Source organism: Streptomyces sp. CA-251387 (genome assembly GCF_050936625.1).
Taxonomy (GTDB): Bacteria; Actinomycetota; Actinomycetes; order Streptomycetales; family Streptomycetaceae; genus Streptomyces.
In genome coordinates this window covers 4,660,203-4,888,889 of the sequence record NZ_JBNJMJ010000001.1, presented here as the reverse complement: position 1 = coordinate 4,888,889, position 228,687 = coordinate 4,660,203, and the positions used below count along the sequence as shown (strand labels likewise).

Below are 228,687 nucleotides of genomic sequence, written 5' to 3'. Positions count from 1 at the left end.
TGCTGACGGCCGTCGGCGGTGGCACCCAGGCGTACGACGACGCCCGCCACGCCGTCACCCAGTCCCTGAACCAGTCGTACGACACCGTCCTCGCCCACCGCGCCCGCCACCACGGCCGCAGCCCCGAACTCACCCGGCTGCTCGCCCAGTTGAACGCCATCACCGCGGTCGTGGAGGCCGCTCCCGCCGCCCACCTCAGCGGCACCCCCCTCCCACCCGAGGTCCCGGAAGCCGTACGGCACCTCGCCTCCGCCGTCGAGACCGGCTCCCCGGGCCCGACAGGGCTCCAGCTGCCCGACCCCACCACCGAGACGACCCGCGCCGTCGACCACGCCCTGCGCCACGCCGCCGAGGTCGTCGCCGCCCCGGACGTCGACCCCCGCGGCATCGACGACCGCCTCGGCCGCCCGGCCGCGCTCGGCATCCGCACCGCCCGCGCCGCCCGGAACGTCGCCCTCTCCGCCGCCTCCTGGCGCTACGGCCTGCGCCTGGCCCTGTGCATCGGACTGGCGCAGGCGCTGGTCTCCCTCATCCCGGTCCCGCGCTCGTACTGGGTCGCCCTCACCATCACCTTCGTCCTCAAGCCCGACTTCGGCTCGGTCTTCTCCCGCGCCCTGCTGCGCGCCCTCGGCACGGTCGCCGGCCTGGTGATCGCGGCGGCCGTGCTCTCCCAGGTGCCGCGCGGCTGGGCGGACGTACCCGCGTTGCTCCTGCTCGCACCGCTGATCCCCGCGCTCACGCCACGCGGCTACGGCTACCAGACGGCCGCCATCACCCCGGTGATCCTGCTCCTGTCCGACGTCCTGAACCGCGAGGGCACCGCGCTCCTGCTGCCCCGCCTCGTCGACTCCCTCCTGGGCTGCGCGATCGCCCTCGTCGCCGGGTACCTGCTGTGGCCGGAGAGCTGGCACACCCGGGTCGGCGACCGGCTCGCCGACGCCGTCGAGGAAACGGCACGCTATGTGGAGGCCGCCTTCGGCCCGAACCCCGTCGACCCCCCGGCCCGCGCCCGCATGCGCCGCCGCCTCTACCGCGACCTCTCCACCATCCGCACGGAATTCCAACGCGCCCTGACCGAACCCCCACCCACCGGCCGCCGCGCGGCGGCATGGTGGCCCCTGGTCGTCGCCGTGGAACGCATCGTGGACGCGACGACAGCGGCGCGGGTGCAGGTGCGGTACGGGGCGGCACGGCCCTCCGAGGCCGAGGTGACCCAAGTGTCCCGTCAGCTGAGGGAGTTGGCGGCAGGCGTACGCGAGGCCGAGACCCTGTACGCGGTCCGCACGGACCTCACCGGCCCGGCGGACAGCGTCCTGGAGCCCCTACGGCAAGAGGTGGCAGCGGCAAGGGCAATCGCATCGCCTCATTGACGGAGCTGAGCGGCAACGGGCCTGAGGGGCGCGGGGAACTGCGCGACAAGCCACGATGGACCCGCAGCCGCCCAACAGGACAGACCACCCGAGCTCTTGGGCGAACTCTGCCCACAAAAGGGTGCGACCGCCCTGTGCAGGAGGGCGGCCGCACCGGGTGGGGGGTGGCGCTAGCGGTTGACCTTGTGCAGAGCCTTGTCCATCGCGGCAGCGAACCCGTTGGCCCACAGCTGCTCGACCTTGGCCCGCTCATTCGCGTCCGGGATCGAGTTCGTGCAGGACGGGCCCGGCCCGCCGCCCGACATCAGCTCACTGCACGGCCCCTCGTAGTGGTCCGGCAGCCCCAGCACATGCCCCGTCTCGTGCGCGGTGACGCGAGTCGAGTCGTACTCCTGGTTCTGCTGGTAGTCGAGGAAGATGTACCCCTTGCCGTGCCCGTCGGTGGACGCGTACGACCCGCGCGGATCGTTGCCCTCGCGGTAGGTGAAGTCGGCGTTGGAGCCCTCCTGGAGCTTCACGTTGGACACCGAGCTGTTCCATATCTCGGTGCTGCGGGCTATCTGCGCGCTGAACGTGGGCGCGGCGGACGCGTCGTAGGTGACGGTGACGGCCGCGGCCTTCGGGTTCGCGGCACGCTTTTCGGCGACCGACTTCAGGACGGCCTGGAAGAAGGCCCGGCCGGCGTCGGATTCGGCCGACTTGGCGACGTAGCCGGCCTGCGCAGAGGCCGGGGCCGCCGTCGCCGGGGCGACCGTGCCGAAGCCGAGGGCGGCGACACCGACCCCGACTGCCACCGCCGAACGGGCGGACAGGGAAAAGGACATACGCATTGATGACTCCTAGGTGGGGGGTGAGTCGTCAAGGCGAGTGTCGGCGCCTGTGGCTCGGCTGTGATGATGGCAACCGGTGATAGCCCGGCCCTATCAGGGACCCAATTGGCAGGCATCCGCGGTGATTTGTGCGGCTGGTGAAACCTGTGCTTCCGCTTTAGTCTCCGAGGGCATGGACCTCGAGGTGAGACACCTCCGCGCACTGTGCGCCATAGCCGACACCGGCAGTCTGCACCGAGCCGCCCGCCAACTGGGCGTCGCCCAGCCGTCGCTCAGCACCCAGCTGCGCAGAATCGAGCAGGAGCTGGGCGGCGCGCTGTTCCTGCGCGCGCGATCCGGCTGCCGTCCCACCCCGCTCGGCCGTCTGGTCCTCAGCCGGGCCCGCCCGCTGGTGGCCGACATGCGCGCCCTGGTCACCGAGGCGAGGGCGGCCGCGGTGGGCGGCCCTCAGCTGCGCGTCGGCTCGACGGCCAGCAAGGCCCTCGCGGGCTGGCTGCGCCGGCTGCGCGGCCACGGCCAGGACCCGACCCTGCACATGAACGTCTCCCCGAACGCCCTGCTGCGCATGGTCGCCGACGGCCAGCTGGACGTGGCCTTCGTGCACGAGGTGGAGGGCTGCCCCCTGCGCATCCCGCCGGAACTCCGCCTCCGCGTGCTGATGGAACGCGAACCGCAGTTCGTGTCCCTGCCCGCCGACCACCCGGCCGCGGCGAAATCCGAGGTCCACCTGCGTGATCTGGCCGACGACCGCTGGATGATCGACCCCACGGTCGACGGCGAGTGGGACGCCGTGCAGCGGATGTTCCGCGCGGCCGGCGTCAACCCGCACGTCCTGCACGGCGACTACTACACGGCCGACGCGCTGGTCGCCACCGGCGAGGTGGTCACCGTCTGCCAGCCGACCCACGCCGACACCCCCACCATGGCGGTACGCCGCCTGCACGGCGACCCGCTCGGCGTACGCCTGCTCCTCGCGGCCCGCACGGAGACGGAGCTGGACGGCGTCTACCCCGCGCTGGAGGAGGCGTACTGGGAGGCCGCCCGGCACGCCCCGGCGTACCGGGAGTGGCTGGAACACGACGGCGAGCGGCAGCCGCCGGTCCCAGCACTCCCGTAGAACGCACTACCGGTTCTCTCCGGCTCAGACGCCGATGTCGCACCCGTCCTTGCGCCAGACCGCCACGACCGCCGGCCGGTTGATCTTGCCGGCGCCCTCGGGCCAGGCGCTCAGCGGGTTCTCCGCGGTCGCGCCGTCGATCTCGCCCGGGTGCTGCACGGCGACGAGCACACGGCGGTCCTGGATGACCGGGCCGCAGGTCTCCGCGCCCTTCGGCATCGTCAGGAACTGCTTGAGCTCACCGCGCCGTTCACCGCGCGTAGCGACGCCGAAGAGGCCGTCGTGGGAGCCGAGCTGGTTGCCGTCGGTGGAGATCCACAGGTTGCCGTACGAGTCGAAGGCGACGTTGTCCGGGCAGGAGATCGGGGAGACGTCCTCCTTCGGGAACCCGGCGAAGTAGGTGGCCGGGTCGTTCGGGTCACCGGCCACCAGGAACAGCGTCCAGGCGAACTTCTTGCTGTCGGCCCGGTTCCAGCGCTCGGTCAGCTCCAGGACCTGGCCGTGCTTGTTGCTGTTGCGCGGGTTGGCCTCGTCGGCGGGGGCGAAGCCGGTCTTGCCACGGTTGGAGTTGTTGGTGAGGGCGACGTACACCTTGCCGGTGTGCGGGTTCGGCTCGATGTCCTCGGGCCGGTCCATCTTGGTGGCGCCGACCTTGTCGCCGGCGAGACGAGTGAAGACGAAGACCTCCTCGGCGGTCATCCCCTCGACGTGCGAGACGGCGCCGTCGGCGGTGGCGGTGGCCAGCGGGATCCACTCACCACTGCCGTCGAACTCACCGTCGGCGGGCAGCTTCCCGCTCCCGTCGATCTCGATGGCGGGGGAGTCACCGGTGAGCTTGGCGACGTACAGCGTCCCCTCGTCGAGCAGCGAGAGATTGTGCTCCCGCACAGCCCGGCTGGTCCCCTTCTTCATCCGCTTGCTGCTGACGAACTTGTAGAAGTAGTCGAAGCGCTCGTCGTCACCCGAGTAGACGACGGGCCGCCCGTCGTCGGTCAGCCGCACGGTCGCGCCCTCGTGCTTGAAGCGGCCGATCGCGGTGTGCTTGCGCGGCGTGGAGGTGGGGTCGTACGGGTCGAGCTCGACGACGTACCCGAAGCGGTGCGGCTCGTTCGGCTCCTGCGCCACATCGAACCGCTTGTCGAACCGCTCCCACTTGCGCTCGCTCGCCCCCGTCCCCAGCCCGTACCGCTTGTCGGTCGCACGGGTGGCGTTGGCGAAGTACTGGTTGAAGTTCTCCTCGCCGTGGAGGGTGGTGCCCCACGGGGTGACGCCACCGGAGCAGTTGTTCAGCGTCCCCAGGACCTTGGTGCCGGTCGGGTCGGCGGAGGTCTTCAGCAGGTCGGAGCCGGCGGCGGGCCCGGTGAGCCTGAACTCGGTGGTGGCGGTGACCCGCCGGTTGAGCGGATGCCGGGGCACGGCGGTGAGCTTCCCGCTCCTCCGGTCCCCCTCCACGACGACGGCGGACAGCCCATGGGCGGCCCAGGCGACCTCGACCTGCTGCTTGGTCGGGTTGGCGGCGTCGTACCCACGGAACATGAGCACCTCGTCGGTGTACTCATGGTTGGCGACGAGGATCTGCCGGCCCCGCTCGCCCGGCAGTGGGAGCAGGGCGAGGAAGTCGTTGTTGTACCCGAACTGCTGGGACTGCGACTCGCCGGTCTGGTTGTCCGGGTCGAAGGCGGGGGCGCCGCGCAGGATGGGCTCGCCCCAGCGGATGACGATGTTCTGCGCGTATCCGTCCGGGATGGTCACGGTATCGGCCGTGTTGGGCGCGACGGGCGTGAACCGCAGACCACGGGCACCCCGGGAGAAGGTGCCACCGGTCCGCTCGGCCGCGGCGGCGGTCTCGGCGGCCTCGGAGGCGTTGGCCTTCGGCGCGGCGACGGTGGCGGTGGCGCCCACGGCGGCGGCCGCGCTGACGACCGCGGCGGCGCGCAGCGTCGTACGGCGGCTGAGGGCGTCGGTGATGACGTCACCGACGTACGGGTTCGTGGAGGTGTTGGGCACCTCGTGGAAACAGGCGTCACCACACCGGAACCGGCAGGTCAGGGCAGAACGCCCACCGGGGTGCGAGTCACTGTTGGTTCTGATGATCGGCAGCGGTATGCGCATGGTGTCTTTGTTCTCCCCTTGCTTCCCCTTGAGTGCAGCGTGGGGGACGGTAGGGGCACGTCTGTGCGGGAGCGGGGCGATCGCATGAACGGCAGGTGAACCAGAGGTAGATGTACGGGAGTTGATACGGGGATCGAGGCAGGCGGCCGGACTCGGCGCGATGCGCCCTTGACGTACCGGGGCCCTTGTGCCCGCCCCTCCCCAAGATCGCCATCTCGGGCCGCTAACCTTACGTGTCCGTCCTGGCCAGGGATCGACGGGCATCAACTCACGCGAAGGGTTGCGCACATGGGCATTCTCACTCTCCTGCGGAACGCGTTCGGCCGGTCACGCAAGGGGCGTACCGCCGAGGCAGAGGGTGCGACTCCTTCGCCGGAACCGCAGCAGACCCCTCAGCCGACGGTCCCTTCCCCGTCCCCGGAACCCCAGCCGGCACCCACCGCCCAGGTCCCGGAACCACGCGTCTCGGAACCGAGCGCACCGGAGCCCTCGGACGACGATGAGCACGAGCTGGTCTCGGCCGCCTTCAACAACGTCACGGTCCCGAAGCCGGCGGAGCCGGTGGAGACGGGGGCGGGGACGCCGGTGGTCGAGGAGGGCGCGGCTGAGACGCCGGTGGCCGGGGAGGGGGCTGCGGAGACGTCGGTGGCCGGGGAGCCGGTGACTGAGGAGCCGGTCGCGGCAGAGCCCGTCGCGGAGACGCCGGCCATCGAGGAGCCCGTCGCTCAGGAGCCGGTGGCTGCTGAGGAGCCGGTGACTGAGGAGCCCGTCGCGGAGACGGCGGCCGTCGCGGAGACGGCGGCCGTCGAGGAGCCCGTCGCGGCAGAGTCCGTCGCGGAGACGCCGGCGGTGGAAGAGCCGGTCGTCGAGGAATCGGTCACGCAGACCCCGGTGGCCGATGAAGCCGTCGCGGAGGAGCCCGGCGCGGAAACGCCGGTCGTCGAAGAGCCCGCCGCCGAGGAGCCCGCCCCCGAGCCGGTCACCGAGGTCGCTCCGGAACCGGCCTCCGAGCCCCAGGACGCACCCGCGGCCGCCGACGGGGAGGAGCCCTCACAGGGGCCACTCGCAGCCGACGACGAAACCCGCACGGGTGGTGCGGGTGGGAACCCGGAGGCCGAAGGCCAAGCCGAGGCCACCGAAACGGCCCCCAAAATCCCCCGCACCCTGCGCACAGCCCACCGCGCCGCCGCCACGACCCTCAAGAAGCACGACCTCACCGGCACCCGAGCCAAGGTCTACCTCGTCCTCGACCGCTCCGCCTCCATGCGCCCGTTCTACAAGGACGGCTCCGCCCAGGCCCTCGGCGACCAGACCCTCGCCCTCGCCGCCCACCTCGACCCCGAGACCGCCGACCCCACGGTCCACGTCGTCTTCTTCTCCACCGAACTCGACGGCACCGGCGAGCTCACCCTCACCGACCACGAGACCAAGATCGACGAGCTGCACGCGAGCCTCGGCCGCATGGGCCGTACCAGCTACCACGTGGCCGTAGAAGAAGTCGTCACCCACCACCAGAAGACGGCCCCCGACACCCCGGCCCTGGTGATCTTCCAGACCGACGGCGCCCCGGATGCCAAGACCCCCGCCACCCAGTCCCTCACGGACGCGGCGAAGAACCACCCCTCCGTCTTCTTCTCCTTCGTCGCCTTCGGAGACCCCGAGCAGAAGGCCTTCGACTACCTCCGCAAGCTCAAGACGGACAACACCGCCCTCTTCCTGGCCGGCGAGACCCCGCTGGAGCTGACCGACCAGCAGGTCTACGAGGGCATCCTGGCGAACTGGCGCCCGTAACGCCCCCGCCCCCTCCGCCCCCCGCCCCTCGTCCCCCGGCCGCCCGCTTCTCACCCCGCAAAACGGGAAGCGGGCGGCCCACCCATGTCGGCTACCATTTCGAGGTTCGTAAAACAACCCCGACCTGGGAGCAGCCCGCGATGGCTCGACACCTCATCACCAGCGCCCTTCCGTACATCAACGGAATCAAGCACCTGGGCAACATGGTGGGGTCCATGCTCCCGGCGGACGTGTACTCCCGGTACCTCCGCCAGCGCGGCCACGACGTCCTCTACATCTGCGCGACGGACGAGCACGGCACCCCGGCCGAACTGGCGGCGAAGGAGCAGGGCCTCCCGGTCGACGAGTTCTGCGCCCAGGCACACGACGCCCAGAAGGCGGTCTACGACGGCTTCGCGCTGGCCTTCGACTACTTCGGCCGCAGCTCCAGCTCCCAGAACGTCGAGATCACCCAGCACTTCGCCCGCAAGCTGCACGAGAACGGCTTCATCGAAGAGCGCGCCATCCGCCAGGTGTACTCGCCCGCCGACGGCCGCTTCCTCCCGGACCGCTACGTCGAGGGCACCTGCCCCCACTGCGGCTACGACAAGGCCCGCGGCGACCAGTGCGAGAACTGCACCCGCGTCCTGGACCCGACGGACCTGATCAACCCGCGCAGCGCGATCTCCGGCTCGACGGATCTCGAAGTGAGGGAGACCAAGCACCTCTTCCTCCTCCAGTCCAAGCTGCAGCGCGAGGTCATGGAGTGGGTCGCCCGCCACGACGGCGTGTGGCCGCACCTGGCGTCCTCCATCGCCCACAAGTGGCTGACCGAGGGCCTGCACGACCGCGCGATCACCCGTGACCTGGACTGGGGCGTCCCCGTCCCGGGGGACACGTGGCCGGAGCTGGCGGCCGAGGGCAAGGTCTTCTACGTCTGGTTCGACGCGCCGATCGAGTACCTCGGCTCCACCAAGGAGTGGTCGGACCAGGACCCGGAGAACCGCGACTGGAAGTCGTGGTGGTACGACGTCGACGACGAGGTCCGCTACACGCAGTTCATGGCGAAGGACAACGTCCCCTTCCACACCGTGATGTTCCCGGCCACCGAGCTCGGCATCCGCGAGCCGTGGAAGAAGGTCGACTTCGTCAAGGCCTTCAACTGGCTGACGTACTACGGCGGAAAGTTCTCCACGTCCCAGAAGCGCGGCGTCTTCACCGACCAGGCCCTGGAGATCCTCCCGGCGGACTACTGGCGCTACTTCCTGATCGCCAACGCCCCCGAGTCGGACGACTCGTCCTTCACCTGGGAGCACTTCACCGCCACGGTCAACAAGGACCTCGCCGACACCCTCGGCAACTTCGTCAACCGCGTCCTGTCCTTCTCGAAGAAGCGCTTCGGCGAGGAGGTCCCCGCGGGCGGCGAGCCCGGCGAGGCGGAGGCGAAGCTGGGCGAGGAGATCGCCCGCCTCCTCGCCGAGTACGAGTCCCAGATGGAGTCCCTCCAGTTCCGCAAGGCGGCGGCAGCCCTGCGCGCCCTGTGGTCGGCCGGCAACTCCTACCTGGAGGAGAAGGCCCCCTGGCTGGAGATCAAGACGAACAAGGACGGCGCGGCGCTGACCCTCCGCACCGCGATGAACCTGATCCACCTGTACGCGGTGGTCTCGGAGCCGTTCATCCCGACGACGTCGGCCGCCATGCGCCAGGCGTTCTCCCTCAAGGACGACACCGCGACCTGGGTGAGCGCGGACGAGGCCAGGTCCCTCACCGCCGTCCCGGCCGGCACGCCCTTCACCGTTCCGCCGGTCCTCTTCGCCAAGCTCACGGACGAGGACCTGGAGGCGTACAAGGAGCGCTTCGGTGGCGAAGCGGCGTAACCGAGAACGGCAGAACCGAGAAGCGGCGTGAACGAGAAGCGCTGTGAACGACGTGAAGGCTCTGGTGCGGGTGTGATGGAGTGAGGTCATGACGTACTACGTCACGACCCCCATCTACTACGTCAACGACGCCCCGCACCTCGGCCACGCCTACACCACCCTCGCGGCCGACGTCCTCGCCCGCTGGCACCGCCGGCGCGGCGAGGACGTCTGGTTTCTCACGGGCACGGACGAGCACGGCCAGAAGATCCTGCGCACCGCGCAGGCGAACGGCGTCGGCCCGCAGGAGTGGGCCGACCGGCTCGTCCGCGAGTCCTGGCAGCCCCTGTGGGAGCACCTGGAGATCGCGCACGACGACTTCATCCGCACCACGCAGCGGCGGCACACGGACCGCGTCCAGGAGTTCGTGCAGGACCTGTACGACAGGGGCGAGATCTACAAGGGCGGCTACGAGGGGCCGTACTGCGTCGGCTGCGAGGAGTACAAGCTCCCCGGCGAGCTGATCGACGGCGAGGGCGAGTACGCGGGCCAGAAGCTCTGCCCCATCCACCGCAAGCCGGTCGAGCTCCTCCAGGAGGAGAACTACTTCTTCAAGCTGAGCGAGTACACCGACCGCCTGCTGGCCCACTACGAGGCCAACCCGGACTTCATCCAGCCCGAGTCCGCGCGCAATGAGGTCGTGAACTTCGTACGGCAAGGCCTGCAGGACCTCTCCATCTCCCGGTCGACGTTCGACTGGGGCGTCCCGGTCCCGTGGGACGACACGCATGTCATCTACGTGTGGGTCGACGCGCTCCTGAACTACGCCACCGCGGTCGGCTACAACGAGAACCCGGGCAAGTTCGAGGCGACCTTCCCGGCCGACGTCCATCTCGTCGGCAAGGACATCCTCCGCTTCCACGCGGTCATCTGGCCGGCCATGCTGATGGCGAACGGCCTGCCGCTGCCCGGCCGGATCGCGGCCAACGGCTGGCTGATGGTCGGCGGCGAGAAGATGAGCAAGTCCAACCTGACCGGCATCAAGCCACAGGACCTGACCTCGCACTTCGGCGTGGACGCGTACCGCTGGTACTTCCTGCGCGCGATCGCCTTCGGCCAGGACGGCTCGTTCTCCTGGGAGGACTTCTCCGCCCGCTACACCAGCGAGCTCGCCAACGACTACGGCAACCTCGCCTCCCGCGTCGCCGCGATGGTCGGCAAGTACTTCGGCGGCGAGCTCCCGGCGTCCACGGCCGACGGCGCGGCCGAGCAGGCGATCCACGACGGCCTGACGAAGGCGGTCGCGGAGGCGGACCGGCGGATCGGCGACGAGCTGGACTTCCAGGGCGGCATCCTGGCCGTCTTCGACTTCGTCAAGCAGGTCAACGGCTACCTCACGGAGCAGGAGCCGTGGAAGGTCGCCAAGGACGATTCGGCGGAGGGGCGCGCCCGCCTGGCGACCATCCTCTACACCGCCGCGGAGTCCCTCCGTGCCGTGGCGGTCCTCCTGAGCCCGGTCATGCCGGAGACCTCCCGGAAGCTCTGGGACTCCCTGGGCGCGGAGGCCTCCCTCGGCGCCCTCGCGGACCAGAGAGTCCAGGAGGCCGGCGAGTGGGGCACCCTCCCGGCCGGTACGACGGTCACGAAGGGCGCCGCCCTGTTCCCGCGCCTGGAGGAGAAGCCGACGGCGTAGCACGCGTCTGCCGGTCAGCTCGCGTACGCGAGGGCCAGGGCAGCGACGACCGGTGCCGCGTAGACGAGCGGGAACGGAACGTGCGAGTACCACCGGGCCCTGGCGACGGTCACGGCCGCCCCGAGGAAGTAGACCACCAGCCCCGCCCCGGCCAGCACCCCGATCACCGGCACGAACAGCCCGGCCACCAGCCCCACGGCCCCGGCGGCCTTCGCCAGCCCCAGCCAGGTCCACCACGACCGGGGCACTCCGTAGTCCTGGAGCGCCCGCACGATCCACTCGGCGCGCAGGAGCAGCACGGTCCCGGAGAAACCGGCCATCAGGGCGGCGAGGAGGGTGACGACGACGTATGCGATCCGCATGAGAACTCCTGGTCAGGCGCAGTCGGTACCGCATGGCCGGTGCCGTGCGGCGGGTCCACTGCCTCCCTGACGCCGAGCGCCACGGATGTGTGACGGAGACCGTGAACAGCACGGAGCGCCCGGGCCCCATCGTCCCGGGTGCTCCGCTCACCTACCGCCGTACGCCCAGCGTCAGGACAGCACCCCGGCGCCGGTCGTGGTCGCCAACTCGGTCACCAGGTTCTTCGCCGACGTCTGAAGACCCGCCGTCAGCGTCGGCTTCCAGTTCACGGTCGGCTTGATCTTCTTCGAGCTCGCGGCGTTGTACGCGGCCACGATGTCGGTGGCCGTGCCGTTGACGAGGTTGCCGCTGCCCGCGATCGAGCCGGTGCCGTCGCCGCTGAGCAGCTTGGCGACCTTGGCGCCGGACGGGAGCTTCCAGGCGTTGTGCTCGGCGACGACCTGGGCCTTGGCGCGGGAGTCGATGCTGTACTTCGGGGGGTAGCCGTTGAGCGTGGTCGTGTCGTAGACGTTGTTGTAGAGGTGGATCTGGCCGATGCGGGCCAGCGGGGCGCGCTGGACGATGCCCTTCCAGACGTTGTGGTGGATGGTGACCCGAAGCTTGCCGGTGCTGTCGCTGTCGCTGCTGCCGATCAGCATCGTCTTGTCGTGGCAGTCGAAGACGTTCCGCTCGACCGTCACCAGGTCGGAGCCGTTGGTGATGTCGAGGGCGCCGTCGTGGATCTGGTACTTGCGCCCGAAGTACGTCTTCAGCGACGTGTCGAAGGTCGGGGCGTCGGTGAACGTGTTGTGGTCGGCCCAGACGTTCGTCGCGCCGCGCAGGGTGACGGCGTCGTAGTTGGAGTTCCACTCGCCGGACGAGCCGTCCGTCGGGTCCCACTGCGGGAAGCAGTCCTCCGTCGCGGAGAACGTCAGGTTGCGGACGATGACGTTCTTGACGTTCTGCACCTGAAGGCTGCCGCCCTTGATGCCGACGTTCGTGCCCGGGACGCCCACGATGGTGGTGTTGGAGGGGACCCGGAAGACGATGTTCTTCTTCTGCTTGTCCGCTGCGGCCTTGCGGGCGTTCTCCTGGGTACCGGAAGGCGCCTTCTTGCCGTAGGTCGCCGGGTCGTACGCCTTGAGGTAGGCGGAGAGCGAGTAGCCGGTGCCGGAGGCGTAGTCGGCGCAGGTCAGCTTCTTGCCGGTGTCGCTGATGTTGGCGTCGATAGTGCCTTTGATCTTGACGATGCGGGGAGCGGTGTCGGAGACGGACCCCAGCGCCTTCACCAGCTGGGCGCGGGTGCTGACGGTGAAGGTGTGCGCGGAGTCGGCCTTCGCGCCGCCCGTCGTACCGGATCCGGCGGCCGCCCAGCCGTCCTTCGCGGGCAGCGACTGGTGGTACAGGTCGACCGCGCCGGCGTTCGCGTTCATCACGAGGACACCGGCACCGAGGCCGGCGGCCGCCACGGCGGCGGTGACGACGACGGTGCGGCGCCTGCGGAGGGAACGGCGGTGGGAAGGGGATGCCACGAATGAGTCCTTATGTGCTTCGGATCGGGTCCGCGTGAACGGGGCTGGCGACTCATCTGTGGTTACGGAGATCGGAAAGGTTGCCGTGGAGTTTCGACGGATCGGTGATCAAGTCGTGGGAGTGCGGCGGAAATTGGCCCGCCGGCTGGTTTTAGGGGCGCCCCGGCGCCACCATGCCCCCGCCACCTCCGTATGGTTCCGCCATGGCAGTCCCTGAGGTCATCCCGATCGCCTACGAGCCGCGCGGCCGTACCGAGGCGATCGGTCTGTATGCGGACGGGCAGTTCATGGGGTCGGTCACCTATGGCTTCCCCAAGGGCTTCCGCCTCGACCACGGCTGGGAAGAGCACAAACGCCTGTACTCGGTCCTGCACACCTTCGACGCCGAGGGCCGCTACCGCGACTCGGAGATCTGGTGCGCGGGCACCTGGGCCGAGCAGCAACGCGCCCCGCACGGCCCCGACTCGGTCCTGGCCCGAGCCCGCGCCCACCTCGCGACCCGGCTGCGCAGCCTGCCCCGGCGCACGTACACGGACATCGCGATCCGCCCCTTCCAGCTCACCGTCGACGGCGTGCTGTTCGGCCTCGTCACAGGAGAGGACGAGGGCGAGCCCTGGGCCGAGCTCTACCCGGACCATCTGGGCTTCGGGGCGCCCTGGGACGGTTCGTACGACACCTGATCGTTTACGCCTCTATGCGTGGACGCCCCCGAGCCGCTATACATTGCGAAGATCACGTGAAGCCATCAAGTGGGGGGATCCATCCATGGCACTGTTCGGGAACGCGCACACCATCGACCAGGGACAGGCGCAGCAGGACTACGCGCGTCTGCTGGGCCACGGTGAGCAGGTGCACGCCGCTTACCTGCTGATACGCGACACCATCCTGTTCACCGACCGCCGTCTGATCCTGGTCGACAAGCAGGGCATCACCGGCAAGAAAGTGGAGTACCACTCCATCCCCTACCGCAGCATCACGCACTTCGCGGTGGAGACGGCCGGCACCTTCGACCTGGACGCCGAGCTGAAGATCTGGCTCTCGGGGTCGGCGACGCCGATCGAGAAGACGTTCACCAAGGGCGTGGACATCTACGAGGTGCAGGCGATCCTCACGCAGTTCGTGGCGAAGTAGCGGCCCGCCGACTACACCTGTACGGCGGCGGTCGGTGGCACCCGGGTGCGGGGGCGAACGTGATAATCAGGGCACCATGCCCCCGCACCGCGACCTGCTGACCGACGTGCTCTCCGCCGGCGCCCGCTATCCGCTGGTCCTGGCCGGCGACTGCGCGGTCCGCGCGCACGGCCTGACGCCGGAGGCATCCCGGGAGGCATCTCGCGAGGCGCCGGCGGAGCCGCCACTGGAACTGGCGCTGGGACTGGCGCTGGAACTGGCGACCGAGAACCCCGAACCCATGGAGCAGATCGCGGCCATGGTCCGCCACGGTCTGACGGAACGCGGCTGGCTCGTACGGCCCCTGGAGACGGACCCGCTCTCCACCCGCCTGCTCGTCACGGACCCCGACACGGGCGAGGAACGCACGGTCGACCTCGTGAAGGAAACCTTCTGGCGCCCGCCGGTGACGACCGCCCTGGGCCCGACGCTCTCCCTCGAGGACCTCATCGGCACGAAGGTCCGTGCCCTGACCGACCGCGGCACCGCCCGCGACCTGATCGACGTCCACACCGCCGCGTCCCACTGGAGCTTCCCCGACCTGGAGGAACTGGGCCGCCGCCACGCCTGGGACGAGCTGGACCTCGCCGACCTCCAGTCCCGCCTGGAGGCGACGGAACTCCTGGACGACCGGGAGTTCACCGCCCGGGGCCTCGCCGACGAGTCGGTACCGGTGCTCCGCCGGTGGGCCCGGTCGTGGGCGGACGACATCGCGGAGCGGCTGCTGGAGGAGGAGGCGCTCAGGCCGCCGGCGGACGCGGACGAGTAACGAGTGACGAGTGGTGAGTGACGAGTGGTGAGTGACGACGCGATGGATCCGGTCACCGGGCATTCCCACACACAACCGTCGCCGTCCTGACCATGCCCCTCACCTGCGCAGACACCTTCTCTCACCTCCCCGGTCCCCTGATAAGATCCGGCCACTTGTGCGAGGGCACGGGCCCTCGTAGGGGAGGGAACCTCACGTGGGCAGACACGCCCTGAGACGGGGCGGGTTCGCCGCCGCCGTCTCCTCGCTCGCGCTCGCCGTCGTGGCCGCGTCCGTCGTCGTCCTGTCGGAGAACGGCGGCTCCGCGGAAGCGGCCGAGGCCGGGACCACCACGGTCACGCTGATCGACCCCAGCTCCACGACACCACGCACCGACCGTCCGTACGTCGACGGCGACAGCGGCTTCCTGCACTGGCAGACCGGCCGCACCGGGCTGCTGTGGACCGACCACGCCACCGGCAAGACGGTGACGGTCGAGAACGCCGACGGTGTCTACACCCCGGTCGCGAACTGCAAGTACATGGGCTGGGACTGCTACACCGCCTGGTACGGCACGGACAGCGACCTGGTCGCTCTGCCGACCTCCACGTCCGACGAGTTCGCCACCCTGTGGGACCCGGCGACGGCCACCTCCAGGAAGGTGAGCTGGAGCACCACCCACGGCGACTATGTGGCACTGGCCGGGAACACGATCGTCACCAGGCTCTCCCTGATCGACAAGGTCGACGGCGCGTGGCGCGTCCGCAGGGTGACCGGGGACACGGCGAACGCGCAGGCCGGCAATGTCCTCGCGGCGGACTCCTCCGGTGTGTTCGTGAAGAACAGCACCTTCGGCTCGCTCCACTACATCGACATCGAGTCGGCCGTGAGCACCAAGGTCTTCACGGGCGCCGGCAACAGCCCGCGGTACGTGATGAGCGCGGACCGCCTCGGCTGGTACGACGACGGACTCGCCGAGCTGCACCTGAAGTCCCGCACCGACCTCACCGCCGCCGAGCAGGTCGTCGCCCTGCCCTCGCACCCGGGCGCGCTCGACGGCCCCCCGGTCCTGATCGGCGACTGGCTGCTGCTGCCGCTGTCCTCCAGCTCGCTGGGCTCGAAGCTGCTCGCGGTCGACGTCGACGACCCGTCCGTGCAGCAGACCCTGCTGACGAGTGCCGGAGAGTACACCCTGGCGGCCGGTGACGGCACCGCGCTGGTCACCGGCGGCACCGGCGCCACCGACTGGTGGGTGCAGCGGGTGAGCCAGGCCGAGGACGGCTCGCTGAGGCTGGAGAAGGTGCACCAGTCCCCGGCGGTGGAGAACGCCAAGACGGGCATCGTCCTCAACCGCGGCAGCCTCCGCGTCGCCGAGGACGACCCCGACACCACCGCGCACCTCACGTCCGTACGCACCCTCACCACCAACGGCTCCACCGAGCTGACGGCGGCGGAGCCCACGGAAAGCGGCAAGGTCTACAGCCCTGTCTGCCCGTACGCCGGCACCACCTGCTCGGCGCTGTGGCCGAACCTCGACGGGCGCGACGTCTACCTCGGCAACTACTACTACGACGCGGAGCTGAAGCAGGACCGGCTGGTCGCCATCGGCGGCCATGAGCTGGAGTTCGGCACCACGGGCGGCTCGATCGTCGACGCCGCCGACGACTACGCCGTCTACAACTCCGGCGGCACCACCCCGGCGCAGTACGTCGGCGAGTTCGGCCAGGGCCAGAAGCTGAAGCGGTCCGTGCGCGCAGCCGCCCTGAACGGCTCCACCCTCTGGAGCGCCACCACCACCGCCGGCACGCTCACCTCGTACAGCATCCCGCTGGGGAAGACGCTCGCCACGGTGACCGTCCCGGCCCTGGCCTGCGTGCCCAGCGAACTCCAGGCGGCGGGCCGCTGGGTGTACTGGGCCTGCGGGGCGGACTCGGCGGGCGTGTACGACACCAAGGCCGGTACGTCGACGGCGGTCACCCCGGGTGATGTCCTCCTCGGCGACGGCTTCACCGTCCGCCACGACCACGCCACCGGCACCCTGGTCCTCACCGAGGCGGCCACCGGCACTACCCGTACGATCGCCTCCGGCCTGGCCGACAAGGGCCTGACCGTGGACCGCCGTTACCGCTGGACGGTCGACGAGTACACCGGCCTGGTCGCCTGGTTCGACGACTACGAGCGCACCCACGTCACCACCACCGGCATCACGCCGTCCGCGGTGACGGCCTTCAAGTCGTCGGCCACGAGCTATGTGGACCCGGCGACCCCCTTCGAGGGCAGCTGGGTGCTGTCCCGCCCGGTCACCTCCTGGTCGCTCACCTTCACTTCCGTCCAGAGCGGCGCGACCGGCAAGGCCAGCCGCACCTTCACCGGCGGAGCCACCCCGGAACGGGTGGGCGTGAGCTGGAACGGCAAGACGGCGAGCGGGGCCTACTTCCCCAACGGCGCGTTCAAGTGGACCCTCAAGGCCACCGGCCTGGGCACCACCACCCCGGTCACGGTGACGTCCGGCGACGGCTTCCTGACCCGTGGCTCCGCGGTCCGCCACGACCACGTCAGCCCCGACGGCGTCGACGGCCGCGGCGATCTGCTCACCCTCAACTCGTCGGGCGGGCTGACCTTCCACAGCGGCACGGGGACGGGCAAGTTCAGCGACAAGAACACCGGCACCGGCTGGCCCACCACCGTCACGGCCGTCCCCTTCGGCGACCTGAGCGGCGACCGCTGCAACGACGTCCTGGTGCGCTACAGCAGCGGCGCCCTGCGGCTGTACAAGCCGGGCTGCGGGGCGGCGGTCAAGCCGTCGACGTCGTACACGACCCTCGCGACCAGTGGCTGGACGCAGTACAACGTCCTCACCTCGCCCGGCGATGTGAGCGGCGACGGCCGGCCGGACCTGATCGCGAGGAACTCGTCCACCGGGACGGTCTACCTCTACAAGGGCACCAGCGACGGCAAGCTGTCCTCCCGCGTGAAGCTCTACGACAACTGGAAGGGCTACAAGAAGATCGTCGGCGTCGGCGACATCACCGGCGACGGCAGGCCCGACCTCCTCGCCCAGGACACGGCGAACACCCTCTGGCGCTACGACGGCAAGGGCGACGGCACCTTCACCGCCCGCGTGAAGCTCTTCACCAACTGGGGCGGCAGCTACAACGCCGTCGTCGGCGTCGGCGACATCACCGACGACGGCCGACCGGACCTCGTCTCCCGCGACACCAGCGGCAACCTGTGGCGCAACAGCGGGGACGGGAAGGGCTCGTTCGGCTCGCGGGCGCAGATCGCGAGCGGGTGGAGCGGGTACAAGTCCCTGTCCTAGACAGGTGGTTGAACACGGGGCGGATGTGTCCGCACACATCCGCCCCGCACGCTCAGTACGTCCGTCAGCTGCCGGTGTTCGTCGCCTCGGGATCGGCTCCCATCGTGATCGTGGCGACGACGCCCTTGGCGATGTCGTTCTTCTTGTACTTGAGCTTCAGCAGGCCACCCTCGGTCCCGTTGCCCGGGTAGATGGTGTCGTCGTCGAGCGTGGTGCGCGTGGTGGTGTTGGTGGAGTACGGCTCGACCTCGGCGGAGGCCAGCACGCTCTCCTCGTCGAAGAAGAGCTGACCGGTGTGGCAGGTGTTGCCGCCCTCGTAACCGGCGTCTGTCCATGCGCCGTTCACATGCACCTTGGTGTGGATGTGAACGCAGCGTCCCTGGTACCAGCCCGGGAAGACGGTCTTGAAGACCACCTGGCCGTTCCTGTCCGTCTTCCACGTGCCGCGCAGATACCGCTCGTCGTCCGTCGGCTCCTGGTGAACGCCGCCTCCGCCGCCCGGCCCACCCGACGGCTCGCCGGACGGGGGCTCGCCCGTCGGCTCACCGGACGGCGGGGTGCCGCCCCCGCCACCGCCGCCGCTGCCCATGTCCTCATAGCCCGAGTACACGCCCAGCGCGTTGCAGTGCCAGATGTCGACCGCGGCGTTCTTGATGGGCTTGCAGGTCTCGGAGTCGATCACCTTGAGGCGGAGGGTGAGCGGGATGCCCTCCTGGTCCTCGGTCACGTCCTGGCGGAGCTTGTCCGCGTCGATGTAGTAGGGGCCCTCGGTCGTCTCGGAGGTCAGCCTGTAGCAGGCCTCGGCGCTCGACGAGCTGCTCGACGCCGTGGCGCCCGCCGACGCGGACCCGCTCGTCTCACCCGCGAACGCACCCGCCGCGAGCGTGCCGCCCACGCCGACCGCCGCCGCGGCTCCCGCACCGGCGACGACGACCTTGCGACGCGTGAGGTCCCGCTTGTGTTTCGGCCCTTGGGCCGTCTGGTTTCCCGTCATGGGCAGGGAAGTTAGGGACCGCGCCTGTCAGAAGCATGGGTAAGAGCTGGGCAAGAGCCTTGCATGAGCGCCGTGAACGAAAGTGGCTCGGAACCGACGCCGGTTCCGAGCCACTTCCAGGCACTCAAGGGACTTCAGGTGCCGCTTGCTTCAGGTGCCGCCTACTTCGGCTGCGGCTTGCGCACCGACAGGTGCAGCTCCTTCAGCCGCGCCTCCTCCAGCTCCGTCGGCGCGCCCATCATCAGGTCCTGGGCGTTGCCGTTGAGCGGGAAGGCGATGGTCTCGCGGATGTTCGGCTCGTCGGCGAGCAGCATGACGATGCGGTCGACGCCCGGGGCGATACCGCCGTGCGGCGGGGCGCCGAAGCGGAAGGCGCGCAGCATGCCCGCGAACTTCTCCTCGACGATCTCGCGGTCGTAGCCCGCGATCTCGAAGGCCTTGAGCATGATCTCCGGCTCGTGGTTCCGGATCGCGCCGGAGGACAGCTCGACGCCGTTGCAGACGATGTCGTACTGCCAGCCCAGGATGTCCAGCGGGTCCTGGGTCTCCAGGGCCTCCAGGCCGCCCTGCGGCATGGAGAACGGGTTGTGCGAGAAGTCGATCGCGCCGGTCTCCTCGTCCTTCTCGTACATCGGGAAGTCGACGATCCAGCAGAACCGGAAGACGCCCTCCTCGAAGTGGCCGGCCCGCTTGGCGGCCTCCACGCGGACCGCGCCCATGATCTTCGAGACCTCGTCGAACTCGCCCGCGCCGAAGAACACGGCGTGACCGGCCTCCAGGCCGAGGCGCTCGGTGAGGACCTTGATGTTCTCCTCGGTGAGGAACTTGGCGATCGGGCCGGTCAGCGAGCCGTCCTCGGCGACACGGACCCAGGCCAGGCCCTTGGCGCCCTGCGAGACCGCGAAGTCACCGAGCTGGTCGAAGAACTTGCGGGGCTGGTCCTGGACGGCCGGCACGGGCAGCGCGCGCACGTGCTTGCCGGCGAACGCCTTGAACTCGGAGCCCTCGAAGACGTCGGTGATGTCGACGAGCTCCAGCTGGGCGCGCAGGTCCGGCTTGTCGGAGCCGTACTTCAGCATCGCCTCGCGGAACGGGATCCGCGGGAAGGGGGAGGTGACGTGGCGGCCGTTGCCGAACTCCTCGAAGAGCTCGGTCATCAGCTTCTCGACGGGCTGGAAGACGTCCTCCTGCTCGACGAAGCTCATCTCGATGTCGAGCTGGTAGAACTCGCCCGGCGAGCGGTCCGCACGCGCGTCCTCGTCACGGAAGCAGGGCGCGATCTGGAAGTAGCGGTCGAAGCCCGAGATCATCAGCAGCTGCTTGAACTGCTGCGGGGCCTGCGGCAGGGCGTAGAACTTGCCCGGGTGCAGACGGGACGGGACGACGAAGTCGCGGGCGCCCTCGGGGGAGGTCGCGGACAGGATCGGCGTCGCCATCTCGTTGAAGCCCAGCGCCGTCATCTTGTGGCGGATCGCCGAGATGACCGCCGTACGCAGCAGGATGTTGCGGTGCATGCGCTCGCGGCGCAGGTCCAGGAAGCGGTACTCCAGGCGCCGCTCCTCGTTGACCCCGTCCTCGGTGTTGATCGTGAACGGCAGCGGGGCGGCCGCGCCGAGCAGCTCGACCTCGCCGACCTCGACCTCGATCTCGCCGGTGGGCAGGTCGGGGTTGATGTTCTCGGCGCCGCGGGAGACGACCTTGCCGTCGACGCGGAGGGTCGACTCCTTGGAGAGCTTGTCGAGAGCCTCGTACGCGGGCGTGCCGGGACGGGCGACGAGCTGCGTGATGCCGTAGTGGTCGCGCAGATCGATGAAGAGGATGCCGCCCAGGTCGCGCCGATTGTGCAGCCAGCCACTCAGCCGGACGTCGGTGCCGACGTCAGAGGAGCGGAGCTCGCCGCAGGTGTGGGACCTGTACCGATGCATCGTCGTTCATCCAGTCTTCGCGGATCGGGGGGCGTGTTTCACGTGAAACTTCCCCCAAGCCTACCGGGGACCCCAAGATCGGCTCCCCACCATTTGGCCGCGCCCCTGGGATCCCTCTTCATCGCACCCATGGGCCCCTCCCGACCAGATGCCCCATACAGCTTCGGTGGCAGTGTGCGATCACCTGTTCTTAAAGTAGGGCAATGCGCACTGGTGAGCCCCTGCCCGCCGTGGGGGAGGTTCTCGCCGCCCTCGCGACCGGACTGTGGCACTGGAACACCGCCACGGGACTGGTCACGGTCGACGCGGAGGCGGCACGGCTGCTGGGACTGCCCGCCGAGCGGGCCACCCTCAGTCAGGCCCAGGTGCGCGCCCGTCTTCATCCGGTCGACTGGAACGAGATCACCGGAGTGATCCAGCTCGCCGTCGCCGAGGGCAGCCTCGGCGAGGTGCGGGTGCGGATCATGGACGAGCGGGGCCGGGTCGTCCGGGTGGGCCGCAGCCGCTTCCATGCCTCCTTCGATCGCGAGAAGCGGTCGTACGAGGTGACCGGCTCGCTCCAGGAGGTCACCGAACCGGCGCCGGGCACCCCGGCGGGGCGTACGGCGGTGACCGGCGACTGGCGGCGCTCCCGGGAGGCGTTCCTGCTGGACGCGGGCCGGGCGCTGGCCGAGGCCCGCTCGACGGCGGAAGTGCTGCGGGTCGCGGCCGGTCTGTCGATGCCGGGATTCTCCCCGGACGGGCTCGCGGTGTTCGGGGTCAACGGCGACCGTCTGACCATCATCGGCCACCACGGTCACCAGCCCGGCGACGAGAACCCCTTCTCGCACATGTCCCTGGACACGGACTACCCGGCGGCCGAGGTGGTCCGCACCGGCCGTGCCGTCTACCTCTCCTCACCCGAGAAGTACAAGGAGCGCTACCCGCTCACCTGGCCGCTCGCCGCGCACTTCAACCGCCGGTCCTGGGCGTTCCTGCCGCTGACCGTGGCCGGCCGCACGATGGGCGCCTGGATGGCGGCGTTCACCTATCCGGTCGCGTTCACGCCCGACGAGCGGTCCGTGCTGACGACGGTGGCCCGCATGCTCGCCCAGGCCCTCTCCCGCGCCGAGGCCACCGAGTCCGCGCGGGAGCTGACGGACGGCCTCCAGCGCTCGATGCTGCCCAAGCTGGGCCCCGAGATACCCGGCATGAGCGTCGCGGCCCGCTACGTCCCGACCGGCGGCGGGCTCCAGGTCGGCGGCGACTGGTACGACATGATCCCGCTGCCGAACGGCCGCTTCGCCCTCGTCATCGGCGACGTCCAGGGCCATGACGTCCGCGCGGCGGGCCTGATGGGCCAGCTCCGCATCGCCCTGCGCGCCTACGCCTCCGAGGGCCACCGCCCCGACGCCGTCCTCTCCCGCGCCTCCCGCTTTCTGCACGGCATGACGTTCGGCGCCCTCGACGAGGACCCGTCCGACCTGCGCTTCGCGACCTGCCTGTATGTCGAGGTCGACCCCACGACCGGCCTGCTGGACATCGCCCGCGCCGGTCACCCGGACCCGGCGATCCGCATGTCCGACGGCACGGTGCTGGCCCGCCCGACGGCCGGCGGTCTCCCCCTGGGCATCGACCCGGACGCCGACTACCCGACGACCCGGATCACCCTGGAACCCGGCGAGACGATGCTGATCTGCACGGACGGCCTGATCGAGACCGGCGGGCACGATCTGGAGACCGGCTGGAAGCGCATCCGCGCGATCCTCGAGGAGCACGACGGCGACCTGGAGACCCTCGCCGACGCCCTCGTCCAGGCCGTCCACGGCCCGTCCTCCCACCACACCACGGGGCCGCTCGCCGACCGGCGTGAGGACGACATAGCGGTGCTGCTGCTGTGCCGGGAGGGGGAGGGCTGCGGCTGCGGCGACACGATCGCCGTCCGGCCGACGGTCCGGCGCACCATGCTCACCGTCGCGCAGGCCGAGCCGGAGCGGGTCGCGGTGGCCCGCCAGCAGCTGCGGGAGCTGCTGCACGACTGGGGCTCCGAGGACCAAGTGGACTCGGCGGTCCTGCTGCTGTCCGAGACGCTGACGAACGTCCTCGTCCACACCGACGCCGACGCCCTGCTCCTCGCCGAGGTGCGGGGCGAGCCGGGGGACCGCCGGCTGCGCGTGGAGGTGACGGACACCAGCGACGACCTGCCGCACAAGCGCCGGCCCGGGGAACTGGCGTCCTCCGGGCGGGGCTTGCTGCTGATCGAGCTGCTGGCCGAGGCGTGGGGTGTGGATCCGCGGGGCGAGGGCAAGAGCACGTGGTTCGAGCTCTACGAGTCCAAGGGCGCGGACGGTTCCGGGGGCGGGGACGGCTCGGGGGGCTCCGGGCTCGCGTAGCGTTCCCTCAGTTCGTGCAGGACACCGGTGACGGCGGCCGTGAGCGGTACGGCGAGCAGCATCCCGAGGATTCCGGCCACCGAGGCCCCAGCAGTGATCGCCACCATGACCAGGGCCGGGTGCATCTGCACCGTCCGGCTCTGGATCATCGGCGTCAGCACATGCCCCTCCAGCAGTTGTACGGCGACCACGATCGCCAGCACCCACAGCGCGATCACGAACCCCCGGTCGGCGAGCGCGACCAGCACGGCGACGGCCCCCGAGATGAAGGCGCCGAGATAGGGGATGTAGGCGCCGACGAAGACGAGCGCCCCGAGCCCGACCGCACCCGGAACGTCGAGGACGAGCAGCCCGACGGTGATGCAGAGGGCATCGATGAGGGCGATGAAGGTGGTCCCCCGCATGAACCCCTCCACGGCCTGGAACGCCCGCCGTGCCATGGCCTCCACGGTGTCTCCGCTCTGACCGGGAACGACGGACCGCAGAGTAGCGGCGGCCCGATGGGAGTCCCGCAGAAAGAAGAAGACCAGGAGCAGGGCGAGCACCGCCATGGCGATGATCTCGCCGACGACGCTGACGCCACTGATGACCCCGGAGGCGGCCGTCCCGCCGAAGTTGGTGAGCAGCTCCTTGGAGTTGGAGGCGAGGTCGTCCAGCGAAGTCCCGGCCGCCCCGAAGTGGTCGGCGAGATCCTGGGCCGCCTGCTTGAGCGCGGCGACGATCTCGTCACCGGTCTCGACGATCGCGGCGACGACGATGTACACGGCCCCACCGACGACGGCCACGACGGCCACGCACGTCAGCCCGGCGGCAACGGACCGATTCACCTTGGCCTTCACCAGCCGCCGGTGCAACGGCCCGAGCAACGCCGTCCCGAGCAACGCGAGCAGCACCGGTACGACAGCCGTACGGAACTCGTCGGCCAGCCGGATCCCGACGTAGACGACCCCGGCCACGAGCAGCACCACGGCACACCAGGCGGCGAGCCGACGCACGGGCTCGGGCAGCAACGGCTTGGAGTCCTGCACGCTCCCAGGCGATCACGGGCAGAGCGGGCTGTCGTGCGCGGGCGGCCGGGCGGGTGACGTCGCCTCTGGGCAGGATCGACGGCTACACCTCCACCGGCGGCCGCATCACCAGCACGACCCCCGCGAGCACCGTCCACACCCCCATGAGCAGAACCGTCAGCCATGCGCTGAAGGGGCCCGCCAGGCACAGCACCGCTATGACGAAGCCGAACCAGCCCAGCCACTGTGGCAGGGCCCGGGTGGTGCGGGCCGTGCGCCACACGGCGAACAGGAGCACCGCCGCACCGACCATGCCGGCGATGAATCCGCCGTAGGCAACGTCCTGCAGCAGCAGGGCGACCATCCCGGTCTGCGGGGTCACCAGGAAATCGTCGGTGTGGCTGGCGGAGACGGCGTAGATGGCACCGGCGATCGTCCCGACCATCACCAGGGTGGTGAACACGATCCCGCCCACCAGCACCTGGGCCGACCGGCTCGCGGCGACGCGGGCCAGGGCGGCCAGGAAGAACAGGAAGAGCAGGGCCGCGGCCAGCATCACCAGGGTCATGGCCTCGGTCAGGTCGCGGTTGCCGCTGTCGCGGTAGAACTCGACCGTCTTGCGCAGACCGTTGCTGCCCGCGTAGTCCGGGCTGTTGCTGTACATCACCAGCAGGGAGACGAGCATCAGCGCACCGGAGGCGATGCCGGCGATACCCGGCCAGAAGATTCCTCGCGGTTTCGCCCCCTGGGTAGGTGCCCTCGGCGGTGCCGGTCTCGTCGGAGTCGTGGTCATGTCGGCCTCCCACGCGATGGGTCACGCGAGGGTCCCGAAAGCAGGACTCTTCACCCATTCTGCCCCTCCCGTACCGCAAGGGACAGAAGGGGCAGAACATGCGATCAGTGGCCGGCCTACGGCTGCTCGGGGCCGCTCGCGCTCATCCCGTGCACCGCCGGGACCGTCCCCAGCCGGCCCTTCTGGAAGTCCTCGAAGGCCTGCATGAGTTCGTCCTTGGTGTTCATGACGAACGGGCCGTAGTGGGCCATCGGCTCACGGATCGGCTGCCCGCCCAGCAGCACGACCTCCAGGTCCGGCGTGTGGGAGTCCTGCTTGTCGTCCGCGCGGACCGTCAGCGAGCCGCCGTCTCCGAAGACCGCGGTCTGGCCGAGGTGGATCGGACGGCGCTCCGCACCCACCGCACCCCGCCCGGCGAGGACGTACGCGAGGCCGTTGAAGTCCTCGCGCCACGGCAGGGTGATCTCCGCGCCCGGGGCGAGGGTCGCGTGGATCATCGTGATCGGCGTGTGGGTGATACCGGGGCCCTGGTGGCCGTCCAGTTCACCCGCGATGACGCGCAGCAGCGCGCCGCCGTCGGGGGTGGTGAGCAGCTGGACGTTGCCGCCTCGGATGTCCTGGTAGCGCGGCGCCATCATCTTGTCCCTGGCCGGGAGGTTCACCCACAGCTGCAGACCGTGGAAGAGACCGCCGGACATGACCAGCGACTCCGGCGGGGCCTCGATGTGGAGGAGACCCGAGCCCGCGGTCATCCACTGGGTGTCTCCGTTGGTGATGGTGCCGCCACCGCCGTTGGAGTCCTGGTGGTCGAAGATCCCGTCGATGATGTACGTGACGGTCTCGAAGCCGCGGTGCGGGTGCCAGGGGGTGCCCTTGGGCTCGCCCGGCGCGTAGTCCACCTCGCCCATCTGGTCCATCATGATGAACGGGTCCAGGTGGCGGTAGTTGATCCCGGCGAACGCCCGGCGCACCGGGAAGCCCTCGCCCTCGAAACCGCTCGGCGCGGTCGTGACGGCGAGCACGGGACGGGCCACGGCACCAGCGGGTGCGGCGACGCGCGGCAGCGTCAGCGGGTTCTCGACGGTCACTGCAGGCATGTCGGTACCTCCTTGTGCGACCAGTTTAGTTGAGCATTGAACTTCCTGCCACCCTGAACAGGAAAAGCCCGGAGGACATTCCCTCCGGGCTTCCCATCCCGTCCGAACGGACCGGTGTCAGTTGCTGAAGTACAGGTACTTCCAGGACCCGTACGTCGTCGAGTTCACGTTGTCGCCGGACGAGCCGTTGACGTACACCGACCGCATCCGCGCCCGGACGCCCGACTCACCGGGCGCCTCCAGGGTCACGGCCGACTTCCCGTTCGTACCGACCGGGAAGTACTGCGAGTCCAGCGCGTACCACGAGCCCTGGTAGTAGACCTGCAGGTCGAAGCGCTGCTGACGACCCGGGTAGTAGGTCATCGTCGTGGTGAGCAGCGGGTCGGTGCTCTTGTGGAACCAGTAGTACGTCGTCGAGCCGATCTTCGCCGTCTTGTAGTGCTTGGAGACGGCGGTGGAGACCTTGACCCGGGCGTAGGCCGTGGCCTTCACCGTCCTCGGCTTGTAGCGGGCGTCGCCCTTGAACACCGCGGTGACGGTGGTGTCCCGCGTCATGTCCACCCAGGCGGAGATGTTGCCGTCGGAGTTGACCGTCCCGCTCTTGATCAGCTTGTTCGGCTTGTCGCCGCCGAAGGGGTTGGCCCAGATCTCGACCGAGCGGTTCTTGTACGTCGTACCGAGGTGCGCGGTGAACTTGACGTCGGTGCCGTAGTTGTACAGCTTGCCGTTGTTGTTCAGGCTGAGCGAGGTCGAGTTGCGGGAGACCTCGACGGTGTCGGAGGCGGTGGCCGAGGTGTGCGCCGCGTCGCCCGCGTACTTCACCGTGTACTTCACCTTGCCGCCGGCCGGCGGGGTGTCGGTGAAGGAGTAGGTGCCGTCCGCCTTGACGGTGACCGCGGGCAGGGCCTTGCCGCTGGGGCTCTCCAGGTCGGTGCGGGTGACGGACAGCTTGACGCCCGCGGGCAGCGCCACCGTCGCCGAGATCTTGCCGGTGACGGTGAGCTGCTTGGCGCGGGTGGCGGTCGACGGGGCGCTGACCGTGAGGGTGGGGACGTTCTTCGTCGGGTCGGTGAGGGCCTTGAGGGTGTAGCGGCCGCCCGAGGTGCCGACCAGCGCGAAGATACGGGAGGAGTCCGGTGCCCACGTCAGGTCGGGGGTGCCGTACGTGCCCACGTCGTAGGTGCGCAGCGGCTTCGTCGCGTCGGGCCGGAACACGGCCAGCTTCGTGCCGTTGAACTGAGCGACCAGCCCGTCGGGGGCGATGTCGGCGTGGTGGCCGGTCGGGTAGGCGCCGACCTGCTTGAAGCCGCCGTTCTCGTAGGCGTCCCGCAGATGGCCGTTGACTAGCACCTGCGGGGCACCCGGGACCATGTCGATGTCGCCGATGCCCTGGTTCAGGGTGTAGTCGCCGTTATGGAAGGCGACCGTCTTCAGGGTGCCGTCCGTGACGTCGAACACGGCCATCGAGTCGGAGGACAGACCGGTCTCGCCCACGGCCAGCAGACCCGGGGTGTTCGGATCGGTGTCGAGCAGGCCCGGGTCGTGGATCCAGGTGCCCGACGGCAGCCCGTGCAGTGTCACCGGGTCGGTGCCGCTCGCCGGGTCCACCGCCGGATCGACCGAGCCGATGCCGCTGCTCCACTGGTCGCCGTAGCTGAACCACAGCCTGCCCGCGGTGAAGGCGACGTAGCGCGGTCCCTTGTCGGTGACGACGGCGTACCGCGCCTTGACGTCGAGGGTGGCCGGGTCCAGCGCCACGATCTCGTGCAGCGCCGACGAGGCCGCGTACAGCGTGGCACCGTCGGCCGACAGTGCCAGGTCGGTGACGCCGGGGACGCCGCTCACGGATTCCAGCACGGCGCCCGAGTAGTCGGCGGCCACGATGGTGCCGGCGGTGTTGTCGCCGACGAAGACCCGCTGGTGGACGCCGTCCGCGACGATGCCGCCGGGCGCGCCGACCACAGCGGAGGCCGCCGACGCCGGCCCCGCGGCCACGACGCTCAGTGCGACCGAACTGAAGAGGACCGCGAGCGCCGTCGCGGCCGAGGTGCTGCGCATGCGCACAGTGATGAACCCCCACAAGGAATCCCGGTGTCGCCGGGAGATGAGAGCGCCGCGCGGCACCCGGACGCGGACCGCGGGAAGGCGGTGGCGTGCGGGGCGCGGCTGCCAGGGGGCCACTCTATGGCATGGCTGTGACAACCGGGGAGGGGTATTCCCCCGCCGGATATTCCCCGGACCTGGGGTCCGACTAGCCGTACATCCGCCGCATCGCGAACTCGACCATCTGCTCCACGGCCTTCGCGTCGAAGACCATGCGGTGCTCGCCCTCCATGTCGAGGACGAAGCCGTAGCCGGTCGGGAGCAGGTCGATCACCTCGGCGCCGGTGATGACGAAGTACTTGGACTCCTTGCCCGCGTACCGGCGCAGCTCCTTCAGCGAGGTGAACATCGGGATCACCGGCTGCTGGGTGTTGTGCAGGGCGAGGAAGCCGGGGTTGTCGCCGCGCGGACAGTAGACCTTCGACGTGGCGAAGACCTGCTGGAAGTCCTCGGCGGACATCTGCCCGGTGGTGAAGGCCCGCACCGCGTCCGCGAGCGAGGGCGGGGACGGCTCGGGGTAGAGCGGCGGCTGCTGGCCGTACCCACCGACGCCGCCCGGCTGCTGCGGCGGGGCGTACTGCTGCTGTGCACCGACGTTCTGGTCGTAGCCGTACATGGGCGCAAGCGTACCGAGAGCGGCCGCGGCGACGGGCCGGTACGGGGGTCCTGGCAAACCGACAGCGACTCGACAGCGACTTGACAGCCGCCACGCTGGTTTCCCACAGCTGCCGCTCATAGCGTCGGTCGTGCCCACGGGAGCGCCCGAAACGGCCCACACCAGCAAGGGGACAGCCATGCACCGACACCACGACGACGAGGTCCACGAACACGACCGAGGGCTCTCCCACGACCTTCCCGTCCTCGCCCGTCGCCGCATGATCCGGCTGATGGCGGGCGCGAGCCTGGTCCCGCTGGTGGCCTGCACGTCGGAGAACGACACGTCGGCGGCCTCGTCCTCCTCGTCCTCCCCCGCCGCCGCCTCCGGCGGCTCCTCCTCGTCCGCCGAGTGCGCGACCATCCCGGACGAGACCGCCGGCCCCTATCCCGGCGACGGCTCGAACGGCGTGAACGTCCTGAAGAAGAGCGGCGTCGTCCGCAGCGACATCACCAAGAGCTTCGGCGACTCCGCGGGCGGCACCGCCGAGGGCGTGCCCCTGACCGTCACCCTCACCGTCGTGGACGCCGCCTCCGGCTGCGGTACGCCGAAGAAGGGCGCCGCCGTCTACCTCTGGCACTGCGACCGGGAGGGCAGGTACTCCCTCTACTCCGAGGGCGTCACCGACGAGAACTACCTGCGCGGCGTCCAGGAGACCGACGACAAGGGCCAGGTCACCTTCACCAGCATCTTCCCCGGCTGCTACGCGGGCCGCTGGCCGCACATCCACTTCGAGGTCTACGGCAGCCTGGCCGACGCCACGGCCGCCACCTCCATCACCAACACCTCGCAGCTCGCGTTCCCGAAGGACGCCTGCGACACGGTGTACGCCACGGACGGATACGACCAGAGCGTGACGAATCTCGCAGAGCTGTCCCTGGAGACGGACGGCATCTTCAGCGACGGTTACGACCAGCAGCTGGCGACGATGAAGGGCAGCGCGGCCGACGGCTTCACCGCGACGCTGACCGTTCCGGTCTGATCCGGTGTGATCCGGTGGGACCTGTCACAGATGACGGATCGGGGTTGCGTCTTATTACTGGCGGGTAGCATCATCGTAGCTACTTGTTGGTACGTGAACTAGCGCGAGGAACCAAGTGCCTCGCCGATCCCTCTCTACGGAGCCGTGACCATGGGGCACTACAAGTCGAATCTCCGCGACATCGAGTTCAACCTCTTCGAAGTACTCGGACGCGACAAGCTGTACGGCACCGGTCCGTTCGAGGAGATGGACGTCGACACCGCGAAAAGCATCCTCGAGGAGCTGACGCGGCTCGCGGAGAACGAGCTGGCCGAGTCCTTCGCGGACGCCGACCGCAACCCGCCGGTCTTCGACCCGGAGACCAACACCGCGCCGGTCCCGGCCTCCTTCAAGAAGAGCTACAAGGCCTTCATGGACTCCGAGTACTGGCGTCTGGGGCTGCCCGAGCCGATCGGCGGCACGACGGCCCCGCCGTCCCTGATCTGGTCGTACGCGGAGCTGATCCTCGGCTCGAACCCGGCCGTGTGGATGTACTCCTCCGGCCCGGCGTTCGCCGGGATCCTCTACGACGAGGGCAACGAGGTCCAGAAGAAGATCGCCCAGATCGCGGTCGAGCGGACCTGGGGCTCCACCATGGTGCTGACCGAGCCGGACGCCGGCTCGGACGTGGGCGCGGGCCGGACCAAGGCGATCCAGCAGGAGGACGGCTCCTGGCACATCGAGGGCGTGAAGCGCTTCATCACGTCCGGTGAGCACGACATGGAGGAGAACATCCTCCACTATGTCCTCGCCCGCCCCGAAGGCCACGGCCCCGGCACCAAGGGCCTGTCCCTCTTCCTCGTCCCGAAGTACCTCTTCGACTTCGAGACCGGCGAGCTGGGCGAGCGCAACGGCGTCTACGCCACGAACGTCGAGCACAAGATGGGCCTGAAGGCCTCCAACACCTGCGAGATGACGTTCGGCGACAAGCACCCCGCCAAGGGCTGGCTGATCGGCGACAAGCACGACGGCATCCGCCAGATGTTCCGCATCATCGAGTTCGCCCGCATGATGGTCGGCACGAAGGCGATCTCCACCCTCTCGACGGGCTACCTCAACGCCCTCGAGTACGCCAAGGAGCGCGTCCAGGGCCCCGACCTGGCGAACTTCATGGACAAGACCGCGCCCAAGGTCACCATCACGCACCACCCCGACGTGCGCCGCTCGCTGATGACGCAGAAGGCGTACGCGGAGGGCATGCGCGCCCTCGTCCTCTACACCGCCTCGATCCAGGACGCGATCGCGGTGAAGGAGGCGGCGGGCGAGGACGCGAAGGCGGAGCACGCGCTCAACGACCTTCTCCTCCCCATCGTCAAGGGCTACGGCTCCGAGAAGGGCTACGAGCAGCTCGCCCAGTCGCTGCAGACCTTCGGTGGCTCCGGCTTCCTGCAGGAGTACCCGATCGAGCAGTACATCCGCGACTCCAAGATCGACACCCTGTACGAGGGCACCACGGCGATCCAGGGCCAGGACTTCTTCTTCCGGAAGATCGTCCGCAACCAGGGCGCCGCGCTGAACTCGCTCGCCGAGGACATCAAGAAGTTCCTCGCGGTCGGTGAGGGCGGCGAGGAGCTGGCGGGCGCACGCGAGCACCTGGCCAAGGCGGCCGTCGAGCTGGAGGCCATCGTCGGCCTGATGCTGACCGACCTCGCGGCCACCGAGCAGGACGTCAAGAACATCTACAAGGTGGGTCTGAACACCACCCGCCTGCTGATGGCCTCCGGTGACGTCGTCGTCGGCTACCTGCTGCTCAAGGGTGCCGCGGTCGCCGCCGAGAAGCTGCCGAACGCCTCCGCCAAGGACAAGGCGTTCTACCAGGGCAAGATCGCGGCGGCGAAGTTCTTCGCGGCCAACGTCCTGCCGGGCGTCACCGGCGCGCGCAAGCTCGCCGAGAACGTCGAGCTGGACCTGATGGAGCTGGACGAGGCCGCGTTCTAGGCACTGGGTTCCGGCCAGGCGTTCCCGTCACTCACGGACAATCCGCATCGCCCTCACGAGGGCCCGCTCCCCTTCACCGGGAGCGGGCCCTCGTACGTCGTTAAGGTGAACACCATGAGCGAACCCCCCCGCTTCGACCGCGGCCACACCGACGACCTCATGTCCTTCCTGGCGGCGAGCCCCTCGCCGTACCACGCCGTGGCGAACACCGCCGAGCGGCTGGAAAAGGCCGGCTTCAGGCAGGTCGCGGAGACGGACGCCTGGGACGGGTCGAGCGGCGGCAAGTACGTGCTGCGCGGTGGCGCGATCGTGGCCTGGTACGTCCCCGAGGGCGCGGCGCCCCACACGCCGTTCCGCATCGTCGGCGCGCACACCGACTCCCCCAACCTGCGCGTCAAGCCGCTGCCCGACAGCGGGGCGCACGGCTGGCGGCAGGTGGCCGTGGAGATCTACGGGGGACCGCTGCTCAACTCCTGGCTCGACCGTGACCTGGGGCTGGCGGGCCGGCTGTCGCTGCGGGACGGCACGACGCGGCTGGTGAACGTGGACCGCCCGCTGCTGCGCGTCCCCCAGCTCGCGATCCACCTCGACCGGTCCGTGTCGGCGGAGGGGCTCAAGCTCGACAAGCAGCGGCATCTGCAGCCGATCTGGGGCCTCGGCGACGACGTGCGCGACGGCGACCTGATCGCCTTCCTGGAGGAGACGGCGGGTCTCGCGGCCGGCGAGGTCACGGGCTGGGACCTGATGACGCACTCCGTGGAGCCGCCGGCGTACCTGGGCCGGGACAAGGAGCTGGTCGCGGGCCCGCGCATGGACAACCTGCTCTCGGTGCACGCGGCCGCGGCGGCGCTGGCCGCGGCGGCGGCCTCGGGTGCGGCCCTGCCCTCCATCCCGGTGCTGGCCGCCTTCGACCACGAGGAGAACGGCTCGCAGAGCGACACGGGAGCCGACGGGCCGCTGCTGGGCGGCGTCCTGGAGCGTTCGGTGTTCGCGCGCGGGGGGTCGTACGAGGACAAGGCCCGTGCCTTCGCTGCAACGGTCTGTCTCTCCTCCGACACGGGCCACGCGGTCCACCCCAACTACGCGGAGCGCCACGACCCGACGCACCACCCGCGCGTCAACGGCGGGCCGATCCTGAAGGTCAACGTCAACAACCGCTACGCGACCGACGGTTCGGGCCGGGCGGTGTGGGCGGCGGCCTGCGAGAAGGCCGCGGTGCCCTTCCAGTCCTTCGTCTCCAACAACTCGATGCCCTGCGGCACGACCATCGGCCCGATCACCGCGGCCCGGCACGGCATCAAGACCGTCGACATCGGCGTGGCGATCCTGTCGATGCACAGCGCGCGGGAGTTGTGCGGCGCGGACGACCCGTGGCTGCTCGCGAACTCGTTGGTCGCGTTCCTGGAGGGGTAGTTCCTGGAGAGGGAGTTCCTGGAGGGGTAGTTCCCGCAGGGTGGGGTACCCGCCTCCGACCGGAACCACCGGACAGGGAGGCGACAACTCATGGGCCTCGGCGGGTGCATCATCCTCATCGCCGTGGGAGCCATCCTCGCGTTCGCGACCGACTGGGAGATGGAAGGCGTCAATCTCGACCTGGTCGGGATCATCCTGATGATCGTGGGGCTGATCGGCGTCACGACCTTCAGCAGCATCGCCCGGCGCAGGCGCGTGGTCGTGCCGCCTTCGACGCCGGTCGTCGGCGAAGAGGGGCACCACCATCGGCATCGGGACGGCTACAGCGACGGTTACGGGGTCTGAGCCCCGGCCGTGTCCATTCCCGCGAGCACCAGGGGGAGGCGATCGGCGCCGCCCTCGGTGAGCCGGACCGGCACGCCCCAGTCCTGCTGATGGACGTGACAGGCCGGGTACTCGTGGCTCGGGTCGTCGTCGCAGGACGCGGCCATCGCGGAGACATGCAGGACGCCCTCCGGCACGGAGGAGTCCAGTTCGAGGGTGCGGGAGAGATCGGTCCCCGCACCCTCGCCCGTGCGCAGCAACTCGGGCGGGGTCGCGGAGACCAGCAGGCGCGTCGAGGGGCCGTACCGGGTGTCCAGCTTCTGGCCCGCCGGTGCCTGGAAGATCACGTCCAACCGGAGCTTGCCCGGGGCGACTTCGGTGGCGGCACGCTGCGTGCGGTGGGCGACGGCTTCGACGCGTACGGCCTCCTCCGGCAGCCGCAGCCGGGTCAGCCGGTGCCGGGCCGACTCCACGACCACGATGTCGTCCCCGACGAGCACCGCGTCCGACGGCTCCCGCAGGTCCATGGCCAGGGTGGTGACTTCGCCGGTCGCGGGATCGTAGCGGCGCAGGGCGTGGTTGTAGGTGTCGCTGACGGCGACCGAGCCGTCGGGGAGGGCAGTGACGCCCAACGGATGCTGAAGCAGGGCCTGTTCGGCGGCGCCGTCACGGTGCCCGAAGTCGAAGAGGCCGGTGCCGACGGCGGTGTGGACGGTGCCGTCGATGCCTACCCAGCGCAACGCCGAGGTCTCCGAGTCGGCCAGCCACAGCCGCTCGGGCGTCGCCGCGAGGCCGGACGGCTGGGCGAACCAGGCCTCGGGGGCCGGGCCGTCGACGAGGCCCTCGTTGGTGGTGCCGGCGGTGACGGCCACCGTGCCGTCGGCCGGGTCGTACGCCCACAGTTGGTGGACGCCGGCCATGGCGATCCATACCCGGCCGCCGAAGAGGGCTACGTCCCAGGGTGAGGACAGGTCGATCTCCCGGGCCGGTCCCGAGGTCGGGGATCCCTGCCACCACTGCTTCCCGGTGCCCGCCAGGGTCGTCACCTCGCCGGTCGCGAGGTCGAGGCGGCGCAGGGCGTGGTTGACGGTGTCGGCGACGACGACCGAGGTGGCGTCGAGGAGAGCGAGGCCCTGCGGCTCGTTGAAGGCGGCGGTCTGTGCGAGGCCGTCCACAAAGCCGCGCGTGCCGGAACCGATACGGCGTACGACGGTCTCGGCGTCCTCGGCCAGCTCCACCAGCTGATGCCGGGTCGTGTCGCTGACCAGGAAGTTCCCGGAGGGAAGCAGCAGCGCCTTGCCCGGGAAGCGCAGCACCGTCGGCTCCGGCTCCGGCGCCACGTAAGGCCCGTCGCCGCGGCGCAGCGTCCCCTTGGCCTCGTGCTCGGCCTCCAGCTCGCCGACGAGGCGCTCGATGGCGTGCACATGCCCCTCACCGGCGTGCTGCGCGACGACGTACCCCTCGGGGTCGATCACGACGAGCGTCGGCCAGGCCCGCACCGCGTACTGCTTCCAGGTGGCGAGCTCGGGGTCGTCCAGGACGGGATGCTCGACGCCGTACCGCTCCACGGCGTCGACGACGGCCTGGTGCTCGGCCTCGTGCACGAACTTGGGCGAGTGCACGCCGATGACGACCACCGTGTCCCGGTGCTTCTCCTCCAGCTCCCTGAGCTCGTCCAGGACATGCAGGCAGTTGATGCAGCAGAACGTCCAGAAGTCCAGGATCACGATGCGTCCCCGCAGGTCGGCGAGGGAGTACGGGCGGCCGCCCGTGTTCAGCCAGCCGCCCTTGCCGATCAGCTCGGGGGCGCGCACGCGGACGCGGCGGGGGGCCGGGGCCGGGGAGGAGTCGGTCATGGCTCAAGCGTGCCACCCGGCACTGACAGTCACGTCAGGGCGTGCCCCGTGGTGGCGTCCACGTGGTCCGGCACGTCGTCGTGGCGGTCGCCGACGGTGAGGGTGCCGGTGGGTTCCAGGACCAGGATCGCGGAGGGCGTCGGGGCGTACGGCTTGTGCTCGGTGCCGCGCGGGACGGTGAAGACGCTGCCCTTCGGGAGGACCACCGTGCGTTCCCCGGCAGCCTCCCGCAGGGAGATGTGCAGCTCTCCCTCCAGGACCAGGAAGAACTCGTCGGTGTGGTCGTGCACGTGCCAGACGTGCTCGCCCTCGACCTTCGCGACGCGTACGTCGTAGTCGTTGACGGTGGTGACGATGCGGGGGCTCCACCGGTCGGTGAAGGAGGCGAGAGCCTGGGCGAGGGAGATGGGTTCGCTGGTCATGTACGTCATGCTCGGCGATGGCCCGGCACGGGCACGAGTGCTAGAAATCGCAGATGCCGCAAGGATCCTCTCAACCGCATCGCCTGGTTCTCGTGGTCGACGAGAACTCGAATCCGTTCGAGATGAGCTGCGCGATCGAGGTCTTCGGACTGCGCAGGCCGGAACTGGGCCGGGAGCTGTACGACTTCGGGCTGTGCGCCGCCCGGCCCCTGACCCGTATGCGGGACGGCTTCTTCACGCTCACCGGTGTCGCGGGGCTGGAGGCCGCCGAGGAGGCGGACACGCTGATCGTCCCCAACCGCCCGGACACCGGCACGCCCCGCTCACCGGAGGTGCTGGAGGTCGTGCGCCGGGCACACGCGCGTGGCGCCCGGTTGCTCGGCTTCTGCTCCGGGGCGTTCACGATCGCGGAGGCCGGGCTCCTGGACGGGCGGCGCGCGGCATGCCACTGGATGTGGGCGGAGTCGTTCCGGGTGCGGTTCCCGAAGGTCCGGCTGGAGCCGGACGTGCTGTTCGTCGACGACGGGGACATCCTCACCGCCTCCGGCAGCGCGTCGGCGCTCGACCTGGGCCTGCATGTCGTACGGCGTGATCACGGCGCCGAGGTCGCCAACCACGTCTCCCGGAGGCTGGTGTTCGCCGCGCACCGCGACGGCGGGCAGAAGCAGTTCGTGGAGCGGCCGGTGCCGGACGTGCCGGACGAGTCGCTGGGACCGCTGCTGGCGTGGGCACAGGAACGGCTGGGGGAGCCGCTGACAGTGGCGGACCTGGCACAGCGGGCGGCGGTGTCGCCGGCCACCCTGCACCGCCGCTTCCGGGCACAGCTCGGGACGACGCCGCTGGCCTGGCTGACGGGGGAGCGGGTGGCACTCGCGTGCCGGCTGATCGAGCGCGGGGAGGAGCGGCTGGACGTGGTGGCGGCGAGGAGCGGACTGGGCACCGCGGCGAACCTCCGCGCGCGCGTACGGCGCGAGACGGGGCTCAGCCCGTCGGCCTACAGACGGCGTTTCGGACCGGGCGGCGGGGAACCCCTCGTCTCATGAGATTCCTCGTACGCGACCGGCTCCTCGGCATCGGCGACGACTACTGGATCGAGGACGACCGGGGCAACAAGGTGTTCCTCGTCGACGGCAAGGCGATGCGGCTGCGGGACACCTTCGAGCTGAAGGACACACAGGGGCGCGTCCTCATCGACATCCACCAGAAGATGCTGTCCCTGCGCGACACGATGGTGATCGAGCGGGACGGCGCGCCGCTCGCGAAGATCCGCCGCAAGCGGTTGTCCCTGCTGCGCAACCACTACCGGGTGTCCCTCGCGGACGGCAGCACGGAACTCGACGTCAGCGGCAAGATCCTCGACCGAGAGTTCGCGATCGAGTACGACGGCGAGCTGCTGGCCGTCGTCTCCCGGCGCTGGCTGCACGTCCGGGAGACGTACGGCGTGGACGTCGTACGGGACGACGCGGATCCGGCGCTGCTGATCGCGGTGGCGGTGTGCGTGATCCACCTGGCCGAGAAGGAGCACGAACGGGAGGACTGAAAGGCGGCAGGGGCGCGCGAAGGGGAGTGCTACCGCCGCGGCGGCGTCAGCCCCAGCATCCTGTCCTTCAGTGCCGGGAACTGCTCCCGGGTCGCCGCCACCTTCGCCGGGTCGAACTCCACCGTGAGGACCTGCTCCCCCGCACCGGCCTCCGCCAGCACCTCGCCCCACGGATCGACCACGATCGAGTGACCGGCCTGAGGAACTCCCGCGTGCGTCCCGGCCGTTCCACAGGCGAGCACGAACGCCTGGTTCTCCACCGCCCGCGCCTGAGCCAGCAGCGTCCAGTGCGCCCGGCGGCGCTCCGGCCAGCCCGCCGGGACGACCAGGGTCTCGGCGCCGGCGTCGACGAGGCCACGGAAGAGTTCAGGGAAACGGAGGTCGTAACAGGTGGCGACGCCAAGGGTGGTCTCGGGCAGACGGACCGTCACCAGCTCCTCGCCCGCGCCCATCAGCACCGCCTCGCCCTTGTCGAAGCCGAACCGATGGATCTTTCGATACGCGGCGACCAGATCACCGGAGGGGGAGAAGACGAGAGAGGTGTTGAAGAGCGGCCCGTCAGGGTCCCGCTCGGGGATCGAGCCCGCGTGCAGCCATACGCCCGCGTCGCTCGCGGCCTTCGCCATCGCCTCGTAGGTCGGCCCTTCGAGCGGCTCGGCCTCACTGGCGAACTCCTCGTAGGCGAACGCCCCGGTGGTCCACAGCTCGGGCAGAACGACGAGGTCGGCCACTTCGGCCTGTTCCCGCACGAGCGAGGCCGCCCTCACCCGACGCGAGGCGACCGATTCGTCCCCGTTGACGTCGATCTGGAGCAAAGAGGCGCGCACACTACCACCGTCCTGGCATTCGAGCGGTCCACACGGGCTTACACACGGGCCTACGATCGTCACACGAAAGCACTGCCGGGGTGCCTCACAGCAGCGTAACTTAGCGTTCCAAGACACCCGCCGACAGCAGCCGCCGCCCACTGGCAACGACGCCACAACCTGCCCGCGTACCGACGTACCAACCGCCGAGGGGTCCCGTTCCGTGAGTCTGCATCCCACCCTCCAGCCCTACGCCGACGCCTGGACCCACTCCATCGAAGCGATATCCGAGCTGGTGACGCCGCTGGTGGAGGGTGAGTGGAACCGGCGCACCCCGTGCCCGGGCTGGTCGGTCCGCGACATCGTGTCGCACGTCATCGGCCTGGACTGCGAGATGCTCGGCGACCCGCGCCCCATCCACACCCTCCCGCGCGACCTCTTCCACGTCACCAACGACCACCAGCGCTACATGGAGATGCAGGTCGACGTCCGACGCCACCACACGGCGCCGGAGATGACGTCCGAGCTGGAGTACACGATCATCCGCCGCAACCGCCAGCTGCGGAACGAGTCCCGTGACCCCGGCACGAAGGTACGCGGCCCGCTCGGCGCCGAGCTCACCCTCGAAGAGGCCATGCGGACCCACGCGTTCGACGTCTGGGTCCACGAACAGGACCTGCGCACCGCCCTCGGCCGCCCCGGCAACCTCGACTCCCCCGGCGCCCACGTGGCCCGCGACGTCCTGCTGTCCAAGCTCCCCGACATCGTCGCCACCAAGGCCGACGCCCCCCGCAGCTCGGCGATCGTCCTCGACGTCCACGGCCCGATCGAGTTCCTCCGCACGATCCGCATCGACATCCAGGGCCGCGGCACCCTCGAAACGGCCCCCGCCCTCGGCCCCGCCGCCACCCTCACCCTCGACTGGGAAACCTACGTCCGCCTGGCCTGCGGCCGCGTCACACCGGAGGCAGCCGCGGACCGCGTCAAGGCAGAGGGCGACCCGGGCCTGACCACAGCAATCCTGCGAAACTTCACGGTGACGCCGTAACGACGGCCACGTGCAATTCAGCCCGTCCGGCGTTTGAGGACGAGGCCCTTTCGGGCCGACGGGGGTCCAGGGGGCGGAGCCCCCTGGCGGGGTGGAAGGGGCGGAGCCCCTTCAAGGATGGGACGGGTAGGAGGCGGCGGGGGCGAGAAAACCCGCTGCCCCCGACGCACCGGCTCACACCGGAACGTGCACGGTCTCGACCCTGCTCGCAACCAACCGCTCCCGCTCCCGCCGAGCCGCCCGCTTCCGCAACCGCAGAATCTGACTGACCCCCAACGCCTGCAGCACGAACACCGCCGAGAAGGCAACGCCGTAGTCACCCCCCGTCGCATCCAGCAGCACCCCCACCGCGAACAACGTCGTCATCGAGGCGACGAACCCACCCATGTTGGTGATCCCGGACGCCGTCCCCTGCCGCTCCGGCGGATTCGCCGGCCGCGCGAAGTCGAACCCGATCATCGACGCCGGCCCACACGCCCCGAGCACCGCGCACAGCACGACCAGCAGCCCCATCGGCGCCGTCTCCCCGGGCCAGGCCAACGTCGCCGCCCACAGCACCGCCGTCGCCCCCACCGTGCCCAGCGCCAACGGCAGCCGCGCCTCGTGATGCCGCGCGACGATCTGGCCGTAGACCAGCCCCACGACCATGTTCGACAGCACGACAAGGGTGAGCAGTTCACCGGCCGTCGCCCGGGACAGCCCCTGCGCCTCCACCAGGAACGGCAGCCCCCACAGCAGCAGGAACACCATCGCCGGGAACTGCGTCGTGAAGTGCACCCACAACCCCAGCCGTGTGCCCGGCTCCCCCCAGGACGCGGCGATCTGACGCCGTACGTACGCCGCGCCCCGATGCGCAACCGGCTCCGGCTCGTGCCCCTCGGGGTGGTCCTTCAGGAACAGCAGCAACAGCACCAGCACGACGACACCCGCCGCCGCGCTGCCCGCGAACGCCGCCGTCCAGCCCACCCCGTGCAGCAGCCGCGCCAGCACCAGCGTGGAGACGAGGTTGCCCGCCATGCCCGCCAGCCCCGCGAACTGCGCGATCAGCGGACCGCGCCGGGCCGGGAACCACCGGGTGCCGAGCCGCAGCACACTGATGAACGTCATCGCGTCACCGCACCCCAGCAGCGCGCGCGAGGCGAGGGCCATGCCGTACGACGGTGAGAAGGCGAAGCCCAGTTGGCCCGCCGTGAACAGCACCACGCCCAGGGTCAGCACCTTCTTGGTGCCGAGCCGGTCGACCAGCAGGCCGACGGGTATCTGCATGCCCGCGTACACGAGCAGCTGGAGGATCGAGAACGTCGACAGGGCCGAGGCGTTCACGTGGAAGCGGTCCGCGGCGTCGAGACCGGCGACCCCCAGCGACGTACGGAAGATCACGGCGACGAAGTAGACCGAGACGCCTATGCCCCAGACGGCGAAGGAACGGCGGCCGCCTGGGGGTGCCCCCTTTGGGGGAGGGTCGCCCGGCAACGCGGCGGCCTTCATCGCTCCTCACCTCGCGCGAGATGCGAGAACCAGCCGATGTGCCGGTGGACCGTCCCGACCGCCGCATCGGCGTCCCCGGAGCGCAGGGCGTCGAGGATCTCCTGGTGTTCGACGAGGGTCTTGGCGATCCGGTCGGGGTGGGAGTGCAGGACGGCGACACCCATGCGCAGTTGCCGGTCGCGCAGTTGGTCGTAGAGCCGCGACAGGATCTCGTTGCCGCCGCTGCGGACGATCTCGGCGTGGAAGCACCGGTCGGTGACGGCGGCCGCGGCGAGGTCACCGGCGGCGGCCTGGGCCTTCTGCTGGGCGAGCAGTTCCTCCAGGCGCTCGATGAGCCCGGGGGGCGCGGGGACGGCCTTGCGCGCCGCGTGCTCCTCGACGAGCATCCGCGTCTCCACGACGTCCTTGATCTCCTGCGCGGAGACCGGCAGGACCAGCGCGCCCTTCTTCGGATAGAGCTTGATCAGCCCCTCGACCTCCAGCCGCAGCAGCGCCTCCCGCACCGGTGTGCGCGAGACCCCGACGGCCTCGGCGAGCTCGCCCTCGGTGAGCAGCGTCCCGCCCTCGTAGAGGCGTTCCAGGACGCCCTGCTTGACGTGGGTGTAGACGCGGTCGGCAGCGGGCGGCTGCTTCAGGGAGGCGGGCGGGGAGGAAGACATGCCCACAGCATAGATACAACACGTACACATCGAGGGGTCCGTCCAGTATGCGGAACGAAAAGCTGCCGGGAAGCGGGCGGGAAACCGGGCCGCGCATGGGATGAGGAACCCCGCCCCATCTGCCACACAACCTTCTGTGCTACTTACGTGTCACACACGTGCGGCCTGACCGCCTTCCCCTCCAACTCGGCCGCACACAGGGGCATTCGACGTAATCGGGGTATTTCAGTTGACAACCGCCACCCAGGGCTCCCGTATCCGCAGAGCCGCAGCCGTCGCCGTGACCACCGGCGCGCTGCTCGTCACCGGAGCTCTCACCGCGGCACCCGCACAGGCCGTGACGACGCCCAGCATCAGCGCCAAGGGCGGCTACCTGATGAACAGCGCGACCGGCAAGACCCTCTTCACCAAGGCTGCCGACACGAAGAGGCTCACCGCCTCCACCACGAAGATCATGACCGCCAAGGTGGTGCTCTCGCAGTCGAACCTGAACCTGGACACCAAGGTCACGATCAAGAAGGAGGTCAGCGACTACATGGTCGCCAAGGGGTATCCCTCGACGGCCAACCTGATCGTCGGCGACAAGGTCACCGTCCGCCAGCTGCTGTACGGGATGCTGCTCAAGTCGGGCTGTGACGCCGCGATGGCCCTCGCCGACAAGTTCGGTTCCGGCTCGACCGTGAACGCGCGCGTGAAGTCGTTCATCGGCAAGATGAACACCATGGCCAGGACCCTGGGCATGACCAACACGCACTTCGATTCGTTCGACGGCATAAGCAACGGCGCCAACTACTCGACGCCGCGCGACCTGACGAAGGCCGCCCGGAGCGCGATGAAGAGCTCCACGTTCAAGACGGTCGTCAAGACCAAGTCGTACACGGCGAAGACCATCACCAAGACCGGCTCCGTCCGCACGATGGCGGCGTGGAAGAACACCAACCTCCTGCTCGGCTGGAACGGCACGCTCGGCGTGAAGACCGGCTCCGGCACCGAGGCCAAGTACTGCCTCGTCTTCGCCGCCACCAAGAACGGCGAGTCGGTGATCGGCGCCGTCCTCACCGCACCCTCCGAGGCCAAGCGCACGGAGGACGTGAAGAAGCTCATCAACTACGGCTACGCGAAGATCAGCTGACGTCCGCGTTCACCTGACAGAGGGCGGCCACTCAACAGTGGTCGCCCTCGTCACATCACTTACTTCCGCCCGCCGTACAACCCTTGACGCTCCTGGTGAGTCTCCTGAGCGCCTCCCCCCTCCACATCGCAAATGTCTACGGGCATTTCGCATATCCGGAGCGTTCATAGTGATAACCGGCATCAAGGGCGTACGTATCCGCAGAGCCGCAGCCGTCGTCGCCACCACCGGCGCGCTGGTCGCGGGCGGTGCCCTGTCCGCGCCCGCGCAGGCCGCGACCGCCCCCACGGTCAGCGCCAAGGGCGCGTTCATGCTCAACAGTGCGACGGGCTCCACGCTCTACAGCAAGTACGCCGACACCAAGCGGCCGATGGCGAGCACCACCAAGATCATGACGGCGCGTGTCGTGCTGAGCACGCCCAACCTGAACCTCGACCGCAAGATCACCGTCAAGCAGGCCTACCGCGACTACGTCGCCGCCAAGGGCGCGAGCACCGCGGACCTGAAGACGGGCGACAAGGTCACCGTCCGCCAGCTGCTGCACGCGCTGATGCTGCCGTCCGGCTGCGACGCCGCGATGGCCCTCGCGGACACCTTCGGTACCGGTACGACCGTCTCGGCGCGCACCAAGTCCTTCATCAGCAAGATGAACACCAAGGCCGGAGACCTCGGCCTGACGAACACGCACTTCGACTCGTTCGACGGCAACTCGACGCAGAACACGAACTACACGACCCCGCGCGACCTCGCCAAGCTCACGCGCAGCGCGATGAAGTACACGACGTTCGCGGGCATCGTGAAGAAGCAGAAGACGGTGCAGTACGCGACGACGAGCACCGGCGGCACCCGCACCTACACCTGGTACAACACCAACAAGCTGCTGGGCTCCTACAGCGGCGCGATCGGCGTGAAGACCGGCACCAACACCCCGGCCGGGCCCTGCCTCGTCTTCGCCGGCACCCGTGACGGCAAGACGGTCGTCGGCGTCCTCCTCAACGACCAGTACCGCTTCACGGACGCCGCGAAGCTGATGGACTACGCCTTCGGCTCCAGCTCGGCGAGCACGATGCAGCTGCGCACCCTGCCGCAGGGCGCACAGCGCGACTGACCCGATCCGGCATCACGTCCGGCCCGAAATGACGACGGCCCCCGCTCGATGCGGGGGCCGTCCTCGGTTCACGCCCAGGTGATCAGCCGTTTCGGCTGCTCCAGGATCGCCGCCACGTCCGCGAGGACCTTGGAGCCCAGCTCCCCGTCCACCAGACGGTGGTCGAAGCTCAGGGCCAGAGTCGTCACCTGACGCGGCTTCACCTTGCCCTTGTGCACCCACGGCTGGAGCTTGATCGCGCCGACCGCGAGGATCGCGGACTCGCCGGGGTTGAGGATCGGGGTGCCGGTGTCGACGCCGAAGACGCCGACATTGGTGATCGTGACCGTGCCGCCCTGCATGGCGGCGGGGCTGGTCTTGCCCTCCCGCGCCGTCGACACCAACTCGCCGAGCGCCTCCGCCAGTTGCGGGAGCGTCTTGGTGTGGGCGTCCTTGATGTTCGGGACGATGAGGCCGCGCGGGGTCGCCGCCGCGATGCCCAGGTTGACGTAGTGCTTCCGCACGATCTCCTGGTTCGCCTCGTCCCAGGACGCGTTGATGTCCGGGTTGCGCTTGATCGCGACCAGCAGGGCCTTGGAGATCAGCAGCAAGGGGTTCACCCGCAGACCGGCGAACTCCTTGTCCTCCTTGAGCTCCTCGACCAGCTTCATCGTGCGCGTCACGTCCACCGTCACGAACTCCGTGACATGCGGGGCGGTGAACGCCGAGCCGACCATCGCGGCCGCCGTCGCCTTGCGGACGCCCTTCACCGGGACACGGGTCTCACGGGCCGTGTCGTACGTCGCCACCGGCGCCGGAGCGGCGGCAGGAGCGGCGGCCGGGACGACCTGCGGCTCCGGCTCGGCGGCCGGGGCCGGCGGGGCCGCCGCCGCGTGGACGTCCTCGCGCGTGATGATGCCGTCGGGGCCGGTCGGCGTCACCGTGGCCAGGTCGACGCCCAGGTCCTTCGCCAGCTTGCGCACCGGCGGCTTCGCCAGCGGGCGGGGCGTTTCCACGGCCGGGTCCACGACCGCGGGGCCATGCCCGTTCAGCTCGGACTGCAGTGCCTGCGCCGCCGCCGGGGCCTCCTGGGGCGGGGCCCCCTTGCGCGGGCGGCGCTTCGTCGAGGACGCGGCCACGCCGTAGCCGACCAGCACCGGCTGACGGCCCGAGCCCTCGGCCTTGGGCTCCTCCTTCGGGGCCTGAGGCTCCGCGACCGGCGCCGGAGCGGCGGCCGCCGTTCCGCCCGCCACGTCCACCGCGATGATCGCCGTACCGACGTCCACCGTCGTGCCCTCGGGGAAGTGCAGCTCCCGGACCACCCCGTCGTACGGGATGGGCAGCTCGACGGCCGCCTTGGCCGTCTCGACCTCGCACACCACCTGCCCGTCGGTGACCGTGTCGCCCGGCTGGACGTACCACTTGAGGATCTCGGCCTCGGTGAGTCCCTCGCCCACGTCGGGCATCTTGAACTCGCGCACGGACGCTTCAGTCATCGTCGTCATGCCCCTCTCCTCAGTACGCCAGGGCACGGTCGACGGCGTCGAGCACCCGGTCCAGGCCCGGCAGGTACTCCTCCTCCAGGCGCGCCGGCGGGTACGGGGCGTGATATCCGCCCACGCGCAGCACCGGGGCCTCCAGGTGGTAGAAGCAGCGCTCCGTGATCCGGGCGGCGATCTCCGCGCCCGAGCCGAAGAACACCGGGGCCTCGTGGACCACGACCAGGCGGCGGGTCTTCTCGACGGAAGCCTGGATGGAGTCGAAGTCGAGCGGGGAGACCGAGCGCAGGTCCAGGACCTCCAGGTTCCTGCCCTCCTCGGCCGCCGCGTCGGCGACCTCCTGGCACAGCTTCACCATCGGGCCGTACGCGGCCAGGGTAAGGTCCGTGCCCTCGCGGACGACCTTCGCCTTGTGCAGCGGGCCCGGGATCGCCTCGGTGTTGACCTCGCCCTTGTCCCAGTAGCGGCGCTTCGGCTCGAAGAAGATCACCGGGTCGTCGCTCTGGATGGCCTGCTGCATCATCCAGTACGCGTCCGACGCGTTGGAGGGGCTGACGATCTTCAGACCGGCCACGTGCGCGAAGAGCGCCTCGGGGGACTCCGAGTGGTGCTCGACCGCGCCGATGCCGCCGCCGTAGGGGATACGGACGACGACCGGGAGCTTGACCTTGCCCAGCGAGCGCGCGTGCATCTTCGCGAGCTGCGTGACGATCTGGTCGTACGCCGGGAAGACGAAGCCGTCGAACTGGATCTCCACGACCGGGCGGTAACCGCGCAGGGCCAGGCCGATCGCGGTGCCGACGATGCCCGACTCCGCGAGCGGGGTGTCGATGACGCGGCTCTCGCCGAAGTCCTTCTGCAGGCCGTCCGTGACCCGGAAGACGCCGCCGAGCTTGCCGACGTCCTCGCCCATGATCAGGACCTTGGGGTCGGAGTCCAGGGCGCGGCGCAGCGACTCGTTGATCGCCTTGGCCAGAGCCATCTTTTCCGCTGCCATGTCAGGCCCCCTCTACGTCCGCGAACGACGCCTGGTAGGCGGCGAACTGGGCGCGCTCCTCGTCGACGAGCGCATGCCCGTCCGCGTACACGTTCTCGAAGATCGCGAAGTGGTCCGGGTCCGGCATGGCGCGGACCGCCTCGCGCACTCGTTTGCCCAACGCCTCGCTCTCGGTCTCCAGTTCCGCGAAGAATCCGTCGTCCGTGTGGTTTGACGCCTCGAGGTAGCGGCGAAGGCGCAGGATCGGGTCCTTCGCCTCCCAGGCCAGGCGCTCCTCGTCACCGCGGTACCGGGTGGGGTCGTCGGAGGTGGTGTGGGCGCCCATCCGGTACGTGTACGCCTCGACCAGCGTCGGTCCCTCGCCACTGCGGGCACGCTCCAGCGCCCACTTCGTCACGGCCAGGCACGCCAGGACGTCGTTGCCGTCGACGCGGACGCCGGGGAAGCCGAAGCCCTGGGCGCGCTGGTAGAGCGGCACACGGGTCTGCTTCTCGGTCGGCTCGGAGATCGCCCACTGGTTGTTCTGGCAGAAGAACACCACGGGGGCGTTGTAGACCGCGGAGAAGGTGAACGATTCCGCGACATCGCCCTGGCTGGAGGCGCCGTCGCCGAAGTAGGCGATCACCGCGCTGTCGGCGCCGTCCTTGGCGATGCCCATCGCGTAACCCGTGGCGTGCAGCGTCTGGGAGCCGATGACGATCGTGTAGAGCTGGAAGTTGTTGCTGTTCGGGTCCCAGCCGCCGTTGTTCACGCCGCGGAACATGCCGAGCAGGTTCGTCGGGTCGACCCCACGGCACCAGGCGACGCCGTGCTCGCGGTACGTCGGGAAGACGTAGTCGTCCTCACGGGTGGCCCGGCCGGAGCCGATCTGGGCGGCCTCCTGGCCGAGCAGCGACGCCCACAGGCCCAGCTCGCCCTGGCGCTGCAGGGAGGTGGCCTCGGCGTCGAAGCGGCGGGTGAGCACCATGTCGCGGTAGAGGCCGCGGAGCTCTTCGGGGGTGATGCCGGCGACGTACTTGTCGTACTCGGCGTTCTTGACGCGCTTGCCCTCGGGCGTCAGCAGCTGGACGAGCTCGGGGTCCTTGCTCGTCGTTGTCCTTGCGGTTGTCTTGCCGGCCGTGCTCTTGGTACCGGCGCTGCGTCGCGGTTTCCGCGCGGCAGTGCTCTCCACGGTCACGTGTGCTCCTCCGTCGGTCCGGCTACCCGGGTTCGCCGGGTGCCAGTGCGGCTCACCTGAAGCCCTACGGACGCACAGGGTGGGTGCGGCTCGTGGGGGGACAGGCGTGACAGGTGCCCCGGCGAGCGCCCTGCAAAAGGCACGTTACCCAGTGCTCCACATTTCTGTGAAACCCCTCCTGACCTGCGATTTTGCTTGGATATCCAAGTAAATCGCGAAAGCCGGGAACAAGTCCTGGTCACAGCCTTGCAGGGGGCCGGAACAACGGCACGTTATATCGGTGACCCAGGTCACGGGAAGAGTCGTCAAGGGTGAGTTCACCGGTCCCGCCCCAAACGGCACGCGCGCGTGGAGCCCGTTTCCGGGCCCGCACGCGCGCGTGGAGGTCGCTGAATCCCATGGGGCGGTGTCGACGGGTCGGTGTCGACGGGTCGGTCAGCCTGCGGTGCCGCCCGTCGGCGTCGGCAGCGTCGGCTCCTCCGTGGGCTCCTCGGTCGGCTCCTCCGTGGGCTCCTCGGTGGGCTCCTCGGTCGGCTCGGCCGTGGTCGGCTCCTCCGTCGGCTCGGTCGTCGGCTCCTCGGTCGGCTCCTCCGTCGGCTCGTACGACTGCGTGTAGTCCGGGTCGGTGCCGGTGCCGGTGCCGTCGTCCGTGTAGTCGTCGGTCGGCTCCTCGGTCGGCTCGTCGCTCGGCGTCTCGCTGGTCTTGTCCTCGGTGGTCTGCGAGGTGGTCGGCGTCGGCGTGGTGCCGCTGCCCCCGCCGCCACCGCCGCCGTTCTTCAGCGCCAGCGCGACGCCCGCCACGATCGCGATCACCGCGAGGACGGCGAGGATCCACAGCTTGCCGCGGCCGCTGCCCCGGTTGCCGTGCCCCTCGAAGCCGCCGTCGTCCCCGCCGCCGTAGCCGGAGGGCAGGATGGGCTGCGGGATTTGCGTCGTGCCGGAGGCCGGGGTGCCCGGATGCCCCATGACGGTCGTGTTCGCGAAGCCCGCGGCCGGGGTGTGCCGGCCCTCGTGCATCGTCACCGGGCCGGTGTTCCAGGTGCCGGTGTGGCCGCCCTGGTCGTACAGCATCTGCAGGCCGTACTGGACTAGGCCGCGCATCTCCTCGGCCGTCTGGAACCGGTCGTCCGGCTCCTTGGCGAGCGAGCGCATGACCAGGCCGTCGAGCTCCGGCGGGGAGGCGTCGGAGACCTCGGACGGCGGGGTCGGGATGTCCTGGACGTGCTGGTAGACCACCGACAGCGGGGTCTCGCCGGTGAACGGCGGGCGCAGCGCGAGGAGTTCGTAGAGCAGGCAGCCCGTCGCGTACAGGTCGGAGCGGTGGTCGACCGCCTTGCCGAGCGCCTGCTCGGGCGACAGGTACTGCGGGGTGCCCATGACCATGCCGGTCTGCGTCATCGTGGACTGCGCGCCGTGCAGGGCGCGGGCGATGCCGAAGTCCATCACCTTCACGGCGCCGTTGTTGGTGATGATGACGTTGGCCGGCTTGATGTCGCGGTGCACGATGCCGTGCTGGTGCGAGTAGGCGAGCGCCTCCAGGACGCCGGAGACGATGATCAGGGCCTGCTCGGGGCCGGGCGCCTCGGCGTTGATGAGGAGGTCGCGGATGGTCCGCCCCTCGACGATCTCCATGACGATGTACGGCACGCTCTGGCCGTTCACGAAATCCTCGCCGGAGTCGTACACGGCGACGATCGCATGGTGGTTGAGGCCGGCCACGGACTGGGCCTCGCGCGTGAAGCGGGCCTTGGAGACCGGGTCCTCGGCGAGATCGGAGCGGAGCAGCTTGACCGCCACGGTGCGTCCGAGGCGCACGTCCTCGGCCGCGAACACCTCGGCCATACCGCCCCGGCCGAGTCTGCGGGTCAGCCGATAACGGCCGTCCCCGACAAGTCCGCCATTACCCCACATCTCCGGCGCGTCTGACATACCGCCGCCAGCCGCCTCGGGGTCGGACGGGCCCTGAGCGCGCTGCTGCTGTGCCATCAGTCCTCGCCGTCGTTTCTGCCCGCGGTGCGCGCGGTGTTGTTACGGTCTCCGTCGGCCACGCTACAGCCTCCGCGCATGCCGTCGGTCCGAGACGGTCGCCCCAAACCGGAAGGAGACGGACCGGCCATCAAACCGGTACCCCGTCCCCTCGTGCAAATTCTGTGTACCGGCCGTACGGCCCCTGTAACGCTTCCGCGGCGCTTCCTTCGCGTACGGTCACGGAACGGGCACCGTGCTTGACCTGTCAGTGCCGTGGGGCAGACTTGGCCGGGAATAGCACATTGGATCACCTGGATCACCCGATCCACGGCGACCGCAGGCGCCCAAGAGGCTACGGGGGACGCAGAACATGAGCCAGGACGGCGCGCAGGGCCGGTACGCGGGTCGGTCACTCGCCGGCGACCGCTATCAGCTGCGCGACTTGCTCGGCGAGGGCGGCATGGCCTCGGTGCACCTCGCGTACGACTCCGTGCTCGACCGGCAGGTCGCGATCAAGACGCTGCACACCGAGCTCGGCCGCGAGCAGGCGTTCCGCGAGCGCTTCCGCCGCGAGGCCCAGGCCGTGGCGAAGCTCACGCACACCAACATCGTCTCCGTCTTCGACACCGGCGAGGACACCGTCGACGGCATGACGACTCCGTACATCGTCATGGAGTACATCGAGGGCCGGCCGCTCAGCTCGGTCTTCGACGAGGACGTACGGCAGTTCGGCGCGGTGCCCGCCGACAAGGCGCTGAAGATCACCGCGGATGTGCTCGCGGCGCTGGAGATCAGCCATGAAATGGGGCTGGTCCACCGGGACATCAAGCCGGGCAACGTGATGCTGACCAAGCGCGGCGTCGTCAAGGTGATGGACTTCGGCATCGCGCGCGCCATGCAGTCCGGTGTGACGTCGATGACGCAGACCGGCATGGTCGTCGGCACCCCGCAGTACCTGTCGCCGGAGCAGGCGCTGGGCCGGGCCGTGGACGCCCGCTCCGACCTGTACTCGGTCGGCATCATGCTGTTCCAACTGGTCACCGGACGGCTGCCGTTCGAGGCGGACTCGCCGCTGGCGATCGCGTACGCGCATGTGCAGGAGGAGCCGGTGGCTCCCTCGTCCATCAACCGGGCCTTGCCGCCGGCCGTGGACGCGCTGGTCGCCCGCGCGCTGAAGAAGAATCCGAACGAACGCTTCCCGAGCGCCGAGTCCATGCGGGACGAGTGCCTGCGCGTGGCCGCGTCCTTCCAGCCGGCCCCGCCGAGCATCGTGCCGGGCGCGCAGACGCAGAGCGGCCAGGGCGTGGGCGCCGCGGTGTTCCCGCCGGTCGGCCAGACGCCGCCGCCGTCGGGCCCCGTCCAGACGCCGTACCAGCCGGCACCGGCCCCGACCCCGAATCCGTACGGCACTCCGCCGCCGTCGATGCCTTCCCCGGCGTACGGCTACCCGCAGCAGCCCGGCTACCAGACGCCGCCGCCCGCCGGGTTCTCCCCGCAGCAGGGCCACCCGACCCCGCCGCCGTACACCATGTCGCCCCAGCCAAGGACCACTTCAGGCGGCGGTAAGAACAACCGGCCGGTGATCGTCGGCTCGATCGTCGTGTCCATCGTCGCGGTGGTCGGGCTGATCGCGGCGCTGGCGCTGAACGGCGGCGGCGAGGAGGAGGGCGGGGGCGGGGACAGCGGCGGCCCGACCGCGACGGCCTCGGTGACGAAGGCGGCGGGATACCGGGAAGGGGACAGCTCGAAGACGATCGAGACCTCCGAGTGCACCGAGCCGCAGGAGTCGTATCTCGACCCCGACAAGGTGACGATGCCGGACTTCACGTTCAAGTACTGGCCGTCGGTCCTGGAGTGCCTCGACGCCGCGGGGTGGGAGTACGAGAAGAAGGACGTGAACGAGAACACGTTCGGCCAGGGCACCGTCATGCGGCAGACGCCCAAGGCGCGGGAGGACTTCGACCCGGACGACCCGCCGACGATCACGTTCGAGGTCTCGACGGGCAACCCTGAGTGACGCGGTTCGCGGTGACGTCCGCGATCTGGCGCCTGCGCCGTGCCGCACACGAGATGTGACCCACGCGCGGTCTGACGCTCGCGATGTGACGCACACGAGATGTGAGCACGCGCGATCTGACGCTCGCGATGTGAAAGGGCCCGGCAGCGTCGGCTGCCGGGCCCTGCGCTGATCGGGGCCGGTGGTTACAGGTACGGTCCGCCCGAGCGGCCGCCCTGGCGGTGTTCGCCGTCCTCGTGGCCGCCGACGCCCGGCGGGAGGGCGCGGCGCATCTGCTCCAGCTGGGCGCGGGCCGCCATCTGTTGGGCGAAGAGCGTGGTCTGGATGCCGTGGAAGAGGCCCTCCAGCCAGCCGACCAACTGGGCCTGCGCGATGCGCAGTTCCGCGTCGCTCGGGGTCGCCTCGTCCGTGAACGGCAGGGAGAGCCGCTCCAGCTCCTCGACGAGCTCCGGGGCCAGGCCGTCCTCCAGCTCCTTCACGGAGCTGGCGTGGATCTCCTTCAGCCGGACCCGGCTCGCCTCGTCCAGGGGAGCCGCGCGCACTTCCTCGAGCAGCTGCTTGATCATGCTGCCGATGCGCATGACCTTCGCCGGCTGCTCGACCATCTCCGTCACCGGAACCTCGCGGGAGTCCTCGTCTCCGTTGCCGCCGGTGAGCGCCATCCCGTCCTGGCCCACGACCAGGATCTGGGGGTTCTCGGACGGCCTTTCGTTCCTCGGCATCTCCATGCCGCCATTCTCTCGCACCCGTACAGCTCATCATCGTGGTGCCCCCGGTGGGGAGAGATCCACCGTTTACGTTGTGGGACTTTCCGTCATCCGGCCTGCCTGATCCACCCGGCCTGTCTGATCTGTTCGGCCCATCCGGTCCATCCGGTCTATTTGCCGGGCGGCCGAGGCGGTCGGGTCTATTCGGTCTGTCCGGCCCGGGTGAGCCGCAGCAGACGGGCCTCGCAGATGTCGAGCCAGCGGCTCTCCGCCTCGGCGTGGAAGACGAGCTGCTCCAGGACTAGCAGACGGGCCGTCGCCTCGGGGTGCTCGTGCGCCCGCGCCAGCGCCTCGGCCCGCTGCCGTACGTAGTCGTGCAGGGCCTCGGCCACATGTCTGCGCTGCGCCCCCACGACCTCCCGTACGTCCACGCCGGGCGCCCCGACCGCCATCGCCAGCTTGATCGCCAGCTCGTCGCGGGGCGGGCTCGCCCGCTCCACGGGCCGTGTGAACCAGGCCCGCAGCTCGGCGCGGCCCGCGTCCGTCAGCGCGTACAGCACCCGGCCCGCCTCGTCCACGCCGTCCTGGACGACCAGGCCGTCCCGCTCCAGCCGGCCGAGGGTCGTATAGACCTGGCCGACGTTCAGCGGCCAGGTCCCGCCCGTGCGCTCCTCGAACTCGGTTCGCAGCCGTGAGCCGTAGCGGGCGCCGGGTTCCAGGAGCGCGAGCAGCCCGTGTCGTATCGACATAACCGGATTGTGCGCGGATTCGGTCGGGTGGCGCAGTCCGGAATGCCGGGTGTGCGGGGTGCTGTGAGGCTTGTTCGCATGACTCCATGGCCGACCGTGGTGCGGAAGCGACGGGTGCGGCCGCGAGCTGCCTCCGGTGGTTTGCGGGCGCAGGGCTCATCGCCGTGTGCGGGCGTGGGAGTGGGGGCGGTGCGTGGGGCGCTGGGGGCTCTGCGGGTGGGGTCGGCTCGGCAGGCGGGGCTGGCCCGGCAGGCGGGGCGGGGTCGGCCCGCGGTGCGGGAGCTATCGGCTCTGCGGGCGGCGAGAGTGCTGGTCGTGGTGGTGATGGGGCTGACCGTGGGGCTGTGGGGCGCTGGGGTGTCGTACGGCCTTGAGGGGCCGCGTGGTGCGGCTGCGCTCACGGCTTCCTCCGGCTCCACGCCCGAGCCTCGGGCTCCCTCCGCGCCTACGCGGTCACCGACAGGTGCCTCGGACGACGCTGGGGGTGCCTCAGAAGGCTCCTCCGCCGAACCGTCCGGCTCCTCAGCCGAATCCCGGCCTTCCTCCGCCTCAGGGGCAGTGGAGGCGTCCGGGAGCTCCTCCGTCCCCTCCGCCGCGCCTGGCGAGTCCGGGGAGCCCGAGAAGTCCGGAGAGTCGAGGGAACCCGGAGGGCCAACGGAATCCGCTGCGCCCAGGAAATCCGGTGAGCCCAGGAAATCCGGAAAACCGCGGGCGTCTTCCGCCGCTCCCGCTCCCGCTCACGGTCCCGTCACCTCCCCTCCCGCACCCTCCGACAGCCCGTCGAGGGCCGGGAGCCGCGCGGGTGAGGGGCGCGAACGGCCGGGGCGGAAGAAGGGACCGCTGGAGGACGAGGAGGCGACGAGCGAGCAGGACCGCGGCGAGGGCGAGGACAGGGACGAGGAGGGGGACGGCTCGACGTTGCCGGAGGCGGAGGGTGAGGACGACGGCGGGAGTGCGCACGAGAGCGCGGGTGCCACCGATCGCCCCGCCGGGGACACCGCCACCGCACCCTCCGCCCCGCCGACCCGGCCCATACGGCAGCCAGTGGCGCATGCCGAGCCCGTACTGGAGATCCTGCCCCTCGGCACCGGGCTGGTGCTGATCGGACTCGGCCTGGGCCTCGCCTTCGTCGGTCTACGGCTGCGGCGCGGCTAGCCAGGCGGGCGGTCGACGGGCGGCTCGGCACGGCCGGCGGGTGCCTCCGAGCGGCCAACAGGCGGCTCCGAACGGCCGACGGACGCATCCGATGTCACCTCCGTGCGGCTCCCCGAGAGCGGCGAGCCCGTCGACCACGCCGAAGTCGCGGTCCGCGGCACGGGCCCGCGCGGCGCCACACGCGTGGAGCGGCCGAGGAGTGGCTCCGAACGGCCGACTGGTCGGTCCGAACGGCCCACAGGCGCACAAGGGGCCGATACAGGCGGCTGCGAGCGACCGGCGGATGCCTCACGGCGGCCGACGCATGGCGCGGCACTCGGCGCAGGCCTGCCGCCGGGGGACGTATCCCAGTGGCCGAGCGGGGCGGGGCGGCCCTTCGCCTCCGCCCTTCGGCGTCATCGACCGCCCGCTCGACCGCCCGCCGCTTTCACCGCCACCACGGGGAGCCGCCTTACCGCCCTCACCTCCCTGGACCGGCCCGATCAGCCGGTCGGACCGCACGACGGGTGCGACGGCGGACGGCTCTACGGCGCCACGAGCAGCACCTTCCCGACGTGCCCGCTCTCCTCCACCACCCGGTGTGCCTCGGCCGCTTCCTTCATCGGAAGCTCGCGGTCGACGACCGGGCGTACGTGGCCGGCGTCCACCAGCGGCCACACGTGTTCACGTACGGCCGCCACGATCGCCGCCTTCTCGGCGAGCGGACGGATCCGCAGCGAGGTCGCGCTGATCGCGCCGCGCTTGGACAGGAGCGCGCCGATGTTCAGCTCGCCCTTGACGCCGCCCTGCATGCCGATGATCGCGAGGCGGCCGTTGACGGCGAGGGCCTGGACGTTGCGGTCGAGGTACTTGGCGCCCATGTTGTCGAGGATGACGTCGGCACCGATCCCGTCGGTGGCCTTCTTCACCTCGGCGACGAAGTCCTGCTCCCGATAGTTGATCAGGACGTCGGCGCCCAGCTCGGCACACCGGTCCAGCTTCTCCTTGCTGCCCGCGGTGACGGCGACCTTGGCGCCGACGGCCTTGGCGAGCTGGATGGCCATGGTGCCGATGCCGCTGGAGCCGCCGTGCACGAGCAGGGTCTCGCCGGGGCGGAGGTGGGAGACCATGAACACGTTCGACCAGACCGTGCAGACCACCTCGGGCAGCGCGGCGGCCTGCGTGAGGCTCACCCCCTTGGGCACGGGCAGCAGCTGGCCGGCCGGTACGGCGACCTTCTCGGCGTAGCCGCCGCCGGCGAGCAGCGCGCACACCTCGTCGCCGACGGCCCAGCCGGATACACCGGGACCGAGCTCGGCGATCCTGCCGGAGCACTCCAGGCCGGGGTAGGGGGAGGCGCCGGGGGGCGGGTTGTAGAAGCCCTGCCGCTGCACGATGTCGGCGCGGTTGACGGCCCCGGCCACCACCTCGACCAGCACTTCGCCCTCACCGGGCACGGGATCGGGGACCTCGTCCCACACCAGCACCTCGGGGCCACCGAATTCGGGAATCGTGATCGCATGCATGGGCAGGACGCTACTCCTCGGTCTCCCGCTCCATGTCCCGCCGTTCTTGAGCGGGTCCAACCCGAAATCTCTGTGGCGACCGATGAGTTTGCGCGGCGGTAAAGGTCTCCCCATGCGTAGCCCAAGCACGCGGAAGGACACCCCACCATGAGGCAGCACTCCTCAGGCCTGGCCATCGAGACCGCAGGGCTGGTGAAGACGTTCGGCGAGACACGGGCCGTCGACGGCGTGGACCTCGCGGTCCCGGCCGGCGCGGTCTACGGCGTCCTCGGTCCGAACGGCGCCGGCAAGACCACCACGGTGAAGATGCTCGCCACCCTCCTGCGACCCGACGGCGGCGAGGCCCACGTCTTCGGTCACGACGTCGTGCGTGAGGCCGACGAGGTGCGCGGCCGGGTGAGCCTCACCGGCCAGTACGCCTCCGTGGACGAGGACCTCACCGGCACCGAGAACCTGGTCCTGCTGGGCCGGCTCCTCGGGCACGGCAAGAAGGCCGCACGGGAGCGTTCGGCGCAGCTCCTGGAAGCCTTCGGGCTGACGGAGGCGGCCGGGAAGCAGGTCAAGAACTACTCCGGCGGCATGCGGCGCCGTATCGACATCGCCGCGTCCATCCTCAACACCCCCGACCTGCTCTTCCTCGACGAGCCGACGACCGGTCTCGACCCGCGCAGCCGCAACCAGGTGTGGGACATCGTGCGCGCGGTCGTCGCCCAGGGCACCACCGTGCTGCTGACCACGCAGTATCTGGACGAGGCCGACCAGCTGGCGTCCCGTATCGCCGTCATCGACCACGGCAAGGTCATCGCCGAGGGGACCAAGGGCGAGCTGAAGGCGTCCGTCGGCGCCGGTTCCGTACATCTGCGGCTGGCTGATCCTGCCCAGCGGCACCTGGCGGCGGAGCTGCTGGTCCGCGCCCTCGACGCGCAGGTGCAGCCGGAACCCGACCCGGTGGCCCTGACCGCACGCCTGAGTGGGGCAGCGAAGGACGACACGGCGGCCGAGCAGGCCGCCCGCGCGCTGAACGAACTCGCCCGCGCCGGCATCACCGTCGACAACTTCTCGCTGGGCCAGCCCAGCCTGGACGAGGTGTTCCTCGCCCTCACCGGACACGACACCCGCACATCCCGCGACGGCCACGGATCCGCCGACGCAGACGACAAGAAGGACGAGGTGGCGGCATGAGCACCGCGACGACCACGGAGAGCAAGGACCTCGCACCGGTCAGCACCGAGTCGCTCGCGGCTCTGCTCGTTGCCGCGGAGCGGCCGCCGCGGCCCAGCGCCTGGTCGGCCTCCATGACCTTCGGCTGGCGTGCGGTCCTGAAGATCAAGCATGTCCCGGAGCAGCTCTTCGACGTGACCGCGTTCCCGATCATGATGGTGCTGATGTACACGTACCTGTTCGGGGGCGCCCTGGCCGGGTCGCCGAAGGAGTACATCCAGTTCCTGCTGCCGGGCATTCTCGTGATGTCGGTCGTGATGATCACGATGTACACCGGTGTCTCGGTGAACACCGACATCGAGAAGGGCGTCTTCGACCGCTTCCGCTCACTGCCCATCTGGCGGCCGTCGACCATGGTCGGCTATCTGCTGGGTGACGCTCTGCGCTACACGATCGCGTCCGTCGTGATGCTCACCGTCGGCATCGTCCTGGGCTACCGCCCGGACGGCGGGGTCGGCGGCGTGCTCGCCGGGATCGCGCTGCTCATTGTGTTCTCGTTCGCGTTCTCGTGGATCTGGACGATGTTCGGGCTGATGCTGCGCAGCGAGAAGTCGGTGATGGGCGTCAGCATGATGGTGATCTTCCCGCTCACCTTCCTGTCCAACGTCTTCGTCGACCCGAAGACCATGCCGGGCTGGCTGCAGGCCTTCGTCAACAACAGCCCGATCACCCATCTGTCCTCGGCCGTCCGCGCGTTGATGGCGGGTGACTGGCCGGCCGACGAGATCGCCTGGTCGCTGGGCTGGGCGGGCCTGTTCGTGCTGGTCTTCGGGCCGATCACGATGCGGCTGTACAACCGCAAGTAGCCGGACCAGATGTCAGAAGGCCTTCATCCCCGGGGGCAGGCGCCGGTCATCGGGTGCGACCTGACTGCCCGGCGTCGCCCGCACGATGGTGATCAGCCGGTCCGTCAACTGCAGTGTCCCGACGTCCGGATCGTCGTATCCGAGCACCCGGTGCCCCCGTACGACGCTGACCACCAGATCCTCCGTCTGCCGCGGGCTCTTGCCCACCTCGGCCTTTATGACCGGCCGTTCGATGATGTCGAGCCCGCTGCCCTGCTGGATCAGGTCCTCCAGGACCATGCCGGCGGCGGGGCTGAGCACCGACAGGCCGAGCAGCCGGCCGGCCGCGCTGGCGCTGGTGATGACCGCGTCGGCGCCGGACTGTTTCAGCAGCGGTGCGTTCTCCTCCTCGCGCACCGCGGCCACGATCTTCGCGCCGCGGTTGAGCTGCCGGGCCGTCAGCGTCACCAAGACGGCCGTGTCGTCGCGCTGGGTCGCGATGATGATCTTCCGCGCCTTGTGCACCTCGGCCCGCTTCAGTACCTCGCTGCGGGTCGCGTCGCCCACGACACCGGCGTACCCGTCGGCGACCGCCGCGTCGATCACCTTGGAACTCGGGTCCACCACGACGACGTGTTCCTTGTTCAGGCCCGACGCGATGACGGTCTGGATCGCCGAACGTCCCTTCGTTCCGAAGCCGACGACAACGGTGTGGTCGCGCAAGGAAGACCTCCAGCGGGTCAGACGCCATTCCTCCCGGGTCCGTTCGGTGAGGACCTCGAGCGTGGTGCCGACCAGGATGATCAGGAACAGCACACGCAGGGGCGTGATGACGAAGATGTTGGTGATCCGGGCGGCGTCACTGACCGGGGTGATGTCGCCGTATCCGGTGGTGGAGAGGCTGACAGTCGCGTAGTAGAAGGCGTCGAGAAGGTCGACGGAGCCGTCGGAGTTGTCGTTGTAGCCCTCGTGGTCGGCGTAGACGATCAAGGCGGTCGCGACGAGCAGCGCCAAGGCCAGCACGACCCGCTTGGCGACCTGGCGGAACGGATGCTCCACGATCTTCTTCGGGAGCTTGACCCGATAGGTCGCGACCCGCTCGTCCTCCCGGCGCGCTATCGCATCCTGGCCCGGAAGTTTCACGTGAAACACACCTCGATGCCGGCGGTCGCCCACGGCAGATCGAGCAGCTCGGTCTCCTGACCCGCACGCGCGCCGCCCGGCGGTACGACGGCAACGGCGTCGGCCGCCGCCATGCCCCGGAGCATGGCCGGGCCGTGGTAGTGCAACGGCACGGCATGGTCGCCCCGCAGCACGACCGGGATGAGCCGGGTGTCGTACGGATGCCCGTGCGCCGTTTCCTTCAGGGGCAGCGTGTAGGACTCGGGCGCCGGGCGGGCGGCGAGCGTGCGCAGCAGGGGTTCGGCGAGGGTGAGCAGGCCGGAGACGGCGGCGAGAGGGTTGCCGGGCAGGCCGACGAGGTGTTGGTTCTCCTTGGTGCGGGCCAGCAGCATGGGGTGGCCGGGCCGCACCTTGACGCCGTCCACCAGGAGTTCGGCCCCGATGCGCTTCAGCGTGGGGTGGACGTGGTCGACGGGGCCGGCCGCGGTGCCGCCGGTGGTGACGATGAGGTCGGCGTCGGAGGTGGTGAGCGCCTTGTGCAGAGCCTTGGCGTCGTCACCGAGCCTGCGTACGGCGGTGACCTCGGCACCGAGGGAGCGCAGCCAGGGCGGCAGCATCGGGCCGAGGGCGTCCCGGATCAGACCCTCGCGCGGGAGCCCCTCGGTCAGCAACTCGTCGCCGAGGACGAGGACTTCGACGCGGGGGCGGGGTACGGCGGTGACGGTGTCGTATCCGGCGGCCGCGGCCAGGCCGAGCACGGCCGGGGTCACGAGGGTGCCGACGGCGAGCAGTTGGTCACCGCTACGGCACTCCTGGCCGCGGGGGCGGATGTCCTGGCCGGGCTCGATCTCCCGTGTTCCGTGCAGGCGGTCCTTGCTGTCCATGCGGCCGTGCTCGCTGCGCAGGACGGCGGTGGTGTCCGGGGGGATACGGGCGCCGGTCGCGATACGGACGGCCTCGCCGTCGGTGAGCGGCTCGGGCTCACCATGCCCGGCCAGGATGCCCTCGTCCCGTACGTCCCAGGGGCCGGGGCCCGCGACCGCCCAGCCGTCCATCGCCGAGGTGTCGAAGGAGGGCAGATCGGTGAGGGCGGTGAGGGGGGCGGCCAGGGTGAGACCGAGCGCGGCGTCGAGGGGGACGGAGACCGGGGCGCGGTGGGCGGCCCGGGCGGCGGTACGGGCGGCGCGGGCGGCGATCTCGCGGGCTTCGGGCCAGGGGGTGGCCTTGTGGTGGCGGTCCTGGTTGTGGGGGCCCGGCGCGTGCGGGGCGGGGGTGGGCACGTGGCCGGCGGGGGTGTGGTGGCCGTTGTGTTCGTTCACGAGGGCGAGCACCTCCTCGACGTCGAGGTCCTCGGCGTCCTCGTCCGCCTGGATGCCGCGGGCGGTCATCCGGCGTCCGGGCGGCTGGTGTCGGGCGTGGCGTCGGGGGCCGCGTCGGGCTTGGTCGCGGCCGCCTCGTCCGCCCAGCGGACGGCGAGGGCGGCGGCCTTGCGGGAGGCCTCGGCGACGGCTTCGGGGCCGCCTTCGCCGCCCTTGGCCTGTGCCGCCGCGTACCCGACGAGGAAGGTGGTCAGCGGCGCCGCGGGCCGTGCCACGCCGTGGGCGGCGTCGCGGGCCAGGTCCAGCAGCACCTTGGTGTCGACGTCGAGGTCGATGCCCAGTTCGTCCTTGACTGCGGAAATCCATTCATCCAACACGTGCCCATGCTCCCTGATGCGTGCCCTGGCGGTGGCGATGTCGTCCCAGGTGTCGCAGTCGAAGGACGCGACGGGGTCGGGGACGCGGGTGAGATCGAGGGCACCGGTCAGCCGACGCAGGGGGAGGCCGGTGAGACCACCGCCCTCGGGACCAGTACGGCGACCGCCCTCGGATCGGGTGCGGCCACCGCCCTCGGGACCAGTGCGGCCGTCGTGCCCTTGGGTGAGCGCGGCCAGTTCTCGGCGCAGCGCGGACGCGCGGTACGCGGCGACGAGCGGCTGGTCGCGGCCGCCCGCGTCGGTGAGCAGCGCGCCGTCGGCGCCGCTGGTGCGCAGGGCGGCCAGCAGCCGCCGGACCGTGCCCTCGTCGAGGAACGGCAGGTCGGCCGAGAGGACGACGACCCGCTCCGCCGTGGTGTGCCGCAGCCCGGCGTCGAGTGCGGCGAGCGGGCCGCCGCCGGGCGGGTCCTCGCGCGCCCAGGTCACGGGTCGTGCGGTGGGCCGGGGGTCGGCGACGACGACAGTCGTGCGCGCGTCGGCGCAGGCGGCGAGCACCCGGTCGAGCAGGGCCCGCCCGCCGACGCGCACCGCGGGTTTGTCCGCGCCGCCGAGCCGCCGGGCAGCACCGCCGGCGAGCACGACGGCGTCGTACGCGGTGTCGTCCCCGGTATCGGCGGCGCCCTGCGCGCCCGTCGAGTCGTACGCGGTCACCCCCCGAGTATGCGTGCCCGCGCGATCACAGGGAACGGAGGGGAAGCAGCCGACCCTGGGGGCGGCGTGGATCGGTCGGCCGCCATGCCTCCGTCACAGGGTGCGCAGCAGCACCGCCGGGTGTTCCACGCAGTCCGCCACGTACCGCAGGAAGCCTCCTGCGGTGCCGCCGTCGCAGACCCGGTGGTCGAAGGTGAGCGAGAGCTCGACGACCTGCCGCACCGCCAGCTCGCCCTCGTGGACCCAGGGCTTGGGGATGATGCGGCCGACGCCGAGCATGGCGGCCTCGGGGTGGTTGATGATCGGCGTGGAGCCGTCGACGCCGAACACGCCGTAGTTGTTCAACGTGAAGGTGCCGCCGGTGAGTTCCGCGGGCGTGAGGGTGCCCGCACGGGCCGCCTCGGTCAGCCGGGCGAACTCCGCGGTCAGCGACTCCGCGTCGCGCGCGTGCGCGTCCCGCACGACCGGGACGACGAGCCCTCGTTCGGTCTGCGCGGCGAACCCGAGGTGCACGTGCTCGAGCTGGACTATCTCCCGGGCCGCCATGTCCACCGTGGAGTTGAGCTCGGGGAACCGGGCCAGGGCGGCGGTGCAGATACGGGCCAGCAGGGCGAGGAGGGAGATCTTCGGCCCACCGGCGGCGTTCATCGCGGCGCGTGCCCGCATGAGCTCGGTCGCGTCGGCATCCACCCAGCACGTCGCGTCCGGTATCTCCCGCCGGCTGCGCGAGAGCTTGTCGGCGACGGCACCGCGGACACCCTTGAGGGGGACGCGGATGCCGGCGGGGGGCGCGGAGGAGCGAACAGGGGCCTGCGTGGCCGGCACGGACGCGGCGGGGGCCGTCGGCGTCACGTGCGTGTGCGGCTCGGCCGACGGCTGGACCGTCCGGCCGTGCGCCTCGGCTGCCCGCAGCGCGTACTCGACGTCGGCCCGCAGAATCAGCCCGTCCGGTCCGGAGCCGTGCAGTTCCCTCAGGTCCAGCCCGTGCTCGCGGGCGAGGCGGCGGACGAGCGGGGAGATCACGGGGACGGGGCCTTCGTTGCGAGCGTCCTCGGCCTGCGCCGTCCCAGGACCGGCACCGGCGGGGCCGTGTCCCGCCGCTGTTCCGACGGGCCGCGCCACGGTGGGGGCAGTGGCGCGCTCGGCGGTGGGCATGCCCTCGCGCGCCGCGGCACCGTTGGCCGCACCACCCGCGGTCTGTCCCGCCGATGCCGCCGGAGTGGCCGGCCGTACTCGCCTGCGCCGCGCCGGCGGCGCACCGGTGCCGTAGCCCACGAGGACATTGCCCGAGCCTTCGTCGGTGCCCTCCCCCGGCCCCTCGGCCATACCGCCGGAGGCAGGCGCTCCCACCGCCACCGTCAGCAGCGGCGCCCCGACGGGCAGCTCCGTCCCCTCCTCGCCGAAGCGGGCCGTGACCACGCCGGCGTAGGGGCAGGGGATGTCGACCATCGCCTTGGCCGTCTCGACCTCGACGACCGGCTGGTCGACGGTGACGACGTCCCCGACCTCCACCAGCCAGCGCACGATCTCCGCCTCGGTGAGCCCCTCCCCGAGGTCGGGGAGCTTGAACTCCAGCACCTGTGCCATCAGCTCTCGGCCTCCCACTGCAGACGCCCCACGGCGTCCAGGATCCGGTCCACGCCGGGCAGGTGGTGACGCTCCAGCATCGGCGGCGGGTAGGGGATGTCGAACCCGGCCACGCGCAGCACCGGCGCCTCCAGGTGGTGGAAGCAGCGCTCCGTGACGCGGGCCGCGATCTCCCCTCCCGGGCCGCCGAACCCGCCCGACTCGTGCACGACGACCGCCCGTCCGGTCCGCCGTACCGAAGCGCTGACCGTCTCGTCGTCGAACGGCACCAGCGAGCGCAGGTCGACGACTTCCAGGTCCCAGCCCTCCTCCCGAGCCGCCTCGGCGGCTTCGAGGCAGACGGGCACGGACGGTCCGTACGTGATGAGCGTGGCGCTCCGGCCCGAGCGCCGCACCACCGCGCGGCCAATCGGTTCAACGTCCGTCGGATGCTCCGGGTTCCAGGAGTCCTTCGACCAGTACAGGCGCTTGGGCTCCAGGAAGACGACCGGGTCGTCGGAGGCGATGGCGGCGCGCAGCAGCCCGTAGGCGTCGGCGACGGTCGCGGGCGTGACGACATGGAGCCCCGGAGTCGCCATGTAGTACGCCTCGGAGGAGTCGCTGTGGTGCTCGACGCCGCCGATGCCGCCGCCGTAGGGGACGCGGACGGTGATCGGCAGCGGCATCTTGCCGCGGGTGCGGTTGCGCATGCGCGCGACGTGCGAGATGAGCTGCTCGAACGCCGGGTAGGCGAACGCGTCGAACTGCATCTCCACGACGGGGCGCAGACCGTACATGGCCATGCCCACCGCGGTGCCCAGAATCCCCGCCTCGGCCAGCGGCGTGTCCGTGCAGCGGTCCTCGCCGAACTCCTTGGCGAGACCGTCGGTGACGCGGAAGACGCCGCCGAGGGTGCCGACGTCCTCGCCCATGACGTGCACGGTGGGGTCTTCCGCCATGGCGTCGCGCATCGCGCGCGTGAGGGCCTGCGCCATGGTGGCCGGCTTGACGGCGACGGTGGTCATCGGTGCGACCCTTCCGACTCGGCTGCGAGCTCGGCCCGCAGCTGGGCCTGCTGTTCGCGCAGCTGGGGGGTGGGCTCGGCGTACACGTGGGCGAACAGGTCCCCTGGGTCGAGCGCCGGGTCCTGGTTCATGCGTTCGCGCAGGTCGGCCGCCATGGCCTCGGCGGTGTCCCGGGCGGCCTGCTTGCCGTCCCCGTCGAGCAGGCCGCGCTCGGTCAGCTCGTGCTCCAGGAGCGCGATCGGGTCGTGTCCGCGCCAGGTCTCCACCTCGGAGTCGCCGCGGTAGCGGGTCGCGTCGTCGGCGTTGGTGTGGGCTTCGATGCGGTAGGTGATCGCCTCGATCAGCGTCGGCCCGCCGCCCGCGCGTGCGTGCCGGATGGCGTCGCTGAGGACCTCGTGCACGGCGGCCGCGTCGTTGCCGTCGACCAGGCGGCCGGGCATGCCGTAGCCGACGGCCTTGTGGGCCAGCGAGGGGGCGGCGGTCTGCTTGGCGAGCGGGACGGAGATCGCGAAGCCGTTGTTCTGGACCAGGAAGACGACCGGCGCCTGCCATACGGCGGCGAAGTTCAGCGCCTCGTGGAAGTCGCCCTCGCTGGTGCCGCCGTCGCCGACCATGGCGAGCGCGACCACGTCGTCGCCCTTGAGGCGGGCGGCGTGCGCGAGGCCGACGGCGTGCGGGAGCTGGGTGGCGAGCGGCGTGCACAGGGGGGCGACGCGGTGCTCGTAGGGGTCGTAGCCGGTGTGCCAGTCGCCGCGCAGCAGGGTCAGCGCCTCGACGGGATCCACGCCCCGGGCGACGGCGGCGAGGGTGTCGCGGTAGCTGGGGAACAGCCAGTCGCGGTCCTCCAGCGCGAGCGCGGCGGCGACCTCACAGGCCTCCTGGCCGGTGCTGGACGGGTACACGGCGAGGCGGCCCTGCTTCGTGAGCGCGGTCGCCTGCGCGTTGTACCTGCGGCCGCGCACCAGCTCGGCGTAGAGCCGGCGCAGCAGGTCCGGGTCGGCCTTCGCGGCCGTCTCCGTGCCGAGCACGCGATACGGCTCCGCGTCGGGCAACAGCGGCGCGGGGTCCATGCGGGGCTGCCAGGCGGGCGGCGGCGACGGCCGATACGCGCCTCGCTGCTCCATGACCGTCATGACGGCACCTCCTCGTGGGAGCGGCTACGGAAGGCGCAGCTGCAGTGATGCGCCTCACCTACCGATTGTTCGGTCGTCGGCACATTTTGGCTACAGGCCCCCTCAGGCTGTGGACAAACGGTTCTCCACAGCCTCCAATGAACGCAGTACGTCCACGGCGGGAAGGTGGGGGGACATGACGCCTGAACAAATGGCCGAGAGCCCGGACGGGAGCGGCCCCCTGTCGCCGCCGCGTCCGCTCGACGCCATTGATCAGGACATCCTGCAGATGCTCCAGGCGGACGGCCGCGCGTCGATACGGTCGGTCGCCGAGCGGGTCCATGTCTCGCGCGCCAACGCCTACGCCCGCATCAACCGCCTCATTGAGGACGGCGTCATCCGCGGCTTCGGCGCCCGCGTCAACCATGAGCGCGCGGGTCACGGCACCTCGGCGTACATCACCCTGAAGATCGTCCAGAACTCCTGGCGGACGGTGCGCGAGCAGCTGCGGCAGCTGCCCGGTGCCTCCCACATCGCCCTGGTGGGCGGTGACTTCGACGTCCTGCTCCTGGTGCACACGCCCGACAACCGGGCGCTGCGCGAGCTGGTCCTCACCCGGCTGCAGGCGATCCCGGAGGTGCTCAGCACGCGCACGCTGCTGGTGTTCGAGGAGGAGGACCTGGAGCCGCAGGGGTGAGCGTCCGGCCCGCCGTCAGGCCGAGCCCCACAGCATGACCATCCACACCAGGAACAGCAGCGGAAGAAGCGCGCAGAGGAGGCCGGCGACGGCAGCCGTCACGCGCAGCATCCGAGCGGACCGGCGGTGCGGCAGCGCCCAGGCGAGCGCGAGCAGTCCCACCGCCCAGTAGACCGCGGCCCCGAGGGTCGTGCCGAGAGCGTCCTCGGCGCCCAGCAGGGCGAGCTCCCATACGAGGAGCGGCAGCCCGGGCACCGTGACGATGAGCGGCGCCTTCCACCACGTCGGGTCGGTGTCGGAGGGCCGTATGTCGTTCTGGGTCATGCGGCACAGCTCACCGGACGGGACCGCCCGGGGGACATCCGGCGGCGTACTCACCCGTCCACGCGCGCGTACTCAGACGGCCGTCGCAGGAGGCGCCGGTCAGCCCGCCTGGCGCAAGCCTCCGAAGACCAGCCGCACGACCGTGTCGGCGACCTCGCGCTCGTTCATGCCGCGGCCGTCCGGGCGGTACCACTCCACGATCGAGTTGATCATTCCGAAGACGAGCCGGGTCGCCAGCCGCACCTCCACGTCGGCGCGCACCTCCCCGTCGGCCGCGGCCGCCTTCAGGAGGTCGGCGACCCGGTGGTCGAAGTCACGGCGCCGCTCCAGGGCCCAGCGCTCGGTCTCGGTGTTGCCGCGCACCCGCAGCAGCAGCGTCACATAGGGCAGCTCGGCTATGAGCACCTCGACCATGCGCCGTACGACGTACTCCAGCCGGTCGGCGGCGTGCCCCACGCGCGCGTGCTCCTCGCCGAGGATCCCGAAGAGCCCGTCGAGCGCCCGACTGACGGCGCGGCGCAGCAGCTCCTCCTTGCCCGTGACGTGGTGGTAGATCGACGACTTGGAGATGCCGGCCGCCTTGGAGAGGTGCTCCATGGAGGTGCCGTCGTAGCCACGCTCGTTGAAGACCTGCACGGCGACGGTGAGCAGCGTCTCGGGCGTGTACGTGTCGCGCTTGGCAGTGGTCATTCGGTGCTGCCCTCCCGGGTCATGAGGTACTGCCCTCGCGCTTGTCGGAGGCGTAGGCGTGGCGGTACAGCGCGAGGGACGGCGCGTACCGCCCGGAGGGGTCGCGCAGATGCAGGTCGTCCAGGAGGGCGTACGCCCAGTTGCGGCCGAGCCTACGGCTCCATTCGAAGGGGCCGAGCGGGTAGTTGACGCCGAGGCGCATCGCGGTGTCGATGTCCTCCTCGGTGGCCACGCCCTTGGCGACGGCGTCGTGCGCCAGGTCCACGATCCGGGCGACCGTGCGCGCGACGATCATGCCGGGGACGTCGCCGATGACGCTGACGTCCTTGCCGAGCGCCTGGAAGAGACCGGTGGCCTCGGCGAGCGTCTGCGGCGAGGTGTCCTGGGAGGCGGACAGGGCGATACGGGTGGCCCGGCGGTAGTCGAGGGCGAGGTCGAAGTAGACGACGTCCCGGAACTCCACCGAGGTCTGGCCGTCGGCGAGCGCGAGCTGGCCGCCGCTGGGCAGCACCAGGCGGGTGCCGTGGTCCTCGTCCTCCTCACGCACGGCGATGCCCGCCTCGCGGATCAGCGCAAGCAGCTCGGAGGCGGGGCCCAGATCGCCCTCCGCGACGACGTAGGCGGGCGGGCGGCCCTTCTCCGCCGTGTGCGGCTCGGCACGCTCGGCGGCCCCGTTCTCGTCGGAATAGTCGTACCAGCCGTGCCCGCTCTTGCGGCCGAGCCGGCCCGACTCGACCAGGCGCCGCTGGGCGAGCGAGGGCGCGAACCGCACGTCCTGGAAGAAGGACTGCCACACGGAGTGCGTCACGGACTCGTTGACGTCCTGCCCGATGAGGTCGGTGAGCTCGAAGGCGCCCATCCTGAAGCCGCCGCACTCGCGCAGGACGGCGTCGATGGTGGCCGGGTCGGCTCCTTGCGCCTCGTAGACCGCGAAGGCCTCGGCGTAGAAGGGCCGGGCGATGCGGTTGACGATGAAACCGGGGGTGTCGGCGCAGGCGACCGGCGTCTTGCCCCAGGCGCGTGCCGTCTCGTACCCGCGCGTGGCCGAGGTGACGTCGGTGGCGAACCCGGAGACGACCTCGACGAGCGGCAGCAGCGGCGCCGGGTTGAAGAAGTGCAGGCCGACGAAGCGGCCGGGGTTGCGCAGGGCGCCGCCGATGGCCGTGACGGACAGGGACGAGGTGTTGGTGGCGAGCAGGCAGTCCTCGCCGACGATGCCCTCCAGCTCGCGGAAGAGCTCCTGCTTGACGTCGAGGCGCTCCAGGACGGCCTCGACGACGAGCGCGCAGTCCGCGAGGTCGGTGAGGTTCTCGGCGGCCTGCAGCCGCGCGCGGGCCGCGTCCCGGTCGGCGCCGGTGAGGCGGTCCTTCTCGACGAGCCGGTCGAGGCGCGCGCCGATCGCGTCGGCCGCGTCCTGGGCACGCCCGGGAACGGCGTCGTACAGCCGTACGGGATGGCCCGCGACCAACGCGACCTGGGCGATGCCCTGGCCCATGGTGCCGGTGCCGACGACGGCCACGGGGCTGCTGAGGTCGAGTGCTGTCATGTGCGCGATCCTCCCGCACGGGGTTTTCCACAGATGCGGCGGACCCCCTTGAACCGACCGATCGTTCGGTTACTCTAACTCTGACTGCCTGTTCCTGCCCATGTTTCTGCCCAGGTCATGAGCTCAACGGAGAGCTCAGGAAACGAGGAGTTGGTCCCGCATGGCCACCGCCGAACTGACCACCCACGAGCTCATCGCCAAGCACAGGCCCACTCTCGACCAGGCGCTGGAAGCGATCCGCACGCGCGCGTACTGGTCCCCGCACCCCGAGCACCCCAAGGCCTACGGCGAGCACGGCAGCCTGGACGCGGCGGCGGGCAAGGCCGCCTTCGACGCCCTCCTCGGCGGCCGCCTCGACCTCGGCCAGCCCGGCACGGACGACTGGGTGGGCGGCGAGACCTCCCCGTACGGCATCGAGCTGGGCGTCGAGTACCCGCACGCGGACATCGACGTCCTGCTGCCGGCCATGCGCTCCGGCATGCGTCAGTGGCGGGACGCGGGCGCGGAGATGCGCGCGGTGGTGTGCCTGGAGATCCTCAAGCGGATCAGCGACCGGACACACGAGTTCGCGCACGCGGTCATGCACACCTCCGGCCAGGCCTTCATGATGGCGTTCCAGGCGGGCGGCCCGCATGCGCAGGACCGCGGTCTGGAGGCGGTGGCGTACGCGTACGTGGAGCAGGTCCGCACGCCCGACACGGCGGAGTGGACCAAGCCGCAGGGCAAGCGCGACCCGCTCGCCCTCAACAAGCAGTTCACGCCGGTGCCGCGCGGGATCGCGATGGTCATCGGCTGCAACACCTTCCCGACCTGGAACGGCTACCCGGGCCTGTTCGCCTCCCTCGCCACCGGCAACGCGGTCCTGGTCAAGCCGCACCCGCGCGCGGTGCTGCCGCTCGCGCTCACCGTGCAGGTCGCGCGCCAGGTGCTCGCCGAAGCGGGCTTCGACCCCAACCTGGTCGCGCTGGCCGCCGAGCGGCCCGGCGAGGGCATCGCCAAGACGCTGGCCACCCGCCCGGAGATCCGGATCATCGACTACACCGGCTCGACGGTGTTCGGCGACTGGCTGGAGGCCAACGCCCGGCAGGCGCAGGTCTACACGGAGAAGGCCGGCGTCAACACGGTGATCGTCCACTCCACGGACAACTACAAGGGGATGCTGTCCAACCTGGCCTTCTCGCTGTCCCTGTACAGCGGCCAGATGTGCACCACCCCGCAGAACCTGCTCATCCCTCGCGACGGCATCCGCACCGACGAGGGGCCGAGGACCTTCGACGAGGTCGTCGCCGACCTCGCCCGCTCGGTCGACGGCCTCCTCGGCGACGACGCCCGCGCGAACGCGCTGCTCGGCGCGATCGTGAACCCCGACGTCAAGGCCCGTCTGGACGCGGCCGCCGGCCTCGGCGAGGTCGCTCTCGCCTCCCGCGAGGTCGCCAACCCGGAGTTCCCGGACGCGGTGGTGCGGACGCCGGTGATCGTGAAGCTGGACGGGGCCAAGCCGGATGACGAGGCCGCGTACATGAGCGAGTGCTTCGGGCCGGTGTCGTTCGCCGTGGCGGTCGACTCGGCCGCGGACGCCGTGGAGTTGCTGCGGCGGACGGTCCGCGAGAAGGGCGCGATGACGGTCGGTGCGTACACGACCGACGACGAGGTCGAGCAGGCGATCCAGGAGGTGTGCCTGGAGGAGTCGGCCCAGCTGTCCTTCAACCTGACCGGTGGGGTGTACGTCAACCAGACGGCCGCGTTTTCCGACTTCCATGGGTCGGGAGGTAACCCTGCGGCGAACTCCGCGCTGTGTGACGGGGCGTTCGTGGCGAACCGGTTCCGGGTCATCGAGGTGCGTCGGGAGGCCTAAACGCCGCTGAGGCTCCAGTGGTACAGCGTCATCGCCACGCTTGTCGCGAGGTTGTAGCTGGAGACCTGGGGCCGCATCGGCAGGGACACCAAATGATTGGCACGCGCGCGTAGTTCGGCCGACAGGCCGCTGCGCTCCGAACCGAACGCGAGGACGGCGTCGTCCGGGAGCTTGATGCCCCGGATGTCGTCGCCCTCCGGGTCCAGCGCGAAGACCGGCCCCGGTGGCAGCTCGTCCACGCCCAGCCGCTCCACCGCCGTCGCGAAGTGCAGGCCCGCCCCGCCGCGTACGACCGTGGGGTGCCAGGGGTCGAGCGTGCCGGTGGTGACCACGCCCGTCGCGCCGAAGCCGGCGGCCAGGCGGATCACGGCCCCGGCATTGCCCAGGTTGCGCGGGTTGTCGAGGACCACGACCGGGGCGGTGCGCGGGGTGTGCGCCAGCTTCTCGAGGTTGGCCGCGCGGGACGGACGTACCGCCAAGGCGGCCACCGCGGTGGGGTGCGGGCGCGGAACGAGCGAGGTGTACGTCGACTCCGGGACCTGTGTCAGGAGCGCGTCCAGGGCGTCCCGTACGTCCGGGGCCAGCTCGTCGGCGAGAGCGAGCGTGCCCTCCCGGTCGACGGCGACCGCCACCGGGACCTCGGCGCCGAAGCGCACGGCGTGCTTGAGGGCGTGGAAGCCGTCGAGCAGCACGGCGGTCTCGGCGAGCCGGTTCCAGGAGGTCACGGTCATGCCGTGAAGCCTACGTGCGCGGGCTCGGGGCCCTCCGGGGTTCGCGGCTCGGGCGGGGTCGTACGGTCGTCGCCGCGCCGAAGCAGACGCGAGAGCCGTCCACGCGCGCGTGCCGCCCAGCCGCCCAGGCGGCGCAGGAACGGCGTGGGCAGGAAGACCGCGTCCGCCGCGATCATCGCCAGCGAGAAGAACGGCAGGCCGAGGACGACCGCGATCACGGCGTGCTCGGTCATCATGGCGGCGAGGAGGACGTTCTTGACCCGCCGGTTGAACAGCGTGAACGGGAAGGCGACCTGCACGACGACCGTGCCGTAGGTGATGAGCATCACCATCGTGCCGCTGGAGGACAGCAGGTCCGCGAGGGCGGGCCAGGGCGAGAAGTAGTCGAGGTGCAGCGGGTAGTAGACGGCGGTGCCGTCCTGCCAGCGGGAGCCCTGGATCTTGTACCAGCCGGCGGTCGCATAGATCAGGCAGGCCTCGGCCATGATCACCAGCAGGGCGCCGTTGTGCACGATGTTGCCGATGACGTCGAGCAGGATGCGGGGCTGGGCGGTCCGCGCACGTCGGCCCACGACCCACCACAGGCCCGTGCCCAGCCAGACGACCCACAGGATCACCGGCACGGTCAGGTCGCCGTCGAGACGGCCCGCCGCGGTCACCGCGACCAGCGCGAACCCGAGCACGCTCCACAGGGCCGGGCCGGCCCGGTCCGGCCCGACCCGCTCGCCACGCGCGCGTGTCTCGCGCTCGAGCCGCGCCCGGCGCTCGTCCAGCGACCAGACCTGGCCGCAGCGCGTGAAGACGAGATAGACGCACATCAGGTGCAGGACGTTGTCGCCGCCGTCGCCCATGAAGATGGAGCGGTTCTGCAGCGAGAGCACGCCGATCATGAACAGCACGGACATCGTGCGGGTGCGCCAGCCGAGCAGCAGCAGGACGCTGGTCAGGACGGCGAGGGCGTAGACGGTCTCGAACCAGAAGTGGCTGCTCGACCAGATCAGAGCGGTGAAGGAGCCGTTCGTCCCGATCAGCTGCTGGGCCAGGCCGAAGTCCCAGGGGCCGTCGGGGCCGTACATCTCCTGGCGGTGAGGGAACTCGCGCAGCAGGAACAGCAGCCAGGTCGCGGTGAAGCCGATGCGGATCACGGCCGTCTGGTACGGGCCGAGGGCTGACTCGGTGACGCGGGCGATGCCGGAGGAGATCGCGAGGGAGAAGCGGTTCACCGGGCGTTCCCCTCGGTTTCCTCGGCCGGGACCCACCACCACGGCAGCACACGATACGTCGGCCGGTCCGAGACCTGCTCGTCGCTCCACTGCGGCGGGCGGACATTGGTGGTGCGGGAGCGGACCTGGACGCGTTCGACGACGCCGCCCTCACCGGCCGCGCCGGCGCGGTCGAGGCGCAGCTCCACTATGTGCCGCAGATACGTCTCGGACAGGGCCCCGCGCAGGCCCATGGGGCGGTTCTGGGCGTCGTGCGTGGCGACGAAGAAGTCCCAGGCCCTGCGCAGCTCGTTCTGCTGGGTGTGACTGGGGAGCAGATTGCCGTCGATGGCCCGGCCGTCCTGGGCGGACAGGTCGTACCAGCGGGTGGTGCGGGTGTCGCCGTCGCCGGTGCTGATCTCGGCGCGGACCTGCACCGCGATGTTCTGCTGCAGCGGGTTGGGGGCGAACAGCTTCCAGTTCTGTTCGAACTCCGGGTATATCCAGTCGTCGATCGCCCTGCCGTGCTGCTTGGTGACCGTGTTCGGCGGGGCGACATGCAGGAAGACCAGGCCCATGTGGACACAGACGGCGATCGCCACGACCGCGAGGGCGAGGGCGGCGCCGATCTGGTACCGCAGGGAGAGGGCGGCCACACCGGTGCGGGGTTCTGGGGACGGCGGTATGGGAGACGCGGGCGGAGGCACGACGGGGGGCAGTGCGGGCGAGGGCGCGACGGCGCGCGGCGCGTCCTGCGGCTCCCGCTCCTGCCCCTGGGGGGCGGCCGAGCCTGCGTCGTACGCGTCTGCCATGCCGTTCGTTCCCCGATTCCGGTCCGTTCCGTCCTGCCTCAGCGCTCGCACGGGAACGGTACTGGGGCCCACCCGCCGGGCACAGCCCCTGACGGGCCGCGGTCGTCGACACCATACGGGGGTCCCACAAGCCCGTACGGGCGTCATACGGGACCCTACGCGGGTCCTCCACACGGGTCATCGACACGGCTCCTCCACGCGGCATTCCCTTCTTCTAGAACCTGTTCTATCTTGACGCACCGTCAGATCGCCGTGCGTGTGGAAGGGCAGGGACCCGTGGACTTCACCTTCACCGAGGAGCAGCAGGCGGCGGCCGAGGCGGCGCGCGGGGTGTTCGCCGGGGTCGCGCCGGACGCCGTGCCCTCTCCCGCGCTGACGCCGGGTGCCGTCGCCGACGACTTCGACCGCCCGCTGTGGGGCCGCCTCGCGGACGCGGACCTGCTGAGCCTGCTGCTCGCGGAGGAGAACGGCGGGGCGGGCCTGGACGCCATCGCGCTGTGCCTGGTGCTGCGCGAGTCGGCGAAGGTGCTGGCACGGGTGCCGCTGCTGGAGAACAGCGCCGCGACGGCGGCCGTCCAGACGTACGGCGGCCCCGAGCTGAAGGCCGAGGTGCTCGCGCGGGCGGGGCGCGGTGAGGTCGTGCTGACGGTCGCCGCGCACGGCCGCACCGGCCACGACCCGGCGGAGCTCGCGGTGACCGCACGTGAGGACGGGTCGGGGTGGGTGCTGGACGGGGTGCAGACCGCGGTGCCTTGGGCGTACGACGCCGATCTCGTCGTCGTGCCGGCCCGTACGGCCGCCGACCGGACCGTCCTCGCGGTGGTACCGAGGGGTGCGGAGGGGGTCTCGCTCGCCGAGCAGTTCTCGACCAGTGGGGAGCGGCTGGGGGAGCTGCGGCTGGAGTCGGTGCGGCTCGCGGCGCGGGACGTCATCGACGCCGAGGGGGCGTGGGAGTGGCTGCGCGAGCTGCTCGCCACCGGGACGTGTGCGCTGGCGCTCGGGCTGGGCGAGCGGGTGCTGGGGATGACGTCGGAGTACGCGAGCAAGCGGGAGCAGTTCGGGCATCCGATCGCCACGTTCCAGGCGGTCGCCGTGCAGTCCGCCGACCGCTACATCGACCTGCGCGCGATGGAGGCCGCGCTGTGGCAGGCCGCCTGGCGGATCGCATCAGGGGCGCCGGGTGCGCTGCCCGCCTCGGGAGACGTGGCGGTGGCCAAGATCTGGGCCTCGGAGGGCGTACGGCGGATCGTGCAGACGGCCCAGCATCTGCACGGCGGCTTCGGTGCCGACGTCGACTATCCGCTGCACCGGTACCACGCCTGGGCCAAGCACCTGGAGCTGGCGCTCGGCCCGGCGGCGGCGCACGAGGAGGCGCTGGGGGAGCTGCTGGCGGCGCATCCGCTGGGCTGACCGGCGGATCCCGTTGCCCTACAGGACGTAGCCGGGCCGGCCCTCGTCGTTCACCACGGGGCGCCCGGCTGCCGCCCACACCTGCATGCCGCCGTCGACGTTCACCGCGTCGATGCCCTGCTGGACGAGGTACATCGCGACCTGCGCCGAGCGGCCGCCGGAGCGGCAGATCACATGGACGCGGGCGTCCTGCGGGGCGGCCTCGGTCAGCTCGCCGTAGCGGGCGACGAACTCGCTGATCGGGATGTGCAGGGCGCCTTCGGCGTGCCCCGCCTGCCACTCGTCGTCCTCGCGGACATCCAGGAGGAAGTCGTCGTCCTTGAGGTCGGTGACCTCGACCGTGGGTACGGCAGATCCGAAGTTCATGACTGCGACGCTACCCGACGAGTGCGGGTGCCTTCCGGGGCTCCTGAGGGGGAGCGGCGAACGGCCGTCTGGAGAGTGCGGGTTTCGTCGTGGTTGTTCGCGCCCCTTGGGCCCGTACCCGCACCGCCTAGCCGAGCAGTGCCGCCAGTTCTGCCTCACGCTCCGCCACCTGGGCCAGGAGCTGCTCGGCGATCTCGTCCAGGAGGCGATCCGGGTCGTCCGGGGCCATGCGGAGCATCGCGCCGATCGCGCTTTCCTCCAGGTCCTTGGCGACCAAGGTGAGCATCTCCTTGCGCTGGGCGAGCCATTCGAGGCGGGCGTAGAGCTCCTCGGCAGGGGTGGGCCCCTGCTCCTTGGGCACGGGTCCGGCGGCCCACTCCTCGGCCAGCTCCCGCAGCAGCGCCTCGTCGCCGCGGGCATAGGCCGCGTTGACGCGGGTGATGAACTCCTCACGCCGCCGCCGCTCGGCGTCCTCCTGGGCGAGGTCGGGGTGGGCCTTGCGGGCCAGCTCGCGGTAGAGCTTCCGGGCCTCGTCGCTGGGGCGCACGCGCTGGGGCGGCCGTACCGACTGGTCCGTGAGCATCGCCGCGGCCTCCGGGGACAGCCCGTCGCCGTCCATCCAGCCGTGGAACAGCTCCTCGACGCCGGGCATCGGCAGCACCCGGGCGCGTGCCTCGTCGGCCTTGCGGATGTCCTCGGGGTCGCCGGTGCGAGCGGCCGTCGCCTCGGCGATGCAGGCGTCCAGCTCGTCGAGGCGGGCGTACATCGGGCCGAGCTTCTGGTGGTGCAGCCGGGAGAAGTTCTCCACCTCGACGCGGAAGGTCTCCACCGCGATCTCGTACTCGATCAACGCCTGCTCGGCAGCCCGCACGGCCCGCTCAAGCCGCTCCTCGGGCCGCGCCGTACCGTCCTCGGCCGTCATCTGCGCCTCACCACCCTGCTCGGCTCCACCGGCGGGCACCTCGGCACCGCCCCGCGTCCCCGCACCAGCGGGCTCGGCCTGGGACTGCTCAGCTTCGGGCGTCGTCACCCGACCAGCGTAGGCCACGCCCTGGCCGGCCCTACGTGCACCGGCGCCCCTGCGGGCCGGGCGCCGACGACACTGGCCGGCTCACGAACCCCGCCCCTCGGGGACGCCGTACTTCACCGCAACCAGCGCGAGCGAACCCGCGCGAGCCACGCCCCCCTTCAGACCCCCGCCTCTGCGCACACCGCCCTCACACCCCGTCTCCGCGCGAACCGCCCCTCACACCCCCAGCTCCGCCGAGACCCGCCCCGCCCGCACGGCCGCCACCAGTGCCGCATGGTCCGCCTCGGTGCGGTCGGCATAGGTGACGGCAAATGTGGCGATCGCCTCGTCCAGTTCCTCGTTCTTGCCGCAGTAGCCGGAGATCAAGCGGGGGTCGGCGCTGTGGGAGTGGGCGCGGGCCAGGAGGGCGCCGGTCATGCGGGCGTAGTCGTCTATCTGGTCGGCGGCCAGCGCGGCCGGGTCGACGCTGCCCTTGCGGTTGCGGAACTGGCGTACCTGGAAGGGGAGTCCGTCGACCGTCGTCCAGCCCAGCAGGATGTCGCTGACCACCTGCATCCGCTTCTGGCCGAGGACCACGCGCCGCCCCTCGTGCGCCACCTCCGGCACCTCGAAGCCGGCCGTCACCAGGTGCGGGACGAGGGCCGAGGGGCGGGCCTCCTTCACCTGGAGGACCAGCGACTCGCCCCGGTGGTCCAGGAGCAGCACGACGTACGAGCGGGTGCCCACGCTGCCCGTGCCCACCACGCGGAACGCCACGTCGTGCACCGCGTGGCGGGAGAGGAGCGGATGGCGGTCCTCGGAGAGCGTGGTGACGTAGCTCTCCAGCGACGACGCGACCGCCGCCGCCTCCGCGTCCGGAACGCGGCGCAGTACCGGCGGTGCGTCGACGAAGCGGCGGCCGCCGTCCTCGGTCGGCTCGGTCGACTTCGCCGCGAAACGCCCGCTGGTGTTGGCCCGCGCCTTCTCCGCGACCCGCTCCAGCGTGCCGAGCAGGTCATGGGCGTCGGTGTGGGAGACCAGCTCCTCGTCAGCGATCGCGTTCCACGCGTCCAGCACCGGGAGCTTGGCCAGCAGCCGCATGGTGCGCCGGTAGGCGCCGGCCGTGTCGTGCGCCGCCTTGCGGCAGGCGTCCTCGTCGGCGCCCGCCTCCCGGCCCGCGAGCACCAGCGAGGCGGCGAGCCGCTTGAGGTCCCACTCCCAGGGGCCGTACAGCGTCTCGTCGAAGTCGTTCAGATCGATGACCAGCCCACCGCGCGCGTCGCCGTACAGACCGAAGTTCGCCGCGTGCGCGTCACCGCAGATCTGGGCGCGGATCCGGGTCATGGGGGTGCGGGCGAGGTCGTACGCCATGAGCCCCGCCGAGCCGCGCAGGAACGCGAAGGGCGTCGCCGCCATCCGGCCGACCCTGATCGGCGTGAGCTCGGGGAGCCGGCCCCGGTTGGACTCCTCGACGGCGGCCACGGCGTCGGGCCGGGCGGTGTCGAGATCGAGGACCGCGTGCTCTGCGCGCGGGACCCGCCTGCGCAGCGCCTTGCCCTCCTCCTTGGGCGACCCGCCCCCGGGCCACTCGGCGAAGCCGCCCACCCGGGGCAGCCGACGCGCCACGGGCCGCGACGCCGACTCGGACGCCGACTGCGAATCCGACGCCACCGCAGCCGCCTCCGCCGCAGTCTCCGCACCGACCGCAGTCTCCGCACCGACCTCGGTCATGGCGACCGCCTCCCCCGCTCACGCACGAACATCAACTCGTGCCGACGTTACAGCCGGTGGCCGAAACACGTCAGGCCCTGTGGACAACTCCGCGGTTGTGGAAAACACGGTTGTGGAAAACCGGCACGAAGCCACGCCCCCCTGCACCGACCCCCGCACGGAGCCCGGCCTCAGCAGCCCTCCGGCCGCTCCCCCTCGGGCAGATGCTTCTTCGCCCACCCGCCCAGCTCGGTCAGTGCGGGCTCCAGTGCGGCACCCGCCTCCGTCAGCCGGTACACGACCCGCAGCGGCGGCCCCTCGTACACCTCGCGCACGACGAGTCCCGCGGCGGTCAGTTCGGTGAGCCGGTCGGACAGCATCCGCTCGCTGATGCCGGGAATCGCCCGGCGCAGGGCGACGAAGTACGCGGGCCCCGCGGTCAGGACGGACACGATCGGGCCGGTCCAGCGCTTTCCGAGCAGCTGGAAGACGCGGGAGATGCCCTCGTCCACCCGCTTGCAGTCCGCTACTTCGTGACTCCGCTCACCCGCCGCCATGCCTCCAGGGTACTGGCCTCCCGTACCGGGATGAAAAAAAGTAAGTGACTGTGTTATCCATAGTCGAGTACGAAGTTTCAGTACGGCATTCAGCCCCGTCTCTGGAGATCTCCATGGCAACGCTCCTGCACATCGACTCCTCGGTCTTCCCCACCGACGCATCCGCCTCCCGCGCGGTCACCGACGCCTTCCGCCGCACGTGGGAGGAACAGCACCCCGAGGGCACGGTGATCCACCGCGACCTCGCCACGAACCCCGTGCCGCACATCACCGCCCACGCTCACACCGCCGGCTTCTCCGATCCCGCCACGCACAGCCCCGAGCAGGCCGCCGCCTTCGCGGAGCGGGTGAAGCTGATCGAGGAACTGGAGAGCGCGGACGCCGTGCTGATCGGCGCCCCGATGTACAACCTGACGATCCCGTCGACACTGAAGGCCTGGCTGGACAACGTGGTCCTGATGGGCCGCACGGCGGGCGAGACCCAGTCGGTCAAGGGCACCCCGATCACCGTCGTCGCCAGCCGCGGCGGCTCCTACGCGCCGGGCACTCCGCGCGAGGGCTACGAGTACGTGCAGAACTACCTGTCGGCGATCCTGACCGACTTCCTCGGCGCCGACGTCGAGTTCATCGTCCCGGAGCTCACGATGGCCCCGGTCAACCCCGAGATGGCCCAGCTGGTCCCCCTCTTCGAGGCCTCCCGGGAGCGCGCACTCGACAAGGCCGCCACGAAGGCGAAGCAGCTGGCACAGCGGCTCGCGGCCTAGCAGTCGCGCAGGTCGATGGCGGCACGCGCGCGTAGGGTCCCGTCCCAGCGGTACGGGCTGTACGCGCGCGTGCGCCCGAGCCGGCTACGACCGCGCGGGGCGGCTACCCCGCCTCACGGGGAGTCGTCGACTCCCCGGACGCCCCTGCCGATCCCCGCACCGGCATCCCTGTCGAGGACGGCAGACACAGCGCCACGACCAGCCCGATCACCGCCAACACCGCAACCCGCGCCGGAGACGCGCCCCCGGCACGCATGCCCGTCCCCCACGAACCGCTCGCCCCGCGCCCACTGCCCCACCCGCCGAGCAGCCGTCACCAGCTCCGCACGCCGGAACCACGCGGCCAGGACCAGCGGATAGACCAGGTACCCGAACCGGGTCGCCAGGATCAGGCACATCGCCAGCCCCAGCCCGATCGCCAGCCGGTCCGCGGCCGCGACGACGGTCCGGGGCGGGCGTACCGCCAACGACACCGCGACGCCGACCGCGGCGGCCGCGGCGGCCGCGAGGGCGGCCATGGCGAGGACAGAGCCGCCGGGGACGTACGTGGCCAGAAGGTGTCCGGGCAGCGGGCTGGCCGCCGGAGAGCGCACCCCGCCCTCACCGAACGGGAAGAGCACCACGTGCTCGACGAATGCGTGCGGATCGGCCCAGGCCACCGGCACCACGGCCAGCACGGCCACAAGTACGGCGACGACCCCGGCCCGTACGGCCGCACGCCGCCCCGCCGTCACCGCGAGCAGCACCAGCCCCACCGGCAGCAGCGGCCAGGCGGTCCACTTCAGCGCGGCCGCGGCCCCCATCGCCAGCCCGGCCGCCGTACCAGACCCGCCCCGGCCGGCCAGCGCCAGCCCCAGGCACATCATTCCGGTCACCGGCAGATCGACCCCGCCGACGGCCAGCGGCAGCGCGACGGCCGGGAAGGCCGCGAGGAGCAGTACGGCGTTCGAGGTCGACGCCTCGTGTGCCGCGCCGACCTGTCGGAAGGCGGACTCCGGCGAAGGGAGTTACGGCCCGGAAGGGAGTTACCGCCCGGAGGGGAGTTGTGGCCCGCTCCCCGAGCGGCGACCAGCATGCACGCCAGGAACGCCGCACAGAACCACACCCGGGCATCCGCGAGCGGCATACCACCGAACAGCGCGTGGGGTATCCCGAAGAGCGCCATGCCGGGCAGGTACGGGTTGTAGTCGTCGACGCTCGCCGGGTGCGGCACGTACGGGCTGCCCGAGTCCAGCAGCAGGACGCCCGAGTGCTCGACGACATGCACCTCCGACTGCGCGGCACCGACGGCGACCATCAGCGTCAGCGGGACCACGACGGAACCGATCAGTGCGGCTACGGCACTGCGCCTGCCCCACGGGCTCGGTGACCGACGGGCGAGCTCCGCCGCGACGGCGTACCCGACGGCCGCGCAGGCGCCCCAGATGCGGTGCGGGATGAGCGCCGTGACCAGGGCCAGAGCGAGGGCGAAGCCCGCGCACCCGAGCCAGAACAGCACGCCCGGCGCACACGGGCACACGCGCGTGGAGCCCTTCCGGACGACTCACGGCCGCCCTGGAGGGGCTTGTGCCGTGCGGGAGGAGCGAGAACAGAACCGCCGGGCCGGACTGGGGCTCCGGCTCCGGCGACGAAGGAGAGTGACTCGGGTGGCATCGGTGGGCTCCTGGGGAAGGGGAGCTCCAATCTCGCGCCGGGGCGGAATCGGCCACCTCGGCCGAACGGCCACCGTTCACAGCCTTGCGACGGGCGGCTCAGCCGAAAGACCGACGACCGAAGGACCGACCACCGAAAGACCGACCAGTCGAACGCGAGCTCGACACCGGCACAATCACCCCATGCATCTGATCTCCGTCGTCCTCGTCGCCCTCATGGCGCTGCTGCACGCCTACATCCTGGTCTTGGAGATGTTCCTGTGGCAGCGCGGCCCGGGCCGCCGCTTCTCCGGGTTCGACGCCGAGCTGGCCCGCTCCACCGCGAAGCTGGCCGCCAACCAGGGTCTCTACAACGGCTTCCTGGCCGCGGGCCTGGTCTGGGGCCTGATCGCCGACGACCCGACCGGTTACCACGCCCAGATCTTCTTCCTGTCCTGCATCGTCGTCGCGGGCGTCTACGGCGCGGCCACCGCCAACCGCCGCATCCTCTTCGCCCAGGCACTGCCGGCCGCCGTGACCCTCGCCACGGTCATCGCGGCGGGCTGACCAGGGCCGTGACCTGAGAGCTTCATCACAGGTCACGGCCGACGCGGGCACCTACCGAAGGGCAACGTGTCGAACGCAACAGAACACACCGCAGAACACCGCAGGAACACAACAGAAGAGGCGGCATCGTGACTACGATGCCGCCTCTTCGAGGGTGCGCGAGGGGGAGTTGAACCCCCACGCCCTTGCGGGCACTGGAACCTGAATCCAGCGCGTCTGCCTATTCCGCCACCCGCGCATTGGGTGTGTCTTCCGGCTTCTGCCCCTTGGGGCCTGGCGCCTTCCGACACCCAGAACATTAGCACGCCGTCCAGGGTGGGTTCACATCCCTTATCCCCAGGCAGCCGCCGTGCAGCCGCCATGCGCCCGCCCACCAGCACAGTCGGCACCCGCCCCGGAACACTGCCCAACCGGCGGCGCCGCCCGCTCCGTATCAACGAGTACCTGTTCACGTATCAACCTCGTACCGGTACCGCCCATCTCCCCAGGAGCCGGTCCAGGTCCACAGTCAGGTGCGGGACACTGGTCTGCGGCCCCCTCTACGATCCATGGCAAGACTGTGTCCCTGAGGAGTTCGAACGGGAGCTCCACAGGGAACTTCGAGGGCGTCGACACCCGTCGACCGGGCCGACAGGGGGAACCAGCCGATTGACCGGCGCGTGGATACGATCAGTAAGCAGTACCAGGTAAGGCAGTACCCGCCCGGCGGGATGCAGGACGAAGCAGGCTACGGAGGAGGTGCCCCATGGGAGTCCTGAAGAAGTTCGAGCAGCGTCTCGAAGGTCTGGTCAACGGCACCTTCGCCAAGGTGTTCAAGTCCGAGGTCCAGCCCGTGGAGATCGCGGGAGCGCTGCAGCGCGAGTGCGACAACAACGCGACCATCTGGAACCGCGACCGCACGGTCGTCCCCAATGACTTCATCGTGGAGCTCAGCGCGCCGGACCACGAGCGCCTGAGCCCCTACTCCGGCCAGCTCGGCGACGAGCTCGCCGGCATGGTCCGCGACTACGCCAAGCAGCAGCGCTACACCTTCATGGGCCCGATCAAGGTCAACCTGGAGAAGGCCGACGACCTCGACACCGGCCTGTACCGCGTGCGCAGCCGTACGCTCGCCGGCTCCACCGACCAGCAGGCCCAGGGCCGGCAGGCTCCCGCGCCCGCCGCCCCGGCCGGACGGCCCGGCGGTGCCCCGGGCGGCTACGGCTACCCGCCGGCCGCCGCGCCCGCCGGAGCCCCGCCCATGCCGGCCGCGCCGCCCCCCGGCGGCCGCCCCGGTGGTTACGGCTACCCGCAGCCCGCGGGCGGCCAGCGCCCCACGGCCCCCGCGGCCGGCGGACGCACCCGCTACTGGATCGAGATCAACGGCACCCGCCATCAGATCTCCCGCGCGACGCTCGTGCTGGGCCGCAGCACCGAGGCCGACGTGCGGATCGACGACCCCGGCGTCTCCCGCCGGCACTGCGAGATCCGGACCGGAACGCCCTCGACGATCCAGGATCTCGGCTCCACCAACGGCATCGTGGTGGACGGGCAGCACACCACCCGCGCTACGCTCCGCGACGGCTCGCGGATCGTCGTGGGCAGCACCACCGTTATCTATAGGCAAGCCGAAGGGTGAAGCGGGGGCAATGTCAGAGCTGACCCTCACGGTCATGCGGCTGGGTTTCCTGGCCGTCCTGTGGCTGTTCGTGATCGTGGCCGTGCAGGTCATCCGCAGCGACCTGTTCGGTACGCGCGTCACCCAGCGCGGGTCGCGTCGCGAGGCCGGCCGGCCCCAGCAGGCCGCCCGGCAGGCGGCGCCTCCCCAGCAGCGCGGCCAGCAGGGCGGTGGCCGGCAGCGCCGTAACGCACCCTCCAAGCTGGTTGTGACCGAAGGCACCCTCACCGGCACCACCGTCGCGCTCCAGGCCCAGACCATCACCCTGGGCCGGGCGCACGACAGCACGATCGTGCTGGACGACGACTACGCCTCCAGCCGGCATGCCAGGATCTACCCGGACCGCGACGGCCAGTGGATCGTCGAGGACCTGGGCTCCACCAACGGCACGTACCTCGACCGAACGCGGCTGACGACCCCCACACCGATTCCGCTGGGCGCGCCGATCCGCATCGGCAAGACCGTCATCGAGCTGCGGAAGTAGTACGACAATGAGCGAGCGGAGCGAGCACGCAGCGGCGGCCCACGCGACGGGCCCCGGCGCGCTCCCGACCGGAGGGTGGGCACCGTGCGGATGTACCCGGAGCCGACAGGCGAGGTGCGCATGAGTCTGTCACTGCGCTTCGCCGCCGGATCGCACAAAGGCATGATCCGGGAGGGCAACGAGGACTCCGGATACGCCGGACCCCGCCTGCTCGCCATCGCCGACGGCATGGGCGGCGCGGCGGCGGGCGAGGTCGCCTCCTCCGAGGCGATCTCCACCATCGTCGCCCTCGACGACGACATCCCCGGCTCCGACGTCCTCACCTCCCTCGGCACGGCCGTCCAGCGCGCCAACGACCAGCTGCGCGCCATGGTCGAGGAGGACCCGCAGCTCGAAGGCATGGGCACCACGCTCACCGCCCTGCTGTGGACCGGGCAGCGCCTCGGCCTCGTCCACGTCGGCGACTCACGCGCCTACCTGCTCCGCGACGGCGTCCTCACGCAGATCACCCAGGACCACACCTGGGTGCAGCGCCTCGTCGACGAGGGCCGTATCACCGAAGAGGAAGCCACCACCCACCCGCAGCGCTCCCTGCTGATGCGCGCACTGGGCAGCGGCGACCACGTCGACCCCGACCTGTCCATCCGCGAGGTCCGTGCCGGCGACCGGTACCTGATCTGCTCCGACGGACTGTCCGGGGTGGTGTCCCACCAGACCCTGGAGGACACCCTCGCCAGCTACCAGGGCCCCCAGGAGACCGTCCAGCAGCTGATCGAGCTGGCACTGCGCGGCGGCGGCCCGGACAACATCACCGTCATCGTCGCCGACGTCCTCGACCTCGACACCGGCGACACCCTCGCCGGGCAGCTGCACGACACCCCGGTCGTGGTCGGTGCCGTCGCCGAGAACCAGAACCACCTGCACGACAACGGCATCATGCAGACCCCGGCCGGACGCGCCTCCGGCCTCGGCCGCCAGGTCCCCGGACAGGGCGGCGGGGGCGGCGAGTTCGGCCCGCCCGGCTCCGGCGACGTCACAGGGTTCATCCCGACCGACGGCTTCGGCTACACCGACGACGACTTCGTCAAGCCCCGCAAGGGCCGCAAGTGGCTGAAGAGATCCTTCTACATCGCGCTCGCGCTCGGTGTGATCGGCGGCGGCCTGTACGGCGGCTGGCGCTGGACGCAGACCCAGTACTACGTCGGCGCCAACGACGAGCACGTCGCCCTGTACCGCGGGATCAGCCAGGACCTGGCCTGGGTCTCGCTCTCGAAGGTGGAGAAGGACCACCCCGAGATCGAACTCAAGTACCTGCCGCCGTACCAGCAGAAGGGCGTCGAGGAGACCATCGCCGAAGGCAGCCTGAAGGATGCCCAGGCGAAGATCGACGAGCTCGCCGTGCAGGCCTCCGCATGCAAGAAGCGGTCCGAGCAGCAGGCCGCCGAGAGCGAGCAGAACTCCAAGACGGGCGAGGGCGAGGCCGGAGGCACCACGGGAACCACCCGTACCTCCCTTACGTCCAAGGCGACACCGACGCCGAACCCGTCGGCGTCCAAGTCCCCGAATCCGAACCCGTCCACCTCCACCTCCCCGACACCAACTGCGACGCCGAACCCCGGCCCCACACTCTCGGAGGAAGAGCAGAAGGTCGTCACGAACTGCGGCACGCAGTAGGCAAGCCGTGAGAGGCCCCGTCACACGATGAGCAGTACTACGAACTCGCCGACGCACCACACATCCACGATCGGCGCGATCGGCGCACCGAGCCGGCGCAACACCGAACTCGCACTGCTGGTGTTCGCGGTTGTCATTCCGGTGTTCGCCTACGCCAACGTGGGGTTGGCGATCAACGACCAGGTACCGGCCGGCCTCCTGAGCTACGGCGTCGGACTCGGTCTGCTGGCCGGCATCGGCCATCTCGTCGTACGCAAGTTCGCGCCGTACGCGGACCCGCTGCTCCTGCCGCTCGCAACGCTGTTGAACGGCCTCGGACTCGTCGCCATCTGGCGGCTCGACCAGTCCAAGCTGCTCCAGCAGATCGGGCAGGCCGGCAGCGCCGCGCCCCGCCAGCTGATGTACACGGCGTTGGGCATCGCACTGTTCGTAGCGGTGCTGATCTTCCTCAAGGACCACCGCGTCCTGCAGCGCTACACCTACATCTCCATGGTCGGCGCGCTGTTCCTGCTGCTGCTGCCGCTGGTGCCGGGCCTCGGCAAGGACCTCTACGGCGCCAAGATCTGGATCTCGGTCGCCGGATTCTCCATCCAGCCCGGCGAGTTCGCGAAGATCGTTCTCGCGGTCTTCTTCGCCGGCTACCTGATGGTCAAGCGCGACGCCCTCGCCCTCGCCAGCCGCCGCTTCATGGGCCTGTACCTGCCGCGCGGCCGCGACCTCGGGCCGATCCTCGTCGTCTGGGCGATCTCGATCCTCATCCTGGTCTTCGAGACCGACCTCGGTACGTCGCTGCTGTTCTTCGGAATGTTCGTCATCATGCTGTACGTCGCCACCGAGCGGACCAGCTGGATCGTCTTCGGTCTGCTGATGTCCGCGGTCGGCGCCGTCGGCGTGGCCTCCTTCGAACCGCACATCCAGCAGCGCGTCGACGCCTGGCTCGACCCGATGCGCGAGTACACCCTCAGCCGACAGGGCGTCGACGGCCACTCCGAGCAGGCCATGCAGGCCCTGTGGGCATTCGGCTCCGGCGGCACCCTCGGCACGGGCTGGGGTCAGGGTCACTCCGAGCTCATCCGGTTCGCCGCCAACTCCGACTTCATCCTCGCCACCTTCGGCGAGGAACTGGGCCTGGCCGGCGTCATGGCGATCCTGCTGATCTACGCCCTCATCGTGGAGCGCGGCGTGCGCACCGCCCTCGCCGCCCGCGACCCGTTCGGCAAGCTGCTGGCCGTCGGCCTCTCCGGCGCCTTCGCGCTCCAGGTCTTCGTCGTCGCCGGCGGCGTCATGGGCCTGATCCCGCTGACCGGTATGACGATGCCGTTCCTGGCGTCCGGAGGTTCCTCCGTCATCGCCAACTGGGTGCTGATCGGCATCCTGATCCGCATCAGCGACACCGCACGCCGCCCGGCGCCCGCCCCCGCCCCCAGCCCCGACGCCGAAATGACCCAGGTGGTCCGCCCGTCATGAACAAGCCCCTGCGCCGGATCGCCATCTTCTGCGGCCTGCTGATCCTCACCCTGCTCATCCGCGACAACTGGCTGCAGTACGTCAAGGCCGACACCCTGAAGGAAGACCCCGACAACCGCCGCGTCCTCATCGCCCGCTACGCCACACCCCGCGGCGACATCATCGTCGGCGGCGACCCGATCACCGGGCACAAGGAAACGACGACGGGCGACTTCAAGTTCAAGCGCACGTACAAGAACGGCGCGATGTGGGCGCCCGTCACCGGCTTCGTCTCGCAGGCCTACGGCGCCAACCAGCTGGAGTCCATCGAGGACGGCATCCTCAGCGGCACCGACGACCGGCTCTTCTTCCGCAACACCCTCGACATGATCACCGGCAAGGACAAGGAGGGTGGCAACGTCGTCACCACCCTCAACGCCGCCGCGCAGAAGGCCGCCTACGACGGCCTGAAGAAGCAGGGCGGCAAGGGTGCCGTCGCCGCCATCGAGCCGTCCACCGGCAAGATCCTCGCGCTCGCGTCCTTCCCGTCGTACGACCCCTCCACGATCGCCGGCGGCAGCAAGTCCGACGAAGAGGCCTGGGCGAAGCTCCAGAAGAAGAACAACCCCGACGACCCGATGCTCAACCGGGCCCTGCGCGAGGTCTACCCGCCGGGCTCCACCTTCAAGGTCGTCACCGCGGCCGCGGCGCTGGAGAACGGCCTGTACACGGACGCGGACCAGAACACCAAGACGCCGCTGCCGTGGACCATGCCGGGCACCACGACCCCGCTGAAGAACGAGGGCAACATCCCCTGCAAGAACGCGACGCTGCGAGTCGCCCTGCAGTACTCCTGCAACACCGTCTTCGGCAAGATCGGCTCCGACCTCGGCAACGACAAGATGCTTGAGGCGGCCAAGAAGTTCGGCTTCACCGAGGAGCAGTTCACCCCGGTCCGCACCAGCGCGTCGGTCTTCTCCGACGACATGAACCCCTCGCAGACCGCGCTGTCCTCCATCGGCCAGTTCAACACCGCCGCCACCCCGCTCCAGATGGCCATGGTCGCCTCGGCCGTCGCCAACGACGGCACGCTGATGAAGCCGTACATGGTCGACGAGATCCAGACGAACAACCTCGATCCCCTCGAGAAGACCACCCCCGAGGAGATGAGCAAGCCGCTGTCGGCGGAGAATGCGCAGATCCTGCAGTCGATGATGGAGACGGTCGTCCAGGACGGCACCGGCAAGAACGCCCAGATCGACGGCATCAAGGTGGGCGGCAAGACCGGTACGGCCCAGCACGGTGTCGACAACAGCGAGAACCCCTACGCGTGGTTCATCTCCTACGCCAAGCTCGCCGACGGCAGCTCGCCCGTCGCCGTGGCCGTGGTGATCGAGGACGAGAAGGCGGTCCGCGACGACATCTCCGGTGGCGGTCTCGCGGCCCCCATCGCCAAGAGCGTCATGGAGGCGGTCATCGGCAACAAGAAGTGACCCCGCTCACGTCCCCTTCACATCGGTGCACGTTGCGATACCGGTCCTGTATCGGGTTACGGGCTTGGCCAGGTCACACAAGATGAGCCGGGTACGGTATGCCCGGACGGCACACCGACGCACCCACAAGGGTGACGGCGGGACCGACGGAGAGGGCTGGTAGGTAGCTTATGGAAGAGCCGCGTCGCCTCGGCGGCCGGTACGAACTGGGCCAGGTGCTCGGTCGTGGTGGCATGGCGGAGGTCTACCTCGCGCATGACACCCGCCTCGGCCGCACCGTGGCAGTGAAGACGCTGCGCGCGGACCTCGCGCGCGACCCGTCCTTCCAGGCCCGGTTCCGCCGGGAGGCCCAGTCGGCCGCCTCGCTCAACCATCCCGCGATCGTCGCGGTCTACGACACGGGCGAGGACTACATCGACAATGTGTCGATCCCGTACATCGTCATGGAGTACGTAGACGGCTCGACGCTTCGCGAGCTGCTCCACTCCGGCCGCAAGCTGCTGCCGGAGCGCGCCATGGAGATGACCATCGGCATCCTCCAGGGCCTGGAGTACGCCCACCGCAACGGCATCGTCCACCGCGACATCAAGCCCGCGAACGTCATGCTGACGCGCAACGGCCAGGTCAAGGTGATGGACTTCGGCATCGCCCGCGCCATGGGCGACTCCGGCATGACCATGACGCAGACGGCCGCGGTCATCGGCACCGCGCAGTACCTGTCGCCGGAGCAGGCGAAGGGTGAGCAGGTCGACGCGCGGTCGGACCTGTACTCCACCGGCTGCCTGCTGTACGAGCTCCTGACGGTCCGCCCCCCGTTCGTCGGCGACTCCCCGGTCGCGGTCGCGTACCAGCACGTACGGGAGGAAGCACAGCCCCCGTCGGTCTTCGACCCCGAGATCACGCCCGAGATGGACGCCATCGTCCTGAAGGCCCTGGTCAAGGACCCGAACTACCGCTACCAGTCGGCCGACGAAATGCGCGCCGACATCGAGGCCTGCCTCGACGGCCAGCCGGTCGCAGCGACGGCAGCCATGGGCTCCGTCGGCTACGGCGGCTACCCGGACGACCAGCCGACCACGGCCCTGCGCCAGGCGGACGCCGGCGCCACGTCGATGCTGCCGCCGATGAACCCCGACGACGGCGGCTTCGGCTACGACGACCGGGTGGACCGGCGGCGCCAGAAGAAGTCCAACACGTCGACGATCCTGCTGGTTGTCGCGGCTGTGCTGGTGCTTGTGGGTGCGGTGCTGATCGGTAAGTGGGTGTTCAGCAACAGCGGCGGCGCTGACAAGCCCTTCAAGGCCCCGAACTTTGTGAGCAAGACGCTGAGCGACGCCCAGCAGGAAGCGCAGAACGTCGACCTGACGCTCAACCCCACGAACAAGCCCTGTGAAGACAAGCCGAAGGGCACGATCTGCGAGCAGAACCCGGCCGCAGGCGCGGACGTCAACAAGGGCGACACCATCGACGTGGTGGTGTCGACCGGTGCTCCGAAGGTCAGCGTGCCGGACGTGGAGGGTCTGCAGTACAAGGAGGCCAAGTCCGATCTCGAGGACAAGGGCTTCGAGGTCGAGCAGAAGACCGAGGAGTCCGACCGCACGCCGGGCGTCGTCATCAGCCAGGACCCCGAGGGAGGCACGGAACAGGAGAAGGGCACGACGATCACCCTCACCGTGGCCAAGGAGAAGGAGCAGTCCACGGTTCCGGACGTCGCTCTCAAGTCCTGTGACGAGGCGAAGGCCCAGATGTCGGCCAACGAGCTGGTCGGCAATTGCGTCGAGGTGGAGACCCAGGACCCCAACCAGGTCGGCAAGGTCATCGACACCAACCCGGCGATCGGTACCCAGATCCCCAAGAACTCGCAGGTGGAGATCCGGATCGGCAAGGCCGCCGAGCAGGAGCAGGTACCGGTGCCGACCGTGACCCAGCTGACGGTCAAGGACGCCAAGAAGGCCCTTCAGGACGTCGGCCTGACAGTGGGCAACATCACCGGCTCCCAGAACGACCAGGCCATCGTCTTCCAGCAGGACCCGCAGCCGAACACCCAGGTCGCCAAGGGCACTGCGGTCAACCTGGTCGCCTTCGACCAGGGCGGCAACAACAACGGCGGCGGCGACAACGGCGGGCAGATCTTCGGCGGCGTCACAGGAACATCGGCCCGCACGGAGGACTGACCCCGACCCACGTGAGTGAGCCCCGGTGCCCTGAGCAGGGCGCCGGGGCTCGGTTATGTCCGCTGCCGTGACCAGAAGGTGACCGGAAGCACGTTCCATGGTCGATCGTGTCTTCATATTTCGCGACTCGTTGATCTGGTGGGGTGGAGAGTCAGACCTCTGCCCCGGCCATATGGCCACGCCACTCACGGAAGGGCAGAACGTGATCAACGAATCGGCACTGCTGGAGTCGAAGAGCCTGCGCGACAGCGTGCTGGAACGAACCGACGTGCTCGACAGAGTCAAGGCGCTGTCGCTGCTGCCGGACGGGATGCATGTGACGACTGCGATGGTGGCGGCGTACTTCGAGGTAGGCCTCACTGCCATCACCTCGCTCGTACATGATCACCGGGAAGAGTTGGAGTCCAGTGGCTACCGCGTCTTGGCAGGCGAAGAACTGACTTCCTTCAAGGAAGTCAGTGGAATCCAGTCACGCTCCAAGGCGCTCGCCCTCTTCTCCCGCCGAGCCGTCCTCAACGTCGCCATGCTCCTCCGCGACAGCGAAGTCGCACGTCAGGTGCGTGTGTACCTCCTCGACATGGAGTATCTGGCCCGCACACAGCCTGTGGAAAACCCACGCCCCACTGATGCCATCTCCCTCGAAGACGACATCGACCAGCGCATCACCCACATCCTCGGCAAGACCGTCGTCCCCATGTTCAACGCTCTGATCGCCACCGCCGGCGAACACCGTCGCGAACTGATCGAGCTCCGTGACGACATCCAGAGTGTCGAGCGCAAACTGTGCTGGCACCACCGGCGGATCAGCACCTTGGAAGGAGACACCCCGAGGGACCCGGTCAGGACGTCCATCGCGTCCATGACCTGGCAGGCGTTCGAGCGCCACGTCGCCGACCTGCTGCGCCGCGACGGCTGTACGCACGTCGTCGTACGACAGGCCCGCACCGACCGCGGCATCGACATCACCGGACGCACGGCCGACGGACACAGCGTGGCCGTCCAGTGCAAGAACCGGGCCGGTGCCGGTCGCTCATCCATCCCCAGCGCCGACATGCAGAAGTTCGCCGGTGCCTCGCGAGCCCTCGGGCAGGTGGATGTCGCGCTCTTCGTCGCCACCTGCAACTTCAGCCACGAAGCTCAGGTGATCGCGGATCTGAGCGGGGTCATCACCGTGAACCGCGACGAACTGGAGGCATGGAGCGCGGGAGTGCGTCTCAAAGCGCTGCGATAGGCACCACACCCAAAGGCCCGAAGCCGCAAAGGCAAGTTGCGGCTTCGGGCCTCCTCCATGCTAGGGGACTGAGCTCCTCGAAGGAGCTCAGTCAGCCGCGCAGCTCCTCCGGCGGCGTCCGCTCCCCATCCACCTTCTCCACCCGCTCCAACTCGCCCCACACCACGTACCGATACCGGCTCGTATACACCGGCGTACACGTCGTCAACGTGATGTAGTGGCCCGCCTTCGTCTTCCCCGACTCCTTCGGGACCGCGGAGAGAACCTTGACGTTGTACTTCGAGGTCTCGGGCAGGACGGCGTAGACCTTGTAGACGTACCACTTGTCCTTCGTCTCGAAGACGATCGGGTCGCCCTTCTTGATCTTGTGGATGTTGTGGAACTCGGCGCCGTGGCCGTCACGGTGGGCGGCAAGGGAGAAGTTGCCCTTCTTGCCGGACGTGGGCAGCGTGGCCTTGACCGGGTCGGTGTAGTAGCCGGCGACGCCGTCGTTGAGGATCTTCGACGTCGTGCCCTTCTCGACCAGGATGTCGTCGCCGCTCATGGCGGGCACATGGAGGAAGCCGATGCCGTTCTTGGAGTCGAACTCGGCGGGACGGTCGGAGCCCTCCTGGTGGGCCCAGATGTCACGGACCTTGTCGGCCTGTTTGTCCGCCGCCCGGTCGGCGAGGACGTTCGTCCACCACAGGGAGTAGACGACAAACAGGCCGAGCACCAGGCCCGCCGTGATGAGGAGTTCACCGAAAACGCTGACCGCCATCGCGATCCGGCCCATACGGCGACGTGCCGGAGGGCGCCGTGACGCAGGAGGGGCCGTGTGTTCTTCCGTGCCCTCGGTGGTCGCTGCCACTTTTCATCTGCCCTTAACTGACGAGCGCATCCGGCTTGCCCTTGCTGCGCGGCCGTTCCTCGACCATCTTGCCCCAGACGATCAACCGGTACTTGCTGGTGAACTCCGGCGTGCATGTGGTGAGCGTGATGTAGCGGCCCGGCTTGGTGAAACCCGAGTCCCGCGGAATCGGGTCCAGCACGCTCACATTGCTCGGCGACGTCACCGGCAGGACCGACGCCATCTTGTACACGAAGTACTTGTCCTGCGTCTCCACGACGATCGCGTCGCCCTGAGCGAGCCGGTTGATGTACCGGAAGGGTTCGCCATGCGTGTTGCGATGCCCCGCCAGCCCGAAGTTGCCGGTCTTGGCATCCGGCATCGCCGTCTTCAGCTTGCCCTCGCCGTAGTGACCGACCATGCCCCGGTCGAGCACCTTCTTGTTGCTGACGCCCTCCGCGATCGGCACCACGACATCCAGCTTCGGGATGTGGAGAATTGCGAAGCCCTGACCCGGTTCGAAGGTCCCCGGATTCCGCTTGCCGCTCGCCCAGTCGTCCTGGAGGCTGCTCGCCTCCTTGTCCGCCTGCGCATGCGCCCGGACGTTCGTCCACCACAGCTGGTAGCTGACGAACAGCAGCATCAGCACGCCGGTGGTGATGAACACCTCACCGATCGCCCGGCTGGCCAGCACACCAGGGCTGGGCTTGCGCGCCCTTGCCTGCCGACGGGCCTCCACGCGCGACAGGGGCGCCTGCGAACCCTCCGAGCCACTCTCGGCACCCTCGGTGCCCTCCGACGCCTGCCGGGAGCCCCCATGGCGCCCGTGACGCCGCTTGGCGGCCTTTCTGCGGGCCGCACGGCCGCCCGTGGGGGTTCCGGTGGCCGACCTGGCCGAGGAGGCGGTAGAAGCCGATATGGCCTCGCCTGCGGGCGGATCCGGTATCCGCAGGGCTACGGTCTCATCGTCCGGAGGGGGTATGTACGGCTCCGCGTACGGCTCTTGGGCCACGGCAGCGCTCTCGGAACCGTGGCCGTCAGCCTCGTAGCCCCCGGCGGCCTGGCCGTCGGTCCCGTAGCCCTCGACACCGCGGCCGCCAGTCCCGTAGCCCTCACTGCCGTAGCCGTCAGCGGCATACCCCTCGGCGCCGTATCCCTCCGCGCCGTACGCCTCAGCACCCTGCCCCTGAGCGACGTAGCCCTCCCCGCCGTACCACTCCCCAAGCGCACCGGACGCCCCGTACGGCTGCTGCCCGTACGAGGTGCCCTGGTCGCCGGCGTCGCTGTAGGAATCCGTGAAGGACTCCCCGTACGCGGCGCCGGACTCGCGCTCGGGGCGCAGCGCCGTCACGCCGTGGCCCTGCCCACCACCGGGGCGAGCCCCGCCGACCTCGCCACCGCACCCTGGTCGCCGCACTCCACCAGCCAGTTGGCCAGCATCAGATGACCGTGCTCGGTCAGCACCGACTCGGGGTGGAACTGCACACCCTCGACCGGAAGTTCACGGTGCCGCAGGCCCATGATGATCCCGTCGTGCGTACGAGCCGTGACCTCCAGCTCGGCCGGCACCGTCTCCGGCTCGGCGGCGAGGGAGTGGTAGCGCGTCGCGGTGAAGGGCGTCGGCAGGCCCGCGAAGACGCCCTTGCCCTCGTGCTCGACCAGCGACGTCTTGCCGTGCAGCAGCTCCGGCGCACGGTCCACCACACCGCCGTACGCCACCTGCATCGACTGCATGCCGAGACAAACGCCGAAGACAGGCACCCCGGTCGAGGCGCAGTGCCGCACCATCTCGATGCACACCCCCGCCTCCTCCGGCGTACCCGGTCCCGGCGACAGCAGCACGCCGTCGAAGCCGTCCTGGGCGTGCGCCGTCGACACCTCGTCGTTGCGCAGCACCTCGCACTCGGCGCCCAGCTGGTACAGGTACTGGACCAGGTTGAAGACAAAGCTGTCGTAGTTGTCCACGACCAGAATGCGCGCGCTCACTCGCCCTCCACCGTCACATCGCCGAAGGGAAGCAGCGGCTCGGCCCACGGGAACACGTACTGGAAAAGGACGTAGACCACTGCCACGACCAGCACGAGTGAGATCAACGCCTTCACCCACGCATTCCCCGGCAGATGCCGCCAGATCCAGCCGTACATGCCGTCCCTTCCGTCGCACCACGGCACCAGACTCACGCCGTACAGCCAACAGACTAACGGCGCAACGCCTCCGGTTTCCCGGCCTCCACAGGCTGTGTGGAGTCCAGGTGGGCCCACACGATCAGCCGGTGACTGTGACCCCACTCCGGATCACACGTGGTCAGGGTCAGATAGCGGCCCTCACGCGTGTACCCCGAGTTACGGGGCACAGGGTCGATCACCTCAATGTCAGCGGGCAGCGTTTTGTAAGGGCCTTTGTCGATCCGATACGTGAACCAGGTCGTCCCATCCGTCAGCACCACCGCGTCACCGGGGCGCAGCCTGGGGAAATCCTTGAAGGGATCCCCGTACGTACGCCGGTGACCGGCTACCGAGAAGTTGCCCTTCTGACCGAGCTGCGCGGTGTTCGCGTAGTGACCGAGACCCTTCTTGAGGGTCTTGGTGGCGGTGCCCTCGAGGACCGGCTTGTTCCACGTGAAACCAAGACGCGGGATGTACATGATCGCGAACGGCTCGTCGGCGGTGTACGGAGCCGGCTTCGGCGGACTCGTCGGCGAGCTCCCCTCCGGACTCACGGGGCTGCCGGGCGCCGTCGGCCCTACCGCCCCCTGCGCCCACCGCTCCTGTAACCGATCGATCTGGTCGTCCATGACGCTGCCGGCCTTCACGCCAGTCCAGACCAACACATACACGACGAAAAGCACGATCACGGTGCCGACGGTGATACACAACTCGCTGACGGTCCTGACGACGACACGCACCGGCAGCTCCAGAGAAGGCTCACTCCACGGGCTTGGCGTACTGCAGATCCACTGTGCCCGAGTAGCCCGGCAGAGTCACCGTCCCGTCCTCGGTGACTTTCCAGCCGAGGCCGTACACATTGACGTACACCATGTAGTTCTGGATCGCCGACGAGGCCGCGAGCGCCTTCTGTAGCTTCTCCGGATCACCGACCGCCGTGATCTTGTACGGCGGCGAATACACCCGGCCCTGAAGAATCAGGGTGTTGCCCACACAGCGCACGGCACTGGTGGAGATCAGCCGCTGGTCCATGACCTTGATGCCCTTGGCGCCGCCCTGCCACAGCGCGTTGACCACGGCCTGCAGATCCTGCTGATGAATGACCAGGTAGTCGGGCTGCGGCTCGGGATACCCCGGCAGCTTGGCGGTGGCATCCGGCGGGGCGTCGTTCAGCGTGACCGTGACCGCCTCGCCCGTCACCTTCTGCGTGCCGGCACGCTGCTCCAGCGCCGCCAGCTTGTCGTCCTCGGCCTTCGTACTGCCGTCGTCCCGCTCGGCCAGCGCCTCTACGTCGTCCCGCAGGGCCGCGTTGGACTCATTCAGCTTGCCGTTCTCGTGGCTGCGCTCCTGGATGAGGTCCGAGAGCTTCAGCAGCGAGGCATCCGTACGGATATTGGTGCCCTTGGCCGTATTGAAACTGGTGAAGAAAATGAGCCCCGCCAGAGCGAAGACGGCCGCGGTCAGCACCCGCACCGGCCGGAAGCGGCCGCGGACAGGGCTGGATCCCGTCCCGGGGGAGTCGGCAGAATTGCTCAACGTACCCTTATCTCCTTCAGCGCCGCGGAAGCACTACGCTAACGGACGCCCGGGGGAGCAATCAGAGTCCCCTTGTACGCTGCCCCGAGCCAGCCCCAGTTCCCTGCGCGGCCACGCAGCGCATCGACAGGAGAGACCCTCGTGCCGAAGTCACGTATCCGCAAGAAGGCCGACTACACGCCGCCGCCGTCGAAGCAGGCGACCGCCATCAAGCTGAACAGCCGCGCCTGGGTCGCCCCCGTGATGTTGGCCATGTTCATCATCGGCCTCGCATGGATCGTCGTCTTCTATGTCACCGACGGTTCGCTGCCCATCGACGCACTGGGCAACTGGAACATCGTGGTGGGCTTCGGCTTCATCGCTGCCGGATTCGGCGTCTCCACGCAGTGGAAGTAGCGGTCGAAGCGGCGACCACTTCACGGTGAACGTACCTCTGCCCAGGGGTATCCGGTGAGTTATCCACAGCCGTTTTCCACAGTGTTGAAAAAGAACGACGATCTGTGGATAACCCCTCCAGGGTTGACGCCGGTGTGACGGAACTACCAGCCACCCGCCGTCCATCGAAACTCTGTTCGCCCCCTGTTTGACCTGCGGAAACGCCGGACAGTGACAGGGGGCACAGTTGTTCCCGCACACCGTGCACAAGATTCGCCACACGCTGTGGACAACCGGGTACGTCAGGTGAGCTGAGCCGTCCTGAGCAGGGTCATGAGCACCACGGCCGCCAGCACGAGAGCGCAGGTTCCGTACTGCACGAGGACGCGGCGCTGACGTGGGGCATGGACCATGGCGTAGCCGATGACGACTCCGGCGACGAGGCCGCCGATGTGGGCCTGCCAGGCGATGTTGCTCCAGCCGAAGGTGAAGATCAGGTTGATCACCAGCAGGGCGATGATCGGCCGCATGTCGTACTGGAGTCGGCGCATGAGGATGGCGGTGGCGCCGAAGAGGCCGAAGATGGCGCCGGATGCGCCGAGTGAGGCCGTGGTGGAGTCGGCGAGCAGGTAGGTCAGGGCGCTGCCGGCGAGGCCGGAGCAGAAGTAGAGCGCGAGGTAGCGGGCGCGGCCGAGTGCGGCTTCGAGGGGGCCGCCGAGCCACCACAGGCTGAGCATGTTGAAGGCGATGTGCCAGATGGCCTCGTGGGTGAACATCGAGGTCACCAGGCGGTACCACTGGCCCTCGGCGACGCCTTCTGTGGGGTTGAAGGGGGCGGGTGGCCAGGCGCCGATGAGGACGAGGTCGTTCAGGAGCGAGGTGCTGGTCTGGACGGCGATGAAGACCGCGAGGTTGATTCCGATAAGGATCTTGGTGAGCAGGCGCGGGTCTGCGGTGATGGTGCCGCCGGCGATCGTGCGGGGCCGGGCGGCGTCGGGGGCGTGTCCGGTGCCGGAGCCGTTGCGGACGCAGTCGGGGCACTGGAATCCGACGGACGCGTTGACCATGCATTCGGGGCAGATCGGGCGTTCGCAGCGGGTGCAGCGGATGCCGGTCTCGCGATCCGGGTGGCGGTAGCAGACGGGCAGGCTCTGGGCGTCCTGCGGGCTGCCTGCCGGCTGGTCCATGAGGTCCCCTAGGTCGTCTACGCGATGCACTTCCTCATACATCGCCCCGCTCTTCCTTACGGACGAGCGGGGCGTTTGGTTCCCTCTGGGAGGTGTCGGACTCAGCCTTCGCGGGTCTCGACGACGACCGACTCGATGACGACGTCGTTGAGGGGACGGTCGGTGCGCGGGTTGGTCTGAGTGGTGGCGATGGCGTCGACGACCTTCTGGCTGGCGGGGTCGGTGACCTCGCCGAAGATGGTGTGCTTGCGGTTGAGCCAGGTCGTCGGGGAGACGGTGATGAAGAACTGGGAGCCGTTGGTGCCCGGGCCGGCATTGGCCATGGCGAGCAGGTAGGGCTTGTCGAAGCGGAGGTCCGGGTGGAACTCGTCCTGGAACTGATAGCCGGGGCCGCCGGTGCCGTTGCCCAGCGGGTCACCGCCCTGGATCATGAAGCCGCTGATGACGCGGTGGAAGACCGTGCCGTCGTAGAGCTTGGCCGTGGACTTCTCGCCGGTGGCGGGGTTCGTCCACTCACGCTCGCCCGTGGCGAGCTCGACGAAGTTCTTGACCGTGATCGGCGCGTGGTTCGGGAAGAGCCGGACCTGGATGTCGCCGTGGTTGGTCTTCAGGGTGGCGTAGAGCTGCTCGGCCACGATCTGCCTTCCGTTGTCTTTCCGTGACCCCCCGATCCTCGCATGGACGGTGGCTTGCGTCGCCCGGCACTCGTTCATCGGCCCGCAACCCTGGTGATCGCTTGCAGAAAACCGGTCGAGAAGGTCCGTGGCGGGGGCGCGAAGCGGCGAACCGTGGCATTGTCGACGACAAGCCCGCGTTGAACCGCATTAATCCTTTATTGCGCTCGATCAAGTCCATCGGCACCCATATGCCCGCCCTCACATGCCGAGGAGCGTTCTGACAGGCATGATCCGTAAAAGGGTGGAAAGTCGAAAACCGTACGCCACCGAGGAGGAGGAACCCGTGACCCGCATTGACAGCGTGCGCGCCGCGACCGGCTCGGCGAAGGACAGCGTGCTGCACGCCGCGGAAGTGGTGGCGCCCTACGCCGACACCGCCAAGGACAGGGCCGCGCACTACGCGCACGAGGCACGCGTACGGCTTGCGCCCAAGGTGTCGCAGGCCACCGAGCAGGCCCGCGCGCAGGCGCTTATGCAGTACGGCACGTATGTCGTGCCGCGCTTGGAGCAGGCTCGTGCGCATGTGCCACCGAAGGTCGACCATGCCGCTCATGAGGCAGCCGTTCGTACGCGTAAGGCTGCCCGGCAGGCTGCCGACTACTCCCGGCCGAGGATCGAGCAGGTAGTGGCCGCGGCCGGGCCCGTCAGGGGCGAGGCTGCTGCGCGCGGGGCCGCTGCGTTGGCGGCGCTGCGCGGTCAGATCTCGCCGAAGGACATTGAGAAGCTGGCCCGCAAGCACCAGAGGCGTGCCAAGGCCGGCCGTGCCGCGAAGGCGCTGGCGATGTTCGGTGTCCTCGCGGGCGCTGCCTTCGCCGCCTGGAAGTGGTGGGACAAGCAGGCCAACCCGGATTGGCTGGTCGAGCCGCCTGCGGCGACCGAGGTGCCCGAGTCGGGCCGTCTCACTTCGGTGGACGGCAGCGGCCAGTCCGGCCTTGACCCCGAAGTCCAGGCGAAGGAGGCCGAGGAGGAGGCAGCCCGGCGCGACGAGGGCCTGTGATGTGAGGGCCGGTGAACGGCCGACATGGTGAAGTGGGCTGTGGGGCGGGAGACTTGAGGGTCTTCCGCCCCACAGTCATGTTTCACGTGGAACATGGGCGGCCTGGCCGGGGGACGGCGCGTGTTTACGCCCGTCGCCCGCGATGACGTTTGCAACGGCCCGGGTGTGCAAGTCCTGCACAGAGTTTCTTAACGGTGCGTGTCCTTGTGATTACCAGACTGGTCTCATGCCAGCTCAAGCAAGGCTTCGGTGTCGCAGCACGCCACCCTCGCGCCGCGTCGGCGGGCTGAGCGATCACCGCCCGGACTGCCCCCGGCTCGCCTATTTGCGCAAACATCCGCAACGATGCCGCCCGCCGCCAGGTGACACACGTCACCCATGGGGAGTCCATTCGAGACGCACGGCATACAGAAACCGGCCAGAGGCCGCTGGGGCGTCTGACCGGTCCGAGGTGTGGAGCCTAGGGGAGTCGAACCCCTGACATCTGCCATGCAAAGACAGCGCTCTACCAACTGAGCTAAGGCCCCGGAAGAGGAGCGTCCAGCCGGAAGAACCACGATCCGGCGGGCGCCGCAGACCAGAGTACCGGGTCGCCCCCCGTATCTCGCAAAAAGATTGGGGGTCCCGATGAACGACCACTCTCCGTAAGATGCTCGGCGTGGTTCGCTACAGCGAACCGCGGTTTTTGGGGAAGCGATGGGGAGACGCAATGGACGCCGCACAGCAGGAAGCCACCGCAAGAGCGCGGGAACTGCAGCGGAACTGGTACGGGGAGCCGCTGGGGGCGCTCTTCCGTAAGCTCATCGACGATCTTGGGCTCAACCAGGCTCGTCTCGCGGGGGTACTGGGACTGTCCGCACCGATGCTGTCGCAGCTGATGAGCGGCCAGCGGGCGAAGATCGGCAATCCCGCCGTGGTGCAGCGGGTGCAGCTGCTGCAGGACCTGGCGGGGCAGGTCGCGGACGGCAGCGTGAGTGCGGCCGAGGCCACCGAGCGCATGGAGGAGATCAAGAAGTCGCAGGGGGGCTCGGTGCTCAGCAACACCACACAGACGACGAGCAGTTCGGGGGCGCCGACGGTCAAGCGAGTGGTCCGCGAGATCCAGTCGCTGCTGCGCTCGGTGGCGGCCGCGGGAGACATCATCGACGCTGCGGACACCCTCGCCCCCACCCACCCGGAACTGGCAGAGTTCCTCCGGGTGTACGGCGCCGGCCGCACCTCCGACGCGGTCGCGCACTACCAGTCTCATCAGAACTGACCCCTTGGGCCCGGTCGCCGAAGGGGGTTCGGCAGCCGGGCCGACGGCGTGCGTCCTGAGCGGCACGAGGGGGTCGTGCGGTTCAGCCGCGAGTCCGTGGGGGGAGAGAGAAGACGTCGGCGAGGGGAGTCGTATCGCTCGTCGAGGGGGAAGCAAGGGGGGTAACCGAAGGGGGAGGAGCGACGCACAGCCATGGGTGAGGTCTTCGCCGGCCGGTACGAACTGGTCGACCCGATCGGACGCGGCGGCGTCGGCGCGGTATGGCGCGCCTGGGACCACCGTCGCCGCCGGTACGTGGCCGCCAAGGTGCTGCAGCAGAGCGACGCGCACTCGCTGCTGCGGTTCGTCCGCGAACAGGCCCTCCGGATCGATCACCCCCATGTGCTCGCGCCCGCCAGCTGGGCCGCCGACGACGACAAGGTCCTGTTCACCATGGACCTGGTGGCCGGCGGTTCGCTGGTCCATCTCGTCGGGGACTACGGCCCCTTGCCGCCCTCCTTCGTCTGCACACTCCTCGACCAGCTCCTTTCGGGGCTGGCCGCGGTGCACGCGGAGGGCGTCGTCCATCGCGACATCAAGCCCGCCAACCTGCTCCTCGAGGCCACCGGCACGGCGCGCCCGCGACTGCGCCTGTCCGACTTCGGCATCGCCATGCGGCTCGGCGAGCCCCGCCTGACCGAGACCAACCTCGTGGTGGGAACGCCCGGTTATCTCGCTCCCGAGCAACTCATGGGCGCGGAACCGGATTTCCCCGCCGACCTGTTCGCCGTAGGACTGGTGGCGCTGTATCTGCTGGAGGGCGCCAAGCCTGACGCCAAGGCGCTCATCCAGTACTTCGCCGCGCACGGAACTCCCGGTGCGCCCAAGGGAATTCCCGAACCGCTGTGGCAGGTCGTGGCCTCGCTGCTGCAGCCGGATCCGCATGCGCGATTCCGCACGGCCACGGGGGCGCGCAAGGCCCTCGCCTCGGCCGTCGAGCTCCTGCCGGAGCCCGGACCCGACGACGAGCTGATCGAGATCTTCGACCAGATCGGTCCGCTGCCACCGGGGTTCGCGCCGGACGGGCCGCTCAAAGCGGCGCCGGGGGTCGAAGGGGGCAGGGATGGCTCGCGGCACTTCGACATGGGCACCGTGGGGACGCGCACCAGCGGCTCGGTGTCGCCGGGCGCCGGGTCCGTACCGACCGGCACCAGCTCCGGACCGACGGGCGCTGGCTCCGTAGCGGCGGGCGCTGGCTCCGTAGCGGCGGGTGCAGGCCCCGTACCGACCGACACCGGATCTGGACCGACAGATACAGGGTCGATGGCCCCCGGCACCGGCTCTGGGCCGCGGGCCACCGGTTCCGGGACTGCCGGTTCCGGGACTGCCGGCAACGGCTCGGGCACCGCACTGAGCGACCCGCGCCACGGCGTGGCCGGGCCTGTCCCGGCTTCTGATGTCACCGGGTCCCAGTCCACGCCCTCCCGGCGCACGCCCCGGCACGGGTCGGCACCGCCTGCCGCCCAGGGGCCGTCCGGACCCTCGCAACCCGGCGACAGTAGCGGGCCCCTCTCCATGTCGGACACCGGCAGCTTCCATCTGCCCCCGCCTCAGGCCACCGGCTCCTCGCCGCAGGCTCAGACGCCCCCGCCACAGCCGGTCGGCGGATCCGGGAACCCGCACCCGATACAGGCACCGCCCCAGCACCAGCCCCAGGCGCACGGCCCGAGACAGCCAGCCCAAGCCCTGACCCAAGGCCAGGCCCACGCCCAGGCACAGGCACAGGCGCATCGCCAGGAGCACCAGGACGCCCAGCACTCCGCCGCTCACGTCTCCCCCTACGACACCACGCACGTCCTGTCCTCCCCTCATCCGCACGCACCGCACTACCCGGCTGAGCCCCCGACGCCTGCGCCACACCAGCGCGTCGATGCCTCTACTGCTTCGTACACCGCTCAGAGCCCGCAGGTTCCACCTTCGGCACCCTCAATTCCGCAGTCGCACCGCCGCGGCGGCCACCGCGCCGCCCGCCGCGCAGCCCACGGCCTCGCCCGCCGCCCCGGCCCGCCCGCCAAAGTCGCAGTCCCGCTCCTGCTGCTTGCGCTGGCCTGCTACGCCGTGGGGTTCTGGGCACTGGCCCACATCTGAGATCGCCGAGGCGCCGAAGGCAGCGAGCCGGCGAACCGGACCCTGCTGGGCTCAATGCCCACGAGCCTCCAAGCCCCGAAGCCCCCGCATCGGAGGGCCCTCTCCCCGCACCGGCCCGGCATTTCCGAGAGCGCCAGAGCCGCGCCCCCGAGCACCCCAACGCCTGCCCCCTACCAGGCCCCAGCCCTCCGCCGAGCCACCACCGCCCACACCCCCAGCACCACCAGCACCACGGTCCCCGCCCCGATCCCACTCACCGCGAGCACGGTCATCGCAGCGTCACCGCCACCCCCGGCCCCAGCCCCGCCGCCCTCCGCAGCCGCCGCCCGATCGCCCGGCGAAACCTCGAAGACCCCCCGCGGCTCGGACTCCCCCGCATAACCGGGACCGGCCTCCAGCCCGCCCCCCACCCGCACGCGCAGCGTGAGCCCGAACGGCCCGTTGCCGTACTTCTCCGCCATCTCGGCAGCGAGGTGCACCACGAGGTAGTACGACCCGGCGAACCGCATGCCGCTGAACTGGTCGCGGATGGCGTACCGGTTCTCGTACGCGACCGGCGGGAGGGGGTCGAGTTCGGCGGTGTCCTGCTGCCTGAGGTCGTAGTTGGCGCTCGCGTCGTCGACGAGGCCGCGCGCGGGGTTGTAGAGGGCGAGGTTCAGGGCGTTGCCGAGGTAGTTGTCGCCGCTGTTCGAGCTGTCCAGTTCGGCGGTGGCGTGCAGCTGCCGTCCCCAGTCGAGGGGCACCTTGTAAAAGAGCGTTTGGCCGGGCCTGATGTCCGAGCTCCAGACGCCCTGGCTGACGGATGCCGCGGAGGCGAAGCCGGAGCCGCCTTCGCGGCGCACGTCGTCGCCAGTGAGGGGGGTGGGTGAGGCGGAGTTCCAGGCCTCGGGAGCACTCGTCGCGTCGGCGTGCTCCAGGGGCGGCTCGGAAGTGGCGAAGAGCTCCAGGTCCCAGGCGTCCGGCGCGGAAGCCGTCGTACCGACGCGCGAGACGATCACGTAGTAGGTGCCCGCGTTCTTGCAGCCGGTCCGGTCGGCAGAGATCTCGCGTCTGCCCCACACCGCGAGCGGGCGGGCACTGCTGACGACGCCGAATCTCTCCGTTTCGAGGGAGCAGAGCCCGCCGTCAGCGTCCTTCACGGACACCCTGATGCCGTCGCTCGCGGAGACGGTACTGCCGGGGGCGGGGACAGCGGTCACGGAGACGTACGCGTCGGACGTGGCGTCGAGGCGGAGGCTGTAGTAGATCTCTCCGCTGCTCGGCAGGGAGCTCTGGTACGTCGTGCCGGGCGTGAGCGGCGCGGCATCCGTGGTGCCTGGCGCGCCCGTGACGGAACGGGCATCGGGCGCGAAGGCGTAGGGGCTGGGTGTTTCGGCCGCGAGGGCGTACTGGCCGGGCAGCGCAGCCGTCGTGCAGAGCAGTAGCGCCGCCCCTACGAGGACCGCACGCGCGCGTGCCGAGCGCGAGGGATGACCACGCCGCGCCCTCTCCCGGCGCCACCGTGCCGTACGCCGCCCCATCACGCGCCACTCCTCGTTGTCGCCGGACCATGGACGTCGCCCATCCTGCCCAGCCCGGCCGCGCGTCACCCCCGCAATCCGTACGGCCGTCCGATACGCCCGGCTCTAGGACATCCGGTCCGCTCCCGCAACTCGAAGCCCCGACACTGCGCGGCGCGCCTCCGCGCGCCCCAAGCCCCCACTCTCGGGCACTCCAGGCCCACGATCATGGGCAGTCCAGGCCCCGAGCACACAAAACCCCGACCGCGAGGCGGCCGGGGTCTGCTTCAGAATCCGATGGGGTGACTCACGAACCCGTGGGCACGGAGTCAGTCGCCTCCGTCCACAGATCCTGCTCGGCGCGATCCGCCTGGATCTGGCGGTACACGAGGAGCCCGCCGATGGCGGCCAGTGCGACCAGGAGAAGCTTCTTCACCGCGCGACCTCGTCTTTCCTTGACGTAGGGGACCTCTGGCGCCCGACTATACACACCGACCGATATCGATCGGTGACCTGCCGTCGGAGCTCAACTGCCGTCCGGAGCAGCGCAGTAGAAGCGGAGGGCACCGCTCCGATCGGACGGTGATCACACCTCGACAGACGGTGACTTTTCTCCTCCTTCACCCGCTTCCTGCACTTTCGGGGAGTTTCGAGATCTCTTGCACCCATCCGTGTGGTGTTCATCTGAAGATCGACGCGCCACGGGCGTCGGTCCATGATTTCGCAGCCCTCATACACATCATGAGGAAAGTACGCAAATCGCCCAACCCGAAAGTGAGGGGCCATGGCCCGGAACAAGGTCATGAACCTGTGGACCACCATCGTCACCGCCTTCCTCGCGCTGTTCACGGCGCTCGGATTCGTCACGACCCCCGCCGCCGCGGCCGTACCGCACACCGAGACGGCGCGCAAGAGCGACAGCGACGACAGCGACCGCGGCGCGCAGCTGACGGTGCCGGCGATGCCCCAGTGGGCCTGGTCCTACGCCAGGTCACTGCCTCCCACGATGAAGCAGCGCATCCGCGCCGAGGCCCACGGCAGAACCCCCGGCTGCCGTCACCGCCCGCTCACGGAGACGGAAGCGGCCACGGCGACCTCGCCCACCGGCGGATGCGACTCCGTCGCCGCTCCGGCCCGGCCCCTCGTCCCGCACCAGCGCTGACCGAGGGCTCGCCCCGAGCCGTCACTCCTTTTCCCAAGACGGCACCGCCTCTTGTCCCCAACCGCACCACAGCGAGCTTGCGTACAAAGCACCAGCTCATGCAGGACCTGTCACGTCATGCAGTACCGCGGTTGAACCTCATCCCGCTTCGAGGATGTGCCGGAGATAGGCCCCCGGGTCGTTGAGGTAACGCCGCCAGTGGTCGACGAGTTCCAGATCCCCCCAGTCCACGGGGCGCATTCCGTGGTCGCCCACCTCGATGATCTCGGCGCCGGGCAGCGCCGTCAGCACAGGTGAGTGCGTGGCGCAGATGATCTGCGCGCCGGAACGCCCCAGTTCGTGCAGCAGCCCGACGAGTTGAAGACAGGAAGCGAAGGACAGCGCGGCCTCGGGCTCGTCCAGGACGTACAGCCCAGGCTCCTGGAACCGCTCGCGGAAGGCCATCAGAAAGCCTTCGCCGTGGCTCATCTCGTCCACGGCCCCGGACAGCCTTCCCGTCTGCTGCTCCCGGCCCAGCGCGTCCAGCGCGGTCTCCGCCCGCAGGAAGAAGCCTCTGCGGCGCGTACGCGGCCCGCGCAGCATACGGCGCCCGGCCGCCGTCGCCTCGAAGCGTATCCGCCCGCCCAGTGCCGAAGGCTCGCGCCAACTGGCGTACCGGTAGCCCGCGGATCCGCCCCAGGAGTCCAGCCCGAACCCCTCCGCCAGCGCCTCGACGAGCGTCGACTTGCCCGAGCCGTTCTCCCCCACCAGGAACGTGACCGGCGCGGTGAACTTCAGGCCGTCCTCCAGCAGCTGCCGCACGCACGGCACCGACCACGGCCACGGGTTGCCTTCCCCCAGCTCGCTCTCGGCGGCATGCGCGTATGCCCGTTCGACGATCATGCCGCCAGGCTCTCATCCGGCACTGACAACCGGGCATGCAAAAGACCCCCAGCCGGTACGTACTGGAGGTCTTTTCGCTGGTGGGGCTAACAGGATTTGAACCTGTGGCCTCATCCTTATCAGGGATGCGCTCTAACCAACTGAGCTATAGCCCCGCCGCGCTCTGCGGTGTGTCCCGCGCGCTGACTCCTGAAGATTAGCGCACGACCGGGGCAGTCCCAAAATCGGTTGTCGGGGGACCGTCAGCCGCGGTTCAGCAGCAGGTCACTCGTCCTCGGCCAGCGTCAGCTCGACGCCGCCCACGAAGCCGGCGGAGAGGTTGTAGATGAACGCGCCGAGCGTCGCCAGCGCCGTCGCGAGGACGACGTCGATGACCGCGATGATCGCCGTGAACATCAGCACGTGCGGCAGCGACAGGAAGGACTGCAGGTCGAAGCCGTTCGACTCGTTCGAGCCGGTCGCCTCGGAGATCGTGCCGCCGACCGTGGAGAAGACGCCCATCGCGTCCATGACCATCCACAGCACCGCGGACGCGACGATCGTGCAGATTCCCAGCGCGATGGAGAGCAGGAAGCTGACCTTCATCACCGACCAGGGGTCGGCCTTGGCCACCCGCAGGCGGGCCTTGCGGGTGCGCGGCGTCGTGCGTGCCCCCGCCCCCGTGCGCGGTCGGCGTACCGCGCCCGCCGGAGCGGGCGTCTGGTAGGCCTGCGGCGGGTGGTAGGGCCCTGCGGGCTGCTGCGGCTGCCGTTCCCCCGGCAGCGGCGACGCCGACGGCGCGGGGGCCGCCTGCTGGGCCCCTGTGGGCGTCGGCTGCGGCTGGGCGCCCGGGGCAGCCGAGCCCGGGCCGGCCGCGTACTGCTGCGCCTGCGGGCCTCGGGAGTCCGTCACGGTTCCCCCCTGGGATCCAGGTGTCTCGGGCGAGGGCGAGTCCTTCGCGGGCGCCTTGATCGCTTTCAGCTGGGTCGTGTGCGTGTCCGTCGCACGCGCGGCGGAGCCACGGCCGCCGCCGTCCGTGTCCTTACCGGCCGTAGAACCGGTCGAGGTACCGGACGATCCGGCGCCCGTGGCTCCGCTCACGATGACTCTCTCCTCGTGCTACTCGGCCGAGGGCGAGTCACCCTCGTCCGTGCCGATGGTCTCGGCGGCACCCTCGGCGGTCTCGTCGACGGCCACGTCGCCGTCGACCTCCTCCGCCTCGCGTCCCGCCTCGGCGTTACGTGCGATGCCGACCACGGCATCGCGCTTGCCCAGGTTGATCAGTTGGACGCCCATGGTGTCACGGCCCGTCTCCCTGACCTCGCTGACTCGCGTACGAATCACACCGCCGCCCAGCGTGATGGCGAGGATCTCGTCGGCCTCCTCGACCACCAGCGCTCCGACGAGCGATCCGCGGTCCTCCACGATCTTGGCGGCCTTGATACCGAGGCCGCCGCGACCCTGAACGCGGTACTCGTCGACGGGAGTCCGCTTCGCGTACCCGCCGTCGGTGGCAGTGAACACGAACGTACCGGGTCGAACAACATTCATCGAGAGCAGCTCGTCTCCCTCGCGGAAGCTCATGCCCTTGACACCCGAGGTGGCGCGGCCCATCGGGCGCAGCGATTCGTCCGTGGCCGTGAACCTGATCGACTGTGCCTTTTTGCTGATCAGAAGCAGATCGTCGTCGGCCGAGACGAGTTCGGCGCCGATCAGTTCGTCGTCGGAACCGTCCTCCCGCTCCCGCAAATTGATCGCGATCACACCGCCGGAGCGGGGCGAATCGTAATCCTTCAGCGGCGTCTTCTTCACAAGTCCGGCCTTCGTGGCGAGCACCAGATACGGCGCCGCCTCGTAGTCCCGGATGGCGAGGATCTCGGCGATCGCCTCGTCCGGCTGGAAGGCGAGGAGGTTCGCGACGTGCTGCCCGCGCGCGTCACGGCCTGCGTCGGGAAGCTCGTAGGCCTTCGCGCGGTACACGCGGCCCTTGTTGGTGAAGAACAGCAGCCAGTGGTGCGTCGTCGAGACGAAGAAGTGGTCGACGATGTCGTCTTCCTTGAGCTTCGTGCCGCGTACGCCCTTGCCGCCGCGCTTCTGCGCCCGGTAGTCGTCCGTCTTGGTGCGCTTGACGTAGCCGCCGCGGGTGACGGTGACCACGATGTCCTCTTCGGCGATGAGGTCCTCGATGGACATGTCACCGTCGTAGGGGATCAGCTTGGTCTGGCGGTCGTCGCCGTACTTCTCGACGATCGCGGCGAGCTCCTCGCTGACGATGCCGCGCTGGCGGACCGGGGAGGCGAGGATCTGGTTGTACTCGTTGATCTTCGCCTGGAGTTCGTCATGCTCCTGGACGATCTTCTGGCGCTCCAGGGCGGCCAGTCGGCGCAGCTGCATCTCGAGGATGGCGTTGGCCTGGATCTCGTCGATCTCCAGGAGCTCCATCAGGCCGCCGCGCGCGATCTCGACGGTGTCACTGCGCCGGATCAGCGCGATGACCTCATCGATGGCGTCCAGGGCCTTGAGGAGGCCGCGCAGGATGTGCGCCCGCTCCTCCGCCTTGCGCAGTCGGAAGCGCGTACGGCGGACGATGACCTCGATCTGGTGCGTCACCCAGTGGCGGATGAACGCGTCCAGGGACAGGGTGCGCGGGACGCCGTCGACCAGCGCCAGCATGTTGGCGCCGAAGTTGGTCTGCAGGTCCGTGTGCTTGTACAGGTTGTTCAGGACGACCTTGGCGACCGCGTCGCGCTTCAGCACGATGACCAGGCGCTGACCGGTGCGTGAGGACGTCTCGTCGCGGACGTCCGCGATGCCGCCGATCTTGCCGTCCTTCACCAGGTCGGCGATCTTCTGTGCGAGGTTGTCCGGGTTGACCTGGTACGGCAGCTCCGTGACCACCAGGCACTGGCGGTTCTGGATCTCCTCGACCTCGACGACCGCGCGCATGGTGATGGAGCCGCGGCCGGTGCGGTACGCCTCCTCGATGCCCTTGCGGCCGACGACGAGCGCGCCGGTCGGGAAGTCGGGACCCTTGATGCGCTCCATGAGCGCGTCCAGCAGCTCCTCGTGCGAGACCTCTGGGTTCTCCAGATACCACTGGGCACCGGCCGCGACCTCACGCAGGTTGTGCGGCGGGATGTTGGTCGCCATGCCGACCGCGATACCGGCCGAGCCGTTGATCAGCAGGTTCGGGAAGCGGGCCGGCAGGACGGTCGGCTCCTGGGAGCGGCCGTCGTAGTTGTCCGTGAAGTCGACGGTCTCCTCGTCGATGTCGCGGACCATCTCCATCGACAGCGGCGCCATCTTGCACTCGGTGTAGCGCATGGCCGCCGCCGGGTCGTTGCCCGGGGAGCCGAAGTTGCCGTTGGAGTCCACCAGCGGCATCCGCATCGACCACGGCTGCGCGAGGCGGACCAGCGCGTCGTAGATCGAGGAGTCGCCGTGCGGGTGGTAGTTGCCCATGACGTCGCCGACGACACGGGCGCACTTGTAGAAGCCGCGTTCGGGGCGGTAGCCACCGTCGTACATGGCGTACAGCACACGGCGGTGGACGGGCTTGAGGCCGTCCCGGACGTCCGGCAGCGCACGCGAGACGATGACGGACATCGCGTAGTCGAGGTACGAGCGCTGCATCTCCGTCTCGAGCCCGACGGGCTCGACACGCATCACGAGTTCGCCGCCCTCTTCCGGGGTGACGGGAGTGTTCTCGTCGGTCATTGCTGGTGAAGGTCCTTCCTGGTGCGGTCAGCTGAGACCGACTCAGATGTCGAGGAAGCGGACGTCCTTGGCGTTGCGCTGGATGAACTGGCGGCGGGCCTCCACGTCCTCGCCCATCAGGACCGAGAACAGGTCGTCGGCCTGCGCGGCGTCGTCCAGGGTGACCTGGCCGAGGACCCGGTGCTCCTGGTCCATCGTGGTCACGCGCAGCTCCTCGGCGTTCATCTCGCCGAGACCCTTGAAGCGCTGGATCGAGTCCTCACGGACGCGCTTGCCGCGCTGGCGGCCCATCTCGATCAGTGCGTCGCGCTCGCGGTCCGAGTAGGCGTACTCCACGTCGTCACGGCCCCACTTGATCTTGTACAGCGGGGGACGGGACAGGTACACGTGCCCGGCCTCGACCAGCGGCCGCATGAAGCGGAACAGGAAGGTCAGCAGCAGGGTGCTGATGTGCTGGCCGTCGACGTCGGCGTCCGCCATCAGGATGATCTTGTGGTAGCGGAGCTTCTCGATGTCGAAGTCCTCGTGGACTCCGGTGCCGAACGCGGAGATCAGCGCCTGGATCTCCTGGTTCTGCAGGATCTTGTCGATCCGCGCCTTCTCGACGTTGAGGATCTTGCCTCGGATCGGGAGGATCGCCTGGTACTCAGGGTTCCGGCCGGACTTGGCCGAGCCGCCGGCGGAGTCACCCTCGACGATGAAGATCTCGCACTTGGTGGGGTCGTTCGACTGGCAGTCGGAGAGCTTGCCCGGCAGGGACGCCGACTCCAGCAGGCCCTTACGACGCGTCAGGTCACGCGCCTTGCGGGCCGCCACGCGCGCGGTGGCCGCCTGGATGCCCTTGCGGACGATGTCCGCCGCCTCGTTCGGGTTGCGGTCCAGCCAGTCCGCGAGGTGCTCGTAGACGACCTTCTGCACGAAGGTCTTGACCTCGGTGTTGCCCAGCTTGGTCTTCGTCTGGCCCTCGAACTGCGGCTCGCTCAGCTTCACAGAGATGATCGCGGTCAGACCCTCGCGGATGTCGTCACCCGTGAGGTTGTCGTCCTTCTCCCGCAGCAGCTTCTTGTCGCGCGCGTACTTGTTGATCAGCGACGTCAGCGCGGCGCGGAAGCCCTCTTCGTGGGTACCGCCCTCGTGGGTGTGGATGATGTTGGCGAACGAGTAGACGCCCTCGTTGTAGCCGCTGTTCCACTGCATGGCGACCTCGAGGGACAGGTGCTTGTCCTTGTCCTCGGCCTCCAGGTCGATCACGGTGGGGTGAACCACGTCTCCCTTGCGGGAGTTGAGGTACTTCACGAAGTCGACGATGCCGCCCTCGTAGTGGTACGAGACGTGCTTGACCTCGTGCTTCTCGTCCTCGCCCGCCTCGTCGGCACCGGCCGTGGCCTTCGCCGACTCACGCTCGTCGGTGAGGTTGATCCGCAGACCCTTGTTGAGGAACGCCATCTCCTGGAAGCGCCGCGAGAGCGTCTCGAAGGAGTAGTCGGTGGTCTCGAAGATGTCCGGGTCGGCCCAGAAGGAGACCGAGGTGCCGTGCTCCTCGGTGGCCTCGTGCTTGGCCAGCGGGGCGGTCGGGACGCCGAGCTTGTAGTCCTGCGTCCAGCGGTAGCCGTCGGTCTTGACCTCGACGGCGACCTTCGTCGACAGGGCGTTCACCACGGAGACGCCGACGCCGTGCAGACCGCCGGAGACCGCGTAGCCGCCGCCGCCGAACTTGCCGCCCGCGTGCAGCACGGTCAGCACGACCTCGACGGCCGGCTTGCCCTCGGACGGCACGATGCCCACCGGGATGCCACGGCCGTTGTCGACGACCCGGACGCCGCCGTCGGCGAGGATCGTCACGTCGATCGTGTCCGCGTGCCCGGCCAGCGCCTCGTCGACGGAGTTGTCGACGACCTCCTGCACGAGGTGGTGCAGTCCGCGCTCGCCGGTCGAACCGATGTACATACCGGGTCGCTTGCGAACCGCGTCCAGACCCTCGAGGACGGTGATGGCGCTGGCGTCGTACGAGGCGGTGACCTCGCCGTTCGACGAGGTCACCGCGCCGTTGGCGCCGGCGTCGGTGGACGGGATGTTCTCGTTGGGGTTGCCGGAATCGGCCACGAAGCGCCCTTTCTGGCACAGCACGAGCCAGGCTCGTCGGCGGGTTGCCGGAGCGGCTGCGGCATGTTGCGTTGGTAAGCCTTGATCAGCGTTGCTCAGCTTTTCCCGGACGGTCCCCACGAATGGGGCGGGATTGGCCTCCAGTCTACCGGTAGCGCCGACAGTGATGGGGGTTTGCCGGTACCTGAGTCCTCATGTGCCGCCCTGAACCTGGCTCGACCGACTCCCGATATGCGGATGGGGGCTCCAAGAGGCTCACAGAGCCACTCAGCGCTTCCGGCCGTCAACCCTTGGCTACTTCGGAGTCAGGTCCCGATTCGCAACCGCGTGCGGTTGTACGAGGAGGAGGCCGCCGCCGGTACGTCGGGACCACCGGAGGCTGTTGATGTGATCTCTGTCACCTGCGACTGAAGAGCCTGGTGGGACTGCTGTGACACCTCATCCGGAAGGCACGGCTCCGCGGCTCGGAGCGCGGGTGGCGGGATCGACGGCCGGTCCCAGCAGCCGCGGGTGCCGGAGGTCTACGGCGGGCCCGCGCAGCCATAAGTGCCGCAGGCTTACGGCGGCCCGATCAGCCGTAGGTGTCGCCGGGCCCCGTGCTGCCGGGGGCGCGCAGAGGCCCGTAGCGGCGTGCGGGACCGCCCGGGCCGTTCACCTTGATCTGCCGCACGGCGCCATGGCCGAGGTCCTCGTTGAGGCGGGCGACCAGCGTCGGGGCGAGCAACCGCAGGTTCGTCGCCCAAGCCGTCGAGTCGCAACGCACCACCAGGACCCGCTCGTCCTCGTCGTACTTCTCCGGCACACAGTGCTTGGCGACGTCCTCGCCGACGATCTGCGGCCAACGCCCCATCACACCGCCCACCGCAGCCGGCGTCTCCCAACCCCGCTCGGTGATCAAGCGGTTAATGGCAGCGCCGAGCGCCATGGGGTCGCGGCCGTCGGCCCGCGCGCCGGAGCGCAGGCCCCCGCGCCGGGCCTGCTTCTTCTGCTGTGCCGCGTCCCCACGCGCGCGTGCCTGCTCCTTGGCCGCCCGCAGCGCCACGCGCGCGAGGTCGACACCGGAGGGCTCGGGAGTCTTCTTGGGGGCGTTCTCGGAGGGGCTCACGGACGGGTTCTCGCTCATACGCGCTCCACCGTCCCCTCGGACACGGTGTACCGCGCCCCCGCCAGCACCTGCGGTACGTCGTCGTCCACCGCGGCCGTCACCAGGACCTGCTCGCCGGGCGCGACCAACTCGGCCAGGCGCTCACGGCGCCGGCTGTCCAGCTCGGCGAAGACGTCGTCGAGCACCAGCACCGGTTCGTTGCCCTCCGCCCTGAGCAGGTCGTACGACGCCAGACGCAGCGCCAGCGCGTAGGACCAGGACTCGCCGTGCGAGGCGTACCCCTTGGCGGGCAACTGACCGAGTTTGAGCAGCAGATCGTCCCGATGAGGGCCTACGAGGGTGACCCCGCGCTCGATCTCCTGCTTACGGGCGTCGGCCAGCGCCCCCATCAACTGCTCGAAGAGATCCTCACGCGTGTGCGCCTCGCCGGGAGCCGACGGCTTGTAGTCCAGGGCCACAGGGCCGCCGCCTGGGGCCAGTTGCTCGTACGCCTTGTCGGCCAGCGGCTGGATCGCCGCGATCAGGTCGAGGCGCTGCGCGAGCAACTCGGCGCCCGCGCGCGCGAGATGCTGGTCCCAGACGTCGAGGGTGGACAGGTCCATGGAACGGCCGCCGTGCCGACGGGCCAGCGCGGCCGACTTCAGGAGGGTATTGCGCTGCCTGAGGACCCGCTCGTAGTCGGAGCGAACGCCTGCCATGCGCGGGGAGCGGGCAGTGATCAGCTCATCGAGGAAGCGGCGCCGCTCGCCGGGGTCGCCCTTGACCAGGGCGAGGTCCTCCGGCGCGAACAGGACGGTCCGCACGATGCCGAGCACATCACGGGGCCTGACCTGCGAGGACCTGTTGATACGGGCCCGGTTCGCCTTGCCGGGGTTCAGCTCCAGCTCGACCAGCTGCTGCCGGTCGCCCTGCCGCACCTGCGCCCGGATGATCGCCCGCTCGGCGCCCATGCGGACCAGGGGGGCGTCGGAGGCGACGCGATGGCTGCCGAGGGTCGCGAGATAGCCGACGGCCTCGACGAGGTTCGTCTTGCCCTGACCGTTCGGCCCGACGAAGGCGGTGACGCCCGGGTCGAGCGGCACTTCGACCCGGGCGTACGAGCGGAAGTCGGCCAGCGACAGATGCGTGACGTGCATGGTCGTTTCGCCGACCTCCCCCAACGTGTGGTTCAGGTGCCCCGGTTGCCCGGGCCACCAGGGCCTTCAACTTTCCCCAGCTGTGGGCAACCGGGCCACCCCGAGGGTGCCAGGTCGGCATCCCCAGGGTGTGGATTACTTCTTCTCGTTTCCGACGGTCACTTCTTCTCGACCGCGTGGCCGCCGAACTGGTTCCGCAGCGCCGCGATCATCTTCATCTGCGGAGAGTCCTCCTGGCGGGAGGCGAACCGCGCGAACAGCGACGCGGTGATCGCCGGCAGCGGCACCGCGTGGTCGATGGCGGCTTCCACAGTCCAGCGTCCCTCACCCGAGTCCTGTGCAAAACCCTTCAGCCTGTCCAGGTGCTCGTCCTCGTCGAGGGCGTTCACCGCCAGGTCCAGCAGCCAGGAACGGATGACCGTGCCCTCCTGCCAGGACCGGAAGACCTCCCGGACGTCGGTCACGGAGTCGACCTTCTCCAGCAGCTCCCAGCCCTCGGCATAGGCCTGCATCATCGCGTACTCGATGCCGTTGTGGACCATCTTCGCGAAGTGCCCCGCACCGACCTTGCCGGCGTGCACCGAGCCGAAGTCGCCCTTCGGCTTGAGGGCGTCGAAGACCGGCTGCACCTTGGCCACGTTCTCCGCGTCGCCGCCGTACATCAGCGCATAGCCGTTCTCCAGGCCCCAGACGCCGCCCGAGACACCGCAGTCGACGAAGCCGATGCCCTTGGCCGCCAGCTCCTCGGCGTGCCTCTCGTCGTCCGTCCAGCGCGAGTTGCCGCCGTCCACGACGACGTCACCGGGCTCCAGCAGCTCGGCCAGCTCGTCGATGGTCGACTGGGTCGGCGCACCCGCCGGGACCATCACCCAGACCACGCGCGGCCCCGAGAGCTTGCCCACAAGCTCTTCCAGGCTGTGGACATCCGCGAGGTCAGGGTTGCGGTCGTATCCGACGACGGTGTGGCCCGCGCGGCGGATCCGCTCGCGCATGTTGCCGCCCATCTTGCCGAGGCCGACGAGACCGAGCTCCATCAGTTGTGTTCCTTAGGTCGCTGTGTGGCGTGCGGGGCGCCCTCGCACCCCTGGGGCACCTTCGTACCCCTGTCCGAGCCTAAACCCGGACGTCCGCGCACAGCTGTGGGCATACGCGCTCATACGTACGCCCTCACCTGCGGGTTCCCCCACAGGCCGGTGGTGACTTCTCCACGGCCTGTGGACAACTCCCGGCGAACTGCGGCCGCTCAGCCGCTCAGCCGCACCGGCATGATCAGGTACTTGTAGGCCTCGTCCGCCTCCGCGTCCACTGCCGGCTTGCCGCTCAGGAGCGCCGGCTTCGTGGACGTCGTGAAGGACAGCTGAGCCACCGGGGAGTCGATGGCACTCAGGCCGTCCAGCAGGAACGTCGGGTTGAAGGCGATCGAGATGTCGTCGCCCTCCAGCTGCGCGTCCACCCTTTCCACAGCCTGTGCATCGTCGCTGGAACCGGCCTCCAGGATCAGCACGCCCTGCTCGAAGCTCAGCCGCACCGGGGTGTTGCGCTCGGCGACCAGCGCCACGCGCTTGACGGCCTCCACGAAGGGGGCGGTCTCGATCACGGCGACGGAGTTGAACTCCGTCGGGAACAGCGTGCGGTACTTCGGGAGGTCGCCCTCCAGCAGACGGGTCGTCGTACGGCGGCCCGCGCCCTCGAAGCCGATCAGGCCCTCGCCCGCGCCCGAACCCGAGAGCGCCAGGGTGACGCTGTCACCGCTGGTCAGCGCCTTGGCGGTGTCCAGGAGCGTCTTGGCGGGGACCAGGGCGACCGCGGACGCCTCCGGGTTCTCCGGCTTCCACAGGAACTCGCGGACCGCGAAGCGGTAGCGGTCGGTGGAGGCCAGGGTGACCCGGTCGCCCTCGATCTCGATGCGCACACCGGTGAGCACCGGCAGCGTGTCGTCACGGCCCGCGGCGATGGCGACCTGGGCGGCGGCCGCGGCGAAGACCTCGCCGGGAACCGTGCCGGTCGCGTTCGGCATCTGCGGGAGCGCCGGGTACTCCTCCACAGGCAGGGTGTGGAGTGTGAACCGGGAAGAGCCGCAAACCACGGTCGCCCGTACACCGTCTGTGGAAATCTCCACCGGTCGGTTGGGGAGCGCGCGGGAGATGTCCGCGAGGAGACGGCCGGAGACGAGGACCGTGCCCTCTTCCTCGACCTCCGCCTCGACGCTCACGCGCGCGGAGACCTCGTAGTCGAAGCTGGACAGGCTCAGCTGACCGTCGTCCGCCTTGAGCAGGAGGCCGGCGAGGACAGGCGCCGGCGGACGGGCCGGGAGGCTGCGTGCCGCCCAGGCCACTGCCTCCGCGAGTACGTCGCGTTCCACCCGGATCTTCACTGTTGCCGCCTCCTGCTGTTGCCGGCGCTTCTCGGCCTGCCTGGCTTCGTCGTCTGTCTCGGTGTCGTCGGCCCCAGTGAGGGGAAGGACACCGGGAACAGTCTGACGCACCCCACTGACAGTAGGTGCCTCTCGGGGTCAAGTCGTGACGAGGGGCAGCCGGGAGCCGGACAGCGAGTTGTGCACAGGGCCCTCTTCGAAACGGATTTCCCGCTCTCTCTAGTCGGGAGTAGTAGTAGGGCCTGTGGATACCGTGGATAACCGCGTTTGCCCAGGTCAGAGCGGAGATTTTGTCCACGGGCCCTGTGGGCGGAAGCGGTGGACAACTCGGCGTCGCTGTGGAGAACGGAAAGTTCTGCACACCCCATGCACAGCCTGAGGCGACTTCTCCCCAGTGCCGTCCCCAGCTTTACCCACCTTTCCCACAGGCCAACCAGGCAACTTCATGTGACGCCTTTCACTCAAGGCGGTGAGGAGGCGCGTCGCGTTGCCGAACAGTGGACAGCGCTGTGGAGAACATGGCGATCATTGGGGACAACCGACCCCAGCCTGTGGGTTGCCCGTGGACAACTTGATGCACAGCCTGTGGATCTCCGCTCTGTCCACAGTCTGTGGAGATCGTTCGTCCACGAATCCACACCCAGGTGACCTGGTGTGATCGTCTTTCAACAGGGGCCTCTGTGGACACAGTCTGGACAACTTCCCAGTCCCCAGGGTGTGGACGGCAGAAAGTCACCGAATCTGTGGAGAGTGGCCGTAACGCGGCAGCTATTCGAACAGCCGAGGACCGCGACATGACGAAGGGCGCCCCCGGAATCTCCTCCGGGGGCGCCCTTGGCGTCGTACGACGGGCTCGTCCGGCCGTCTTGCCGACCGGCTCCGTCAGCCGTTCTTGATGCGGTTCGTCAGCTCGGTGACCTGGTTGTAGATGGAGCGTCGCTCGGCCATCAGATTGCGGATCTTGCGGTCGGCATGCATCACCGTGGTGTGGTCGCGGCCGCCGAACAGCGCGCCGATCTTCGGCAGCGACAGGTCCGTGAGCTCGCGGCACAGGTACATGGCGATCTGGCGGGCCGTGACGAGCTGGCGGCCGCGCGAGCTGCCGCACAGGTCCTCGACGGTGAGTCCGAAGTAGTCGGCGGTCGCGCTCATGATGGCCGTCGAGGTGATCTCCGGCGTCGCGTCGTCGCCGCCGGGGATCAGGTCCTTCAGGACGATCTCCGTCAGGCCCAGGTCCACCGGCTGCCGGTTGAGCGACGCGAACGCCGTCACCCGGATCAGGGCGCCCTCCAGCTCACGGATGTTGCGCGAGATGCGGGAGGCGATGAACTCCAGTACCTCCGGCGGGGCGTTGAGCTGCTCCTGCACCGCCTTCTTGCGCAGGATCGCGATACGCGTCTCCAGCTCGGGCGGCTGGACGTCGGTGATCAGACCCCACTCGAAACGGTTCCGCAGCCGGTCCTCCAGGGTCACCAGCTGCTTCGGCGGCCGGTCGGAGGACAGCACGATCTGCTTGTTGGCGTTGTGGAGCGTGTTGAAGGTGTGGAAGAACTCCTCCTGCGTCGACTCCTTGTCCGCCAGGAACTGGATGTCGTCGACGAGCAGGATGTCCATCTCGCGGTAGCGCTTGCGGAAGCTGTCGCCCTTGCCGTCGCGGATGGAGTTGATGAACTCGTTGGTGAACTCCTCGGAACTCACGTACCGCACGCGCGTGCCCGGGTAGAGGCTGCGCGCGTAGTGCCCGATCGCATGCAGCAGGTGCGTCTTGCCGAGCCCGGACTCCCCGTAGATGAAGAGGGGGTTGTACGCCTTCGCCGGTGCCTCGGCGACGGCGACCGCGGCCGCGTGCGCGAAGCGGTTGGAGGCGCCGATGACGAACGTGTCGAAGAGGTACTTCGGGTTCAGGCGCGCGGTCGGCTCACCGGGACCGGGCGCCGGCGCGGGTTGTGCGGCCAGCGGGCCGGGGGCGCCAGTGGTGGGCAGGTTCGCGCCGACGGGGCCGCCGCGGTGCACATGGCCGGAGCCGGAAGGCGGCTCCGGCAGCTCGCGGCGGCCGTCACGGTCGTAGTCGGCGCGCGGCTGGTCGTAGTCGGGCCGCTGCTGTTCGTAGTCGGGACGGTGTCCGTCGTAGTCGGGGCGGTGCCCGTCGTAGGACGGCCGCTCCATCGGCTGCGGGCGGTAGTCCTGGGACGGCGGGCCGTAGGAGTCCTGTGCGTAGGAGTCCTGTGACGGCGATGCGTACGGGTCCCGCTCCGGGAAGCCGAGCCGCTGCTGCTGCCAGCCGTAGTCGTCCTGCGTCGGGCGCGGCCAGCTGCCGGGGCCGGGCTCGGGGCGCTGGTACTCGCTCGGGTAGGCCGGGCGTGCGGTGGGCAGCGGGTCGGCGGAGGGGCCGGGCAGGTGGTCGTCGGCGCGGTGGCGGCCGTAGCCCTCGTAGGAGGGGAGTTCGGGCTCCTCGTAGCGCGGCTGAGGCGGTGTGGGGGGTGCCGGAGGGGCAGGGGGTTCGCCGGCGGAGTCGTCGACGGTGATCGCGATGCGGATCGGGCGGCCGCACTCGCGGCTCAAGGTCTCGCTGACGATCGGGGCCAGGCGGCCTTCCAGTACGCCCTTCGCGAACTCGTTCGGTACGGCGAGCAGGGCGGTGTCGGCGACCAGCGCGAGCGGCTGGCAGCGCCGGATCCAGTGCTCGTCCTTCGCCTCGACACCCTGCCCGCGGCCCTCACCGAGGAGTTGCTCCAGTACTCGTGGCCACACTGCGGCAAGATCGGCAGGTACGTCAGCCACAGGGCACGCTCTCTCACGGGTCCCACGAACGTGTGATGGTGGGACGGGTCGGGGTTCGGATCGGGTGGAGCCAGAACAAGGGGACAAAGGAACGAATCGGAGTTCAGCCACGGTAGTCAGCGCGGCGGGTGCGGTTCAAGTTGTTGTCCCCAGGCTGTGGATAGTGTCTCCCAGTGACCCCTGGTTTGACCGGATGGCGTAGCCGCGCGTACCGTAACCAGGTCGAGTTGTCGATGGCTGCTGCCGCCTGCCTCCGATGGGCACAGATCACGTCAGGTGATCGGGAAGCGGTGCACTCGGGCGTAACTGCGAGCTACTCGTGGGCGCACGGTGACAGCCAGGACGGCACCCCGCCACTACCGATTTATTTCTGGAGCCCCCGAGTGAGCAAGCGCACCTTCCAGCCGAACAACCGTCGTCGCGCGAAGACCCACGGCTTCCGGCTGCGTATGCGCACCCGTGCCGGCCGCGCGATTCTCGCGTCCCGCCGTAGCAAGGGTCGCGCCCGTCTGTCCGCCTGATCCCGGTCAGGTCATGACGTCGTGCTGCCCACCGAGAACCGGCTGAGGCGGCGCGAGGACTTCGCGACCGCGGTTCGACGAGGACGCAGGGCAGGACGCCAGCACCTCGTCGTCCACCTTCGTAGCGGTGCCACGGACCCGCACGCGCCTGGGGAGAGCGCTCCCCCGACGCGTGCGGGTTTCGTCGTGAGCAAAGCCGTGGGCGGCGCGGTCGTCCGCAACAAGGTGAAGCGCAGGCTTCGCCATCTGATGCGCGACCGAGTCGCCCGGCTGCCCCCCGGTAGCCTGGTAGTCGTACGAGCGCTGCCCGGTGCGGGCGACGCCGACCATGCACAGCTGGCCCGAGACCTGGATGCCGCTCTGCAGCGGCTGCTGGGAGGGGGCGCGCGATGAAGTACCCGCTGCTGGCTCTGATCAAGCTGTACCAGTGGACGATCAGTCCGCTGTTGGGGCCGGTGTGCAAGTACTACCCGTCGTGCTCCCACTACGGCTATACGGCCATCGACCGGCACGGTGCGCTCAAGGGCACGGCGCTCACTGCCTGGCGCATCCTGCGGTGCAACCCGTGGTCGCTGGGCGGTGTGGACCATGTCCCGCCGCGTAAGCGCCCGCGGTGGCACGAGATGCTGCGCAACGCGTGGCGCGCACGCAAGGGCGGGCCCTCCGCCGCCGAAACGGCCACCGAGGAGAATGTTCCTTCGAGCCCGGCCGCAGAGACCTCGTCCCATGCGCAAGGAGCATGATTAGTGGACACGATTGCCAGCCTCTTCAGCTTCATCACGACACCCGTTTCCTGGGTCATCGTCCAGTTCCACACGGTGTACGGCGCCCTCTTCGGCGATGACACCGGGTGGGCCTGGGGCCTGTCCATCGTGTCCCTGGTGATTCTGATCCGTATCTGCCTGATCCCGCTCTTCGTGAAGCAGATCAAGGCAACCCGGGCCATGCAGACGCTCCAGCCCGAGATGAAGAAGATCCAGGAGCGCTACAAGAACGACAAGCAGCGTCAGTCCGAAGAGATGATGAAGCTGTACAAGGAGACGGGCACCAATCCGCTCTCCTCGTGCCTTCCCATCCTGGCGCAGTCGCCGTTCTTCTTCGCCCTGTACCACGTGCTCAACAGCATCGCGAACAACGACACCGTCGGTGTGATCAACACGCGGCTGCTGGAGAGCGCGCAGCAGGCGCACATCTTCGGTGCTCCGCTGGCCGCGAAGTTCACCGACAGCTCGTCGGACGTCGCGGCGCTCGACGCCTCGCTCGTCAGCGTCCGCGTCGTCACCGCGATCATGATCATCCTGATGTCGGCGTCGCAGTTCTACACGCAGCGTCAGCTGATGACGAAGAACGTCGACACCACCGTGAAGACGCCGTTCATGCAGCAGCAGAAGATGCTGATGTACATCTTCCCGGTCATGTTCGCCGTCTTCGGTATCAACTTCCCGGTCGGTGTCCTGGTCTACTGGCTGACCACCAACGTGTGGACCATGGGCCAGCAGATGTACGTCATCCACAACAACCCGACCCCGGGTTCCAAGGCGCAGGCCGCGTACCTGGAGCGCCTCACCAAGCACGTCACGCACCACGGCAAGGCCCGCAAGCGCAGTGAGCGCGTCATCATCAAGGCGATCGTCGCCAAGGGCCGTGACCGCAACGAGTACGAGCGCAAGTTCATCAATGGCCTGAGCAAGGCGGGCCTCGCGGCCCAGGCGGACGGCACCGTGGTGAAGAGCGAGGGCGCTGTCGCCACAGTGACTGAGGACGGTGCGCCGACCACCGGCGCCGGTGCTCCGAAGCGGCAGCAGCCCAAGCGGCAGACGAAGGCCCAGCGCCAGTCCGGTGCGAAGGCGGCCGGCGACTCCGAGCCGAAGACGTCGCTGACCAAGGCCGACGAGCCCGAGGACGCCAAGCCCGCCGCCAAGAAGGCCGCCCAGAAGCCCGGCAGCGGTGCCCGCAGCAAGGCCCAGTCCGGGCAGCGCAAGGGCGGTCCGCAGCGCCCCAAGTCCCCGTCCAAGAAGTAAGAAGGAGCCCATCCCGTGACGGAAGGCACCACCTCCGCCGCTGCCGAGGGTGCAGACACCCTGACCCGCCTGGAGCAGGAGGGTGAGATCGCGGCGGACTACCTCGAGGGTCTGCTCGATATCGCCGATCTCGACGGCGACATCGACATGGACGTCGAGGCCGACCGCGCCGCTGTCTCGATCATCAGCGACACGGGCAGCCGAGACCTGCAGAAGCTGGTCGGGCGCGACGGCGAGGTGCTGGAGGCACTGCAGGAGCTCACGCGCCTGGCCGTGCACCGGGAGACCGGGGACCGCAGCCGCCTGATGCTGGACATCGCGGGCTACCGCGCCACGAAGCGCGCCGAGCTGTCCGAGCTGGGCGCCAAGGCCGCCGCCGAGGTGAAGAGCTCCGGCGAGCCCGTGAAGCTGAAGCCGATGACGCCGTTCGAGCGCAAGGTCGTGCACGACGCGGTCAAGGCCGCGGGCCTGCGCAGCGAGTCCGAGGGCGAGGAGCCGCAGCGGTTCGTCGTTGTGCTTCCCGCCTGATCGGCCCGTACGTTCCCCCGGCCCCGTCTGCCCGCAGGCGGGGCCGAACTTTGTCAGCCTGATAGTTCTGGTGGTTCTGGTGTCGGCGCCCGGTGCGCCGGCGCGGTACGGAAGGACGGTCCCCGTGACGGAGGCAGCGGAGCTCCCCCCTGCGCCTGAGCAGGCACGTGAGGTGTTCGGCGATCGCTTCGCTGATGCGGTCCGCTATGCAGAACTGCTCGCCGAGGCGGGTGTGCAGCGTGGCCTGATCGGCCCGCGTGAGGTGCCCCGCCTGTGGGCGCGGCATCTGCTGAACTGTGCGGTGCTCTCCGAGGTTGTTCCCGAGGGCGTGACGGTGTGCGACGTCGGCTCGGGTGCCGGGCTGCCCGGAATTCCCTTGGCGCTGGTCCGGGAGGACCTGAAGATCACGCTGTTGGAGCCTCTGCTGCGGCGTACGACCTTCCTGACCGAGGTTGTGGAGCTGCTGGGGCTGGATCATGTGACGGTCGTCCGTGGTCGTGCCGAAGAGGTCATGGGCAAGCTGCAGCCGGTGCATGTCGTGACCGCGCGTGCGGTGGCACCGCTGGACCGGTTGGCCACCTGGGGCATCCCGCTGCTGCGCCCCTACGGCGAGATGCTCGCGCTCAAGGGCGATACCGCTGAGGAGGAGCTGAAGAGCGCGGCGACGGCTTTGAGCAAGCTGGGCGCGGTCGAGACGTCGATCCTCCATGTCGGGGAGGGCATCGTGGATCCGATGTCCACCGTCGTCCGCGTTGAGGTCGGGGAAAGTCCGGGCGGTGTGCGCTTCGCGGCGAAGCGGGCCAAGGCAGCCCGGACGGGACGAGCACGCCGTCGCCGCTGATCCGTCCTGACGACGAGACGTACTCCACACAAGCTGCCAAACCTATGCAGGTCGGAGTGTCGCGACAGTTCGGCCACGGCTGCTGTGCATCGTGTTTCACGTGAAACGTCGCTCACTGCTGCACGGCATCATCAGTCGCGGCCGCGCTGCGGCCGAACCGCGCGACCGAAAGCCTCTCGGTTCTCTCGGAGAGGGTTCCTCCGACGACACTGAGTCCCCCCTGAGGGGGACGGAGTTTTCCACAGAGGTGGATTTCTCCACAGAACAACAGGCCTCACTGGTTCACGACCCCGAAGACATGGGAGGCTCTGTTCATTGCGAGCCTGAAGTCGAGGAGAGTGAATCCTTGCGGTCCGACGCCAACATCGCGGGACCGATGACCGATCCGGTCCCCGGTCCCCGTACCGAGTCGATGGGGGAGGATGTTTCACGTGAAACACCGCCCCCGATGGACGACACTCCCATCGGTCGTGCTGCCCAACTGGCGGTGGAGGCTCTAGGCCGCGCCGGCGAGGGCCTGCCACGGCCCGAGCAGACCCGCGTCATGGTGGTCGCCAACCAGAAGGGGGGCGTGGGCAAGACGACGACGACCGTCAATCTTGCCGCGTCGCTGGCCCTGCATGGCAGCCGTGTGCTGGTCATCGACCTCGACCCTCAGGGCAACGCGTCCACTGCCCTGGGGATCGACCATCACGCCGAAGTCCCCTCGATCTACGACGTGTTGGTCGAGAGCAAGCCGCTCGCGGAAGTCGTCCAGCCGGTCCCCGATGTCGAGGGCCTCTTCTGTGCACCTGCCACGATCGATCTCGCCGGTGCGGAGATCGAGCTGGTGTCTCTCGTGGCACGTGAGAGCCGACTGCAGCGGGCTATCCAGGCCTACGAGCAGCCGCTGGACTACATCCTCATCGACTGCCCGCCCTCGCTCGGCCTGTTGACGGTTAATGCGCTGGTGGCCGGGCAGGAGGTCCTGATTCCGATCCAGTGCGAGTACTACGCACTGGAGGGCCTCGGCCAGCTGCTGCGCAACGTCGACCTGGTGCGGGGGCACCTCAACCCCGCCCTGCATGTATCGACGATCCTGCTGACCATGTACGACGGCCGGACGCGGCTTGCGTCCCAGGTCGCGGACGAGGTGCGCAGCCACTTCGGCGACGAGGTGCTGCGGACGAGTATTCCTCGCTCGGTCCGTATCTCCGAGGCGCCGAGTTATGGACAGACGGTGCTGACCTACGATCCAGGATCGAGTGGTGCCTTGTCCTATCTTGAGGCGGCACGAGAAATCGCGCTGAAGGGTGTCGGCGTCAGTTACGACCCGACGCACGCCCATATCGGCGCCCAGAGCAACCCGAGCATGGTGGAGGGGATCCAGTGAGCGAGCGACGGAGGGGTTTGGGCCGTGGTCTAGGCGCACTGATCCCTGCAGCGGCGACAGAGACGACGGTGGCTCCGCCTGGAGCGGGGAGCGCTGCTTCCACGTCGCCGGCGGCTGTGCCGCTGCTGAACGACCGGGGGGTGGCTGCGGCGAAGGTCGCTACGCTGCCGCCTGTTTCACGTGAAACGGAGGGGCTGTCGCCGAACGGAGGCGTGGAGGTGCCCGCCCCTCCGATGGGCGCCCACTTCGCCGAGATCCCTCTCGACGCCATCACTCCGAACCCGCGCCAACCGCGTGAGGTCTTCGACGAGGATGCGTTGCAGGAGCTCGTCACCTCCATCCAGGAGGTCGGTCTCCTCCAGCCCGTCGTCGTACGGCAGATCAGTCCCTCCCGCTATGAGCTCATCATGGGTGAGCGGCGCTGGAGGGCCTGCCGTGAGGCTGGACTCGACGCCATCCCGGCGATCGTGCGGGCCACCGATGACGAGAAGCTCCTCCTGGACGCGCTCCTGGAGAACCTGCACCGAGCTCAGCTGAACCCGATCGAAGAGGCGGCTGCCTACGATCAGCTGCTGAAGGACTTCAACTGCACGCACGACCAGCTGGCGGATCGCATCGGCCGTTCACGGCCGCAGGTCTCCAACACCCTGCGTCTGCTGAAGCTCTCGCCCAAGGTTCAGAACCGGGTGGCGGCCGGGGTCCTCTCCGCCGGACATGCGCGGGCGCTCCTCTCCGTGGAGGATCCGGAGGAGCAGGAGCGGCTGGCGTACCGGGTGGTGGCCGAAGGGCTGTCGGTCCGGTCCGTCGAGGAGATCGTGACCCTGATGGGGTCCCGTCCGCAGAAGACCCAGCGTGCCCGGGGGCCGCGGGCCGGCTCTGTGCCTTCTCCGGCGCTGTCCGACCTCGCGACCCGGCTCTCGGACCGCTTCGAGACGCGGGTGAAGGTCGAGCTGGGCCAGAAGAAGGGCAAGATCACCGTCGAGTTCGCCTCCCCGGAGGACCTCGAGCGGATCCTCAGCACGCTCGCTCCCGGCGAGAAGCTGGCTCTCCAGAAGAGCCTTCTGGACGATGATGCGGAGGACGACGAGAGCTGAGATCAGGTAGGCCGGAGGCGTGCTCTCCGGCCTACCCATGCGGGCCGTGTCCGGTGTGTCCGGAACACGGCCCGCTCTTTGCTTTCTGGCGGTATCGATGGAATCACATCGTGGATACGATGCGTTTGGGTATGGCGCATCCACCTGGCAGACCTCTTAGGGGAGGCGGGGTCCATGCGAACGGTGAGCCGCACCGGACTGGTGAGCGCGGGCCTTGGGCTGGGCGCGGTCGGCGGATTCGTCGGCAGCCTGCTCAGGGAACGCAGCGCCCTGACAGCCGCTCGCGATGCCGCGGGCGAAGGAAGCGAGGAACAGCCTTCATGGGGCGTCGGCTCGTACCGCTCACGCTGGACAACCTTCAGGAACTTCCCAAGCGTTGCCGCGCGTGTGTCTTCTGGGAGTTGGACCCGGTCAGCGGTGAAGCCGCGGTAAAGGCGGGGACGGCAGCCCTGGAGAAGGAAGCGTGGATCTCTGCCGTCCTGCTGGACTGGGGTTCCTGCGGTCGGGTCGTCTATGTCGACGACGTACCGGTGGGCTTCGTGCTCTACGCGCCTCCGGCCTATGTGCCCCGTGCGACAGCGTTCCCCACAAGCCCTGTCTCACCGGACGCGGTGCAGCTGATGACCGCGTTCATCATGCCGGGCTACCAGGGTCAGGGACTGGGCCGGGTGATGGTTCAGACGGTCGCCAAGGATCTGCTGCGACGAGGCTTCAAGGCCATCGAGGCCTTCGGCGACGCGCGCTGGAAAGAGCCGGCGTGTGTTCTGCCCGCAGACCATCTCCTGGCCGTGGGCTTCAAGACGGTTCGCCCGCACCCCACCTTTCCGCGCTTGCGGCTGGAGCTGCGGACGACACTGTCCTGGAAGGAAGACGTGGAGATGGCGATCGACCGGCTGCTGGGGGCCGTCCAGAAGGAACCGGCCCTCAGGCCGCTCTAGAGCAAGCTCCCTCTCAAAGCGAATGGGCCAACCCGCTCGGGTTGGCCCATTCGTGTTTCACGTGAAACGTCACTCGGCGATGAAGTCCTCGAGGTCGCGAAGAATCGCGGCCTTCGGCTTCGCGCCGACGATCGTCTTGGCGACCTCGCCGTTGTGGTAGACGTTCAGCGTCGGGATGGACATGACGCCGTACTTGGCTGCCGTACCCGGGTTCTCGTCGATGTTGAGCTTGACGATCTCGATCTTGTCGCCGTGCTCGGCGGCGATCGCCTCGAGGGACGGAGCGATCTGGCGGCACGGTCCGCACCAGGCGGCCCAGAAGTCCACCAGGACGGGCTTGTCGCTCTTGAGGACGTCCTGCTCGAAGGAGTCGTCGGTCACATTCTTCAGGGTGCCGGCCACGGCGGGCTCCTTAACTGTTTGTTGCGTGGGGCGGGTGGGGGTCAGACAGAGGTCTTCTCGGGCTCGGCCTGCTCCTCGTCCGCGAGGGCGGCGAGGAAGCGCTCCGCGTCGAGGGCAGCGGAGCAGCCGGTGCCGGCCGCGGTGATCGCCTGGCGGTAGGTGTGGTCGACCACGTCACCGGCGCCGAACACACCGGTCAGGTTGGTGCGGGTGGAGGGGGCGTCAACCTTGAGGTAGCCCTCCTCGTCCAGCTCCAGCTGGCCCTTGAACAGCTCGGTGCGCGGGTCGTGGCCGATCGCGATGAACAGGCCGGTGACCGCGAGGTCCGAGAGCTCGCCGGTCTTGACGTTGCGCAGCTTCAGGCCGGAGAGCTTCTGATCGCCCTGGACCTCGGCGACCTCGCTGTCCCACACGAACTTGATCTTCGGGTCGGCGAAGGCGCGGTCCTGCATCGCCTTCGAGGCGCGCAGGGTGTCACGGCGGTGGACGACCGTCACGGACTTGGCGAAGCGGGAGAGGAAGGTGGCCTCCTCCATCGCGGTGTCGCCGCCGCCGATCACGGCGATGTCCTGGTCCTTGAAGAAGAAGCCGTCGCAGGTGGCGCACCAGGAGACACCGCGGCCGGAGAGTGCGTCCTCGTTCGGCAGGCCGAGCTTGCGGTGCTGCGAGCCGGTGGCGACGATGACGGCCTTCGCGCGGTGGACCGTACCCGCAGTGTCGGTGACGGTCTTGATCTCACCGGTCAGGTCGACGTTGACGATGTCGTCCGGGACGAGCTCGGCTCCGAAGCGCTCGGCCTGGGCGCGCATGTTGTCCATGAGCTCGGGGCCCATGATGCCGTCCTGGAAGCCGGGGAAGTTCTCGACCTCCGTGGTGTTCATCAGGGCGCCACCGGCGGTGACGGCGCCCTCGAACACCAGCGGCTTCAGCGACGCGCGCGCGGTGTAGAGCGCCGCCGTGTAGCCGGCGGGCCCGGAGCCGATGATGATCACGTTACGGACGTCGCTCACGGCTTGATTCCTCGTCTCTGGACTGCATCGTCAGACCGGTGGGAGCCCCTCTCAGGACTCTCACCCCACCCAACGGATCCTAAGGGGCGCGCATTCCCACTGTGTCCGGGCACACGGAGACGGCACACCGTAGGGGTTGCCATGCTGACGAAGATGAACCGCCGGTTCTTCAGGAACGCGGGTAGGAGTCCTTCAGCAGGACCTCGGCCGGGGTGGACGATGCGTTTTTCACGCATGTTGCGTCCATGAGGTAGACGGTGATGCGGCTGACATCAGAGGCATCGGGCAACACGACGAGCAGTGTGTCCCTGCCCTTGTAGATGCCTTCCTCAGCGGCGAGCGCGGCGTCGGTGCGGCCGATGCCCTTCCGGATGCATTCGGGCACCGTGTCTCGGAGGGGCTGAGTGCTCTTGGTGTCAGGCCCACCCTCGATGCCCATACTGTGGTCCGGTTTGCGGGAGCCCCCCGGAGAGCTCTCGTTCTTGGCGAGAAGATCAGAGACCTGCTTCTCCAGCTTCGCTGCGGAGAAGGTGTCGGCGGTGGTGTGCTCTCCGTCGGCCGTGGGACCGGCCCCTGAGCCACCCATCAGTGAGGTCAGCAGCACGGAGCCGAGGCCCAGGGCGGCGGCCGTGAATGCGGCACTCAGGATGGCGACCTTGCGTCGCCCGGCCTTCTTGCGGTCCTTGCGGCCGGGGCCGGTGGTCGAGGAGCGGGCATGCCCCGCCGGACGGCTAGCCGCTGTCGATGTTTCACGTGAAACACGCACACTGTCGTCCGCAACGGAGATCGGGCGGGCAGTGCCGACGGGCGTCGCCCGGCCAGCGTCCGCCTGGTAGACGTCATCGGCCGCCGTGGCGCTGAGGAGAGCCTCTGCGGCTAGGGCGGCGTCGATGCGGCCTGCGACATCGTCGGGCATGCGCGTCGGGCCTGGCAGCGTGCCGAGCAGTTCCCGGATCTCCTCCAACGATGCCTGGACGTCCGCGCACAGCTCGCACTCGTCCAGATGCCGCCGTACGTCGGCGGTCCTGGACGGGGGGAGAAGGCCCTCGGTGAGGTCGGAGATCTCGGCGACGTCCGGGTGCCCGGCCGTGTCTGTCGTGGAACTCACGCTCGCCCACCTCCGCCCTTCACTGGAGCTGAATCACTTGGCCCGGTCTCGCGTGGATCCGTAACGTGCGGACCCGCTGCCGGTGGGACGGATGTCCCCTGCGTCCGGTTCCGCCTCTCGTCGGCATCCTTGCCGTCTCCGGTGTTTTCCTGCCGCAGATGCGTAAGGAGGGGCAGAAGTCTGGCTCTGCCACGTGCGCATCGGCTCTTGACCGTGCCGGTCGGTACATCGAGGATGCGGGCCGCTTCGGCGACGGGGTATCCCTGCATGTCCACCAGGACGAGCGCAGCCTTTTGGTCGGGCGGCAGCGTGCCGAGCGCCTCCAGGAGCTGACGGTGCAGATCGTTGCGCTCCGCAGGCGCAGAGGCGGACTCGTGCGGCTCCAGCAGCTGCTCAAGGCGTTCGGTGTCGTCGACCGGAGAGGTCTTCCTGGAGGCCGCCTTGCGGGCGCGGTCCAGACAGGCGTTCACCGTGATCCGGTGCAGCCACGTCGTGACGGCCGACTGGCCCCGGAAGGTGTGGGCGGCCCGGTAGGCGGAGACGAGGGCGTCCTGGACGGCGTCAGCGGCTTCCTCGCGGTCGCCGAGCGTCCGCAGCGCCACCGCCCACAGTCGGTCGCGGTGCCGCCGCACGAGCTCACCGAAGGCGTCGGGGTCGCCTTCTACGTGGCGGGAGAGAAGGTCCTGATCGCTCGTGTCCCGGTATGTGCTGCCATCTGCCATCGGACCCCCTCCCCTCAGTCTCAGCTGCTCACCTTGACGTCCACGACCCTGCCGCGGAATTTGCCGTCGTCGACCTGCCTCGGCAGATCGGTCAGCCAGACCAGAAGATAGCGGGCCTTCAGGGACTTGCCCGGCTTGAGTGTCACGCTCTCGCCGGAGCCTTCGGCCGCCTTGGTGTAGCTGTCGAGAGACGTCGGCATTGTGCCGGTGTCACCCGAGGCGGCGCGGAGCTCGACGGAGGTGTTGCCCACGAAGGTGACGGTCACCTTTCCGACCTGCTGGACCTTGCCGAGATCGAGGATGACTCCGACGCCCGACTTCAGCCGCCCGAAGTCGGAGCTCGTGTAGAAGCTCGTCTGCCAGTACGTGCCCGACGCGGTGTCGTAGATCTTGTCTATGGTTTCCGGGTTCTCGGAGCCGTCCGAGCCCAGCGGGTCGAAGTCACGGACACCTTCGATGGTGATCGGCTTGCTGACCGGCTTCGCCGGGCTCTTGTCGTTGTCGCCGTCCGTCGTCTGCGTCTGGTTCGTGTCGTCGGGCTTGCCGCCTTGGTCCATGAGCGCATCCGCCAGCTGCCAGCTCCCCAGACCCAGTGCGGCGATCAGGAGGGCCGAGACGGCCCACTTCAGGGCCTTGCCGGTGCGGCTCTGCAGTGGGGGCGGCGGGGTCGGTACCGGTTGGGCGGCGCCCGGGTGCGGGGTCTGGCGGCCGTAGGTGCCCTGCTGGTAGGTCGTGCGCTGGTACTCCGGCGGCGCGGCGAACGCGGGCTCCGGCGGACGGATGCGTGGCATCTCGCCGATCGCCTTCACCAGCTCCTCCGGCGTCGTGCACGCGGACTCGTGGCGGGAGGCGGTCGCGCCGTCGTTGGCCAGCGCGCGCATGGCGAGTTCGGACAGGCCGCGGTGAACGCCCGCGCGGACCTGGTCGGGGGCGATCAGACCGACGTCCTTGGGCAGCCCGGACAGGCCGTAGGCGTCGCTCTCGTACGGCCAGCGCTGGGTGAGCGCGGCGTACAGCAGGGCGCCGATGGCCTCCGTGTCGGTGCGCTGCGGGGTGTCGGAGCTGATGCCGCGCAGCGCGGCGTTCACCGCGAGGCCGCGGATGCGCCACTGGCCGGAGGAGGTGCGCAGTACGGCGTTCGGGTTGAGACGGAGGTGGGCCAGGCCCTCACGGTGGGCGGCGGCCATGGCGGCGGACACCTGCGTGACCATCTGATAGGTCTCGTACGCCTCCAGCGGGCCGGAGGCTAGGAGGGTGGTCAGCTCGGTGGCGTCGGGGAGCCACTCATGGACGACGTAGACCAGGTCGTTCTCCTCGACGGCGTCGAGGACCTGGACGAAGCGGGGGTCGCCGAGCAGCGCGGAGGAGCGGGCCGCGGCCAGCACGGAACGGGCCCGCGCATGGTCCGCGGGCAGTACGTGCACGCCGACGGCGCGACGGAGTTTCTCGTCGACCGCACGCCAGCTGCTGAAACCGTCCAGACGGGTGACGCACTCCTCGAGGCGGTAGCGTCTGGCCAGCTTGTGGCCGCTGTGCAGCTCGGGTGGTGAGGCCTTTCCGGGACCCTCGGTCCCGCCACTCCCCTGTGCCTCGTCGGTGTCCGTGTCCCGCTCCCGATTCTTGGCCACCCCGTCGGCCGTGGACTGGTCCGCTTGTGCGGTCAGCGGCTCGTCGCCGCTGTTGTCTGCCACGTCGACGGCAGCCGTGCTCCGTTCCGCCACCGTCGTTCCTGCCTCCCCATCCGTTGCGCGCCGTCCGACTGCGTGCGCGCCGTCCGACGCCGAAACCAATTGTGCCCACAGTCCGCCGCTATGCACGACACACGGTGGCGGACGATGGTTGTGCGCGTACCCCCGCCTCAGCGACCCAGGCGCCCGCGGACCATGCCGACCAGTGAGTTCAGCTCCTCGATGCGCATCCTGCGGGCGGCGACGAAGAAGACCCCGAGCAGCACGGCTCCGCCGCCCAACAGAGCGGCGAAGGAGCCGACGACGCCCTGACCGAGGGTCTGGGCGATCCCGTAACAGGCCGCACCGCTCAGCAGCGCCGCGGGCACCGAGGCGATGCAGAGTCTGGCGTACGTCCGCATCACCTGGGCGCCGTCCAGGTCGCCGCCGAGCTTCTTGCGCAGCCGGCTCCAGGCGACGCCGACGCCGATCGCGTAGGCGACACCGTAGGAAGCGGCCATGCCGGCCACCGCCCAGCGGGCCGGAAGGACGAAGAAGCACAGGGCCGAGAGGCTCGCGTTGCCCGCTGCCACGATGACCGTGTTGTAGAAGGGAGTGCGGGTGTCCTCGTAGGCGTAGAAGGCGCGCAGCACGACGTACTGCACCGAGTACGGGATCAGGCCGAGCCCGAAGGCCATGAGCATGTAGCCCATGTTGGTGGCCTCGCTGGTGCCCGAAGAGCCGAAGATCAGTGTGCACATCGGGATGCCGAGCGCGAGGAAGCCGAAGGCGATCGGCACGATCGCGACGGCAGTGGTGCGCAGGCCCTGCGAGATGTCGTCGCGGACGGCTCCTGCGTCGTCCTCGGCCGCCGAGCGCGAGATGCGGGGCAGCAGGGCGGCCATCAGGGAGACGGTGATGATGGCCTGCGGCAGGCCCCAGATGAGCTGGGCGTTGGCGTAGGCGGCGAAGCCGGTGCCGTCGAGGGGCGACTCCTCGCCCGCCGCAGTGGACAGCTGGGAGACGACGATCGCGCCCGCCTGGTTGGCGAGGACGAAAAGGACGGTCCACTTGGCTAGCGTCACGGCCTTGCCGAGGCCGTGGCCCCTCCAGTCGAAGCGCAGTCGCAGCCTGAACCCGGTCTCGCGCAGGTAAGGAATCATCGCCAGGGCCTGGACGACCATGCCGAGCAGAATGCCGATGCCGAGGAGCCGCTGGCCCTCCGGCGGGAGGTTCGTGACTTCCATGCCGGAGTTCGCAGCGGTCCCGTAGACCCAGATGAACATCCCCAGCGTCACGATGATGACGATGTTGTTGAGGACCGGGGTCCACATCATCGCGCCGAACCTGCCGCGCGCGTTGAGGATCTGCCCCATCACCACGTGGATGCCCATGAAGAAGATGGACGGCAGGAAGTAGCGGGTGAAGGTGATGCCGACCTCGTTGGCCGCCGGGTCGCCGGCGACCGAGTCGGACAACGCGCGGACCAGGAACGGAGCGCCGAAGAACGAGAGCAGGGCGAGCGCACCGAGCGCCACCATGACCAGGGTCAGCAGCCGGTTGGCGTATGCCTCCCCGCCGTCCTCGTCCTCCTTCATGGCGCGCACGAGCTGCGGCACGAAGACGGAGTTCAGGCCGCCACCGACGGTCAGGATGTAGATCATCGTCGGCAGCTGGTAGGCGACTTGGAAGGTGTCACCCAGCAGGCCGACGCCGAGCGCCGAGACGATCAGCGCCGAGCGGATGAAGCCGGTGAGGCGGGAGACCATCGTGCCCGCCGCCATCACCGCGCTCGACTTCAGCAGCCCGCCGGCCCGCCCGCCCTTCTTCGCGGGAGGCGCCGGAGCAGGAGCGGGCGTCTCCGACGGGGCCTCGCCCGTCGGCGGTGGTGTCGACGCGGGGGACTGGCCCCCGGCCGGCGCCGGGGAGGGCCCAGGGACCGTCGGCGGCTGGTACTGCGGATGACCGCTCTGCTGCTGGTCCCGGAAGAGATGCGCGAAGGCGTCGTGCTCCTGTTGCTCCCCGGCGGAGTGCGAGACGAGGTCGTCGACGCCCACGTACTGGGTCGTACGGGGGTCGTCACCGTACGGCAGGTACTGGTTCGGGCCCTCCGGCTCGGGGGCCGGGGTCTGGGCCCACACGTTCGGGTCGGGGGCGTACGGCGACTGCGGCGGCTGGGCGTACAGCTGCTGCGGCGGCTGGTACGTGCCCGGCGGGGGCGGCGGGTGGGCGGCGCGGTCGTACAGCGCCTCGGCGACCGGGTCCTGGGCGGAGAGGTCCTGTGCCCGGTAGGGGTCCTGGTCGTAGGCGTCCTGGAGGTACATGTCCGCGGGGTGCTGCGGCGGTACCTGGCCGTGCTCGGGCGGCGGGCCCTCGGGGTGCCCCGAGCTGCCCGCGGCCTGGCCGCGGTCACCGTCGTACGGCGCGTTCATGGTTACCCCACCTCATCGTCCCGGGCCCACCGGCCACGACATCGCTCAACGGTCCACTCTCTCACCCGTGCCGGACGGGTCGGCGCTTTCCGCTGCGGTGTCCGGTGTCGGGTCACTCGGCTGCTCCGGGGCGTCTTCCCGGGTTCCGGTGCCGGACTCCTCCTCGAGGAGACCCTCGGGGGTGAGACGCTCCCGGGAGCCGTTCGAGTTCTCCGGTCCGCCATCGGCGTTCTCCGGCCCGGCGTCGGCTTCGGGCGTCTCCTGAGGACCGTCTTCCTCGGCCTCACGTGCCGCCGCGCGCTTGCGCTGCGTGTACATCCGGAAGCCGGCGAGGACGAGGAGCAGGAATCCGCCGCCGATGACCAGCATCACCGTGGCCGTGAACTCGGTGACCTTCACGTCGAACCTGACGGGGGCGCCGTACTTCTGGCCGTCCTCCGTGTACAGCTGGGCAACCACCTCGGCCTGGCCGTTGGCCTGAGCGGACGTGGGGAACTTCACCGTCTGGCTGTGCCCGCCGGAGACGGTGACGCGTTGTTCGTAGAAGTCCTCGCCGCCGATCTCGAGTCGTCTCGGGCTCGTCGAGGTGAGCCGAAGGACCAGGTGCTCGACCCCCTGCACGAGGTTGTTCTGCACGGTCACGGGGATCGTGGCGCTGCGTCCGGAGAGCTTGGTGTCCGACTTGTCGATCAGCGTGACCTGACCGGCCAGGGAGTCGATGTACGACTCCACGCCGTTGCGGTAGTCGGCCGCCTCCGCGGAGTGGCCGCGCCACGACGTGGACATCTCGCGGTTCATGGCCCGCCCGAAGGGGGTCACCACGCGGTCCTCGTTGCTGAGGATCACCTTGAACTTGTTGAGCTTGTCCTGCGTGGTCGCGATCTGCTCGAAGGCCGCCCGCGGCAGCTCCTGCTTACGCAGCGAGGACGGGTACTGGGACGCCGCCGGCACCTTGGTGGTGGCTCCGGAGTCGGGCTTGGCCGTGGCGGCGGCCGTGAGCTCCTGGGACTGAGACCAGGTGCCGTCCTGCAGCGCCGACACCGCTTCGGCCATCGCCTGGGCCTGGCTTGCCGTCGGCATCCGCTGCGGGGCGACGACGATGCTGCGCTGCTTGTCCGACTGGAGATTGAGGGCCAGGCTCTGGGCCAGGAACCTCTGTACGGCGAGTGTCGAGCTCGACGCCCTGGTCAGGTTGCCCTGGAACACCGTCGACATCCGTGCGTCCGCGACGACCGCCGAAGTGCCGCCGCCGATCGGGCGGGCCGCGGAGGGTGTGTAGGGCAGGCCGCCCGTCTCCACCAGGCTGTCGCTGCGCGCGATCACCTTGTCGGCGCCGGCGGAGGTGGCGACCTTGACGATGGACGGGTCGACGGCCCCGTTCATGGGCCAGGCGAAGTCGGTGGTCGGCTCCACGTGCAGGATGGAGTCGACCGTGTCGGCGGCGACGTCGGTCGCCTCCTTGAGGTGGCTCAGCGAGCCGGTGACGTTCGTGCCGTTGTGGGCCAGCGAGGCCAGGTCGGGGTCGCCGAAGGGCAGGGCGACGACCTCCTTGTCCTGTACCGCCTCCTGCAGCTCGGCCAGCCACTGGCCGGCGACCGCCTGATGGGTGCCCGCCGTGGTCGTGTCGCCCTCGCCCTGGACGCGGTAGGGCTCGATCATCGCGTCCACGGAGGCCAGCAGGTCGGGGTCGATCACCCAGGTGACGTCGAGTTCCTTGCCCAGCGACACGAGCTGCTGCAGCCGACCGCCCGGTGAGATCTCCTTCGCGAGGTCGTCGTCGTTGAAGACCGGCGTCTGCGTCTCGTCCGATCCCGTCTGCGCCGTCATGTGCGAGGTGGACACGAGCGGCCACAGCACGGTCGTCCGTGTCTTCGTGTCGGCTTCGTCGGGCTGCCACGGCAGGAACGTCCGCTGGATGCCGAGCACCTGATCCCACGGCCGTGCCGCCGTCTCGCCGGACAGGGCGACGGCGAACTGGTAAACGCCCGCCCTGCCGAGGTCGAGCTTGTCGACCGGCACGGAGATGCTGAAGCGCTGGGCGACGCCCGGGGTGAGCTTGGAGAACTCCTTGATGTACTTTCCGCCCACCGGGGCGCCGTCGAGGCCTTGCTGGTACGCGGTGCGCTTGGTGACCGTGTCGATGTCGGAGCGCGTGTTCAGGGCGGGCCCCAGGCGCAGGTCCACCTGGGCGTCCGTGACCGCCTGCTTGCCCTCGTTGGTCACCGTGCCGGACACGGTCAGCGTGTCGCCGTCACCAGGGACGGACGGAGTGAGCGAATCCACGGCGACGGCCACCGTGCCCCCGCCGGAGGCGGCCTTCAGGGAGTCCTGCCCGGCGGAGTGTGCGGGGGCCGCGGCCGGCAGCTGGAGCAGGCCGGCCAGCAGAGGTGCCCCGGCGAGCAGTGCTCCGGTCCGCCGCAGCCATCGGCGGGCAGGTGAGGGACTCGTCCCCTGGAAGTCTGCCGCCTCGGCCACGCGCTCGCCCGTCCCTCGTCGTCGTCAGTGGTCGTCGGAATGTGCGTCCACGCATGGTAACGATGTGCGCTGAGGGGAAGTGCCGCGGAGTGCTCCACAAGATCGGTCCGCGCCGTCGGCCTGTCCCGTATGTGCGGGTATAAAGAGGAGCGTTTCATTGCGCCTCAAGGGCAGTCCTTGTGCCCGTATGGACAGCGGTGTCCGTGCGTGAAGTGTGCCCGTTTAATGGAGGCGCTCGCGGCCGCCTGGGCCACGTACCCTTTTCTGTTGTGCCGAACGCCAACGAAGACAAGCCCAGTGTCCTGAGTCAGGTGCAGCACCGCGCGGTGAGTGAACTGCTGCGGGTCGCGCCTGTCGCCGACGACCTAGCCCGCCGCTTCCAGGAGGCCGGGTTCTCACTCGCCCTGGTCGGCGGATCGGTCCGGGATGCGCTGCTCGGCAGGCTCGGCAACGACCTGGACTTCACCACCGACGCCCGTCCCGAGGACGTACTGAAGATCGTGCGCCCGTGGGCCGACGCGGTGTGGGAGGTCGGGATCGCCTTCGGCACCGTCGGGGCACAGAAGAGCGGCTACCAGATCGAGGTGACGACCTACCGATCGGAGGCCTACGACCGGACCTCCCGCAAGCCCGAGGTGTCGTACGGCGACTCCATCGAGGAGGATCTCGTCCGGCGCGACTTCACCGTCAACGCGATGGCTGTCGCGCTGCCGGAGAAGGAGTTCATCGATCCCCATGGCGGGCTGGAGGACCTCGCGGCACGCGTACTCCGGACCCCGGGGACGCCGGAGGACTCCTTCTCGGACGACCCGCTGCGCATGATGCGGGCGGCGCGCTTCGCGGCGCAGCTCGACTTCGAGGTGGCTCCCGAGGTCGTCGCGGCCATGAAGGAGATGGCCGGGCGTATCGAGATCGTGTCGGCGGAGCGGGTGCGGGACGAGCTCAACAAGCTGATCCTCTCCGCCCACCCGCGCAAGGGACTGACGCTGCTGGTGGACACCGGGCTCGCCGACCACGTTCTGCCCGAGCTGCCGGCCCTGCGGCTGGAGAGCGATGAGCACCACCGGCACAAGGATGTCTACGAGCACACGCTGATCGTCCTGGAGCAGGCGATGGAGCTGGAGGAGAACGGCCCCGACCTGACCCTCCGGCTGGCCGCGCTGCTGCACGACATCGGCAAGCCGCGCACCCGCCGCTTCGAGAAGGACGGCCGGGTCTCCTTCCACCATCACGAGGTGGTCGGCGCGAAGATGACGAAGAAGCGTATGACGGCGCTCAAGTACTCCAACGAGCTGGTGAAGGACGTCTCACGTCTGGTCGAACTTCACCTGCGCTTCCACGGATACGGCACCGGGGAGTGGACGGACTCCGCCGTCCGCCGCTACGTCCGTGACGGCGGCCCGCTCCTGGACCGCCTCCACAAGCTGACCCGCTCGGACTGCACCACGCGGAACAAGCGCAAGGCAGCCGCCCTGTCCCGCGCCTACGACGGCCTGGAGGAGCGGATCGCCCAGCTTCAGGAGCAGGAGGAGCTCGACGCCATCCGCCCCGACCTCGACGGCAACCAGATCATGGAGATCCTCGGCGTCGGTCCTGGGCCGGTCATCGGTCGCGCGTACAAGCACATGCTGGAGCTGCGGCTGGAGAACGGGCCGATGGAGCACGATGCGGCGGTGGCTGCGCTCAAGGAGTGGTGGGCCGAGCAGAGCTGAGCCGACCGTGAAACGGGGGCATGTTTCACGTGAAACATGCCCCCGTTTCACAGGGAACGGTCGCACTGAAGGGCTGTGTTTCACGTGAAACACAGCCCTTCAGTATGCGGAGAGGTCAGATCAGACGTCCGACATGCACAGCAGGAAGTTGTCACCATCGCCGGTCTGGGCGTAGAACCTCGTGGCGCCGCTGACCTCGCGGCACTCGCTCTCTGCGGTGACCGAGGTGAAGGTGCCGTCGATCTTCTTGAGTACCTTGGCCTCGGCCTCCGAGGAGGAGCAATCCACGACCTCCATGCGGGGCTTCGAGGCTGTCGCCGTTGAGGCGGACTTCAAGCAGTCGCCCACCGCGGCGTTCTTGGCGTCGTCCTGGCTGAGTATGTAGCCGGCAATGAGCATGCCGCCGCCGATCACGACGATACCGACGTTCTTGATCGTCTTGAAGCTGACCTTGCGACGCGGCTGCTGCGGCGGAACGGGCGCGTACGGCGCACCACCACCCTGCTGGGGAAAGCCCGGCTGGCCAGGCTGCTGCGGGTAGCCGCCCTGAGGCGGGTAAGGGGCCTGGCCCTGGGGCTGGCCGTAAGGCTGCTGAACCTGGCCGTACGGGTTCTGGCCCTGGGCGAACGGGTTGCCCTGGGGCGGCGGAGTGGTCACTTGGGGGTCCCCCTAGAACATGGGTGTGTGATCGCGAACGATGCGCGATGTAAGACGGACGTAAGCTACCGGCCCCCACTGACAACTCCGCAGCCAGGAGTGGCTCTGTGTCATTGATGTGACACAGACCGATACTCAAAGCGGGCCATAGCCGCCGCAACTGCCGCGTAGATAACGGCGACTGTGACGACGAGTGGTGCTGAACGGCCGTCAGGCGGCAGTATCAGCGCGGCAACTCCGGCGGCGCCGACGAAGGCGACGTTGAACAGCACGTCGTAGACGGAGAAAGTCCGGCCACGGAAGCCGTCCTCGACCGATGTCTGCACGATCGTGTCCGTCGCGATCTTCGCCCCCTGCGTCGTCAGCCCCAGGACGAATGCCGCCGCCAGCATGGGAGCTGTGGCGAAGGGGAGGCCGAGCGCGGGTACCAGGACTGCCGCTGCCGCCGCGCACACCGTGATCCAGCGGCCCGGGCCAAGTCGCCCCGCCGCCCACGGGGTTGCCACGGCCGCGGCGAAGAATCCGGCGCCGGAGATGGCCAACGCCAGCCCCAGCAGGGCGAGTCCGTCATCGGTGTTCGAGGAGAAGGCGTACCGGCAGAGCATCAGCAGCGTGACCAGCAGGGCACCGTAGCAGAAGCGCATCAGGGTCATCGTGAACAGCGCCCAGGCGGCCTCCCGGCGCGACGGAGTGGAGAGATGCCGTACCCCTGCCGCCAGGTCGCGCGCGGTGCCGGAGAGCGCTGCCGTGAGGTGTGGCTGCACCAACGCGCGATCGGGACCCAGGAGTTCCCGCGACATGCGCAGTGCCGCCAGCCCGGCGCACAGATACAGGGCGGCACCCACGAGCACCACGGCGGCATCGGAATCCCAGACCACCAGCCGTACGACGAAGGCCAGGCCGGCGCCCACGGTCGCGGCGAGTGTTCCCGCGGTCGGGGACAGCGAGTTGGCGATCACGAGGCGCTCTTCGTCGACCACGCGGGGCAGTGCGGCGGACAGGCCGGACAGGACGAAGCGGTTGACGGCGGTGACGCACAGGGCGGAGACGTAGAAGAGCCAGTCCGGGACCTCGGTGAGGATCAGGACGGCCGTCACCGAGGCCAGTACGGTCCGCAGGAGGCTGCCGTACAGGAGAACCTGGCGGCGGCGCCAGCGGTCCAGGAGAACGCCGGAGAACGGGCCCACCAGGGAGTACGGCAGGAGCAGTACCGCCATCGCGGAGGCGATCGCGGCGGCCGAGGTCTGTTTCTCCGGGGAGAAGACGACGTACGTGGCGAGCGCGGTCTGGTAGACGCCGTCGGCGCCCTGTGAGAGGAGGCGTACGGCGAGCAGGCGCCGGAAGTCCCGGAAGCGCAGCAGGACCCGCAGGTCGCGTACGACGGACATGGGGCACAGCCTCACATATGGGCAGGGTCCCCGGGCGGTACAACCCGGGGACCCTCGGCAGCTCTGGCAGGAGCGTCTCTGAGCGAGCCTTGGCGCGCTGTGCTGTGTCGAGCCAGCGCGCTGTGCCTTGTCGAGCTAGCGCTCGACCTCCCCCTTGATGAACTTCTCGACGTTCTCGCGGGCCTCGTCGTCGAAGTACTGGACCGGCGGGGACTTCATGAAGTAGCTCGACGCCGACAGGATCGGACCGCCGATGCCGCGGTCCTTGGCGATCTTCGCGGCGCGCAGGGCGTCGATGATGACGCCGGCGGAGTTCGGGGAGTCCCAGACCTCGAGCTTGTACTCCAGGTTCAGCGGGACGTCACCGAAGGCGCGGCCCTCGAGGCGGACGTAGGCCCACTTGCGGTCGTCGAGCCAGGCGACGTAGTCGGACGGGCCGATGTGGACGTTCTTCTCGCCGAGCTCCCGGTCGGGGATCTGGGAGGTGACGGCCTGCGTCTTGGAGATCTTCTTGGACTCCAGGCGCTCACGCTCGAGCATGTTCTTGAAGTCCATGTTGCCGCCGACGTTGAGCTGCATCGTGCGGTCCAGGATGACACCGCGGTCCTCGAACAGCTTCGCCATGACGCGGTGCGTGATCGTGGCGCCGACCTGGGACTTGATGTCGTCACCGACGATCGGGACGCCCGCCTCGGTGAACTTGTCCGCCCACTCCTTCGTACCGGCGATGAAGACCGGCAGGGCGTTGACGAAGGCGACCTTGGCGTCGATGGCGCACTGGGCGTAGAACTTCGCCGCGTCCTCGGAACCGACGGGCAGGTAGCAGACGAGGACGTCGACCTGCTTGTCCTTCAGGACCTGGACGACGTCGACCGGGGCCTCGGCGGACTCCTCGATGGTCTCGCGGTAGTACTTGCCGAGGCCGTCGAGGGTGTGGCCGCGCTGCACGGTCACGCCGGTGCGCGGCACGTCGCAGATCTTGATGGTGTTGTTCTCGCTGGCGCCGATGGCGTCCGCGAGGTCGAGGCCGACCTTCTTCGCGTCGACATCGAAGGCGGCGACGAACTCGACGTCACGGACGTGGTACTCGCCGAACTGCACGTGCATCAGGCCGGGGACCTTGGACGCCGGGTCGGCGTCCTTGTAGTACTCGACTCCCTGAACCAGCGACGCGGCGCAGTTGCCGACGCCGACGACGGCTACGCGAACCGAACCCATTCCGGTTGCTCCCTGTGTGTACGAGTGAGGCCCTGACTGGGCTCTCACGTGGCGGTGTCGCCGGGCGAATCCGTCCTGGGGGAACCCCCGGGACGGGGCAGATCGCCCGGCTCTCCAGATGTGGTGTCCTGCTGAGCGGACCCCCCGGAGGCGGAACCCTTCAGGTCCCGTCCGGCCCGCTCGCTCTCGATGAGCTCGTTCAGCCAGCGCACTTCGCGCTCCACGGACTCCATCCCGTGGCGCTGGAGCTCAAGCGTGTAGTCGTCGAGGCGCTCTCGCGTGCGTGCCAGGGAGGCGCGCATCTTCTCCAGACGCTCCTCCAGCCGGCTGCGGCGGCCCTCCAGCACGCGCATGCGTACGTCCTGCGGTGTGCGGCCGAAGAAAGCAAATCGGGCAGCGAAGTGCTCGTCCTCGTACGCGTCGGGCCCCGTCTGCGAGAGCAGTTCCTCGAAGTGCTCCTTACCTTCCGCGGTCAATCGGTACACGATCTTCGCGCGGCGACCGGCGAGGGGTGCGGTGAGCGGGTCCTCGGCGGTGGCCCCCGGTTCCTCGATCAACCAGCCGTTGGCGACCAGCGTCTTGAGGCAGGGGTAGAGCGTGCCGTAGCTGAAGGCACGGAACACGCCCAGCGATGTATTGAGTCGTTTGCGCAGCTCGTAGCCGTGCATCGGGGACTCGCGGAGCAGTCCGAGTACGGCGAACTCGAGGATCCCGGAACGTCGGCTCATCCTCTCGCCTCCTCGTCGTATCTCGCGCTGATGTATCGACTCGATACATCACGACGATAGAACGGCCTTCCGGGCGCGACAAGTGGGGGAACGGTGAACGGGATCACATCCAACGATTCATGTGGAGCGAGTTGCCTGATTTGGGGTGAAGTTCGGGGCTGCGCGGGCTTTGGTGGTGCGTAGTCTGTGCGCCATGCACACCACCGGGAACCGAGCGACGTCTGTGGACGTCGTTGTCCTTGGTGCAGTACGGGTGAATGCCGAACGGACCACATCCGTACTCCGGGGGGACCGGAAAACAGCCGTCGTTGACAGGCGCCCAGAGGTGCGCCTGCCCGAGGAGTAGTCGTTCGATGAGCGAGCACCGTCGCAAACCGCCGCAGCCGCAGGGAGGCGGACGTGCCGCGGCCCGACGCGGCCAGTCCGGCTCGTCCTCCGGTCGCCGAGCGGCACCGCGAGGCGCCACCGGATCTCCTTCCGACTCGTACGGGTCGGTCCCCAGCGGTTCTGGAGGCGAGGAACGTCCGTACGGCGGCCGCGCCGAGGCCCGACGCGCGGCCCAGAGAAGTGGAGGCGGCCGCCGCAGAGCGGCTGAACCGGGCCGGGGCGGCCGGCGTGCCGCTCCGGGCGGGCCGAACGGTCCCGGGCGGGGCCGGGGGCGGGCCGCTCCCCCGGCAGGAAGCGGTTCATCGACTATCCGCGGGCGGGCAAGTACGGCGTCGCGCGCTGGGTGCCCTCGTGGAAGCTTGTGTCGGGCCTCTTCCTTGCCTTCCTCGGGAGCCTGGTGGCCGTGGCCGGCATTGGTTTTGCCACGGTGGACATCCCCATCGTCGCCAAGACCGCGACGGCGCAGAACAACGTCTACTACTGGTCCGACAAGACCGAGATGGTCTCCACCGGCGGTGAGACGAACCGGCAGATCGTCAACCTGTCGCAGATCCCCAAGGCCATGCAGAACGCGGTGATCTCGCAGGAGAACAAGACCTTCCGCAGCGACAGCGGTATCGACCCGAAGGGCATCGCCCGCGCCCTGTTCAACATGGCCAGGGGTGGCGAGACCCAGGGTGGCTCGACGATCACCCAGCAGTTCGTCAAGAACGCGATGCTGGACGACCAGTCGCAGACGCTCTCGCGGAAGTTCCAGGAGATCTTCGTCTCGATCAAGGTGGGCGCCAAGTTGTCGAAGAACGACATCATGGCCGGCTACCTGAACTCGGCCTATTACGGTCGCAACGCCTACGGGATCCAGGCCGCCGCGCGCGCGTACTTCAACAAGGACGCCATCGAGTTGAACGAGGGCCAGTGCGCCTTCCTGGCGGCCATGCTCAAGGGCGCCACGTACTACGACCCCGCGGGTTCGACGTCGATCGACCCGGCGGCGACTGCCAAGGCGAACAGCAAGCGGGCCCTGGTCCAGATGCAGGACACCCTCGACAAGATGGTCGAATACGGGCATCTGGACGCCGCGACGCGGGCCAAGTACACCGAGCTGCCCGAGGTGCAGAACCCCCGCTTCAACACCGCGCTGAGCGGCCAGATCGGCTATCTCGTCGATCTGGCCAACAGCTACCTGGTCAACAACAGCGAAAAGACCGGGATCACCGAGCGCAAGCTGCGGGAGGGCGGCCTCTCGATCTACACGACCTTCGACAAGAAGAAGGTCAGGGAGCTCGAGAGTGCGGTGAAGAAGGTCTACAAGGCCAACATCAAGCCCGAGGAACGACCGAAGACCGACACCCACGTCCAGTTCGGCGGGGCCTCCGTGGACCCGGCCACCGGTGCGATCAGGGCCTGTTACGGAGGCACGGACGCGACCAAGCACTTCACCAACAACTGTGACGTGACGGGTGCCCAGGTCGGTTCGACGTTCAAGCCGTTCGTGCTTGCGGCCGCGATGAAGTGGGGTGTGAAGAACCCGGACCTCGGACCGGAACAGGCGCAGGACGAGCGCACCAAGGTCTCCCCGAAGAGCCTTTACAGCGGCAAGAACAAGCTGAAGATCAGGGACTACGACGGGACGATCTGGCGGGACGAGAAGGGCAAGGAGTGGAACCAGGTCAACGACGGTGACGAGTCGTACGGCAGTCCCCCGAACTACCGGATCGACCTCCGCGAGGCAATGCGGGAGTCGGTGAACTCCGCCTTCGTGCAGCTCGGCATGGACGTCGGGCTGGACAAGGTGAAAGAGGCAGCCGAGGACGCGGGCATCCTGGAGAGCAGCCTGACCGGCACCGACTACCCCGTGTTCTCCATCGGTATCTCCGAGCCCAGTGCCATCCGCATGGCGGGCGCGTACGCCACCTTCGCAGCCAGCGGAAAGCAGAACTCTCCGTTCTCCGTCACGAAGGTCACGTCCAAGGACGGCGAGGTCTTCGTCCACGAGAGCGAGACCAAGGATGCCTTCACCCCGAAGGTCGCCGACAACGTCACTGACGTCCTGAAGACGGTGGTCGAGGAGGGTACGGGTACCAACGCCCAGCTGACCGGTCGTGAGGTCGCCGGCAAGACCGGTACCACCGACGGCAACCGCTCCGCCTGGTTCGTGGGCTACACCCCGCAGCTGTCGACGGCGATCTCGATGTTCCGCTACGACGACAACGAGAAGAACCAGAACCGCGAGTTCCTGAAGATGTTCGGCACGGGTGGTCAGAAGAAGATCCACGGTGCCTCGTTCCCGTCCATCATCTGGCACGACTACATGGAACAGGCGCTGAAGGGCACCGACCCGAAGCCGTTCCCGACGCCGGAGCCCATCGGTGAGGTCATCAACGACGTCCCGACCCCGACGCCCACTCCCACGCCCAGCCAGACGGAGGAGGCCAGCCCGACGCCGAGCCCGACGCCCAGCGAGTCGCTGACCTCGCCGACGCCCACGCCGACCGAGTCCTGCCAGTTCGGCTGGCAGTGCAACGACAACGGCGGATCGGACACGGGTGGTACCGACGGGGGCGTGACTTCGTCGCCGACTCCGACGGTGACCGAGACGGACGGCAACGGCAATGGCAACGGCAATGGAGGTATTTTCGGAGGCCCGTCGGGCTGACGGCCCGAGCGGGCCCGGCGGGCCGACTGTGTGAACGTGAAATGGCCACCGACCGAAGTCGGTGGCCATTCCACGTTCAGCGGGGAAGGAAACCCCTCAGAATTTCGTGCTGCACTTCAGGGGGTACTCGTTCCCCACGAAGCTGATGCACACGCGGTAGTTGTACGAGGCTCCGCCCAGCATGTTCGACCAGTCGCTGCCGGATTCCGGCACGCGTACAGAAAGCGACTTGATGAACGTCCCGGACGAGCTGTACTTCTCGATGTATCCGTAGGCGTTGTAGATCGGGTTGCTCGACTCGTTGTGCACCCGTACCCAGGCCGCGTCACAGGTGCTCGACCATCTCAGCTCGGCGATCCGGCCGTTGTTGTTCACGGTGCGTGCCGTGGTCGTGTACTGGTCGCTGCAGTCCATGGTCATGGGGCCCTTGTTGTCACACCCCGTGGAGTTGCAGCCCGCCGCGTACGACGTTCCAGCCAGTGGAATCAGTACGCCCGCCACGGCCGCGGTGGCGACCACGGAAATCCTGGACGACAACTTCCTGTTCATGAAACCTCCCTTGATTCGTGCACCCGGAGCCCGATTCAGCGCGGATTGGTAATTCGACGGAAAGGCCGACGGGTTCTGGGTTCGAAATAACTCGCGAGACTGTGCGGTTTCGTTCAGCAGTCCGAGCTCCCCCAAGCCCCCCAGTTGGTTCCAAGCACCACCAGGTGTCGGTGGTTGAACTCAGCAATGGTTGAGCACATTAGTGCCGTAAAAGCTCCGTGGCAAGATCAACATTGTTCACCGAGGGGTATTTACCGGACAAGGTTCTGGCGTAATTACGCCAGAACCTCGGATGGCGGTTCGCCTATTTCTTGCAGGGGCGACCGGGGTTCGCCGTTCGCCTCGGCTTCCGTTCTCAGACTCGTACGGCAGGATGTGCCCCATGCCCAGTGCAGAGACGACGCCCACGAGCGTGCACGAGCCGGACCCGGTGCGGCCGACCAAGGAGGACGAGGTCGCCGCCAGCGGGAGTGAGCTGATCGGCGGTCCCATCGGACGGCGCGCTCTGCTCGGGACGTCCTGGTGGACTCCCGTGCGGATCGTCGCGCTCGTGGCGATCGGCATGTTCGCCCTCGGCCTGGTCCAGAAGGCGCCCTGCTACAACGGCGCCTGGTTCTTCGGCGCCAGCTCGCAGTACACGCACGCCTGCTACTCGGACATCCCGCACCTCTACCAGGGACGCGGCTTCGCCGACGGGCTCGTGCCGTACTTCGACAAGCTCCCCGGTGACATGGAGTACCTCGAGTACCCAGTGCTGACCGGCGTGTTCATGGAGGTCGCCTCCTGGCTCACACCGGGCAGCGGCAGCATCCAGGACCAGGAACAGTGGTACTGGATGGTCAACGCCGGGATGCTGATGGTCTGCGCGGCCGTCATCGCCGTCTGCGTGACCCGCACGCACGCCCGCCGCCCCTGGGACGGCTTGCTGGTCGCCCTGGCCCCCGCCTTCGCGCTGACGGCCACCATTAACTGGGACCTACTGGCTGTCGCCCTGACAGCCGCGGCGATGCTGATGTGGTCGCGCGGCCGCTCGCTGGCCTTCGGTGTCCTGCTGGGGCTCGCCACGGCCGCGAAGCTCTATCCCGTGTTCCTGCTCGGCCCGCTGTTCGTGCTGTGCTGGCGCGCGGGCAAATGGCGGGACTTCGGAAGGGCACTGGGCGGCACGGTCTTCGCCTGGCTGGTCGTGAACCTTCCGGTGATGCTCCTCGCCTGGGACGGGTGGTCGCAGTTCTACCGGTTCAGCCAGGAACGGGGCGTCGACTTCGGCTCCTTCTGGCTGATCATGGCGCAGAACTCCACCGACCCGCTGAGCACCGAGACCGTCAACACGATTGCCACGCTGCTGATGCTGCTGTGCTGTGCCGGGATCGCCGCGCTCGCGCTCACCGCGCCGCGCCGTCCGCGCTTCGCCCAGCTGGCCTTCCTGATCGTCGCGGCGTTCATCGTCACCAACAAGGTCTACTCACCGCAGTACGTCCTGTGGCTGGTGCCCCTGGCCGTGCTGGCCCGGCCGAGGTGGCGGGACTTCCTCATCTGGCAGGCCTGCGAGGTGGCGTACTTCCTGGGCATCTGGATGTACCTCGCGTACACGACCAGCGGGGACGCCCACAAGGGACTGCCGCCCGACGGCTACCACTGGGCCATCGGCGTGCACCTGCTGGGGACGCTGTACCTGTGTGCCCTCGTCGTGCGGGACGTCCTCATGCCGGAGCGGGACCCGGTGCGCAGGGCCGGCGACGACGATCCCTCGGGCGGGGTGCTCGACCGGGCGGAGGACGTGTTCGTGTTCGGTTCCGCGGCCCATCCACCGCGGCACGCGGCTCACTTCGACGGGCCGCAGGTGGAATGGGGCAACAGGGGGGCTACCGGTAGTTCGCTCTGAGCGAACAGGGCGTAGGAAGCACACGCGAAAGGCCGTACGCGGAAGGGTCGTGTACGGCCTTTGCCTGTTACGGCCTTTGCCCGTTACGGCGTTGCCGAGCGGCGGCTGTCCGGCCGGTGAGCGGCAGCGTTCAGGCGAGGGGCACGAGGACAGCGAGGGGCACGAGGTCAGCGGTCGACGAGCCGGTCGAACTGCGTGGTGGTGTGCCGAAGATGGGCGACCAGCTCGTCGCCGACCTTCGGCTCGGGGGCGTCCGCCGGGACGAACAGGATGGAGACCTGCATGTGCGGAGGCTCGGCGAACCAGCGCTGCTTGCCGCCCCACACGAAGGGAGAAAGGTTCCGGTTGACCGTGGCGAGTCCGGCACGGGCGACGCCCTTGGCACGCGGCATGACGCCGTGCAGGGCCTTGGGTGCCTCCAGACCAACCCCGTGTGACGTACCGCCGGCGACGACCACCAGGAAGCCGTCCGAGGCCACCTTCTGCTGCCGGTAGCCGAAACGGTCGCCCTTGGCGACGCGCGTGACGTCCAGGACCGCGCCGCGGTACTCGGTGGCCTCGTGGTCCCCCAGCCACAGCCGGGTGCCGATGCGGGCGCGGAACCGGGTCTGCGGGAACTGCTGCTGCAGGCGGGCGAGTTCCTCGGCCTTGAGGTGACTGACGAACATCGTGTGCAGCGGCAGACGGGCCGCGCGCAGGCGGTCCATCCAGCCGATGACCTCCTCGACGGCGTCCGAGCCGTCGGTGCGGTCCAGCGGCAGGTGGATGGCGAAGCCCTCCAGCCGTACGTTCTCGATGGCGGCGTGCAGCTGCGGCAGGTCGTGCTCGTTCACGCCGTGCCGCTTCATCGACGACATCACCTCGATGACGACACGGGCGCCCACGAGGCCGTACACGCCGTCCACGGACGACACCGACCGGATGACGCGGTCCGGCAGCGGCACCGGCTCCTCGCCGCGCCGGTACGGCGTCAGCACCAGCAGGTCACCGCCGAACCAGTCCTTGATGCGCGCGGCCTCGTACGTCGTGCCGACGGCGAGGACGTCGGATCCCAGCCGCGTGGCCTCCTCCGCCAGCCGCTCGTGCCCGAACCCGTAGCCGTTGCCCTTGCAGACCGGGACGAGCCCCGGGAACTGCTCCTGCACGTGCTTGTGGTGCGCCCGCCAGCGCGCGGTGTCGACGTAGAGCGTGAGCGCCATGGCCGGACCTGGAACCTTTCTCGTGGCTGCGGTGTATCAGAGGTATGGAAGCTATCGACGGTGCAGCAGTTGACGGTATCGAAGCGGCGAACGCGAGGTCAGCGACGCGACATGTAGATGTCGAGCGCCTTGTGGAGCAGCTTGTTCAGCGGGAAGTCCCACTCGCCGAGGTACTCGGCGGCCTGGCCGCCCGTGCCCACCTTGAACTGGATCAGACCGAAGAGGTGGTCGGTCTCGTCCAGCGAGTCGGAGATGCCGCGCAGGTCGTAGACGGTCGCGCCGAGCGCGTAGGCGTCGCGCAGCATCCGCCACTGCATCGCGTTCGAGGGCCGGACCTCACGGCCGATGTTGTCGGAGGCGCCGTAGGAGTACCAGACGTGCCCGCCGACGATCAGCATCGTCGCGGCCGACAGGTTCACACCGTTGTGGCGGGCGAAGTACAGCCGCATGCGGTTGGGGTCCTCGGTGTTGAGAGCCGTCCACATGCGCTGGAAGTACGACAGCGGGCGCGGCCGGAAGTGGTCGCGCACGGCAGTGATCTCGTACAGCCGCTGCCACTCGGCGAGGTCCTGGTAGCCGCCCTGGACGACCTCGACGCCGGCCTTCTCGGCCTTCTTGATGTTGCGGCGCCACAGCTGGTTGAAGTTCTTGTGGACCTCTTCCAGGGACCGGTTGGCCAGCGGCACCTGGAAGACATAACGGGGCTGTACGTCGCCGAAGCCGGCCCCACCGTCCTCGCCCTGCTGCCAGCCCATACGGCGCAGCTTGTCGGCGACCTCGAAGGCGCGCGGCTCGATGAAGTCGGCCTCGATGTCGCGCAGGCGCTTCACGTCCGGGTTCTGGATGCCCTGCTTGATGGAGCCCGCCTCCCAGCGCCGGATGATCACCGGCGGGCCCATCTTCACGGAGAAGGCGCCCTGGTGCTTCAGGTGCGCGAGCATCGGTTCCAGCCAGTCGGTCAGATTTGGCGCGAACCAGTTGATGACCGGGCCCTCGGGCAGATAGGCGAGATAGCGCTTGATCTTGGGAAGCTGCCGGTAGAGCACGAGACCCACGCCGACCAGCTCACCGGCCTTGTCGAACCAGCCGAGGCTCTCCGAGCGCCACTCCGCCTTCACGTCCGCCCAGGCCGGGACCTGCATGTGGCTCGCCGACGGCAGGCTCTGGATGTACGCCAGATGCTGCTCGCGACTGATCGTCCTCAGGGTCAGGCTCATTCGGGGCGCTCCTCGGGCTGGTGTGTCCCCATGGGTACAGGGGCTCCGGCTCTCGCGGAAGCCTACTGCGCCTGGGGAGCGCCCCGACTGGGCGTACGGCAGCTTCGCCCCGGCCTGTGGGCGGCCGCGGCGTTCGACGGTGTTCTATGCGGTGTTCTGCCGGTGTCCGGAGGGTGGTCTCCGTGGCCGGCATCGGGAGGGCAGTGCCCTGGCGTCAGAAGACCCCGCCGAAGAGACCGCCGTGCGCCATGCCGAGGAAGAAGCCGACTCCTGCGGCGCCGAGGCCCAGGATCAGGCCGAAGCGCTCGCGGGTGGTCTCCGAGATCCACTGGCCGTACGCGCCGGTGAGGATGCCCACCAGGCCGGTCCAGGAGCTGAGCAGGTGCAGGTCGTCGTCGACGAGCGCCACGATGAAGGACGTGATGCCCAGCACCAGGGTCACCGCGAGCAGGGTGTCCTGAAGAGGGTGGGGCTTTCCGTCCGTGGCGAAGAGGCCTCCGACGGTGTTGGGTCGCAATGCCTGTGCCATAGGGCACCTCCTGCGGAAGGCGGCGCATCGTAGCGCCATACACACCCGATGTGTACAGATTGACGGGCTCCGTGGGCTGATTTCAACCGGAAGCACGTGTGCGGGTAGTCTGTACCGTCTGCATTGGTGTCTGCCCATGCCCGCTCGGGTAAACCGCGAGGTCACCCCCGATTGTCAGTGGCGGCCGATACCGTTGCGTACGCATCACAACCCTCCTGCCACGGAACGACCGTGGCCGCTGAGTCCAAAGGAGGTGGGTTCCACATGCGTCACTACGAGGTGATGGTCATCCTCGACCCCGATCTGGAGGAGCGCGCTGTCGCCCCCCTGATCGAGAACTTCCTCTCCGTCGTCCGTGAGGGCAACGGCAAGGTCGAGAAGGTCGACACCTGGGGCCGTCGTCGTCTCTCGTACGAGATCAAGAAGAAGCCTGAGGGCATCTACTCGGTCATCGACCTGCAGGCCGAGCCTGCGGTCGTCAAGGAGCTCGACCGCCAGATGAACCTGAACGAGTCGGTCCTCCGGACCAAGGTCCTCCGCCCCGAGACTCACTGAGCCCTCCCGCTCAGCTGATCTCGGGATTCGAGTAGCAGCAACCAAGCAGCCAGAGCAAACCCGCCGAGAGGTTCCCCCATGGCAGGCGAGACCGTCATCACGGTCGTCGGCAACCTTGTCGATGACCCCGAGCTGCGCTTCACCCCTTCCGGTGCGGCGGTCGCGAAGTTCCGTGTCGCGTCCACCCCGCGCACCTTCGACCGTCAGACCAACGAGTGGAAGGACGGCGAGAGCCTGTTCCTGACCTGCTCGGTCTGGCGTCAGGCGGCGGAGAACGTCGCCGAGTCGCTCCAGCGAGGCATGCGCGTCATCGTGCAGGGCCGGCTGAAGCAGCGGTCCTACGAGGACCGTGAGGGCGTCAAGCGCACGGTCTACGAGCTGGACGTCGAGGAAGTCGGCGCCAGCCTGCGCAACGCCACGGCCAAGGTCACCAAGACCGCCGGCCGCGGTGGCCAGGGCGGTGGCTTCGGTGGCGGTGGCGGCCAGGGTGGCGGCGGCTGGGGCGGTGGCCCCGGTGGCGGCCAGCAGGGCGGCGGCGCTCCCGCCGACGACCCGTGGGCGACCGGCGCTCCCGCCGGTGGCCAGGGCGGTGGCGGCGGCTGGGGTGGAAACTCCGGCGGCGGCGGCGGTGGCGGCGGCTACTCGGACGAGCCCCCCTTCTAAGGGCGGGTTCATACCCAAACTTCTTGATCACACAGGAGAAACACCATGGCTAAGCCGCCTGTGCGCAAGCCGAAGAAGAAGGTCTGCGCTTTCTGCAAGGACAAGGTCACGTACGTGGACTACAAGGACACGAACATGCTGCGGAAGTTCATTTCCGACCGCGGCAAGATCCGTGCCCGCCGCGTGACCGGCAACTGCACGCAGCACCAGCGTGACGTCGCCACGGCCGTCAAGAACAGCCGTGAGATGGCGCTGCTGCCCTACACCTCCACTGCGCGCTAAGGGAAGGGTGACCGACCAATGAAGATCATCCTTACCCACGAGGTCTCCGGCCTTGGTGCCGCGGGCGACGTCGTTGACGTCAAGGACGGTTACGCTCGCAACTACCTGATCCCGCGGAAGTTCGCTATCCGCTGGACCAAGGGTGGCGAGAAGGACGTCGAGCAGATCCGTCGTGCTCGCAAGATCCACGAGATCCAGACCATCGAGCAGGCCAACGCTGTCAAGGCCCAGCTCGAGGGTGTGAAGGTCCGCCTGGCCGTTCGCTCCGGCGACGCCGGTCGTCTCTTCGGTTCCGTCACCCCGGCCGACATCGCCTCGGCGATCAAGGCTGCCGGTGGCCCCGAGGTCGACAAGCGCCGCATCGAGCTCGGTGCGCCGATCAAGACCCTGGGCGCCCACGAGACGTCCGTGCGTCTGCACCCCGAGGTTGCCGCCAAGGTCAACATCGAGGTTATCGCGGCCTGATCGCTGCGCTCGGCTTGAACAGCTGAAAGAAGGGGCCGTACCCGCGGGGTACGGCCCCTTCCCTTTGGCTTCTTCCTGTGCACTGCTAACGGGGGCTTGTTTCACGTGAAACACGCTGTTTCACGTGAAACGGTCAGCGGGTCGCTCCCGTGACGATCCAGCGGCCCGAGCGGGCGCGTAGCCACAGCGTCAGCATGCGCACCGCCATCATCAGCGTCATCGCTCCCCAGAGCGCGGTGAGACCGCCGCCGAATACGGGGACCAGCAGTGCGACCGGAGTGAAGACTGCCAGTGTGAGCACCATGGCCCAGGCGAGGTAGGGGCCGTCGCCAGCTCCCATGAGGACGCCGTCCAGGACGAAGACGACGCCACAGATCGGTTGGGAGAGCGCCACGATCACCAGGGCGGGCCACGCGGCATCCTTGACCGAGGAGTCGCCGGTGAACAAGGGCAGAAACGCCGGGCGCGAGATCACCACGAGCAGTCCGAGGACGACGCCGGCCGCGATGCCCCACTCCACCATGCGGCGGCAGGCCGCCCGGGCGCCCTCGGCGTCGCCAGCACCGAGATACCGTCCGATGATGGCCTGCCCGGCGATGGCGATGGCGTCCAGCGCGAAGGCGAGGAGGCTCCACAGGGACAGGATGATCTGGTGCGCCGCGATGTCGGCGTCGCCGAGACGGGCCGCGACGGCTGTGGCGATCATCAGGATCGCCCGCAGCGAGAGCGTACGGACCAGCAGAGGCGCTCCGGCCTGGCCCGAAGCCCTTATCCCGGCCGCGTCTGGACGTAGGGAGGCGCCGTGCTTGCGGGCACCGCGGACGACGACCACGAGATAGGCAGCGGCCATGCCGCACTGGGCGATGACCGTGCCCCAGGCGGAACCCGCGATGCCGAGATCGGCGCCGTAGACGAGGCCCGCGTTGAGGGCGGCGTTGGCGACGAAGCCCGCGATGGCGACGTAGAGGGGTGTCTTGGTGTCCTGCAGGCCACGTAGAACACCGGTGGCGGCGAGCACGATGAGCATGGCGGGGATGCCGAGTGCCGAGATCCGCAGATAGGTGGTCGCGTACGGGGCTGCGGTGTCCGAGGCGCCGAAGAGTTCGACAAGGAACGGTGCCATGGGCAGGACGATCGCGACGACGGCGGCACCGAGGAGGAGGGCCAGCCAGATACCGTCCATGCCCTGGCGGATGGCGGCCGGGAGGTCCCCGGCGCCGACGCGTCGGGCAACGGCAGCCGTGGTGGCGTAGGCGAGGAAGACGAAGACGCTGACGCCTGTCATGAGGAGAGCCGAGGCAACCCCGAGTCCGGCGAGCTGTGCGGTGCCGAGATGGCCGACGATTGCGCTGTCGGCCATGACGAAGAGGGGCTCGGCGACGAGTGCGCCGAAGGCCGGGACGGCCAGTGCGACGATCTCTCGGTCGTGCTGTCGCCGGGCGGCCTTGGGGGTCGCGGGAGCCTGTGTCATGGCCACCAATCTAATCGTCCACAGGTAAGAGATGCAATGGGCCAGTGCCCCTTACTGGCTGTCTCGCGGTGTGTGCTCCTGCGCACCGTTCGAAGCGATCTTGGTCCGACTGGGGAAGTTTTTCTTCTGCACAGCCGGTGGACGGTAAATGTGCAGGTCAACAGTGCTTTCGCAGAATCGCGCGGGGCTTGTTCACAGGGCTGTCCACCGGGTCGTGCACAGGTTTTGCGGAGTTCTCCACAGCATCAGGGCCGTCGTCCACATGGCCTGTGGATAACCAGATTGGCTGACGGTGCCCGGGGGCCTACCGTGGTCCGGCGCCCGCTCCGTCTGTCGGCCGTGGAAACGTCACAAAGCCGACGTGCCAGAAACGGAGTTGGGCCTCTCATTTGTCAGTGGCGTGCCGTAGAACAGAGGGGCACGGCGAGGTCCGCTCGGCGGACGGGAGGAGGTGGCTCGGTGAGCATTTCCGAGCCCTTGGACGACCCCTGGGCCGACAGCGGTCCCAGTGATCGTCTGCCCGCCTCCCGTCGGCGCAGTGACGGCGGCCGAGGCCGCGATGAGCAGCATGATCGCGGCCGGGACAGCGGCGAGTGGGACGGCGGCGGTTCAGCCTTCGAGCGGGTACCGCCGCAGGACCTCGACGCCGAACAGTCCGTCCTCGGCGGCATGCTCCTGTCCAAGGACGCCATCGCCGATGTCGTCGAGGTCCTCAAGGGCCACGACTTCTACAAGCCCGCACACGAGACGATCTTCCAGGCGATCCTCGACGTCTACGCCAAGGGCGAGCCGGCCGACCCCATCACCATCGCCGCCGAACTCACCAAACGCGGCGAGATCAACAAGGTCGGCGGCGCCTCGTATCTCCACACCCTGGTCCAGACGGTGCCGACGGCGGCGAACGCCGAGTACTACGCGGAGATCGTCCATGAGCGTGCCGTGCTGCGCCGCCTGGTCGAGGCCGGCACCCGCATCACGCAGATGGGATACGCGGCCGACGACGACGTCGACGAGATCGTCAACCGTGCCCAGGCCGAGATCTATGCGGTCACCGAGCAGCGCACCAGCGAGGACTATCTGCCGCTCGGCGACATCATGGAGGGCGCGCTCGACGAGATCGAGGCGATCGGCTCGCGCAGCGGCGAGATGACGGGTGTGCCCACCGGGTTCACGGACCTCGACTCACTCACCAACGGTCTGCATCCGGGCCAGATGATCGTCATCGCGGCCCGTCCCGCCATGGGTAAGTCCACACTCGCGCTGGACTTCGCGCGAGCTGCGTCTATCAAGCACAACTTGGCGAGCGTCATCTTCTCCCTGGAAATGGGGCGCAATGAGATCGCGATGCGTCTTCTGTCGGCCGAGGCACGCGTCGCCCTGCACCACATGCGCTCCGGCACCATGACGGACGAGGACTGGACACGCCTGGCGCGGCGAATGCCCGAGGTCTCGGCCGCGCCGCTCTACATCGACGACTCCCCGAACCTGTCGATGATGGAGATCCGTGCGAAGTGCCGTCGGCTGAAGCAGCGCAATGACATCAAGCTCGTGATCATCGACTATCTGCAGCTGATGCAGTCAGGCGGTTCGAAGCGCTCCGAGAGCCGGCAGCAGGAGGTCTCGGACATGTCCCGTAACCTCAAGCTCCTGGCCAAGGAGCTGGAGGTCCCGGTGATCGCGCTTTCGCAGCTCAACCGTGGTCCCGAGCAGCGCACGGACAAGAAGCCGATGGTGTCCGACCTGCGTGAGTCCGGATCCATCGAGCAGGACGCCGACATGGTGATCCTGCTGCACCGTGAGGACGCCTACGAGAAGGAGTCGCCACGCGCGGGCGAGGCGGACATCATCGTGGGCAAGCACCGTAATGGCCCGACGGCGACGATCACGGTCGCCTTCCAGGGCCACTACTCGCGGTTCGTGGACATGGCGCAGACCTGATCCGCCACCCGTTGTAGTCCGGGTCACCCAGAGGATGTCATCCGCGGAGCATATGGCCCGTGACTCCCGGACGGGCGCTCAGCGCCTCGTCTCGTACCTGGTCAGGATCACGCCGCAGGGAAACGTCCGCGTCTCCACCAGATTCAGGTTCACCCAGCTGTCCAGCGCGGTGAAGAACGACGTGCCGCCGCCCACCAGGACCGGCGCGGTGGCCAGCACGTACTCGTCAATCAGCCCGGCCCGCATGGCCGCCCCGGCGAGCGTCGCGCCGCCGATGTACATCGGGCCGCCGTCCTCGGCCTTGAGCCGGGTGATCTCGGCGGCCGCGTCGCCGGTGACCAGGCGGGCGTTCCAGTCGACCTTGTCGATCGTCGAGGAGAACACCACCTTCGACATGTCCCGCCAGCGGCGCGCGTACTCGATCTCCGCCGAGGTGGCGCCCGGCTGCTGGTCGCCGGTCGGCCAGTAGGAGCTCATCGTCTGCCACAGCTTGCGCCCGTACAGCGACAGGTCGGTCGCCTCCAACTGGTCGGACCAAAACTGGAACAGCTCGTCGCTCGGCACGCTCCAGCCGATGTCGTCGCCGGGCGCGGCGATGTAGCCGTCCAGGCTCAGGTTCATGCCGTAGATCAGTTTCCGCATGGCGCCAGCCTTCCGTGAGTCGGTCTCACGCGTACAGACCGGCGCGGCGCGGGAAACTCATCGGCACGCGATCTGCGGATATGCGCTCGACTCCCGGGCGGCCACCGGGGTGGACTGGTTGCATGACGACATCTCAGCAAGAGCTGCTCCTCCCCACCACGCGCCGGGCACTGCTGCACCGCATCGCCGTGGCTCAGGCCGAAGGGCGCGCGCCCTCGCTGGTCGCCGCGGTCGTACGGGACGGGCGCACCGTGTGGCATGGCTCGCGTACGTCGGTGGACGGGCATGCGCCGGACGAGAACGTGCAGTACCGCATCGGCTCGATCACTAAGACCTTCACGGCCGTTCTCGTCCTGCGACTGCGTGACGAGGGCCTGCTCGACCTCGGTGATCCGCTGGAGAAGCATCTGCCGGGAACGGGGGCGGGGGAGGCCACCATCGTCGAACTCCTCGCGCATACCAGTGGGTTGGCGGCCGAGTCACCCGGTCCGTGGTGGGAACGGACCTCCGGATCGCTGCGGCCCGAACTGTCCGACGTCCTGGCCGAGCAGCCCTTCCTGCACCCGTCCGGCCGCCGGTTCCACTACTCGAACCCCGGCTACACCCTGCTGGGCGCGCTGGTGGAGAAGCTGCGCGGGACTCCGTGGGAGGACGCACTGCGGCGTGAAGTGCTCGAACCTCTGAGCCTGAAGCGCACGAGTACGCGACCGCAGGCACCGCACGCGGGAGGCTGGGCGGTGCATCCCTGGGCCGATGCGATGCTTCCCGAACCAGTCGAAGACCTTGGGCGGATGGCGCCGGCTGGTCAACTGTGGTCGACGACGGATGACTTGGCGAGGTTCGCCGTCTTCCTGGCCAAGGGGGACGACCGGGTGCTGAGCGCCGAGACCCTACGGGAGATGCGGACGCCTGCGGCGCCGCCCGAGGCCGTCGACGTGGCGGACGGTGCGGCCTACGGCCTCGGCATGCAGATCCAGTACAGGGACGGACGACTCCTCGTGGGGCACGGCGGGTCATTGCCGGGCTTTCTGGCGAGCTTGACCCTCAGCGTGGAGGACGATGTCGCGGCCGTGGTGCTGGCCAACTGCACCTCCGGTCCGCTGGTCTCCCTCGTCGCCGCCGACCTCATCCGTATCGTTGCCGAAGCCGAGCCGAGGATTCCCGAGCCCTGGCGGCCGATGCCCGAGATCGACACGGCCGTCCTGGAACTGGCGGGCCAGTGGTACTGGGGGACATACGCCTTCGCCCTGCGGCTGACCGTCGACGGACTCGTCTCGCTGGAGCCGTTGTCCGGTAAGGGGCGCCGCTCACGGTTCCGCGGCAATGGCGACGGCACATGGACGGGCCTGGAGGGCTACTACGCGGGCGAGGTCCTGAAGGCCGTCCGACGTCCGGACGGGTCCGTGGACCATCTGGACCTCGGCTCGTTCGTCTTCACGCGTCAGCCGTATGACGAGGGGGCTGCCGTGCCGGGCGGTGTGGATCCCGACGGGTGGCGGGGCAGCGACTCGTTCTGACGGTCGGGCCAAGCGTCTGTTTCACGTGAAACAGACGCTTCGCTCTTTCACAACGAGAGTTTGAAGCCCACGTGCGAGGCGGTGAAACCGAGCCGCTCATAGAAGCGGTGGGCATCCTCACGGCTCTTGTCGGAGGTCAGCTGCACCAACTGGCACTTCTGGCGCCGGGATTCGCCGATCGCCCACTCGATGAGCTGCGTGCCGAGGCCGCTGCCTCGCTCGTCGGCGTGGATACGGACGGCTTCGATGATCGACCTGGTGGAGCCGCGCCGCGACAGCCCGGGTATGACCGTGAGCTGGAGCGTGCCGACGACACTGCCCTCGCGGACGGCGACGACCAGGTGCTGGTTCGGATCGCTGCTGAGGCGCTCGAGCGCGGCCAGGTAGGGGGTCAGGTCGTCCGGTGACTCGCGCTGGGCGCCCAGTGGATCGTCCGCGAGCATGGCGACGATCGCGGGGATGTCATCGGCGACGGCGGGCCGTATTTCAAGATCTCCCATGCCTGCACCCTATGCGGGACCGTGCGCTTCAGGCGGGGACGCGGAGTGTCTCCACGGCCCTGACCAGGGGGGCCAGTTCGGGATTCTTCGCGGCTTCGTCGAGGGCTTCGCGCAGTGCGGCCTGGTTGGTGGGGCGGGCTTCTTCCAGCAGTTTGAGGCCGGCGTCGGTGACGTCGGTGTAGATGCCGCGGCGGTCGGTGGGGCAGAGGTAGCGGGAGAGCAGGCCGCGGTCCTCGAGGCGGGTGACGAGGCGGGTGGTTGCGCTCTGGCTGAGGACGACGGCGTCGGCGACCTGTTTCATCTGCAGGTGGCCGCCTTCGCCGTTGTGCTGGCGGCTGAGCACGTCGAGCAGGGAGTACTCGCGCACGCTGAGGTCGTGCCCGGTCTGCAGGGCGCGCTCGATGTGCGCCTCGATCCTCCCGTGCAGCAGGGAGAGGGCGCACCAGCCCTGGGCGAGAGCAGTGAGCGCGGGGTCCGTCGCGGTCATGGCGGTTCCTCCGTTCCGGAGCGGCTGAAGCCAGAGTAGAGCGACATAGCAATAGCCTGCGCTTGCAAGTATGCCGCGCATGCAAATATTGTTGTGACGCGTTAAGCGCCCATGCAATCTTCTGGGAAAGGTGTACCCCTTCATGCCTCTCGCGCTTCTGGCCCTCGCGATCGGGGCCTTCGGAATCGGAACGACCGAGTTCGTGATCATGGGCTTGCTGCCCGAGGTCGCGGGCGACTTCGGGGTCTCCATACCCACCGCCGGATTCCTCGTGACCGGCTATGCGCTCGGCGTGGTCCTCGGCGCTCCCCTGATGACCGTGCTCGGCACCAAGGTGTCGCGCAAGCGGATGCTGATGCTGCTGATGGGCCTGTTCATCGCGGGCAACCTGCTGTCGGCCCTCGCTCCCGCCTTCACCGTCATGCTGATCGGCCGTGTGGTCGCCTCGCTTGCCCATGGTGCCTTCTTCGGCATCGGATCGGTCGTCGCGGCCGACCTGGTCGCCCCGGACAAGAAGGCCGGAGCCATCGCGATGATGTTCACCGGCCTGACCGTGGCCAATGTCGTCGGCGTCCCGCTGGGCACGTTCGTCGGGCAGGCCGCCGACTGGCGTGTCACCTTCGGCATCGTTGCCGCCCTCGGCGTCGTCGGCTTGGTCGGCGTCGCCAAGCTCGTCCCCGCCATGCCCAAGCAGCAGGGCGTGCACCTGCGCCACGAGCTGGCAGCCTTCATGAACGCCCAGGTCCTGCTTGCCATGGCGATGACGGTCCTCGGCTTCGGCGGCGTCTTCGCGGCCATCACCTACATCGCGCCGATGATGACCCATGTCGCCGGTTTCGCCGACGGCTCCGTCACCTGGCTGCTGGTCCTCTTCGGGCTCGGCATGGTCGGCGGCAACCTCGTAGGGGGCAAGTACGCCGACCGTGCGCTGATGCCCATGCTGTACGTCTCCCTGGGCGCTCTCGCCGTCGTGCTCGCGCTCTTCACGCTCACGGCGCAGAACAAGGTCCTCGCGGCGGTCACGATCGCGCTGATCGGTGCGCTGGGCTTCGCCACCGTCCCTCCGCTGCAGAAGCGGGTCCTCGACCAGGCCCACGGCGCTCCGACGCTGGCCTCGGCCGTGAACATCGGCGCCTTCAACCTCGGCAACGCCCTGTCTGCCTGGCTCGGCGGCCTCGTCATCGCGGCCGGCTTCGGCTACACGTCCCCCAACTGGGTCGGCGCCGCCCTCGCCGCGGCCGCGCTGCTGCTCGCGTTCCTCTCGGCCGCACTGGAGCGCCGCGACGGAGCATCCGCCAGCACCGTCGTCACCGGCACTGCGCCCGCCGAGCAGCGAGCCGCCGTACACCACTGAGCCGGTCCCGCTGCGGGATCAGGGCCGCCCCCGCAGCACCTCCGGCTCCGTGAGATCCCCTCAGCACCACCGCGCTGAGATCCCACCCCAGCACCTCTGCACAAGGAGAAACCCCATGAGCACCGTCATCGCCCCCCTGAGCACCCAGGACGCCGATACGCTCGTCGCCGCCGCCCACCGGGCCGCCGAGGCCGCCGGAGTGACGGTCAGTGTCACCGTGCTGGATGCCGGAGGCCATCTGCTCGCTTTCCGGCGGGACGACCGAGCCGTGCTGATCTCCGGGGAGACCAGCACCCGCAAGGCCTACACGGCACTGCAGCTCGACGCCCCTACCGCCGATCTCGTCGACGCCGTACAGCCTGGTGGCCCCTTCCATACCCTGCCCACCGCACTCGACCGGCCGCTGCTGTTCATCGCGGGTGGCGTGCCGATCCATCGAGACGGCCGGCTGATCGGCGCGATCGGGGTCGGTGGGGGCGCGCCGGAGCAGGACCACGAGTTCGCGACGGCTGCGATCGAGGCACTCGCCTGACAGCGCCTCCGCATCGACGACGAAAACGCCGGTTCCTCACGCGGACCGGCGTTTCCTATGGCTGTCTCAACTCGCAGTCGACTGCCTCAGCCTGCCGCCACCGTCAGGGGAGCGAATCGCCGGGTCCAGTCACCGGGCAGTTCCGTGATGCCGTGCGTCATGACCGAGTTGAAGGCGACGGAGGCCAGACCGTGCTCTTTCGCCCAGACCAGCAGCTCCTCGTGGCGTACGTCGATGTCGGTGCGCAATGGGCGGTCGGTGTGGGCGGCGAGGGAGGCGATGAGCGCCTTCGCGGTCTCCGTGTCGCGGGCGATCAGAGGGCCCACGACCTGGGTGGTCATGTTGGGCCAGGCGCCCGCGTATCCGATGATGCTGCCGTTCTCCTCGGCGACGCGCAACTGATCGGTGAAAGCAGGCAACCGCGTGATGATGTGCGTGCGGTCGGCGCCGAACACCTCCTCGTCGAGTCGCAGGATCGCGGTGAGGTCCTCGGCGGTGGCCGCACGCGTGACGACCCCGGGCCCCGAGCTGCCGGGCCTGAAGTGCCCGCACACCATCTCTGCCCGGCCGGTGGTCTTGAAGCCGAGTTCCTCATAGAGCGGTCGGCCGTTCGGCGTCGCATGCAGCGTCAGCGGGGTCGTGCCCATCGCGGAGATGACGTGACGCATCAGTCGGCGTCCGATGCCCCGGCGGGCATGCCGCTCGGCGACCAGGACCATGCCGATGGCACCCAGATCGGGGCGGTCCTGGGGTCCGTACGTTGTGACAACGCAGGCGCTGACGAGGCCGCCATCGGGGTCGTCGATGCCATAGCCCCTCCCGGCGGTGAGGAGGAATCCCCACTTGTGTTCCTCACGGGGCCAGCCCCGATCCTCGGACAAGTCGGCGCAGGCGGTGAGGTCGCGAGGCGTCAGACGGCGGATGGGCAGAGCGGCGAGGGAAGGAGTCGGCACGCAGGTCAGGCTGTCTGACGACGGCCCTGATCGTCCAGCCGTTTCCGGGGAGACGTACGAGCTTTTGGCCATGTCATGGTCCACCGCACAACGGTCCGACTGATGCCGCGTGTTTCACGTGAAACATGGACGAACGGCGAGCGTCCATCAGGAGAGCAGTCATCAAGGGCGATCGGAGAGCGTGTACCGGGACGTACGGCGACCGCCGAGCTGTTTCCGCCCGCCCAAGGGAGCGACAGCTGCTCGCATTAGCCTCATGGCTCATGGCGAGACTTCACCTCTTCGATCTCGACGGCACGCTTCTGCACGGAACGTCAGCGCCTGTGGAGATCTCACGGCAACTCGGGCTGGAAGCGGAGACCGTGGCGCTCGACCGGGAGATCTCGGCGGGGCTGATCGGACCTCCGGAATATGCGACGCGGGTGCACGCGCTGTGGGTGGATCTCACCGAGGCCCATGTCGCGGCCGCGTTCGAAGGCGCTCCTTGGCTGGGCCGGATCCGTGACGTCTGGGGGGAGATCAGGGGACAGGGCGACTACTGCGCCGTCGTTTCGCTCTCGCCTTCGTTCTTCGTGGAGCGACTGACGGCCTGGGGCGCGCATGCGGCGTACGGTTCGCGCTTTCCGGCCGTGCCGTTCACGGAACCCGTCGATCCGGCGGGAGTGCTCAGCGCCGCGGCCAAGGTCCTTATCGCCGACCGCCTCTGCGAGGAGTTCGGGGTGACACGGGCCGACTGCGTGGCCTATGGCGATTCGCTGTCGGACAAGGACCTGTTCGGTGCCGTCCCGGTTTCCGTCGCGGTCAACGCGGACCGTCATCTGGCAGGCCTCGCGACCCACTCCTACATGGGGATGGACCTGTGGGAAGCCTATGAATTGGTGCGCAGTAGCCGTTAATTGAAGCAATTGCTCGTTCGCTCCCTCGCCCCATTCGTGAGAGAGGAAGGGGGGACTTGTGATCGGAGCGTCGGCCGGTAGGGTCGACTCCGGTTCGTGTCCGAGCTGTGATGCAGACTCCCGGCGTGGACCGAGCGCAAGGCAATGCAGCCTAACGGGACGGAGAGATCGAAGACCCGCATTCTCCGGTATGCGGCCGGGGCGTCCACGCGCGATGGGATGCTGCGGTGAGAGTACTGCGGCCAATGTCACACTCTCGCCTTACTTGTCCGTACCGAGGGTGAATACGGGTTGAATGGGGCCGTATTGGTCACAGCAAGGAACGGGGAAAAGTAAGCCGTCACGGGGGAAGCAGGCACCTTCCGACCGAGGAAGTGCGCAGACCGACCGAAAGATGTTCGAGGCGAGGCACACCATGGACGCTCCGACCACCACGTCGGCCGACAACGGCACTTCCGGCGGCGGGGGCGGCTGGTTCACGCCGCGCAAGAAGCCGGCGACGACTCCGGGCACCGAACAGGAGACGGCCGAGGGCAGCCGACTGGCCGCGATGCGCCCGGTCGGCAGGACGACGACAGGCACCGGCACAGCCCCGTCGGCCCAGGACAGCAAACAGCTCGCCGCGCCGGATGACCCCGCAGAGGCGACCCCGACAGAGGCGACCCCCGCAGAGCCGACGCTCGCGGATGACGACTCCGGTCACGGCACACCGGACCGTGCCGTACCCCCCGCCCCGGAACGAGGGGCACCGGCCGCGCTATCGACCCCCGTCACACCCGCCCCGAGCCACAGGGCACCCACGCTCTCGACGCCGGCCCCCGCCCAAGCTCCAGGCCAACAGCCGTCTGCCTTCGCCTCGCCCTCACGCCAAGCGCCCCCTGCCGCCGCCCAGGCCACCACAGCACACACCGCGATATCGGACCTCACCCCGTTTTCCCCGCCGTCCCCCCAACGGAGCGTTCCGACCCAGCGCCCCGCCCCGGCCCAACCCGCCTCCCCGGACGCCATCCTGATCCGCCGGACGATGGCCGAGGTCGCGCCCGTGGCCGACAAGGTCACCTCGTACTTCTACGCGCTGCTTTTCGTGCGCCATCCCGACCTGCGCTCCCTGTTCCCGGCCGCGATGGACACTCAGCGAGACCGGCTGCTCAAGGCCCTGCTCACGGCGGCCGAGCACATCGACAACAAACCCGTCCTCGTCGAGTACCTGCAGAACCTCGGCCGCGGCCACCGCAAGTACGGCACCCGGGCGGAGCATTACCCGGCCGTCGGCGAATGCCTCATCGGCGCACTGAGCAAGTACGCCTCCGGCGTCTGGGACGGGGAGATGGAAGCCGCCTGGGTCCGGGCGTACACGACGATCTCGCAGGTCATGATCGACGCGGCCGCCGCGGACGAACTACGCGCCCCCGCCTGGTGGTACGCGGAGGTCGTGTCGCACGACCTGAGGACCAGGGACATCGCGGTCATCACCGTCCGCCCCGACCAGCCCTACCCCTTCCTCGCCGGCCAGTACACGAGCGTGGAGACGCCCTGGTGGCCGCGGATCTGGCGGCACTATTCCTTCGCCTCGGCGCCCCGCTCCGACGGGCTGCTGACGTTCCATGTGAAGGCCGTGCCCGCTGGCTGGGTCTCCAACGCGCTGGTGCACCGCGCCCGACCGGGGGACATCATCCGGCTCGGCCCGCCGGCCGGTTCGATGACCGTGGACCACACCACGGACAGCGGCCTGCTCTGCCTGGGCGGAGGAACCGGCATAGCGCCCATCAAGGCACTCGTCGAGGACGTTGCCGAGCACGGTGAACGGCGACCGGTCGAGGTCTTCTACGGCGCCCGCACCGACCACGACCTGTACGACATCGACACGATGCTGAGGCTTCAGCAGTCCCACCACTGGCTGGCGGTCCGCCCGGTTGTGGACCGGCACGGGCTCCTCCAGCTTCCCGACGCCATACGCGAGTACGGACCCTGGACCGAGTACGACGCCTATGTCTCAGGTCCGCCCGGCATGATCCGCAGCGGTGTCAATGCCCTGAGAGACATCGGCATGCCGTCCGAGCGCATACGCCATGACTCGGTGGAGGAGCTGGTCGTCGCCGAGGCCTGACCAACCGTCGCTGCAGGCAGGGTTGGCCGTCGGTATCAGCCCAGGTCGGGGGCGTGCATGGCGCGGACACCCTCGATGTTGCCGTCCAGATAGTGCCGCAAGGACAGCGGTACGAGATGCACAGAGGCGATCCCGACCCGGGTGAACGGCACCCGCACGATCTCGTACTCGCCGACGGGCTCGTCGACCTCCGGCCCGTGCCGCAAGGACGGGTCCATGGACTCCAGACGGCAGACGAAGAAGTGCTGCACCTTCACCCCGGTCGCGCCGCCGTCCTCGCCTATGTGCTCAACGGTGTCGACGAAGCAGGGCACCACGTCGACGATCTTCGCGCCGAGCTCCTCGTAGACCTCTCGGTGCAGGGCCTCGACGACGGTCGTGTCCGTCGGCTCGACCCCGCCACCAGGAGTGAGCCAGTAGGGATCCATGCCGGGCTTGGTGCGCTTGATCAGGATCAGGTCGTCACCGTCCAGCAGAACGGCGCGGGCGGTGCGCTTGACCACGGGTCGGACGGTCATGGGAGAAATGTGGCCCGGCTGGTTCCACGTGAAACATCGCGAAACGTCACCGCTCGAGCTCACCGGGTAAGGAGCAGAGATTCCCTGGTCAGGCCCATGCGGAAGCCGCTCGCAGCAGCCACTCGTGGGCCCGGGCGATCTGTGGCATCGCCAGCGTGCCGGTCCGGACCACCAGGAAGTATGTCCGCAGCGGCGGCACCGGCGGATCGTGCAGGGCGACGACATCGCCACGCTCCAGGGCGGTCGCGCACAGATAGCGGGGCAACACCGCAAGTCCTGCCCCGGCGGTCGCACAGGCGAGGACCGCGCGCAGGTCGGGGACGATCACGGTGCCCGGGGCGGCGGGACGGGAGTCGTAGACCGAAGCCCAGTAACGGGACACGAAGGGCAACGATTCGTGCACCTCCACCACCGGGACGTCCTCCAGGGCGTGCGCTCCCTTGTGGCGCAGTTGCCCCGAGTCGATCCGGTCCACCCAGGGGGGAGCGGCGACGAGGACGTGCTCTTCGTCGCAGAGCGGAGTCGCGGTGAGCAGAGCGCCGCGCGGACGGGCCGTGCTGATGGCCAGATCGTGATGCCCGGCGGCCAGCCCCTCCAGGGTCTCCTCGGCGTTGCCGAAGGACGCGCGCAGCGCAAATGCCTGGCCGTCCTCGCCGGTCAGCTCGGTGAGCGCGGGCAGCGCCCGCTCGGCGGTGAACTCAGGAGGGCCGGCGAGATGCAGGGTGCGTAAGGAGGAGTCGTCGTCGAGGCCGGTCTCGGCGATCTCCACCAGGGCGTCGAGGTGTGGGGCGGCCTTGTGGGCGAGTTCATCGCCGATGGTCGTCGGTGTCACCCCGCGGGCCTGCCGTAGGAACAGAGGGCGGCCCAACTGCCGTTCCAGCGTGCGGATCTGCGAGGTCACGGCCGGTTGTGACAGACCGAGTAACGCGGCGGCGCGGGTGAAGGAACCGGCCCGGTGCACGGTCACAAAAGTGCGCAACAAGGCCAGATCCATGCCACACCCTCCCTTTCCCCGCCCTTCTCCCCACCCTCAGGGCAGGGCCCAACTATAAATAAGTCGATAGGTCGCTGTCGCTACTGTGATTGGACACTGACAGAGAGTCAACTAGCCTTGTTCGCGCGGTTCTTCGCGCGCGGAACCGAGGGCGGTCCGAGCCACGAGGGGGGAGGTTCGGACCGCCCGTTCTACGTAGCTGCACACAGACGGAGGTGTGGGAAAACCCCGTCACCGAGCCGATTCGTCCAGCGCACGCAGTACATCCGCCACCAGATCCTCGGGATCCTCGGCACCGACCGACATGCGAATGAAGCCTTCCGGCACCGCGTCGCCACCCCAGCGTCCGCGCCGCTCGGCCGTGGACCGCACCCCACCGAAGCTGGTCGCGTCGTCGACGAGCCGCAGGGCGTCCAGAAAACGCTCGGCACGCGCGCGCGTGGGCAGCGTGAAGGACACCACGCAGCCGTAGCGCAGCATCTGCTGCGCGGCGATGGCATGCGAGGGGTCACCAGGCAGCCCGGGATAGCGCACCCCCAGCTCCTCCGGCCAGTCCCGCAGCGCCTCGGCGACCGCCAGGGCACTGGCGTTCTGCCGGTCCACGCGCAGGTGGAGCGTGGCGAGGGAACGGTGCGCGAGCCAGGCCTCCATGGGTCCCGGAATCGCCCCGGCGATCTTGCGCCAGCGCCGTACGGCGGTCATGGCCTCGGCGTTCCGGCCGGTGACGTATCCCAGCAGCACATCGCCATGCCCCGTCAGCTGCTTGGTGCCGCTGGCCACGGAGAAGTCGGCGCCGAGCTCCAGCGGCCGCTGTCCGAGCGGTGTCGCGAGCGTGTTGTCGACGGCGACGAGGGCGCCCCGCGCGTGTGCCGCCTCGACGAGCCGCCGGATGTCGCACACGTCCAGGCCGGGGTTGGACGGGGTCTCGATCCACAGCAGCTTCGCGCCGTCCAGGACGCCGAGCTGGGCGTCCCCGCCGGTCGGCGCCGTGCGCACCTCGATGCCGTACGCCTCCAGCTGCGCGCGTACCAGAGGCAGCGCCTGGTAGCCGTCGCTGGGCAGGACGACCGCGTCCCCGGCGCGCAGCTGGGAGAAGAGCACCGACGAGGTCGCGGCCATGCCCGACGCGAAGACCAGCGTCTCGACGCCGTCCTCTCCCGGCGCCTCCAACTCGCCGATGGCGCGCTCGAGATGCGTCCAGGTCGGGTTCTCGTCGCGGCCGTAGGTGTACGGTCCCGTGGGCTCGCCCGGCAGGTGGTAGTGCGCGGCGAACACCGGGCCAGGCAGAGTGGGCTCGTACTTGACCGGCTCGGGCAGCCCTGCCCGCACCGCACGCGTGCCGTCTCCGGAAGGCGGCCGCTGCGCACCCGTGTCGCTCATGCCGCCTGTCCCTCCATCTGCTCGCGGACCGCCGCGAGGAGTCCGGTGCCGGCCGCCTCCACCATCTCGAGGCACTCCTCGAAGCCGTCCCGGCCGCCGTAGTACGGGTCCGGAACATCCAGGTCGTCGCCCGCGGCGGGATCGTAGGAACGCAGCAGCCGCACCTTCGCCGCGTCCTCCGGCGAAGGCGCGAGGCGGCGCAGGGCCTTGAGGTGGCCGGTGTCGAGCGCGATGACGAGGTCGAGGCGTTCGAACCAGGACGGCTGGAACTGCCGGGCCGTGTGACCGCTGTCGTAGCCGTGCTCCTCGAGGACGGAGACGGTGCGCGGGTCGGCCGGGTCGCCCTCGTGCCAGCCGCCGGTGCCGGCGCTGTCGATCTCGACCAGCCCGTCGAGTCCGGCCTCCTCCACCCGAGCGCGGAAGACGGATTCGGCCATGGGCGAGCGGCAGATGTTGCCGGTGCAGACGAAGCAGACGCGGTAGGTCATCGAACGCTCAGTCCCCGTCGGGCAGGGCGACGTGCAGCGCCCAGGAGACGATCGAGATGATCAGGCCGCCGAGAACCGCGGTCCAGAAGCCTTCGACGTGGAAGCTCAGGTCGAGTTGGTCGGCCAGCCACGAGGTGAGCAGCAGCATCAGCGCGTTGACGACCAGGGTGAACAGTCCGAGCGTCAGGATGAGCAGCGGCAGGCTGAACAGCTTGACTATCGGCTTGACCAGGAAGTTCACCAGGCCGAAGATCAGCGCGACGATGATCAGGGTGCCGACCTTCTTGCCCGTGCTGTCACCGGTCAGGGTGATCTTGTCGAGCAGCCATACGGCGACCGCCAGGGCACCCGCGTTGGCGATCGTCTTGACTACGAAATTCTTCATGTGTCTGATCGTGGCAGACGAAATCGGCCATGAGCAGTGGGACAAGGGCGGACGACAGCGATGAAGGCATTCCGGCTGGATGAACTGGAGGCGGAGCGCGCCGCCAACGAGGGCGCCTACCTGCAGTTTCTACGGGAGCGGAACATGTCGGTCGGCCTGTACGCGCTCAACGCCGGCGAGCACGATCCACAGAAGCCGCACAACCAGGACGAGGTCTACTTCGTTGTGAGCGGCCGCGCCCACATCACCGTCGGCATGGAGACCACGCAGGTGGCGCGCGGCAGCGTGGTGTACGTGCCGGCCGGTGTCGCCCACAAGTTCCACCACATCAGCGAGGACCTGCGGGTGCTCGTCGTCTTCTCTCCGCCTGAGAGCTGACCTTCGGCCTCAGGGTTCCCTAGGGGATCGATCAGGGGAGGACAAGGGCTGCGAGGCCCCCGCCGGGGCACCTGCCCGCCCTAGCATCGAGTGCAGGGAATCAGCAGATTCGACGGACCGGACCCGGCACAGTGACGGGCGGAGAGGCAAGGACGAGGACGATGCGTGAGATCTTCGCAGGACTGCCGTGGTGGGTGAAGTGGATCGCGGTGCCGGTCATCGCCCTGGTCGTGTTCGGCGGGCTGATCGCCAGCGTCGTCGGGTTCGTCATCGGACTGCTCTTCAAGGTGCTGGTCTTCGTGGCCCTGGTCGGTGGACTGATCTACGTCGTACGGAAGTTCACGTCGAGTTCCTCGTCCCGCAGCGACTGGTGAGAGCCGTGGGGACAGGGAGGCGGTAACAGGAATCACCGGTTCCCTCGGCCGAGGGAAGTTTTCGGGCAGGGCGTCTGCGAGCGGTGACGGACGAATAGAGTCCGGAAATCGACGCGGGGATGACCCCGCGAGCGGCGTGCACCCCCTCCCGTGTTCCCCAGCACGGGCTCCCCCTCGCGCTTCGGGAGTGACCCTTGGCCACGGTTGACACCGCACCCTCAGACCCCCACGCACCCTCAGAACCCCAGACGCCCATGGGACGGCCGCGCTCCTCCGTACCCCAGGTACCGCGGCAGGCGTCCCCGACCCCCACCGAACAGCCGCCCTCCGCGACGCTCATCGGATCCGTCCAGCGTGCGATGCGCCTGCTGGAATGCGTCGCCTCCCACGAGTACGGCGCCCCCGCCAAGCAACTCGCCCGCGAGACCGGCCTGGCGCTGCCCACCGCGTACCACCTCTTGCGCACGCTGGTGCACGAGGGCTATCTGCACCGCGACAAAGGGCTGTTCTTCCTCGGCGAGGCAGCCGTACGGCTGAGCAGCAGCGGGGCCCAGCAGAAACGTCGCAGCACGGTTGCCGACGCGCTCGCCCAATGGCGTGATGCCATCGGTGTCCCCGTTTACTACGCCCAGTACCGCGAGGGCGAGATCGAGGTCATGTGCGTTTCCGACACTCCGGGCAATCCGGCGGTCGAGGAATGGGCCGACTTCCGTGAGACCGGCCACGCGCACGCCATCGGCCAGTGCCTGCTGTCCCAACTGGACGAGGACGCCCGCCGGGACCACCTCGACCGCCATCCCGTGCAGTCCATCACCCCGTACACGGTGCGCGACACCCGCACGCTGCTGCAACGCCTCGAACGGACCCGCCGGATGGAGCCCGTCACCGAGCGCCAGGAGTACGCGCTGGGCACGGTATGCGCGGCGATCCCCATCACGGTGGGCACCACGGCCGCGACGATGGCCATTTCCCTGCCCGTCCATCAGGCCGACCGGTTGCTGACGGCGGCACGGCAGTTGCAGGACGAGATCGGGCGGATCCTGGGGTCACTGGCGATCTCTATCAGTATCTGAAAACTCACTCCTTGTGATCTCTCGTGTACGTTCAGCAAGATTCCACCAGTGTCGGGGTCCGTTCCCGGCCAGTCGAAGGCAACCGACGGGGTAGGCGATGCGCGAGTCCGTACAGGCAGAGGTCATGATGAGCTTTCTCGTGTCCGAGGAGCTCTCCTTCCGCATCCCGGTGGAGCTGCGCTACGAGACCTGCGATCCCTACGCCGTACGGCTGACCTTCCACCTGCCCGGCGATGCCCCGGTGACCTGGGCCTTCGGCCGTGAGCTGCTGGTCGATGGGGTGGGCCGGCCGTGCGGCGAGGGAGATGTACGGGTCTCGCCGGCCGGATCCGAGACGCTGGGCGATGTCCTGATCCGGCTTCAGGTCGGCGCCGACCAGGCGCTGTTCCGCTCCTCGGTGGCGCCGCTCGTGGCCTTCCTCGACCGCACCGACAAGCTGGTGCCGCTCGGTCAGGAGGGAGCGCTCGCCGACTTCGACGCCCACCTCGACGAGGCCCTGGACCGCATCCTGGCGGAGGAGCAGAGCGCGGGCTGAGGCGTTACGGCAGCGCGGGGGGTGGCGTAACGCTTCGCCGGGCGCCGTGGGGGCGCGCGGGAACGCTTCTTCTGCGCGGGGCGTACTCGGGGCTCCGCAGCGGGATCGGGTGCGCGAGATCGGCCGCTGAGTCCGGCACTGCTTCCGCCGGGGACGTATCCGTCACGGCTTCCATCGTGCCCGTATCGGGCACTGCTTCGCTACGGCCGCATCTGTCACGGCTTCCATCGTGGCCGTATCGGGCACTGGTCCCCACGGCCGCATCCGTCACCGCTTCCGGCGTCGTCCCCGCCCGCCGCGCCCCGGACCCGGCTGCCCCGTGGGCGGCTGTGCGCCCGCCGCGGCCGGCTGAGTACCCGCCGGCCCCGCACCCTTCTCCGGCCGGTCGGCCGAGACCACCAGAGCCGCTAGAGCCGTGGTGACCGGCACCGAGGCGACCAGGCCGATGGAGCCCACCAGCGTGCGCACGATCTCCTCCGCCACCAGCTCGCTGTTGGCGACCGTGCCGACGCTGCTCTGCGCGATCGAGAAGAGCAGCAGCAACGGTAGCGCGGCGCCCGCGTAGGCGAGGACGAGCGTGTTGACGACGGACGCGATGTGGTCGCGGCCGATCCGGATGCCCGCGCGATACAGCCCGCGCCAGCCCATCGTCGGGTTGGCCTCGTGCAGTTCCCAGACCGCGGACGTCTGCGTCACCGTCACGTCGTCGAGGACACCGAGTGAACCGATGATGACGCCGGCGAGCAGCAGACCGCTCATGTCGATCGTCGGGTACAGCCCGTGAATGAGACCGGTGTTGTCGTCCGTGTTGCCGGTGAGCGCGGCCCAGTCGATGAACCCCGAGCCCAGAAGGCCGATCAGCAGCAGCGAGAGCAGTGTGCCGAGCACGGCCACGGAGGTACGGGCCGACAGACCATGACACATGTAGAGGGCGATCAGCATGATGGCGCTGGCCCCGACAACCGCCACGACCAGCGGGTTCGAGCCCTGCAGGATCGCCGGCAGGATGAAGAAGGTCAGCACCAGGAAGCTGATGGCCAGCGCGATCAGCGCCATGACGCCGCGCATCCGGCCCACCACCACGACGGCGAGCGCGAAGATGCCGGCGAGCAGCGCCATCGGGAACCTGCGGTTCACGTCGGTGACCGAGTACTGCAGGTCCTTGGGCGCCGAGGGCTCGTAGGCGACCACGACCTCCTGGCCCTCGTGCAACTGCCGTGACTGGTCGGGCTGCACGATCTCCGTGAACGTACGGCCCTTGTCCTTGCCCGTGTCGACGCGGATCGTCGCCCTCTTGCAGGTGCCCTTCTCCTGCTGCACGGCGGAGGAACCCTCGGCGGTGGAGGTGTCACCGGTCGGGGGCACTCCCGAGGCGCCCACGTCCTTGCAGTTCACCTCGACCACCTCGGTGACCGTGGCCTGCTGCGTCTGCCGGTCGAAGCCGACGCCGGTGCGCTCGTGCGGCGGAGCACCACCCGGCCACAGCACCGCGAGCCCCACCACCACCGCCGCGGCGAACGGAATCAGGATCGCCGCGATGACCTTGCGCAGGTGCTGGGAGACAGGTGCCGCAGGACCGTGGGCGTGACTGTGCGAGTGCCCGTGCCCGCCGCCGTCACCGCCGCCTCGTGAGCCGCCGGATCCGGGACCGTGCCCATGGCCACCACCGGAATCGTGACCGTGGCCGTCATCCGGGCCGGGACCCTGCTCCGGTGAGCCGCTGGAGCCGGGACCATGATCGTGCAGACCGCCGGAGCCGGGATGGTGACGGTACGGTCCCCCGGAACCGGCCCCGGAACCGGCACCAAAGCCGCGCCCGTGCCCGCCCCCGGCGTCGCTCCCGTGCTCCTGCATCCCGCCGGTCCTGGGGCCGTGCTCGTGCCACCCGTCGGATCCAGCCGTGTGATCGTCATGACCGCTGCCTCCGGAACCACGGCCGTATCCGCCGTCGTATCTGGCTCCGGGAACTCCTGAACCCCGGCCGTCTGCACGGCCGTTGCCCCGCGAAGGGCCGTTTCCGGCGCCGGATCCGCGGGGCCGCTCGGGCGGTGGGTACGGAGGTTCATGCGGTGTGGTCACCGACCGATCATCGCAAGAACGAGGGGGGCCCTCTGTTCACCGCGCCCGAATTGACGCTAGCGTGGTGCCCACCTTTGTACACGCGGGAGCTCGGAGCACCGGGCTGAGAGGGCGCTGACCTCCGTCCCAGCGATGTTTCACATGAAACATCACCCATCGCGAGTGATGTTTCACACGAAACATCGGCAGACGGAAACCGCTGCGTCGACCGCCGAACCTGTTACCGGGTAATGCCGGCGTAGGGAGTAGGTCTCATGACCAACAAGGACGCACGCACGCCTGCCTCCGTCCAGGACGACAAGTCCCAGGAGGCCGGGAAGTCCATCGGCTGGCACAAGGCGTACATCGAGGGCTCACGCCCCGATCTGCGGGTGCCGGTCCGCCAGGTGCATCTCACCAACGGGCAGTCGGTCACGTTGTACGACACGTCGGGCCCGTACACCGATCCACTCGCCGATACCGACGTCCGCAGGGGGCTGCCCCCGCTACGGGAGAACTGGATCATCGCCCGCGGCGACACCGAGGAGTACGCGGGCCGTCCCGTCCGTCCCGAGGACGACGGGATCAAGCACACCTCGCCGCGCGGCGGCCTGCGCAACCTCGACGCGGTCTTCCCCGGACGGCCGCGCCAGCCGCGTCGCAGCCGTGACGGCAAGGCGGTCACGCAGCTCGCCTACGCGCGCCGGGGTGAGATCACACCCGAGATGGAGTTCGTGGCCCTCCGCGAGAACGTTTCTCCAGAGGTGGTGCGCGAGGAGATCGCCGCAGGCCGTGCGGTACTTCCCGCCAACGTCAACCACCCGGAGATCGAGCCGATGATCATCGGCAAGCGGTTCCTGGTGAAGGTCAACGCCAACATCGGCAACTCCGCGGTCACCTCCTCCATCGAGGAGGAGGTCGAGAAGATGACCTGGGCGACCCGCTGGGGCGCCGACACGGTCATGGACCTGTCGACCGGCCGCAACATCCACACCACCCGCGAATGGGTACTGCGCAACTCCCCCGTGCCGATCGGCACCGTGCCGCTCTACCAGGCGCTGGAGAAGGTCGACGGCCGCGCCGAGGAGCTGACCTGGGAGATCTACAAGGACACGGTCATCGAACAGGCCGAGCAGGGCGTGGACTACATGACGGTCCACGCGGGCGTGCGCCTGCCGTATGTGCCGCTCACCGCCAACCGCAAGACCGGCATCGTCTCGCGCGGCGGCTCGATCATGGCCGCGTGGTGCCTGGCGCACCACAAGGAGTCGTTCCTGTACGAGAACTTCGAGGAGCTCTGCGAGATCCTCGCCGCGTACGACGTGACGTACTCGCTGGGTGACGGCCTCAGGCCCGGCTCGATCGCGGACGCCAACGACGAGGCGCAGTTCGCGGAGTTGAGGACGCTCGGGGAACTCAACACGATCGCCAAGCGTTTCAACGTACAGACCATGATCGAGGGCCCGGGACACGTCCCGATGCACAAGATCAAGGAGAACATCGACCTTCAGCAGGAGATCTGCGATGAAGCTCCGTTCTATACGCTTGGCCCGCTGACGACCGACGTCGCGCCGGCGTACGACCACATCACCTCCGGCATCGGCGCCGCGATGATCGCCTGGTGGGGCACGGCCATGCTCTGCTACGTCACTCCCAAGGAGCACCTGGGCCTGCCCAACCGTGACGACGTCAAGACCGGCGTCATCACCTACAAGATCGCCGCTCACGCGGCCGACCTCGCCAAGGGACACCCCGGCGCACAGGAGTGGGACGACGCGCTGTCCGACGCCCGCTTCGAGTTCCGGTGGGAGGACCAGTTCAACCTGGCCCTCGACCCGGACACGGCGCGGGAGTTCCACGACGAGACGCTGCCGGCGGAGCCCGCCAAGACGGCTCACTTCTGCTCCATGTGCGGGCCGAAGTTCTGCTCGATGAAGATCTCCCAGGACATTCGCCGCCAACACGGCGGGTCCCAGGAGGAGATCGAGGAGGGCATGGCTCAGAAGTCGAAGGAGTTCGCGGCGACGGGCAACCGGGTGTACCTGCCGATCGCGGACTGACGTCGACGTCCTGACCCAGGGCGCCATGCCCCGGTGTCGGGCGTGCTCCCGAGGTCTTCGGCTTGCGCCTCCCCGAGGATGTCTCCCCGGGGCTCCGTCGATGAGGAGGGTCCCCGAGCGGGGTTCTCCTACGGCGGGGGCGCAAGCCGAGGGCTACTCCGGCTGGTGTTCCGGCCCTCCGAAGTCCGGGCTCGTGTAGTCCGGGCTGGTGAAGCTCGGGCGCGAGCCCGAGGAGGCTCCGTCGTCCGGGCTGCTGAAACCCGGGCGGTCGTAGCCGAGGCTCGGGATGCGGCCGGCCGGTGTCGACGGTGGCGTGCGGCGCAGTGCCGATGTCGTGCCGGGGTCGGCGAGTGCCTCCCGCAGGAAGGGCAGGATGCCGCGCTCCAGCAGCGCCTCGCGCCAGGCCTCCCTGGCCCGGGCGACCTCCTCGCTCAGTTCGCCGTACGGTCCGCCGTCGAACGCGGGCTGGTTGCGCAGGGCGGTGAGCAGGAGTCCGACGGCGGCGACCAGGATCGTGGCCGCTGCCACGGCGCCGAACACCCATCCGGTGGTGAGCATCGTCTGGGCGAACGCCGGCTCGGGGTCGAACATCTTCAGGATGTAGCCGACGAGCAGGAAGATCGCCGCGGCGGTGCCGGCGAGGACGGGTGCCAGGACGGCGACCACGGCGATGACACCGGGGCCGGCGGTCTCGGCGACCTCTCCCATGGTGGTGGCGAGCCCCATCGCCCCCGTACCCGACTCGACGGAGCCGGGCTCGCGGGCCGACGACGGGGTGGACGGCGCTGGTTGGCGCAGTTCCTCGCGGACCTTCACGTAATGCTGGTACTCGGTCGCCGCGGCCGCCGTGATGAGTGCGGTGGCGTTGAGCGCCATGGTGCGCAGCTGTTCGGGGTTGAGCCGCTGTCCGACAGCGGTCAGTTCCGGGCGGTGTGGTGCGGAGCGCAGCGCCTCGTCGAGGATCCGCTCGTAGTCCTGGCGGTCCTCGCTGAGCAGGTGCTGCGGAACGCTGTTCATGTGCATCCCCCGATGCTCCGTAGGGCTTGGGGCTCGCATGGCAACGAGCCGTCGGGCAGAAACGGAGGGGAGCCTGCTACGGATAAGCCGATGGTAGAGCGGTGACGGCACACGGTGACAGGGGGTTTGACAAAATTGGGCCCTGGCCTGCGCCGCCTGAGGTCACTGCCCTGGGGCGCGCCTGCCCCGTGAACGGTCAGATATCCAGGGGAAGTTGCTGGACCAGCAGCTTTCCGGCCATGGTCACGCCGCCGTCCATCGCGATGGCGAGACCGTCGGCGTAGACGTGCGGCCCCTCGACCAAGGGCCCGGTGCTGTCCTCGCCCTCCTCGGAGCCGACCTCGCCCAGCAGGTACGGAATGGGGCTGTGGCCGTGAACGATGCGGGTGCCGCCGTACGTATCGAGCAAGGAGCGCACATGGTCGGCGCCGCCCTCGTCACGGAAGGAGAAGCGCTTGGTGAACTTGCGGAAGAGATCCCAGACTTCGTCGGCGTCGTTGCGGGTGAGCGTCTCGCGGACGGTGTCGTTGACCGCCTCGATCGAGTCGCCGTAGTCGAGATAGGCGGTGGTGTCCGAGTGCACGAGCAGGTGGCCGTCGACTTCTTCCATGGCGTCCAGCCGCGACATCCACTGCAGATGGTGGTCCTGGAGGCGGTCCATGTCGGTCTTCTGACCGCCGTTGAGCAGCCAGGCCGCCTGGAAGGTGGCGGTGCCCGCGCCGGAGTTGACGGGGGTGTCGCCGAACCGCTTGGCGCCGATCAGCAGCAGCTCGTGGTTGCCCATGAGGGCCTTGCAGTAGCCGCCGGCCGCGGCCGCCTCCGCGGACAGCCGCATCACGAGGTCGATGACGCCGATGCCGTCGGGGCCGCGGTCGGTGAAGTCGCCGAGGAACCACAGGCGGGCGGTGCCCGCGCACCAGTTCCCCGCGACGTCGATCAGGCCCTTCTCCTGGAGGGCGGCCATCAGCTCGTCGAGATAGCCGTGCACGTCGCCGACGACGAACAGCGGACCGGGACCGCCAGTGGACTGCTGGACGGGCAGGGAGGCGGGGTCGACATGCACCTGAACCGTGTCACCGCGGTTGATGACGGGAAGGTCGCGCTCCGTCGGCGTGTACCCCTCCGGATAGCCCTCGCCGAGGAGCGGGACGACGTCGCCCGTATGCGTGCTGTGGGCGTACGGACCGGTCTCGTGGACGTAAGCGGGCACCCGGAAGTCGCGCAACGTCGCCGTCCGCTCCACCTCGGGTCCCTGACCGGCCCCCTGAGTCATCAGACCCCTCCACCATCGCGCCGCAGCTGCACCGCATCGGACTGCCTGGTCGCAGCGGCCCGCGGTGTCGTGGGCCCATCATAGGAATGCCGATCGCGCCATGTGATGACCCAGGGGTGGTGAATCGGAGCAGGACTCCTGTTCACCGCGGCTTTCGCCCCGATTGGGCAGGGCTTCGGCCGCCTGATGACCGCGCTCCCCGCCGCTTCCCGACCTGTTTCCGGCGCTCCCGGACCTGCTCCGGGGCCTCCCCCGCCCTGCGTCCGCCACCTCTCCCGACCTGCTTCTACCGCTCCTCGGGTGACCGAGGCGGGCTGACCGTCGTCCGCGGCGGCCGTCGCTGGGACGAGGTACGCACGATCAGCTCGGTCGGTATCACCTGCTCGACCGGCTGGTCCGACTCCACCCCTTCGATCGCGTCGATGAGGAGCTGGACCACGGCCGTGCCGATGCGGCGCGGCTTCAGCGAGAGCGTGGTGATGGGCGGCTCGGTGTTGGCGTACACGGTGGACTCACTGCAGCAGACCAGAAGCAGGTCGTCCGGTACGCGCAGTCCGTAGCGCCGGGCGGCGGCGAGCAGGTCGGTGCCGTTCGGGTCGAACAGGCCGTAGACCGCGTCGGGGCGGTCGGGGCGGGCGAGCAGCCGGTCGGCGGCGACGGCGCCGGCGCAGGGATCGTGCGCCGGGTAGGCCTCGTACACCGGGTCCTGGCCGACCCGCTCGCACCAGCGCAGGTACGCGGTGGTCGACAGATGGGTGTATGTGTCCGTCGTGGTGCCCGTCAGCAGTCCGATCCGGCGGGCGCCCGCGTCGGCCAGGTGGTCGAGGATGCCGAGTACGGCGGCCTCGTGGTCGTTGTCGACCCAGGCGGTGACCGGGAGCGAACCAGCAGGGCGGCCGTCGGAGACGACCGGAAGACCCTGTCTGACCAGTTCGCTGACGACCGGGTCCTGGTCGGACGGGTCGATGACGACCGTGCCGTCGAGGGCGACGTTCGACCAGACGTCGTGGCGCGAGGTCGCGGGGAGGATCACGAGGGCGTAGCCGCGGGCGAGTGCGGCCGAGGTGGCCGCGCGGGCCATTTCGGCGAAGTACGCGAACTCGGTGAAGGTGAAAGGTTCATCCCCGTATGTCGTCACGGTCAGGCCGATGAGGCCTGACTTGCCGGTACGGAGCGTGCGGGCGGCGGCCGAGGGCCGGTAGCCCAGCCGGTCGGCGACCTCGCGGACATGGCGCCGGGTGGCGTCCGGGAGCCGGCCCTTGCCGTTGAGGGCATCGGAGACGGTTGTGATGGAGACTCCGGCAGCGGCGGCCACGTCTCTGATCCCGGCCCGGCCGGGCCGACTGCCTCGGCGTGAGGTTTCCGCGCGGCTCACCTGGTGCTTCCCTGCTGCTGTCATGGCGAGCCGATAGTAGGGCTCATGTGGTGGGGTAGTGCGGACGCATATGCACGCGTTGACAGGCACGTTTCTGCAAGGTCACAGAGCGTCAAAAGCCTTGGAAAGCAAGGGAGTTGAACGATCCAGTGGTAAGACCTGACTTGTCGGCGCGCATGGGCCTGCCAAGTGCCCGATGTTTCGAAGAGGTCTCAACTCACCTTCACGGGTGATGCGCGCCACGGCGCGAGCCACCGGCGCATAGATATATGTGTGATGCGCCCCCCAATTCGTACAGCTTCGTACAGCGATGCCCCTGATGCAGGTGTGACAGAAGGGGTGGGCAGTCGAGGGCGTCGCACCTGTACGCATCCGCGCCGAATCCTCATAAGGTAAGGAGCATTGGAGGCGGCGGTGATGATGGGCCGCCAGTGGTCGCGAGGAGGACTGCGGTGAGCGAGACGAGCCCCAAGCTGCGCGCCGAGCTGGAGGGTATCCCCACCTACAAGCCGGGCAAGCCTGCCGCGGCCGGTGGACCGGTGGCCTACAAGCTGTCCTCCAACGAGAACCCCTACCCACCGCTGCCCGGCGTGATGGAGTCCGTGACAGCCGCCGCCTCGTCCTTCAACCGCTACCCGGACATGATGTGCACGGCGCTGATGAACGAGCTCTCCGAGCGTTTCGGCGTCCCGGCCTCCCACCTGGCCACCGGCACCGGCTCGGTCGGTGTCGCCCAGCAGTTGCTGCAGGCCACCTCCGGACCCGGCGACGAGGTCATCTACGCCTGGCGGTCCTTTGAGGCGTACCCGATCATCACGCAGATCAGCGGCGCCACGTCGGTGAAGGTGCCGCTGACGCCGGGTGATGTGCACGACCTGGATGCCATGGCCGCCGCCATCACCGACCGGACCAGGCTGATCTTCGTCTGCAACCCCAACAATCCGACGGGCACGGTCGTGAAGCGGGCCGAGCTGGAGCGGTTCCTCGACCGGGTGCCCGGTGATGTGCTGGTGGTGCTCGACGAGGCGTACCGCGAGTTCATTCGCGACCCCGAGGTGCCGGACGGTGTGGAGATCTACCGTGAGCGGCCGAATGTCTGTGTCCTGCGGACGTTCTCCAAGGCGTACGGTCTCGCCGGCCTCCGCGTCGGCTTCGCGATCGCCCAGGAGCCGGTCGCGGCGGCGCTGCGCAAGACGGCCGTGCCGTTCGGGGTGAGCCAGCTCGCGCAGGACGCGGCCATCGCCTCGCTGCGCGCCGAGGACGAACTGCTCGGCCGGGTCGGCTCTTTGGTGTGCGAGCGCAACCGCGTGGTCGACGGGTTGCGCGCTCAGGGCTGGACGGTGCCCGAGACCCAGGCCAACTTCGTGTGGCTGCGGCTGGGGGAGCGGACGGTCGCCTTCGCGGAGGCGTGTGAGCAGGCCGGCGTGGTGATCCGGCCGTTCCCGGGCGAGGGTGTGCGGGTGACGGTCGGGGAGGCCGAGGCGAACGACATCTTCCTGAAGGTGACGGAAGGGTTCCGCAAGGAGCTCTAGGCGTCGGCAGGTTCGGCCAGTTCCACGCGCACGGGGTCACCGTTGCGCACCGTCGCCAGCAGGCGGGGGTCGCCGTCGAGGCGGCCCAGAATGTTGCACGGACTCGCGAGGCGGCATTCGTCGCCTCGCGAGATCGGCGTGGGCCCGTAGGGGAGGGCAAGCGCATCTCCGTCGGTCCAGAAGGCGACCGTGCCCGGCTCGACGACCTGCCGCGCGTCCGTTTCACGTGAAACAGCCACTCCTGTGTCGAAGTACACCTCCTCGCCCCAGGTCCGGGCGGTGGAGACGAGCGGCAGGGCCTTGATGAGGGCCTGTGCGGTCGGGGTGTTGTCGAGGGTCGCCGTGAGGTGACCTGCGGGCCAGGAGATCCGGATCTGTAGTGAAGCATGTGTCTGCATGCTGGCGATTCAACAATATGTTGAAGTTCTCGCCAAGGGGTTGGCGTCATCCAGGGACCCCCCTTCATGGCCGGGAAGCGAGTGCTGCATAATTGCTTGTGAATGTGAACGCTTTCACAAGCGTAGGTAAGGAGCGGCGACGTGGACCTGGCTTTGGCGCCGGAGACTCTGGCGCGCTGGCAGTTCGGTATCACCACCGTCTACCACTTTCTGTTCGTCCCCCTGACGATCTCGCTGGCCGCTCTGACGGCCGGACTGCAGACCGCCTGGGTGCGCACGGAGAAGGAGAAGTACCTCAGAGCGACGAAGTTCTGGGGCAAGCTCTTCCTGATCAACATCGCGATGGGTGTGGTCACCGGCATCGTGCAGGAGTTCCAGTTCGGCATGAACTGGTCCGACTACTCCCGCTTCGTCGGTGACGTCTTCGGTGCTCCGCTCGCCTTCGAGGCCCTGATCGCCTTCTTCTTCGAGTCCACCTTCATCGGCCTATGGATCTTTGGCTGGGACAAGCTGCCGAAGAGGATCCACCTGGCCTGCATGTGGATGGTCTCCATCGGCACGATCCTGTCGGCGTACTTCATCCTCGCGGCCAACTCCTGGATGCAGCACCCCGTCGGCTACCGGATCAACGAGGCGAAGGGGCGGGCCGAGCTCACCGACTTCTGGCTCGTGCTGACCCAGAACACCGCGCTCGCCCAGGCCTTCCACACCCTCGCGGCGGCCTTCCTCACGGGTGGCGCGTTCATGGTCGGCATCTCGGCGTTCCATCTGCTGCGCAAGAAGCACATCCGCGAGATGAAGACATCGCTGCGGCTCGGCCTGGTCACCGTCGTCATAGGCGGCATGCTCACGGCGATCAGCGGCGACGTCCTCGGCAAGATCATGTACGAGCAGCAGCCGATGAAGATGGCCGCGGCCGAGGCGCTGTGGGACGGCGAGAAGCCGGCGCCCTTCTCCGTCTTCGCCGTCGGTGACGTCGACAAGGGCCACAACAAGGTCGCGATCGAGATCCCGGGCCTGCTGTCCTTCCTGGCCAAGGACGACTTCACCTCGTACGTCCCCGGCATCAACGACGTCAACAAGGCCGAGCAGGAGAAGTACGGTCCCGGCGACTACCGGCCCAACATCCCCGTCGCCTACTGGGGCTTCCGCTGGATGATCGGCTTCGGCATGGCGTCGTTCGCCATCGGCCTGGTCGGACTCTGGCTGACCCGCAAGAAGTTCATGCTGCCGCAGCACCTGAGGGTCGGTGACGACGAGGTGCCGCATCTCGTCCTGCTTCCCAAGAAGGCGCTCGGTCCGAAGCTGACCCAGTGGTACTGGCGCATCGCGATCCTGACGCTGGGCTTCCCGCTGATCGCCAACTCCTGGGGCTGGATCTTCACCGAGATGGGCCGCCAGCCGTGGGTCGTCTACGGCGTGCTCCAGACCCGGGACGCGGTCTCCCCCGGTGTCTCCCAGGCCGAGGTGCTCACCTCGATGATCGTCTTCACCGCGCTCTACGCCATCCTCGCCGTCGTCGAGGTCAAGCTGCTGGTGAAGTACGTCAAGGCCGGCCCGCCCGAGCTCACCGAGGCCGACCTGAACCCGCCCACGAAGATCGGCGGCGACTCCCGTGACGCCGACAAGCCGATGGCCTTCTCGTACTAGGCCGAGGGAGCTGCACAGTCATGGAACTTCACGACGTCTGGTTCGTCCTGATCGCCGTCCTGTGGATCGGCTACTTCTTCCTGGAGGGGTTCGACTTCGGAGTCGGCGTCCTCACCAAGCTGCTGGCCCGCAACCGGCCCGAGCGGCGGGTGCTGATCAACACCATCGGGCCTGTCTGGGACGGCAACGAGGTGTGGCTGCTCTCGGCGGGCGGCGCCACCTTCGCCGCCTTCCCCGAGTGGTACGCCACGCTCTTCTCCGGCTTCTACCTGCCCCTGCTGCTCATCCTGGTCTGCCTGATCGTCCGGGGCGTCGCCTTCGAGTACCGGGCGAAGCGGCCAGAGGAGAACTGGCAGCGCAACTGGGAGCAGGCGATCTTCTGGTGCTCACTGATCCCGGCGTTCCTGTGGGGTGTTGCCTTCGGCAACATCGTGCGGGGCGTGAAGATCGACCAGAGCCATGAGTACGTCGGCAACGTCCTGGACCTGCTCAACCCGTACGCCCTCCTCGGGGGCCTGGTGACGCTGACGCTGTTCACCTTCCACGGTGCGGTGTTCACTGCGCTCAAGACCGTCGGGGAGATCCGGGAGCGGGCGCGGGCGCTGGCTCTGCGAGTCGGCCTCGCCGCAGCTGGACTGGCGCTGCTCTTCCTGCTCTGGACGCAGATCGAGAACGGCGACGGTCAGAGCCTGGTCGCGCTCGTGGTGGCGGTGGTCGCGCTGGTGGCGGCGCTGGTGGCGAACCAGGCCGGGCGCGAGGGGTGGTCGTTCGCCTTCTCGGGCGTCACGATCGTGGCCGCTGTGGCGATGCTCTTCCTGACGCTCTTCCCGAACGTCATGCCGTCTTCCCTCAATGACGAATGGGGCCTCACGGTCACCAACGCCTCATCGAGCCCGTACACCCTGAAGATCATGACGTGGTGCGCGGCGATCGCCACTCCGGTCGTCATGCTCTACCAGGGCTGGACCTACTGGGTGTTCCGCAAGCGGATCGGTACCCAGCACATCGCTGAAACAGTGCACTGAGGTGTGTTTCACGTGAAACCAATCGATCCGCGTCTGCTGCGGTACGCCCGTGCCACCCGCCTCTTCCTGGGTGCGGTCATCGGCCTGGGCGCTGTCGGGGCACTGCTGGTCATCGCCCAGGCGATGCTGATCGCCGAGGTGGTGGTCGGTGCCTTCCAGCACGGACTGTCCGCCGCTGACCTCCGCACTCCCCTGCTGCTGTTGGTGGCTGTGGCGGTCTGTCGCGCGCTGGTCTCCTGGCTCACGGAGCTTGCCGCACACCGGGCGAGCGCCGCGGTGAAGTCGGAGCTGCGAGGTCGGCTGCTGGAGCGGGCGGCAACGCTGGGGCCCGGCTGGCTGAGCGGGCAGCGGACCGGATCGCTGGTCGCGCTTGCCACACGGGGCGTCGACGCCCTGGACGACTACTTCTCGCGGTACCTGCCGCAGTTGGGGCTCGCGGTCGTCGTACCCGTGGCGGTGCTGGCGCGGATCGTGACCGAGGACTGGGTCTCGGCGGCCATCATCGTCGGCACTCTGCCCCTCATCCCGATCTTCATGATGCTGATCGGCTGGGCCACGCAGTCCCGGATGGACCGCCAGTGGCAGTTGCTGTCCCGGCTGTCCGGACACTTCCTGGACGTCGTCGCCGGGCTGCCGACCCTGAAGGTGTTCGGGCGGGCCAAGGCGCAGGCCGAGTCGATCCGGCGGATCACCGGCGAGTACCGCAGGGCGACCATGCGGACCCTGCGGATCGCCTTCATCTCCTCCTTCGCACTCGAGCTGCTCTCGACCCTCTCGGTGGCGCTGGTCGCCGTGACGATCGGCATGCGGCTCGTCCACGGTGAAATGCACCTGTACGACGGCCTGGTCGTCCTTGTGCTGGCGCCTGAGGCGTATCTGCCGCTGCGCCAGGTGGGCGCGCAGTACCACGCGGCGGCGGAGGGGCTGTCCGCGGCCGAGGAGATCTTCGAGGTGCTGGAGACTTCGGCGCCGGCCTCGGGTACCGCGGCGGTGTCGGCGGGGGCGGTGTCGTTCGAGTTCGAGGGAGTCTCGGTCCGTTACCCCGGCCGCTCCGCCGATGCTGTGGCGGGCGTGTCCTTCACCGTTGAGCCCGGCGAGACGGTCGCCCTGGTCGGGCCGAGCGGTGCGGGCAAGTCGACGCTGCTGAGCGTGCTGCTGGGGTTCGTGCGGCCCAGTGAGGGGCGGGTGCTGGTCGGGGGAGCCGATCTCGCCGAGCTCGATCTGGAGGAGTGGCGCTCACGCATCGCCTGGGTGCCGCAGCGGCCGCACCTGTACGCCGGGACCATCGCCGAGAACGTACGGCTGGCGTGTCCCGACGCGGACGACGCCGCCGTGCGACGGGCGCTGGGGGATGCCGGGGCGCTGGAGTTCGTCGACGCGCTGCCCCAGGGCATCGACACCGTGCTGGGTGACGACGGGGCCGGGCTGTCCGCGGGGCAGCGGCAGCGGCTCGCGCTGGCCCGGGCGTTCCTCGCGGACCGGCCTGTGCTGCTGCTGGACGAGCCGACAGCCGCGCTCGACGGAGCCACCGAGGCCGAGGTCGTGGAAGCCGTACGCAGGCTGGCGGTGGGGCGGACGGTGCTGCTGGTGGTGCATCGGCCGGCGTTGCTGGGCGTGGCGGACCGGGTGGTGCGGCTGGCGGAGACGGTCACTCCCGCTCACGCGGAGATCGCGTCCCACGACGGCACGGAGACCGGCCCTGGGGGGCCCACCACCCGCCCGATCGAGGAGGAACCGGCGGACGAGCCCGAGGCCGCTGCGCCGGACGCGGCCCGCACCCGCGAGGCTCGCGACGTCCTGGCCCGCGTCCGCGCCATGTCCGGTGCCCGGCGCGGCCGCCTCGTCCTCGCGCTGCTGCTCGGGAGCCTCGCGCTCGGCAGTGCCGTCGGGCTCATGGCCACCTCCGGGTGGCTCATCTCGCGGGCCTCGCAGCAGCCGCCCGTGCTGTATCTGATGGTGGCGGTGACGGCGACGCGGGCCTTCGGCATCGGACGAGCCGTGTTCCGGTACGCCGAGCGGCTCGTGTCGCACGACGCGGTGCTGCGGATGCTGGCCGACACCCGGGTCGCCGTGTACCGGCGGCTGGAACGGCTGGCGCCCGCAGGGCTGCGCCGCACGCGGCGGGGTGATCTGCTGTCCCGGCTCGTCGCCGATGTGGACGCGCTGCAGGACTACTGGCTGCGGTGGCTGTTGCCCGCCGCAGCCGCGACCGTCGTGTCCGCGGGGGCCGTCGGCGTCACCGCCTGGCTGCTGCCCGAGGCCGGTGCCGTGCTCGCCGCCGGGCTGCTGGCGGCGGGCGCCGGAGTCCCGCTCCTCACCGGTGCGGTCGCCCGCCGCGCCGAGCGCAGGCTGGCCCCGGCCCGCGGAGTGCTCGCGACGCGCGTGACGGACCTGCTCACCGGCACCGCCGAGCTGACCGTCGCAGGCGCCCTGTCCCGCCGTGCGGCTGAAGCGCGCCGGGCCGACGGGGCGCTCACCCGGATCGCCTCGCGGGCCGCCGCCGCGACCGCGCTCGGCGACGGACTCACCGCGCTGATCTCCGGGCTCACCGTCGCCGCCACCGCCCTCGTGGGCGCCCAGGCGGTAGCCGAGGGGCGGCTGAGCGGCGTGACGACGGCCGTCGTCGTCCTCACCCCGCTGGCCGCCTTCGAGGCCGTCCTCGGGCTGCCGCTCGCCGTGCAGTACCGGCAGCGGGTGCGCAAGAGCGCCGAGCGCGTGTACGAGGTGCTGGACGCCCCCGAGCCCGTACGGGAACCGGAGCAGCCCCGGCAGGCGCCGGCGTCGCCGTTCCCGGTTGCCGTCAGGGGTCTGACCGCCCGGCACGCGGGGCAGGAGCGGGATGCGCTCGCCGGCTTCGACCTGACACTGGAGGAGGGCCGCCGGATCGCCGTCGTCGGGCCGTCCGGGTCCGGCAAGACCACGCTGGCGCAGGTGCTGCTGCGCTTCCTGGACGCGGACTCGGGCTCGTACACGCTGGGCGGCGTCGATGCGTACGCCCTGGACGGCGACGACGTGCGCCGGCTGGTCGGGCTCTGCGCGCAGGACGCGCACCTCTTCGACAGCTCCGTGCGCGAGAACCTGCTCCTCGCCAAGAAGGACGCCACCGAGGCCGAACTGCGCGACGCCCTGAAGCGTGCCCGGCTGCTCGACTGGGCCGACGGCCTCCCGGACGGGCTGGACACGCTCGTGGGTGAGCACGGGGCGCGGCTCTCGGGCGGGCAGCGGCAGCGGCTCGCGCTGGCCCGCGCACTGCTCGCCGACTTCCCCCTCCTCGTCCTCGACGAGCCCGCCGAGCACCTCGACCTGCCCACCGCCGACGCCCTCACCGCCGACCTGCTGGCCGCCACCGAAGGCCGGACGACCCTGCTCATCACTCACCGACTGGCCGGGCTGGAGGCCGTGGACGAAGTGGTCGTCCTGGAGGAGGGGCGTGTGGTGCAGCGGGGGACGTTCGCGGAGCTGGCCGCCGCGGACGGGCCACTGCGGGAGATGGTGGAGCGGGAGGAGCAGGCGGATCTGCTGGTCGGGACGCCGTAGCGCCCGATCGTCTGTCTCCATCGTCATCGAGAGGGGTCGATCACGCGCTGACAACGGGTGCCGGTTCGGTGCTGCCGCCGCTCGCGTCAACACGCGTACTGACCCGTCCGCAGCAACACGTCCCCCAGGCGTACCACCCGAACAGGACCCTGATGCGGCCCGCGGGCCACGATCGCTGACATGGGCTCATACCGCCGCCGTCTTCTGATCGTTCCGGTGCTGTTGTGCGTGCTCGCCTCACTTGCGGCCCGACCCGCCGGCGGGAAGCGGACCCCGGGCGACAACGGCACCGGAACCGGTGGCGATTCCGCCCTCAGCGCGCAGGTGGTGCAGCTGTACGCGGATGCGGCCCTGGCGACGCAGCGGTACGAGGCCGGGCGGAAGGAGGCCGAGGCGCAGCGGGCCAGAGCACAGCGGATCGAGGCGCTGCTCGAGCGCGAACGGCGGGAGATCGGCGTCCTGCACGAGGACTTGGGCCGGATCGCACGCGCCCAGTACCGCACCAGCGGCGGGATGCCGCTCACCGCGCAGATCATCCTCGCGAAGAGCCCGGAGCAGCTGATGCGCGGTCAGCATGTCTTCTCCCAGACGAACCTGGCCGTCGGCAACGCCATCGAGAAGAGCCGGCGCGCCGAGAAGCGGCTCGCCACGGACGAGGCCAAGGCAGCGGCGGCCTGGCAGAACCTGGAGAAGCGCAACGCCGCACTCGCCGAACTGAAGAAGGGCATCGAGCAGAAGCTCGAAAGGGTGCGATGGCAATTGCAGGGTCAGGCCGACGCCTCTGTGGCCGCCGGCTCCTGCAGTGGGGCCGTCCGGCTCGACCAGCCGAAGACGGACTTCACGAGCGAGTGGGTCGCGCCGTTGGAGTCGTACGAGCTGTCGGCGGCATTCGGCAGCGGCGGGCTGCGGTGGGCGAACCGGCACACCGGGCAGGACTTCGCCGTGCCGATCGGCACGCCGGTGCGGGCGGTCGGGGACGGGCGCGTCGTCAAGGTGTCGTGCGGGGGCGCCTTCGGCATGGAGATCGTCCTCCGGCACGCGGACGGCTACTACACGCAGTACGCCCATCTCGCCGCTGTCGCCGTCGATGAGGGCGAGCAGGTCGACACCGGGCAGTGGATCGGCCAGTCGGGCACGAGCGGCAACTCCACGGGCCCGCACCTGCACTTCGAGGTGCGGGTCACTGCGCAGATGGGCTCGGCGGTGGACCCGGTGCCGTGGCTGGCGGGGCGGGGAGTGCGGCTCGGGTAGGCCGGTCGCCCCGGCGCGGGCCTGCCAGGCCCTAGTCCCGCCCAGCCAGCAGCTGTTCGATGACGACCGCCACACCGTCGTCGTTGTTGGCGACCGTCCGCCCCGACGCGGCGGCGATGACATCCGGGTGCGCGTTGCCCATCGCGTACGACTGACCCGCCCACGTCAGCATCTCCACGTCGTTCGGCATGTCGCCGAAGGCCACGACCTCCTCGTGCGAGATGCCGCGCTCGGCGCAGCACAGGGCGAGCGTGCTGGCCTTGGAGACTCCGGGGCCGCTGATCTCCAGCAGGGCGCTCGGACTGGAGCGGGTGACATTGGCGCGGTCGACGATGGCGAGGCGGGCGAGGGTGAGGAAGGCGTCGGGGTCGAGGGTGGGGTGATAGGCGAGGATCTTGAGTACCGGCTCGTCGGCACCGGGGCCGTCCGCCGCCAGGAGGTCCTCGGCCGGCGCGAGATGGTCCGGTATCTCCATGTGCAGCTTGGGATAGTCCGGCTCCTGGTGGAAGCCGTACGTCTGCTCCACGGCGTACACCGTGCCCGGCGCCGCCTCACGCAGCAGCCGTACGGCGTCCAGCGCGTTCTCCCGAGCCAGCTCCCGCACCTTCACGAACCGGTGGGTGCCGGGGCCGCCGTGCAGGTCGACCACCGCGGCGCCGTTGCCGCAGATCGCCAGGCCGTGACCGTGGACGTGGTCGCTGACGACGTCCATCCAGCGGGCCGGGCGGCCGGTGACGAAGAACACCTCGATGCCCGCCTCCTCGGCGGCGGCCAGCGCGGCGACCGTGCGCGGCGAGACCGACTTGTCGTCCCGCAGCAGGGTGCCGTCCAGGTCGGTGGCGATGAGCCGCGGGCGGACGGCGGCGGCCGGGGTCTGGGGCTGTCGAGTCGCTGAGGTCACCGGGCCATTCTCCCGCATATGCCCGCACGGCCGTGCGGCAGTCCGCACATCTGAGGCGGTGGCTGAGGAGAAACCGCCCCTGAGGAGACCGACCACAGAGCGCTGACCAGCACCATCGCGCCCGCCGCGCTCAGCGCAGCTGCGCCGGTGCCTCCATGGCGATCTGCTCGAAGACCTTCTCGTCGGCGGCGAAGTCCGAGTCCGGGATCGGCCAGTGGACCACGATCTCGGTGAACCCCAGCTCGTGGTGGCGCCCCGCGAAGTCCACGAAGGCGTCGAGGGACTCCAGCGGACGGCCGCGATCCGGGGTGAACCCGGTGAGCAGGATCTTGTCGAGCCCGGCCACGTCCCGGCCGATCTCGGCGCATGCGTCGGCCAGCTTCTCGGCCTGTCCGCGAATGGCTTGAACCGACTGTTCAGGAGTGCCGTTCTCGTACAGTTTGGGGTCGCCGGTGGTCACCCATGCCTGCCCGTACCGCGCCGCGAGCCGCAGTCCACGAGGCCCGGTCGCGGCGACCGCGAACGGCAGCCGGGGGCGCTGTACACATCCCGGGATGTTGCGCGCCTCGTGCGCCGAGTAGAAGTCGCCCTCGTACGACACCGAGTCCTCGGTCAGCAGCCGGTCCAGGAGCTGGACGAACTCGGCGAACCGGTCCGCCCGTTCGCGCGGCGACCATGGGTCCTGACCGAGCACGGTGGCGTCGAACCCGGAGCCGCCCGCACCGACGCCGAGCGTGAAGCGGCCGCCGGAGATGTCGTCGAGGGAGATCAGCTCCTTGGCGTACGGCACCGGATGCCGGAAGTTCGGCGAGGTCACGAGGGTGCCCAGCCGCAGATGGTCGGTGACGGCCGCGGCGGCGGTCAGTGTCGGCACGGCGCCGAACCACGGGCCGTCCCGGAAGCTGCGCCAGGACAGGTGGTCGTAGGTGTACGCGGCGTGGAAGCCGAGCTGCTCCGCGCGCTGCCATGCCTGGCGACCCTCCTCGGACCAGCGGCGGTACGGGAGGATCACGGTGCTCAGGCGCAGACTCATGACTCGAGCCTAAGCGGCTGCACGGGTTTCACGTGAAACAGTCACCGCACGCGGCTGCTCAGCCACGGAGTGAGGTTGATCATCGGCAGGTACTCCCGGTGCGTCCGGTCGCCCGGCAGCGGCACGACCAGGAAGTGGCCGGGCGGGAAGCGGCGCGCCTTGACGTGGGCGACGTCGTCGAAGAGGGAGCGGAGGAAGGCGGGCACATCGTCGCGCCGGACGTCGGGGCATTCGACGCCCTCGACGGTGATCAGCGCGTCGTCCTCCGGGTAGAGCCGCACGGTCACGCGGGGCAGGCCGCCCAGCTCGACGTAGGCCTCGTGGGGCAGTGAGCCGTCCGGATCGGTGGTGACGCCGACACCCGCGGCGCTGCGGCGGGATGTCTGATCGGCGCCGATGTCGTGGCTCACCTCGATCTCGCGCGCGTACTCGGCGGCGAGGGCGCGCAGTGCGGTGACGGCGGCCTCGGTGGTGGGCAGGTGATCCATGCGGTGGTGCCCATAGTGGTCCATACCACTGATCCTGCCGGAAAAGGGCTCAGTGCGTCTCGGGGAACCGCACGTACTGCGGCGGCACGAACTCGGTCAGCCAGACCCCGTTCTCGCTGACGTGGAATTCATAGCCGTCACGGTGCATGGCGCCGGCGTCCACGGAGAGCACGACGGGCCGGCCGCGGCGGGAGCCGACGCGGATCGCGGTCGCGCGGTCGGGCGACAGATGCACGTCGTGCCGGTCCATGGCCTTGAGCCCCTCGGCGCGGATCGCGTCCAGATTGCGGGCCACGGTGCCGTGGTAGAGGTACGGCGGTGGCGTCGCCGGGGGCAGGCCGAGGTCGACGTCGATGGTGTGGCCCTGGCTGGCACGGATGCGGTTGCCCTCGACGGCGAAGCGCTTCTTGTCGTTCGTGGCCACCACATGATCGAGTTCCTCGCGCGTGAACCGGAACCCGTGCGCGGCCGCGGCGGCGATCAGAGTGTCGATCTCGACCCAGCCGCCCTCGTCGAGCGTGAGCCCGATCCGCTCGGGCTGGTGGCGCAGATGCTTCGAGAGGTACTTCGACACCTTCACAGTGCGTCTCTCGTCCATCCTGCTGTGATCGTTCCTGTTCATACCTTCAGGGTGCGGGAGCCGAGCGAATCACGCGAACGATTTCGCTCCGGATGTTTGATCCACAAGCAAGTGCGGTTATCCACAGGGGAATTGGCGATTCTGTGGACAACAAGCCGTCGTCTCAAGGTGTTTCGTCAAGATCACCTGATGGGGCGTGACTTGCGGCCAGTCGGTCCAAGGCGCGGGCGCGCACTTCCCGTTCGGCGGCCAGTGCGATGAACGCCGGGGCCTGCTCGGGGCCAACAAGGCTCTCCACCGCCTGCATTGTCTCCGCCGGAAGCGACACGTTTCGCGTCTGATTCCGAAGTTCCGTCGCCTCATCCTTCCCCAGGTGCTGACGCAGCTGCCGTATCGCCAACAGCCGCATCGCACGGGCGAGTTCCGCGTCGACCGTCTGCTGGGCGAGCGGGCGCAGCCGGCGTACGAGCGAGGCCGCCTCGGCCGCGTCGGAGTCCGTCGGGCCGTGCGGTCCGTCGAGGTAGCGGGCGAAGACGTGTTCGGTGGTGAACTCCAGGAAGCGGGCCGCGATGTGCTCGACCCGACCCCTCAACTCCCTTAGGTGGCCTGCGATCGCCGAAAGAGGCACCCCGGCAGCGTGCAACTCGACCGCCACGGCGAGCTCTTGCGGGCTCGGTACGACGAAGGAGTCCCCGTCACCGGGTGCGGGCTCCAGCACGCCGAGCTCCACGGCGTCGGCCACCGCCGCGTCGTCCGGGGCTCCGCCGAAGCGCTCGGTCAGCTCGGCGCGCGAGATCCGCACCGCCTCCTCGTCGCTCCACGGCCCGTCCACCTCGGCGACCAGCCCGAGCACCCCACCGAGGCCGCGACCGGCGTCCCAGGCCTCCAGAAGCTCCTTGATGGAGGCAAGGGTGTATCCGCGGTCGAGCAGGTCGGCGATCTGGCGCAGGCGGACGAGGTGGGCGTCCCCGTAGACGTTGGCGCGGCCACGGCGCTCGGGGCGGGGGAGCAGGCCTCGATCCTGGTAGGCGCGGATGGTGCGGACGGTGGCGCCGCTGAGGTGGGCAAGGTCCTCGATCCGGTAGGCGGGCGGGGCCGGCTCCTCGGCGACGCGGCCGACCTGACCGTGCCTCTCGGTCACGCCGGTCACGCGGCCGTCCCAGGCTTGCTCCCCGGTCACGCCGGTCACGCGGCCGCCCTCAGCCCGCTCCCCGGTCACGCCGTCGCCCTCACAGCGGTGGCTCCAGCCGTGCGATCGCCCGCAGAGCCCTGGGCGTGAACCTGGACATGAGATACGCCCCGCGCGCCTCCGGCGTCACCGGAACCACGGCGTCACCGCGCACCACCGCCCGCAGGATCGCGTCGGCGACCTTCTCCGGCGGATAGTTCCGCAGCCCGTACAGCCGCGCGGACTTCTTCTGGCGCCGCTTCTCCTCCTCGGCGTCGACCCCGGCGAAGTGCGCGGTGGACGTGATGTTGGTGTTCACGAAGCCGGGGCAGATCGCGGTCACGCCGATGCCCTGGCCGGCCAGCTCCGCGCGCAGGCACTCGCTCAGCATCAGTACGGCCGCCTTGGAGGTGCTGTAGGCGGGCAGCGCCTTGGAGGGCTGGTACGCCGCCGCCGACGCGGTGTTGACGATGTGGCCGCCCTGTCCGCGCTCGGCCATCTGCTTCCCGAACAGTCGGCAGCCGTGGATGACGCCCCACAGATTGACGTCGAGGACCTTCTTCCAGTCCTCCGGTGTGGTGTCGAAGAAGGAGCCGCCCAGGCCGATCCCGGCGTTGTTCACCAGGACGTCCACCACGCCGTACTCAGTGGCGACCTTCTCGGCGAGCTTCTCCATGGCCTGCTCGTCGGAGACGTCGACCGTCTCCGCCCAGGCCTCGGGAGCACCGATCAGCCGGGACAGCTCGGCGGTGCGGGCCGCGGACTCGGCGTCCCGGTCGACGGCCACCACACGCGCGCCGGCCTCGGCGAACGCGTACGCCGTCGCCCGTCCGATGCCGCTGCCGGCGCCGGTGACCAGGACGAGCTGCCCGCCGAAGCGGTCGGCGTAGTTCCCGGTCGCCGTCACCCCTTCCGGCCGCCCGCCCTCCACGGACGTCACGAACTCCGTGATCCAGGACACCAGTTGGTCGGGCCGGGTGCGCGGGATCCAGTGCTTCGCCGCGAGCGTGCGCCGGGTCAACTGTGGAACCCACAGCTCCAGTTCGTCGTAGAGCCGCTCGGACAGAAACGCGTCCCCGAGGGGCGTGATGAGCTGCACGGGCGCGTGCGCGTACGCGTCCGTGCGCGGACGGCGCAGGCGGGCCCGTACGTTGTCGCGGTACAGCCATGCGCCATGCGCCGCGTCCGTCGGCAGCGACGAGGTCGGATAGCCGCCGCCGGAGACCTTCTCGAAGCGCTCCAGCAGCCTCGGCCAGCGCTTGCCGAGGGGGCCGCGCCAGGCCAGTTCGGGCAGCACGGGCGTGTGCAGCAGATACACGTACCAGGACTTGGCTCCCTGGCCGAGGAGCTGGCCGACCTTGCGGGGAGTGGGGCGCTTGAGCCGCTGGTTGATCCAGTGACCGAAGTGGTCGAGGGACGGGCCGGACATCGAGGTGAAGGAGGCGATCCGGCCCTCGGTGCGCTTGACCGTGGCGAACTCCCAGGACTGCACCGAGCCCCAGTCGTGCCCCACCAGATGCACCGGCCGGTCCGGGCTGACCGCGTCCGCGACGGCCAGGAAGTCGTCCGTCAGCTTCTCCAGCGTGAACCCGCCGCGCAGCGGCTTCGGTGCCGTGGACCGGCCGTGGCCCCGGACGTCGTACAGCACGACATGGAAGCGGTCGGCCAGCCGCGGCGCGACCTCGGACCACACCTCCTTGCTGTCCGGATAGCCGTGCACGAGGATCACCGTCGGCTGCTTCGGGTCGCCCAGCTCGGCGACGCACAGTTCGACACCACCGGTCCGAACCCGGCGCTCACGCGCGCCCTGAAGAGTCACCGGCACCGTCACTTCTCCTCCGCCCAGCGCCGCACATGCGGCAGATCGTCGTCCAGCCAGAAGGCGCTCTCCTCGGGATCCGCGGAGTCGGTGACGACCAGGATCTCCTCGAACTTCGCGCCCGTACCCCGAAAGCCCAGGTGGGGTTCGACCGCCCACAGGCCTGGCTGCGGCGGGTGGTCGGAGAAGCGGTACGGCGACCACAGCGGCGACCAGCCCTCGCGATGACCGTGGATCGCGTCACTCGCCAGGCCCTTCAGGGACTGTGTGCCGAACCCGAAGACGTGCGGTGACCAGCGGCGCTGCTTGACGCGGTCGACCTTGTGCGCGATCACGCCGAAGGGATAGGCGCGGTGCCGGTTGGCATAGCCCTGGCGGACCATGAGGCGGTCCACGTCCTCGTAGATCTCCCGCAGCGGCCGCCGCTCGCGCACCTCGCGCAGGATCAGCTCCCGGTGCGCCTCCAGGTCGGCCATCAGCTTGTCCTGGACGGGGTTGATGCCGAGCGAGCCCGAGTAGCCGATGTCGGCCGTGCAGCCGTCGTACACAGGGGCCATGTCCAGGATGAACGGCATCCCGGGCTCGAGGCGGCGGTTCGTGGGGAAGAACTGCAGCGGGACGCGGAAGTTCACGAACGCCGTGCGGTCCCCGAACCAGGCGAAGGGAAGGTGGAACCAGTCCCGCACCCCGCGCTCACGCAGCCACTCGCGCTGCATGCGCGCCGCCTCGCGCTCGGTGATGCCCGGCTCCAGCCGCGCCGCGACCGCCTCGGCGCACTCGTACGCCAGGCGCTGGACCGTCCTGAACCCCTGCAGCTCTGCGGAGAGTTCGCGTGTCACCGCTGAAGTCATGCCACCGCCCACCTATCCACACCGACTGCGGTACGTGCCCGTAACTTGACACTGGCGAATGTGACAGTTGTTAGAGGCTGCGTCAATAGCGCTGCCTCGACCTGTGGACAACCACGCCGATGTGGAAAACGTGGGCCGCGTTGTTCGACCTCAGGGTGACCCCTAGGGTCCCGTACGTCTGGAGTCTGACCTCAAGACAGCTCTGCGGGGTGACGACCGGGGTGGCCCGCGTCACTACCTTCGAAGCGTGACTGTGATCGCGACCGAAAGCCTGAGCAAGCGGTTCCCCAGGGTGACCGCGCTTGACCGGCTGACCATGGACATCGGGCCCGGGGTGACCGGACTCGTCGGGGCCAATGGAGCCGGCAAGTCCACCATGATCAAGATCCTGCTGGGTCTGTCCCCCGCCACCGAGGGCCGTGCCGAAGTGCTCGGACTCGATGTCGCCACCAAGGGCGCCGCCATCCGCGAGCGGGTCGGGTACATGCCGGAGCACGACTGCCTGCCGCCCGACGTCTCGGCCACCGAGTTCGTCGTGCACATGGCCCGCATGTCCGGCCTGCCGCCTACCGCCGCGCGCGAGCGCACCGCGGACACCCTGCGCCACGTCGGTCTGTACGAGGAGCGCTACCGCCCCATCGGCGGCTACTCGACCGGCATGAAGCAGCGCGTGAAGCTGGCGCAGGCCCTGGTGCACGACCCGCAGCTGGTCTTCCTGGACGAGCCCACCAACGGCCTCGACCCGGTCGGCCGCGACGACATGCTCGGCCTCATCCGCCGCATCCACACGGACTTCGGCATCTCGGTCCTGGTCACCTCCCACCTGCTGGGCGAACTGGAGCGCACCTGCGACCACGTCGTCGTCATCGACGGCGGCAAGCTCCTGCGCTCCAGCTCCACCACCGACTTCACCCAGACCACGACCACCCTCGCCATCGAGGTCACCGACACCGACGACCACCCGGACGGCACCCGCGCGGTGCGCGACGCGCTCCACGCGCGCGGGGTCGACGTCCTCGACGGCAGCGGCGGCCTCCCCGGCGCCGGGCACATCCTGCTGCTCACCGCACAGGGCGACGAGACCTACGACCTGGTGCGCGACGTGGTCGCCGACCTCGGCCTCGGCCTGGTGCGCATGGAACAGCGCCGGCACCACATCTCCGAGGTCTTCACGGACAGCGAGCAAAGCAGTCGCCACGCCACCGACGCACAGCGGAAGGAGGCGGTCCGCCATGGCAGCTGAGCACCCCGTAGCGACGACCTCGGGTGACCAGACCCGCATCCACAACATCGGCTACCGCACCTACGACGGCCCCCGCCTCGGCCGCTCCTACGCCACCCGCTCCCTCTACTCGCAGTCCCTGCGCGGCGCCTACGGCCTCGGCCGCTCGGTGAAGTCCAAGGTGCTGCCGATGCTGCTCTTCGTGGTGATGTGCGTGCCCGCGGCCATCATGGTCGCCGTCGCGGTCGCCACCAAGGCCAAGGACCTGCCCGTCGACTACACCCGCTACGCGATCATCATGCAGGCCGTGATCAGCCTGTACGTCGCCTCGCAGGCACCCCAGTCCGTCTCCCGCGACCTGCGCTTCAAGACCGTACCGCTGTACTTCTCGCGGCCCATCGAGACCGCCGACTACGTACGCGCGAAGTTCGCGGCGCTGGCCTCCGCGCTGTTCATCCTCACCGCGGCCCCGCTGATCGTGCTGTACGTGGGCGCGCTGCTGGCCAAGCTCGACTTCACCGAGCAGACCAAGGGATTCGCACAGGGACTCGTCTCCGTGACACTGCTCTCGCTCCTTTTCGCCGGTATCGGCCTGGTCATCGCATCGGTCACCCCGCGCCGCGGCTTCGGCATCGCGGCCGTGATCGCCGTCATGACCATCTCCTACGGAGCGGTCTCCACCCTCCAGGCCATCGCCGACGCGCAGTCCATCAACGGCGGGGGCAGCGCCGACGCCATCGCTTGGATCGGCCTCTTCTCGCCCGTCACGCTCATCGACGGTGTGCAGTCCGCCTTCCTGGGCGCGAGCTCCGCCTTCCCCGGCGGAGTGGGCCCGAGCAACGGCGAAGGCGTCGTCTACGTCCTCGTCACCCTGGGCCTGATCGCCGCCAGCTACGGCCTCCTGATCCGCCGCTACAAGAAGGTGGGACTGTGACCACGCTCCAGATCGACCACGTCTCCCGCTGGTTCGGCAACGTGGTCGCCGTCAACGACATCACCATGACGATCGGCCCCGGCGTCACCGGCCTGCTCGGCCCCAACGGCGCCGGAAAGTCCACCCTGATCAACATGATGGGCGGCTTCCTCGCCCCCTCCACCGGCACGGTCACCCTCGACGGGCAGCCCGTCTGGCGCAACGAGGCGATCTACCAGCACATCGGCGTCGTCCCCGAGCGCGAGGCGATGTACGACTTCCTCACCGGCCGCGAATTCGTCGTCGCCAACGCCGAGTTGCACGGCCTGGGCGCCAAGGCGGCCCAGAGGGCGCTGGCCACGGTCGAGATGGAGTACGCGCAGGACCGCAAGATCTCGACGTACTCCAAGGGCATGCGGCAGCGCGTGAAGATGGCCAGCGCCCTCGTCCACGACCCTTCCCTCCTCCTGCTCGACGAGCCCTTCAACGGCATGGACCCGCGCCAGCGCATGCAGCTCATGGACCTGCTGCGGCGCATGGGCGACGAGGGCCGCACGGTGCTGTTCTCGTCCCACATCCTCGAAGAGGTCGAGCAACTCGCCTGGCACATCGAGGTCGTGGTCGCCGGACGGCACGCGGCCAGCGGCGACTTCCGCAAGATCCGCCGCCTGATGACCGACCGCCCGCACCGCTATCTGGTCCGCTCCAGCGACGACCGCACCCTCGCGGCCGCGCTGATCGCCGACCCGTCGACGTCCGGCATCGAGGTCGACCTGGCCGAGGGCGCGCTGCACATCCAGGCCGTCGACTTCGGCCGCTTCACCGCCCTGCTGCCGAGGGTGGCGCGCGACCACGGCATCCGCCTGCTCACGGTCTCGCCGTCCGACGAGTCCCTCGAGTCCGTCTTCTCGTATCTGGTCGCGGCGTAGGAGGCCACAGATGTACGACCCCACAGTCGCCCGACTCACCTACCGGGCCCTGCTCGGCCGTCGCCGGGCCCTCATCCTGGGCGCGCTGCCGCTGCTGCTCATCGCGATCTCCGTGGTGGTGCGCGGTCTCGCCGGAGCCGACGACCAGACCGCGTCCGACCTGCTCGGCGGGCTCGCACTCGCCACCATGGTGCCGATCATCGGCGTCATCGCCGGCACGGGGGCGATCGGGCCGGAGATCGATGACGGCTCGGTGGTGTACCTGCTGTCCAAGCCGGTGAAGCGGCCGACGATCATCTTCACCAAGCTGATCGTGGCGATCGCCGTGACGATGGTGTTCTCGGCGCTGCCCACCTTCATCGCCGGGTACATCCTCAACGGCAACGGCCAGCAGATCGCCGTCGCCTACACGGTGGCCGCGCTGGTCGCCTCCATCGCGTACGCGGCGATCTTCCTGCTGCTCGGCACGGTGTCCCGGCACGCGGTGGTCTTCGGGCTCGTCTACGCGCTCGTCTGGGAGGCCCTGTTCGGCTCCCTGGTGGAGGGGGCGCGCACGCTGAGCGTCCAGCAGTGGTCGCTGGCGGTGGCGCAGAAGGTCGCCAGCGGGGACATGGTGACGTCGGACGTCGGTCTGACGACGGCGACGGTGCTGCTGGCGGTGGTCACCGTGCTGGCGACCTGGTACGCGGGACAGAAGCTGCGGTCGCTGACGCTTGCAGGGGAGGAGTGACTCGTCCGTGCGGAGTAAAGAGCCGGGCCCCTGACCGGGCCCGCTCTTGACGGACGCTTCACCTCTGTCTCGGCACACTGGGCAAAGGGAATGGCCGGCTGAGAGGAACGGGGATGGCAGACGACTGGGACGACCTCGTCCTCGACGAGGGCTTCATACGGTCCGCCGAGACGTCCGAACCGTCTGCCAGGGCCCGGATGCTGGCCGCGCGCTGGCGCCGCGAGGAGCCCGAGCCGCAGCCGTGGCGCTCCGACGAACCGCCTGCCGGGTGGTTCTTCAGCAAGGGGCGCCGACGCAAGTGGCGGCGCCGGTAAGGAGCGTACGGCGCCCTTCCGGGCCTTTTATTCGGTGGCGCCCAAGTCGACGTACAGGCACAGTGGTTGTGTCCACGACGCCGGTAGGAAATCGATCCGGCGCCACGTTCTGGGAGAGGAGTTCGACGATGTCCATGCACGGCAGTACGTCGAGCTCCCGACAGGGCAGTCCGCGGCGGACTCCGGAGTAATCGCTACCCCTCCGTAGAGTCCGCACCGCACGGGGAGCTGCCCGGGGCGGCCGCTTCGAGCACGCGATGTCGCTCTCGCGTGGGCCGCCCACCCGGAGGATTGGCCGAGTGGTAAGGCACCGGTTTGCTAAACCGTGGTCGGGTCTGAAAGCCCGCGCACGTTCGATCCGTGCATCCTCCGCGAGACGTTGCCACTGGGGCTTGGCCGTGGTGCAGGGCTTGGGGTTGCTTGAGAAGGCGCCCGGCGCTGCAGGCCGTGCCCACCCGTTCCGCCCTGCGGAACGACTGCCCACGGCGGTAGCCAGCGATGGCTGCCCGCGGTTATAGCTACGCGAGCCGCCCGCCGAACCACCGACGTCAGCCCAGCAACCGCTCCAGCACCACCGCGATCCCGTCCTCCTCGTTAGAAGACGTCACCTCGTCCGCCACCGCCTTGAGCTCCTCGTGGGCGTTGGCCATGGCCACGCCCCGAGCCGCCCAGGCGAACATCGGGATGTCGTTGGGCATGTCGCCGAAGGCGATCGTGTCGGCGGCCTTCAGGCCCAGGCGTCGGGCCGCCAGGGAGAGGCCGGTCGACTTCGACAAGCCCAGCGGCAGCAGTTCCACGATGCCCTCGCCCGCCATCGCCACCGACACGAAGCCGCCCGCGGCCTGGCGGGCCGCCTCGGCCAGTTCGTCGTCCGACAGGTCCGGGTGCTGTATGTAGATCTTGTTCAGCGGGGCGGCCCACAGATCCGACGCGTCCGTGAACGGCGTCGACGGAAGCGCGCCCGTGACCGCGTAACCGGGGCCGACCATGACCTCGCCGTCCAGTCCGGCTCGGCTCGCCGCCAGGAACAGGGGCCCGACCTCGGCCTCGATCTTGGCCAGGGCCACGCCTGCCAGTTGGCGGTCCAGGGTCACCGCCGTCAGCAGGCGGTGCTCGCCGGCGTCGTACACCTGCGCACCCTGAGCGCACACCGCGAGGCCGTCGTAGCCGAGGTCGTCGAGGATGTGCCGGGTATATGGGGCCGCGCGGCCCGTCACGACGATGTGCGCCGCGCCCGCCGCGGTGGCCGCGGCGAGGGCGTCGCGAGTGCGCTGCGAGACCGACTCGTCGGAGCGCAGGAGCGTTCCGTCGAGGTCGGTCGCGATCAGTCGGTAGGGGAAGCCTCCCGAGCTGTTCGGGAGGCCTTCCGAAGCATCCTCGGAACCCGCGGCGGGAGCCGTGCCGCTCACTTGGCCACCGGCTCCAGGACCTCCCGGCCGCCCAGGTAGGGGCGCAGCACCTCGGGGACCCGGACGGAGCCGTCGGCCTGCTGGTGGTTCTCCAGGATGGCCACGATCGTGCGCGGGACGGCGCACAGCGTGCCGTTGAGCGTCGCCAGCGGCTTGACCTGCTTGCCGTCACGGACGCGGATCGACAGGCGGCGGGACTGGAACTCGGTGCAGTCCGAGGTCGAGGTCAGCTCGCGGTACTTGCCCTGCGTCGGAATCCACGCCTCGCAGTCGAACTTGCGGGCGGCCGAGGAGCCGAGGTCGGCGGAGGCGACGTCGATCACGCGGAACGGCAGCTCCAGCGACGTCAGCCACTGCTTCTCCCACTCCAGCAGGCGCTGGTGCTCGGCCTGCGAGTCCTCGGGAGCGACGTACGAGAACATCTCGACCTTGTCGAACTGGTGCACGCGGAAGATGCCCCGGGTGTCCTTGCCGTGCGAGCCGGCCTCGCGGCGGAAGCAGGGCGAGAAGCCCGCGTAGCGCAGCGGCAGCTTGTCGGCGTCGAGGATCTCGTCCATGTGGTACGCCGCGAGCGGGACCTCGGAGGTGCCGACCAGGTAGAGGTCGTCCTTGTCGAGGTGGTAGACGTCCTGGGCGGCCTGGCCGAGGAAGCCGGTGCCGGCCATCGACTGCGGGCGGACCAGCGCCGGGGTCAGCATCGGCGTGAAGCCGGCCGCCGTGGCCTGGGCCATCGCGGCGTTGACCAGGGCGAGCTCCAGCAGGGCGCCGACGCCGGTCAGGAAGTAGAAGCGGGAGCCGGACACCTTCGCGCCGCGCTCGACGTCGATGGCGCCGAGGATGGTGCCGAGCTCCAGGTGGTCCTTCGGCTCGAAGCCCTCGGCCGTGAAGTCACGGATCTCGCCGTGCGTCTCCAGCGTGACGAAGTCCTCCTCGCCGCCGACCGGGACGTCCGGGTGCACGAGGTTGCCGAGCTGGAGGAGCAGCTCCTGGGTCTCGGCGTCGGCCGCGTCGCGCTCGGCGTCGGCCGCCTTGACGTCGGCGGCCAGCTGGCTCGCCTTCTTCAGCAGCTCGGCCTTCTCGTCGCCGGAGGCCTTGGGGATGAGCTTGCCGAGCTGCTTCTGCTCGGCACGGAGCTCGTCGAAGCGGACGCCGGACGACCTGCGCCGCTCGTCGGCAGACAGGAGGGCGTCGACGAGCGCGACGTCCTCTCCACGGGCGCGCTGCGAGGCGCGCACTCGGTCGGGGTCCTCACGGAGCAGGCGAAGGTCAATCACGCGCTCAAGGCTACCGGGGAGGGGTGACACCCCACGACTCACTATTCCGAACTGCGGCTTACATACCGTTATGGGGGAATTGCGAAACGTGTCAATAAAAAGTGTCTCACTCCCCGGGACGGGGCAGCCCCGAGGTGTCCGGTTGACTCGATTCCCTTGTGGAGAACGGGACTTGGGGCTCGGTTGTCCACAGTGATCCCCAGCCCTTCAAGAGTTATCCACAGGCTGTGTGGATGGACTGTGGACGTCGGAATTGATCACTCCGTAACGCGTCGAGCAAGTCAAGGATTCCCAGGACAAACCCTCCTCACCCCCACTTTCGAGTGGAAAGTGGTCGCCCCAAAGGATTGCTCAAAGGAAAAGAGTGGACGAAGGGTGACTTGCGTGGTGGTGGACGCCGAGGGGCCCTGGGGGCCGATTTGTCGACAGACTCACCGTTGCTTGTCGACTTGTCCCCAGGTCGAGAAGCGGACCTGTGGATAACTTCTGTGGATAACGACAATGTGCTGGTAGTGCCGACGGGAAACCGACACGGAGCCGGTGTCAGAACCGCCCGTCCTGACATCGCGCCACCCAGTCCGCCGCCGAGACGAACTCCTCGTCCGACGTCCCGGGGCGCGGGGGCTGTACGTCCCCGGGCTTCATGTCCGCGCGCGGATACGAGCCCAGGAAGCGCACCTCCAGGCAGATCCGCTTCAGCCCCGTCAGCGCCTCGGCCACCCGGCGGTCGGAGATGTGCCCCTCGGCGTCGATGCAGAAGCAGTAGTTGCCGATGCCGGCCCCGGTCGGCCGGGACTGCAGCAGCATCAGGTTGATGCCGCGTGTGGCGAACTCGCCGAGGAGGTCGCGCAGGCCGCCGGGGTGGTCGTCGCGCTGCCACAGCACGACGGACGTCTTGTCCGCGCCGGTCGGCGCCGCGGGCCGGGCGGGGCGGCCCACCAGCACGAACCGGGTCTGGGCGTTCTCCGCGTCGTGGATCCCGGTTTCCAGGGCCTCGAGGCCGTACCGGGCGGCTGCGAACTCGCCGGCGAAGGCGGCGTCGTACTGGCCCTCCTGGACCAGGCGCGCGGCGTCCGCGTTCGAGGCGGCCGACTCCCAGTGGGCGTCCGGGAGGTTCTTGCGCAGCCAGTTGCGCACCTGCGGCTGGGCGGCCGGGTGCGCGGAGACCGTCTTGATGTCGGTCAGCTTGGTGCCGGGCCTGACCAGCAGCGCGAAGGTGATCGACAGCAGCACCTCGCGGTAGATCATCAGCGGCGCGCCCGCGACGAGCTCGTCGAGCGTGGTCGTGATGCCGCCTTCGACGGAGTTCTCGATCGGCACGAACGCGGCCTCGGCCTCGCCGGCGCGCACCGCGTCGAGCGCGGACTGCACGGACACGTAGGGGATCAGCTCACGGGTCGCGGCCTCGGGAAGCGTGCGCAGGGCGACTTCGGTGAAGGTGCCCTCGGGGCCGAGATAGGCATAGCTCGCTGGCATGACCTCACCCTAATGGCCGTTGCCGAACACGACGTACGAATCCCCGCCCCCTCCCGGCGCAGGCCACCCCCGAGGGCGACCTCGGTGTCGTACGGCTGTGCAGCACCCGTACGGTCCTCCCGGTGCCGTCACCCCTCCAGCAACCGCTGCCCCACGTACTCCCCCTCCGCGGCCCCGCCCGGCACCGCGAACAACCCGCTCGCCTCGTGCCGGATGAACGTGGACAGCGCGTCGCCCCGGTCGAGCTTGCGCTGGACGGTGACGAAGCCGCGCAGTGGGTCGGCCTGCCAGCAGATGAAGAGCAGCCCCGCGTCGGGCACCCCGTCCGCGTCGATGCCGTCGTGGTACGAGAACGGGCGCCGCAGCATCGCCGCCCCGCCGTTCTGGTCGGGCCGGGTGATGCGCGCGTGGGCGTTGAGGGGGACGACCAGATTCCCGGCCTTGTCCGTCTTCTCCAGGTCCATCTCGGTTGTCTCGGTGCCCCCGGTCAGCGGCGCCCCGTCGGACTTGCGGCGGCCGATGACCTGCTCCTGTTCCTTGAGCGAGAGCTGCTCCCAGTCGTCGAGGAGCATGCGGATGCGGCGTACGACGGCGTAGGAGCCGTTCGCCATCCACGACGGGTCCTTCGCGCCGGACGCGGGCACGAAGATCCGCTGGTCGAAGTCGGCGTCCGTCGGCTTCGGATTGCGCGTGCCGTCCATCTGGCCCATGAGGTTGCGAGCCGTCATGGGGTGCGCGGTGGCGCCCGGCGACCGGTTGAAGCCGTTCATCTGCCATCGCACCTTGGCGGCCTGCCCGGCGTCCTTCTGGATCGCGCGCAGGGCGTGGAAGGCGACCAGGGCGTCATTGGCGCCGATCTGCACCCACAGGTCGCCGTTGCTGCGTGCCTTGTCGAGCTGGTCGGAGGAGAAGTCGGGCAGCGGGTCCAGGGCGACCGGGCGCTGCTTCTCCAAGCCGGTCCGCGCGAAGAAGCTGTGCCCGAAGCCGAAGGTGATGGTCAGCGACGACGGCCCGGCGTCCCGGGCGACATCCGTGTCGTCCTGCTTGGCCGCCTCGCCGGCCATCAGCCGCCGAGCTGTCTCCGACCAGCGGCGCAGCAGCGCCGCCGCCTCCTTGCGGCCCGCGCCCGCCGCCAGGTCGAAGGCGACGAGGTGGCCGCGCGCCTGGAGCCCCTGGAGGATGCCGGGCTGATGTTTCCCGTGAAACATCACCTGATCGGCGCCCACCGAAGAGAGCGGTGTCGCCTCGCTCGGCCGGGCGGCATATCCCACCGCCCCGCCCGCCGCTCCGAGCACCAGCCCGGTGGCACCGGCGGTCCCGAGCAGCCGGCGTCGCGACATGCCCTCGTTGGCGACGGCACCTGCCTTGCCGGTGCCCTCCTTGCCGGCGCCCTTCTTCGCAGGGCCGCCTTCGCGAACGCCGCCATTAAGTGCCGCCTCGGGAGTTCCGGGCGTTCCGGGGGTCTTAGGAGTACGGGCCTCCGGAATGGACTGGTCAGCCATGGTGAGGTTCAGCCGATCTGCGCGTTCTTGGAGACGGTGGCCTGGTCGATGTCGGAGGTCCGCACGGTCACGGCGATCTTCCACTCGCCCGCCATGGGGATCTGCACTCCGCTCGCCGACCAGTGTCCGGTGGAGATGTGGTCGGGGACGACGGGCAGCGGCCCGATGTCCTGGGACTCGAGGGTGAAGGCGACCTTCACCTCGGGGATGTCGAAGGCGCGGCCATTGGGGCGCTGCACATAGACGTGCATTTCGTTGCCACCCACGCGCGCGGGATCGAGGTCGATCCGTACGACGCCCTTGCCGTCCTCGCCGCCGGTGTCGAAGGACATGTCCAGGGTCAGCGCCCCGGCCGATGACGCGTCGGCGGAGGCGGCCGCCGTGGCCGCCCTGGCCTCCTCCTCCGTACGCCCCGGCTCGGTCGAGGTCAGCATGGTGGTGATCGCGAGCAGGACGACGGCGACGCCGGCCTCGGCGAGCACGGAGCGGCGCAGCCCGAACCGGTTCGGGTCGGCGTCCCGCTGCTGCTTCCGCCGTGCCGTGTCGATCGCGTCCTGCTGGCGGGCGAGCTGGGCGGCGCGCCGGGAGTCGCCCTTGTCGGACACGGCGGCCGAGACGCCGCCCTTCTTGCCGGAAGCGGAGGCGGAGGTGCCGGCCCGGGCGACGGCGTGCTCCTTCTCGCTGTCGCCGGCCTCCTCCGCGCCCTCCCGTGCCCCCTGCTCGCTCTCGTCGGCCTCCTTCTCGCCCTCGCCCGCGTCCTTCTCCACCCGTGGCTTCACCATCGTGTCCGCCAGCCGCGCCGTCCACCGCCGCGAGATCCACGCGATCCCGACCAGCAGCACTACGAGCCCGATCTTCACCAGCAGCAACTGCCCGTACCGCGTGCCGGTGAACGCCGACCACGATCCGAGCTGCCGCCACGACTGGTAGACGCCGGTCGCGACCAGCGCCAGCACGCTGCCGAAGGCGAGGCGCGAGAACCGTCGTACGGCGGACGCCTCGACCGGTGTGTCCGCGGGCGTCCAGTACAGCGCCACCAGCAGTGCGGTGAGCCCGCCCAGCCAGCCCGCCACGGCCAGCAGGTGAACGACGTCGACCGGCATCGCGATCCCGGCCTGGAGCCCGGTCGAGGCGTGCTCGGACATCGCCCAGCTCGCCGCGAGCCCCGCCGCCACGACCGTCCCGCCGATCGCGAGCCCGAAGGTGAGGTCCCGCTTCTCCTCGTCCTCCCGCTTGTCGTACGCCCCGAAGAGCACGGCGATGAACAGCGCCGCCGCGGCGAGCAGCAGCAGCCGGGACACCAGTGCCGCACCCGTCTTGGTCTGCAGCACCTGCCCGAGCAGGTCCAGGTCGAAGATGTCGCCGACCTTGCCGGTGCTGGTGTACGAGCCGCGCAGGAGCAGCAGCCCGAGTGTGGCGGCGGTCAGGGCCAGCCAGCCGGAGACGACGAGCCGCTGCAGCGCCCGCACTCCCGCCCCGCGCTGCCAGCAGGCGAGCACGAAGGCGGCGCCGCCGACCAGGACGATGAAGCCGGCGTACGACACATAGCGCCCGAACCCGTAGAGCCAGCCGACGACTCCGCCGCCCGCCTCCTGGGCGGAGACCGAGACGGTGGTCTGCGAGGGGGCGCCGATGGAGAAGGTGTAGGCGCCGGCGACGGGATGGCTGTCCTCGGATACCACCTGGTAGGTGACCGTGTAGGTGCCATCGGGCAGGCCGCTGTGGAGTTTCACGGTGTACGTCGTGCCGCTGACGTTGGCCGGGTCGCCGCGGTCGATGCGCTTGCCCTTGGGGTCGAGCACGCGCAGGGAGTCGTCGGACAGGGCGACCTTCTCGGAGAAGGTCAGTGAGACCTGGGTCGGGGCCTTGTCCACCACCGCCCCCTGCCGCGGGTCGCTGCCGGTCAGCGCGGCGTGCGCGGAGACCGGCCCGGCTCCGGCGAGGAGCAGGCCGGTGGCGGCCAGGAGCAGCAGCACCAGGGTCCGGACGCGCGGCAGCGGCAGGGTCCGGACGCGGGGGGCGATGGTCTGGGTCAAGGCGATCTCTCCCTCAGTGTCCGGTCTTCGGGTTGTACGTCGCGGACTTCACCGGCATCTCGACGGTGACCGTGCCGGACTCGGCGAAGTGGAGCTTCACGGTCACCTTCTCGCCCTGCTTCGGCTGTCGCTTCAGCTTCTCGAACATCAGATGGCTGCCGCCGCTCTTGAACACGAGTTGACCGTGTGCGGGGACGTCGAGTTCCTTGACCTCCCGCATCGAGGCACCCACGGTCTCGTGCGCGGTGACCTCGCCGACGTCGCTGGTGACGGAGGTCAGCTCGTCCTTCGTACCGCCCTTGTTGGTGACCGTCAGGAAGCCGGCCGCCATGGAGTCGGAGACCGGCTGCGGCATGTAGGCGCCGCTGACGGACAGTTCGGCCTGCGAGTCGCCGGAGCCCGTGTCGGAGTCGGCGTCGGAGCCGCAGCCCGTCAGGACGAGGGCCGCGGTCATCACCGTCGTGATCACCGCGGTCACCGGGGCGGGACGCCTCACGGCTTCTCCCCCTTGATCAGCTCGGGGAGGTCCTTGGTGTAGTCGTCGACCTGGGCGTCCTCGGTGTAGAGGACGTACCCCTTGTCGGTCTTCGGCGAGAACGCCACGACCTGGGTGCCGTGCGTGGAGACCATCTTGCCGTTCTTGTCCTTGTGCGGCGGCTCGATGGTGATGCCCAGGGTGCGGGCGCCGGCCTGGATGGTGGCGAAGTCGCCGGTCAGGCCGACGGCCTGCGGGTCGATGCCCTTGAGCCACTTGCCGAGCGCGGACGCGGTGTCGCGCTTCGGGTCGGTGGTGACGAACACGACGCGCAGCTCGTCCTGCTCTGCCTTGGGCAGCTGCTTCTTGGCGACGGCGATGTTGCTCATCGTCAGCGGGCAGACGTCGGGGCAGTTGGTGTAGCCGAAGTAGATCAACGTCGGCTTGCCCTGGGTCTCCTTGCGGAGGTCGTACTTCTTGCCGTTCGTGTCCGTGAGGACCAGGTCCGGCTTCTCGAACGGCTTGTCGAGGACGATGGCGGCCCTGTCGGAGCCGGCTTCCTCGGAGACCACGGTGACGGGCTGCTTGCCGTCGTCACCGCTGCCGCAGGCGGAGAGGGTCAGGGTGGCGGCGGCGAGGAGGGCGGCCGCGGCGAAGGTCTTCTTACGCATAGAAAAATGTCCCAGTTGTGAGAGCTCCGGCGCGCACCGGGGGCGTGCCCCGGCGCGCGCCGTGAACCTGAGAGGTCGTCAGGCGTCGGTGCGCCGACGGCCGGCGAGCACGCCGTACGCCACGCCCAGCGCGCCGACGACGATGCCGACCACGCCCAGGACGCGGGCGGTGGTGTCGCTGCTGTCGGCGGGCTCGGCGGCGGCGGTCTTGGCGGACGCGGCCTCGGCGTCGTCGGAGTCGGAGGCCTGGTCGGAGGACGACGCGCCGTGGTGGCCGTCCTCGGCGGCGGACAGTGCGAGCACGGGCGCCGGGTTCTCGGGCTCGTCCTGACCCTTCTGCGGCACCTCGATCCAGCGCACGACCTCCTTGTTGGAGTACGTCTGGATCGCCTTGAAGACGAGCTCGTCGGCGTCCTCGGGGAGCTGGCCGACGGAGACCGGGAACTTCTGGAAGAAGCCGGGCTTGATGCCGTCGCCGGTGGCAGTCCAGGTGATCTTGGAGACGGCCTGAGTGATCTTCTCGCCGTGCATCTCAAGAGGCTTGTCCAGCTCGGACTTGGTGACCTTGACGTCCCAGCCGGCCATCGGCTCCGGCATCGCGGAGGCCAGCGGATGGTCGGTGGGGAAGGTCACCTCGAGCTTGGTGGTCGAGGCGTTGTCGCGCTCGTTGGGCACCTTGAAGTCGACGACCGCGTAGCCGCCCTTGGCTGCCGTGCCCTCGGGCTGCACGCTGACGTGGGCGAACGCGGGGACGGACAGGGCGAGCACGGCCGTACCGGCGAGCGCGCCCGTGGCGGCGATACGAGAGGCCTTCATGTTGAGCACTCCACTGTGAATGAGATGCGGATTCCGGTGGTGAAGAGGAGTACGCGTACGCAGGGGTGCCCCGTCGGACGGAAAACGGCATTCCTCGATCGGAAACCCGGGTACGCGCGCGTGCCGCACGACAGCGGCCTCCTCTGCGGCACCCGGAGGTGGAGTGGTGGTCGCGTCGCGTCAGGCGGCGAGGACGAGTGCGGTGCCGGCCGGTGGGCCGCGCCTGATCACCGTGTGCTGGAGTGCGAGCGTGCGGGGCTCGGGCGTGCCGAACCATCCGGCGCACAGGGGGTGCGGGCGCGCCTCGGGTGTGCCCGGCAGCCCAGCACGCAGGGCGCACACCAGCGCGAGCGCGGCGCGCAGGGATCGTACGAACGCGCCCTCGGCGACCGAATGCGCCGACAGGGCGGACATCTCGACGATGCGCAGCAGGGCCAGGTCGCCGCGCCGCAGCAGCCACCCCGCGACGACCGCCGCGAGGAGGTGGGCGAGCACCATGGACAGGGACGGCAGGAGCGACGCGGGGGCGTCCGTGCCGGCGGGCATGGTGTCCGCCGACCGGTGCGAGGCGTGCGTTCCCGGTTGAATCCGCGCCTCGGTCAGGAGCCGCTGGGCCTGGGCGGGGCTGATGGCTGCCGCGGCGGTCCCGCAGACGAGCCGCGCGGCCTGCTGGACGAGCGCGGCGTCGGACAGGGAGCCGGACGCGGAGGAGGCCGCGGTGGCCGCCCCGGCACTCGCCCCGTGCTGACCGAGCCCGAACAGCGTGTGCAGGACGGTCTGGCCGACCGCGAGCAGCACCGCGATCCCGGGCAGCGAACGCTCCCGTCCCGCGAACGGCACTGTGACCAGGAGCACGCCCAGGAACCCGGCGCCCAGCGTCCACAGCGGAACCGTGGCGCAGGAGCCCAGCGCGTGCCCGACCCCGGCCAGCACGACGCAGACCGCGGCGAACACCGCGGCCCGCAGTATCCGGAGGTCTCTCCCGGAGCGCACCGTGCGCGGGTGGGGGGCAGTCATGGCGGGCTCATCATCGCACTGGCCCTATGACCGCCATACGGCAGGTCCGCAAGATGACATACGGGCGGTTCAGGATGTACAGGACGATTGGAGCCGTACAACCGGAAGATCACCTTCTGATGTGTGCCACCCCCACATACACCGATTCCATCCTGGGCGCATCGACCATATGGGCGGCATCACGTCAATGATGTGCTTACTCCCGGGCACTCGTGGCAATACGTAACGGTATGTCGAGCCGCGGCCAGGAGGCTGGAGCATGAGCATCTGGTGGTCACTCCATCTGCGGCGGGAAGCCGCGAGCGTGCCGCTCGCCCGGCGGTTGCTAATCGGCACCATGGAGACCGCGGGCGTTGACCCGGACGTGTCCTACGACCTCTCCGTCGCCCTTAGCGAGGCCTGCGCGAACGCGGTCGAGCACGGCGGCGAGAACGCTCCCGACGGCACATCTGAGGCGTACCGCGTGACGGCCTACCTGGACGGCGAGAAGTGCCATATCGAGGTCACCGACTCGGGGCCCGGCTTCGGCGCACCACCCCGCGCGCCCCGCCCGGTGTCCGCAGAGGCCGAGCACGGCCGCGGCCTCTGCCTCATCCAGGAACTGGCCGACCACGTCCAGATCGGCAACAAGCCGGGGCAGGGCGGGGCGGTGGTGAGCTTCGACAAGATCCTCAAGTGGCGTGAGGACACACCGTTGGTGGCGGTGTAGCACCGGCCTCGCCGCGTCCGGCCGCCACCGCGCGCCGGCGTCAACCGCCGCAGGCGGAGCGAATCCGGTAGAAGGTGCTCAGGTACCGCGCGTGGTAGGTCGCGCTGGTGATCCGCACGATCGCCTCGTCGGCCGACCGCAGCGACGACCCGGTCAGGTTGGCACTGCCCGTGTAGACGCGCGGTGTGAGGGCGCCGTTGTAGTAACCGTCGATCAGCATCTGCTTGTTGTGCGGGCGTACGTCGATGCCCGGGCCGTTGGGAATGCGGCATCCGAGGTGCTGGATGCCGGCGGCGTTCAGCCGGCTGGTGATCGTGCTGTCGGTCTCGGTGTAGATGATGTCGATCCAGCAGCCTCTGCCGCGCAGCTGGGCCAGCTTGTCGGCGACCTGGCGGCGGGAGCCGAGAAAGCTGTGCGTGACGATGCGGACGGCGGTTCGGTGGGGCAGCCCGTCCGTGCCGGTGTAGGCGCAGCTGATTTCGTCGAGCACGTTGACGACGGTGTCGGTGGCCGGGTTGTTGTACGAGCTGTCCCCACGGGGGAAGAAGAACCCTCGGTAGGTCGAGCCGGTCGGCGTGGAGAAGTACGCGTTGTTGTTGCCGCGTACCAGGGTGCGCCCGCGGCGGAGCTGCTCGTGGTACGAGGCGTACCCGTCGTACACCGCGCTGCTCACGAAAGTGACGGCGTCGTTGAAGGACTCGACCTTGTACCAGTCGGAGAGGTTCGAGGAGGTCTGGAAGACGACCCTCGAGTAGCTGGTGCCGTCGTCGAAGGGCCCAATTCTGGAAAAGGTGAAGAACTTGTTGTGGTTGTACGCCGGTTGGGGTGGGGCCACGGCCAGGCAGCCGCGCCGGACGTCGTCGACGCCGTCAGGGTCCTCGAAGCGGTCGTCGCACACGACGACCCAGGAGCGGGCGGCGTCATTGGTTCCGAGCCCTGCCCTGAGGGTCCGGTAGGGCACGTTGGTGTATTCGTCGCCACCGGCACCGTCCACGTAGGTGGAGTCGTCGACGACGATCCGGACGTTGACACCCCGCCGGTGGGCGGCGAGCAACGCGTTGGCGACCTCCTGGTCGTTGAACTCGTACATAGCACCGCGGATCGTCGCCCAGGCCGGTGTCGCGTCGATCAGCCGTACGAGCTGGGTGAAGATCGCCTTCTGCTGTGCCGCGGTGCCCAGGGGGTCGTTGAACACGGGCCCGTTGACGACCGGCTTGGTCTGTGCGGCGGCCGGCGTCGCACCACCGACGAGCAGTGAGGTCACCAGGGACAGGACGGCGGCGACGGCGGGCAGCACCGAACGGGGGAACCGGGCCGGACGTGGGCGTACGGGCGAACGGGTCATCGTCTTCGCTTTCCTGGCCGGGGAAGATCGCGGAAGGGACCAGTTCTCTTTGCCCGGAAGGGGCGGAAAGTCTTCGTAAGCTGCTCATTTGGGGGAACCGGTGCGCTCTACGGGTGACGACCGCCAACGGACGCGGAGAGCCGCCGACTTCAGCTTCCTCAGGACTCACAGCCGCAGCACAGCGCCGGCCCAAGCTTCTGACGGGTGGCGTCCCTAATTTCCCGGCCATGACGGGAAACCACAAGGACAAGTCGATCACCCGGCGCCGCGCGATCGTGGTGACCGGCGGCACGGTCGCGGCGGGCGGGCTCGCCGTCGCCGGGTACCAGGCGGCCTTCGCCGACACCGCCACGACCACGGCCGACGCCGCGGCGACGGCCACCACGACCGCCTCGGAGAGCGCCGGCTGCATGACGCTGATGTCGAGCGTCACCGAAGGTCCGTACTACCTCGACAACGCCCTGGTGAGAAAGGACATCACCGAGGGCAAGAGCGGCGTCCCGCTGACGCTGCGCCTCACCGTCGTCGACGCCACCGACGGCTGCACGCCGGTCCCCGGCGCGGCCGTGGAGATCTGGCACTGCGACGCCTGGGGCTACTACTCGGGCTACACCACGGCCACCCCGGGCGGTTCCGCGCCCGCCGAGAGCGAGGACGGCTCGACCGCCAACGACAACACCTACCTCCGCGGTTATCAGATCGCCAACGCCAACGGGGTCGTCAAGTTCGCGACGATCTTCCCGGGCTGGTACACCCCGCGCACCTGCCACATCCACCTCAAGGTGCACACGGGCGGCCAGAAGGAGGACGGCACCTACGAGGGCGGCAAGGTCAACTACACCGGCCAGCTGTTCTTCGACGACGAGATCGCGCAGGAGATCTTCACACTGGAGCCCTACTCGAAGCACTCCGGCAGCTACACCACCCTCGACAACGACATGGTCTACGACGGCGGCGGCGCCTCCAGCGGCCTGCTGACCCTCAAGCCGGTCAAGAAGGCCGACCCGTCCAAGGGCTACAAGGGCTTCCTCACCGTCGCCGTCGACCCCGACGCGGAGAACACCGGCGCGGGCAGCGGCGGCGGTGGCGGTGGCGGTGGCGGCGAGGGCGGTACGCCGCCGAGCGACGCGCCGACGGGCACCCCGCCCAGCGACGGCCCGTCGGCCTCGGCGTCCTCGTAGGGGGTACGGCCATGAGTAGCCGCGAGGACGAGGCGCTGGCGCACGCCGCCGTGACCGCGCTCACCGGCCAGCTGGCCCTGGCTCCCAAGCCGGGCCTGCCCGACCCGCGCGACGTCGGCGCCCGTGTCACCCGCCGGGACCACCGCATGCTGCGCTGGTCGGCCAAGGCGCTCGCGCCGGGCCTCGCAGCGATGGCCGCCGCCGCCCGCCGCACGGGCGAGCCGACGCCCGCGCTCCGTACCGAACTCGGCGCGATCGGAAGGTGCACCGAGCACTCGGTGCACCTCGCGGGCGGCGGCCACCGGGGCGCGCTGTGGGCGCTCGGCCTGCTCGTCGCCGCAGCCGCGCTCGACCCCCGGGCCGGGGCAGGGGACGTCACCGCGACCGCCAAGCGCATCGCCGCGCACCCCGACAAACGCGCCCCGCGCAGGCCCTCCCGGGGCTCCTCGGTGTCGGCGAAGTACGGCGCCGCCGGGGCACGGGGTGAGGCCTGGGCCGGATTCCCGCACATACGGCGGGCATTGGACGCGCTCGCCACGGCACGCGCGCGTGGCGCCACGGAGGACCGGGCCCGCCTGGACGCCCTCCTCACCGTGATGTCCACCCTCCAGGACACCGAACTCCTCTACACCGCGGGCCCGATCGGTCTCCGGCACGTCCAGGCGGGCGCCCGCGGAGTCCTGGAGGCGGGCCGTACGGCCACCGAGGCGGGCGCGTTGGCCCTGGCGGCCCTCGACGCCGACCTGCACGCACGCGCGTGGAGCCCGCGGGGGAGTGCGGGGCTGCTCGCGGGGGCACTGTTCCTGGACGCGCTGCCCGTCACGGCACCGGCACGAGCGCGGGCCGCCTGACAGCCTCCTCGTCCCGGCGACCGGCACAGCATGCTCGCCGGCCCCGTCTCCAGGCCGCCTCGGCCGATACCGGGAGCACGACCGCGCTCAGCCCTTCAGACTTCCGCGCTCCCCACTCCCGACTTCGCTCGAGCAGAAGGAGCCCGTCTCCTCTCGGCATCGGCGCGCCCCTGCGGCGCGTGCTCGACGGTTCTCCTCGCGCCTCAGCCGATACCGAGAGCACGACCGCGCTCAGCCCTTCAGACCTCCGCGCCCCCCACTCCCGACTTCGCTCGAGCGGCAGGAGCCCCCATCTCCTCTCGGCTCCGGCGCGCCCCTGCGGCTGCGCGCGCCGCCGGTCCCATCGCGTACGACGCGGCCAGCATCGCCCCGCCCAGCAGCAGCCAGCCCGGTGTCCCCCACTCCACCAGCAGAGCCGTCAGCAGGAGCGGGCCAAGGGTGCGGGCGACCGTGACGCCGGTTCCGAACAGGCCCTGGTACTCACCGACACGGCCCTCCGGCGCCAGGTCGAACGACAGCTGCCAGGACCCCGCCGACTGCCCCATCTCGGCGACCACTTGAAGCACCGCACCCACCACCAGAACCCCGACGGCCACCCACAGGGAGGCGCCCGCCGACCACGCGAACACCACGCACGCGGCCAGCATCACCCACCCCGCACGGCGCACCGCGCGCGTGGCGGAGGCCAGTCCCGTGACGCCGCGCGCCGCCCTGACCTGGAACAGCATCACCGCACCGGTGTTGAGCACGAACAGCGCGGAGACCAGCCAGGCCGGGGCGTCGGTCCGCCGGGTGATCCACAGCGGCAGGACGAGGCTGAGCAGCGGGAGCCGCAGCAACAGCACGGTGTTGAGCAGCGCGACCACCGTGTACGGGCGGTCCCGCAGCACGCCGAGCCCACCCCGCCGCCGACTCCGTGCGGGCATCACGGAGGGCAGCCGCAGCAGCAGCCCCGCGCACACCAGGAAACTCACCGCGTCCAGCGCGAACACCGCCAGATACGCCGTCCGCGTCCCGGCATGCAGCGCCAGCCCGCCGAGCCCCGCCCCCACCGCAAGGCCGGCATTGAGCGTCGACTGCAGATGCGCCAGCAACCCCGTCCGCTCCCCGGCGGACACCACCCCCGCCAGCAGCGCCTGCCGGGCCGCCGCGAGCCCGGACTGCGCGGCGGCGTAAGCGCACGCGGCCAGCACGAACGGCACGAACCCCCGCACGACCGTGAAGGATGCCACCGCGAGCCCCGTCGCGAGCGCCAGCAGGACCGCCGTACCGCGCGGCCCGCGCCGATCGGCGAGCCGCCCCAGCGGAACCCCGACCAGCGAACCGACCGCCCAACCGACGGTCAGCCCGAGCCCCACGCGCGCGGGGGCGAGCCCGACGACCTGGGTGAAGTAGAGGGCGGACGTCGTGTAGTAGGCGCCGTCTCCGACCGAGTTGCTCAACTGGGCGAGGGCGAGGACGCGTTGTGGGCCGGCGGGCGGGACGGGGGAGTTCGTCATGCCGACGACACTAAGGATGTAATGGAACCTTCATCAGACCCAATCAATGGCTCTTTTGCTGCCCCAATTTCCTTCTACTGGCCCACTTAGCCGCTCTCCAGCACCTTCCGCAACACCGCCAAGGCCTCCGGATACAACCGCTCACGAGGCGCCCCGTACCCCACGACCAGCCCCTGCGGCCGCCCCTCGCCGCCGCCCGGCGCATGCCAGTGCTCCCCCAGACGCCCCACCGCGAGCCCTGCCTCCTCCGCCCGCGCCAGCACCCGCGCCTCGTCGTCGACCTCGACCAGCGCGTGCAGCCCGGCCGCGATCCCGCGCACCCGCCGACGCGCCCCCAGCCGATCCAGGAGCTGATCCCGGCGCCGCCGGTACCGCAGCCGACAGGCACGCACATGCCGGTCGTACGCGTGGCTGTCGATCAGCTCGGCGAGCGCCAACTGCCCGATGGACTCGGTGTGATGGTCACTGTGCAGCTTGGCGTCGGCGACGGCGTCGACCAGGTGCGGCGGCAGCGCCATCCAGCCGAGCCGCAGTGCGGGCCCGAGCGTCTTCGAGGCGGTGCCCAGGTACACGACCTGTCCCGGCGCCATCCCCTGCAACGCGCCGACGGGCTGGCGGTCGTAGCGGAACTCCCCGTCGTAGTCGTCCTCCACGATCAGCCCGCCACGCGCGCGTGCCCAGTCACTGAGCGCCCGCCGCCGCTCGGGGTGCAGCGTCACACCGGTCGGGTACTGATGGGCGGGCGTGACGACGACGGCCGCGCAGTCGCCCAACTCCTCGGTGCAGGCGCCTCTTTCATCGACCCCCACGGGCACGACGACGCCCCCGTTGCGCCGCACCACCTCCCGATGGAACGGCAGCCCCGGGTCCTCCATGGCGACGACGCCGCCCTCCAGCACCCGCGTGAGCAGCGCCAGCCCCTGCACATACCCCGAGGTGATCACGATCCGCTCCGGCGGCGCGATCACCCCACGCGCCCGCCCCAGGTACCCCGACAGCGCGGTCCGCAGCTCGATCCGCCCGCGCGGATCGCCGTAGTCGTACGCCAGTGAGGGCGCCGTGGCAATGGCCCTGCGCAGCGCCCGCAACCAGGCGGCCGCCGGAAAGGCCCCCACGTCCGGACTCCCCGGCCGCAGATCGAAACGCGGCTCACGCGCGCGTGCGGCAGCGTCCGGAGGTTCGGCGTCGACCGGGGGCAGCGAAGCGACCTGTGTACCGGCCCCCTGCCGGGCGGTGAGGTAACCCTCGGCGACGAGCTGGTCGTACGCCGCCTTCACGGTGTTCCGCGAGACGCCGAGCTCGGAGGCAAGCCGCCGAGTGGCAGGCAGCCGCTCGCCGGGAGCGAGCCGCCCGTCCCGCACGGCATCGCGCAGGGCCCGCTCAAGTCCAGCACGACGGCCGTCGCTGGCGGCGACTTCCAGATGCAGGTCCACCCCAACCCCCTAGGGGCGTGGGGAACTGCGCGACCAGCCCCCACGACCCGCAGACCGCGACGACGGCCGGGCACCCTTCCGGTACCCGGCCATCAAATCCGACATCAGCCCTTCAGAGAGGCCATCCAGGACTCGACCTCGTCCGACCGCCGAGGAAGGGCAGCCGACAGATTCCGGTTCCCCTCCTCCGTCACCAGAATGTCGTCCTCGATCCGCACACCGATACCCCGGTACTCCTCCGGCACCGTCAGGTCATCGGCCTGGAAGTACAGTCCGGGCTCCACGGTCAGCACCATGCCCGCCTCCAGCGTGCCGTCGACATACGACTCCACGCGCGCGGCCGCACAGTCATGCACGTCCATGCCGAGCATGTGCCCGGTCCCGTGCAGCGTCCACCGCCGCTGCAACCCGAGCTCCAGGACCCGCTCCACGGGCCCTTCGACAAGCCCCCACTCGACGAGCTTCTCGGCGAGCACCCGCTGCGCCGCGTCATGGAAGTCCCGGTACTTCGCGCCCGGCTTCACGGCCGCGATACCGGCCTCCTGGGCCTCGTACACGGCGTCGTAGATCTTCTTCTGGATCTCGCTGTACCGGCCGTTGATCGGCAGCGTGCGCGTGACATCGGCGGTGTAGTACGTGTGCGTCTCGACGCCCGCGTCGAGCAGCAGCAGATCACCGGAGCGCACGGGCCCGTCGTTGCGCACCCAGTGCAGCGTGCAGGCGTGCGGACCGGCGGCGCAGATGGAGCCGTAGCCGACGTCGTTGCCCTCCACGCGCGCGCGGAGGAAGAACGTGCCCTCGATGTAGCGCTCGGAGGTCGCCTCGGCCTTGTCGAGGACCTTCACCACGTCCTCGAAGCCGCGCACGGTCGAATCGACCGCCTTCTGCAGCTCGCCGATCTCGAAGTCGTCCTTGACCAGCCGGGCCTCGGACAGGAAGACACGCAGCTCCTCGTCCCGCTCGGCGGTGACCTTGTCGGTCAGTGCGGCCTCGATGCCGGCGTCGTAGCCGCGTACGACGCGCACGGGACCCCTCGCCTCGCGGAGCTTGTCCGCCAGCTCGCGCACATCGGAGGCCGGGATGCCGTACAGCTTCTCCGCCTCGGTGAGCGAGTGCCGGCGGCCGACCCACAGCTCGCCCTGGCCGGAGAGCCAGAACTCGCCGTTCTCGCGGTCGGAACGCGGCAGCAGGTAGATCGTCGCCTTGTGACCGCCGTCGACGGGCTCCAGGACGAGCACACCGTCCTCGGTCTGGTTGCCGGTGAGGTACGCGTACTCGACCGACGCCCGGAAGGGGTACTCGGTGTCGTTCGACCGTGTCTTCAGGTTGCCCGCGGGGATCACCAGACGCTCGCCCGGGAATCGCGCCGACAGCGCGGCGCGCCGCGCGGCGGTCTCGGCGGCCTGGGGGATCGGCTGCAGGTCATGCAGTTCCGTGTCGGCCCAGCCGGACTTCATGTTCTCGGCAAGCTCGTCGGACACGCCCGGGTACAGGCCGTTCTTGCGCTGCTTGATCGGCTCTTCTGCGCTCTCTTCCGGGGTCTCCGGGGTGAGCTCGTCGGCCACGGTCATCCTCCTCGATACGGCACTGGACCCCCTCCATCGTACGGACGTGCAGGGAGGAGCCCAGGGTCGAAAGGACCGTCACCGAGAGCTGCTATGCCGTGACCACGGAACCCGTTATGGCCGCCTACTCGAACCGAGCCGCCAGCAGCACCACGTCCTCCTCGCCGTCCGCCCGGTCCAGCCCGTCCGGCAGCACCGTCCGCAGGACATGGTCGACGACCGCGTCCGGATCGTGCCGCAGGGCCCTCGGCACCCCGGCCGCCGCCGCGTGCAGCCGGGCGAACGCCCGGTCCGTGGGGTCGCCGGTGCGGTGCAGCAGGCCGTCGGTGTACAGCAGAACCGTCTCTCCGGCCTCCGCCGTCAGCTCCACGCTCGGCGCCTCCCAGCAGGCCAGCATGCCCAGCGGTGCGGACACGGAGGTCTCCACGAACTCCGTGCGCCGCTCGCCGATCAGCAGCGGCGGGGTATGTCCGGCACCGGCGAGCGTGATCTTGCGAAGGGAGGGCTCGCAGTAGGCGAACAGGGCGGTGGCGGAGCGAGCGGGCTCGGTGAGTCTGAGCAGCAGTTCCAGGTCGGACAGGACCGCGACCGGGTCCTCCCCCTCCATGACGGCGTACGCCCGCAGGCTGGCCCGCAGCCGCCCCATCGCGGCGACGGCGCTGGGACCGGACCCGGTCACCGAGCCGACGGCCAGGCCGAGCGCGGCGTCCGGCAGCGGTAGCGCGTCGTACCAGTCGCCGCCCCCGCGCGGGCCGGTGCGGTGCCGGGCGGCGAGCTGGACGCCGGCCATGCGGGGCAGGCGGGAGGGGAGCAGTTCCTCGGCCATCGTCAGCATGCACGCGCGCGTGCGCTCGACTTCCAGGAGCCGGGCCAGGTGCTCGGTGGCGTAGCGGGTGTACAGGCCGACGAGGTGGCGTTGGCGTTCGGTGGGTTCGGCGGGCTCGTCGTACAGCCACACGGCGGCGCCGAGGCGGCCGGCGGCCTCGGTGGACAGGGGGAGGGCGTAGCTCGCGGCGTAACCGAGGCGTGCGGCCACCTCGCGGTGGCGGGGGTCGAGGCCGTCCTCGGCGAAGAGGTCGGGCTGGGCGATCTCGCCGTCGCCGCCCGGGAGGCCGTCGAGGATCCTGCCGTACGACAGGGAGCTGCGCGGCACGGTCTCGATGTGGCCGAGGTCGGCGCGGGCGAGGCCCAGGCCGATGGTCGTGTCCGGGCCCAGCCTGTCGGCGGGTTCCAGGACGACGAGACCGCGCCGGGCGCCCACGAGGGCGGCTCCGGCGCGCAGCAGCTCCTGGAGGGCTTCGGCGAGTGCATGCGTGCGGGCCAGGCGTTCGGTGAGTTCGTGGAGTGTCGTGAGGTCCGAGACCCAGCCGGCGAGCCGGTCCTGCAGGAGCAGTCCTGGTGCGTTCGGTGGAGGGACCGCTGAGGCGCCCGGGGCCACGGGCGCGGGCGCGACAGTGTGTGCGGGCGAAGGAACCGTTGAATCGATTCCGGCCACTTTCGGAGGGTGAGGGGCGTTCATGGCGTCCGGCTTTCCGACCGGTGCGTATTGCTCAAAAGCATCGCAAACCCCCATGTCATTCTGCGCCGCTAGCAGTGTCTCCACATGTACACGCACTCGTGAGGGGATGTCCAGCATTGTCCTGCTGGGATTCCTGGTGTCCGTGGGTCACCGGAGGACTCCTTGCAGACCTCTTGCGCAAAGGCAAAGTTGGCTTAAAACTGCCTCAGGGAACGGGGTATTGCGGTCGACTGGTTTCGCTCCACGGAGCGTCACAGCGGTCGTGATGGGTACGTACTCGGTGAAGGCCAGGGGTGGTTGAGAACCACCCGGAACCTGGTGACGGACCCGGGCGTCTTAGCCACCGACGACCGGCCCCATCCTCCCGTGGCGGAGGCGAAGAGAAATACGCGCGACAGCAAAACGCCAGACTTCGCCACCCCACGCCACGCCCATGCTTTTGATAGACGCAGTATGGACGAGGCTGCCGCGGAAGCAGCCCACGCTCGGCCCATAGGGGTTTCCCTTGCCCATGGCAGGGGTGTGATGCGCCAACAGGTACGCACAGTGAAGTGATCGACACATGGTGTGATGTGGCCCACGGTGTTGCCAGCGGTGCAACGGAAAGGAACGAGCGCTCATGCGCGAGATCCTCGGAAGGCGACGCAGGCTCCTGCGCAGTGACGGGAAGCCTGAGTTGATCAGCGCGGCCCTGACCTTCGCGACGGAATGGCGCTGGCCCGTACTCCCGGGCGTGACGACGCACCCGCAGGGGCACTCCCGCTGCGGCTGCCCCGACCCGGAGTGCACGGTTCCCGGCGCCCACCCCTTCGATCCCGGTCTCCTCGCGGCGACCACGGACGAGCGCATGGTGCGCTGGTGGTGGACCAACCGGCCCGCGGCCCCGATCATCCTCGCCACCGGAGGCATGGCGCCCTGCGCGGTGAGCCTGCCCGCCCTGCCGGCCGCTCACGCCCTCACCGCACTCGACCGCATGGGCATGCGCCTCGGCCCGGTCGTCGCCTCACCCGCCCGCTGGGCGATCCTGGTGAAGCCGTACTCCATGGAACAGCTGGGCGAACTGCTCTACGCCCAGGACTTCGTCCCCGGCTCCCTCCGTTTCCACGGCGAGGGCGGCTATCTCGCCCTGCCCCCGTCCGAGACCGGCCAGGGCCCCATCAGCTGGCAGCGCGCCCCGCTGCCCGGCTCGGCCTCCCCGTGGGTGCCCGATGTGGAGGCCGTCGTCGACGCCGTGGTTGAGGCCCTCACTCGTACGGGTGTGAGCGCGCCCGAGTTGTAGGGGTGTCCGGCGTGCGCGGAACGGCGCACGCGCGCGTGGTCGTTATCTTCCGCTGTATGCCGCGTCACGCTGAGACACGCCGTCCAGGCTCAGGAAACATCCGTTTGTTCGCCCTCATCGGCGTGGTGGTGGGCGCGGTCGCGCTGCCGCTTGCCGTGGCGTCCGCAGGACCAGTGGCCGAGGAGGAACGCGCCCTCGGCCATACGTCACGCAAGGCCGCGCGTCCTTCCGTACGTCCCTCCCCCGCCGCCGACCCCAAAGGGCCCACCGCCGAGCCCGACGACTCCCCGCTGCTGCTCGGCCTCGGGCTTGCCACCGCCGCCCGCTGCGGCCCCGAGCTCACCTCCCCCGAGGGCATCGAAGCGCAGACCTGTGTCCTCACCCAGGGCGAGGACACCTGGGCGCGCACCTACTTCCGCAACGCGACCGGCGGCGCGCTCGACTCCGTGCTGAGCCTCATGGGGCCCGGTGGGCGCACGGTGCAGATGCGCTGCGCCGGGGGCGTCGAGGACGAGCCGGGGACGTGCGAGACGCCCCGCCAGCGCACGCGGGGGAACCTGGACGCCTACACGGCGGTCGCGGAATTCGCCGCGCGAGCTGGGAACGGTCCGCTGCTGCTGCGTTCCGCGAGCAACTCCTCGCCGGACAACTCCGGGGCGTCTACAGGCGGTTGACATGTGGCGCCGTTTCGTAAAGGGCTGCGCACATGGAAAGACCCGGTTGCTGGCGACGGGGGATGCACCAGCAACCGGGCTAATGGAACGGTAACAAGAGATCGGCGGTTCGCAAATTCGATCCGGGCTTTCCAGTCACGGACTCCCTTGCTCCACATGGGAGTTGTGAGCGGATTCACCCCTCCCGCGACGGCCGGTTCGGCTGAACGGTCGGTCAGCCGAACCCGATCTCCGCGGCCCGCCTCAGCTGAGCGTGACCTGCCGGTTGGTCAGGCCGCCACGCGCGCGGCGCTCGTCCGCGGTGAGCGGAGCGTCCGTGGCCAGGGCCGCGGCGAGGCGCTCGGCGAACTCGGCCGCCGGCTTCTCCACGTCCTCCGCGCCGACCTCGCTCGGCAGGTCCCAGACCGGCACGGTGAGGCCGTGAGCACGGAAGGAACCGACGAGCCGGGTGCCCTCGCCGAGGTTCGACCTGCCCGCCGCGTGCAGCCGCGCGAGAGCGTCCAGAAGCTGCTCCTCGGGGTGCGGCATGACCCAGCGCAGGTGGTTCTTCTCCGGCGTCCGGCACCAGTAGGCGGCGTCCACGCCGGTCAGCCGGACGGTCGGGATGGCCGCGGCGTTGGCCCGCTCCAGGGAGGCGGCCACCTCCGGGGTGGCGTTCTCCGCGTCCGGGACCCAGAACTCGAAGCCCTCGTGCACAACTGGCTCGAACGCGCCTTCGGGGTCGAGCAGATCCTGCAGTCGGGGACCGTCGGCCGGGGCGCGGCGGCCCTGGACCGGGGTGCCGGGCTGCGCGGCGAGGGCCTGCTGGAGAGTGTCGGCGAGGTCGCGGCTGATGTCGCCCGACGCCGTGTCGTTCTGCAGGCCGAGCAGTACCGAGCCGTCGTCGCGGCGCAGGGCCGGCCAGGCCATCGGCAGGACGGTGGCGAGGGTGACGGACGGGACGCCCTCGGGCAGGCCGCCCTTCAGGGGCAGCTCGACGGTGGCGGCGGGAACCAGCTCGCGCAGGGCCACCCAGTCGCACTCGCCCGGCAGCCCCTCGAACGGGCGCTGCACCAGCTCGGTCACCGCCTGCGCGGCGGCCCGGCCGTGACAGGCCTTGTAGCGCCGGCCGCTGCCGCAGGGGCAGGGCTCGCGTGCGCCGACAACCGGGATCTCTCCGTCGCTGATCTGCGGGCGCTTGGCCTTGGTCTGGGGTCGCTTCTTGGCCATCGTGGGTGTCTCCCGGGTACGGCTCGTCCTGTACGGGCGCGAGCCTAGCCGTTCAGGCCATGACCGACGGGAGCCTGTGGACAACCCACCGGTCGTGCCGGGAGCGGAGGCGTGCGTTCAGTCCAGGTCGTCGAAGGCGTCCGCGTAGTCGAGGCCGGATATCGCACCCACCGCCGGCGCCGCAACGCGCGTAGCGAAGTCGTCGCGGCGGTGCCCGGCATCCGGATCATGAACGTCGCCGTGGACCACGACCCAGACCGTGACCTCCCCGCGGGCGTCGTCCCGTACTCCCCAGTCGTCGGCCAGTGCGGTGATGATGTTCAGCCCGCGGCCGCCGTGTGCGGTGACCGAGGGCGTGGCCGGAGCAGGGCGGGTGGGCCCGCCGCCGTCCGTCACCTCCACCGTGAGCCTGCCGCTCGCGTCCACGCGCCATGCGGCCCGGACGTCACCGTCTCCGGAGAGTGCGTCGCCCAGTGGCCGGCCGTGTTTGCACGCGTTGCTCAAGAGCTCGGAAAGAATCAGTACGGCATCGTCGATGACCGATTCCGCCACGCCGCCCCTGCGCAACTGCGAGCGCATACGGTGTCTCGCTTCCCCCACGCCCGCAGGGCCATGGGGTACGGCCATGCTCGACGACGTGGGCACCTCCTGTGCCACCACCAACGCCACCCCCGAGACCTCCTTTGCCCCACGCCACGGTGTGGATGCCCCATTGGCCTGTACCGGAAACCGGCCAATCAACGTCCGGTGACGCACTCACAACGATCGAATACGCACCGAACGCGCCGGAGCACTCCCTGTAATCGAGATGGCTGGAATTCGACGGTGTGGCCGAGAGTGGAGGATGAGGCCGATGGGGCTATGGGGTCAATAGGTTGTGCAGGGGTTGGTGAGGTTTTAGAGGTTCCGGGGATTTCGGTTTGCGTGCGCACGCCCCCGTTGCCTCGCGTGTGCGCGCTGCGTCGGGTGTGCGCACCCGCCCGGAAGCACGCGCGCGTGTCAGCGGCCGAGCTGGTGCAGCACCGCGCGCGGGCGGTTGGTGATGATGGCGTCCACGCCCAGCTCGACACAGAGGTCGACGTCCTGGGGCTCGTTCACCGTCCACACGTGCACCTGGTGTCCGGCCCGCTTCAGGCGCTCCACGTACGCCGGGTGATTGCGCACGATCCGGATCGAAGGGCCGGCGATGTGGACGCCCGCGGGCAGCCGCCCGTCCCGCAGCCTGGGTGAGACGAACTGCATCAGATAGACCGTCGGCAGCGTCGGCGAGGCGGCACGCACGCGATGCAGCGAACGCGCCGAGAAGCTCATGACGCGCACCGGGGAGTCGGCGGCCGAGGCGGGCGCGTCCAGCCCGAACCGCTTCAGCAGGAGCAGCAGCCGCTCCTCGACCTGCCCCGCCCATCGCGTCGGGTGCTTGGTCTCGATCGCCAACTCCACCCGCCGCCCCGCGTCGGCGACGAGCTCCAGCAGCCGCTCCAGGGTGAGCACGGAGGTGTCCTCGGGGTCCTCCGGCCGGAACTCCCAGTCTGGCTCCTCGCTCCGGTTCTTCCACGAGTCGCGGTTCTTCCGGGAGCCGAAGTCCAGGGCGGCGAGATCGGCGAGCTCCAGGGCCGAGACCGCGCCGCGGCCGTTGGACGTACGGTTGACGCGCCGGTCGTGGACGCAGACGAGATGACCGTCCGCGGTGAGGCGCACATCGCACTCGAGGGCGTCCGCACCGTCCTCGATCGCCTTCTTGTACGCGGCAAGGGTGTGCTCGGGAGCGTCTTCGGAGGCTCCGCGATGCGCGACGACTTGGATCTGCTGCTGCCGTACGTGGGTCACCGCGTCATGGTGCCACCGCACCGGGGTAGACGTGCGACCGGAGGAGTCCCGGGAGCACTGGGATTGCGCCCGTTTAGTCTCACATGAGCAATATAAAGATTGGCCGTGGACCCACAGCGACCGCTTATGGTGCTCTGACGGCCCGTGGGAAAAGCTGACGGCATACATAAATGGCATGCACAGCTGAAGCGCACCGACCGCCGACAAGTACTGGCAAGCGTGAACGGGCGTGACCGTGCGACCGAAGACAACAGCCGTGGATCGAGGAGAGAAGCTGTGAGCACCGAGAACGAGGGCGCCGCGGTACCCCCGGCCCCGTCCGCACCCCCCGTGCCGGTGGATGCTCCCGCTGCTCCTGCGTCCCAGGAGCGCCCGGCGCCCGAGGGTGATGCCGCCCCGACCGCTCCGCTCCCGCCGGTGCCGGACAGCACCCCGGCGAGCTCCGACGGCGCCACCCCGCCGTACGCCGCTCCGGCGGCCTCGAACGGAGCGCAGCCACCCGCCCCCCAGGGCTCGGCCCCCGACGCCTCCTGGCCGCCCCCGCCGCCGCCCGGCACGTCGCCGTACGCCGACAGCGGCGCCGCCGCAGGTGGTGCCGGTGCCGGTGCGGGCTCCGGCTGGGGTGCCACGTACCAGCAGCCGGCGCCCAAGTCCGGCCGTGGGCGCGGCGGGCTGCTCGCGGCGGTCCTCATCGCCGCGCTGGTCGCGGGCGGCCTGGGCGGCGGCCTCGGCTACACCCTGGCCAAGAACGACGACACCACCTCCTCGACGACCGTCTCCGCCTCCGACAGCGGCGGCTCGTTCAAGCGCGACCCCGGCACCGTCGCGGGGGTGGCCGCCAAGGCGCTGCCCAGCACCGTCACGATCCAGGCCGAGGGCAGCAGCGGCGAGGGCGGCACCGGAACCGGCTTCGTCTTCGACGCCGAGGGCCACATCCTCACCAACAACCATGTGGTGGCCGACGCGGTCGACGGCGGCAAGCTCACGGCGACCTTCCCCAACGGCAAGAAGTACGACGCCGAGGTCGTCGGCCACGCCCAGGGCTACGACGTGGCGGTCATCAAGCTCAAGAACGCCCCCTCGGGCCTCAAGCCGCTGACGCTGGGCGACTCCGACAAGGTGGCGGTCGGCGACTCCACGATCGCGATCGGCGCCCCCTTCGGCCTGTCCAACACCGTCACGACGGGCATCATCAGCGCCAAGAACCGCCCGGTGGCCTCCAGCGACGGCACCGGCAGCAACGCCTCGTACATGAGCGCGCTGCAGACGGACGCCTCCATCAACCCCGGCAACTCCGGCGGTCCGCTGCTCGACGCCCAGGGCAACGTCATCGGCATCAACTCCGCGATCCAGTCCGCCGCCAACGGCCTGGGCGGCACCAGCCAGTCCGGCTCGATCGGCCTCGGCTTCGCCATCCCGATCAACCAGGCCAAGTACGTCGCCCAGCAGCTGATCAAGAACGGCGAGCCCGTCTACGCGAAGATCGGCGCCTCCGTCTCCACGGAGGACACCTCCGACGGCGCCAAGATCGTCGACCAGGGCACCAGCAGCGCCGACCCGGTCGAACCGGGCGGCCCCGCCGACAAGGCCGGCCTCAAGCCCGGCGACGTCATCACCAAGCTCGACGACAGGGTGATCGACTCCGGTCCCACCCTGATCGGCGAGATCTGGACCCACCAGCCCGGCGACAAGGTCACGATCACCTACGAACGGGACGGCAAGTCCCACACGGTCGAACTCACCCTGGGCTCCCGCACGGGCGACAGCTGACGCCACGGGCTCGCGCGCGCAGGCCCGGCTCCGACAAGAGCCGACGCCACGCGCGCGTGCCCGTTCAGTGACACGCGCGCGTGCCCGTTCAGTGAGAGGCGGGAACCGGGACGCGACGAAACGCGTCCTCCCCGCCGGAAGGCGCCTCTTCACCGAGTCCGAGTCGGTTGCCAGGGCGACGGCACGGGCGGACGGCCAGGGAGCTGTTCGTCAGGGCGCTGAGTGCGCGGTGCGCGGCGGGAGTTGCCGATCGGACGGCGGCCGTGGCCATACGTTCGGATGGGCTATCGTGCCTTCTCGACCTCGACTGTTCGCGAATGGGAAGCAGAGCCGCGAATGGGAAGCAGAGAAGGGGACGGTCTCGCGGTGACCGATCTGGGGCGGCTCGTCGCCGGCCGGTACCTGCTGGTGGAGCGGGTGGGCAGCGGCGGCATGGGCACCGTATGGCGTGCCGAGGACAAGCTGCTCGGCCGCCAGGTCGCCGTGAAGAAGCTGCGTATCCCGCCGCATCTGCAGGACGACGAGGTCCGCACGCTCTACGAGCGCACCCGCCGCGAGGCCCGCAGCGCCGCGCGGATCACCCACCCCAACGTGATCGTGGTGCACGACGTGCTCGACGACGAGGGCCTGCCCTGCATCGTCATGGAGTACATACCCTCGGTCACACTGAGCGACGTGCTGAAGCGTCGGGGTGCGCTGCCCCCCGAGGAAGCCGCCCGGATCGGCCGCGCCATGACCGCCGCCCTGCGCGCCGCCCACGACGCCGGGGTCCTGCACCGGGACGTCAAACCCGCCAACGTCCTGCTCGGCGACGACGGGCGGATCGTCCTCACCGACTTCGGGATCGCCATGGAGTCGGGAACGTCCTCGCTGACCAAGCCCGGCGAGTTGATCGGCTCCATCGGCTACCTGGCGCCCGAACGCCTCAAGGGCGCGCATCCCGAGACCGGTCCCGCCAGTGACCTGTGGGCCCTGGGGGCGACGCTGTACCAGGCGGTCGAGGGGCGGGACCCGTTCCGCCGGCACACGCCGATCGAAACCGCGTACGCCATCGCAACGGACCCGTACGACCCACCGCGCAACGCCGGGGACCTGACCCCGGTGATCGAGGGCCTGCTCGTCAAGGATCCCGATCAGCGCATGGACGTACACGAGGTCGAACGCCGCCTGGCCGACCTGACCGGCACACGCACCGCGCGCCTCGATCCACCCACACGGCCGGACCGCGTCGACGACCTGGCGCCCGCCGGCCGCAAGAGCGGCGGCAACCGCGGTCGCACGGTGGTGCGGTCGGTCCTGGCGGTGATCCTCGCCGCCAGTCTGGCGGGCGGTGCGGTGTGGTGGCTCAAGGGCAGGCCGGATGACGGGCCGAGCACGCGCGCGTCCGGGTCCGAGGCGTCCACGCCCTCCCCGACCACCAGCCCCACCGTGCCGCCGCTGCCCACCGGATACCGCCTCGAAAAGCCGGACAGCGGCATCTTCGTGCCCGTGCGGGACGGCTGGACCAGGACGACGCTGCCCGGCGGCGAAGTCGCCTACATCGACCCGTCGGAACTCGTGGGCCTGCGGGTCAACGTCATCGAGTTCGCGGGCACCGATCCGCTGCAGCACTGGCGTGAGACGGAGGAGGAACAGACCGCCCGCGACAACGCCGGCTACGAACGGGTGCGCATGGCCAAGACGACCTTCCGGGGACGCCCCGCCGGGTACTGGGAGTTCACCTTCGAGGGCAGAGCACGCAAGTACCGGGCGGCGGAACTGGCCTTCGCGAGCACCGACGGCACCCAGTACGTGATCTACCTCTCCGCACCGGACGCGCAATGGCACGAGTACCGCCCGGCCTTCGACACCGCCGTCAACGGCGTCCGCCTGACCAACAACGTGTGACGCCAGGGGCCATTGCCGCCCATCCGGACCACGAACCCCGCGCAACGCGCGGTGCCGGTACGCTGTACCCGCTCCGCCCCTGGTGGGCCGGGGCCGAGGTGGGTTGCCCGAGCGGCCTAAGGGAACGGTCTTGAAAACCGTCGTGGCGCGAGTCACCGTGGGTTCAAATCCCACACCCACCGCTTGTCAGGCGGCGTAAGCCTAGGTGAGAAGGGGTGCCCGGATGTCCGGGCACCCCTTCTCGCGTCCCATTGCGGTGCGTGCGTCCCATTGCGGTGCGTGGCTGGATCGGTTCGCGCGTTGCGGACCTCATGGCGCTGGACAGGTGTGGCTCACGGCTTCTTCACTTCTTCGCGGCAGTCCGCTTGGCGGTTCTTCCGCCGCTGCTGCGGGTTCGCCGGGGACCGGTAGACGCACCCTTCCGCCTGTCTGCGGCCGGCTCTGCATCTGCCGCTGCCTCGGAAGACGCTGCCTGGTCGGCCGCTCCGGTCGGCCAGGTGAACTCGATCTCCAGCTCGATCTCCCCGTCACTGACTTCGACCTCGATTTCGCTGCGAAGATCGTCAGGGATCCGCAAGCTCAGCTTCCAAGGGTCTATTTCCAGTTCGGCTTCCCCACCCTGCCTGAGCGCGGCCGCCAGCGCCTCCAGCTGATCAGCGGCCTCAAGGCGTGACAGCGAGCGCTTCTGCTCCAGCTTGAGGTCCTTCATGGCGTCTCCGATCCAGCGTCAACATCAGATAACGCTCATTTTGGTACCAATCGCCATACCGGACATCTCGCTGAGAAACACCCCTTCGCACGGCGTCGGCGGCGACACATCAGCGCAGGTCGGGAAAGGCTCAGCGGCCGACCCTGGCATGCGGGTTCCCCTCCGGGACAAGCCGGTTTTCGCCGCTGCGGACGCCCGGAGCCCGGAGTGCCGCTAGAGC

At 69.5% G+C, this 228,687-nt stretch carries 197 protein-coding genes, 5 tRNA genes and 2 pseudogenes (2 of these 204 running past the window's edge); 86 read left to right on the top strand and 118 right to left on the bottom strand.

Annotated elements, in window-relative coordinates:
• Positions 1-1,370 carry the 3' portion of an FUSC family protein gene (locus ACQEV2_RS21805; RefSeq protein WP_433043941.1) on the top strand. 574 nt of this gene lie to the left of the window's left edge, so 1,370 of the gene's 1,944 nt are visible here — the last part of the coding sequence; the start codon falls outside the window, past its left edge; its stop codon occupies positions 1,368-1,370.
• Between the two features lie 170 nt (positions 1,371-1,540).
• On the opposite strand, the gene snpA is transcribed toward ACQEV2_RS21805, so the two are convergent.
• A complete protein-coding gene (gene snpA / locus ACQEV2_RS21800; RefSeq protein WP_433043938.1) occupies positions 1,541-2,200 on the bottom strand; it encodes a snapalysin in 660 nt (219 codons plus the stop codon).
• 172 nt (positions 2,201-2,372) lie between these two features.
• Here snpA and ACQEV2_RS21795 point away from each other — a divergent pair, with 172 nt between their 5' ends.
• Complete coding sequence (locus ACQEV2_RS21795) at positions 2,373-3,317, top strand: LysR family transcriptional regulator (protein WP_433043935.1); 945 nt, start codon at positions 2,373-2,375, stop codon at positions 3,315-3,317.
• 24 nt (positions 3,318-3,341) lie between these two features.
• On the opposite strand, the gene ACQEV2_RS21790 is transcribed toward ACQEV2_RS21795, so the two are convergent.
• Positions 3,342-5,429: a PhoX family protein gene (locus ACQEV2_RS21790; RefSeq protein ID WP_433043932.1), complete on the bottom strand. Its 2,088-nt coding sequence runs from the start codon at positions 5,427-5,429 to the stop codon at positions 3,342-3,344.
• Between the two features lie 288 nt (positions 5,430-5,717).
• Between ACQEV2_RS21790 and ACQEV2_RS21785 the strand changes: the two genes are divergently transcribed.
• The 3 genes from ACQEV2_RS21785 to metG (ACQEV2_RS21775) all read left to right on the top strand — a co-directional run bounded on the left by ACQEV2_RS21785 (position 5,718) and on the right by metG (ACQEV2_RS21775) (position 10,748).
• Positions 5,718-7,220: a VWA domain-containing protein gene (locus ACQEV2_RS21785; RefSeq protein WP_433043929.1), complete on the top strand. Its 1,503-nt coding sequence runs from the start codon at positions 5,718-5,720 to the stop codon at positions 7,218-7,220.
• Between the two features lie 140 nt (positions 7,221-7,360).
• Positions 7,361-9,076, top strand: a complete 1,716-nt coding sequence (gene metG, locus ACQEV2_RS21780; RefSeq protein WP_433043926.1) for a methionine--tRNA ligase — start codon at positions 7,361-7,363, stop codon at positions 9,074-9,076.
• An 88-nt stretch (positions 9,077-9,164) separates the two neighbouring features.
• Positions 9,165-10,748, top strand: coding sequence for a methionine--tRNA ligase (gene metG / locus ACQEV2_RS21775; protein WP_433043923.1), 1,584 nt, complete (start codon positions 9,165-9,167; stop codon positions 10,746-10,748).
• Positions 10,749-10,762: 14 nt separating this feature from the next.
• Here the strand turns inward: metG (ACQEV2_RS21775) and ACQEV2_RS21770 are convergent, their stop codons facing one another.
• On the bottom strand, positions 10,763-11,110 hold the full coding sequence (locus ACQEV2_RS21770; protein ID WP_433043920.1) for a DoxX family protein: 348 nt from the start codon (positions 11,108-11,110) through the stop codon (positions 10,763-10,765).
• Between the two features lie 171 nt (positions 11,111-11,281).
• A complete protein-coding gene (locus tag ACQEV2_RS21765; protein ID WP_433043917.1) occupies positions 11,282-12,622 on the bottom strand; it encodes a pectate lyase family protein in 1,341 nt (446 codons plus the stop codon).
• Positions 12,623-12,825: 203 nt separating this feature from the next.
• On the opposite strand from ACQEV2_RS21765, the gene ACQEV2_RS21760 reads away from it, so the two are divergent.
• The 4 genes from ACQEV2_RS21760 to ACQEV2_RS21745 all read left to right on the top strand — a co-directional run bounded on the left by ACQEV2_RS21760 (position 12,826) and on the right by ACQEV2_RS21745 (position 17,859).
• Positions 12,826-13,302 (top strand): hypothetical protein, encoded by a 477-nt coding sequence (locus tag ACQEV2_RS21760; RefSeq protein WP_433043914.1) that lies wholly within the window; start codon positions 12,826-12,828, stop codon positions 13,300-13,302.
• An 85-nt stretch (positions 13,303-13,387) separates the two neighbouring features.
• Positions 13,388-13,753: a PH domain-containing protein gene (locus ACQEV2_RS21755; protein WP_062721349.1), complete on the top strand. Its 366-nt coding sequence runs from the start codon at positions 13,388-13,390 to the stop codon at positions 13,751-13,753.
• Between the two features lie 76 nt (positions 13,754-13,829).
• Entirely contained in the window at positions 13,830-14,561 is a 732-nt protein-coding gene (locus ACQEV2_RS21750; RefSeq protein WP_433043910.1) for a nucleotidyl transferase AbiEii/AbiGii toxin family protein, read from the top strand.
• 196 nt (positions 14,562-14,757) lie between these two features.
• A complete protein-coding gene (locus ACQEV2_RS21745) occupies positions 14,758-17,859 on the top strand; it encodes an FG-GAP repeat domain-containing protein (protein WP_433043907.1) in 3,102 nt (1,033 codons plus the stop codon).
• A gap of 64 nt (positions 17,860-17,923) precedes the next feature.
• On the opposite strand, the gene ACQEV2_RS21740 is transcribed toward ACQEV2_RS21745, so the two are convergent.
• Positions 17,924-18,853, bottom strand: coding sequence for an intradiol ring-cleavage dioxygenase (locus tag ACQEV2_RS21740; protein ID WP_433043904.1), 930 nt, complete (start codon positions 18,851-18,853; stop codon positions 17,924-17,926).
• Positions 18,854-19,014: 161 nt separating this feature from the next.
• Positions 19,015-20,778 (bottom strand): aspartate--tRNA ligase, encoded by a 1,764-nt coding sequence (gene aspS, locus ACQEV2_RS21735; protein WP_433043901.1) that lies wholly within the window; start codon positions 20,776-20,778, stop codon positions 19,015-19,017.
• 203 nt (positions 20,779-20,981) lie between these two features.
• Between aspS and ACQEV2_RS21730 the strand changes: the two genes are divergently transcribed.
• A complete protein-coding gene (locus ACQEV2_RS21730; protein ID WP_433043898.1) occupies positions 20,982-23,150 on the top strand; it encodes a SpoIIE family protein phosphatase in 2,169 nt (722 codons plus the stop codon).
• On the opposite strand, the gene ACQEV2_RS21725 is transcribed toward ACQEV2_RS21730, so the two are convergent.
• The 5 genes from ACQEV2_RS21725 to ACQEV2_RS21705 all read right to left on the bottom strand — a co-directional run bounded on the left by ACQEV2_RS21725 (position 23,084) and on the right by ACQEV2_RS21705 (position 28,766).
• The gene (locus tag ACQEV2_RS21725; RefSeq protein WP_433043895.1) at positions 23,084-24,178 is read right to left on the bottom strand and encodes an AI-2E family transporter; all 1,095 of its coding nucleotides are present in this window, start codon (positions 24,176-24,178) and stop codon (positions 23,084-23,086) included. The two genes, ACQEV2_RS21730 and ACQEV2_RS21725, sit on opposite strands and share 67 nt — an antisense overlap.
• Positions 24,179-24,260: 82 nt before the next feature.
• Positions 24,261-24,950 (bottom strand): hypothetical protein, encoded by a 690-nt coding sequence (locus tag ACQEV2_RS21720; protein ID WP_433043892.1) that lies wholly within the window; start codon positions 24,948-24,950, stop codon positions 24,261-24,263.
• Between the two features lie 116 nt (positions 24,951-25,066).
• Positions 25,067-26,047: a pirin family protein gene (locus ACQEV2_RS21715; protein ID WP_433043889.1), complete on the bottom strand. Its 981-nt coding sequence runs from the start codon at positions 26,045-26,047 to the stop codon at positions 25,067-25,069.
• Positions 26,048-26,164: 117 nt separating this feature from the next.
• The gene (locus ACQEV2_RS21710; RefSeq protein WP_433043886.1) at positions 26,165-28,105 is read right to left on the bottom strand and encodes an Ig-like domain repeat protein; all 1,941 of its coding nucleotides are present in this window, start codon (positions 28,103-28,105) and stop codon (positions 26,165-26,167) included.
• Positions 28,106-28,298: 193 nt separating this feature from the next.
• A complete protein-coding gene (locus ACQEV2_RS21705; protein ID WP_234763985.1) occupies positions 28,299-28,766 on the bottom strand; it encodes an SseB family protein in 468 nt (155 codons plus the stop codon).
• Between the two features lie 178 nt (positions 28,767-28,944).
• Between ACQEV2_RS21705 and ACQEV2_RS21700 the strand changes: the two genes are divergently transcribed.
• The 4 genes from ACQEV2_RS21700 (at position 28,945) to ACQEV2_RS21685 (ending at position 33,522) form a co-directional block, all read left to right on the top strand.
• Positions 28,945-29,787, top strand: a complete 843-nt coding sequence (locus tag ACQEV2_RS21700) for an intradiol ring-cleavage dioxygenase (RefSeq protein WP_433043881.1) — start codon at positions 28,945-28,947, stop codon at positions 29,785-29,787.
• Between the two features lie 150 nt (positions 29,788-29,937).
• On the top strand, positions 29,938-31,764 hold the full coding sequence (locus ACQEV2_RS21695; protein WP_433043878.1) for an acyl-CoA dehydrogenase: 1,827 nt from the start codon (positions 29,938-29,940) through the stop codon (positions 31,762-31,764).
• 114 nt (positions 31,765-31,878) lie between these two features.
• Positions 31,879-33,177 carry a M18 family aminopeptidase gene (locus ACQEV2_RS21690; protein ID WP_433043875.1) on the top strand — a complete coding sequence of 433 codons (1,299 nt, stop codon included), beginning with the start codon at positions 31,879-31,881 and terminating at the stop codon, positions 33,175-33,177.
• A 90-nt stretch (positions 33,178-33,267) separates the two neighbouring features.
• Positions 33,268-33,522 carry a DUF6458 family protein gene (locus tag ACQEV2_RS21685; RefSeq protein ID WP_433043872.1) on the top strand — a complete coding sequence of 85 codons (255 nt, stop codon included), beginning with the start codon at positions 33,268-33,270 and terminating at the stop codon, positions 33,520-33,522.
• Here the strand turns inward: ACQEV2_RS21685 and ACQEV2_RS21680 are convergent.
• Positions 33,510-35,357: a thioredoxin-like domain-containing protein gene (locus tag ACQEV2_RS21680; protein ID WP_433043869.1), complete on the bottom strand. Its 1,848-nt coding sequence runs from the start codon at positions 35,355-35,357 to the stop codon at positions 33,510-33,512. The genes ACQEV2_RS21685 and ACQEV2_RS21680 overlap by 13 nt on opposite strands.
• A gap of 29 nt (positions 35,358-35,386) precedes the next feature.
• A complete protein-coding gene (locus ACQEV2_RS21675) occupies positions 35,387-35,779 on the bottom strand; it encodes a cupin domain-containing protein (protein ID WP_433043866.1) in 393 nt (130 codons plus the stop codon).
• 53 nt (positions 35,780-35,832) lie between these two features.
• Here ACQEV2_RS21675 and ACQEV2_RS21670 point away from each other — a divergent pair, with 53 nt between their 5' ends.
• Both ACQEV2_RS21670 and ACQEV2_RS21665 read left to right on the top strand, forming a co-directional pair.
• Positions 35,833-36,822: a GlxA family transcriptional regulator gene (locus ACQEV2_RS21670; RefSeq protein WP_433043863.1), complete on the top strand. Its 990-nt coding sequence runs from the start codon at positions 35,833-35,835 to the stop codon at positions 36,820-36,822.
• A complete protein-coding gene (locus ACQEV2_RS21665) occupies positions 36,819-37,319 on the top strand; it encodes an LURP-one-related/scramblase family protein (protein ID WP_433043860.1) in 501 nt (166 codons plus the stop codon). The genes ACQEV2_RS21670 and ACQEV2_RS21665 overlap by 4 nt, the downstream gene beginning before the upstream one ends.
• A gap of 29 nt (positions 37,320-37,348) precedes the next feature.
• On the opposite strand, the gene ACQEV2_RS21660 is transcribed toward ACQEV2_RS21665, so the two are convergent.
• Positions 37,349-38,146 carry a carbon-nitrogen family hydrolase gene (locus ACQEV2_RS21660; protein WP_433043857.1) on the bottom strand — a complete coding sequence of 266 codons (798 nt, stop codon included), beginning with the start codon at positions 38,144-38,146 and terminating at the stop codon, positions 37,349-37,351.
• A 202-nt stretch (positions 38,147-38,348) separates the two neighbouring features.
• On the opposite strand from ACQEV2_RS21660, the gene ACQEV2_RS21655 reads away from it, so the two are divergent.
• A complete protein-coding gene (locus tag ACQEV2_RS21655) occupies positions 38,349-39,173 on the top strand; it encodes a maleylpyruvate isomerase family mycothiol-dependent enzyme (RefSeq protein ID WP_433043854.1) in 825 nt (274 codons plus the stop codon).
• Between the two features lie 174 nt (positions 39,174-39,347).
• Here ACQEV2_RS21655 and ACQEV2_RS21650 read toward each other — a convergent pair whose 3' ends face one another.
• Positions 39,348-40,661 (bottom strand): MFS transporter, encoded by a 1,314-nt coding sequence (locus tag ACQEV2_RS21650; RefSeq protein ID WP_433043851.1) that lies wholly within the window; start codon positions 40,659-40,661, stop codon positions 39,348-39,350.
• On the bottom strand, positions 40,658-41,320 hold the full coding sequence (locus tag ACQEV2_RS21645) for a GntR family transcriptional regulator (protein WP_433043848.1): 663 nt from the start codon (positions 41,318-41,320) through the stop codon (positions 40,658-40,660). Before ACQEV2_RS21645 ends, ACQEV2_RS21650 begins: the two co-directional genes overlap by 4 nt.
• Before the next feature lie 280 nt (positions 41,321-41,600).
• Between ACQEV2_RS21645 and ACQEV2_RS21640 the strand changes: the two genes are divergently transcribed.
• Positions 41,601-42,452 carry a D-alanyl-D-alanine carboxypeptidase family protein gene (locus ACQEV2_RS21640; RefSeq protein ID WP_433054668.1) on the top strand — a complete coding sequence of 284 codons (852 nt, stop codon included), beginning with the start codon at positions 41,601-41,603 and terminating at the stop codon, positions 42,450-42,452.
• Positions 42,453-42,621: 169 nt separating this feature from the next.
• Positions 42,622-43,560, top strand: coding sequence for a D-alanyl-D-alanine carboxypeptidase family protein (locus ACQEV2_RS21635; protein WP_433043845.1), 939 nt, complete (start codon positions 42,622-42,624; stop codon positions 43,558-43,560).
• A 68-nt stretch (positions 43,561-43,628) separates the two neighbouring features.
• Here ACQEV2_RS21635 and ACQEV2_RS21630 read toward each other — a convergent pair whose 3' ends face one another.
• From ACQEV2_RS21630 to ACQEV2_RS21615, 4 genes are all read right to left on the bottom strand, one after another.
• Positions 43,629-45,044, bottom strand: coding sequence for a dihydrolipoamide acetyltransferase family protein (locus ACQEV2_RS21630; protein WP_433043842.1), 1,416 nt, complete (start codon positions 45,042-45,044; stop codon positions 43,629-43,631).
• Positions 45,045-45,054: 10 nt separating this feature from the next.
• On the bottom strand, positions 45,055-46,035 hold the full coding sequence (locus tag ACQEV2_RS21625) for an alpha-ketoacid dehydrogenase subunit beta (RefSeq protein ID WP_433043839.1): 981 nt from the start codon (positions 46,033-46,035) through the stop codon (positions 45,055-45,057).
• Between the two features lies 1 nt (position 46,036).
• Positions 46,037-47,212: a pyruvate dehydrogenase (acetyl-transferring) E1 component subunit alpha gene (gene pdhA, locus ACQEV2_RS21620; protein ID WP_433043836.1), complete on the bottom strand. Its 1,176-nt coding sequence runs from the start codon at positions 47,210-47,212 to the stop codon at positions 46,037-46,039.
• Between the two features lie 435 nt (positions 47,213-47,647).
• On the bottom strand, positions 47,648-49,198 hold the full coding sequence (locus ACQEV2_RS21615; RefSeq protein WP_433043833.1) for a protein kinase domain-containing protein: 1,551 nt from the start codon (positions 49,196-49,198) through the stop codon (positions 47,648-47,650).
• A 352-nt stretch (positions 49,199-49,550) separates the two neighbouring features.
• Here ACQEV2_RS21615 and ACQEV2_RS21610 point away from each other — a divergent pair, with 352 nt between their 5' ends.
• Positions 49,551-51,197 carry a protein kinase domain-containing protein gene (locus ACQEV2_RS21610; RefSeq protein ID WP_433043830.1) on the top strand — a complete coding sequence of 549 codons (1,647 nt, stop codon included), beginning with the start codon at positions 49,551-49,553 and terminating at the stop codon, positions 51,195-51,197.
• A gap of 185 nt (positions 51,198-51,382) precedes the next feature.
• Here the strand turns inward: ACQEV2_RS21610 and ACQEV2_RS21605 are convergent, their stop codons facing one another.
• Positions 51,383-51,925: a bacterial proteasome activator family protein gene (locus ACQEV2_RS21605; protein WP_003999629.1), complete on the bottom strand. Its 543-nt coding sequence runs from the start codon at positions 51,923-51,925 to the stop codon at positions 51,383-51,385.
• Between the two features lie 179 nt (positions 51,926-52,104).
• Positions 52,105-52,653: a PadR family transcriptional regulator gene (locus tag ACQEV2_RS21600; protein ID WP_433043825.1), complete on the bottom strand. Its 549-nt coding sequence runs from the start codon at positions 52,651-52,653 to the stop codon at positions 52,105-52,107.
• A gap of 918 nt (positions 52,654-53,571) precedes the next feature.
• Between ACQEV2_RS21600 and ACQEV2_RS21595 the strand changes: the two genes are divergently transcribed.
• Complete coding sequence (locus tag ACQEV2_RS21595; RefSeq protein ID WP_433043822.1) at positions 53,572-53,808, top strand: hypothetical protein; 237 nt, start codon at positions 53,572-53,574, stop codon at positions 53,806-53,808.
• 524 nt (positions 53,809-54,332) lie between these two features.
• Here the strand turns inward: ACQEV2_RS21595 and ACQEV2_RS21590 are convergent.
• Entirely contained in the window at positions 54,333-55,313 is a 981-nt protein-coding gene (locus ACQEV2_RS21590; protein ID WP_433043819.1) for an NAD(P)H-quinone oxidoreductase, read from the bottom strand.
• A gap of 147 nt (positions 55,314-55,460) precedes the next feature.
• Between ACQEV2_RS21590 and ACQEV2_RS21585 the strand changes: the two genes are divergently transcribed.
• Both ACQEV2_RS21585 and ACQEV2_RS21580 read left to right on the top strand, forming a co-directional pair.
• On the top strand, positions 55,461-56,495 hold the full coding sequence (locus ACQEV2_RS21585) for an ATP-binding cassette domain-containing protein (RefSeq protein ID WP_433043816.1): 1,035 nt from the start codon (positions 55,461-55,463) through the stop codon (positions 56,493-56,495).
• Positions 56,492-57,340 (top strand): ABC transporter permease, encoded by an 849-nt coding sequence (locus ACQEV2_RS21580; protein ID WP_433043813.1) that lies wholly within the window; start codon positions 56,492-56,494, stop codon positions 57,338-57,340. Before ACQEV2_RS21585 ends, ACQEV2_RS21580 begins: the two co-directional genes overlap by 4 nt.
• 12 nt (positions 57,341-57,352) lie before the next feature.
• Here the strand turns inward: ACQEV2_RS21580 and ACQEV2_RS21575 are convergent, their stop codons facing one another.
• From ACQEV2_RS21575 to pdhA (ACQEV2_RS21550), 6 genes are all read right to left on the bottom strand, one after another.
• Entirely contained in the window at positions 57,353-58,462 is a 1,110-nt protein-coding gene (locus ACQEV2_RS21575) for a potassium channel family protein (RefSeq protein WP_433043810.1), read from the bottom strand.
• Positions 58,459-59,829, bottom strand: a complete 1,371-nt coding sequence (locus ACQEV2_RS21570) for a molybdopterin molybdotransferase MoeA (RefSeq protein WP_433043807.1) — start codon at positions 59,827-59,829, stop codon at positions 58,459-58,461. Before ACQEV2_RS21570 ends, ACQEV2_RS21575 begins: the two co-directional genes overlap by 4 nt.
• The gene (locus ACQEV2_RS21565) at positions 59,826-60,848 is read right to left on the bottom strand and encodes an NTP transferase domain-containing protein (protein ID WP_433043804.1); all 1,023 of its coding nucleotides are present in this window, start codon (positions 60,846-60,848) and stop codon (positions 59,826-59,828) included. The genes ACQEV2_RS21570 and ACQEV2_RS21565 overlap by 4 nt, the downstream gene beginning before the upstream one ends.
• 93 nt (positions 60,849-60,941) lie before the next feature.
• A complete protein-coding gene (locus ACQEV2_RS21560) occupies positions 60,942-62,435 on the bottom strand; it encodes a dihydrolipoamide acetyltransferase family protein (RefSeq protein ID WP_433043801.1) in 1,494 nt (497 codons plus the stop codon).
• Entirely contained in the window at positions 62,435-63,439 is a 1,005-nt protein-coding gene (locus ACQEV2_RS21555; RefSeq protein WP_433043798.1) for an alpha-ketoacid dehydrogenase subunit beta, read from the bottom strand. Before ACQEV2_RS21555 ends, ACQEV2_RS21560 begins: the two co-directional genes overlap by 1 nt.
• The gene (gene pdhA, locus ACQEV2_RS21550; RefSeq protein ID WP_433043795.1) at positions 63,436-64,572 is read right to left on the bottom strand and encodes a pyruvate dehydrogenase (acetyl-transferring) E1 component subunit alpha; all 1,137 of its coding nucleotides are present in this window, start codon (positions 64,570-64,572) and stop codon (positions 63,436-63,438) included. Before pdhA (ACQEV2_RS21550) ends, ACQEV2_RS21555 begins: the two co-directional genes overlap by 4 nt.
• A 190-nt stretch (positions 64,573-64,762) precedes the next feature.
• Here pdhA (ACQEV2_RS21550) and ACQEV2_RS21545 point away from each other — a divergent pair, with 190 nt between their 5' ends.
• Positions 64,763-65,248: an Lrp/AsnC family transcriptional regulator gene (locus ACQEV2_RS21545; RefSeq protein WP_433054665.1), complete on the top strand. Its 486-nt coding sequence runs from the start codon at positions 64,763-64,765 to the stop codon at positions 65,246-65,248.
• Positions 65,249-65,263: 15 nt separating this feature from the next.
• Here the strand turns inward: ACQEV2_RS21545 and ACQEV2_RS21540 are convergent, their stop codons facing one another.
• The 3 genes from ACQEV2_RS21540 to ACQEV2_RS21530 form a co-directional block, all read right to left on the bottom strand.
• Positions 65,264-65,572, bottom strand: coding sequence for a hypothetical protein (locus ACQEV2_RS21540; RefSeq protein WP_433043792.1), 309 nt, complete (start codon positions 65,570-65,572; stop codon positions 65,264-65,266).
• Between the two features lie 99 nt (positions 65,573-65,671).
• Positions 65,672-66,262 (bottom strand): TetR/AcrR family transcriptional regulator, encoded by a 591-nt coding sequence (locus ACQEV2_RS21535; RefSeq protein WP_433043789.1) that lies wholly within the window; start codon positions 66,260-66,262, stop codon positions 65,672-65,674.
• A gap of 19 nt (positions 66,263-66,281) precedes the next feature.
• Entirely contained in the window at positions 66,282-67,808 is a 1,527-nt protein-coding gene (locus tag ACQEV2_RS21530) for a 3-hydroxyacyl-CoA dehydrogenase (RefSeq protein WP_433043786.1), read from the bottom strand.
• Positions 67,809-67,968: 160 nt separating this feature from the next.
• Between ACQEV2_RS21530 and paaN the strand changes: the two genes are divergently transcribed.
• Complete coding sequence (gene paaN, locus ACQEV2_RS21525; protein ID WP_433043783.1) at positions 67,969-69,663, top strand: phenylacetic acid degradation protein PaaN; 1,695 nt, start codon at positions 67,969-67,971, stop codon at positions 69,661-69,663.
• On the opposite strand, the gene ACQEV2_RS21520 is transcribed toward paaN, so the two are convergent.
• From ACQEV2_RS21520 to ACQEV2_RS21510, 3 genes are read right to left on the bottom strand one after another with little or no spacing between them, the layout of a single operon-like run.
• On the bottom strand, positions 69,660-70,394 hold the full coding sequence (locus ACQEV2_RS21520) for a TrmH family RNA methyltransferase (protein ID WP_433043780.1): 735 nt from the start codon (positions 70,392-70,394) through the stop codon (positions 69,660-69,662). The genes paaN and ACQEV2_RS21520 overlap by 4 nt on opposite strands.
• On the bottom strand, positions 70,391-71,617 hold the full coding sequence (locus ACQEV2_RS21515; RefSeq protein WP_433043777.1) for an HTTM domain-containing protein: 1,227 nt from the start codon (positions 71,615-71,617) through the stop codon (positions 70,391-70,393). The genes ACQEV2_RS21520 and ACQEV2_RS21515 overlap by 4 nt, the downstream gene beginning before the upstream one ends.
• The gene (locus ACQEV2_RS21510) at positions 71,614-72,408 is read right to left on the bottom strand and encodes a DUF5819 family protein (protein WP_433043774.1); all 795 of its coding nucleotides are present in this window, start codon (positions 72,406-72,408) and stop codon (positions 71,614-71,616) included. Before ACQEV2_RS21510 ends, ACQEV2_RS21515 begins: the two co-directional genes overlap by 4 nt.
• A gap of 276 nt (positions 72,409-72,684) precedes the next feature.
• Here ACQEV2_RS21510 and ACQEV2_RS21505 point away from each other — a divergent pair, with 276 nt between their 5' ends.
• Positions 72,685-73,818, top strand: a complete 1,134-nt coding sequence (locus ACQEV2_RS21505) for an acyl-CoA dehydrogenase family protein (RefSeq protein WP_433054662.1) — start codon at positions 72,685-72,687, stop codon at positions 73,816-73,818.
• 18 nt (positions 73,819-73,836) lie between these two features.
• Here ACQEV2_RS21505 and ACQEV2_RS21500 read toward each other — a convergent pair whose 3' ends face one another.
• The 4 genes from ACQEV2_RS21500 to ACQEV2_RS21485 all read right to left on the bottom strand — a co-directional run bounded on the left by ACQEV2_RS21500 (position 73,837) and on the right by ACQEV2_RS21485 (position 77,460).
• Complete coding sequence (locus ACQEV2_RS21500) at positions 73,837-74,184, bottom strand: rhodanese-like domain-containing protein (protein WP_433043772.1); 348 nt, start codon at positions 74,182-74,184, stop codon at positions 73,837-73,839.
• A gap of 127 nt (positions 74,185-74,311) precedes the next feature.
• Positions 74,312-75,214 carry a hypothetical protein gene (locus ACQEV2_RS21495; protein ID WP_433043769.1) on the bottom strand — a complete coding sequence of 301 codons (903 nt, stop codon included), beginning with the start codon at positions 75,212-75,214 and terminating at the stop codon, positions 74,312-74,314.
• 216 nt (positions 75,215-75,430) lie between these two features.
• The gene (locus tag ACQEV2_RS21490; RefSeq protein ID WP_433043766.1) at positions 75,431-76,924 is read right to left on the bottom strand and encodes a DUF2252 domain-containing protein; all 1,494 of its coding nucleotides are present in this window, start codon (positions 76,922-76,924) and stop codon (positions 75,431-75,433) included.
• A 170-nt stretch (positions 76,925-77,094) separates the two neighbouring features.
• Positions 77,095-77,460 carry a winged helix-turn-helix transcriptional regulator gene (locus tag ACQEV2_RS21485; RefSeq protein WP_433043763.1) on the bottom strand — a complete coding sequence of 122 codons (366 nt, stop codon included), beginning with the start codon at positions 77,458-77,460 and terminating at the stop codon, positions 77,095-77,097.
• Positions 77,461-77,573: 113 nt separating this feature from the next.
• Here ACQEV2_RS21485 and ACQEV2_RS21480 point away from each other — a divergent pair, with 113 nt between their 5' ends.
• A complete protein-coding gene (locus ACQEV2_RS21480) occupies positions 77,574-78,224 on the top strand; it encodes an FMN-dependent NADH-azoreductase (protein ID WP_433043760.1) in 651 nt (216 codons plus the stop codon).
• A gap of 329 nt (positions 78,225-78,553) precedes the next feature.
• Here the strand turns inward: ACQEV2_RS21480 and ACQEV2_RS21475 are convergent.
• Positions 78,554-79,521 (bottom strand): annotated as a pseudogene (locus tag ACQEV2_RS21475) (glycosyltransferase 87 family protein); the annotation flags it as partial.
• Between the two features lie 538 nt (positions 79,522-80,059).
• On the opposite strand from ACQEV2_RS21475, the gene ACQEV2_RS21470 reads away from it, so the two are divergent.
• Positions 80,060-80,422, top strand: coding sequence for a DUF1304 domain-containing protein (locus ACQEV2_RS21470; protein ID WP_433043757.1), 363 nt, complete (start codon positions 80,060-80,062; stop codon positions 80,420-80,422).
• A 154-nt stretch (positions 80,423-80,576) separates the two neighbouring features.
• On the opposite strand, the gene ACQEV2_RS21465 is transcribed toward ACQEV2_RS21470, so the two are convergent.
• Positions 80,577-80,661 (bottom strand) — tRNA-Leu (locus ACQEV2_RS21465).
• 506 nt (positions 80,662-81,167) lie between these two features.
• Between ACQEV2_RS21465 and ACQEV2_RS21460 the strand changes: the two genes are divergently transcribed.
• The 7 genes from ACQEV2_RS21460 to ACQEV2_RS21430 all read left to right on the top strand — a co-directional run bounded on the left by ACQEV2_RS21460 (position 81,168) and on the right by ACQEV2_RS21430 (position 90,581).
• Positions 81,168-82,040: an FhaA domain-containing protein gene (locus ACQEV2_RS21460; protein WP_433043754.1), complete on the top strand. Its 873-nt coding sequence runs from the start codon at positions 81,168-81,170 to the stop codon at positions 82,038-82,040.
• 10 nt (positions 82,041-82,050) lie between these two features.
• Positions 82,051-82,563, top strand: coding sequence for an FHA domain-containing protein FhaB/FipA (locus ACQEV2_RS21455; protein ID WP_433043751.1), 513 nt, complete (start codon positions 82,051-82,053; stop codon positions 82,561-82,563).
• A 90-nt stretch (positions 82,564-82,653) separates the two neighbouring features.
• A complete protein-coding gene (locus tag ACQEV2_RS21450) occupies positions 82,654-84,237 on the top strand; it encodes a Stp1/IreP family PP2C-type Ser/Thr phosphatase (RefSeq protein WP_433054659.1) in 1,584 nt (527 codons plus the stop codon).
• A gap of 27 nt (positions 84,238-84,264) precedes the next feature.
• A complete protein-coding gene (locus tag ACQEV2_RS21445; RefSeq protein ID WP_433043748.1) occupies positions 84,265-85,704 on the top strand; it encodes an FtsW/RodA/SpoVE family cell cycle protein in 1,440 nt (479 codons plus the stop codon).
• Positions 85,701-87,176, top strand: a complete 1,476-nt coding sequence (locus ACQEV2_RS21440) for a peptidoglycan D,D-transpeptidase FtsI family protein (RefSeq protein WP_433043745.1) — start codon at positions 85,701-85,703, stop codon at positions 87,174-87,176. The genes ACQEV2_RS21445 and ACQEV2_RS21440 overlap by 4 nt, the downstream gene beginning before the upstream one ends.
• Before the next feature lie 170 nt (positions 87,177-87,346).
• Positions 87,347-89,350: a Stk1 family PASTA domain-containing Ser/Thr kinase gene (gene pknB / locus ACQEV2_RS21435; RefSeq protein ID WP_433043742.1), complete on the top strand. Its 2,004-nt coding sequence runs from the start codon at positions 87,347-87,349 to the stop codon at positions 89,348-89,350.
• 202 nt (positions 89,351-89,552) lie between these two features.
• Positions 89,553-90,581, top strand: coding sequence for a restriction endonuclease (locus tag ACQEV2_RS21430; RefSeq protein ID WP_433054656.1), 1,029 nt, complete (start codon positions 89,553-89,555; stop codon positions 90,579-90,581).
• 91 nt (positions 90,582-90,672) lie between these two features.
• Here ACQEV2_RS21430 and ACQEV2_RS21425 read toward each other — a convergent pair whose 3' ends face one another.
• From ACQEV2_RS21425 to ACQEV2_RS21400, 6 genes are read right to left on the bottom strand one after another with little or no spacing between them, the layout of a single operon-like run.
• Positions 90,673-91,431 (bottom strand): class E sortase, encoded by a 759-nt coding sequence (locus ACQEV2_RS21425; RefSeq protein WP_433043739.1) that lies wholly within the window; start codon positions 91,429-91,431, stop codon positions 90,673-90,675.
• A 13-nt stretch (positions 91,432-91,444) separates the two neighbouring features.
• Entirely contained in the window at positions 91,445-92,761 is a 1,317-nt protein-coding gene (locus ACQEV2_RS21420) for a class E sortase (RefSeq protein WP_433043736.1), read from the bottom strand.
• Entirely contained in the window at positions 92,758-93,396 is a 639-nt protein-coding gene (locus ACQEV2_RS21415) for an aminodeoxychorismate/anthranilate synthase component II (protein ID WP_433043733.1), read from the bottom strand. The genes ACQEV2_RS21420 and ACQEV2_RS21415 overlap by 4 nt, the downstream gene beginning before the upstream one ends.
• Positions 93,393-93,590: a hypothetical protein gene (locus ACQEV2_RS21410; protein WP_433055243.1), complete on the bottom strand. Its 198-nt coding sequence runs from the start codon at positions 93,588-93,590 to the stop codon at positions 93,393-93,395. Before ACQEV2_RS21410 ends, ACQEV2_RS21415 begins: the two co-directional genes overlap by 4 nt.
• 17 nt (positions 93,591-93,607) lie before the next feature.
• Complete coding sequence (locus ACQEV2_RS21405) at positions 93,608-94,315, bottom strand: class E sortase (protein WP_433043730.1); 708 nt, start codon at positions 94,313-94,315, stop codon at positions 93,608-93,610.
• A gap of 19 nt (positions 94,316-94,334) precedes the next feature.
• Positions 94,335-95,111, bottom strand: coding sequence for a DUF881 domain-containing protein (locus tag ACQEV2_RS21400; RefSeq protein ID WP_433043727.1), 777 nt, complete (start codon positions 95,109-95,111; stop codon positions 94,335-94,337).
• Between the two features lie 141 nt (positions 95,112-95,252).
• On the opposite strand from ACQEV2_RS21400, the gene crgA reads away from it, so the two are divergent.
• A complete protein-coding gene (crgA, locus tag ACQEV2_RS21395) occupies positions 95,253-95,507 on the top strand; it encodes a cell division protein CrgA (RefSeq protein ID WP_384765806.1) in 255 nt (84 codons plus the stop codon).
• Between the two features lie 281 nt (positions 95,508-95,788).
• On the opposite strand, the gene ACQEV2_RS21390 is transcribed toward crgA, so the two are convergent.
• The gene (locus tag ACQEV2_RS21390) at positions 95,789-96,673 is read right to left on the bottom strand and encodes a rhomboid family intramembrane serine protease (RefSeq protein ID WP_433043724.1); all 885 of its coding nucleotides are present in this window, start codon (positions 96,671-96,673) and stop codon (positions 95,789-95,791) included.
• Positions 96,674-96,774: 101 nt separating this feature from the next.
• Positions 96,775-97,308: a peptidylprolyl isomerase gene (locus tag ACQEV2_RS21385; RefSeq protein WP_433043721.1), complete on the bottom strand. Its 534-nt coding sequence runs from the start codon at positions 97,306-97,308 to the stop codon at positions 96,775-96,777.
• 325 nt (positions 97,309-97,633) lie between these two features.
• Here ACQEV2_RS21385 and ACQEV2_RS21380 point away from each other — a divergent pair, with 325 nt between their 5' ends.
• Complete coding sequence (locus ACQEV2_RS21380) at positions 97,634-98,347, top strand: DUF5324 family protein (protein WP_433043719.1); 714 nt, start codon at positions 97,634-97,636, stop codon at positions 98,345-98,347.
• A 454-nt stretch (positions 98,348-98,801) separates the two neighbouring features.
• Here the strand turns inward: ACQEV2_RS21380 and ACQEV2_RS21375 are convergent.
• A tRNA-Ala gene (locus ACQEV2_RS21375) sits at positions 98,802-98,874 on the bottom strand.
• Positions 98,875-99,056: 182 nt separating this feature from the next.
• Between ACQEV2_RS21375 and ACQEV2_RS21370 the strand changes: the two genes are divergently transcribed.
• Both ACQEV2_RS21370 and ACQEV2_RS21365 read left to right on the top strand, forming a co-directional pair.
• On the top strand, positions 99,057-99,605 hold the full coding sequence (locus ACQEV2_RS21370; protein ID WP_433043716.1) for a helix-turn-helix domain-containing protein: 549 nt from the start codon (positions 99,057-99,059) through the stop codon (positions 99,603-99,605).
• A gap of 192 nt (positions 99,606-99,797) precedes the next feature.
• Complete coding sequence (locus tag ACQEV2_RS21365; protein ID WP_433043713.1) at positions 99,798-101,732, top strand: protein kinase domain-containing protein; 1,935 nt, start codon at positions 99,798-99,800, stop codon at positions 101,730-101,732.
• Between the two features lie 170 nt (positions 101,733-101,902).
• Here ACQEV2_RS21365 and ACQEV2_RS21360 read toward each other — a convergent pair whose 3' ends face one another.
• Together ACQEV2_RS21360 and ACQEV2_RS21355 are read right to left on the bottom strand one after the other, a co-directional pair.
• The gene (locus ACQEV2_RS21360; RefSeq protein WP_433043710.1) at positions 101,903-103,252 is read right to left on the bottom strand and encodes a hypothetical protein; all 1,350 of its coding nucleotides are present in this window, start codon (positions 103,250-103,252) and stop codon (positions 101,903-101,905) included.
• Between the two features lie 286 nt (positions 103,253-103,538).
• Entirely contained in the window at positions 103,539-103,667 is a 129-nt protein-coding gene (locus ACQEV2_RS21355) for a DLW-39 family protein (RefSeq protein ID WP_003999697.1), read from the bottom strand.
• Positions 103,668-104,015: 348 nt separating this feature from the next.
• On the opposite strand from ACQEV2_RS21355, the gene ACQEV2_RS21350 reads away from it, so the two are divergent.
• Entirely contained in the window at positions 104,016-104,393 is a 378-nt protein-coding gene (locus tag ACQEV2_RS21350) for a DUF6344 domain-containing protein (RefSeq protein ID WP_398812493.1), read from the top strand.
• Between the two features lie 138 nt (positions 104,394-104,531).
• On the opposite strand, the gene ACQEV2_RS21345 is transcribed toward ACQEV2_RS21350, so the two are convergent.
• From ACQEV2_RS21345 to dnaA, 10 genes are all read right to left on the bottom strand, one after another.
• Positions 104,532-105,275, bottom strand: a complete 744-nt coding sequence (locus tag ACQEV2_RS21345) for an AAA family ATPase (protein ID WP_433043706.1) — start codon at positions 105,273-105,275, stop codon at positions 104,532-104,534.
• Between the two features lie 78 nt (positions 105,276-105,353).
• Positions 105,354-105,430 (bottom strand) — tRNA-Ile (locus ACQEV2_RS21340).
• A gap of 109 nt (positions 105,431-105,539) precedes the next feature.
• Complete coding sequence (locus ACQEV2_RS21335; RefSeq protein WP_433043703.1) at positions 105,540-106,355, bottom strand: DUF3566 domain-containing protein; 816 nt, start codon at positions 106,353-106,355, stop codon at positions 105,540-105,542.
• An 18-nt stretch (positions 106,356-106,373) separates the two neighbouring features.
• Complete coding sequence (gene gyrA, locus ACQEV2_RS21330) at positions 106,374-108,971, bottom strand: DNA gyrase subunit A (RefSeq protein WP_433043700.1); 2,598 nt, start codon at positions 108,969-108,971, stop codon at positions 106,374-106,376.
• 42 nt (positions 108,972-109,013) lie between these two features.
• On the bottom strand, positions 109,014-111,074 hold the full coding sequence (gene gyrB, locus ACQEV2_RS21325) for a DNA topoisomerase (ATP-hydrolyzing) subunit B (RefSeq protein ID WP_433043697.1): 2,061 nt from the start codon (positions 111,072-111,074) through the stop codon (positions 109,014-109,016).
• Positions 111,075-111,645: 571 nt separating this feature from the next.
• Complete coding sequence (locus tag ACQEV2_RS21320; RefSeq protein WP_433043694.1) at positions 111,646-112,197, bottom strand: DUF721 domain-containing protein; 552 nt, start codon at positions 112,195-112,197, stop codon at positions 111,646-111,648.
• Positions 112,194-113,315, bottom strand: a complete 1,122-nt coding sequence (gene recF / locus ACQEV2_RS21315; protein WP_433043691.1) for a DNA replication/repair protein RecF — start codon at positions 113,313-113,315, stop codon at positions 112,194-112,196. Before recF ends, ACQEV2_RS21320 begins: the two co-directional genes overlap by 4 nt.
• Before the next feature lie 158 nt (positions 113,316-113,473).
• Positions 113,474-114,349, bottom strand: a complete 876-nt coding sequence (gene gnd, locus ACQEV2_RS21310) for a phosphogluconate dehydrogenase (NAD(+)-dependent, decarboxylating) (protein WP_433043688.1) — start codon at positions 114,347-114,349, stop codon at positions 113,474-113,476.
• 209 nt (positions 114,350-114,558) lie between these two features.
• Positions 114,559-115,689 carry a DNA polymerase III subunit beta gene (gene dnaN / locus ACQEV2_RS21305; protein WP_433054653.1) on the bottom strand — a complete coding sequence of 377 codons (1,131 nt, stop codon included), beginning with the start codon at positions 115,687-115,689 and terminating at the stop codon, positions 114,559-114,561.
• 882 nt (positions 115,690-116,571) lie between these two features.
• Complete coding sequence (dnaA, locus tag ACQEV2_RS21300) at positions 116,572-118,470, bottom strand: chromosomal replication initiator protein DnaA (RefSeq protein WP_433043685.1); 1,899 nt, start codon at positions 118,468-118,470, stop codon at positions 116,572-116,574.
• Between the two features lie 383 nt (positions 118,471-118,853).
• Between dnaA and rpmH the strand changes: the two genes are divergently transcribed.
• The 9 genes from rpmH (at position 118,854) to ACQEV2_RS21255 (ending at position 125,785) form a co-directional block, all read left to right on the top strand.
• Complete coding sequence (gene rpmH, locus ACQEV2_RS21295; protein WP_003956500.1) at positions 118,854-118,991, top strand: 50S ribosomal protein L34; 138 nt, start codon at positions 118,854-118,856, stop codon at positions 118,989-118,991.
• Positions 118,992-119,012: 21 nt separating this feature from the next.
• Entirely contained in the window at positions 119,013-119,384 is a 372-nt protein-coding gene (gene rnpA, locus ACQEV2_RS21290; RefSeq protein WP_433043682.1) for a ribonuclease P protein component, read from the top strand.
• Positions 119,381-119,734, top strand: a complete 354-nt coding sequence (gene yidD, locus ACQEV2_RS21285; protein ID WP_433043678.1) for a membrane protein insertion efficiency factor YidD — start codon at positions 119,381-119,383, stop codon at positions 119,732-119,734. Before rnpA ends, yidD begins: the two co-directional genes overlap by 4 nt.
• A gap of 3 nt (positions 119,735-119,737) precedes the next feature.
• Positions 119,738-121,012, top strand: coding sequence for a membrane protein insertase YidC (gene yidC / locus ACQEV2_RS21280; protein ID WP_433043676.1), 1,275 nt, complete (start codon positions 119,738-119,740; stop codon positions 121,010-121,012).
• 15 nt (positions 121,013-121,027) lie between these two features.
• Positions 121,028-121,540 (top strand): protein jag, encoded by a 513-nt coding sequence (locus ACQEV2_RS21275; protein WP_433043674.1) that lies wholly within the window; start codon positions 121,028-121,030, stop codon positions 121,538-121,540.
• Between the two features lie 124 nt (positions 121,541-121,664).
• Complete coding sequence (gene rsmG, locus ACQEV2_RS21270) at positions 121,665-122,381, top strand: 16S rRNA (guanine(527)-N(7))-methyltransferase RsmG (protein WP_433043671.1); 717 nt, start codon at positions 121,665-121,667, stop codon at positions 122,379-122,381.
• 298 nt (positions 122,382-122,679) lie between these two features.
• Positions 122,680-123,753 carry a ParA family protein gene (locus tag ACQEV2_RS21265; RefSeq protein WP_433054651.1) on the top strand — a complete coding sequence of 358 codons (1,074 nt, stop codon included), beginning with the start codon at positions 122,680-122,682 and terminating at the stop codon, positions 123,751-123,753.
• Positions 123,750-124,847, top strand: a complete 1,098-nt coding sequence (locus tag ACQEV2_RS21260) for a ParB/RepB/Spo0J family partition protein (RefSeq protein WP_433043668.1) — start codon at positions 123,750-123,752, stop codon at positions 124,845-124,847. Before ACQEV2_RS21265 ends, ACQEV2_RS21260 begins: the two co-directional genes overlap by 4 nt.
• Before the next feature lie 320 nt (positions 124,848-125,167).
• The gene (locus ACQEV2_RS21255; RefSeq protein WP_433043665.1) at positions 125,168-125,785 is read left to right on the top strand and encodes a GNAT family N-acetyltransferase; all 618 of its coding nucleotides are present in this window, start codon (positions 125,168-125,170) and stop codon (positions 125,783-125,785) included.
• A 69-nt stretch (positions 125,786-125,854) separates the two neighbouring features.
• Here ACQEV2_RS21255 and trxA read toward each other — a convergent pair whose 3' ends face one another.
• The 7 genes from trxA to ACQEV2_RS21220 form a co-directional block, all read right to left on the bottom strand.
• On the bottom strand, positions 125,855-126,187 hold the full coding sequence (trxA, locus tag ACQEV2_RS21250) for a thioredoxin (protein ID WP_031484651.1): 333 nt from the start codon (positions 126,185-126,187) through the stop codon (positions 125,855-125,857).
• 41 nt (positions 126,188-126,228) lie between these two features.
• Complete coding sequence (gene trxB, locus ACQEV2_RS21245; RefSeq protein ID WP_433043661.1) at positions 126,229-127,197, bottom strand: thioredoxin-disulfide reductase; 969 nt, start codon at positions 127,195-127,197, stop codon at positions 126,229-126,231.
• Positions 127,198-127,366: 169 nt separating this feature from the next.
• On the bottom strand, positions 127,367-128,305 hold the full coding sequence (locus ACQEV2_RS21240; protein WP_433043658.1) for an anti-sigma factor family protein: 939 nt from the start codon (positions 128,303-128,305) through the stop codon (positions 127,367-127,369).
• Entirely contained in the window at positions 128,302-129,027 is a 726-nt protein-coding gene (sigM, locus tag ACQEV2_RS21235; protein ID WP_433043655.1) for an RNA polymerase sigma factor SigM, read from the bottom strand. The genes ACQEV2_RS21240 and sigM overlap by 4 nt, the downstream gene beginning before the upstream one ends.
• Before the next feature lie 20 nt (positions 129,028-129,047).
• Entirely contained in the window at positions 129,048-130,748 is a 1,701-nt protein-coding gene (locus tag ACQEV2_RS21230; RefSeq protein ID WP_433043652.1) for a protein kinase family protein, read from the bottom strand.
• Between the two features lie 137 nt (positions 130,749-130,885).
• Positions 130,886-133,126 carry a murein biosynthesis integral membrane protein MurJ gene (murJ, locus tag ACQEV2_RS21225; protein ID WP_433043649.1) on the bottom strand — a complete coding sequence of 747 codons (2,241 nt, stop codon included), beginning with the start codon at positions 133,124-133,126 and terminating at the stop codon, positions 130,886-130,888.
• A 45-nt stretch (positions 133,127-133,171) separates the two neighbouring features.
• On the bottom strand, positions 133,172-135,601 hold the full coding sequence (locus tag ACQEV2_RS21220; RefSeq protein WP_433043646.1) for a DUF6049 family protein: 2,430 nt from the start codon (positions 135,599-135,601) through the stop codon (positions 133,172-133,174).
• 269 nt (positions 135,602-135,870) lie between these two features.
• Between ACQEV2_RS21220 and ACQEV2_RS21215 the strand changes: the two genes are divergently transcribed.
• Positions 135,871-137,313, top strand: coding sequence for a CCA tRNA nucleotidyltransferase (locus tag ACQEV2_RS21215; RefSeq protein ID WP_433043643.1), 1,443 nt, complete (start codon positions 135,871-135,873; stop codon positions 137,311-137,313).
• Between the two features lie 120 nt (positions 137,314-137,433).
• On the opposite strand, the gene ACQEV2_RS21210 is transcribed toward ACQEV2_RS21215, so the two are convergent.
• The 4 genes from ACQEV2_RS21210 to ACQEV2_RS21195 all read right to left on the bottom strand — a co-directional run bounded on the left by ACQEV2_RS21210 (position 137,434) and on the right by ACQEV2_RS21195 (position 141,304).
• Entirely contained in the window at positions 137,434-137,970 is a 537-nt protein-coding gene (locus ACQEV2_RS21210) for an LppU/SCO3897 family protein (protein ID WP_433043640.1), read from the bottom strand.
• 110 nt (positions 137,971-138,080) lie between these two features.
• Positions 138,081-139,358, bottom strand: a complete 1,278-nt coding sequence (locus tag ACQEV2_RS21205) for an MFS transporter (protein WP_433043637.1) — start codon at positions 139,356-139,358, stop codon at positions 138,081-138,083.
• A gap of 135 nt (positions 139,359-139,493) precedes the next feature.
• On the bottom strand, positions 139,494-140,576 hold the full coding sequence (locus ACQEV2_RS21200) for an inositol-3-phosphate synthase (protein WP_433043634.1): 1,083 nt from the start codon (positions 140,574-140,576) through the stop codon (positions 139,494-139,496).
• 44 nt (positions 140,577-140,620) lie between these two features.
• Positions 140,621-141,304, bottom strand: coding sequence for a helix-turn-helix transcriptional regulator (locus tag ACQEV2_RS21195; protein WP_433043631.1), 684 nt, complete (start codon positions 141,302-141,304; stop codon positions 140,621-140,623).
• A gap of 353 nt (positions 141,305-141,657) precedes the next feature.
• Between ACQEV2_RS21195 and ACQEV2_RS21190 the strand changes: the two are divergent.
• Positions 141,658-144,347: pseudogene (locus ACQEV2_RS21190) on the top strand (transglycosylase domain-containing protein).
• A 96-nt stretch (positions 144,348-144,443) separates the two neighbouring features.
• Here the strand turns inward: ACQEV2_RS21190 and ACQEV2_RS21185 are convergent.
• Positions 144,444-144,896, bottom strand: coding sequence for a DUF2690 domain-containing protein (locus ACQEV2_RS21185; RefSeq protein ID WP_433043628.1), 453 nt, complete (start codon positions 144,894-144,896; stop codon positions 144,444-144,446).
• 382 nt (positions 144,897-145,278) lie between these two features.
• Between ACQEV2_RS21185 and ACQEV2_RS21180 the strand changes: the two genes are divergently transcribed.
• Positions 145,279-146,778 carry a glycosyltransferase family 87 protein gene (locus tag ACQEV2_RS21180; protein WP_433043625.1) on the top strand — a complete coding sequence of 500 codons (1,500 nt, stop codon included), beginning with the start codon at positions 145,279-145,281 and terminating at the stop codon, positions 146,776-146,778.
• 167 nt (positions 146,779-146,945) lie between these two features.
• Here the strand turns inward: ACQEV2_RS21180 and ACQEV2_RS21175 are convergent, their stop codons facing one another.
• The 3 genes from ACQEV2_RS21175 to ACQEV2_RS21165 form a co-directional block, all read right to left on the bottom strand.
• Positions 146,946-147,977, bottom strand: coding sequence for an alanine racemase (locus ACQEV2_RS21175; protein ID WP_433043622.1), 1,032 nt, complete (start codon positions 147,975-147,977; stop codon positions 146,946-146,948).
• 98 nt (positions 147,978-148,075) lie between these two features.
• Positions 148,076-149,194, bottom strand: a complete 1,119-nt coding sequence (gene femX, locus ACQEV2_RS21170; RefSeq protein ID WP_433043619.1) for a peptidoglycan bridge formation glycyltransferase FemX — start codon at positions 149,192-149,194, stop codon at positions 148,076-148,078.
• Positions 149,195-149,408: 214 nt separating this feature from the next.
• Positions 149,409-149,723: a hypothetical protein gene (locus tag ACQEV2_RS21165; protein ID WP_433043616.1), complete on the bottom strand. Its 315-nt coding sequence runs from the start codon at positions 149,721-149,723 to the stop codon at positions 149,409-149,411.
• A gap of 264 nt (positions 149,724-149,987) precedes the next feature.
• On the opposite strand from ACQEV2_RS21165, the gene rpsF reads away from it, so the two are divergent.
• The 4 genes from rpsF (at position 149,988) to rplI (ending at position 151,688) form a co-directional block, all read left to right on the top strand.
• Entirely contained in the window at positions 149,988-150,278 is a 291-nt protein-coding gene (gene rpsF / locus ACQEV2_RS21160) for a 30S ribosomal protein S6 (protein WP_005482942.1), read from the top strand.
• A 78-nt stretch (positions 150,279-150,356) separates the two neighbouring features.
• Positions 150,357-150,941: a single-stranded DNA-binding protein gene (locus ACQEV2_RS21155; RefSeq protein WP_398812397.1), complete on the top strand. Its 585-nt coding sequence runs from the start codon at positions 150,357-150,359 to the stop codon at positions 150,939-150,941.
• A 45-nt stretch (positions 150,942-150,986) separates the two neighbouring features.
• Positions 150,987-151,223, top strand: a complete 237-nt coding sequence (rpsR, locus tag ACQEV2_RS21150) for a 30S ribosomal protein S18 (RefSeq protein ID WP_003949403.1) — start codon at positions 150,987-150,989, stop codon at positions 151,221-151,223.
• Positions 151,224-151,241: 18 nt separating this feature from the next.
• Positions 151,242-151,688, top strand: a complete 447-nt coding sequence (rplI, locus tag ACQEV2_RS21145) for a 50S ribosomal protein L9 (protein WP_194043864.1) — start codon at positions 151,242-151,244, stop codon at positions 151,686-151,688.
• A 133-nt stretch (positions 151,689-151,821) separates the two neighbouring features.
• Here the strand turns inward: rplI and ACQEV2_RS21140 are convergent, their stop codons facing one another.
• Positions 151,822-153,159 (bottom strand): MATE family efflux transporter, encoded by a 1,338-nt coding sequence (locus ACQEV2_RS21140; RefSeq protein ID WP_433043611.1) that lies wholly within the window; start codon positions 153,157-153,159, stop codon positions 151,822-151,824.
• Positions 153,160-153,618: 459 nt separating this feature from the next.
• Between ACQEV2_RS21140 and dnaB the strand changes: the two genes are divergently transcribed.
• Positions 153,619-155,097 (top strand): replicative DNA helicase, encoded by a 1,479-nt coding sequence (dnaB, locus tag ACQEV2_RS21135; RefSeq protein ID WP_433043608.1) that lies wholly within the window; start codon positions 153,619-153,621, stop codon positions 155,095-155,097.
• 78 nt (positions 155,098-155,175) lie between these two features.
• On the opposite strand, the gene ACQEV2_RS21130 is transcribed toward dnaB, so the two are convergent.
• Positions 155,176-155,739, bottom strand: coding sequence for a dihydrofolate reductase family protein (locus ACQEV2_RS21130; RefSeq protein ID WP_433043605.1), 564 nt, complete (start codon positions 155,737-155,739; stop codon positions 155,176-155,178).
• Positions 155,740-155,861: 122 nt separating this feature from the next.
• Between ACQEV2_RS21130 and ACQEV2_RS21125 the strand changes: the two genes are divergently transcribed.
• Positions 155,862-157,256 (top strand): serine hydrolase domain-containing protein, encoded by a 1,395-nt coding sequence (locus ACQEV2_RS21125; RefSeq protein WP_433043602.1) that lies wholly within the window; start codon positions 155,862-155,864, stop codon positions 157,254-157,256.
• A 47-nt stretch (positions 157,257-157,303) separates the two neighbouring features.
• Here the strand turns inward: ACQEV2_RS21125 and ACQEV2_RS21120 are convergent, their stop codons facing one another.
• Together ACQEV2_RS21120 and ACQEV2_RS21115 are read right to left on the bottom strand one after the other, a co-directional pair.
• Positions 157,304-157,756: an N-acetyltransferase family protein gene (locus tag ACQEV2_RS21120; protein WP_433043600.1), complete on the bottom strand. Its 453-nt coding sequence runs from the start codon at positions 157,754-157,756 to the stop codon at positions 157,304-157,306.
• Positions 157,757-157,784: 28 nt separating this feature from the next.
• Entirely contained in the window at positions 157,785-158,243 is a 459-nt protein-coding gene (locus ACQEV2_RS21115) for a MarR family winged helix-turn-helix transcriptional regulator (RefSeq protein ID WP_433043597.1), read from the bottom strand.
• 142 nt (positions 158,244-158,385) lie between these two features.
• Between ACQEV2_RS21115 and ACQEV2_RS21110 the strand changes: the two genes are divergently transcribed.
• Both ACQEV2_RS21110 and ACQEV2_RS21105 read left to right on the top strand, forming a co-directional pair.
• Positions 158,386-159,597 (top strand): MFS transporter, encoded by a 1,212-nt coding sequence (locus tag ACQEV2_RS21110; protein ID WP_433043594.1) that lies wholly within the window; start codon positions 158,386-158,388, stop codon positions 159,595-159,597.
• A 115-nt stretch (positions 159,598-159,712) separates the two neighbouring features.
• Complete coding sequence (locus ACQEV2_RS21105) at positions 159,713-160,129, top strand: GlcG/HbpS family heme-binding protein (protein ID WP_433043591.1); 417 nt, start codon at positions 159,713-159,715, stop codon at positions 160,127-160,129.
• 86 nt (positions 160,130-160,215) lie between these two features.
• Here the strand turns inward: ACQEV2_RS21105 and ACQEV2_RS21100 are convergent, their stop codons facing one another.
• A complete protein-coding gene (locus ACQEV2_RS21100) occupies positions 160,216-161,082 on the bottom strand; it encodes a GNAT family N-acetyltransferase (protein WP_433043588.1) in 867 nt (288 codons plus the stop codon).
• 263 nt (positions 161,083-161,345) lie between these two features.
• Here ACQEV2_RS21100 and ACQEV2_RS21095 point away from each other — a divergent pair, with 263 nt between their 5' ends.
• Together ACQEV2_RS21095 and ACQEV2_RS21090 are read left to right on the top strand one after the other, a co-directional pair.
• A complete protein-coding gene (locus ACQEV2_RS21095; protein ID WP_433043585.1) occupies positions 161,346-161,978 on the top strand; it encodes an HAD family hydrolase in 633 nt (210 codons plus the stop codon).
• A 394-nt stretch (positions 161,979-162,372) separates the two neighbouring features.
• Positions 162,373-164,085 (top strand): globin domain-containing protein, encoded by a 1,713-nt coding sequence (locus ACQEV2_RS21090; RefSeq protein ID WP_433043582.1) that lies wholly within the window; start codon positions 162,373-162,375, stop codon positions 164,083-164,085.
• A gap of 35 nt (positions 164,086-164,120) precedes the next feature.
• Here the strand turns inward: ACQEV2_RS21090 and ACQEV2_RS21085 are convergent, their stop codons facing one another.
• The 5 genes from ACQEV2_RS21085 to ACQEV2_RS21065 all read right to left on the bottom strand — a co-directional run bounded on the left by ACQEV2_RS21085 (position 164,121) and on the right by ACQEV2_RS21065 (position 167,850).
• Positions 164,121-164,603 carry an NUDIX domain-containing protein gene (locus ACQEV2_RS21085; RefSeq protein ID WP_433043579.1) on the bottom strand — a complete coding sequence of 161 codons (483 nt, stop codon included), beginning with the start codon at positions 164,601-164,603 and terminating at the stop codon, positions 164,121-164,123.
• 88 nt (positions 164,604-164,691) lie between these two features.
• A complete protein-coding gene (locus ACQEV2_RS21080) occupies positions 164,692-165,597 on the bottom strand; it encodes a LysR family transcriptional regulator (protein WP_433043576.1) in 906 nt (301 codons plus the stop codon).
• A 231-nt stretch (positions 165,598-165,828) separates the two neighbouring features.
• Positions 165,829-166,977: a cystathionine gamma-lyase gene (locus ACQEV2_RS21075; protein WP_433043573.1), complete on the bottom strand. Its 1,149-nt coding sequence runs from the start codon at positions 166,975-166,977 to the stop codon at positions 165,829-165,831.
• Positions 166,974-167,465 carry a low molecular weight protein-tyrosine-phosphatase gene (locus ACQEV2_RS21070; protein WP_433043570.1) on the bottom strand — a complete coding sequence of 164 codons (492 nt, stop codon included), beginning with the start codon at positions 167,463-167,465 and terminating at the stop codon, positions 166,974-166,976. The genes ACQEV2_RS21075 and ACQEV2_RS21070 overlap by 4 nt, the downstream gene beginning before the upstream one ends.
• 7 nt (positions 167,466-167,472) lie before the next feature.
• The gene (locus ACQEV2_RS21065) at positions 167,473-167,850 is read right to left on the bottom strand and encodes a phage holin family protein (protein ID WP_433043567.1); all 378 of its coding nucleotides are present in this window, start codon (positions 167,848-167,850) and stop codon (positions 167,473-167,475) included.
• Positions 167,851-167,910: 60 nt separating this feature from the next.
• Between ACQEV2_RS21065 and ACQEV2_RS21060 the strand changes: the two genes are divergently transcribed.
• The 4 genes from ACQEV2_RS21060 (at position 167,911) to ACQEV2_RS21045 (ending at position 170,210) form a co-directional block, all read left to right on the top strand.
• Positions 167,911-168,228: a cupin domain-containing protein gene (locus ACQEV2_RS21060; RefSeq protein ID WP_062721140.1), complete on the top strand. Its 318-nt coding sequence runs from the start codon at positions 167,911-167,913 to the stop codon at positions 168,226-168,228.
• Between the two features lie 161 nt (positions 168,229-168,389).
• On the top strand, positions 168,390-168,602 hold the full coding sequence (locus ACQEV2_RS21055; protein WP_030048440.1) for a DUF5326 family protein: 213 nt from the start codon (positions 168,390-168,392) through the stop codon (positions 168,600-168,602).
• A 254-nt stretch (positions 168,603-168,856) separates the two neighbouring features.
• Positions 168,857-169,675, top strand: a complete 819-nt coding sequence (locus ACQEV2_RS21050) for an IclR family transcriptional regulator (protein ID WP_433043562.1) — start codon at positions 168,857-168,859, stop codon at positions 169,673-169,675.
• A 97-nt stretch (positions 169,676-169,772) separates the two neighbouring features.
• Positions 169,773-170,210: an SsgA family sporulation/cell division regulator gene (locus tag ACQEV2_RS21045; protein ID WP_062707976.1), complete on the top strand. Its 438-nt coding sequence runs from the start codon at positions 169,773-169,775 to the stop codon at positions 170,208-170,210.
• Positions 170,211-170,477: 267 nt separating this feature from the next.
• On the opposite strand, the gene ACQEV2_RS21040 is transcribed toward ACQEV2_RS21045, so the two are convergent.
• Positions 170,478-172,064 carry a YibE/F family protein gene (locus ACQEV2_RS21040; RefSeq protein ID WP_433043557.1) on the bottom strand — a complete coding sequence of 529 codons (1,587 nt, stop codon included), beginning with the start codon at positions 172,062-172,064 and terminating at the stop codon, positions 170,478-170,480.
• A gap of 479 nt (positions 172,065-172,543) precedes the next feature.
• Between ACQEV2_RS21040 and thiC the strand changes: the two genes are divergently transcribed.
• Positions 172,544-174,328 carry a phosphomethylpyrimidine synthase ThiC gene (thiC, locus tag ACQEV2_RS21035; RefSeq protein WP_433043554.1) on the top strand — a complete coding sequence of 595 codons (1,785 nt, stop codon included), beginning with the start codon at positions 172,544-172,546 and terminating at the stop codon, positions 174,326-174,328.
• Positions 174,329-174,481: 153 nt separating this feature from the next.
• Here thiC and ACQEV2_RS21030 read toward each other — a convergent pair whose 3' ends face one another.
• From ACQEV2_RS21030 to ACQEV2_RS21020, 3 genes are all read right to left on the bottom strand, one after another.
• Positions 174,482-175,351, bottom strand: coding sequence for a hypothetical protein (locus ACQEV2_RS21030; protein WP_433043551.1), 870 nt, complete (start codon positions 175,349-175,351; stop codon positions 174,482-174,484).
• A gap of 190 nt (positions 175,352-175,541) precedes the next feature.
• Entirely contained in the window at positions 175,542-176,618 is a 1,077-nt protein-coding gene (locus ACQEV2_RS21025; protein WP_433043548.1) for a metallophosphoesterase, read from the bottom strand.
• A 286-nt stretch (positions 176,619-176,904) separates the two neighbouring features.
• The gene (locus ACQEV2_RS21020) at positions 176,905-178,017 is read right to left on the bottom strand and encodes a LacI family DNA-binding transcriptional regulator (protein WP_078504158.1); all 1,113 of its coding nucleotides are present in this window, start codon (positions 178,015-178,017) and stop codon (positions 176,905-176,907) included.
• Positions 178,018-178,445: 428 nt separating this feature from the next.
• On the opposite strand from ACQEV2_RS21020, the gene hisC reads away from it, so the two are divergent.
• On the top strand, positions 178,446-179,525 hold the full coding sequence (hisC, locus tag ACQEV2_RS21015; RefSeq protein ID WP_433043543.1) for a histidinol-phosphate transaminase: 1,080 nt from the start codon (positions 178,446-178,448) through the stop codon (positions 179,523-179,525).
• Here the strand turns inward: hisC and ACQEV2_RS21010 are convergent.
• The gene (locus tag ACQEV2_RS21010) at positions 179,522-179,923 is read right to left on the bottom strand and encodes a cyclophilin-like fold protein (protein ID WP_433043540.1); all 402 of its coding nucleotides are present in this window, start codon (positions 179,921-179,923) and stop codon (positions 179,522-179,524) included. The two genes, hisC and ACQEV2_RS21010, sit on opposite strands and share 4 nt — an antisense overlap.
• Positions 179,924-180,064: 141 nt before the next feature.
• On the opposite strand from ACQEV2_RS21010, the gene ACQEV2_RS21005 reads away from it, so the two are divergent.
• The 4 genes from ACQEV2_RS21005 to ACQEV2_RS20990 all read left to right on the top strand — a co-directional run bounded on the left by ACQEV2_RS21005 (position 180,065) and on the right by ACQEV2_RS20990 (position 187,386).
• Positions 180,065-181,573: a cytochrome ubiquinol oxidase subunit I gene (locus ACQEV2_RS21005; protein WP_433043537.1), complete on the top strand. Its 1,509-nt coding sequence runs from the start codon at positions 180,065-180,067 to the stop codon at positions 181,571-181,573.
• 20 nt (positions 181,574-181,593) lie between these two features.
• Positions 181,594-182,598 carry a cytochrome d ubiquinol oxidase subunit II gene (gene cydB / locus ACQEV2_RS21000; protein WP_433043534.1) on the top strand — a complete coding sequence of 335 codons (1,005 nt, stop codon included), beginning with the start codon at positions 181,594-181,596 and terminating at the stop codon, positions 182,596-182,598.
• A 12-nt stretch (positions 182,599-182,610) separates the two neighbouring features.
• Positions 182,611-186,135 (top strand): thiol reductant ABC exporter subunit CydD, encoded by a 3,525-nt coding sequence (gene cydD / locus ACQEV2_RS20995; RefSeq protein ID WP_433043531.1) that lies wholly within the window; start codon positions 182,611-182,613, stop codon positions 186,133-186,135.
• 180 nt (positions 186,136-186,315) lie between these two features.
• Positions 186,316-187,386, top strand: coding sequence for a M23 family metallopeptidase (locus ACQEV2_RS20990; RefSeq protein ID WP_433043527.1), 1,071 nt, complete (start codon positions 186,316-186,318; stop codon positions 187,384-187,386).
• A gap of 31 nt (positions 187,387-187,417) precedes the next feature.
• Here ACQEV2_RS20990 and ACQEV2_RS20985 read toward each other — a convergent pair whose 3' ends face one another.
• From ACQEV2_RS20985 to ACQEV2_RS20955, 7 genes are all read right to left on the bottom strand, one after another.
• Positions 187,418-188,287 carry a Cof-type HAD-IIB family hydrolase gene (locus ACQEV2_RS20985; RefSeq protein ID WP_433043524.1) on the bottom strand — a complete coding sequence of 290 codons (870 nt, stop codon included), beginning with the start codon at positions 188,285-188,287 and terminating at the stop codon, positions 187,418-187,420.
• Positions 188,288-188,417: 130 nt separating this feature from the next.
• Positions 188,418-189,320 carry an LLM class flavin-dependent oxidoreductase gene (locus ACQEV2_RS20980; RefSeq protein WP_433043521.1) on the bottom strand — a complete coding sequence of 301 codons (903 nt, stop codon included), beginning with the start codon at positions 189,318-189,320 and terminating at the stop codon, positions 188,418-188,420.
• Positions 189,321-189,361: 41 nt separating this feature from the next.
• Positions 189,362-189,808: a hypothetical protein gene (locus ACQEV2_RS20975; protein ID WP_433054648.1), complete on the bottom strand. Its 447-nt coding sequence runs from the start codon at positions 189,806-189,808 to the stop codon at positions 189,362-189,364.
• A 49-nt stretch (positions 189,809-189,857) separates the two neighbouring features.
• On the bottom strand, positions 189,858-190,406 hold the full coding sequence (locus tag ACQEV2_RS20970; RefSeq protein ID WP_433054645.1) for an RNA 2'-phosphotransferase: 549 nt from the start codon (positions 190,404-190,406) through the stop codon (positions 189,858-189,860).
• Positions 190,407-190,551: 145 nt separating this feature from the next.
• The gene (locus ACQEV2_RS20965; protein WP_433054642.1) at positions 190,552-191,529 is read right to left on the bottom strand and encodes a MerR family transcriptional regulator; all 978 of its coding nucleotides are present in this window, start codon (positions 191,527-191,529) and stop codon (positions 190,552-190,554) included.
• An 88-nt stretch (positions 191,530-191,617) separates the two neighbouring features.
• Positions 191,618-193,375: an SDR family oxidoreductase gene (locus ACQEV2_RS20960; protein WP_433054639.1), complete on the bottom strand. Its 1,758-nt coding sequence runs from the start codon at positions 193,373-193,375 to the stop codon at positions 191,618-191,620.
• A gap of 8 nt (positions 193,376-193,383) precedes the next feature.
• The gene (locus ACQEV2_RS20955) at positions 193,384-194,226 is read right to left on the bottom strand and encodes a M24 family metallopeptidase (RefSeq protein ID WP_433043518.1); all 843 of its coding nucleotides are present in this window, start codon (positions 194,224-194,226) and stop codon (positions 193,384-193,386) included.
• A 253-nt stretch (positions 194,227-194,479) separates the two neighbouring features.
• Between ACQEV2_RS20955 and ACQEV2_RS20950 the strand changes: the two genes are divergently transcribed.
• The 6 genes from ACQEV2_RS20950 (at position 194,480) to ACQEV2_RS20925 (ending at position 198,706) form a co-directional block, all read left to right on the top strand.
• A complete protein-coding gene (locus ACQEV2_RS20950; RefSeq protein ID WP_433054636.1) occupies positions 194,480-195,469 on the top strand; it encodes an ABC transporter ATP-binding protein in 990 nt (329 codons plus the stop codon).
• Positions 195,459-196,382 (top strand): ABC transporter permease, encoded by a 924-nt coding sequence (locus tag ACQEV2_RS20945; RefSeq protein ID WP_433043515.1) that lies wholly within the window; start codon positions 195,459-195,461, stop codon positions 196,380-196,382. The genes ACQEV2_RS20950 and ACQEV2_RS20945 overlap by 11 nt, the downstream gene beginning before the upstream one ends.
• Complete coding sequence (locus tag ACQEV2_RS20940) at positions 196,379-197,290, top strand: ABC transporter ATP-binding protein (protein ID WP_433043512.1); 912 nt, start codon at positions 196,379-196,381, stop codon at positions 197,288-197,290. The genes ACQEV2_RS20945 and ACQEV2_RS20940 overlap by 4 nt, the downstream gene beginning before the upstream one ends.
• A 10-nt stretch (positions 197,291-197,300) precedes the next feature.
• On the top strand, positions 197,301-198,020 hold the full coding sequence (locus tag ACQEV2_RS20935) for an ABC transporter permease subunit (RefSeq protein WP_433043509.1): 720 nt from the start codon (positions 197,301-197,303) through the stop codon (positions 198,018-198,020).
• Between the two features lie 113 nt (positions 198,021-198,133).
• Positions 198,134-198,334: a hypothetical protein gene (locus tag ACQEV2_RS20930; protein WP_433043506.1), complete on the top strand. Its 201-nt coding sequence runs from the start codon at positions 198,134-198,136 to the stop codon at positions 198,332-198,334.
• Positions 198,335-198,619: 285 nt separating this feature from the next.
• A tRNA-Ser gene (locus ACQEV2_RS20925) sits at positions 198,620-198,706 on the top strand.
• Between the two features lie 176 nt (positions 198,707-198,882).
• Here the strand turns inward: ACQEV2_RS20925 and ACQEV2_RS20920 are convergent.
• The 9 genes from ACQEV2_RS20920 to ACQEV2_RS20880 form a co-directional block, all read right to left on the bottom strand.
• Positions 198,883-199,743 carry an HAD family hydrolase gene (locus tag ACQEV2_RS20920; RefSeq protein ID WP_433043503.1) on the bottom strand — a complete coding sequence of 287 codons (861 nt, stop codon included), beginning with the start codon at positions 199,741-199,743 and terminating at the stop codon, positions 198,883-198,885.
• Positions 199,740-201,017: a serine--tRNA ligase gene (gene serS / locus ACQEV2_RS20915; protein ID WP_433043500.1), complete on the bottom strand. Its 1,278-nt coding sequence runs from the start codon at positions 201,015-201,017 to the stop codon at positions 199,740-199,742. Before serS ends, ACQEV2_RS20920 begins: the two co-directional genes overlap by 4 nt.
• A 543-nt stretch (positions 201,018-201,560) precedes the next feature.
• Positions 201,561-202,493: a prephenate dehydratase gene (pheA, locus tag ACQEV2_RS20910; RefSeq protein ID WP_433043497.1), complete on the bottom strand. Its 933-nt coding sequence runs from the start codon at positions 202,491-202,493 to the stop codon at positions 201,561-201,563.
• A 128-nt stretch (positions 202,494-202,621) separates the two neighbouring features.
• Positions 202,622-203,995 (bottom strand): iron uptake transporter deferrochelatase/peroxidase subunit, encoded by a 1,374-nt coding sequence (gene efeB / locus ACQEV2_RS20905; protein WP_433043494.1) that lies wholly within the window; start codon positions 203,993-203,995, stop codon positions 202,622-202,624.
• 8 nt (positions 203,996-204,003) lie between these two features.
• Positions 204,004-206,031 carry a copper resistance CopC/CopD family protein gene (locus ACQEV2_RS20900; protein WP_433043491.1) on the bottom strand — a complete coding sequence of 676 codons (2,028 nt, stop codon included), beginning with the start codon at positions 206,029-206,031 and terminating at the stop codon, positions 204,004-204,006.
• A gap of 13 nt (positions 206,032-206,044) precedes the next feature.
• Entirely contained in the window at positions 206,045-206,485 is a 441-nt protein-coding gene (locus ACQEV2_RS20895) for a copper chaperone PCu(A)C (protein ID WP_433054633.1), read from the bottom strand.
• Between the two features lie 38 nt (positions 206,486-206,523).
• Positions 206,524-207,177 carry an SCO family protein gene (locus ACQEV2_RS20890; protein WP_433043488.1) on the bottom strand — a complete coding sequence of 218 codons (654 nt, stop codon included), beginning with the start codon at positions 207,175-207,177 and terminating at the stop codon, positions 206,524-206,526.
• A 78-nt stretch (positions 207,178-207,255) separates the two neighbouring features.
• Entirely contained in the window at positions 207,256-207,993 is a 738-nt protein-coding gene (locus ACQEV2_RS20885; protein ID WP_433043485.1) for a YcnI family copper-binding membrane protein, read from the bottom strand.
• Between the two features lie 180 nt (positions 207,994-208,173).
• Entirely contained in the window at positions 208,174-209,010 is an 837-nt protein-coding gene (locus tag ACQEV2_RS20880; RefSeq protein ID WP_433043482.1) for a hypothetical protein, read from the bottom strand.
• A 259-nt stretch (positions 209,011-209,269) separates the two neighbouring features.
• Here ACQEV2_RS20880 and ACQEV2_RS20875 point away from each other — a divergent pair, with 259 nt between their 5' ends.
• The gene (locus tag ACQEV2_RS20875) at positions 209,270-209,719 is read left to right on the top strand and encodes an ATP-binding protein (protein ID WP_433043479.1); all 450 of its coding nucleotides are present in this window, start codon (positions 209,270-209,272) and stop codon (positions 209,717-209,719) included.
• A 40-nt stretch (positions 209,720-209,759) separates the two neighbouring features.
• On the opposite strand, the gene ACQEV2_RS20870 is transcribed toward ACQEV2_RS20875, so the two are convergent.
• Entirely contained in the window at positions 209,760-211,064 is a 1,305-nt protein-coding gene (locus ACQEV2_RS20870) for a phospholipase D-like domain-containing protein (RefSeq protein ID WP_433043476.1), read from the bottom strand.
• Between the two features lie 227 nt (positions 211,065-211,291).
• On the opposite strand from ACQEV2_RS20870, the gene ACQEV2_RS20865 reads away from it, so the two are divergent.
• Together ACQEV2_RS20865 and ACQEV2_RS20860 are read left to right on the top strand one after the other, a co-directional pair.
• Positions 211,292-212,245 carry an intradiol ring-cleavage dioxygenase gene (locus ACQEV2_RS20865; protein WP_433043473.1) on the top strand — a complete coding sequence of 318 codons (954 nt, stop codon included), beginning with the start codon at positions 211,292-211,294 and terminating at the stop codon, positions 212,243-212,245.
• A gap of 11 nt (positions 212,246-212,256) precedes the next feature.
• The gene (locus ACQEV2_RS20860; protein WP_433043470.1) at positions 212,257-213,096 is read left to right on the top strand and encodes a triphosphoribosyl-dephospho-CoA synthase; all 840 of its coding nucleotides are present in this window, start codon (positions 212,257-212,259) and stop codon (positions 213,094-213,096) included.
• Between the two features lie 239 nt (positions 213,097-213,335).
• Here the strand turns inward: ACQEV2_RS20860 and ACQEV2_RS20855 are convergent, their stop codons facing one another.
• The 4 genes from ACQEV2_RS20855 to ACQEV2_RS20840 all read right to left on the bottom strand — a co-directional run bounded on the left by ACQEV2_RS20855 (position 213,336) and on the right by ACQEV2_RS20840 (position 219,229).
• On the bottom strand, positions 213,336-214,595 hold the full coding sequence (locus tag ACQEV2_RS20855) for an MFS transporter (protein WP_433043467.1): 1,260 nt from the start codon (positions 214,593-214,595) through the stop codon (positions 213,336-213,338).
• A gap of 86 nt (positions 214,596-214,681) precedes the next feature.
• Positions 214,682-216,028, bottom strand: a complete 1,347-nt coding sequence (locus ACQEV2_RS20850) for a PLP-dependent aminotransferase family protein (protein WP_433043464.1) — start codon at positions 216,026-216,028, stop codon at positions 214,682-214,684.
• A gap of 104 nt (positions 216,029-216,132) precedes the next feature.
• On the bottom strand, positions 216,133-217,599 hold the full coding sequence (locus ACQEV2_RS20845) for an aminopeptidase P family protein (protein ID WP_433043461.1): 1,467 nt from the start codon (positions 217,597-217,599) through the stop codon (positions 216,133-216,135).
• A gap of 118 nt (positions 217,600-217,717) precedes the next feature.
• On the bottom strand, positions 217,718-219,229 hold the full coding sequence (locus ACQEV2_RS20840; protein WP_433043458.1) for a PP2C family protein-serine/threonine phosphatase: 1,512 nt from the start codon (positions 219,227-219,229) through the stop codon (positions 217,718-217,720).
• 502 nt (positions 219,230-219,731) lie between these two features.
• Between ACQEV2_RS20840 and ACQEV2_RS20835 the strand changes: the two genes are divergently transcribed.
• Together ACQEV2_RS20835 and ACQEV2_RS20830 are read left to right on the top strand one after the other, a co-directional pair.
• Positions 219,732-220,391 (top strand): bifunctional DNA primase/polymerase, encoded by a 660-nt coding sequence (locus ACQEV2_RS20835; protein ID WP_433043455.1) that lies wholly within the window; start codon positions 219,732-219,734, stop codon positions 220,389-220,391.
• A 56-nt stretch (positions 220,392-220,447) separates the two neighbouring features.
• Positions 220,448-221,065: a hypothetical protein gene (locus ACQEV2_RS20830; RefSeq protein WP_433043452.1), complete on the top strand. Its 618-nt coding sequence runs from the start codon at positions 220,448-220,450 to the stop codon at positions 221,063-221,065.
• Between the two features lie 243 nt (positions 221,066-221,308).
• On the opposite strand, the gene ACQEV2_RS20825 is transcribed toward ACQEV2_RS20830, so the two are convergent.
• The 3 genes from ACQEV2_RS20825 to ACQEV2_RS20815 all read right to left on the bottom strand — a co-directional run bounded on the left by ACQEV2_RS20825 (position 221,309) and on the right by ACQEV2_RS20815 (position 224,101).
• Positions 221,309-222,274, bottom strand: a complete 966-nt coding sequence (locus tag ACQEV2_RS20825) for a DUF5926 family protein (RefSeq protein WP_433043449.1) — start codon at positions 222,272-222,274, stop codon at positions 221,309-221,311.
• 117 nt (positions 222,275-222,391) lie between these two features.
• Positions 222,392-223,030, bottom strand: coding sequence for an ATP-binding protein (locus ACQEV2_RS20820; RefSeq protein ID WP_433043446.1), 639 nt, complete (start codon positions 223,028-223,030; stop codon positions 222,392-222,394).
• Between the two features lie 243 nt (positions 223,031-223,273).
• Positions 223,274-224,101: a glycerophosphodiester phosphodiesterase gene (locus ACQEV2_RS20815; protein ID WP_433043443.1), complete on the bottom strand. Its 828-nt coding sequence runs from the start codon at positions 224,099-224,101 to the stop codon at positions 223,274-223,276.
• A gap of 276 nt (positions 224,102-224,377) precedes the next feature.
• Here ACQEV2_RS20815 and ACQEV2_RS20810 point away from each other — a divergent pair, with 276 nt between their 5' ends.
• From ACQEV2_RS20810 to ACQEV2_RS20800, 3 genes are all read left to right on the top strand, one after another.
• Positions 224,378-225,871, top strand: coding sequence for a S1C family serine protease (locus ACQEV2_RS20810; RefSeq protein WP_433043440.1), 1,494 nt, complete (start codon positions 224,378-224,380; stop codon positions 225,869-225,871).
• A 336-nt stretch (positions 225,872-226,207) separates the two neighbouring features.
• Positions 226,208-227,758 carry a serine/threonine-protein kinase gene (locus ACQEV2_RS20805; RefSeq protein ID WP_433043437.1) on the top strand — a complete coding sequence of 517 codons (1,551 nt, stop codon included), beginning with the start codon at positions 226,208-226,210 and terminating at the stop codon, positions 227,756-227,758.
• A 97-nt stretch (positions 227,759-227,855) separates the two neighbouring features.
• Positions 227,856-227,940 (top strand) — tRNA-Ser (locus ACQEV2_RS20800).
• Between the two features lie 161 nt (positions 227,941-228,101).
• Here the strand turns inward: ACQEV2_RS20800 and ACQEV2_RS20795 are convergent.
• Both ACQEV2_RS20795 and ACQEV2_RS20790 read right to left on the bottom strand, forming a co-directional pair.
• Positions 228,102-228,467 carry an amphi-Trp domain-containing protein gene (locus tag ACQEV2_RS20795; protein ID WP_433043434.1) on the bottom strand — a complete coding sequence of 122 codons (366 nt, stop codon included), beginning with the start codon at positions 228,465-228,467 and terminating at the stop codon, positions 228,102-228,104.
• A 213-nt stretch (positions 228,468-228,680) separates the two neighbouring features.
• Positions 228,681-228,687, bottom strand: the 3' portion of a protein-coding gene (locus ACQEV2_RS20790; RefSeq protein ID WP_433043431.1) for a hypothetical protein. Its footprint extends 425 nt past the window's final position; 7 of the gene's 432 nt are visible here — the last part of the coding sequence; its start codon lies off the right edge, out of view; its stop codon occupies positions 228,681-228,683.

What these genes read in the sequence shown, in the direction of transcription:
- ACQEV2_RS21795 (WP_433043935.1), top strand. Translation starts at nt 2,373, where the DNA reads ATGGACCTCGAGGTGAGACACCTCCGCGCACTGTGCGCCATAGCCGAC.
- ACQEV2_RS21105 (WP_433043591.1), top strand. Translation starts at nt 159,713, where the DNA reads ATGAGCACCGTCATCGCCCCCCTGAGCACCCAGGACGCCGATACGCTC.
- ACQEV2_RS21510 (WP_433043774.1), bottom strand. Translation starts at nt 72,408, where the DNA reads ATGGCAGACGCGTACGACGCAGGCTCGGCCGCCCCCCAGGGGCAGGAG.
- ACQEV2_RS21255 (WP_433043665.1), top strand. Translation starts at nt 125,168, where the DNA reads ATGGGGCGTCGGCTCGTACCGCTCACGCTGGACAACCTTCAGGAACTT.
- ACQEV2_RS21760 (WP_433043914.1), top strand. Translation starts at nt 12,826, where the DNA reads ATGGCAGTCCCTGAGGTCATCCCGATCGCCTACGAGCCGCGCGGCCGT.
- ACQEV2_RS21020 (WP_078504158.1), bottom strand. Translation starts at nt 178,017, where the DNA reads ATGACAGCAGCAGGGAAGCACCAGGTGAGCCGCGCGGAAACCTCACGC.
- ACQEV2_RS21670 (WP_433043863.1), top strand. Translation starts at nt 35,833, where the DNA reads ATGCCGCAAGGATCCTCTCAACCGCATCGCCTGGTTCTCGTGGTCGAC.
- ACQEV2_RS21110 (WP_433043594.1), top strand. Translation starts at nt 158,386, where the DNA reads ATGCCTCTCGCGCTTCTGGCCCTCGCGATCGGGGCCTTCGGAATCGGA.
- ACQEV2_RS21040 (WP_433043557.1), bottom strand. Translation starts at nt 172,064, where the DNA reads ATGCAGGAGCACGGGAGCGACGCCGGGGGCGGGCACGGGCGCGGCTTT.
- ACQEV2_RS21650 (WP_433043851.1), bottom strand. Translation starts at nt 40,661, where the DNA reads ATGAAGGCCGCCGCGTTGCCGGGCGACCCTCCCCCAAAGGGGGCACCC.
- ACQEV2_RS21710 (WP_433043886.1), bottom strand. Translation starts at nt 28,105, where the DNA reads ATGCGCAGCACCTCGGCCGCGACGGCGCTCGCGGTCCTCTTCAGTTCG.
- ACQEV2_RS20860 (WP_433043470.1), top strand. Translation starts at nt 212,257, where the DNA reads ATGAGTAGCCGCGAGGACGAGGCGCTGGCGCACGCCGCCGTGACCGCG.
- ACQEV2_RS21185 (WP_433043628.1), bottom strand. Translation starts at nt 144,896, where the DNA reads ATGAACAGGAAGTTGTCGTCCAGGATTTCCGTGGTCGCCACCGCGGCC.
- ACQEV2_RS20870 (WP_433043476.1), bottom strand. Translation starts at nt 211,064, where the DNA reads ATGACCCGTTCGCCCGTACGCCCACGTCCGGCCCGGTTCCCCCGTTCG.
- ACQEV2_RS21690 (WP_433043875.1), top strand. Translation starts at nt 31,879, where the DNA reads ATGAGCGAACCCCCCCGCTTCGACCGCGGCCACACCGACGACCTCATG.
- pdhA (WP_433043795.1), bottom strand. Translation starts at nt 64,572, where the DNA reads ATGACGGTCATGGAGCAGCGAGGCGCGTATCGGCCGTCGCCGCCGCCC.
- ACQEV2_RS21085 (WP_433043579.1), bottom strand. Translation starts at nt 164,603, where the DNA reads ATGACCGTCCGACCCGTGGTCAAGCGCACCGCCCGCGCCGTTCTGCTG.
- ACQEV2_RS20945 (WP_433043515.1), top strand. Translation starts at nt 195,459, where the DNA reads ATGGCAGCTGAGCACCCCGTAGCGACGACCTCGGGTGACCAGACCCGC.
- ACQEV2_RS20935 (WP_433043509.1), top strand. Translation starts at nt 197,301, where the DNA reads ATGTACGACCCCACAGTCGCCCGACTCACCTACCGGGCCCTGCTCGGC.
- ACQEV2_RS21155 (WP_398812397.1), top strand. Translation starts at nt 150,357, where the DNA reads ATGGCAGGCGAGACCGTCATCACGGTCGTCGGCAACCTTGTCGATGAC.
- ACQEV2_RS21580 (WP_433043813.1), top strand. Translation starts at nt 56,492, where the DNA reads ATGAGCACCGCGACGACCACGGAGAGCAAGGACCTCGCACCGGTCAGC.
- pknB (WP_433043742.1), top strand. Translation starts at nt 87,347, where the DNA reads ATGGAAGAGCCGCGTCGCCTCGGCGGCCGGTACGAACTGGGCCAGGTG.
- ACQEV2_RS20855 (WP_433043467.1), bottom strand. Translation starts at nt 214,595, where the DNA reads ATGACGAACTCCCCCGTCCCGCCCGCCGGCCCACAACGCGTCCTCGCC.
- ACQEV2_RS21205 (WP_433043637.1), bottom strand. Translation starts at nt 139,358, where the DNA reads ATGTCCGTCGTACGCGACCTGCGGGTCCTGCTGCGCTTCCGGGACTTC.
- ACQEV2_RS21715 (WP_433043889.1), bottom strand. Translation starts at nt 26,047, where the DNA reads ATGCCTGCAGTGACCGTCGAGAACCCGCTGACGCTGCCGCGCGTCGCC.
- ACQEV2_RS21080 (WP_433043576.1), bottom strand. Translation starts at nt 165,597, where the DNA reads ATGGATCTGGCCTTGTTGCGCACTTTTGTGACCGTGCACCGGGCCGGT.
- ACQEV2_RS20990 (WP_433043527.1), top strand. Translation starts at nt 186,316, where the DNA reads ATGGGCTCATACCGCCGCCGTCTTCTGATCGTTCCGGTGCTGTTGTGC.
- ACQEV2_RS21485 (WP_433043763.1), bottom strand. Translation starts at nt 77,460, where the DNA reads ATGGCGGCGGGTGAGCGGAGTCACGAAGTAGCGGACTGCAAGCGGGTG.
- ACQEV2_RS20840 (WP_433043458.1), bottom strand. Translation starts at nt 219,229, where the DNA reads ATGCTGGACATCCCCTCACGAGTGCGTGTACATGTGGAGACACTGCTA.
- ACQEV2_RS21140 (WP_433043611.1), bottom strand. Translation starts at nt 153,159, where the DNA reads ATGACACAGGCTCCCGCGACCCCCAAGGCCGCCCGGCGACAGCACGAC.
- ACQEV2_RS21680 (WP_433043869.1), bottom strand. Translation starts at nt 35,357, where the DNA reads ATGACCGACTCCTCCCCGGCCCCGGCCCCCCGCCGCGTCCGCGTGCGC.
- ACQEV2_RS20895 (WP_433054633.1), bottom strand. Translation starts at nt 206,485, where the DNA reads ATGACCGCGGCCCTCGTCCTGACGGGCTGCGGCTCCGACGCCGACTCC.
- ACQEV2_RS21440 (WP_433043745.1), top strand. Translation starts at nt 85,701, where the DNA reads ATGAACAAGCCCCTGCGCCGGATCGCCATCTTCTGCGGCCTGCTGATC.
- ACQEV2_RS21685 (WP_433043872.1), top strand. Translation starts at nt 33,268, where the DNA reads ATGGGCCTCGGCGGGTGCATCATCCTCATCGCCGTGGGAGCCATCCTC.
- sigM (WP_433043655.1), bottom strand. Translation starts at nt 129,027, where the DNA reads ATGGCAGATGGCAGCACATACCGGGACACGAGCGATCAGGACCTTCTC.
- ACQEV2_RS21090 (WP_433043582.1), top strand. Translation starts at nt 162,373, where the DNA reads ATGTTCGAGGCGAGGCACACCATGGACGCTCCGACCACCACGTCGGCC.
- ACQEV2_RS21615 (WP_433043833.1), bottom strand. Translation starts at nt 49,198, where the DNA reads ATGGCACAGCAGCAGCGCGCTCAGGGCCCGTCCGACCCCGAGGCGGCT.
- aspS (WP_433043901.1), bottom strand. Translation starts at nt 20,778, where the DNA reads ATGCATCGGTACAGGTCCCACACCTGCGGCGAGCTCCGCTCCTCTGAC.
- ACQEV2_RS21010 (WP_433043540.1), bottom strand. Translation starts at nt 179,923, where the DNA reads ATGCAGACACATGCTTCACTACAGATCCGGATCTCCTGGCCCGCAGGT.
- ACQEV2_RS21600 (WP_433043825.1), bottom strand. Translation starts at nt 52,653, where the DNA reads ATGTCGATACGACACGGGCTGCTCGCGCTCCTGGAACCCGGCGCCCGC.
- ACQEV2_RS21700 (WP_433043881.1), top strand. Translation starts at nt 28,945, where the DNA reads ATGCACCGACACCACGACGACGAGGTCCACGAACACGACCGAGGGCTC.
- cydB (WP_433043534.1), top strand. Translation starts at nt 181,594, where the DNA reads ATGGAACTTCACGACGTCTGGTTCGTCCTGATCGCCGTCCTGTGGATC.
- ACQEV2_RS20980 (WP_433043521.1), bottom strand. Translation starts at nt 189,320, where the DNA reads ATGAGTCTGCGCCTGAGCACCGTGATCCTCCCGTACCGCCGCTGGTCC.
- ACQEV2_RS20890 (WP_433043488.1), bottom strand. Translation starts at nt 207,177, where the DNA reads ATGCGTAAGAAGACCTTCGCCGCGGCCGCCCTCCTCGCCGCCGCCACC.
- ACQEV2_RS20880 (WP_433043482.1), bottom strand. Translation starts at nt 209,010, where the DNA reads ATGACTGCCCCCCACCCGCGCACGGTGCGCTCCGGGAGAGACCTCCGG.
- ACQEV2_RS21075 (WP_433043573.1), bottom strand. Translation starts at nt 166,977, where the DNA reads ATGAGCGACACGGGTGCGCAGCGGCCGCCTTCCGGAGACGGCACGCGT.
- ACQEV2_RS21365 (WP_433043713.1), top strand. Translation starts at nt 99,798, where the DNA reads ATGGGTGAGGTCTTCGCCGGCCGGTACGAACTGGTCGACCCGATCGGA.
- ACQEV2_RS21490 (WP_433043766.1), bottom strand. Translation starts at nt 76,924, where the DNA reads ATGACCGAGGTCGGTGCGGAGACTGCGGTCGGTGCGGAGACTGCGGCG.
- ACQEV2_RS21480 (WP_433043760.1), top strand. Translation starts at nt 77,574, where the DNA reads ATGGCAACGCTCCTGCACATCGACTCCTCGGTCTTCCCCACCGACGCA.
- rplI (WP_194043864.1), top strand. Translation starts at nt 151,242, where the DNA reads ATGAAGATCATCCTTACCCACGAGGTCTCCGGCCTTGGTGCCGCGGGC.
- ACQEV2_RS21115 (WP_433043597.1), bottom strand. Translation starts at nt 158,243, where the DNA reads ATGACCGCGACGGACCCCGCGCTCACTGCTCTCGCCCAGGGCTGGTGC.
- ACQEV2_RS21095 (WP_433043585.1), top strand. Translation starts at nt 161,346, where the DNA reads ATGGCGAGACTTCACCTCTTCGATCTCGACGGCACGCTTCTGCACGGA.
- ACQEV2_RS21705 (WP_234763985.1), bottom strand. Translation starts at nt 28,766, where the DNA reads ATGTACGGCTACGACCAGAACGTCGGTGCACAGCAGCAGTACGCCCCG.
- ACQEV2_RS21025 (WP_433043548.1), bottom strand. Translation starts at nt 176,618, where the DNA reads ATGACTCAGGGGGCCGGTCAGGGACCCGAGGTGGAGCGGACGGCGACG.
- ACQEV2_RS21390 (WP_433043724.1), bottom strand. Translation starts at nt 96,673, where the DNA reads ATGGACCAGCCGGCAGGCAGCCCGCAGGACGCCCAGAGCCTGCCCGTC.
- ACQEV2_RS21345 (WP_433043706.1), bottom strand. Translation starts at nt 105,275, where the DNA reads ATGATCGTCGAACGGGCATACGCGCATGCCGCCGAGAGCGAGCTGGGG.
- ACQEV2_RS20970 (WP_433054645.1), bottom strand. Translation starts at nt 190,406, where the DNA reads ATGGACGAGAGACGCACTGTGAAGGTGTCGAAGTACCTCTCGAAGCAT.
- ACQEV2_RS21055 (WP_030048440.1), top strand. Translation starts at nt 168,390, where the DNA reads ATGCGTGAGATCTTCGCAGGACTGCCGTGGTGGGTGAAGTGGATCGCG.
- ACQEV2_RS21695 (WP_433043878.1), top strand. Translation starts at nt 29,938, where the DNA reads ATGGGGCACTACAAGTCGAATCTCCGCGACATCGAGTTCAACCTCTTC.
- rpsF (WP_005482942.1), top strand. Translation starts at nt 149,988, where the DNA reads ATGCGTCACTACGAGGTGATGGTCATCCTCGACCCCGATCTGGAGGAG.
- ACQEV2_RS21455 (WP_433043751.1), top strand. Translation starts at nt 82,051, where the DNA reads ATGTCAGAGCTGACCCTCACGGTCATGCGGCTGGGTTTCCTGGCCGTC.
- ACQEV2_RS21070 (WP_433043570.1), bottom strand. Translation starts at nt 167,465, where the DNA reads ATGACCTACCGCGTCTGCTTCGTCTGCACCGGCAACATCTGCCGCTCG.
- ACQEV2_RS21665 (WP_433043860.1), top strand. Translation starts at nt 36,819, where the DNA reads ATGAGATTCCTCGTACGCGACCGGCTCCTCGGCATCGGCGACGACTAC.
- efeB (WP_433043494.1), bottom strand. Translation starts at nt 203,995, where the DNA reads ATGGCTGACCAGTCCATTCCGGAGGCCCGTACTCCTAAGACCCCCGGA.
- ACQEV2_RS21265 (WP_433054651.1), top strand. Translation starts at nt 122,680, where the DNA reads ATGGGAGGCTCTGTTCATTGCGAGCCTGAAGTCGAGGAGAGTGAATCC.
- ACQEV2_RS21630 (WP_433043842.1), bottom strand. Translation starts at nt 45,044, where the DNA reads ATGACGACGATGACTGAAGCGTCCGTGCGCGAGTTCAAGATGCCCGAC.
- thiC (WP_433043554.1), top strand. Translation starts at nt 172,544, where the DNA reads ATGACCAACAAGGACGCACGCACGCCTGCCTCCGTCCAGGACGACAAG.
- femX (WP_433043619.1), bottom strand. Translation starts at nt 149,194, where the DNA reads ATGAGCCTGACCCTGAGGACGATCAGTCGCGAGCAGCATCTGGCGTAC.
- ACQEV2_RS21125 (WP_433043602.1), top strand. Translation starts at nt 155,862, where the DNA reads ATGACGACATCTCAGCAAGAGCTGCTCCTCCCCACCACGCGCCGGGCA.
- ACQEV2_RS20885 (WP_433043485.1), bottom strand. Translation starts at nt 207,993, where the DNA reads ATGAAGGCCTCTCGTATCGCCGCCACGGGCGCGCTCGCCGGTACGGCC.
- ACQEV2_RS21605 (WP_003999629.1), bottom strand. Translation starts at nt 51,925, where the DNA reads ATGGAGATGCCGAGGAACGAAAGGCCGTCCGAGAACCCCCAGATCCTG.
- ACQEV2_RS20805 (WP_433043437.1), top strand. Translation starts at nt 226,208, where the DNA reads ATGGGAAGCAGAGAAGGGGACGGTCTCGCGGTGACCGATCTGGGGCGG.
- ACQEV2_RS21560 (WP_433043801.1), bottom strand. Translation starts at nt 62,435, where the DNA reads ATGGCACAGGTGCTGGAGTTCAAGCTCCCCGACCTCGGGGAGGGGCTC.
- ACQEV2_RS21360 (WP_433043710.1), bottom strand. Translation starts at nt 103,252, where the DNA reads ATGGGGCGGCGTACGGCACGGTGGCGCCGGGAGAGGGCGCGGCGTGGT.
- ACQEV2_RS21370 (WP_433043716.1), top strand. Translation starts at nt 99,057, where the DNA reads ATGGACGCCGCACAGCAGGAAGCCACCGCAAGAGCGCGGGAACTGCAG.
- ACQEV2_RS21570 (WP_433043807.1), bottom strand. Translation starts at nt 59,829, where the DNA reads ATGACCGCCCGCGGCATCCAGGCGGACGAGGACGCCGAGGACCTCGAC.
- ACQEV2_RS21790 (WP_433043932.1), bottom strand. Translation starts at nt 5,429, where the DNA reads ATGCGCATACCGCTGCCGATCATCAGAACCAACAGTGACTCGCACCCC.
- ACQEV2_RS21450 (WP_433054659.1), top strand. Translation starts at nt 82,654, where the DNA reads ATGTACCCGGAGCCGACAGGCGAGGTGCGCATGAGTCTGTCACTGCGC.
- ACQEV2_RS21540 (WP_433043792.1), bottom strand. Translation starts at nt 65,572, where the DNA reads ATGACCCAGAACGACATACGGCCCTCCGACACCGACCCGACGTGGTGG.
- ACQEV2_RS21535 (WP_433043789.1), bottom strand. Translation starts at nt 66,262, where the DNA reads ATGACCACTGCCAAGCGCGACACGTACACGCCCGAGACGCTGCTCACC.
- snpA (WP_433043938.1), bottom strand. Translation starts at nt 2,200, where the DNA reads ATGCGTATGTCCTTTTCCCTGTCCGCCCGTTCGGCGGTGGCAGTCGGG.
- gyrA (WP_433043700.1), bottom strand. Translation starts at nt 108,971, where the DNA reads ATGACCGACGAGAACACTCCCGTCACCCCGGAAGAGGGCGGCGAACTC.
- ACQEV2_RS21720 (WP_433043892.1), bottom strand. Translation starts at nt 24,950, where the DNA reads ATGACCACGACTCCGACGAGACCGGCACCGCCGAGGGCACCTACCCAG.
- ACQEV2_RS21555 (WP_433043798.1), bottom strand. Translation starts at nt 63,439, where the DNA reads ATGACCACCGTCGCCGTCAAGCCGGCCACCATGGCGCAGGCCCTCACG.
- ACQEV2_RS21755 (WP_062721349.1), top strand. Translation starts at nt 13,388, where the DNA reads ATGGCACTGTTCGGGAACGCGCACACCATCGACCAGGGACAGGCGCAG.
- metG (WP_433043923.1), top strand. Translation starts at nt 9,165, where the DNA reads ATGACGTACTACGTCACGACCCCCATCTACTACGTCAACGACGCCCCG.
- ACQEV2_RS21030 (WP_433043551.1), bottom strand. Translation starts at nt 175,351, where the DNA reads ATGCACATGAACAGCGTTCCGCAGCACCTGCTCAGCGAGGACCGCCAG.
- ACQEV2_RS20795 (WP_433043434.1), bottom strand. Translation starts at nt 228,467, where the DNA reads ATGAAGGACCTCAAGCTGGAGCAGAAGCGCTCGCTGTCACGCCTTGAG.
- ACQEV2_RS21610 (WP_433043830.1), top strand. Translation starts at nt 49,551, where the DNA reads ATGAGCCAGGACGGCGCGCAGGGCCGGTACGCGGGTCGGTCACTCGCC.
- rpsR (WP_003949403.1), top strand. Translation starts at nt 150,987, where the DNA reads ATGGCTAAGCCGCCTGTGCGCAAGCCGAAGAAGAAGGTCTGCGCTTTC.
- ACQEV2_RS21060 (WP_062721140.1), top strand. Translation starts at nt 167,911, where the DNA reads ATGAAGGCATTCCGGCTGGATGAACTGGAGGCGGAGCGCGCCGCCAAC.
- ACQEV2_RS21195 (WP_433043631.1), bottom strand. Translation starts at nt 141,304, where the DNA reads ATGAGCCGACGTTCCGGGATCCTCGAGTTCGCCGTACTCGGACTGCTC.
- ACQEV2_RS21770 (WP_433043920.1), bottom strand. Translation starts at nt 11,110, where the DNA reads ATGCGGATCGCATACGTCGTCGTCACCCTCCTCGCCGCCCTGATGGCC.
- ACQEV2_RS21730 (WP_433043898.1), top strand. Translation starts at nt 20,982, where the DNA reads ATGCGCACTGGTGAGCCCCTGCCCGCCGTGGGGGAGGTTCTCGCCGCC.
- ACQEV2_RS20865 (WP_433043473.1), top strand. Translation starts at nt 211,292, where the DNA reads ATGACGGGAAACCACAAGGACAAGTCGATCACCCGGCGCCGCGCGATC.
- ACQEV2_RS21530 (WP_433043786.1), bottom strand. Translation starts at nt 67,808, where the DNA reads ATGACAGCACTCGACCTCAGCAGCCCCGTGGCCGTCGTCGGCACCGGC.
- ACQEV2_RS20835 (WP_433043455.1), top strand. Translation starts at nt 219,732, where the DNA reads ATGCGCGAGATCCTCGGAAGGCGACGCAGGCTCCTGCGCAGTGACGGG.
- ACQEV2_RS21165 (WP_433043616.1), bottom strand. Translation starts at nt 149,723, where the DNA reads ATGGCACAGGCATTGCGACCCAACACCGTCGGAGGCCTCTTCGCCACG.
- ACQEV2_RS21065 (WP_433043567.1), bottom strand. Translation starts at nt 167,850, where the DNA reads ATGAAGAATTTCGTAGTCAAGACGATCGCCAACGCGGGTGCCCTGGCG.
- ACQEV2_RS21625 (WP_433043839.1), bottom strand. Translation starts at nt 46,035, where the DNA reads ATGGCAGCGGAAAAGATGGCTCTGGCCAAGGCGATCAACGAGTCGCTG.
- ACQEV2_RS21500 (WP_433043772.1), bottom strand. Translation starts at nt 74,184, where the DNA reads ATGAACTTCGGATCTGCCGTACCCACGGTCGAGGTCACCGACCTCAAG.
- ACQEV2_RS21590 (WP_433043819.1), bottom strand. Translation starts at nt 55,313, where the DNA reads ATGCATGCGATCACGATTCCCGAATTCGGTGGCCCCGAGGTGCTGGTG.
- ACQEV2_RS20830 (WP_433043452.1), top strand. Translation starts at nt 220,448, where the DNA reads ATGCCGCGTCACGCTGAGACACGCCGTCCAGGCTCAGGAAACATCCGT.
- ACQEV2_RS20825 (WP_433043449.1), bottom strand. Translation starts at nt 222,274, where the DNA reads ATGGCCAAGAAGCGACCCCAGACCAAGGCCAAGCGCCCGCAGATCAGC.
- ACQEV2_RS21320 (WP_433043694.1), bottom strand. Translation starts at nt 112,197, where the DNA reads ATGAGCGAGAACCCGTCCGTGAGCCCCTCCGAGAACGCCCCCAAGAAG.
- ACQEV2_RS21120 (WP_433043600.1), bottom strand. Translation starts at nt 157,756, where the DNA reads ATGGGAGATCTTGAAATACGGCCCGCCGTCGCCGATGACATCCCCGCG.
- ACQEV2_RS21750 (WP_433043910.1), top strand. Translation starts at nt 13,830, where the DNA reads ATGCCCCCGCACCGCGACCTGCTGACCGACGTGCTCTCCGCCGGCGCC.
- ACQEV2_RS21470 (WP_433043757.1), top strand. Translation starts at nt 80,060, where the DNA reads ATGCATCTGATCTCCGTCGTCCTCGTCGCCCTCATGGCGCTGCTGCAC.
- ACQEV2_RS21520 (WP_433043780.1), bottom strand. Translation starts at nt 70,394, where the DNA reads ATGACCGTGACCTCCTGGAACCGGCTCGCCGAGACCGCCGTGCTGCTC.
- ACQEV2_RS21675 (WP_433043866.1), bottom strand. Translation starts at nt 35,779, where the DNA reads ATGACCAGCGAACCCATCTCCCTCGCCCAGGCTCTCGCCTCCTTCACC.
- murJ (WP_433043649.1), bottom strand. Translation starts at nt 133,126, where the DNA reads ATGAACGCGCCGTACGACGGTGACCGCGGCCAGGCCGCGGGCAGCTCG.
- ACQEV2_RS21785 (WP_433043929.1), top strand. Translation starts at nt 5,718, where the DNA reads ATGGGCATTCTCACTCTCCTGCGGAACGCGTTCGGCCGGTCACGCAAG.
- ACQEV2_RS20930 (WP_433043506.1), top strand. Translation starts at nt 198,134, where the DNA reads ATGGCAGACGACTGGGACGACCTCGTCCTCGACGAGGGCTTCATACGG.
- ACQEV2_RS21445 (WP_433043748.1), top strand. Translation starts at nt 84,265, where the DNA reads ATGAGCAGTACTACGAACTCGCCGACGCACCACACATCCACGATCGGC.
- ACQEV2_RS21350 (WP_398812493.1), top strand. Translation starts at nt 104,016, where the DNA reads ATGGCCCGGAACAAGGTCATGAACCTGTGGACCACCATCGTCACCGCC.
- gnd (WP_433043688.1), bottom strand. Translation starts at nt 114,349, where the DNA reads ATGGAGCTCGGTCTCGTCGGCCTCGGCAAGATGGGCGGCAACATGCGC.
- ACQEV2_RS20975 (WP_433054648.1), bottom strand. Translation starts at nt 189,808, where the DNA reads ATGGATCACCTGCCCACCACCGAGGCCGCCGTCACCGCACTGCGCGCC.
- ACQEV2_RS21460 (WP_433043754.1), top strand. Translation starts at nt 81,168, where the DNA reads ATGGGAGTCCTGAAGAAGTTCGAGCAGCGTCTCGAAGGTCTGGTCAAC.
- paaN (WP_433043783.1), top strand. Translation starts at nt 67,969, where the DNA reads ATGGCCACCGCCGAACTGACCACCCACGAGCTCATCGCCAAGCACAGG.
- ACQEV2_RS20955 (WP_433043518.1), bottom strand. Translation starts at nt 194,226, where the DNA reads ATGACTTCAGCGGTGACACGCGAACTCTCCGCAGAGCTGCAGGGGTTC.
- pheA (WP_433043497.1), bottom strand. Translation starts at nt 202,493, where the DNA reads ATGCCAGCGAGCTATGCCTATCTCGGCCCCGAGGGCACCTTCACCGAA.
- recF (WP_433043691.1), bottom strand. Translation starts at nt 113,315, where the DNA reads ATGCACGTCACGCATCTGTCGCTGGCCGACTTCCGCTCGTACGCCCGG.
- metG (WP_433043926.1), top strand. Translation starts at nt 7,361, where the DNA reads ATGGCTCGACACCTCATCACCAGCGCCCTTCCGTACATCAACGGAATC.
- ACQEV2_RS21180 (WP_433043625.1), top strand. Translation starts at nt 145,279, where the DNA reads ATGCCCAGTGCAGAGACGACGCCCACGAGCGTGCACGAGCCGGACCCG.
- ACQEV2_RS21175 (WP_433043622.1), bottom strand. Translation starts at nt 147,977, where the DNA reads ATGGCGCTCACGCTCTACGTCGACACCGCGCGCTGGCGGGCGCACCAC.
- ACQEV2_RS21130 (WP_433043605.1), bottom strand. Translation starts at nt 155,739, where the DNA reads ATGCGGAAACTGATCTACGGCATGAACCTGAGCCTGGACGGCTACATC.
- ACQEV2_RS21050 (WP_433043562.1), top strand. Translation starts at nt 168,857, where the DNA reads ATGGGACGGCCGCGCTCCTCCGTACCCCAGGTACCGCGGCAGGCGTCC.
- ACQEV2_RS21045 (WP_062707976.1), top strand. Translation starts at nt 169,773, where the DNA reads ATGCGCGAGTCCGTACAGGCAGAGGTCATGATGAGCTTTCTCGTGTCC.
- ACQEV2_RS20845 (WP_433043461.1), bottom strand. Translation starts at nt 217,599, where the DNA reads ATGACCGTGGCCGACGAGCTCACCCCGGAGACCCCGGAAGAGAGCGCA.
- ACQEV2_RS21585 (WP_433043816.1), top strand. Translation starts at nt 55,461, where the DNA reads ATGAGGCAGCACTCCTCAGGCCTGGCCATCGAGACCGCAGGGCTGGTG.
- ACQEV2_RS20875 (WP_433043479.1), top strand. Translation starts at nt 209,270, where the DNA reads ATGAGCATCTGGTGGTCACTCCATCTGCGGCGGGAAGCCGCGAGCGTG.
- ACQEV2_RS21545 (WP_433054665.1), top strand. Translation starts at nt 64,763, where the DNA reads ATGGCCGAGAGCCCGGACGGGAGCGGCCCCCTGTCGCCGCCGCGTCCG.
- yidD (WP_433043678.1), top strand. Translation starts at nt 119,381, where the DNA reads ATGAAGTACCCGCTGCTGGCTCTGATCAAGCTGTACCAGTGGACGATC.
- ACQEV2_RS21200 (WP_433043634.1), bottom strand. Translation starts at nt 140,576, where the DNA reads ATGGGTTCGGTTCGCGTAGCCGTCGTCGGCGTCGGCAACTGCGCCGCG.
- ACQEV2_RS21740 (WP_433043904.1), bottom strand. Translation starts at nt 18,853, where the DNA reads ATGACGGGAAACCAGACGGCCCAAGGGCCGAAACACAAGCGGGACCTC.
- ACQEV2_RS21645 (WP_433043848.1), bottom strand. Translation starts at nt 41,320, where the DNA reads ATGTCTTCCTCCCCGCCCGCCTCCCTGAAGCAGCCGCCCGCTGCCGAC.